The sequence below is a fragment of the Bifidobacterium dolichotidis genome (assembly GCF_003951975.1).
In the GTDB taxonomy this organism is placed as follows: domain Bacteria; phylum Actinomycetota; class Actinomycetes; order Actinomycetales; family Bifidobacteriaceae; genus Bifidobacterium; species Bifidobacterium dolichotidis.
Genome location: NZ_QXGM01000002.1, coordinates 519,041 through 686,420, shown reverse-complemented (window position 1 = coordinate 686,420; position 167,380 = coordinate 519,041). Strand labels below are relative to the sequence as shown.

At 51.9% G+C, this 167,380-nt stretch carries 122 protein-coding genes, 5 tRNA genes, 1 other RNA gene and 1 pseudogene (1 of these 129 only partly in view); 91 read left to right on the top strand and 38 right to left on the bottom strand.

Features of this window, described 5'->3' with window-relative positions:
* Window positions 1-496 precede the first annotated feature (496 nt).
* Window positions 497-1,627, bottom strand: coding sequence for a tryptophan--tRNA ligase (trpS, locus tag D2E26_RS06650; protein ID WP_125963899.1), 1,131 nt, complete (start codon window positions 1,625-1,627; stop codon window positions 497-499).
* 225 nt (window positions 1,628-1,852) lie between these two features.
* On the opposite strand from trpS, the gene D2E26_RS06645 reads away from it, so the two are divergent.
* On the top strand, window positions 1,853-2,212 hold the full coding sequence (locus D2E26_RS06645; protein WP_125963898.1) for a DUF3073 domain-containing protein: 360 nt from the start codon (window positions 1,853-1,855) through the stop codon (window positions 2,210-2,212).
* 118 nt (window positions 2,213-2,330) lie between these two features.
* Here the strand turns inward: D2E26_RS06645 and D2E26_RS06640 are convergent, their stop codons facing one another.
* Entirely contained in the window at window positions 2,331-2,741 is a 411-nt protein-coding gene (locus D2E26_RS06640; RefSeq protein ID WP_125963897.1) for a sterol carrier family protein, read from the bottom strand.
* Between the two features lie 685 nt (window positions 2,742-3,426).
* Here D2E26_RS06640 and D2E26_RS06635 point away from each other — a divergent pair.
* Window positions 3,427-5,883 carry a glycogen/starch/alpha-glucan phosphorylase gene (locus D2E26_RS06635; protein ID WP_125963896.1) on the top strand — a complete coding sequence of 819 codons (2,457 nt, stop codon included), beginning with the start codon at window positions 3,427-3,429 and terminating at the stop codon, window positions 5,881-5,883.
* Window positions 5,884-6,131: 248 nt separating this feature from the next.
* Here the strand turns inward: D2E26_RS06635 and D2E26_RS06630 are convergent, their stop codons facing one another.
* Complete coding sequence (locus D2E26_RS06630; protein WP_125963895.1) at window positions 6,132-6,341, bottom strand: hypothetical protein; 210 nt, start codon at window positions 6,339-6,341, stop codon at window positions 6,132-6,134.
* A 211-nt stretch (window positions 6,342-6,552) separates the two neighbouring features.
* Here D2E26_RS06630 and D2E26_RS06625 point away from each other — a divergent pair, with 211 nt between their 5' ends.
* Window positions 6,553-7,332 (top strand): rhomboid family intramembrane serine protease, encoded by a 780-nt coding sequence (locus D2E26_RS06625; RefSeq protein WP_125963894.1) that lies wholly within the window; start codon window positions 6,553-6,555, stop codon window positions 7,330-7,332.
* A 590-nt stretch (window positions 7,333-7,922) separates the two neighbouring features.
* Here D2E26_RS06625 and D2E26_RS06620 read toward each other — a convergent pair.
* From D2E26_RS06620 to crgA, 4 genes and pseudogenes are all read right to left on the bottom strand, one after another.
* Entirely contained in the window at window positions 7,923-9,374 is a 1,452-nt protein-coding gene (locus tag D2E26_RS06620; protein WP_164515897.1) for a THUMP-like domain-containing protein, read from the bottom strand.
* Between the two features lie 158 nt (window positions 9,375-9,532).
* Window positions 9,533-9,928 (bottom strand): annotated as a pseudogene (locus D2E26_RS06615) (BspA family leucine-rich repeat surface protein); the annotation flags it as partial.
* A 339-nt stretch (window positions 9,929-10,267) separates the two neighbouring features.
* Entirely contained in the window at window positions 10,268-11,293 is a 1,026-nt protein-coding gene (locus tag D2E26_RS06610; RefSeq protein WP_164515895.1) for a BspA family leucine-rich repeat surface protein, read from the bottom strand.
* Between the two features lie 606 nt (window positions 11,294-11,899).
* Window positions 11,900-12,460: a cell division protein CrgA gene (gene crgA, locus D2E26_RS06605; protein ID WP_125963891.1), complete on the bottom strand. Its 561-nt coding sequence runs from the start codon at window positions 12,458-12,460 to the stop codon at window positions 11,900-11,902.
* 269 nt (window positions 12,461-12,729) lie between these two features.
* Between crgA and D2E26_RS06600 the strand changes: the two genes are divergently transcribed.
* The 3 genes from D2E26_RS06600 (at window position 12,730) to D2E26_RS06590 (ending at window position 15,457) form a co-directional block, all read left to right on the top strand.
* Window positions 12,730-13,527, top strand: coding sequence for a DUF881 domain-containing protein (locus D2E26_RS06600; RefSeq protein WP_125963890.1), 798 nt, complete (start codon window positions 12,730-12,732; stop codon window positions 13,525-13,527).
* 68 nt (window positions 13,528-13,595) lie between these two features.
* Window positions 13,596-14,678 carry a class E sortase gene (locus D2E26_RS06595; protein WP_125963889.1) on the top strand — a complete coding sequence of 361 codons (1,083 nt, stop codon included), beginning with the start codon at window positions 13,596-13,598 and terminating at the stop codon, window positions 14,676-14,678.
* Between the two features lie 143 nt (window positions 14,679-14,821).
* The gene (locus D2E26_RS06590) at window positions 14,822-15,457 is read left to right on the top strand and encodes an anthranilate synthase component II (protein WP_125963888.1); all 636 of its coding nucleotides are present in this window, start codon (window positions 14,822-14,824) and stop codon (window positions 15,455-15,457) included.
* A gap of 74 nt (window positions 15,458-15,531) precedes the next feature.
* Here the strand turns inward: D2E26_RS06590 and pknB are convergent, their stop codons facing one another.
* From pknB to D2E26_RS06555, 7 genes are all read right to left on the bottom strand, one after another.
* Window positions 15,532-17,610 (bottom strand): Stk1 family PASTA domain-containing Ser/Thr kinase, encoded by a 2,079-nt coding sequence (gene pknB / locus D2E26_RS06585; RefSeq protein WP_125963887.1) that lies wholly within the window; start codon window positions 17,608-17,610, stop codon window positions 15,532-15,534.
* A complete protein-coding gene (locus D2E26_RS06580; protein WP_125963886.1) occupies window positions 17,603-18,658 on the bottom strand; it encodes a serine/threonine-protein kinase in 1,056 nt (351 codons plus the stop codon). The genes pknB and D2E26_RS06580 overlap by 8 nt, the downstream gene beginning before the upstream one ends.
* The gene (locus D2E26_RS06575; RefSeq protein ID WP_125963885.1) at window positions 18,655-20,121 is read right to left on the bottom strand and encodes a peptidoglycan D,D-transpeptidase FtsI family protein; all 1,467 of its coding nucleotides are present in this window, start codon (window positions 20,119-20,121) and stop codon (window positions 18,655-18,657) included. The genes D2E26_RS06580 and D2E26_RS06575 overlap by 4 nt, the downstream gene beginning before the upstream one ends.
* The gene (locus D2E26_RS06570; protein WP_241218895.1) at window positions 20,114-21,724 is read right to left on the bottom strand and encodes an FtsW/RodA/SpoVE family cell cycle protein; all 1,611 of its coding nucleotides are present in this window, start codon (window positions 21,722-21,724) and stop codon (window positions 20,114-20,116) included. Before D2E26_RS06570 ends, D2E26_RS06575 begins: the two co-directional genes overlap by 8 nt.
* Complete coding sequence (locus tag D2E26_RS06565) at window positions 21,724-23,319, bottom strand: PP2C family protein-serine/threonine phosphatase (RefSeq protein ID WP_125963948.1); 1,596 nt, start codon at window positions 23,317-23,319, stop codon at window positions 21,724-21,726. The genes D2E26_RS06570 and D2E26_RS06565 overlap by 1 nt, the downstream gene beginning before the upstream one ends.
* Window positions 23,320-23,472: 153 nt before the next feature.
* The gene (locus D2E26_RS07660; protein WP_420897207.1) at window positions 23,473-24,186 is read right to left on the bottom strand and encodes an FHA domain-containing protein FhaB/FipA; all 714 of its coding nucleotides are present in this window, start codon (window positions 24,184-24,186) and stop codon (window positions 23,473-23,475) included.
* A 111-nt stretch (window positions 24,187-24,297) separates the two neighbouring features.
* Window positions 24,298-24,999, bottom strand: coding sequence for an FhaA domain-containing protein (locus D2E26_RS06555; RefSeq protein ID WP_125963884.1), 702 nt, complete (start codon window positions 24,997-24,999; stop codon window positions 24,298-24,300).
* Between the two features lie 183 nt (window positions 25,000-25,182).
* Between D2E26_RS06555 and D2E26_RS06550 the strand changes: the two genes are divergently transcribed.
* From D2E26_RS06550 to D2E26_RS06525, 6 genes are all read left to right on the top strand, one after another.
* Window positions 25,183-27,693, top strand: coding sequence for a prolyl oligopeptidase family serine peptidase (locus D2E26_RS06550; protein ID WP_125963883.1), 2,511 nt, complete (start codon window positions 25,183-25,185; stop codon window positions 27,691-27,693).
* On the top strand, window positions 27,671-28,744 hold the full coding sequence (locus tag D2E26_RS06545; protein ID WP_125963882.1) for an alpha/beta fold hydrolase: 1,074 nt from the start codon (window positions 27,671-27,673) through the stop codon (window positions 28,742-28,744). Before D2E26_RS06550 ends, D2E26_RS06545 begins: the two co-directional genes overlap by 23 nt.
* Before the next feature lie 123 nt (window positions 28,745-28,867).
* On the top strand, window positions 28,868-30,235 hold the full coding sequence (locus D2E26_RS06540) for a hypothetical protein (RefSeq protein WP_125963881.1): 1,368 nt from the start codon (window positions 28,868-28,870) through the stop codon (window positions 30,233-30,235).
* A 70-nt stretch (window positions 30,236-30,305) separates the two neighbouring features.
* Window positions 30,306-31,340: a DMT family transporter gene (locus tag D2E26_RS06535; RefSeq protein ID WP_125963880.1), complete on the top strand. Its 1,035-nt coding sequence runs from the start codon at window positions 30,306-30,308 to the stop codon at window positions 31,338-31,340.
* A complete protein-coding gene (locus D2E26_RS06530; RefSeq protein ID WP_125963879.1) occupies window positions 31,337-32,206 on the top strand; it encodes a methyltransferase domain-containing protein in 870 nt (289 codons plus the stop codon). Before D2E26_RS06535 ends, D2E26_RS06530 begins: the two co-directional genes overlap by 4 nt.
* Before the next feature lie 3 nt (window positions 32,207-32,209).
* Window positions 32,210-32,596, top strand: a complete 387-nt coding sequence (locus D2E26_RS06525) for a hypothetical protein (protein WP_125963878.1) — start codon at window positions 32,210-32,212, stop codon at window positions 32,594-32,596.
* Between the two features lie 173 nt (window positions 32,597-32,769).
* On the opposite strand, the gene D2E26_RS06520 is transcribed toward D2E26_RS06525, so the two are convergent.
* The 3 genes from D2E26_RS06520 to tgt form a co-directional block, all read right to left on the bottom strand.
* Window positions 32,770-34,053, bottom strand: coding sequence for an MFS transporter (locus tag D2E26_RS06520; RefSeq protein WP_206432078.1), 1,284 nt, complete (start codon window positions 34,051-34,053; stop codon window positions 32,770-32,772).
* A gap of 945 nt (window positions 34,054-34,998) precedes the next feature.
* Window positions 34,999-35,081 (bottom strand) — tRNA-Leu (locus D2E26_RS06515).
* 102 nt (window positions 35,082-35,183) lie between these two features.
* Window positions 35,184-36,485: a tRNA guanosine(34) transglycosylase Tgt gene (tgt, locus tag D2E26_RS06510; RefSeq protein WP_125963877.1), complete on the bottom strand. Its 1,302-nt coding sequence runs from the start codon at window positions 36,483-36,485 to the stop codon at window positions 35,184-35,186.
* A 294-nt stretch (window positions 36,486-36,779) separates the two neighbouring features.
* On the opposite strand from tgt, the gene D2E26_RS06505 reads away from it, so the two are divergent.
* From D2E26_RS06505 to D2E26_RS06465, 9 genes are all read left to right on the top strand, one after another.
* On the top strand, window positions 36,780-38,372 hold the full coding sequence (locus D2E26_RS06505) for a trypsin-like peptidase domain-containing protein (RefSeq protein WP_125963876.1): 1,593 nt from the start codon (window positions 36,780-36,782) through the stop codon (window positions 38,370-38,372).
* Between the two features lie 564 nt (window positions 38,373-38,936).
* On the top strand, window positions 38,937-41,243 hold the full coding sequence (locus D2E26_RS06500; protein WP_125963875.1) for a heavy metal translocating P-type ATPase: 2,307 nt from the start codon (window positions 38,937-38,939) through the stop codon (window positions 41,241-41,243).
* Window positions 41,244-41,436: 193 nt separating this feature from the next.
* Complete coding sequence (locus tag D2E26_RS06495) at window positions 41,437-42,912, top strand: FAD-dependent oxidoreductase (RefSeq protein WP_164515894.1); 1,476 nt, start codon at window positions 41,437-41,439, stop codon at window positions 42,910-42,912.
* A 149-nt stretch (window positions 42,913-43,061) separates the two neighbouring features.
* Window positions 43,062-43,135: transfer RNA gene (locus tag D2E26_RS06490), tRNA-Gly, on the top strand.
* Between the two features lie 399 nt (window positions 43,136-43,534).
* Window positions 43,535-43,828, top strand: coding sequence for a helix-turn-helix transcriptional regulator (locus tag D2E26_RS07655; RefSeq protein WP_125963874.1), 294 nt, complete (start codon window positions 43,535-43,537; stop codon window positions 43,826-43,828).
* An 827-nt stretch (window positions 43,829-44,655) separates the two neighbouring features.
* Window positions 44,656-46,140: a hypothetical protein gene (locus D2E26_RS06480; protein ID WP_125963873.1), complete on the top strand. Its 1,485-nt coding sequence runs from the start codon at window positions 44,656-44,658 to the stop codon at window positions 46,138-46,140.
* Window positions 46,089-46,718 (top strand): ATP-binding cassette domain-containing protein, encoded by a 630-nt coding sequence (locus D2E26_RS06475; RefSeq protein WP_125963872.1) that lies wholly within the window; start codon window positions 46,089-46,091, stop codon window positions 46,716-46,718. Before D2E26_RS06480 ends, D2E26_RS06475 begins: the two co-directional genes overlap by 52 nt.
* 136 nt (window positions 46,719-46,854) lie before the next feature.
* A complete protein-coding gene (locus D2E26_RS06470; RefSeq protein WP_125963871.1) occupies window positions 46,855-48,537 on the top strand; it encodes an NAD-dependent malic enzyme in 1,683 nt (560 codons plus the stop codon).
* A gap of 9 nt (window positions 48,538-48,546) precedes the next feature.
* Window positions 48,547-49,434 (top strand): SOS response-associated peptidase family protein, encoded by an 888-nt coding sequence (locus tag D2E26_RS06465; RefSeq protein ID WP_125963870.1) that lies wholly within the window; start codon window positions 48,547-48,549, stop codon window positions 49,432-49,434.
* 20 nt (window positions 49,435-49,454) lie between these two features.
* Here the strand turns inward: D2E26_RS06465 and D2E26_RS06460 are convergent, their stop codons facing one another.
* Window positions 49,455-50,804 carry an MFS transporter gene (locus D2E26_RS06460; RefSeq protein ID WP_125963869.1) on the bottom strand — a complete coding sequence of 450 codons (1,350 nt, stop codon included), beginning with the start codon at window positions 50,802-50,804 and terminating at the stop codon, window positions 49,455-49,457.
* A 230-nt stretch (window positions 50,805-51,034) separates the two neighbouring features.
* Window positions 51,035-52,258 (bottom strand): polysaccharide deacetylase family protein, encoded by a 1,224-nt coding sequence (locus tag D2E26_RS06455; protein ID WP_125963868.1) that lies wholly within the window; start codon window positions 52,256-52,258, stop codon window positions 51,035-51,037.
* A 149-nt stretch (window positions 52,259-52,407) separates the two neighbouring features.
* Here D2E26_RS06455 and fbaA point away from each other — a divergent pair, with 149 nt between their 5' ends.
* The 6 genes from fbaA (at window position 52,408) to D2E26_RS06425 (ending at window position 59,639) form a co-directional block, all read left to right on the top strand.
* Entirely contained in the window at window positions 52,408-53,472 is a 1,065-nt protein-coding gene (gene fbaA, locus D2E26_RS06450) for a class II fructose-bisphosphate aldolase (protein ID WP_125963867.1), read from the top strand.
* Between the two features lie 93 nt (window positions 53,473-53,565).
* The gene (locus D2E26_RS06445; protein WP_125963866.1) at window positions 53,566-54,852 is read left to right on the top strand and encodes an adenylosuccinate synthase; all 1,287 of its coding nucleotides are present in this window, start codon (window positions 53,566-53,568) and stop codon (window positions 54,850-54,852) included.
* 2 nt (window positions 54,853-54,854) lie between these two features.
* Window positions 54,855-56,087 carry a fluoride efflux transporter FluC gene (locus tag D2E26_RS06440; protein ID WP_125963865.1) on the top strand — a complete coding sequence of 411 codons (1,233 nt, stop codon included), beginning with the start codon at window positions 54,855-54,857 and terminating at the stop codon, window positions 56,085-56,087.
* The gene (locus D2E26_RS06435) at window positions 56,087-56,458 is read left to right on the top strand and encodes a fluoride efflux transporter FluC (protein ID WP_125963864.1); all 372 of its coding nucleotides are present in this window, start codon (window positions 56,087-56,089) and stop codon (window positions 56,456-56,458) included. Before D2E26_RS06440 ends, D2E26_RS06435 begins: the two co-directional genes overlap by 1 nt.
* Before the next feature lie 347 nt (window positions 56,459-56,805).
* On the top strand, window positions 56,806-57,858 hold the full coding sequence (ilvC, locus tag D2E26_RS06430; protein ID WP_125963863.1) for a ketol-acid reductoisomerase: 1,053 nt from the start codon (window positions 56,806-56,808) through the stop codon (window positions 57,856-57,858).
* A 113-nt stretch (window positions 57,859-57,971) separates the two neighbouring features.
* Window positions 57,972-59,639 carry an MFS transporter gene (locus D2E26_RS06425; RefSeq protein WP_241218894.1) on the top strand — a complete coding sequence of 556 codons (1,668 nt, stop codon included), beginning with the start codon at window positions 57,972-57,974 and terminating at the stop codon, window positions 59,637-59,639.
* A 6-nt stretch (window positions 59,640-59,645) separates the two neighbouring features.
* Here the strand turns inward: D2E26_RS06425 and D2E26_RS06420 are convergent, their stop codons facing one another.
* Entirely contained in the window at window positions 59,646-60,596 is a 951-nt protein-coding gene (locus D2E26_RS06420; protein ID WP_125963862.1) for a hypothetical protein, read from the bottom strand.
* A 182-nt stretch (window positions 60,597-60,778) separates the two neighbouring features.
* Here D2E26_RS06420 and D2E26_RS06415 point away from each other — a divergent pair, with 182 nt between their 5' ends.
* On the top strand, window positions 60,779-61,816 hold the full coding sequence (locus D2E26_RS06415) for a LacI family DNA-binding transcriptional regulator (protein ID WP_125963861.1): 1,038 nt from the start codon (window positions 60,779-60,781) through the stop codon (window positions 61,814-61,816).
* 101 nt (window positions 61,817-61,917) lie between these two features.
* A complete protein-coding gene (locus tag D2E26_RS06410) occupies window positions 61,918-62,856 on the top strand; it encodes a glycerophosphodiester phosphodiesterase (protein WP_125963860.1) in 939 nt (312 codons plus the stop codon).
* Here the strand turns inward: D2E26_RS06410 and D2E26_RS06405 are convergent.
* On the bottom strand, window positions 62,765-64,318 hold the full coding sequence (locus D2E26_RS06405) for an amino acid permease (protein WP_125963859.1): 1,554 nt from the start codon (window positions 64,316-64,318) through the stop codon (window positions 62,765-62,767). The genes D2E26_RS06410 and D2E26_RS06405 overlap by 92 nt on opposite strands.
* A gap of 159 nt (window positions 64,319-64,477) precedes the next feature.
* Here D2E26_RS06405 and D2E26_RS06400 point away from each other — a divergent pair, with 159 nt between their 5' ends.
* Window positions 64,478-65,179, top strand: coding sequence for an ABC transporter ATP-binding protein (locus tag D2E26_RS06400; protein WP_125963858.1), 702 nt, complete (start codon window positions 64,478-64,480; stop codon window positions 65,177-65,179).
* A 107-nt stretch (window positions 65,180-65,286) separates the two neighbouring features.
* Window positions 65,287-68,085, top strand: coding sequence for an ABC transporter permease (locus D2E26_RS06395; protein WP_125963857.1), 2,799 nt, complete (start codon window positions 65,287-65,289; stop codon window positions 68,083-68,085).
* A gap of 28 nt (window positions 68,086-68,113) precedes the next feature.
* Here D2E26_RS06395 and D2E26_RS06390 read toward each other — a convergent pair whose 3' ends face one another.
* The 6 genes from D2E26_RS06390 to D2E26_RS06365 all read right to left on the bottom strand — a co-directional run bounded on the left by D2E26_RS06390 (window position 68,114) and on the right by D2E26_RS06365 (window position 77,628).
* Entirely contained in the window at window positions 68,114-70,624 is a 2,511-nt protein-coding gene (locus tag D2E26_RS06390; protein ID WP_206432075.1) for a glycoside hydrolase family 94 protein, read from the bottom strand.
* 249 nt (window positions 70,625-70,873) lie between these two features.
* Entirely contained in the window at window positions 70,874-71,788 is a 915-nt protein-coding gene (locus D2E26_RS06385) for an ABC transporter permease subunit (protein WP_164515904.1), read from the bottom strand.
* A 52-nt stretch (window positions 71,789-71,840) separates the two neighbouring features.
* Window positions 71,841-72,965: a carbohydrate ABC transporter permease gene (locus tag D2E26_RS06380; protein WP_125963855.1), complete on the bottom strand. Its 1,125-nt coding sequence runs from the start codon at window positions 72,963-72,965 to the stop codon at window positions 71,841-71,843.
* Between the two features lie 308 nt (window positions 72,966-73,273).
* Window positions 73,274-74,575: an ABC transporter substrate-binding protein gene (locus D2E26_RS06375; RefSeq protein ID WP_125963854.1), complete on the bottom strand. Its 1,302-nt coding sequence runs from the start codon at window positions 74,573-74,575 to the stop codon at window positions 73,274-73,276.
* A 419-nt stretch (window positions 74,576-74,994) separates the two neighbouring features.
* Window positions 74,995-76,023 carry a LacI family DNA-binding transcriptional regulator gene (locus D2E26_RS06370; protein ID WP_125963853.1) on the bottom strand — a complete coding sequence of 343 codons (1,029 nt, stop codon included), beginning with the start codon at window positions 76,021-76,023 and terminating at the stop codon, window positions 74,995-74,997.
* A 174-nt stretch (window positions 76,024-76,197) separates the two neighbouring features.
* The gene (locus D2E26_RS06365) at window positions 76,198-77,628 is read right to left on the bottom strand and encodes a GH1 family beta-glucosidase (RefSeq protein WP_125963852.1); all 1,431 of its coding nucleotides are present in this window, start codon (window positions 77,626-77,628) and stop codon (window positions 76,198-76,200) included.
* Window positions 77,629-78,001: 373 nt separating this feature from the next.
* On the opposite strand from D2E26_RS06365, the gene D2E26_RS06360 reads away from it, so the two are divergent.
* From D2E26_RS06360 to D2E26_RS06340, 5 genes are all read left to right on the top strand, one after another.
* Window positions 78,002-79,531 carry an amino acid permease gene (locus D2E26_RS06360; protein WP_241218906.1) on the top strand — a complete coding sequence of 510 codons (1,530 nt, stop codon included), beginning with the start codon at window positions 78,002-78,004 and terminating at the stop codon, window positions 79,529-79,531.
* A gap of 275 nt (window positions 79,532-79,806) precedes the next feature.
* On the top strand, window positions 79,807-82,530 hold the full coding sequence (locus D2E26_RS06355) for a YhgE/Pip domain-containing protein (protein ID WP_241218893.1): 2,724 nt from the start codon (window positions 79,807-79,809) through the stop codon (window positions 82,528-82,530).
* A complete protein-coding gene (locus D2E26_RS06350) occupies window positions 82,527-84,716 on the top strand; it encodes a YhgE/Pip domain-containing protein (protein WP_125963850.1) in 2,190 nt (729 codons plus the stop codon). Before D2E26_RS06355 ends, D2E26_RS06350 begins: the two co-directional genes overlap by 4 nt.
* A 61-nt stretch (window positions 84,717-84,777) precedes the next feature.
* On the top strand, window positions 84,778-85,383 hold the full coding sequence (locus D2E26_RS06345) for a TetR/AcrR family transcriptional regulator (RefSeq protein ID WP_125963849.1): 606 nt from the start codon (window positions 84,778-84,780) through the stop codon (window positions 85,381-85,383).
* 84 nt (window positions 85,384-85,467) lie between these two features.
* On the top strand, window positions 85,468-86,907 hold the full coding sequence (locus tag D2E26_RS06340) for a putative ABC transporter permease (RefSeq protein ID WP_125963848.1): 1,440 nt from the start codon (window positions 85,468-85,470) through the stop codon (window positions 86,905-86,907).
* Between the two features lie 235 nt (window positions 86,908-87,142).
* On the opposite strand, the gene D2E26_RS06335 is transcribed toward D2E26_RS06340, so the two are convergent.
* A tRNA-Lys gene (locus D2E26_RS06335) sits at window positions 87,143-87,215 on the bottom strand.
* A gap of 92 nt (window positions 87,216-87,307) precedes the next feature.
* Between D2E26_RS06335 and D2E26_RS06330 the strand changes: the two genes are divergently transcribed.
* Window positions 87,308-88,822 carry a C69 family dipeptidase gene (locus D2E26_RS06330; protein WP_125963847.1) on the top strand — a complete coding sequence of 505 codons (1,515 nt, stop codon included), beginning with the start codon at window positions 87,308-87,310 and terminating at the stop codon, window positions 88,820-88,822.
* Window positions 88,823-88,869: 47 nt separating this feature from the next.
* Here D2E26_RS06330 and D2E26_RS06325 read toward each other — a convergent pair whose 3' ends face one another.
* From D2E26_RS06325 to D2E26_RS06315, 3 genes are all read right to left on the bottom strand, one after another.
* Window positions 88,870-89,907, bottom strand: a complete 1,038-nt coding sequence (locus tag D2E26_RS06325; RefSeq protein WP_125963846.1) for a glycosyltransferase family 2 protein — start codon at window positions 89,905-89,907, stop codon at window positions 88,870-88,872.
* A 490-nt stretch (window positions 89,908-90,397) separates the two neighbouring features.
* Window positions 90,398-91,345 (bottom strand): TetR/AcrR family transcriptional regulator, encoded by a 948-nt coding sequence (locus D2E26_RS06320; protein ID WP_125963845.1) that lies wholly within the window; start codon window positions 91,343-91,345, stop codon window positions 90,398-90,400.
* 175 nt (window positions 91,346-91,520) lie between these two features.
* Window positions 91,521-92,213, bottom strand: coding sequence for a hypothetical protein (locus tag D2E26_RS06315; protein ID WP_125963844.1), 693 nt, complete (start codon window positions 92,211-92,213; stop codon window positions 91,521-91,523).
* A gap of 426 nt (window positions 92,214-92,639) precedes the next feature.
* On the opposite strand from D2E26_RS06315, the gene ftsY reads away from it, so the two are divergent.
* The 9 genes from ftsY (at window position 92,640) to D2E26_RS06265 (ending at window position 106,156) form a co-directional block, all read left to right on the top strand.
* Window positions 92,640-93,929, top strand: coding sequence for a signal recognition particle-docking protein FtsY (gene ftsY, locus D2E26_RS06310; RefSeq protein WP_125963843.1), 1,290 nt, complete (start codon window positions 92,640-92,642; stop codon window positions 93,927-93,929).
* A gap of 159 nt (window positions 93,930-94,088) precedes the next feature.
* Window positions 94,089-95,384 carry an ammonium transporter gene (locus D2E26_RS06305; RefSeq protein WP_125963842.1) on the top strand — a complete coding sequence of 432 codons (1,296 nt, stop codon included), beginning with the start codon at window positions 94,089-94,091 and terminating at the stop codon, window positions 95,382-95,384.
* A 3-nt stretch (window positions 95,385-95,387) separates the two neighbouring features.
* Window positions 95,388-95,726, top strand: coding sequence for a P-II family nitrogen regulator (locus D2E26_RS06300; RefSeq protein ID WP_125963841.1), 339 nt, complete (start codon window positions 95,388-95,390; stop codon window positions 95,724-95,726).
* A 1,267-nt stretch (window positions 95,727-96,993) separates the two neighbouring features.
* Window positions 96,994-98,853 carry a [protein-PII] uridylyltransferase family protein gene (locus D2E26_RS06290; RefSeq protein ID WP_125963840.1) on the top strand — a complete coding sequence of 620 codons (1,860 nt, stop codon included), beginning with the start codon at window positions 96,994-96,996 and terminating at the stop codon, window positions 98,851-98,853.
* Window positions 98,854-99,834: 981 nt separating this feature from the next.
* Window positions 99,835-101,232 carry a replicative DNA helicase gene (dnaB, locus tag D2E26_RS06285; protein WP_125963839.1) on the top strand — a complete coding sequence of 466 codons (1,398 nt, stop codon included), beginning with the start codon at window positions 99,835-99,837 and terminating at the stop codon, window positions 101,230-101,232.
* 1 nt (window position 101,233) lies between these two features.
* A complete protein-coding gene (locus tag D2E26_RS06280) occupies window positions 101,234-102,763 on the top strand; it encodes a Mur ligase family protein (protein ID WP_125963838.1) in 1,530 nt (509 codons plus the stop codon).
* Window positions 102,764-102,774: 11 nt separating this feature from the next.
* Window positions 102,775-103,566, top strand: coding sequence for a type 1 glutamine amidotransferase (locus D2E26_RS06275; protein ID WP_125963837.1), 792 nt, complete (start codon window positions 102,775-102,777; stop codon window positions 103,564-103,566).
* Between the two features lie 277 nt (window positions 103,567-103,843).
* Complete coding sequence (locus tag D2E26_RS06270) at window positions 103,844-104,140, top strand: phasin family protein (RefSeq protein ID WP_125963836.1); 297 nt, start codon at window positions 103,844-103,846, stop codon at window positions 104,138-104,140.
* 198 nt (window positions 104,141-104,338) lie between these two features.
* Window positions 104,339-106,156 (top strand): ABC1 kinase family protein, encoded by a 1,818-nt coding sequence (locus tag D2E26_RS06265; protein WP_125963941.1) that lies wholly within the window; start codon window positions 104,339-104,341, stop codon window positions 106,154-106,156.
* Window positions 106,157-106,407: 251 nt separating this feature from the next.
* Here D2E26_RS06265 and D2E26_RS06260 read toward each other — a convergent pair whose 3' ends face one another.
* A complete protein-coding gene (locus tag D2E26_RS06260) occupies window positions 106,408-107,478 on the bottom strand; it encodes a glycerophosphodiester phosphodiesterase family protein (RefSeq protein WP_125963835.1) in 1,071 nt (356 codons plus the stop codon).
* A gap of 657 nt (window positions 107,479-108,135) precedes the next feature.
* Between D2E26_RS06260 and D2E26_RS06255 the strand changes: the two genes are divergently transcribed.
* The 19 genes from D2E26_RS06255 (at window position 108,136) to leuA (ending at window position 128,454) form a co-directional block, all read left to right on the top strand.
* Window positions 108,136-110,364 (top strand): RNA degradosome polyphosphate kinase, encoded by a 2,229-nt coding sequence (locus D2E26_RS06255; protein ID WP_125963834.1) that lies wholly within the window; start codon window positions 108,136-108,138, stop codon window positions 110,362-110,364.
* A gap of 25 nt (window positions 110,365-110,389) precedes the next feature.
* Window positions 110,390-111,496, top strand: coding sequence for an NUDIX hydrolase (locus D2E26_RS06250; protein ID WP_125963833.1), 1,107 nt, complete (start codon window positions 110,390-110,392; stop codon window positions 111,494-111,496).
* 7 nt (window positions 111,497-111,503) lie between these two features.
* The gene (locus tag D2E26_RS06245; RefSeq protein ID WP_125963940.1) at window positions 111,504-112,316 is read left to right on the top strand and encodes a hypothetical protein; all 813 of its coding nucleotides are present in this window, start codon (window positions 111,504-111,506) and stop codon (window positions 112,314-112,316) included.
* A 447-nt stretch (window positions 112,317-112,763) separates the two neighbouring features.
* Window positions 112,764-113,405 carry a uracil phosphoribosyltransferase gene (gene upp / locus D2E26_RS06240; RefSeq protein ID WP_125963832.1) on the top strand — a complete coding sequence of 214 codons (642 nt, stop codon included), beginning with the start codon at window positions 112,764-112,766 and terminating at the stop codon, window positions 113,403-113,405.
* A 377-nt stretch (window positions 113,406-113,782) separates the two neighbouring features.
* Entirely contained in the window at window positions 113,783-114,727 is a 945-nt protein-coding gene (locus D2E26_RS06235; RefSeq protein ID WP_125963831.1) for a P-loop NTPase family protein, read from the top strand.
* Window positions 114,728-114,731: 4 nt separating this feature from the next.
* Window positions 114,732-115,841, top strand: a complete 1,110-nt coding sequence (locus D2E26_RS06230; RefSeq protein ID WP_125963830.1) for a TadA family conjugal transfer-associated ATPase — start codon at window positions 114,732-114,734, stop codon at window positions 115,839-115,841.
* A 3-nt stretch (window positions 115,842-115,844) separates the two neighbouring features.
* Window positions 115,845-116,513, top strand: coding sequence for a pilus assembly protein (locus D2E26_RS06225; RefSeq protein WP_125963829.1), 669 nt, complete (start codon window positions 115,845-115,847; stop codon window positions 116,511-116,513).
* A gap of 9 nt (window positions 116,514-116,522) precedes the next feature.
* Window positions 116,523-117,098: a type II secretion system F family protein gene (locus tag D2E26_RS06220; RefSeq protein WP_125963828.1), complete on the top strand. Its 576-nt coding sequence runs from the start codon at window positions 116,523-116,525 to the stop codon at window positions 117,096-117,098.
* A 143-nt stretch (window positions 117,099-117,241) separates the two neighbouring features.
* On the top strand, window positions 117,242-117,541 hold the full coding sequence (locus D2E26_RS06215; protein WP_241218892.1) for a DUF4244 domain-containing protein: 300 nt from the start codon (window positions 117,242-117,244) through the stop codon (window positions 117,539-117,541).
* 4 nt (window positions 117,542-117,545) lie between these two features.
* On the top strand, window positions 117,546-117,932 hold the full coding sequence (locus D2E26_RS06210; protein ID WP_125963827.1) for a TadE/TadG family type IV pilus assembly protein: 387 nt from the start codon (window positions 117,546-117,548) through the stop codon (window positions 117,930-117,932).
* Window positions 117,933-117,938: 6 nt separating this feature from the next.
* Window positions 117,939-118,424, top strand: coding sequence for an Rv3654c family TadE-like protein (locus D2E26_RS06205; protein ID WP_164515892.1), 486 nt, complete (start codon window positions 117,939-117,941; stop codon window positions 118,422-118,424).
* 30 nt (window positions 118,425-118,454) lie between these two features.
* The gene (locus D2E26_RS06200) at window positions 118,455-119,585 is read left to right on the top strand and encodes a diacylglycerol/lipid kinase family protein (RefSeq protein ID WP_125963825.1); all 1,131 of its coding nucleotides are present in this window, start codon (window positions 118,455-118,457) and stop codon (window positions 119,583-119,585) included.
* A gap of 49 nt (window positions 119,586-119,634) precedes the next feature.
* Window positions 119,635-122,130, top strand: coding sequence for a DNA polymerase III subunit gamma/tau (gene dnaX, locus D2E26_RS06195; protein WP_125963824.1), 2,496 nt, complete (start codon window positions 119,635-119,637; stop codon window positions 122,128-122,130).
* Window positions 122,131-122,295: 165 nt separating this feature from the next.
* Window positions 122,296-122,898, top strand: a complete 603-nt coding sequence (recR, locus tag D2E26_RS06190) for a recombination mediator RecR (RefSeq protein ID WP_125963823.1) — start codon at window positions 122,296-122,298, stop codon at window positions 122,896-122,898.
* Between the two features lie 147 nt (window positions 122,899-123,045).
* A complete protein-coding gene (locus tag D2E26_RS06185; RefSeq protein WP_125963822.1) occupies window positions 123,046-123,807 on the top strand; it encodes an aspartate kinase in 762 nt (253 codons plus the stop codon).
* A gap of 88 nt (window positions 123,808-123,895) precedes the next feature.
* Window positions 123,896-124,462, top strand: coding sequence for an ACT domain-containing protein (locus D2E26_RS06180; RefSeq protein WP_125963821.1), 567 nt, complete (start codon window positions 123,896-123,898; stop codon window positions 124,460-124,462).
* 89 nt (window positions 124,463-124,551) lie between these two features.
* The gene (locus D2E26_RS06175; protein WP_125963820.1) at window positions 124,552-125,622 is read left to right on the top strand and encodes an aspartate-semialdehyde dehydrogenase; all 1,071 of its coding nucleotides are present in this window, start codon (window positions 124,552-124,554) and stop codon (window positions 125,620-125,622) included.
* Between the two features lie 80 nt (window positions 125,623-125,702).
* Window positions 125,703-126,338: a DUF5701 family protein gene (locus D2E26_RS06170; protein WP_125963819.1), complete on the top strand. Its 636-nt coding sequence runs from the start codon at window positions 125,703-125,705 to the stop codon at window positions 126,336-126,338.
* Window positions 126,339-126,537: 199 nt separating this feature from the next.
* Window positions 126,538-128,454, top strand: a complete 1,917-nt coding sequence (gene leuA, locus D2E26_RS06165; protein WP_125963818.1) for a 2-isopropylmalate synthase — start codon at window positions 126,538-126,540, stop codon at window positions 128,452-128,454.
* Window positions 128,455-128,586: 132 nt separating this feature from the next.
* Here the strand turns inward: leuA and D2E26_RS06160 are convergent, their stop codons facing one another.
* On the bottom strand, window positions 128,587-130,953 hold the full coding sequence (locus D2E26_RS06160) for a transglycosylase domain-containing protein (protein WP_241218891.1): 2,367 nt from the start codon (window positions 130,951-130,953) through the stop codon (window positions 128,587-128,589).
* A 205-nt stretch (window positions 130,954-131,158) separates the two neighbouring features.
* Between D2E26_RS06160 and D2E26_RS06155 the strand changes: the two genes are divergently transcribed.
* From D2E26_RS06155 to D2E26_RS06130, 6 genes are all read left to right on the top strand, one after another.
* Entirely contained in the window at window positions 131,159-132,301 is a 1,143-nt protein-coding gene (locus D2E26_RS06155) for an inositol-3-phosphate synthase (protein ID WP_125963817.1), read from the top strand.
* A gap of 137 nt (window positions 132,302-132,438) precedes the next feature.
* Window positions 132,439-132,535, top strand: an RNA gene (gene ffs, locus D2E26_RS06150) — signal recognition particle sRNA small type.
* A gap of 53 nt (window positions 132,536-132,588) precedes the next feature.
* A complete protein-coding gene (locus D2E26_RS06145) occupies window positions 132,589-133,911 on the top strand; it encodes a phosphatase PAP2 family protein (protein ID WP_125963816.1) in 1,323 nt (440 codons plus the stop codon).
* A gap of 133 nt (window positions 133,912-134,044) precedes the next feature.
* Window positions 134,045-137,011, top strand: a complete 2,967-nt coding sequence (topA, locus tag D2E26_RS06140) for a type I DNA topoisomerase (RefSeq protein WP_125963815.1) — start codon at window positions 134,045-134,047, stop codon at window positions 137,009-137,011.
* 88 nt (window positions 137,012-137,099) lie between these two features.
* The gene (tmk, locus tag D2E26_RS06135) at window positions 137,100-137,717 is read left to right on the top strand and encodes a dTMP kinase (protein ID WP_125963814.1); all 618 of its coding nucleotides are present in this window, start codon (window positions 137,100-137,102) and stop codon (window positions 137,715-137,717) included.
* Window positions 137,718-137,756: 39 nt separating this feature from the next.
* Entirely contained in the window at window positions 137,757-138,908 is a 1,152-nt protein-coding gene (locus tag D2E26_RS06130) for a DNA polymerase III subunit delta' (protein ID WP_125963813.1), read from the top strand.
* A gap of 92 nt (window positions 138,909-139,000) precedes the next feature.
* On the opposite strand, the gene D2E26_RS06125 is transcribed toward D2E26_RS06130, so the two are convergent.
* Both D2E26_RS06125 and D2E26_RS06120 read right to left on the bottom strand, forming a co-directional pair.
* A complete protein-coding gene (locus D2E26_RS06125) occupies window positions 139,001-140,197 on the bottom strand; it encodes a LacI family DNA-binding transcriptional regulator (protein ID WP_125963812.1) in 1,197 nt (398 codons plus the stop codon).
* 393 nt (window positions 140,198-140,590) lie between these two features.
* Entirely contained in the window at window positions 140,591-140,857 is a 267-nt protein-coding gene (locus D2E26_RS06120) for an HPr family phosphocarrier protein (RefSeq protein WP_125963811.1), read from the bottom strand.
* 468 nt (window positions 140,858-141,325) lie between these two features.
* On the opposite strand from D2E26_RS06120, the gene ptsP reads away from it, so the two are divergent.
* The 4 genes from ptsP (at window position 141,326) to D2E26_RS06100 (ending at window position 147,290) form a co-directional block, all read left to right on the top strand.
* The gene (ptsP, locus tag D2E26_RS06115; RefSeq protein ID WP_125963810.1) at window positions 141,326-142,981 is read left to right on the top strand and encodes a phosphoenolpyruvate--protein phosphotransferase; all 1,656 of its coding nucleotides are present in this window, start codon (window positions 141,326-141,328) and stop codon (window positions 142,979-142,981) included.
* Between the two features lie 206 nt (window positions 142,982-143,187).
* Window positions 143,188-143,742 (top strand): YbhB/YbcL family Raf kinase inhibitor-like protein, encoded by a 555-nt coding sequence (locus D2E26_RS06110; RefSeq protein WP_125963809.1) that lies wholly within the window; start codon window positions 143,188-143,190, stop codon window positions 143,740-143,742.
* A gap of 96 nt (window positions 143,743-143,838) precedes the next feature.
* Entirely contained in the window at window positions 143,839-145,416 is a 1,578-nt protein-coding gene (locus D2E26_RS06105; RefSeq protein WP_125963808.1) for a C69 family dipeptidase, read from the top strand.
* Between the two features lie 356 nt (window positions 145,417-145,772).
* The gene (locus tag D2E26_RS06100; protein ID WP_125963807.1) at window positions 145,773-147,290 is read left to right on the top strand and encodes a formate--tetrahydrofolate ligase; all 1,518 of its coding nucleotides are present in this window, start codon (window positions 145,773-145,775) and stop codon (window positions 147,288-147,290) included.
* 162 nt (window positions 147,291-147,452) lie between these two features.
* On the opposite strand, the gene D2E26_RS06095 is transcribed toward D2E26_RS06100, so the two are convergent.
* Window positions 147,453-147,800, bottom strand: a complete 348-nt coding sequence (locus D2E26_RS06095) for a phenylpyruvate tautomerase MIF-related protein (protein ID WP_125963806.1) — start codon at window positions 147,798-147,800, stop codon at window positions 147,453-147,455.
* Window positions 147,801-147,943: 143 nt separating this feature from the next.
* On the opposite strand from D2E26_RS06095, the gene D2E26_RS06090 reads away from it, so the two are divergent.
* Window positions 147,944-148,501 carry a GtrA family protein gene (locus D2E26_RS06090; RefSeq protein WP_125963805.1) on the top strand — a complete coding sequence of 186 codons (558 nt, stop codon included), beginning with the start codon at window positions 147,944-147,946 and terminating at the stop codon, window positions 148,499-148,501.
* Window positions 148,502-148,666: 165 nt separating this feature from the next.
* Here D2E26_RS06090 and D2E26_RS06085 read toward each other — a convergent pair whose 3' ends face one another.
* Window positions 148,667-150,217: an MFS transporter gene (locus tag D2E26_RS06085; protein WP_125963804.1), complete on the bottom strand. Its 1,551-nt coding sequence runs from the start codon at window positions 150,215-150,217 to the stop codon at window positions 148,667-148,669.
* A gap of 149 nt (window positions 150,218-150,366) precedes the next feature.
* On the opposite strand from D2E26_RS06085, the gene D2E26_RS06080 reads away from it, so the two are divergent.
* The 6 genes from D2E26_RS06080 (at window position 150,367) to D2E26_RS06055 (ending at window position 155,818) form a co-directional block, all read left to right on the top strand.
* On the top strand, window positions 150,367-151,026 hold the full coding sequence (locus D2E26_RS06080) for a histidine phosphatase family protein (RefSeq protein ID WP_125963803.1): 660 nt from the start codon (window positions 150,367-150,369) through the stop codon (window positions 151,024-151,026).
* Window positions 151,027-151,150: 124 nt separating this feature from the next.
* Window positions 151,151-152,131, top strand: coding sequence for a hypothetical protein (locus tag D2E26_RS06075; RefSeq protein ID WP_125963802.1), 981 nt, complete (start codon window positions 151,151-151,153; stop codon window positions 152,129-152,131).
* Between the two features lie 227 nt (window positions 152,132-152,358).
* Window positions 152,359-153,960 carry a glutamate--tRNA ligase gene (gene gltX / locus D2E26_RS06070; RefSeq protein WP_125963801.1) on the top strand — a complete coding sequence of 534 codons (1,602 nt, stop codon included), beginning with the start codon at window positions 152,359-152,361 and terminating at the stop codon, window positions 153,958-153,960.
* 104 nt (window positions 153,961-154,064) lie between these two features.
* Window positions 154,065-154,137, top strand: a tRNA-Glu gene (locus D2E26_RS06065).
* 51 nt (window positions 154,138-154,188) lie between these two features.
* Window positions 154,189-154,263: transfer RNA gene (locus D2E26_RS06060), tRNA-Gln, on the top strand.
* Between the two features lie 82 nt (window positions 154,264-154,345).
* Window positions 154,346-155,818 (top strand): metallophosphoesterase, encoded by a 1,473-nt coding sequence (locus D2E26_RS06055; protein WP_125963800.1) that lies wholly within the window; start codon window positions 154,346-154,348, stop codon window positions 155,816-155,818.
* Between the two features lie 205 nt (window positions 155,819-156,023).
* On the opposite strand, the gene D2E26_RS06050 is transcribed toward D2E26_RS06055, so the two are convergent.
* Window positions 156,024-156,791, bottom strand: a complete 768-nt coding sequence (locus D2E26_RS06050; RefSeq protein WP_164515891.1) for an IclR family transcriptional regulator — start codon at window positions 156,789-156,791, stop codon at window positions 156,024-156,026.
* Between the two features lie 365 nt (window positions 156,792-157,156).
* Between D2E26_RS06050 and leuC the strand changes: the two genes are divergently transcribed.
* The 9 genes from leuC to D2E26_RS06005 all read left to right on the top strand — a co-directional run.
* Entirely contained in the window at window positions 157,157-158,560 is a 1,404-nt protein-coding gene (gene leuC, locus D2E26_RS06045) for a 3-isopropylmalate dehydratase large subunit (protein ID WP_125963798.1), read from the top strand.
* A 104-nt stretch (window positions 158,561-158,664) separates the two neighbouring features.
* Window positions 158,665-159,345, top strand: a complete 681-nt coding sequence (gene leuD, locus D2E26_RS06040) for a 3-isopropylmalate dehydratase small subunit (protein WP_125963797.1) — start codon at window positions 158,665-158,667, stop codon at window positions 159,343-159,345.
* Window positions 159,346-159,533: 188 nt separating this feature from the next.
* Window positions 159,534-160,859 carry a UDP-N-acetylglucosamine 1-carboxyvinyltransferase gene (gene murA, locus D2E26_RS06035; RefSeq protein WP_125963796.1) on the top strand — a complete coding sequence of 442 codons (1,326 nt, stop codon included), beginning with the start codon at window positions 159,534-159,536 and terminating at the stop codon, window positions 160,857-160,859.
* Between the two features lie 146 nt (window positions 160,860-161,005).
* Window positions 161,006-161,905 carry a lysophospholipid acyltransferase family protein gene (locus D2E26_RS06030; RefSeq protein ID WP_125963795.1) on the top strand — a complete coding sequence of 300 codons (900 nt, stop codon included), beginning with the start codon at window positions 161,006-161,008 and terminating at the stop codon, window positions 161,903-161,905.
* 183 nt (window positions 161,906-162,088) lie between these two features.
* Window positions 162,089-163,087 (top strand): NAD(P)H-dependent glycerol-3-phosphate dehydrogenase, encoded by a 999-nt coding sequence (locus tag D2E26_RS06025; RefSeq protein WP_125963794.1) that lies wholly within the window; start codon window positions 162,089-162,091, stop codon window positions 163,085-163,087.
* A 201-nt stretch (window positions 163,088-163,288) separates the two neighbouring features.
* Complete coding sequence (locus D2E26_RS06020) at window positions 163,289-164,449, top strand: D-alanine--D-alanine ligase family protein (protein WP_125963793.1); 1,161 nt, start codon at window positions 163,289-163,291, stop codon at window positions 164,447-164,449.
* A gap of 239 nt (window positions 164,450-164,688) precedes the next feature.
* A complete protein-coding gene (locus tag D2E26_RS06015; RefSeq protein WP_164515890.1) occupies window positions 164,689-165,717 on the top strand; it encodes a CPBP family intramembrane glutamic endopeptidase in 1,029 nt (342 codons plus the stop codon).
* Between the two features lie 45 nt (window positions 165,718-165,762).
* Window positions 165,763-166,773: a CPBP family intramembrane glutamic endopeptidase gene (locus D2E26_RS06010; protein WP_125963791.1), complete on the top strand. Its 1,011-nt coding sequence runs from the start codon at window positions 165,763-165,765 to the stop codon at window positions 166,771-166,773.
* A 215-nt stretch (window positions 166,774-166,988) separates the two neighbouring features.
* Window positions 166,989-167,380: the 5' portion of a DUF4190 domain-containing protein gene (locus D2E26_RS06005; RefSeq protein WP_164515889.1), read on the top strand. 16 nt of this gene lie beyond the right edge of the window; 392 of the gene's 408 nt are visible here — the first part of the coding sequence; its start codon is at window positions 166,989-166,991; the stop codon falls past the right edge of the window.

The following is a 167,380-nucleotide window of genomic DNA, read 5'->3' as shown; positions in this document are numbered from 1 at the left end:
AATCTGCATACGAAGCACTCGAAATCAAAGATTTTTGATGCTTACGTGCAAATACGTCGCATACCTGAGGATTATGCACGGGAAGGGTATCTTCGAGTGCCGTTTTCTCGGGTATATGTCGGGAGTGCACGTGAAGCGTGATTAATCCGGAATTTTGCCTCTATCTGTGCCATTTTGTCGGTTAATCGAGAAATCTGCACGTGAACAGTGTCTTCGAGTGCCGTTTTGTCGGTTAACCGAGGATTTTGCATGCAAAAAGCCCTTCGCGTGCAGCTGCGTCGGTTATCCGACGAGACAGCACTCGAAGGGCTTTGAGGTTCAAGTCAAAGTATGGATCCTGAGCAGTGGATGTCAGAAATCCACATCAGAATTGGGAAACGAGTATCAGAACTGAGGGAACCAGCGTCAGGACTGAGAAATCCACATCAGAACTGAGGAATCAGCGTTAGAACTGATGAACCCGCCTCAGAACTGAAACCGTTCTCAATAACTGGAATCAGCAGTCGTAGCTCATGCCCATAGCTTCGCGCACTTCTTCAAGCGTCTGGTTTGCGATGGCGTTTGCACGAGCATTGCCCTCGTGCAGAATGTCGCGAATCGAATCCATATCCTTAGCGAGCTCAGCACGGCGCTCACGGTGTGGAGCCAAGAACTCGTTAACGGACTCGGTCACGTACTTCTTCAGCGTGCCTGCGCCGCCCATACCGATTTCCTCAGCAATTTCCTTTGGATCGCGACCCGTAACAAGGCCTGCAGTCGTCAGCAGAGCCGACACCTGTGGGCGGTTAATTGGATCGAACGTAATCATGCGCTCGGAGTCGGTTGGGCTCTTACGGATCAGCTTTGCGGTTTCTTCAGCCGTTGCACCCAGCATGATCGAGTTGCCATACGACTTACTCATCTTGCGGCCATCAAGACCTGGAATCTCAGGAGCATCCGAAAGAATTGCGGCTGGCTCTGGGAACACGTGGTTCTTCTTGGCGTAACGCTCGTTGAAACGACGAGCAATCGTACGCGTGATCTCAACGTGTGGCAGGTTATCCTTGCCGATTGGCACCACGTTTGCCTTGCAGAACAAAATATCGCAAGCCTGGTGCACTGGGTAAGTCAGCAGCAGACCGGTCAGTGCGTGGCCCGAAGCTTCCATTTCGGACTTCACGGTTGGGTTGCGGTGCAGCTCAGCCTCAGTGACGAGCGACAGGAATGGCAGCATGAGCTGGTTTTCTGCAGGAACAGCCGAGTGCGTAAAGATCATCGTCTTGGTTGGGTCAATGCCAGCAGCCAAGTAATCGAGCACGAGGTTGAGCACGTTATCTTCAATGTGCTCAGTCGTATCGCGATCGGTGATGACCTGATAATCAGCGATGATGATGTTCGTGTTCACGCCACGGTTCTGCATAGCCACGCGTTCGCGGATAGAACCAAAGTAGTGTCCGAGGTGCAGACGACCAGTTGGACGGTCGCCAGTCAGCATAGTGAACTTCGAAGGATTTGCTTCCAGCTTGGCAAGCGTTGCATCAGAACGCTTCTTTGCAGCCAGGAAGCTTGCGCTCATCTCGTTACCTGCAGCGGTTAGCTGAGCCTGCTGCGATTCTTGCGCTGCCTGCTTCTCGTTGTTGTCAGTCATCATCCGTCCTTGGTGTGCACTTGCATATGCGCGAGCTACGTCAGCACGCATAATTTCAGTGGATTACATAGTAAAAACTTGGTCTCATCGTATGAATTTGATTCGACAACACCACCTATTTCAAGCACTTGGCTACAAGCTTTGAAACTATGCTGTCTACAAGTCATGAGCAGTGGTACTCTCTTATATGTGAATTAATACCGGGAATCTCAAGCAGGGGGTCAGATGGGCCGCGGACGCCAGAAAGCTAAACAGCAGAAAATCGCTCGGAAGCTTAAGTATCTGACCACAGACACCGATTACGACGAGCTGGCCAAGGAACTTGGAGCTCAAGAGCCTGGTTCAGGATCGTTCGATCCGTTTGCCGATGTGGAAGAAAAGCAGAAGTCATCTCAATACAGCGAGTATGAAGATGAGTATGCCGATGATTACAAGGATTCCGAGTCGGACGTAACCGATGATGACTTGGACGAGTACGCTCAGTGGGCCGCACAAACGGCTGCACCGAAGCCAGTCAAGCCACACAAGCCGATTCCAATGCCAACTCCAGACGCATTCCGTCACGGTTCGCACGAATCAAAGTGAGTTGAGCGTAACGAAACGTTAACGGCTCTGTTCAGCACCAGTTGTTGAACAGAGCCGTTTTGTTTTGCGCTGTCGATAGTTTCCGAGACTTAGCTTCCGGAACTCAGTGAGTGGCGAACTAAATGAGCGGCAGCAGTGCCGTGAGATCGTCGCGCTCACCGACGGCTGTAATACGGCCTAGATCGCGCTCCTGATGCCACGTTGTTATGCCCGTTGCCACGCGAAGCCAGACGTCCGGATCGAGCTCAATAACGTCGGGAGGCGTTAAATTATGCGGATCTGAAGCAGGTCCTTCAAGAATTTTGATGGCACCCCAAGGAGCGACGCGCACTTCAACGCCCGGGCCTGGAGCCTTTGTTTCGAGTACGTGCAGTGAGAATCGTACGGCCATTGCCATCACCGAACGCGGCAAAGCAGGACTCACTTCAGTCGGCTGCTCACCTTGGCGCACGAGCTGTTTGGCCGCTGCATCCCATTGAAAGAACGCATCCTCGCCTTTTCCTAGATCTTGTTTTCGAATAACAGCCATAGTTCTGTTCTACCCACAAGTAGGTATTGCGCTTCGCTGTAGCAACGCGATGCTCAGAGCATATTGTGCGCAAGTATATTCATTGAACTATGTGAAGATTTGAGAATGACGGAATTCTGCGAAAATGGCTTTAAATAGGGGGTTTAACGGGGGTGTAGATGTGCGCGTGAGGGGAGTGCGCAGAGGAATAGATTCTGCATTTTGGATGTTAGCTCGTAATACAAAGTTGAGCCATGCACAATGAACAAGGTTGTTACGGCTCAATAGCGGATTCATCCGTGACAACTGAAAAGAATGAATACAAGAGGCATACTCGTCAGGTTCAGGGGAGTCTAGTGCAGTGACGGTTAGCGTCACATGCAAATGCCGCCAATGTTAGCCAGTCGAGAACACGACGTGTTCTTCATGGTATTTCAAGCAAGACGCGGCATGATGCAAACCAGATACGAAGTATGTGAGGTGCGATTAGAGAAATTGCATCGTAAAGCATGGGTAAATGGGTAGAAAACAATCTAGGATGACTACGTTTTCATCGTTGGAAACCCTGACTTTTTGCGCTTTGCTTTACTATGTTATGATTTCCTCTGAGAACGTATACATACAGCCAATGTCTAGGTGCGCTGCATGTGAAAAGCTACCCCATGAGCCTCGTTCCAAACAACTATCCAACTAAGGGAGTTATTACATGACCGAATTGACCGCACCGAAGTCCCCGATTTCGTCGGAGGATTTCGCCAATGAAATTCGTGAACTTCTCAAGTACGAACAGGGTGTAACTCCAGAGCAGGCTACAGCTGCTGATGTTTATGTGGCTGCATCCTCGGCCGTGCGCCGTCATCTCATGGATTCATGGATGAAGACCCAGCAGGATATGGTCAATGGCAACACGAAGGCCGTTGGCTACCTGTCTGCTGAGTTCCTGATGGGACGCCAACTGCGCAATTCTTTGCTGAACGCTGGTCTGACTGATCAGTTCTACGCCGCTGTAGAAGAGCTCGGCTTTGATGCACAGAAGGTAATTGACGCTGAATACGAGCCAGGTCTGGGCAATGGTGGCCTTGGCCGTCTCGCTGCATGCTTCATTGATTCTTTGGCCTCGCTTGGTGTGCCTGCCTTCGGCTATGGCATTCAGTACAAGTACGGCATTTTCCGTCAGGAATTCGATGAGAACGGTAAGCAGGTTGAACGTCCTGACTACTGGCTCGCTAATGAAGATCCTTGGGGCCACATCGATTATGGTCGCTCGCAGCGCGTGAACTTCGGTGGCAAGGTTGTTGCCGAAGATGGTAAGCGCGTGTGGAAGCCAGACTGGTCTGTTCGCGCAATCCCAGTCGACTACATGGTTCCAGGCTATGCTTCGGGCCGCGTGAATACGCTGCGCCTGTGGCAGGCTAAGAGCTACGACGAGTTCGATCTGCTCGAGTTCAACAAGTCCGAGTATATGAAGGCTGTTGAGCCACAGGTCAAGGCTGAGAATATCTCGAAGATCCTGTACCCAGAAGATTCGACTCAGGTCGGTAAGGAACTGCGCCTCGAGCAGCAGTACTTCTTCACGAGCGCTTCGCTGCACGACGCAATCCGCGTCTTCTACCCAGGTGAAGAGAACCCTGATCTGACGACGTTCCCTAACAAGATCACGTTCCAGCTCAACGATACGCACCCAGTTATTGGTATTCCAGAGCTCATGCGCATCCTCATCGATGAGTATGGCTACGACTGGGATACGGCTTGGGGCATTACGACCAAGACGTTCAACTACACGTGCCACACGCTGCTGCCTGAAGCACTTGAGGTTTGGCCTGCAAGCCTGATCTCCAAGCTGCTGCCTCGCCACATGGAGATCATTGAGAAGATCAACGATCAGTTCCTCAAGGAGCTCGCTGGTCTGACTCAGGATCAGGACAAGATTCAGCGCATGCGCATTGTTACCGAGGGTGACAACAAGCAGGTTCGCATGGCTTACCTTGCAACCTACGCTGGCTCGCACGTCAACGGTGTGGCTGAGCTGCATTCCCAGCTGCTCAAGGACGTCACGCTGCGCGACTTCTCGGATCTGTACGGTTCGAAGTTCACGAACGTGACGAACGGCGTGACGCCTCGTCGCTTCGTCAAGCTCGCAAACCCAGGTCTGTCCGACCTCATCACCGAGGGCCTCGGCACCGACAAGTGGCTGTCTGATCTTGAGATGCTCAAGGGTCTTGAGCCACTCGCTCAGGACGACGAGTTCGTGAAGAAGTTCGCTAAGGTCAAGCACGACAACAAGATCAAGTTCGCTCAGTTCGCCAAGGACGAGTACAACTTCCAGCTTGATCCATCGACGATGTTCGACACGATGATTAAGCGTCTGCACGAGTACAAGCGTCAGTCGCTGAAGATCCTCGAGATCATCGCAACCTACGCAGACATCAAGTCCGGCAAGATCAAGGCTGCAGACCTGACGCCTCGTACGTTCATCTTCGGTGCAAAGTCGGCTCCTGGCTACTACATGGCTAAGCTGACGATCCAGCTGATCAACAACGTGGCTTGGGTCATTAACAACGATCCAGATGTTGAGGGCAAGCTCAAGATTGCATTCCCTTACAACTACAACATCCGTGTTGCTCAGATCCTGATCCCTGCAACCGAGCTCGATGAGCAGATCTCGCAGGCTGGTAAGGAAGCTTCGGGTACGTCGAACATGAAGTTCGCCCTGAACGGCGCTCTGACGGTCGGTACGCTCGACGGTGCAAACGTTGAGATTCGTGCTCGCGTTGGTGCTGAGAACTTCTTCCTGTTCGGCATGACCGTTGAGGATGTTGAGGCTCTGTACGCCAAGGGTTACAACCCAGCTGAGTACTACGATTCCGATCCACGTCTGAAGGCAGCAATCGATATGGTTGCTGGCGGCACGTTCTCGAACGGCGATCGTAACACCTACGCTCCTCTGGTCGCTGACTGGCTGACCAAGGATTGGTTCATGACGCTCGCTGATTTCACGGCTTACCACGACATTCAGTCGCAGATCGATACTCTGTACGCTGATCAGCTCGAATGGAACCGTAAGGCAATTATCAACGTGGCAAACTCGGGCTACTTCAGCTCCGATCGCTCGATTGAGGATTACCTTGAGCGCATTTGGAAGACGGGCCCACTCGATAAGTGAGTTGACGCGTTCTAACCGTTAAGAAAACCCGCGCCTAGCGTTACTGCTGGGTCGCGGGTTTTTCTTTTTGGCCGTCACCTTTTTGGGTTTCTTTATTTGTTATTTCCGTAAGTGCCACACATTGCCAAGCAATGCCACTATTGCTGGCTCGTTGCTCTTGAGCACAACAATGAGCACAACAGTAGGCACAAAAAATCCCGATCCGCATCGTAGCGAATCGGGATTATGCAGCGTTATAAGCGGCTGTATCAGGCGTTGTCAGCAGCCTTGTCTTCGTCCTCGTCCTTATCCTTGGTCAGCGAGAGATCGACAGGAGAAGAGCTGTTCTCCCATGGTTCCTCCCAAGGATCGTAATCAGGGTTCTGCTGCTTGTAGATGTACAGGCCAACGACAGCTGCCAGCAGACCACCGAAGAGCAGCGCGAAGAACTTCCAACCGTTTGAAGACTTCTTCTCCATGACGGCTCCTTTCACCATAGTGCGGTCGATATCCATTAAACCGACTCTGGAAACTATCATAAAGCCAACCATGTGAACATTCCTGTATTTGTGCTTAAGGCGGGCTTAGAACAGTCCAAAATCATTACATATCAGTCTAAAACAGCTCAAATCGGGGGCAAATGAATGTTCAGTCAACGAACACGGCGCCAGATTGCTAGGGTTATGCTCTATGACACAACGATTCAGTCTGTTTCCCGATTCGCCTCAGCTTAAAAATGTGTTTTCTGCACGTTCAGTAAAGGTCCGATGGCGCTCGGGTGCTCCTGTTATTACTGAGATCCTCATTGTTACCTGTGTAGCACTGTGGATTATTGAAATGCTGCTGAGAATGACGTGGCGTCCTGGCCTGCAAGCATTGCTCGGCTTTACGATGTTGCAGCCTGCAACGGCTTGTATTCATCCTTGGACGTTTATTACGTCGATGTTTATCCACAGTCCTAATTCGCTGTGGCACATTGTGTTCAATATGCTGACGCTGTGGAGCGTGGGCCCATATCTTGAGAAGCTGATGGGCCATTGGTCGTATTTAATGCTGTATTTGCTCTCTGGCATCGGCGGCGGTGCTGTAACGATGGCTTGGGCAGCTATTGATAGTTCTGGCCAAGGCTGGGTTTCGGGCGTCTACGGCGCTTCTGGCGCTATTTTTGGCCTGTTCGCAGCTATGCTCGTCGTCTACCACAATATGCACGAGGATCTGCGCTCCATGCTGGTGTGGATGGGTATCAACTTCTTGATGCCGATTATTGTGCCAAACGTCGCTTGGCAGGCACACATTGGCGGCTTTGTATTTGGCGGTCTGTTGACGCTGCTGACGATTTACGGCGTACGAAGCCTGCGATACAAGCCCGTTATCGTTAAGTTCGGCATCTATAGTGCTGTGCTGCTCGTTATTGCCATCATCCTGATTGTGTGGAGTAACTCACTGAATCCATTTGGTTGGCTGTTGTAGCGCCAATTTCACTCCAGATTCGTGCCATTTTTGGATATTGAGTTCTGAATATGGTCCTGAATCCGGTCTTGAACTCACTATGGGACGCGTCTCTACTGAGCGCGTCCCATTTTGCTATGTAGAGGACCCCAATAATTTGTGACGGGGGTACTTACATAGATGTAGTTTTCCACATTTGTGCATAACGGTGTGGATAAGTAGGGGATAACCATTGGATAACTGGTGAATAACTCAAAAAGTTATCCACATCATTATGCACAATTCCCGTGTTTCCTAGGGTTTTCAGTATGTTTGTATGTGTATAACTAGTTATCCACATTCGTAAAAGTGTGACCTGCGCGACACTAAACCTAGGGTTAACACTGTTAATGATCACTACATCTAGTGGTGCTCTGCGCGCTCTATGAACGCATTAAGAAGGAACTCTTCAAAAACTCTGAAATGACGGGGGTATAACGTTTAGAGAACTCTCAGGAAACAAATTTGCACACAACCCTGTGCACAAACGGCGTGGATACTGTGAACAAAAGGTCGGGGGTATGCACAATTACGCGCATAAACCCCCTCAAAATACGTATTGAATATGTATTTCACTCCACTTGGATCTTGGAGCACCAGAACAGTATGTGTTCAGTCATGCCAAGTGTTGTTGCAAAGACGTAAGTATCGCCACCGTCAGCCAGCTTGAGCTTGCGGCGGAGCTGCTGGGCGGTAAGAGGGAAGTTACGCACAGCGATATTGGCTTTAGCGTGACCTTGAAGTTGCTTTTTGAGCGATTTCTTATTCATGGTTCCAACGCGGTCAACGTGGAAGTGACGGCCTGGGAATTGCGGCTGTGGGGAAGTACTGAGGAACAGGTGGCTTTGTGGACCAACTTGTTTCACGTTAAACAATTGCTTGAGCACGTCAAAAGCTCCAGCCTTCATAACGCAGGCATTTGGCTCAAATAAGTAGAGATTTCCTTGCTGTATAGCCGTTTCTAAAGCTGTAACGTCTGTACAATCAATCTCCAATGATGGTGTTTCACGTGTTATATCCGTCGTGATATGAGCTTCTACAGCTTCTCCATTGGAGCTCTGCGAGGTGGAGTTATCTAGCTGAGTATTACGCAATATGGCATCGCCTAGCTGTGCATCACTGTGGTTGTGCATGCGATATTCGAGGCGCTGATCATCATTAATGGTCACAATCAGTGGATCGAAAGTATCAGCAATATCGCGGCTTAAAGCAATCAGGAGCTCACGGCATTCATTGCGCGAACCGACCATGGCTACGAGCATGACTTCAGAGCCAAACTGTTCTACGGCTCGACGCCAATCGAGCATAGGGGAAAGCTTCATCAGTACTACATGGGCAGCATCTAATAATGCGTCTTTGAGCTCAAGTGCATTCGGTGTGCAGTCTTCAATGGCATACGTGCGCGAACCATGATCATCACGTCGTGCAGGGTCCAAATACAGGAGATCAAGTTTTGCTGACTCATGTACCTGCTGTAGATACTCTTCTGACTGTTCGTTATGAACTTCAATGTGCGGTAAACCTAATGCCGCAAAATTATGACGAGCAATATCGCACAGATGTGATTGACGTTCCACGTAATCGGCATGAGCAAACATGCGTGCTAAATACGAGCAATCTACACCAAAGCCACCAGTGAGATCAGCCATGCGGCCATAAGTAGGGTATGCTCGCGCATCAGGTGAATCTGTTGTAGTGCTTGGGTTTACAGCATCAAGAGGTTGTACACCAGCTATTTCGAGTACACGACGGGCAATATCCATCTTGCAGTGCGCTGTGAATTGTGAGGAGCATTGCTCCATAGAAATATGTGGTGGATACACAATTGCTGCGCATTGGGCCCATTCTGGCAGCTTTGTGCGAGCGGTTTGCCATCCAGCAATCTGATTCAAAGCAAAAGGTACATCAACATCGGTGCCGCGCTTGGCGTGCAACGCTAACTGGCGAACATCCTCAAGTCGATGTTTTTCAATGAATTGCTGTGTAGCGCTGTTGATGTGAATCGTGGTGGATAGCTCAGTCATGAGAGTTATTGTAGTTTTTCCAAGAACTATTGTTGTAGTCAGAGCAAGAATAAGAACAAGTGCAAAGCCCGTTTCCTAATTGAACTGGAAACGGGCTTTACGATGGGTGCTGGGTGCTAGGTACTGGTTGCTGAAGTTGTTGTTGAGCTCTGCTGTATTTATGCTTGGACTCTTTTATAGATGCCTGGCTGAAAATCAGTGTCAGCAGAGTTTGCGAGTTCTTGCCAGCTCATCGTTTTAGGATTTGGTACATTTTGGAGTTGCCAGAGGCTATCAGCATTGAAGTTTGGTGCTGCATATGGGAGACGCATTTCTGGACTCCTAAACCAAGCCTTACCTAAATTAACAATGTGTAATGATGATGTATATTCCAGCATGGTCCCAGTATGAATTACACGAGCTGTATTCCAATTGGAGACATCAAGATATTCCAAGTTGGTGCAACCAAAGAACATACCTATGAAACTTCTGGCATGTGTGGTGTTCCAATTGGCAATCGGGCTGGTGTTGGTTATACCTGTATCGAACATGAACATGTCATTGAAGTCATAAGCGTTCCTGACGTCACCTTAGTAACCCGGCCAATGCCACCGGCGTCATGCAATGGACCGTACATGTAATGACTGTTTGCTGCTTTGCCTGCATGAATGATGAGCTCACCATCTTCGGTGATTTCCCATGGACAGGTGCCCCATGTACCTCGCCTGATCGTCCTATCTGTATTTGTCCGGATGGAGGTTGTTTGAGCTGGCGCATCTATAGATGTACTTGCATAGGCTTGTGCTGCAGGAACGCCACAAAACAGCACTGATGTGACTGCGGCAATTGCTGCGAGAAGGCTGATTCGTGTGTAGGCTGTATGCATTTTCATGGTGAATTCCTCGCAGCTTGTTTTATGTGATTTGTGTATCTACACGCGTATAGGTGCCTGCATCGAATGTGGTTTCCCACGACTTGCCAAGATCTTGCCAAGTCAAAGGTTGTGATGCTTCCTCTTCGTTTTTCCAAATCGATAGAGGATCGTGATTTGGAGCAGCACTTCCACGACGCAGTGCTTCACTCATGAACCAGTGAGATCCTAACCGTATGCTGTTTAGGGAAGGTGTTGCTGAGAACATAACGATGGCAGATCGCACATGCGAGGTGTCCCAGCTTGAAACATCAAGTGTTTGCAACTGTTCGCAGCTATGGAACATGAAGTCCAGATCCTTGGCACTAGTGAGCTGCCAAGAGCCTAATGATGCATGCTGGATGCCGGATTTCATAAACATTGTGGAGAATGTAACGACTGAGGAGACATCCCAGTCCTGAAGTGCATCAGTATTACTGAGTCCGGTGCAAGCAGCAAACATGCCAATCATGCTTCGCACCTGTGAGGTATCCCAATCGGCAAGCGCATGGAGTGAATCTAATTTGTAACAGTAGCTGAACATTGATGTCATGTCAGTAACTGAGGAAGTGTCCCAAGACAGCAATTGGCATAATGCGATAGTTGGCAGAACAGAGTCGCCACTGAACATGCGACGCATGGACGTTACGTGTGAGGTATCCCAATAATCGAGGCCATCGATGGCTTCGAGGTTCGCGCAGTTGTAGAACAAATAATCCATATGCGTGACTGCACTGGTATTCACATCTTCTTCTGCCGTAATTTTTGTAATATCGTGCGCATACTGAGCCCATGGAACCGTGTTGATGGATTCAGTGTCAGCAGCTTTACCAGGATGAATTCTGAGCTCACCATCTTCGGTGATTTCCCATTTACATTCGCCCCACGTACCACTTACTGGCAACTCTTCAGTGTTCAGCGCAGTAGCAGGGGAGTCTTGATGAAGAGCATTGGCTTCTGAATTCTTATGGGCTGCCTCATGCTCAAGAATTTCTTGTGCTAGGGCCTCTGAGGAGGGACTTTCTGACACTTGAGATGTTGTATATACAACTGGTGAGGCTGCACTTATAAGTGCTGCATGATCTGCATCGGTCGCTGTGGCGACTGTGTAGGCACTTGCAAGTAGCGCTGCACTAATACTCGCTACTGCAAGGCGAAAACGGAATGACGACATAGCTTCTCTCGTTTCTCTTCAGCGGGCGACGCTCTTGATATCTGCGATCCCAGTTGAGTTTCGCGATTGAAGTGACGTTGCCTGTTGTGTTCACTACAGTGGCATTTCTTGCGCCGTTGCTTGGGAATAGCCGGGTGCAGTGAATGCTTCATAGCCGTGGAAGTTTGGTCTATGTGTACAGCCATTGTAAGCGAGGAAACGGGGGTATGCACTTCGTGTTCGTATGACGGTAGATACAAGCCCATGAATGCGGCGGAGAAGAAGCTTCAAAGAGGAAGATTTAACGAGAAATTTTTGTGAGAATAATTGATGAGGAAACTGAACAAGAAACTAAGCAGCGAAGCGAGAGCATCCCTCAAATTACTGTACCAATAGAAAAGCGGCCGCTCCGTGCAGTACATAACCTGCCGTGTGCGGCCGCAACCCTTCAGTCTCAAGCTTTATAAGGACAAAGAAGTGTTATCAGTGCCAAGCCATTGTCATTAAGAAGCCGATAATAATCAGGCCCAGAGCAATAGCGAGGTTCCATGCACCAATACCTGGAATTGGGTAACCCGAGTTGATGTAGTACACCACTGCCCAAATCAGGCCAATAATCATCAGCGCGCAGAACGTAGGAACGAGCCAACGTGGGTTAGCCTTCGTATCCTTAATGCTTTCCTCAACGCGACGCGTATTCTCGGTCTGGCGGCGCATGACGCGTGCCATCTGAGGCGTCACATCCTTGGAATCCAGCGAAGCGCTAAGCACTGCTTCGACCTTGTCCATTGGCACATCGAGATCGTCGTCTTCAGCATCAGCAGTGTCCGAGGCATCGTCAACTTCTTCAGCGACCTTAGTGGATTCAGCAATAACGTCCTCATCAAGGGAAGCAGACTTATCTGCTTCTGGTGCTTCGTCATCCACCACGTGCGTGGTTGCAGTGTTTGGTTCTTCTTGTGCGACTGCACCTTCGGTGGCCTGCTTCGTCACGGCGTCCTCCTGGACGTCCGCGGCAGTTTCATGCAGCTTTTCGTCAGCCATTGGTGATGTCTCCTTCGTTAGGCTACAAGTTACTATAGTGGTTCCCAGAGAAAGCTGTCACGAAGTTTTTACCGAATCTCAGCAACTTTTTGCGCATTGTTAGGGGTGACCCCGAAGATGCTGTTTAAAAATCCAAGATATTTGGTGGAGAAATCGTTGAAAACTATGACATGTAGTCCTCTGAAGTGCACAATAGTTGAGTTATGCGCGTTAAATGTGAACTCACTAGGCATACGGACGCAGCAGTAACTAGGGAAGGATGATTCTCTATGGCTAAGCACCGCATGAAGCACGGTCGCCGCCAAACATTCATCGGTAGCGTTGCCGTTCTCGTTGTTGTGGCATTCGTGGGCTTCTTAATGATCACGAATCTTCGCGTGAATCGTACAACAGTAACGTCAAACGATACGGCGGAGCTGATTGAAGCTCGTGTGCGACAGGTGAATGAGCTGCAGCAAGAAGTGAATAAGCTTTCTACGCAAATCGATACGCTCAACAAGCTCGCAACGAATTCCAAAGATGCTACGGGTAATGATGCTGGCTCAGGCACTATGCTTCCAGCCGTCGAAGGTGAAGGTCTGACCGTTACGCTCAATGATTCACAGCTTTGGAAGAATCGTGTGGATGCAAATGGCTCCAGCGCAGATATTGACAGTTATGTAATCCATCAGCAAGATGTAGAAGCTGTTGTGGACGCACTCTGGGCTGGTGGAGCAGAAGTTATGCAGATTATGGATCAGCGCATTCTGGCGAACTCTGCCGTAATTTGTGCTGGCAATGTGCTGCTGCTGCAAGGTAAGCGTTACTCACCGCCATTTACGATTTCTGCAATCGGTCCAGTCAAGTCCATGGAACGTGCGCTTGACGAATCGGACACGATTAATACGTTCAAGCAGTACGTTACTGCTTTTGGCCTCGGCTACGACGTTAAACAAGAGTTCCTGCACTTCGATGAGACGCCATCTCTGCTGCAGCCTCTGAAGTATGCCAAGGTCATTCCAGAGGCGAATAAGAACAACGACCAGCAGCCTGAACAGCCTGCTGAAGATACGAACGGTTCTAACTGACCTCGCGTTGCAACCACAAAAATAAAACTTCAGAACACAACTTACTTGAAACAAACCCAAGGGGAGTTATGGCCACGACGAATTCAAAGCGCCGCGTAAGCATACTGCTCATTGCTGCGGGTTTGCTGCTGACGTTTGCCACGGTGTGCGGCCTGTACGTGGGCTGGATGGAGTGGTGGACGGGCGTGCAGTCGTCTCACTCGCAGCTCGAGAAGCGTCAGGATGCGCACTTTACTGAGCCGGGCGCGGACGGCAGCGTCAAAATTGCGCAGCCGCAGCAGGGAGATCCGCCACTGCCGGCCGAGCACTATGAGAACGGCGAGCTGATCGGCGTCGTCTATGTTCCAGCGTTTGGTGACTCGTGGCACCGCAATCTTGTTGAAGGTACGTCGCTTGCGGAACTCAACAAGCAGGGCCTCGGCCATTACTCGACGACGCAGCTGCCGGGCCAGATCGGCAACTTTGCGCTGGCTGGTCACCGTAATGGTTATGGTCAGCCGCTCGGCGATATTGATGTGCTCAAGCCGGGCGATCAGATTATTATTCAAACGCAAAAGTATTGGTACGTCTACGAATACACGTCGCATCGCATTATTTTGCCGACCGATAGTTCGGTGCTTGAGCCGAACCCAATGGATCCGTCTGCGCCGCCAACTGCGCGCATGATTACGATGACGACGTGTGAGCCGAAGTACCAGACGCCAACGCATCGCTGGGTGGCGTTCGGCACGTTCAAATACTGGGCTAAGGTCTCGGACGGCGTTCCAGAAGCGTTGACGCACAAGAATTCGTCGGGTGACATTGAGTTCATTAACAAGGACTTTGGTCACACGAATAAGCTCGTTGAGCTTGGTACGTTGCGTCCGTTGATTCTGATGGGTCTGGCTATTTATTTGTTGATTTTTGTTGCAGCAGCAATAGCATTCCGTTGGCCAGCATTGCGACGCATTCATAATGGTCAAGCGCCAAAGCCGCCAGTTGAGTTCTACTCGTGGCTGTGGCGTCATCAGCCAGGTCCGGCTGTTATGCGCTGGGTGCTTGTGCTGATATTGCTGGCGCTGGCTTCCGCCTCAATGTTTGAATGGGTCTTCCCATGGGCGGCAGCGAATATTCCATTCCTGAGCAATATGTCGAACTTCACAGTGGGATAGACGCTGGAAGAGATGCCTGGATAGACGCCTGTGCAATAGATCTGAGCAATCCCATACACGATGTGATTGCAGACCGTAAACTGTGGGCAGCTGATGTCATGAATTTAATGGCGCGGCTGCCCACAGCTGTTATAGGAGGCGGGATGGCTTCGATTCTTGTCATCGACAACTACGACTCATTCGTGTATACGATTGTCGGCTATTTACAGACGCTTGGTGCAAACGTGACTGTGGTGCGCAACGATGCCATTGATCCTGCAGCGGCTGATGTGCTTGATGGCTATGATGGTGTGCTGATTTCTCCAGGTCCTGGAGCTCCTGTCGATGCAGGCGTGAGTGAAGCCATAATCCGCGTATGCGCAGCACAGCAGAAGCCTATGTTTGGTGTGTGCCTAGGCATGCAGGCTCTTGCTGAGGTCTTTGGCTGCACAGTAAGCCATGCGCCATCAATTATGCATGGCAAAACGAGTCTGGTGAAGCACAGGGATGATGATCCCGTGTTTGAAGGCGTAGCGAACCCAATGGTCGCTACGCGCTATCACTCGCTTGCTGTTGAGCCAGAAACGATTGCTGACGAGTTGCAGGTCACCGCATGGACGCAAGACGACCATATTGTGCAAGCAATTCGTCACAAAACACTGCCGATGTATGCTGTGCAATTCCACCCAGAGTCAGTGATGACCCAAGACGGCTATCGCTTATTTGCCAATTGGCTAGCAATCTGCGGTCAAGCTGACGCTATTGAGCGCAGCGTGGGGCTGCAGCCGAAGATTGCATAATTCATGCTTTGTAGAAACAAATAACGCCGGTGCGAGAGGTGATCGCATCGGCGTTATTCGTTAGTTTGATTCAATCACTGATTGGCGTGATTGGCGTTGTCAGTTGGGCTTGTGGATGGCGTTGGTGTTGGCGTTGGGGAAGCAGCCTTCGTTGTCAGCCTGATCGTTGAACCCTTGTCAACCTGAGCGCCTGGAGCTGGATCCATGCCAGTGATGACTGCGGAGTCGGAGTTTGGACCAGAAACCTCAACCTTGAAGCCATTGCTCTCCAGTGCGGAACGAGCTTCTGCAAGCGTCATATTGCCCGTTGTATCGAGGTATGGCACCGAGACCTTGGCAACGCCCTGCGAGATGTAAATCGTCACGCCAGAACCACGCGTCACGCTCGTGCCCGAGCCTGGATCCACACGAGTCACATGATCCTTTGGCACCGAATCAGAGTTCTCGTATTCCACCGTGGCGGTCAAACCAGCCTGCTGCAGCTTAGAGATGGCGTCATCCTTCGTCATGCCCACAAGGCCGTCTGGAATGCGCGTCATGCCCGAAGACACATAGAGCTGAATCGTAGTGCCCTTTGGCTGCGACGTACCGCCAGCAGGATCGGTGCGTACCACGTGATCCTTCTCAATCGTGCCGCTATCTTCGATCTGCACGCTTGAGTTGACCTTGAAGCCAGCAGCCTCGAGCTGCGAACGAGCAGCTTCCTGAGTCAAACCAGTGACATCAGGTACCTTGCCTGACTTAGGACCAGTCGAGAACCAGATCTTCACCTTCGAACCCTTAGCGACTTCAGCGCCGCCCTTAGGGCTCTGCTTCGTGAATGTGCCAGCTGGTTCAGCTGAATCATTATCTTGCAGCACCTCAGCCTCAAGGCCAGCAGCCTTCAGCTGGTGAATTGCACGATCCTCGGTAGTCGTGGAGTTAAATGTTGGTACCTTGACCATTTCTGGAGCCGAAGCATGGCTTTGCCAGATACCAAAACCGATGGCAGCAAGAATTGCGATAATCGCAATAACAGAAATCGTAATAATTCGATTACGTTTCTTTTTCTTCTCGGCAGCAGCACGCTGGGCAGCACGAGTCTGCACACCAGTATTCGTGCCGGTCTGAGTGCCCGGAACCGTCTCAAACTGACCCGTGATCGGGTTAAAAGCTTGCGTTGGCTGCTCAGCAGGAGCTGCAGCGTACGGCATAGTAGCGGCAGTCTGCGCGGCCGTCTGCTCAGCCTGACGACGAGCCTTCATATTCGTCAGATCAGTCAGCGGATTGAACGCGGCAGCAATAGGGACGCCGCCGTTCATAAAGCGCAGAATATCGTTCTTGAACTCAGTTGCAGTGGCGTAACGGTTCTGACGATCCTTGGCCATAGCCTTGCCAACAATCGAGTCCCACATCTTTGGCAGGCCAGGAACGGCAACGCTTGGAGGCGTAGCAACTTCCGAAACGTGCTGGTAAGCAATAGCCACAGCCGAGTCACCCGTGAACGGTGGCTTGCCAGTCAACATTTCGTAGAGCACGCAGCCGGCCGAGTACAGGTCGGAACGCATGTCAACGCTCTCGCCGCGAGCCTGCTCAGGAGACAGGTACTGAGCCGTACCCACAACGCCTTGCGACTGCGTCATCGTCGTAGCCGAATCGTCGAGCGCGCGAGCGATGCCAAAGTCCATGACCTTGACGACGCCCTGCTCGGAAATCATGATGTTGCCAGGCTTAATATCCCTGTGCACCAAGCCCATACGGTGCGAGTACTCGAGAGCCGAGAGCACGCCGATCATAACATGCTCAGCATCGCTCTGGCTTAGGGCGCCATTGACGCGCAGAATATCGCGCAGCGTTTGACCCTTGACGTACTCCATAACGAGGTATGGCACGTGCTCAGTCTGACCGTTTTCTTGCACAACGGCTTCTTCGCCCGAATCGTAAATATTGACGATATTCGGGTTGTTCATCTGTGCCACGGCATGAGCTTCACGGCGGAAGCGAGCCAAGAAGATGTCGTCGTTCGAAAGCTCGGCGCGCATAATCTTGATAGCCACAGTACGACCCAACCTGGTGTCGGTGGCAATGTAGACTTCGGCCATGCCTCCACGACCGATCAGCTGGCCAAGCTGATAACGGCCGTTATCAAGGCTTGAAGGCATGTAGTTACTCATCCATGTTCCTTCCCTGTGCTCCGATGGCTGACTCATCACCCTCGGACGGCGATTGGCTGTTCATTTCGTCAGAATGATCGTTCGTAAGCGAGCCAACAAGCGGCACTCTTACTCCGGAACCGTTAAGCATTGATAGATCATGGTGCGGTGCACTTACCACGCGACGTGGTACGCGACCGTCCATTTGCAATACTCGAGTTTCTGCCTGCTCAGTTTGCTGATCAAGCAGACGTCGTTCAATATGCGACAGCACACGAGCAACGCTTAAAGCATCAGTTGGGCGATCCAGCGGATCCTTGGCCAACATGCTCATGACGTATTCGCGCAGCTGTACATCCACCGTGTCTGGCAGTGGTGGCACTGGATTATTCACATGCGCAGCAGCAATATCAACAGGCGTAGCACCCGTAAATGGGCGGTGACCGCACAGGCCTTCATAGGCCACAACACCAAGCGAATAAATATCAGACTGAGGCGTTGCCTGCTGACCCTGTGCCTGCTCAGGAGAGATGTACTGAGCCGTGCCCACAACCATGCCATCTTGCGTGATCTGCTCTTGGTTCGTGGAGTAGGAGACACCAAAGTCCGTGATCTTCACTTCGCCGTTGTCAGACACCATAATGTTGGCTGGCTTCACATCCCTGTGAATAATGCCACGGGAATGTGCAATAAACAGGCCTCGAGCAGTTTGCACAAGAATTGGCAGCAGCTCAATAGGATCCATAGGGCCATTAATACGGCGATACACATCTGCTAACGATTCGCTCGGCACGTACTCCATAATCAGGAAGCCAATGCCGTCTTTCTCGTAGTAATCAAACAGTGCAGCAATATTTGGGTGTGCCAAATTAGCCGAATTACGAGCCTCAGCACGCAGTCTGCGCAGCTTGGACTCTTTATTCGTCGTATCAGTGCGCAAAGCCTTAATAGCTACAGGGCGTCCGAGCTGAATATCGTAGCCCTTCCAGACCTCGCCCATACCACCTTGGGCAAGACGCGAATCAAGACGATATCGTCTATGAATCAGCTGTCCTTCCACAAGTTTCATCGCTTGAGTGCCTCCTCAATCATGGCCTTCATGATGGGACCAGCGGCAAACGAACCATAGAGGTCCACATTGTGCACAACCACTGCCACGGCAATTTTCGGATCATCGGCAGGAGCGAAGCCCATAACCCAACCATCAATAGCATTATTACTCTCGCCAATCTGTGCGGTGCCTGTTTTAGCTGCCACAGGTACACCTGGAATAGCGAGATTCGTATTTTCCTTCGTCACCACAGCCTGCATAGCCTGCGTGAGTTGCTTAGCATCGTCGTCGCTAAATGCCTTATCCATCATGCGTGGGCGAGTGTCTGGCATAACCGACAAATCGCTTAAACGCACACGATCTACAAGAGAAGGCCTCATAACGCGACCCTGATTAGCAATTGCTGAAGCAACAAGAGCAATCTGCATTGGTGTAGCCACCGTATCGCCCTGACCAATCGAAGCCAAAGCCAAACGATCTGGCGTGGCCTTAGTTGGGAACTTCGAGGCAACAGCGCGCATAGGCAGGCCAGTAGCATCGGTGCCATCAATCGTGATTGGTTCATCGAAGCCAAGCTTCTTAGCCATATCGCTGATCTTGTCATCACCGAGCTTCACACCAAGCTGTGCAAATGCCGTATTCGATGAGTACGCAATAGCATCTTCAAGCGAGATCATGCCATTGACACCGTCGGCAGCTGGCGTTGCATTCGTCAACTGGGTTTGCGTGCCTGGCAGTGTGTAGCTTGCGCCTGCTGGAATTTGCGTATCAAGATGATATTCGCCAGATTCCAGAGCGGCTGCTGCTACAACCGTCTTAAACGTGGATCCTGGTGGGTACAGCTGATTAATGGTGCGGTTCAGCATAGGGTTCGAAGGATTATTAATGAACTCCGAATATGCCTGACTTGCTTCACCATTGCTATGCGAAGCCAATGCGTTTGGATCGTAGCTAGGCGTGCTCACCATAGCCAGAATGCGACCCGTCTTTGGCTCAATAGCAACTGCTGCACCATCAGAGTCTTTCATCATGTTGTATGCAGCAGCCTGAATAGCTGGATCAATAGAAGTTTCAATAGAAGCGCCCTGGTTGGCATGACCAGTGAACGTAGCCAAGAAGCGCTGCCAGAACATAGCCTCGGACTGGCCCGTCAGCAGTGCATCACGCGAAGCTTCAATACCACGATCAGCAAGCTGAGACACCGAGAAGTAGCCCGTAATTGGTGCATACATGAGGCCGTCAGTGTATATGCGCTGGTACTTATACGAATCATTCGAAGGATCCGACTTGGCAATAATCGTGCCATCAGCAGCCAGAATCGAACCGCGATCGGTGTTCAGCGTAGACAGCAGCGAACGCCAATTACGTGGATCGTGAGCCAAGTTATTCGAACGCACGGTCATAATAATCGACGACGAAATACCCAGTAGAACGAACAGAACAATCACTGACGTAAAGATCTGACGTAAATACTTATTCATGGCTCACCTCCTCGAATGATGCAGTTGGTGGAAGTTTGGAAACAGTAGTTGGCACGTCATCAGAAGCACGAGGAATGCTCGTGTTTGCAGCATTGTGTGCGCCGTGTGCATTGCCTGCATTGACTACGCTGCTTGCATTGTTCACAACGTGCACATTGTGCGCGCTATGAGCACCGTGGGCGCTGTGCCTGCCGTGCGACGACGAAGAAGAAGACGATGAAGCCGATTCCTCATGCAGTGCATTGAGCTGCTGACGATGACGCAGCATGGCAATAGCCTGCTGGCGGAACGTTTCCGACATATCGGTTTCGGTCTTTGTATTGGCCTGATTCGAAATAATGACGAGCAATGCAGCCAGCACCGTGTTAGCCACGAGTGACGAACCACCTGCAGCCATATATGGCATCGTCAAACCAGTCAAAGGAATAACGAGCGTAATACCGCCAACAACGGTAAACACCTGGAATGCCATAGAGAAGGCGAGGCCAGCAGCTAACAGCTTGCCGAAGCCATCTTTAATCTTCATAGCGGCGAGCAGACCAGCCGTTACAAGCAGCATGTAGATGAGCAGAATAGCAAGCACACCAACAAGGCCCAGCTCTTCACCAAGCGAAGCGTAGATGAAGTCGGAGTTAGCCAGAGGCGTCAGGTTAGGGCTGCCAGCACCAAGACCAGTGCCGAACAGACCACCGGCTGCCAAGCCGAACAGACCAGTGACGAGCTGCGAAGAGCCGCCAGGGTAGCGGTCATACACGGCTTTATCGAATGGGTGTAGCCAAGCTTCCACACGGTAGCTCACGTGAGGGAACAGGTGCACAGCCGCAACGCAGCCAATAATGAACGCCAAGAAACCAATAATGAGCCAGCTCGTACGACCCGTAGCGATGTAGAGCATGGCTACAAACATGGCGAAGAACATCAGCGATGTACCCAGATCACGCTGCAGCACGAGCACGCCCATGGACGTAATCCAAACAATAATGATTGGACCCAAATCCTTAATACGTGGCAGCTGCAGGCCAAGCACCTTCTTGCCGCCCACAGCCAGCTGATCACGGTGATTAAACAGATACGAAGCAAAGAAGAACGCAAGGAACAGCTTGGCGAATTCGCCTGGCTGCAGCTGGTACGGACCAATACCGATCCAAATACGAGCGCCACCAATTTCGCGGCCCAGACCTGGCACCATTGGCGACAGCAACAGCACCAAACCAATAACCATGCTGACGTATGAGAAACGACGTAGCACACGGTAATCGTGCATATAGGCGAAGAACAAATTCGCGCACACTAACGCCACGCACAGCCAAATAAGTTGTCGAGTTGCAACCGTCGTATTTGCCGTAATATCAAGGCGAGCAATCATCAAAATGCCCAGCACAGCAAGCAATTCCATGCAGCACATAATGGTCTGATTGGCGTTCGGCTGGAACTTCGACATGATGCCCCAAGTCACCAAGAACAGCACGGCACCAATAGCAAACATGATGACTTCGCTCGACTCAATTTTGCCTTGCGCGCGCTCGAACATCTGGAAGAATCCCAGCACGGCAATGACGATGACGAGCAACGTCAAACCGAGATATTTCAACCGCTGTGCCATCAGAATCGACCGCCTGTGATCGTTTCGAGGGTTACTTCGGTTGCGCCCGCAGACTTCGAGTCACTCGACTTGTTGTCTGACTTAGACGACTCATGTTTCGACGAGTCCGACGACGTTGAACTCTTTTTATTACTGTCTTTGCTTTGCTTGGCCTTCCACTGTTCCAGTTGCTCAGCAATGAACTGTGAATGGTCAACCGCATCTTCGTACGAATTCACGGTAATGCCCGAAGCCAAACGATCCTGCCATTCACCTGGCAGCTCATTGACCTTGAGGTTCGTGGTGCGCACAGGATGTGAAAGCTCAAGACCAAACAGATTCGTTGGCACGCCTTGGTAAATCGTAACCTTGCCGTCATTTGGTGCCAAGTAATACTGGCTCTGGCTCCATGCATAAGCGCACCAACCGCCAACAACAGCACCAATAACCAAAACAGCAGCAATAATCGCACCGATAATGCGATGACGCGAACGGCGCGAACGAGCATCCTTTTTCTGCTGCAGCTGTTCGTGATGAATAGCCTCAACAACATCAGGATCATTAGGATCAGCCGTTAAACGACCATCACTCTTACGAACGACTGGGATTTCACCCGTATCTTGATCAGCAGCACGCTCATCATTGTGCTCACGCACCTGCGAAGGCTGCGCAATGCGCTGTGGTTCCGGTGCTTCTGGCTCATCACCATGATCAGCCGAATCCGCCTTATTCAAGGCTGCTGCACGCTGAGCAGGGCTGGACTTGCCCTCAGTCAAAGCAGGGGCAGAAGCCACAGGCATATCAATAATGTCGGCAATAGCGGCCAAATTCTGGCTTGCAGCACCACCAATCAGTGGCGTCTGAGCACGATCTGGCTGTGCTGCAGCATGTGGCAAAGCCACCACAGCATCGGCAATAACAGCCGTAACGTTATCGGTCGATCCAGCACGTAAAGCCATAGCAACCAAGTGCTGAGCACATTCCTGCGGATCAGTAAAGTGCTCAAGTGTCTCCTTGAGTGTGGCATCGCCAAGCACACCATAGAGGCCATCAGAGCACAACAGCAGACGATCGCCTGCATGAGCACGACGCAAACCAACATCTGGATGTGCATCAATATCAAAGTCACCAAGCACACGCATAACAACATTGCGCTGAGGATGGTTGCGACCTTCAGCCTCAGTAATGCGCTTGGTATCAATCAAATGCTGCACATAGCTGTGATCATTCGTCAGCCTGAGCAGCTTGCCATTGCGCAGCAAATAGGCACGAGAATCACCAATATGTGTAATAATCCAGTAACCCGCAGCCAACGAAATAGCCGTAACCGTGGTGCCCATACCAGCGAGCTTGCGCTCACGACGAGCCTTACCCACAATGGCGTCATGTGCAGCGAGTACCGAAGCGACCATAACGTGCGTAGCGCGTGCAACATCGCCTTCTGCATGAGCCTGCTCAATATGAGCCAGCGAACGTACGGCAATAGTAGAAGCTGTATCGCCGCCAGCATGGCCACCCATGCCATCGCATACAGCAACTAAATATTCGCCAGCAAACGAGGAATCCTGATTGTTGGCGCGAACCGTACCCACATCAGAAACGGTTGTGGAGTACATATGCAGAGCTGGTGGCGGTGGCACTAAGGTCTGGGTCGCAGTAGTTGCCGTATTTGCAGATCGTTGAGCTGACGTTTGTTCAGGCGCTTTCGGAATAGGTCGAGTTGGAACCTGTGCGTTCGACTGTTGAGATATTGGAGTTTGCGCCATCGGTCACCTCAGTTCAAAGGTTGTGGCGCCAATGCGTACAGGAACGCGAGGGCCAAGAATAGTTGGGGCAGAGATACGCTGCTGATTGACGACGGTGCCATTCGTGCTGTGCAGATCTTCAACAGCCCAAACGCCAGTTTCTGGATCTGGGTACACACGTGCGTGATGTGACGAAACGAACTCATCGTCAAGCACAACAGTGTTCGAAGCGGCACGGCCAAGAGTTACGGCCGAGCCATTGAGAGGAATCGAAGAGCCAGCCAACGGTCCATCAATAATCACTAATAAAGTCGGCGCAAAACCGGCAGCAGACGCGGCTGCAGAGGCTGCAGCAACTTGAGCCTGCTCAGCAGCTGGAACGGACTGAGCGAGTCCAGCTAAGCCGGCCGAACCTCCGGCTGCATCAATGGCTGCGGCAGCGGCAGCAGGGGCTGCGGAAGCCATTGATGCAGCAGAAGCGGCGGCGTGACGGCCCTGACGGGCTGCAGCGTCGGCCACATACACTGGGGCTGCGGCAGAAGGCATAGGACGAGCCGAACGCGTCGGGCTTTGGGCAGCCTTACGAGCGACGCGATCTTTGCGCCTATGCGCGCGCGATTTACGCGGACTGTATGTTTCGATGTCGCGATGCAGCGATCGCACAACGAGCCATACGAACACCCAAAGCAGGATTAAAAATCCGTACTTGAGCGCCGCAAACGTAAGTTCGGTAATCATAGGGATTGTTGACTCCTCGAAACACAACAGTCAACATCGCTGCGCTTGAAAACAGTAAAGGGACAAGAAAGTTTTCAATGCGGCAGCGCTGCTGACTGTTGGCCTCGTCGCTTAGTCCTGATCCTGGGATGAAGCCCAGTACAGAATGCAGGTACGTCCAATCGTGATCGTGTTGCCATCGAGCAACGTGGCAGCTGGCACCTGGTGGCCTTCCACATACGTGCCATTCGTGGAGCCCAGATCACGAGCAATCACACCGTTATCGGTGATATCAATTTCAAGGTGCTTACGCGAGATACCTGGATCGTCAATAACAATGTCGCAGCCCGAACCGCGGCCAATAATCGTCTTATCCTTGGTCAGCAGGTACTGGCTGTTATTGATCTCAAGGATTGGGTAGTCCTGCATCTGATCATCGGTTGCTACAGGAACTGCATTACCTTGCTTCGACTCAGAGAAGAGCTTGAAGCTGCCCCTTGGCAGATCGAGGTCTTCCATAAATTCCACAACGACTGGGCCTACGAACGAATAGTGCTGGCTCAGGCCGTACTTCGTCAGGTTGTCGGCAAGCTCATTAGCCAATGCCGTGGAGCCCCACTGTTCAATGCGATCAAAGTCGTAGGTGCTGAACTTAAAGCGGTAGTCGTTTGGTGCCACGGTGCGGTCGCGACCGACTGGCATAGCTTCTTTATCGATCTCGCGTTCGAGTGCACTCGACATATCAACAGGCTGAAGATCCTTGCTACCAAATTTTGCAAAGACGCCGTTCACTGCACCTTCAACGCTTTTCTCAAAACGATCAAGAACGCCCATATTAGTCCCTTTCTATCGTTACCCATCGTACGCGCTTACGTCAACTAGGCAACTTTTTATACCTTATTATCAAGTAACTCCAACGCACTCTGCACGTTCTACGCACATTCTAAAGCGCTTTTGTGTAAGTTCTGTGGTCCGTGAAATGAACAGACGGCAATGCTCGGGTGTAGTTTTGGGCCTATGGATAAGCATGCATCTGCTGATATTGAACTGGACGCACGTTTGCTGGAGCAGCGTGCTGCAATTGATGCGTTCGCTGAACGCAATGCTCGTACTATGAGCTTCCGCAATGGAGCTCCTCGAACGCCTCAACTGCTTGGCGATGGTTCTCGCATGCTGTTCTTGCGTTCGGATGGCCCTGAAAATACACAAACCAGCCTGTGGATGAGCGTGCTGGGCGCAGGTGCTTCCAGTGCTGTTACGGCAGCCGATTCGGCATCGAATTCGTGCAGTAGCGTCAATGTTGAGCTGCTGTTGGCTGACCCAAGTGCGCTGCAGCCTGAGAATGCCGAAGTGCCAGCCGAAGAACTTGCTCGTCGCGAACGCGCACGTGAGCGCGCAACGGGCATTGTGTCGTATGCCACCGATACTGCAGGCCAGCACGTGGTGTTCTCGCTTGATGGCCAGCTGTTTGTGGCCAATATTCCAACGACTGAAGAAGCGCTGTCGCTCGCTGCCAAGCATGATCCAAAGGCAACGCAAGCTGTGGTCAACGCTCATGCGGTTGACGTGCGTTTGGAGCAGGGCACGCAAGCTGACGCGCAGCCTGTGCTCAATGCTCGCCTGAGCCCTGACGGCCAGCGCGTGGCATATACCACGGGTTCGGCCATTGTTGTTGTGGATCTGACGGCCGGTGCCTCGCATGCTGAGTCTAACGATACGAACGCCGCTATTGTGCTGCAGGTGCCAGCTGACCGCCGTGAAACGGTGACGATTGGTCTTGCTGAGTTCGCTGCCGCTGAAGAAATGGATCGTTATGAGGGCTTCTGGTGGGCTCCTGATTCGCGCACGCTGCTCGTTGAGCGTGCCGACAGCTCGGCTGAGCCAATTTGGAATATTTGCGATCCTGCAAACCCTTCTGCTGAGCCAGATTCCCGTAGGTATCCTCGTGCGTTGACGAAGAACGCTGCGGTTGCGCTGCTGCTCGTTCGTCTTGACGAGCGTTCGCCTCGTTCGATTGGTACGGCTCAAGTTCACTGGGACGTTGATCAGTATGAGTACTTGGCTCGCGTGCTGTGGCCAGGTCTGCACCGTCCGCTGCTGCTTGTGCAAGACCGTTTGCAGCGCAACGATCAGGTGCTCGAAGTGCATATTCCAGCCGTTGAAGAATGGAATGATTTCTCGGCTAACCTCGTGTCCACTTCCGACTTCGCTGAAGTCGAGACCACGGCTGTTGAGCAGCACCACAATGATCAGTGGATTGACATTATTGATGGCACGCCTGCATTAACGCCTAATGGTCATCTGATCTGCGCCTTGAACGATATGCAGGCCGATACGAACCGTTTGACGATTGATGGTAAGCCATTTACGCCACAGGGCTGGCAGGTGCGCAGCGTGCTCAGTGTTTCTAACACCGACGTTATGGCTGTTGTGCAGCGTACTCCTGAGTTGGCTGCTGAGGTGCCAGAAGCATGGGCTGAAGATACTGATTGGTATGATGCACGCAGCTACGATGTCGTCACGATTAGCCTTGACGGTCATGTTGAGGCTGTTTCTGAGGTGCCTGGTGTCTGGTCGGCTCAGAGGCGCGGCAAGGGCTTAGTGCTGTGGGGTACGAGCATGGCATCGCCACAGGTGCACATGACCCATATGTTGCACACCGAGGAATCAACTGAACAGCAGACGATTCGTAACAACGCAGCAACGCCAGGATTTGAACCAAACGTAAGGTTCGTGCAGCTCGGCGAACGCAAGTTGTTCACGGCAATTACGTTGCCAAGTAAGTCGAGTGAGTACGCAGGCGCGGCAAAGCTGCCTGTGCTGATGAAGCCATATGGCGGCCCAGGCTTCCAGGAAGTGGCGCTGTCACAGCGTTACTACTGGGATTCGCAGTGGTGGGCTGATCAGGGCTGGATTGTGGTGACCAGCGATGGTCGTGGCACTACGGGCCGTGGCCCACGCTGGGATCGTGCCATTTACGAGAACATGAAGCAGGTTACGCTCGACGATCAGGTTGATGCTGTGCATGCATTGAAGGATGCTTTGGTTGCAATGGGCGAGCAGCGCCATGAGCAGCTGCCTGAGCCAGATCTTGAGAATGTGTCGATGATCGGCTGGTCCTATGGCGGATTCCTTTCGGCAACGGCTGTGCTCGAGGCTCCTGATGTGTTCCGTTCGGCTTGTGCAGGCGCTCCGCCAGTGGATTGGACGCTCTATGACACGCATTACACCGAGCGTTACTTGGGCCTCGATCCAGATGTATACGAACGCAACTCGGTGATTGCGTCTGCAGCGAATTTGCAGGGACATTTAATGCTCATTCATGGTTTTGCAGACGATAATGTGGCCGTTGCAAACAGCCTGCGACTGAGCCATGCGTTAATGGCAGCCGGCAAGGACCACACGTTCCTGCCGCTCGTAGGCATTACTCATATGACAAATGATCCAGAGGTGGCAAAGAATTTGCTAATTCTGCAGCGAGACTTTTTAAGGAAGGCGGGGACTGATGGAAATTGCGCTGCTCAATGAAGCACAGTATGCAGAGCAAATGAAGCAGGTCGTGCTGCCTTCATTGGCTGCATGTATGGAAAAGGGCGGCATGCGCCCGGCAACTCGCACCTATGCGGGTGCAGCGCTACGACCGCTTGCTAATAAAGAGCCGTTGAACTATGTGTGCTACGACTGGCATCGCTTCCATGAACTGGGCGTGCCAGGCGCTTCGCAGACGTTCCATGGAGCAGTGGTACTGGCTCATGGCTTCTCTGAGTTCGCCGCAAAATACGACGAAATGAGCTGGTACTTCTTGCTTGCCGGTTACTCGGTGTGCATTATGGAGCAGCGCGGCCATGGCTTCTCGCCACACGACAACCGCAATGGCGATACAACAATCTGGATTGATGATTGGCATCGCTGGGTTGCTGACTTGGCTAAGTTCTGTCGCAATGTTGGCCGTTACTATGCACAAGGCGAGCAGCTTGCGCTGTATGCGCATTCCATGGGTGGTGGCATTGCTGCTGCCATGCTGGAACGCTATGCATTCCAGGTTGATAAGGCCGTGCTTTCGTCGCCAATGATTGCGCCACGTACTGGTGCACCAAACTGGCTTGCTGGAGCAGTGTGCTCGTTGGCTTGTGATTTGGGTCGAGGCTTTGCCAAGGCTCCGGGTCAGCACGAGTACTCCACGGAAATTGATTGGGAACGCAATCAGGGCGCAAGTAAGGCACGCGTTGAGTGGTATCAGTCGCTGCGCGCTGCTGAACCGCATTACCAGCCAAGTGCTGCATCGAATGAATGGGTACGCCAAGCATTGCAGATGTCGCAAGGTATTTTGCGTCCATCAATGTGTGCTCGTATTTCAGTGCCAGTGCTGTTGTGCCAAGCCACCAATGATGTGTGGGTGCATACGAATAAGCAAGACGAGTTCCGCGAACGCGTGCTCGCTGCTGGCGGCAGTATGTATTTTGAACGCTTTAACGCATGCCATGCGATTTTCTCGATGCCAAACCATGTGTTGGCGCCATATCTCAAAGATATTTTGCGCTTCTTGCATTCGGGCGAAAAAATCAGCGTGCTCGAATAGGCATGTTTGAACCAACATGCTTCAGCAAACGTGTCTGAATAAATGTGCTTGAACCAACGCGCATGAATCAATGTGCATGAAGCATTGGAAACGTTTGAGTATGGGAATGGAAGGATTCTAACGATGAACGACGTACTCATTAAGGCTCTTGAGACCTTTATTAATGAGGATTACGACGAGGCTTGGAAGCTGTACGACCAAGCAGCACAAGGTAATGATGCTGAAGGCAACGCTGCCGCAGACATTGATACCGATCATGCTGCAGCTATGCGCAGCATTGTTGCCTATGCCATGGGTAAGCAGGCACTTGAAGATGCTCCTGTGCAACTGCTCGAAATTGCTGAAGCGGAAGCACAGCGCATTATTGATGCACAGGGTTCTCTGGATGCCACGGCTGCTGTGAAGGCTTGCGCTACTTCGATGTTCATGACGTTGAAGGTGCTTGTCGATTGGCTCAAGGCTCAGTACCCAGATAATGAGGTTGTGCTGCCTCACGAGCTCTCGGTTGAGATTGTGCATGTGCTGCGTTCGTTCGCCAATATGATGGATCGCCTGTCCGATACGTACTCGGGTATTAGCGTGGTGCAGCCATTTGCTCTAATGATGCCTAACTTCTATATGTTGCTCGAAGCAGTGGCTTCGAGTGAGACGCAGGCTGTGCTCGACGGCAAGGCTACGTTTGAAGGCGAAGAGATTACTGAGCTCAACGAGCTGCTTAACGCCATTGACAATGAGCAAGACGGTCCAAGCGAGTTCTTGAAGATTACGCTCAACAAAGTTATGGCAGAGGACCGCAAGCAGCGCTTCACTGCTCAGGACTTCGCAGCTGTTACTAAGAAGGCAAACCTCGACGGCAAGCAGGGCGCTGCTCAGCAGGGTGACGCAGCAAACGCAGAGCCATCAGAAGCTGATGCTGTTGCCGCAGCAATTGAAGCTCATGACATGACTGCTGATAAGGCTTTTGAGCAGGCTACAGCTGATACGCTGCGCGCACTGCGCAAGTTCACGCGCCAGCCACTGGCTCATCTGACCGAGTTCCACAACCTTGCTTTCGCCTTCGCGTATGTTGCCGATATGGCCACCGATCCAACGCTGCGTCAGACCGATGAGCGCGATCAGAAGCTGGCTGAGCTCTACAGGCGTCTGTACGACTTTGTGGACACGGCTCGCGACGTTATTCTGATGCGCCAGTGCCCAGGCGGTAAGGCTGATCCAGATAGTGTGGAACAGCTCAAGAACAACTTGGTTATGCTGTCGATGACGTCGATCTGTGCAACGGCAACGGGTGCTGAACTCGTGGATCTGGTGCCAGAAATGGAGCGCACATTCAACCGTCTTGTCACGGTTTCGCTGAACCTGATGAAGCGCGTTGTGGCTCCTGAGCGTTTGACTGATGGCAAGGAGTATCACGGCTTCGAAGACACGGCACAAAACATTGCTGTGCTGAGCCTGCGCTTCATTCTGGTGCTTGCTGCTTCAGGCCTGCGCTAAAACTCGCCCCCGACCTCTCTGAAGTTCATAGCATGGCTAGAATCAAGGCAGAGAGGAATGAGGTAAGTGCATGTCGAATAAGCCATTTCGTCCATCGCAGTATGCCCCGGGCAAGGGCAAGAAACCGCGACTCGAACGGTTTGGTCGTTTTGGTGCGTCACGCGTGCTCGTTGGCTGCCTGCTGCTGCTTGCAGGCGGCTTCTTCTGGGGAGTTAATGGCACAACATCAAAGTTCCTGCTTGAAGACTATGGTGTGACGCCAATTTGGCTTGCCTGCATTCGTGAATTGCTGGCTGGCGTCATGTTCTTAGTTGTCGCTGCCATTAGTGAGCCAAAGCGCTTACTTGGCGCACTCAAGACGCCGCGTGACTGGCCTCGATTTGTTTTTGCTTCGTTAACCTGCGTCATGTTGGCGCAGGTTGCGTATCTGTTCTCGCTGGATTACACAAATCCAGGTACGGCAACGGTTATGCAGCAGCTCAACCTGATTATGGTGCTGTTCTATGTCTGCTTGGTAGGTAAACGCTGGCCAAGTATGAAGGAAGTTGCCGCAATTGTGCTCGCTTTTGCGGGCGTCTTCCTGCTCGTTACTGGCGGCAATCCAACAACGCTTTATATGCCTCTTCCTGGCCTGTGCTGGGGTCTGCTTGACGCCCTTTCTGGCGCCTGCCTTGCTATTGTGCCTATCTCACTGATTAACCGTTGGGGTAACTTCACGTTCAACGGCATTACATTCACGCTCTCTGGCCTGCTGTTGATTCCGTTCGCTCATCCAATTGCCGACGCTCCTCATTTGGATCTGCGCGGCTGGGGACTGCTCGGCTTCACAGTCATTGGTGGCACATTCCTTGCGTTCTGGCTGTTCTTAGGTGGCGTTGTGCGCGCTGGTTCGCTGCGTACGTCACTGCTGTCTACATTCGAGCCAGTTGTGGCCACGGTTACGGCCGTCGTTTGGATGGGTACAGTCTTCCTGCCAACTGACTTTATTGGTTTCGCACTTATTCTTGCCATGGTTGTAGTTATGGCCGTCGGATCTAGCCGTCGTAGCAAGAAGTCAGAACCCGAACTTACTGAACAACCTTCTTCGGAAAGGTTGAAGCAATGACGCAAGCATCCGTCAAACCAAAGCTGCAACGTTTTATTGATGCTGAGCGCTGGTTCGCATGCCCACTATGCAGTGAGGTATTGCAATTTGATGCCAGCAACGGCCATGCACTCGTGTGCAGTAATCATCATTGTTTTGATCTGGCAAAACAGGGCTACGCAAATCTAGAGCCGCATGCCAAAACGAGTGAGGTCTATAGCCGAGCGAACTTTGAACAGCGTGGCCGAATTTTGGAAGCGGGCTACTACGCACATGTGCTGAACGCAGTGGCTCGAGCACTGCAGAAAACTGGTCACACGGCGGGAGCTGTGCTCGATGCCGGCTGTGGTGAGGGTTACTACGCACGTGCCATCGCGCAGCAGTTCAGCGACGCCGATGTGCTGGCTTTTGATTTATCAAAGCAGTCAGTGCAGTTAGCCGCGCGTGAGGATGCTGACTGTGCTGTGCGCTGGTTCGTTGGCAATTTAATGAACTTGCCAATTCAGAACGAGCGAATTAGCACGCTGCTCAATGTGTTTAGTCCAGCGAACTATAGCGAGTTCAACCGCGTACTCGAGCCAGATGCTGTGGTCGTCAAAGTTGTGCCGGGCTCTCAGCATGTGCATGAACTGCGTGAGCTGGCAGCAGGGAAGGGCTTGGTTCGTCAGCGTGACTACAGCAATGAGCAGGTTGTGGATGCTTTTGCTGAGCACTATTCGATTGTTTCACGGGAAACAGTTAGCCAAACGTTTGCGATGCCAGCAGACGATGTGCTCGCGTTCGCACAGATGACGCCATTGCTGTTCCATGTGGACTTGGATGAGCTGGATTTGACGCAAGTGCATGAAGTAACGGTAGAAGCGGAAGTGTTAGTCGGAAGGAACTGACCAGTGTCGAAGAAGACGCAGAACAGGCAGCAGAATAAGCCAAACGAGTATAAGCAGCGTCGCGCGCAAGCACAGCGTATGCGTGAACTCGAGTCGCGAGGGGAGTTGCCACAGCCGCAAGCTCAAACGGTTACGGAACCGAACGAAAAGCCAAAAACGAGCAAGCTGACGATTCTTACGTTGGTTATGGCTGTTGCTGGCGCCATTCTGCATTTTGCTTCGCCGCAGCTCGCAATTGCAGGCTTCACACTGTGCCTGCTGTCGTTTATTGTGGGCGTCATTAATTTGGGTATGGAACGTCATAAGAAGACGTCAACGAAGAGCGCGTGGAAGGTGCTTGGCGCTGCCGTTATTGCTGGCTTGTTGTGCGCTATGACGGCCACTTGGTGAACAAAACCTTACATGAATATAAAAAAATTGGCGATTCGATGCGGAGGGGATGCCGTACGAATCGCCATTGGAATATTGGAAACTACAAGAGTTTCCTCACTTCACGGGGAAGTTGTGTAATCCTGCCTTGAGTGTGCTACTCAAAACAAACCCCTTGGATGGTAAATCTGTAATTACTTGACGCTCCTGATGCGCATGATGATTGCAGAAGCAACCATGACGACTGCAATCGACACGATGAAGACGCAGACATATGCTGCACCTGGAGTGGTCGAGCTGTGCGTGAACTTCGTGACCATGCTGATAACGCCCGTCGTCAGGATCGAGCCGACGACAGTAGACATCGTGTTAGCAAGGTTCAGAATGCCCAGATCCTTACCAGCGTCTGCCTTGTTTGGCAGCACGGCAATGTTCAGAGCCTGATCGATGGCGTTGTAGACGCCGTAACCGAGGCCAGCCACAACAGCGAACAGGTACATACCAATTTCTGAGTGGATGAACAGTGGGATTGCCGTACCTGCAGCAAACAGCACGCTTGCGAAGGCAACTGGAAGCTTACGCATGTTAAGACGGTCGGTAATCACGCCGGCAACAGCTGCGGAAATAAGAGCCGTGATGAGCGTAATAACAGCCATAGCAGATACGATTTGCAGTGCCTTAGTCTGAGCATCGGCCCTGCCGGCAAGAATGAAGTCTTGGCAGATGAACAGCTGGTACGTGGTGACCATGCAGTAGCCGCTGAGCATGAGCAGACGGCCGAACAGTGCCAGATAGAAATCAGGTGCATTGCGTGGTGGGCAAAGCGTGAGCAGCAGGCTCTTCACCGTGAGCTGCTTGCGTGGTTCGTTGACGCTCGATTCTTCCTTAGGGAAGATGAACAGCGTAATACCGAAGCCAACAGCAACAATGAAAGCAGCAGCGAGCAGCCAGCTTGGGCGCAGGCCCTGAGCGCCCTTAGCGAGCATCAGAGAGCCGACGAACGTACCCATGGTGTTACCAACTGCAGAACCTGCACCATAGAACGACGAAACAGTACCGCGCTTCTTTTCGCTGACACGATCAGACATGATGGCAATAAATGGTGCGAGCAGCATGTTGAAGCCAACCTGTGCGCAGCAGTACAGTGCGAAGACTCCGGCGACCGTGTGACAGTAACCTGCGGCAGCGAAGCTTACTGCGGTAACGGCAGTACCGCCCAGAATCCATGGCGTGCGCTTGCCAAAGCGCGAACGAGTCAAATCAGATAGTGCACCAAAAACAATGTTGGCCACAAGAGCGACGGCGGCGCCGACACTATTCAAAGCGCCAAGCAGGCCAATCTTGTGTGCGCTATCCATAAGCTCCAGTGTTTTCGGAAGCGTAATAGTGGAGAGCATGATCCAAGGCACTGCAGTACATGCAGAGAAGAGTGCGAAGCCAATTGTGTATCGAAGTACCTCGATACTTGACTTACTCATGCCTCTGCCATGCATTACCTCGGTGATATCCGCGGCTTGTGCGGCGGAGAGCTTTTGTGACGCTTTAACGCTTTGTCCGAAAATTGACATAGTTTCCCCTGACTGTGTTGGACAAGTAGTTCACAATGAAGCGCGACTCCGCGTCTTCATGTGCGCTGGTAGTAATTCGTTGTGGTTGTGTATGCTCCGTTGCATTGTCCTTGGATTATTCCAATAGACAGCTGGTCGCATCGGCAAGATCATGGTTGTGATCATTTGGTTGCGCATAGAGCTCGATCTCTATTGCAATCATTGCTGATTACGTTGTGTTGTCATGTATGTGAACGCATATCGCATTCATAGCGTGACAGCTTGCAGAGATTAGGTATCGGCCTTAATAGACCGTGCCCACTTACTTTTTGTTGTATTGCGCACCATCTTTGTCGACTGCTCCTTGGTTTTTGCACCAGGTACGAACCGCCAACACAACAAGCTATGCATTGCTTATTCGCATACCAAGTCAGCTGTTGGTTATGGTTTCGTTCCTTATGCAGTTATTCATTGCGGCTGGAACATACTAGGCGAATTAGCTACAGCTCTAGGTAGGCATGTAATCAAACATTGATTACGGTACGCTTCCCCTAGCGTGTAGTGATGTCCCCCAATATTCCGATGAGGTCTGCAACCGACATGACGTTCATCAATCTGCCTGTAGCAGCTCTCGAGAATCTATCTTCCCGAGACGGACGTATTATGTCTAGTCAATTTCAAAATGTGAAATGAACAATGCGTTTAGTTTCAGGGGTATAACCGGTTCGAGGAACTCTAATTATTGGGTTCTGAGGGCATACAAAATATGAGACGCGGTCGGCAAATCTGAGTGGATCGCGTTACACCTTCCGACCCGTCGTTGGATTGGATGTAGATACGAAAAAACCGGAGCCGAAGCTCCGGTTTTCTTTTTCGTGCGAGCGGGGGGACTTGAACCCCCACGAGCATACGCTCACTGCCACCTGAAGACAGCGCGTCTACCATTCCGCCACGCTCGCAGACAATCGTCAAACATACACCTAATGGCGTATCTAGGCAATCTGTGGCGTGTCGGATTCGTTTAACGGCTGAACTCAGTCGGCATGAAAGTGCCGCTCATATCAGCCGCGCGAACCGTTTTCGTAGTACTTAGCCAGCGTCTCATCGCGGAACTCTTCGAAGTATCCGCCATCAATCGATGCGCGAATATCGTCAAGCAGACGAATGAAGAAGTGCTCATTGTGAATCGTGGCCAGCGTAAAGCCGTTGAACTCACGTGCACGCAGCAAATGATCAACATAAGCCTTCGTGTAATGCGTGCAGGTGTAGCAATCGCAGCCCTCTTCAAGAGGCGTGAAATCGTGCTTGAACTGAGCACGCTTAATGTTGTAACGACCATGACGCGTGTAAATAGCGCCGTTACGGCCACAACGAGCAGGAGCCACGCAGTCGAAGGTATCGCCACCGTTCTCAACGCAAGCGAAAATATCGTCCACTGCGGCAATGCCGAGCACGTGACGAGGACGCGATTCAGGCATAGCGTCGCAAATCCAAGCGCACGTATCACCAATAATGCGCTTCTCAATGGCGCCACCAATGCCAACGCCATCGAAGTCAAGCGAAGCAATCTGCTCAGCAGCATGACGACGCAGATCTTCGTAGTTAGCGCCCTGAACCACGCCATACAGTGCCTGATATGGCTTGCCGACGCGCTCTTCGGTCAGACGCTTGTGTTCGGCCACGCAGCGCTTAGCCCAGCGGAACGTACGCTCCACGGACTGCTCCTGGTAACCGCGCGTATTCATCAGCGTCGTCAGCTCATCAAACGAGAACATAATGTCAGCGCCAAGCTGGTGCTGAATACCCATCGAAATCTCAGCCGAGAAGCGGTGCTTAGCGCCGTTCAGTGGCGACTTAAACGTCACACCATCTTCGTCAACAAAAGCGAGACGCTCCTTGCCTTTAGCAATAACGTCATCGGACTTCATGCCCGTCACATCCATAGCCAGCGTCTTCTTGAAGCCAGCACCGAGCGACAGTACTTGGAAGCCGCCCGAATCAGTGAACGTAGGGCCATCCCAGTTCATGAATTTGCCAAGACCGCCAGCCTCGTCGACCACGTCTGGGCCTGGGCGTTCAAACAGATGGAATGCATTCGACAGCATGCACTGTGCGCCAGTAGCCTTCATCGTTTCTGGCAGCACGGCCTTCATAGCGGCCTGCGTACCAACTGGCACGAAGGCTGGCGTCTGAATATCGCCGTGAGGCGTGTGGATTACGCCCGTTCGCCCATAGCGTGCTCCTCCGCGGCCCTTACCGTCAGCGGAGTCCTCCAAGCGCGTGTGCTGCTCAAAGTAAAACGCAGAGCGATCGCCCGGCTTGCCCGGTTCAGCTCCGCGAGGATGTTCAAGAAGATTCGTCATGCGGCCCACTTTATGCGTCAGTCTCTATTAGTTCGCTTCAACAGTTGTTCCGCTCAGCTGTTCTGAGTATGGAATATTCGTCGCGTTTGCTGTGTTCTATTGCATGATTGATTTCTGCTGAAGTTTCATAGGGTGTGAAAACAAAATATGCAGCTCTTGATGATTTGTACAACAAACTTGTAATTGATTCACAATTAATTTTCAGCAAATCTCAAGAAAAAGAACTTTAACTATTCTCTAGCTTCATCTTATGGCGAACGCTTAGAAGGACCACCAACCACGAAAGGGTTAATGATGGCTGAAGATATGAATGGTACGCCTATGCGACCAGATTCGGATCAGAATCCGTTTAACCGACCAGCGGTGCCAACCGCCGACGATAAGCAAGAAACTGTTACGTCTCACACCACAGAAGTTATTGAACCTGTGGAAGAGCAGAAAACGGAGCCAATCTATCGTCAGGCTCCACACTACGGAGCGTACGCACCACAGAACCAAGCGCAACCAACGCAGCCTATGCAGCCAACGCAACCGACCCAGCCAATGGGCGGCATGCAACCAACGATGAACCCTGCAGGCCCAGGTATGCCAACGGGAAACGGCCCATTCGGCCCGACTACGCCGGGTGCTCCAGGTGACGGTCAGAACCCATATGGCAAGCCAAACAAGGCTCCATCGGCAACTCGTACGCGCAAGCAGTCGACGGTTGTGACAGCCGTTGTAGCTTCGGTTGTTTCAGCAGCACTGTGCTTGGGTATTGGCTTTGCAGCAATTTCGAACGGCTGGGTCACGGTACCACAGTCGAATTCGCTGAGCTCAGTGAGCTCGAGCAAGCGTGGCACGGGCACGGCAAGTGTGAACGGCACTGCACCAAACTGGCAGGCTGTTTCTGAGCAGGTGTCGCCTTCGGTGGTGGCTATTTCTGCTCAGGTGGATCAGGGTGTGGCTAAGGGCTCGGGCGCCATTCTTGACACCGAGGGCCATGTTGTGACAAACAACCACGTTGTGGCTGACGCAAGCCGCCTGCAGATCACGCTCGATAACGGCGATATTTACGAGGCCAAGGTTGTTGGCACCGATAAGACCACCGATTTGGCTGTGCTGCAGATTCAGGATCCACCAAAGGATCTGAAGCCTGTGACATTCGCTGATTCGGCTCAGCTGGCTCCTGGTGAGAACGTTATGTCGATTGGTAACCCACTCGGTTACGAAGGCACGGTGACGTCGGGTATTGTGTCCGCTCTGAACCGCCCTGTGACGGTTATGGACGAAGATAACGATGCCATTGTGACGAACGCTGTGCAGATTGATGCCGCAATTAACCCAGGTAACTCGGGCGGCCCAACGTTCAACGCAGCTGGCCAGGTTATTGGCATCAACTCGTCGATTGCTTCGAACACGTCGAATAGTGAAGAAGCAGGCTCGATTGGTATTGGCTTCGCCATTCCTTCGAACCTCGTCAAGCGCGTGACCGAAGAAATTATTAAGACGGGCAAGGTTGAGCACGTCGCACTCGGCATCACGATTAAGGATGCCACGGTTACGGCTGATGGCGTGACTCGCGGTGGTGTAGAAGTCAACAGCGTGGTGCCAGATGGCCCAGCAGCTAAGGCAGGTATTAAGGCTGGCGACGTCATTGTGGCTTACGACGGTCTTGCTACGAACAGCAACTACTCGTTGCTCGGCTTTGTGCGCGCAGCCGCTATGAACTCGACGGCAAAGATCACGCTTGTGCGTGACGGTCACACGATGGACGTGGATGTGCACTTCGATCGTGCAGAAGCAGATGTTAACGGCACGAACCGTAAGGACGACAGCAACCAGAACCAGAACAACCAAAAGAAGGATAAGGGCAACGGTTTCTCGGATCCATTCGGTCTGTGGTAAACCCATGAACCGCTCACTCGAGTAGTAACAAACTCAAGTAGTGACAAACTCGAGTAGCAATAAACTCAAGTAGCAGCAAAGCGCTCGACGGGCAGCTCCCGCCGGGCGCTTTTGTTGTATTGGGCCGTTGTATTGGGCTTTTACTGTATTGCGACTGAACGGCGTTGATGTCCATGAGGTTTTCAGTTCAATGAGAATACGCACGAGCTGTTTAGACAAGGCACTGTCCTTTTGCTATGGTGACAGTCTGTATTCTTTTTACGCCGTGTGTCGGGAACTGTGCCAAGCCGGGTATTCGCTGTCGATGGGCTAACAAGGCGTAGCAGGACGCAGCTGAACTTATGTCTATGTAGAAAGGCTCTGCGTCGCACAGATAGCAATTGCTTGAAGTAATGGCTCTAAGAAGTGAACTGTAGTGAATTACTACAGAGCATTGCCGTAGAGATTGCCGTATCTGTGTGAACTGAATTGAGTTCCCGCTATGCTGCCGCCAGTGGCATGGCTCCTTTGTAAATAGCCGTATCTGAAGCTTGCGTGCGACCAACACGAACGTAAGGAGATGCGGTGCATAAAGTATTCCGCTTATTTCAAGAAGTTCCGCTGCTGCTAGCCGTTCTTATTGCAGCAATTCCGCTCGCGCTGTGGCCAACCGTCCGTCCTTGGGGTAATACGGGCGCCGCCTATGATCCAGGCATTGGCGAGTGGGTCATTATTTTGCTGGTGCTGTGGACCTGCATTGATTCGGTCCGTAGCATTCTTGCTGATCTGCGTCATGGCCAAGTTGGCGTGGATATTTTGGCAGTTGTGGCACTGATTTCAACCGTGTGCGTGCAGCAATTCTGGGCATCATGGGCTGTTGTGCTCATGGTCGCTTCGGGCGATGCTATTGAAACGTTTGCTCAGACGAAGGCTAAGTCGGCTCTGACTGCGCTGATTGATGCAGCTCCTCGCACGGCTCACGTGGTGACGCTGCCTGGCATTCCAGACGCTGCTGAGCAGTCTGCTTCAAATGCTGCTGGTTCTGCCGCTACTGCTGGTTGTGCTGCCGAAGCCGTTGTTGAAGCTGCGAACGCAACCGATGACGATTTCCGTCACGTCAGCGATGACGTTGTTGACGAGGAAGTAACTGGCCATCATTTCGATACAGTGCCTGTGGATCAGGTGCATGTGGGCGACGTGCTTATTGTGCTGCCTGGCGAAACGGTACCAGTCGATGGCGAGCTGCTGAGTGGCTCGGCAACGCTTGATCTTTCGAATATTAACGGCGAACCAGTGCCTCGTACCGTGTACGCCGGTGCTCGCGTGATGTCGGGTTCGGTCAACGGCTCGGCTGCCATGATGATTCGCGCTACAAAGGCTGCTGAGGATTCGCAGTATCAGCGCATTCTGGAGCTCGTCAAGTCGGCTCAGGATTCTCGAGCAGCTGCAGTTCGTACTGCAGATATGCTGGCCGTGCCATTCACGGTTATTTCGTTCATTATTGCTGGCGCTGCATGGATTGTTTCGGGTACGCCTCTGCGCTTCGCTCAGGTGCTTGTGCTGGCAACGCCTTGCCCTCTGCTGATTGCCGCTCCTGTTGCGTTCATTGCAGGTACAGGTCGCTTGGCTCGTCACGGCATTCTTGTGAAGACTCAGGATATTCTCGAGAACTTGGGTCACGTGACGCACGTCTTCTTCGATAAGACGGGCACGCTTACGGTTAAGCAGCCTCAGGTGGTGCGTCTCGAGCGCTCGGCTGACGTTACGATGTCCGACGACGAGCTGCTCGTTATGGCCGGCGTTGTGGAGAGCTATTCCGTTCATATTCTCGCTAAAGGCATTGCCCGCGCTGGTAAGCAGGCCATGGTGCGTTTGGGAATCATCGAGCCATCTGAAGACGATGATTTCTCTGGTACCACAGCTGGCGAATCCGGAATGCAAGAGCCGCAACCACAGAAATCAACAGTGCAGCCGAAGGGTACGTGGAAGCTGCCGAACCCACATCACCCAGTCGTGCGCGGCATTGTGGAGGAAGCTGGAAAGGGCGTGGCTGGCGAGGTCAACGGCCACGCAGTACGCGTTGGAAGGCTTGCGTTCGTTGTGAGTCACGAAGCTGCACATGCGAGCGAAACGGCTGAACAGACGAATGAAGCTGCTGTGCGTCGTGCACACGAAGATGCTGTGGCTGCAAATAACGTGAGCTGGCCAACGCAACTCAAGCCAGATGAAATGGCCACCTACGTTTCGGTAGATGGAAAGCTGGCCGCACGCATTGTGCTGCGTGATGTGCCACGTGCCGACTCGGCTCAGGCCATTAGCGAGCTCAAGCAGATGGGCGTTACCGATCTGACGATGCTGACGGGCGATAAGAAGGCTAGCGCTGAACTTATTGCTAACGAAGTCGGTATTCCGGACGTGCGTTACGAGCTGCTGCCTGAAGACAAGGTAATGGCCGTGAAGCAGGTCGAGAAGGCCGAGCACATGAGGAAACTGCCGATCTGGGATCGCATTACGAACAAGCTGCTCGGTGTGAACCTCAGTGAGTCGATCACGATGATGGTCGGCGATGGCGTGAACGATGCTCCTGTGCTGTCGGCTGCTGATATTGGTGTGGCTATGACTGACGGCACGAGCACGGCTGCTTCGGAGTCGGCTCAGGTCGTCATTATGAACGATTCGATTAGTGCAGTTCCAATGTCGATTCGCATTGCTCACCAGACGAAGCGCACAATGCTGCAGGCGGTGCTGACGGGCCTTGGCCTCGCCATTGTGGCTATGGTTTGCGCAGCATTCAACCTGATCCCAGTCGTTGTGGGTGCATTCCTGCAGGAAGCTATTGATGTGGTTTCGATTGTGTGGGGTGTGACCGCAATGGTTGATCGCAAGAAGTGATGCATTGCTAATGATGTGTTGACGAGGCTCATATTCCTTCGTGGAGTGTGGGCCTCGCTTCATATGTGTAACTTCATATACACAAGCTGATGCGGTGATGTGTGGCTGAACAAAATGTGAAGTTTCTTGCATGCGCTAACCGCATATCAATGTGGGTTCCCTTCTTTCCGGTAAGTCAGGTACGATATTTGGCGTGACTGCAACGAATACTGAATCTGAAAACAACGGCCTGCGTATTGCCGTTATTGGTGCCGGTCCTGCCGGTGTTTACTCTTCTGATATCTTCCTGCGTCAGCTCAAGAAGCTCGGCGATGAGCTTGGCTTGGGAACTGAGGCTCGCATCGATTTGTTCGAGCGTCTGCCTGTTCCATTTGGTCTGGTGCGCTATGGTGTGGCTCCTGACCACCCATCGATTAAGTTCATTGCTTCTGCACTCGAGAAGACGCTTGATAACCCACACATCCACCTGTACTGCGATGTGGAGTTCGGCAAGGATGTGACGCTTGAGGATCTGCTCGAGCGCTACGATGCTGTGCTGTTCGCAACGGGTGCTGTGAAGGATAAGCCGCTGAGGCTGCCAGGCGCCGATCTTGATGGCGTTTACGGCGCTGCTGAGTTCGTCGGTTGGTACGACGGCCATCCAGCAGGCAAGCGCGAGTGGCCACTGGATGCCGAGCGCGTCGCTGTTATTGGTGGCGGCAACGTGGCAATGGATGTGGCTCGTGAGCTCATGCGTAACGCTGATGACCTCAAGGCTAAGACTGATATTCCAGATAACGTCTACGAGGGCATTAAGGCCAACAAAGCTAAGGAACTGCATCTGTTCATCCGCCGTGGCGTTGCACAGGCAAAGTTCTCTGTGCAGGAGCTGCGTGAGATGGAGAAGCTGCCAGGCGTGCAGCTGATCATTAACGAGGATGACTTCGAGCTCGACGATGACACGATCGAAATGGCTCAGCAGGATAAGCTGACGCGCCAGATGGTCGAAGAGCTGTACGCAATCCGCGAGATGGCTGAAGACATGGAAGACGACGGCGACGTTGACTTCGAAGGCAACCCAGCTGACCGCAAGTACTACATCCACTTCAACAGCGCTCCAACCGAGATTCTCGGCGAGGATGGCCATGTGAAGGCTATTCGTGTGGAGCACACGGAAACCTCGGCTGATGGCGTTATGAAGCGCCTTGGCTCGTTCACGGATTACCCAGTTGAAGCTGTGTACCACGCAATCGGCTACAAGCCAGAATCGGTGACGGGTATTGCTTATGACGAGCACGGTGCTCACTTGGCAAACGCTAACGGTGACGGCCGCATTACGGTCGAAGCTGATAACGGCGAAGTGCGCGATCGTCTGTACGCCACGGGTTGGGCAAAGCGCGGTCCTGTGGGCCTGATTGGCTCCACGAAGTCCGATGCACTGCTCATTGTGACGAACATGCTTGAGGATCTGGCTAAGGATGCTGAAGGTGGCCGTGTGGCTGCTGATCGCGATCCTGAATCGATTGATCGGCTGCTTGCTGAGCGCGGTGTGCACCCAATTGACTTCGCAGGCTGGAAGCGCATTGACGCTTACGAGCGTGCTGAAGGTGCTAAGGAAGGCCGCGAGCACAAGAAGGTTATCGATCCTGAGCAGTTCCGCGCTCTGGCTCACGAAGTAGCAGGTGAGTGAGGAACAGCTGTATAGCGAGCAATGGCTGTAGAGCTTTGACGAAGTTGCTGCAAGGTTGCTTCGTTTGTGCTAGGTTAGCTAGCGTTGCTGGTTAGTAATCGCTACTCATTGCAGTGTGATTCTGATAAGAGCGCTAGCTTACTAGCTCTGCGGATATAGTTCATCGGTAGAACGAAAGCTTCCCAAGCTTTAGAGGCGGGTTCGACTCCCGTTATCCGCTCCATTGAAGCATCAACAAAACCTCAGAAACCGTTGAAAAATCAAGGTTCCTGAGGTTTTGTATATTTTCGTAAATCTTACGAAAATGCCTCAATTGCGGCTTATGTGTGACAAAAGTGTGACAAAAATTAGTCGTGTTAGGGGGCATTTTTTAGTGCAGTTTCTTTTGGATAGTTTTGGACACATTTGGACAGGTGTCCAAATGATTGAAGGTTCTAAAACCTAGTGTTTCCAATGTTTCTTAGATGCTTTTGGACATTTGGACACTTTGGACAGGGTTTTAGAGGGTGAAGAAAACATAATGCATTGTGATGGATAGAGTGGGGAATATGAATAAGTAAAGTAATGAATACTCGAAACCACCTATGAGCAACTACTCAATCAACGTTCGTTAACCAATCCTATGCAGTACGCACGCTGCAGCAAGCATTGTGAAAGTAGTAATGTATCCAATATGGAGACATTAAACAATGATAAACATGAAGCATTCTTGCGAGGTCAAAGGCTTAAGGGTCTTAGGATTAAGCAAGGTCTTACTCAAGCACAGGTCGCAGAGCATGTAACTGGAGTTAATAGGCCGAGAGTTGCTGCGTATGAGAATGGCTCGTACGATTTAGCAAATATGTCATTTGGTACAGCCAAAGAACTTGCTGCAGCCCTTGGGCTTTCTATCAGTACGCTCGCAAAAATCATCTAACTATAATCATATGGTCGTCGAGAAGTATGCCGCCATTCCTGTGTCAATTCTATCTGTAACGTCTATTCCAAATTCCGTAGAAACAGCATTCATAGTCAGAACCAGAACAGCAAGCGGCCCTAGCAAAAACGGGTGGGCTCCGTTACTCGCTCTTATATTTCTATTTCGATACCTCTATAGGATTGAAATCTATTGACGAATAATCAATGCATCACAGGTCTCATATGCTGAGCGTTATTTATAACGCGTATTATGTGTAAGTATATGATTTCAATATCAGACATATGCTGATGAATTACAAATTTATAGAAAAATAAACTGTAAAAAATAACAATTGCATAAAGAAAGTGACAATGTTCATATTTCTATATGAATTGATAGGCATAAGGAAGATGTAGGCGAATAATTATGGTGTGCCCGTAGCCACCCTAGTGATTCTCTGCTTGCGTGTGATATATCATGTTGAAATTGTATTTGTTGACAAGAAGAAAAGCAGCTGTAATTCTGTGCTTATTTAATATTCTTCTAGGTGCATATAACTATTATGCTTGTCCAACAGATGCAAAATATATGGCCATTGGTATGTCTGCAATAAGTTTGGTATTGATATTTCCGTTTATTATGAAAACGAAATCTAAGAAAATAACAATGATTGATTCTTATTATTTCGTTTTTACTGGATTGACCTTATGGATAGGAATGTTGTGCAACACGTTCTTCCATGATAGTTGGATTAAGTTCCTCATTCTTGGGTTACTTATGGTTTATGGAACAGTGGCGTCGCTGTTGTGGGCTGAGGCTTCCAGCACAAAAGCGAAGGATAGGCTATGAGTCCTAAGAAGGTTGCTAGGGATATCTATGATGCCGCTTTGCTAGACCATATTGGTTTGAATGTTTCTCTGCTTGTATTTAGAGCACTTCGACTATTTTCTGTTTTTGGTATTTTCTGCGTAACTTCTGTTATATCGACGAAATTATGTAATTTAGCGAAAGTATATTTTCAAGCTTACGCAGTTGATATATGTACGATTATATTATTTGTAATTAATATTTATTGTGTTGTACTGCATATTTTCCGTGAAACTTTAACGGTTCGAAGAATACGGCTTCTTGATCATCCTCAACGGGAATTCTATCGTTCTGTTGATATTTCGATTGCTCATGTTGTGCGTGCTGAATGCGATCAAGCAGTAAGTCTTGTCGGAGCTGCTTCCTTGGGGTTAAGTTGTGGTGCTATTTCGCGGTTTATTATCGATGGTGCACAACTCAATCGGATTATATCTTTGGCCATATTCCCGGTGATGTTGGTAGTTTCGATGTATGCAATCACCTTTACCGTGGCTAGCCGCAACAGAATACATAAGCCTACCGTTATTGGGCATGTATTTATCGGTTTGATACTAGGTGTTACTGCAGCAGTATTACTGAACGTAGTATTATTCAGAGATCAATTCATGAATAGGTTGCCTATTGCTACATTCGATATTAATAGCGTAATTCAAATACAATTATTAATTTCTATTATTGTTTCCGCTTCCGCGCTCGTATTGTGCAGAATTGCTTATAAAAAGATTCTGAAATCTAATAATTCTTATACGGCACGAGGGGCTTCTTATCGAGCGACCACGGTACGGAGAAAATTTACGTCTATTTCGGCAACGATTGTTTCTAGTGATCTACAAGATCCTGTGAAGAATATGTCGATTTGCAGAATACTGCTGTTCACTTGGTTCTTCGGCTCTGTTGCTTGTGTGTTTGCATATCTGCAACCGGAGCTGAGATTTATTGCGGTTCAGAAGTTGAATACCTGTATTGCGGTATTGGCGTTAGTTCTTGGGCTTTGTATTGCTGATATTTATTCGACTTGGATTGGCCCATTGGTGTATTCACATCGATGGCGTTGCAGCTGGGAAGCTGGGGCAAATATATACGCAATGGCAGTGATTCCTCTTGGTATAGCGTTATCTGCTGGTGTGCTCATTGCATTGCCACTCATGGTGGGCGTCTCACGTATGGGTGGCAGTTGGTTTTTGCTGCTTTCCGTTGTTTTGACAGCTATTGTGTGCGATTGGATTGCGACGTCTCTGTTCCCAGGCGAGCAGACTAACGCTGGCCCCAATAATGTACAGATTCCATTGTCTGCAGGATTTCTAGCCGTATTCGGCTCAGCTTGCCTCACTGGTATTGCTTGGATGCTCGCTGAATCAAGTTTCTCTTGGATCCTCATAATTATTGCTTCGGTGTTGATAGGAGTTGCAATATGGACCGCGAAAAGACGAATTTTGCGCCTTCCTTTGAGGCCGTCGGCCTGAGTCTTGAATATTTTCATGGCAAGCCAGTTTTGAATAACCTGAATTTGGCTATTCGTGGGCCTCAGCTTATTCGTTTAGATGCGGCTAATGGTTCTGGAAAATCAACGTTAATTGAAGCTGCATCGGGTTATTTGAGACCAAGCAAGGGTGAAGTGCGCATTAATGGCCATTTGGCACATGATGAAGCAATCCGTGCACAACGTCGAGTATGCCGATCGACTCCAGCGTTACATCCGAATTTAAGTGTTTCTGATCACCTAGTAATTAGCGCGAATCTTGCAGGCGTTGATCGAAGTGAACCATTGCAAAGGGCAGAACGACTTGGGCTTGAGGAATGGTTTGGTTTCCGCACCAATACGCTTTCCATGGGCACGGCGAAGAAGCTCTGGTTCATTATGTGCTCAACGGGGCTGTTTAATGTGATGTTTCTTGACGAGCCATTTAATGGTGTAGATCAGCAATCCATTGAGTATATGGTTTCAGAAATCAACAACTGGTCAGTGCGGTCATTAGTGGTATTAGTTAGCCATACTGTTCCGGAATCTCTGAACATTGCGCAAACAGTATCGCTGGTATAGGCATTGAGCTGCATAGGGGCAATAGGCAAATCAAGTACAAACATTTCTTGTAGTGAAATATTAAGCGATCACTCAGTTATCAACATCATGCTGAATGGCAGTAAGTATTAGACGCTTGGCATGTAAGGGTGATCGCATGAAGCTGCCAGACATTATGAGGAACCCATTTACGAATAAGGGCACGGCATTCACGCTAGAAGAGCGTAAGCAGTACGGCTTAGCAGGTTTGCTGCCATCGGCTGTTGAGACGCTTGATGACCAAGAGCGCCGTGCTTATGAGCAATACAACAACTGCGAATCGAATCTGCAGAAGTACTTAATGCTCAGTGATTTGCGTAATGCGAATGCCACGCTGTATTACCGCGTTGTGACTGAGCACCTGGCAGAAATGCTGCCAATTATTTACGATCCAACAATTGCTGAAGCAATTGAGAAGTGGTCGGATGATTTCCGCGATGCTCCCGCGCTGTATTTAAGCGTTGATCATATTGATCAAATCGATGAAGCCTTCGATAACTTGGGCCTTGGCCCTGACGATGTTGATCTGCTTGTTGTTTCCGATGCAGAGCAGATTCTTGGTATTGGCGATTGGGGAGTGAACGGCACGGAGATCAGCATTGGCAAGCTCGCTGTGTATACGGCAGCAGCAGGTGTTGATCCACGTCGCGTTGTGGCTGTTGGTCTCGATGCGGGTACCGATAACGAAGCATTGCTCAACAATCCAAAGTACTTAGGTAACCGCCATGCACGTGTGCGTGGCGAGCAGTATGACCGCATGATTGCTGAGTATCTGCGCAGTGCTGCAGCACACTTCCCACATGCCATGCTGCACTTTGAAGACTTTGGTGCTTCGAACGCACGTCGCATTCTCGAGCAGTATCGCGATCAGTATCGTATTTTCAACGACGATATGCAGGGCACAGGTGCCATTGTTATGGCAGCTGTTATGAGTGGCTTAAAGATTACGCACTCAACGTTCGCAGACCAGCGTTTGGTCGTGTTCGGTGCAGGCACTGCAGGTAGTGGCATGGCTGATCAGATTGCTGCAGCAATGGTTCGTGAAGGCTTGAGCGAGGATGAAGCTAAGGCTCGCGTCTGGCTCGTTGATATTAACGGCCTTGTAACTGATGACATGAAGAATCTGCCGAACTATCAGCAGCCATATGCTCGTCCAGCTGCGGAAGTGGCTGACTGGAAGCGTGACGAAAACGGCCATATTAAGCTGCTTGAAGTGATTAAGCATGTGCATCCAACGATTCTGATTGGAACGTCAACCGATCATGGCGCATTCACTGAAGATGTGATTCGTGAAATGGCTGCTGGCACAGAACGTCCAATTGTGCTGCCGCTTTCGAACCCAACGGAAAAGATCGAGGCTATGCCGGATGACATTATTCGCTGGAGTGATGGTCGTGCACTGATTTCTACGGGTATTCCAATTGATCCAGTCGAATACAACGGTGTGACCTATCACATTGGTCAGGCCAATAACGCGTTGCTGTACCCAGGCTTGGGTCTTGGCGTTATCATCAGCGCTGCTGAGCACATTACCGATGGCATGCTGCTGGCTGCGGCTAATGCAGCTGCTGGTCAGGTTGATGTGATGACGCCAGGCGCTTCGCTGCTGCCTGCTGTTGAGAACCTGCGTGAATCGTCGGCAACAGTTGCTGTTGCCGTTGCTATGCAAGCTGTGAAGGATGGCGTTGCAGAGGATTTGTACGCTCAGGCAGTTCATGACGGTAAGGCTGACGGCCGTACCGAAAAGGACTTCTGGATTGAACGTGTGCATGCCATGATGTGGCAGCCAGAATACAAGTAAAGTAGCCCTATGTGCGCGCGATATGAGGCCTTAACACTTGAACATGTTCAAGCGATTTTGACGCAGCTCACTGGCGATGAGCCAGAACATGATCCAACTGAAATGGCTCAGCCTGCTCAACCTGAGCGGCCCGAGCAGACTGAGCTGCCTATGCAGCAGGATTATGCATCGGCAACGCAGCAAGAACTAGAGTTTGACGAACCGCAGGAGCGAGAAGCGAAGCCACAACAGCATATCCCGGCTTCGCATGACCATGACGTGTTCCCAAGCTCGATTACACCCGTATTGCTGCCAACGTTTGACACTGCTAGTGGCTTGCAAAGCTTGCAAGCACGGGCGAGCAGCAATGCGGAAAACAGCGAAGCTTCGCCAGCATCTCAGCGCAAGCTGTATTTGCCATCGCACTCGTTGCAGATTGCTCAGCTGCGCTGGGGCTGTGATGCCTCATGGATGAACCAGCCAGTGTTTAATACGCGCATTGAGAGCACTGATAAGCCATTCTGGCGCAGCGCTATGGAGCATGAACGCTGCATAATCGCTTGCCGCAGGTTCTACGAATTTGCGCAAACGCCATACAGTGAGGCAGAGTTCGGCGACGGTATGGCAACAGCCATGCACGATTCAGCAGAAATCAATATTGCAACAAAACCCAAGCGAGCACGTAAGCGACAGTTCGTGTTCACGGTGCCGAACATGCCCGTCATGCTGATTGGAGCCGTACGAAAAGGGAACACGTTCTCGATGATTACGACGGCTGCGAACGCTGCAATGGCGCCGATCCACCCACGTATGCCGCTCGTGCTGCACCCACTTGAGTTGCAGCAGTGGCTGAGCCCAGACTATTTCGCACTCGCAGACCGGTCGAAAGTACCGTTTCACGTGGAACCAGCGAACTAGTCTGGACCGCTCATTGAATATCAAATATGCGCGTCAGGCCACTGCTGAGCGCATGGAATGGCACGAATATTCTTGCTGCACAGCGTCAGTATGGCGGCACACAACGTCACGCTGGCAAACGCAGCAAGAGCAAACGTGAAGCCCGTTGCAGCGAGTAGCATACCGGCAATTGCCGAGCAGAACATCGACAAGATTTGTGCAGGTACAGTCAACGTAACGGTAATACGACCCTGCATATGCTGCGGAGCTTTAGCGAAAATAAAGCCGAGCATCATGGCGTTGACGAGCGGCACTGGCAATCCCAGTAACGCGTTGAAAACGAGCATGTACCAGTAGGAATCCAGCAGCGGCAAAGCCAGTGCGGCTAATGCAATGAAGGCAAAGGATACGCAGGTTGCCATGCCGGCAGAAATGCGATTCGAAATACGAGCCGCAATGCACGATCCGACGAGCATCATAAAGCTAATAGCGCCGCCAATAAGGCCGATGCTCATAGCCGGAGTTCCTGTGGCAATTAAATGCAGCTGAATAGCGTATTGGATGCCGTTCACGCCGAAATTGAGCAAACTTGCAGCCGTAAGCACCACAAGCACGGTTCGTTTCGAAAACGACCAGACCCAGCCTTCTTTGAAATCGGCCACAAATTCCTTGAAACTATTGGATTCTTGAGCACTCTGGTCGGTGCCCGCAAGTCTCTGTGCCTCGTCAGCGACAGTCGCAGCTTTGCATTGTGACGTAACTTTGCGTTGTGGCACATCTTTACGCAAGCCCAGTGCAGCAACGCCAGCAACTGCATAAGCAAGCGCACTTGCGGCAAAAGGCAGCCAAATAAACAATCCGTAGAGCAAGCCACTTAGAGGATTGCTCATCATATTGATGGTCGCATCGCGGCCTTCGTTGAGGCTGCGCGCTTTTGGGTAAGCGCTAATCGGCACAATCGAGCGCAGCATCGCGTCAGCTGCACTGCCTAAGAAACCATTAATGGCGCAAGCAATAAGCGTGAGCGTAGTCAGCACAGCAAAGCTGAGATTGCCTGTAACGAGCAGTATGGCAACGGTACCCCAGAGCAGAGTTCCAGCGAAAGCATTAACAATAACGAGCGTTTTGCGCTCATGACGGTCGGTGAAAGTGCCGCCAAAAATACCCAGTACTTGTTGCACAGCAAGCGCTCCAGTACCGAGCCAGCCGGCCAAAACTGTTGATTGCGAAATCGTAAAAGCAACCAGTGAAATAGCAAGCGTGCGTAGTGCCAGGCCTACGGCAGTAGCACTATCGGCAGTGAACCACGCCATATACGATTCGTAGGCGCTTAATTTCTTTTCACAAGGCTCGCTTGCACCTGTTTTGGTAATAGACGATGCTGCAGTCATATCCCCTCATATTCTCTGCTCATCTCAACGCATAGGCTGCAGCTGCAAGTTGCTGCGCCTGAAGTAGCTATTGCCAATCTACCGATGGTGTGCATGGAGTTTTTGGCTTTCCTCAGTATTTGAGAGCACAAGAAAAACGAACATAAGAAAAGCGGGCACGTCAGCAACAGTGCTCAGCAATAGTGCTCAGCAACTGTGCTCACATGCCCGCCAAAGCAGGGGACTGAACGCTACTCCTTATGCATGGCCGCGTATTCGTTAATCGTGACGAACGTGTAGCCGTCAGCCTTGAGATCGTCAATAATGCCCGGCAGTGCGTCAACCGACTGTGTACGATCGCCGCCGCCTGCATGCATAAGCACTACAGCACCGTTGAAGACGCTGTCGCGCACCGTTTCGCGGATCTTGTCAGGACCAGGACGCTTCCAATCCTCAGTGTCGACGTTCCACAGCACGTTCATACCAACGAGATCGGCAGCCTCTTTCCACTGCTCAACGCCAAACGCACCATATGGAGCGCGCAGCACGTTCGTTTTATCGCCCGAAGCCTTCTCCAGATCTTGGAAGCCCTTTTCAATTTCGCTGCGCAGCTGCTTGCGGTTCATATTTGGCATGTAACCATGCGAGGCTGAGTGGCTCGCAACCTGATTGCCCTCTTGAATTGCGCGCTTTTCGATTTGCGGATACTCCAGCGCGGCTGTGCCGACGTCAAAGAACGTAGCCTTAACATGCTTGTCCTTCAAAATGTCGAGGATCTTCTCGGTATAAGGGCTTGGGCCATCATCAAACGTCAGTGCCACGATTTTCTTGTCTTTTGGCGACACATTAAACGAAATAACCTTGAGATTCGTAGGATCCTTAAGACGCTTTTTCTGCACCGTCTTACCGGAAATCTTGCCCGTCCACGTTTCTGCAAGGCCATCCTTGCCTTGCTGCACCACTTTCTGAATAGCGCCGTTATTCAAATTGATATCGGTGCCAAATGGAATAGGAGCTTCGCCAACACTGTGCTGTTCGGTGGTATCGGTGCCGTCAGTGACTGAAATAACAGCATTATTAGTCAGTCGAGCCGAACTGTAATCGGCATATGCCACAGCCTTGCCGTCAACAGAAACAGTTACTGGGTTGCCTTCGCCCTTTTTGAGCACTTTGCCGTCTACAGCAAGCAGATTGCCTGGCTTACGGTTGAAGTTATTGTGCTCCTTGAGCAGTGACTCGAGTGGCAGATCGGCCTTAATTGAGTAGGTTTTACCGTCCACGCTGACGTCAATCGAACGCCAGTGGAACTGCCACATCCACCACACGCTAATCGAGCCGATCACAACAGCTACGGCCACAATAATTGCCGTAATCGTAAAGCCAATACTGCGAGGCTTGCGTGGGCGAGGTGGTTCGGCCAGCCCTTCAAAAGAAAGTTCTTCTATGTGTTCTAGGTTTCCGTTCGGGTCGCTCATCACCAATTCCGTTCTCGTTCGCTGCGTTGCTCTGCCATCATTCTAGGCAATTTTTGTTCAAATTTCGGGACTTCTTTGGTGTCGAAATGTTGCGTGCGCTTAAGGAATTATTTCGATTTTTGTTAATACGAATAGAGCATAATAAAAACATGCCTATTGCAACACCAGAACGATATGAGGCCATGCTCGATGCAGCACGTGCCGGTGGATATGCTTTTCCAGCTATTAACGTGACGAGTACTCAGACGCTCAATGCTGCACTTCAAGGTTTCGCAGATGCAGAATCTGACGGCATTATTCAGGTGTCTGTTGGTGGTTCGGCGTATTTCTCGGGCCAGCGCGTAGCTGATCGCGTTACGGGTTCGCTTGCTTTTGCCGCATTTGCACGCGAAGTTGCGCGCAAATACCCAAATATTACGGTGGCTTTGCATACTGATCACTGCGCTAAGCAGTATTTGGATGATTGGGTTCGCCCTTTGCTCGACATTGAAGCCGATCAGGTGGCCCATGGTCAGGAGCCTGCGTTCCAGTCGCACATGTGGGATGGTTCCACGGTGCCACTGGCTGAAAACTTGAAGATTGCACGTGAGCTGCTCGAAAAGTCGCAGAAAGCTCACACGATTCTTGAAATTGAAATCGGTGCTGTTGGCGGCGAAGAAGATGGCCACAGCGCAGCAATCAATGACAAACTGTATTCCACGCCAGAAGATGGTTTGCGCGTAGCTCGTGCATTGGGCCTTGGTGAGCGCGGCCGTTATACGGCTGCTTTCACGTTTGGTAATGTGCATGGCGCCTATAAGCCAGGCGTAGTCAAGCTGCGTCCTGAACTGCTGGGCGAGATTCAGTCGGCAGTCTGGGAAGAGATTGAACGCGGTGAACTGCCACGCGTACCTGGCATGAAGGTACTCAATGGTGAACCATTCGAGCTCGTGTTCCATGGCGGCTCGGGTTCTACGCCTGCAGAAATTGCAGAAGCAGTGGCTCATGGCGTAGTCAAGATGAATATTGACACCGATACGCAGTATGCGTTTACGCGTGCCATTGCTAACCACATGTTCAAGCACTATGACGAAGTGCTCAAAGTTGATGGCGAAGTCGGCAATAAGAAGATGTATGACCCTCGTTCGTGGGGTCGTGAAGCCGAAGACGCTATGGCAGCACGCGTTGTAGAAGCCTGCAAGCAGCTTGGTTCTGCTGGCCGCGCTATGCACTGACGATTACTTTACGTTGCGAGACAAAGGGCCCCATGCGTATGGGGCCGCGGGTATGCTTGGTTCGTCTAATTGCTGACTGGAGCGGAGGGAAGCATGCCTGGAATTGTGTTGATTGGCGCACAGTGGGGTGACGAAGGTAAGGGTAAAGCAACCGATTTAATCGGTACCAAAGTCGATTACGTCGCACGTTTTAACGGTGGTAACAACGCAGGCCACACTGTTGTTGTTGGCAACGAATCTTACGCTCTGCATTTGCTTCCTTCAGGCATTATTAGCCCAACGGCTACGCCTGTTATTGGCAATGGTGTAGTTGTCGATCCAGAAGTGCTGTTTGAAGAAATCGATGGCTTGCAGTCCCGTGGCATTGATTGCTCGCGACTGCTCGTCAGCGAATCAGCACAGGTTATTGCGCCTTATCACCGCACTATTGATAAGGTCTCGGAGCGCTTCGCTGGTAAGAAGAAGATCGGCACTACAGGCCGCGGTATTGGCCCTGCTTATGCCGATAAGATCAACCGCGTTGGTATTCGCGTCTCTGATCTGTTCCACGAAGAAGTTCTGCGCGACAAGGTAGAAAACAGCCTGCGTCAGAAGAACCAGATGCTCGTCAAGCTCTATAACCGCCGTGCTGTTGACGTGGATCGTACTGTTGATGAGCTGCTGGCTCTGGGTGAGCGTTTGCGCCCATATGCAGCAAACACGTCGCTCGTGCTGAACAAGGCACTGGATGAAGGCAAGACTGTGCTGTTTGAAGGCGGTCAGGCCACCATGCTCGATATTGATCATGGCACCTACCCATTCGTGACATCGTCGAACCCAACCTCCGGCGGTGCTTGCACGGGTACCGGTGTTGGTCCAACGAAGATTAACCGCGTTATTGGCGTCTCCAAGGCTTATGTAACGCGCGTTGGCGAAGGTCCATTCCCAACCGAGCTGTTCGACGAGTGGGGTACGTGGTTGCGCGAGCAGGGTCACGAATATGGCGTGACTACGGGTCGTCCACGTCGTTGCGGCTGGTTTGATGCCGTAGTGAACCGTTATGCCGTGCAAGTGAACGGTTTAACCGATATTGTGCTGACGAAGCTTGATGTGCTGACTGGCCTTGAGCAGATTCCGCTGTGCGTTGCATACGACGTGGATGGCGAACGTTACGACGATATGCCAGTTGACCAAACAGCATTTGATATTGCAAAGCCAATCTATGAGACGATGCCGGGTTGGACCGAGGACATCTCTCAGATTCATGATTTTGATGATCTGCCTGCAAACTGCAAGGCATATGTGCGTAGGCTCGAAGAGCTTTCGGGCTGCCGCATTTCCGTGATTGGTACTGGTCCTCAGCGTGACCATATCATTCAAATTCATTCATTGGTGGATTGATAGTGGCTGATTCAAATAACGCCGAGCATAAAGAGCATGAAGAGGAAATAGCCGCACACGGCCATTTCCTTGATGCCATTGCTCGTGATGAACAAGATGCAACGCCTGATGCTGTTCCAGAAGAAGAGCATCCGCGCTTAGAAGTACCTGATATTACCGAGATGCCTGTTATCAGTACGATGACACCATTCCCGGCTCCAGTAGCTCCATCTGAGTCTGCAGCACCTGCAACTACAACTACAGCTGCAACAGATTCGGCGAATATAGCTACGGCTGATACTTCTGCTGCTAAGACTGCTGCATCAGCGTCGTCATCTGATTTTTCGTCGATTTCGGCTGCTTCGCCAACCGATGACGATACATTCTCGATTTTCGATGCTGACCACGATTTGTCTCGTGTGCCAAGCGTTGCCGCAGCCTTTGCTCCAGTAGCTACGGGTACCAACCCAACTGGTGCTGCTGCACAGTCGGCGCCGCCTGAGGTGCCACTGGCTCCTATGAAGCGTATGCAGGGTCGTTTTAACCCACTTGCTGATTTGCCAGTGTATCTGGTCGTGTTCCTTGGCGGCTTCGTCGGTACGGCAATGCGTTATGGCTGCGCACTGTGGATGCCAAAGCCACCAGCAACAACTGGCTTGTTCGCAGCATTCCACCCGGGCACGTTTGTGGCCAATATGCTCGCAACGTTTATTTTTGCAACGCTGACGGCTGCTATTTCGCAGGCTGTTTGGATTCGCAAGCGTTCGCGTCAGCTGATTAGCCGTGGTTTCGGCTTGGGTATGTGCGGCGGCTTCTCTACGTTCTCCACGTTCATGGTTGAGAACATGGAAGCTCTGCGCGATGGCGCAATCGGCAGCATGATCTTCTACATCCTGTGCTCGTTTGTGTGCGGTCTGTTGGTTGCAGCACTTGGTTCTTGGATTGGTTTGCGTATCACCACGAAGCGCGCCGCCCAAGCAATCAGAGAAGTCAATCTAGAAGACGCTCCTCAGCCGGCCATTGGCGTCAGGGTTCCTACGGACCCAGCTGTTGCCGGTCATTCTGCTGAAGAAAGCACGCAGCACGCGGTGGCCGCCGAGCCAAGCGCGCCTGCTACGGACGTGACGAATGAAGTGGACGGCGTACTCGGCTACTGCCCAGTGCCAAAAACGGCGCCAACGCAAGCTCACGAGCCTGACCCAACCACGGATGAAATTCCATTGGTGGCCGACCCACTGCGAGGGGAGGTTCACTGATGTTTACGGAATTCCTGTTAATTAGCGCATGTGGTGGCCTCGGCGCCGTGGCTCGCTTCGTACTCAACACGTCGATTCAGCGCTGGTGGACGAAGGCATTCCCAATGTCAACGTTCATTATCAACACGATCGCGTCACTGTGCGCGGGCGTTGCAGCGGCCTCATTCTTCTGCCATACCGTTGATAATTCGGCCTACTTGCTGTTTGCAACGGGCTTCCTCGGCGGCTTCTCCACGTTCTCCACGTGCGTCAACGAGATTCTCGCGTTGATTCGCGGCCGTCATTTTGGCGTGGCCACAACCTACTTCATTCTGACCATTGTGATTCCGCTTGGTGCCGCCATTTTGGGCTGGTTTATTGGATCGCTGTGATCAATGTTGATTTTTGAACGCACTCTGAAACCTATGTTCAGGGTGCGTTTCTTTTTACCGTGCTGCCACGTGATTGCACAGGTGCTCCGGCGGCTTCGGTATTCCTTTGGCATTTCTTCAGTATCCGCATAGCGGTCACGGTTCCGAAAGATGGACGCGTGCCGTTACCCCCGTCTCATTTCTGTAATATTGGCCCCAGTCTCAGCGACAGAATCGCGAGAGATGGTTGCTATCCCATCAGACGGATTGCCTGCAAATTACATGGGGGAGCGTTTGCTGGCACAACTATTGCAAACCACCATGAATGTGGCTCATGCCACCACATACGAGTAGAAGGAGCGCCATCCATGGCAGCACAGATTTGGTACGACAACGACGGCGACCTCTCGGTCTTTGACGGCAAGAAGGTTGCAATTATTGGTTATGGTTCGCAGGGCCATGCACACGCATTGAACCTTCGTGATTCGGGCGTGGACGTCGTTGTTGGTCTGCGTCCTACGTCAAAGTCCGTTGAGTTCGCCAAAGAACAGGGCCTTGAAGTCAAGAGCGTTGCTGACGCCGTTAAGGATGCAGATGTCATCATGATTCTTGCTCCTGATCAGCACCAGAAGGGTATCTGGGAGAACGACATCGAGCCAAACATTAAGCCAGGTGCAGCACTTGCCTTTGCACACGGCTTCAACATTCATTACGGCTACATCAAGCCATCGGCCGATCACCCAGTGTTCATGGTTGCTCCAAAGGGCCCAGGCCACATTGTGCGCCGTGAGTTCGCAGCAGGCCGTGGCGTTCCAGTCGTGACGGCTGTTGAGCAGGATCCACGTGGTGACGGTTGGGATCTGGCTCTGGCTTACGCCAAGGCTCTGGGTGCTCTGCGCGCTGGCGCTATTAAGACGACGTTCAAGGAAGAAACCGAAACCGATCTGTTCGGTGAGCAGAATGTGCTGCTCGGTGGCGTCAACAAGCTCGTCGAAATGGGCTTCGAGGTGCTGACCGATGCCGGCTACCAGCCAGAAATTGCTTACTTCGAGGTCTGCCACGAGCTCAAGATGATCGTCGACCTTATGAACGAAGGCGGTCTGAACAAGGATCGTTGGTCCTGCTCCGATACGGCTCAGTACGGCGATTACGTCAACACCGTTATTGACGAGCACGCACGTGAGCGTATGCAGTACCACCTCAAGCGTATTCAGGATGGCTCCTTCGCTAAGGAGTTCATGGAGGATCAGGCTGCAGGCGCTCCTAAGTTCAAGCAGTTGCAGGAAGAGTACTCGAATGTTCGCATTGAGGAAGTCGGTCCAAAGCTGCGCGCTATGTTCTCGTGGAACAACGAAGGCGCTAAGGATGCCGACGAGGCTAACTCGTTCACGGGCAAGATTGCTCGCGCACAGGTTCAGTAAGTCTGATTCCTAGCCGCTGTACACTGCACAAATACTTGTAAGATAAGCCCATGCTGTAATGGCATGGGCTTTTTGCTAGTACATAAGACAACTCGATCGTTAGTATGGAGCGTATGGCCAACACCCATTCGAATGAGCCTCAGCAAGAGGCCACAACAAACTTAACTTCTGAACAACAACACGAAGAACCTCGTAAGAGCTTCCAGCCGGGCATGGCAGCATATGTGCGCCCAGGCATTGATGATCGACCAGATCTCGATAAAGAACTTAGGGAACGCGATAAAGCCGCAATTGGTCGACTTGGCATGCCAACTAAGCGCAAGCGCGCTGCAGATCCATCGGTTGACAGCCCTATTGTGCAAATCGCACGCATGCGTACGGGTAACCCATCTGTTGCTGTTATGGGCGGTTTAACGCCTATGGCAACAGTTGATAGCGCTGTTATGGATGAGACGAGTGCATTTAACGATATGCGCGATCCAATGACCGCAGCCGATGGCACGCAGCCAACCTCGCGCGATTTAGCCCGCCTTGGCATTGGCTTTGCACTGTGCGCCGTAGTAAGCGCTATCCCATGGATTGCACTGTCTACGGTGGTGCTGCCATACATGTTTGAGGTCATGGATCCATCGGATAAGGTAGCCCTCGTTGGCTTAGCCACCGGTTTAGGTGCGATTGTGGCACTGTTCTCCAATGTGCTCTTCGGCGCATTATCGGATATTACGCGTTCGCGATTCGGCCGCCGTACGCCATGGATTGTGATTGGCAGCGTTATTGCTGGTGCTGCCATGGGCGGCGTTGCTGGAGCAGAAACAATTGCCGGCATTATTACGCTTTGGTGCATTGCTCAGTTCGGCTTCAATATGATGCTGGCTCCATTTGTAGCTACACTGGCTGATCGCGTGCCAGATAAGGTGCGCGGCCGTATCTCAAGCCTCTATGGCCTCGGCATTGCCGTAGGTCAGACACTGGGATCGGTTGTTGGCGCTGCACTGCTCGTACATGGCGATGCAGGCGTGCAAGCTGGCTGGTTTATTGGCATGGCTGCGCTGATGCTGATTGGCATCGTAACCGTGCTGATCTGGCCTCGTGAGCCAAATAATCGCAACGAAGAGCATATCGAGCTCGATTCAGAGCTCATCACGCATCTGTTCCGTCCGCCACATCACGCACCAGACTTCTACCGTGCACTTGCAGGTCGTACGCTTATGATGTGCGCCTACTGGATGATTATGACGTTCCAGCTTTATATTGCACAGGATTACATTTATGCAGGCGATCCAAATGCCACCGAATATGCAGCTGATCTGATTGCCACAATGGCAATTGTGACGCTTATTGCTTCGATTGTGGCCGCTGTTGCGGCAGGTCCTATTGCCGATCGTTTCGGCGTACTCAAGTTGCCAGCAACGCTGTCATGCTGCGTTTTTGCGATTGGTGCAGTGCTGCCAGTGCTGCTGCGCAATACGGTTGGCATGGTGCTGTTCGCAGCGCTCGCAGGCCTGAGCTACGGCGTCTATAACGCTATTGATCAGGCATTGAATGTGGCTGTGCTACCAAATCCAAAAACCGCTGGCAAGGATCTTGGCATTCTGAATATGTCGAATACGCTGTCCACGGTGCTTGGCGCCGCTATTGCCTATGGCGTAGTCAATCTGACGAAAATGGCCATGGGCGTGAGCGTTGCACCAATCGCCGCCTATGCGCTCGTATTTATTGCCGCGATTGTGATTGTGCTCGCCGCTGGCTGGGCCGTGGCAAGCATTCGCAGCGTGCGCTGATTGGTCTTAATCCCAATCTTCAGCGTCTGCTTCGCTGACTGGAATGAGCCGTTCGTACCATTGTTCATCAAATGGTGCGTACGGCTCTTCGCATAGTTCAGTAAGTGCAAGCTGTACTAATGCGGCAGCATCACCGCCCGTACGAATTGGCAGGCCCTCATCGTCCCACAGGTCGCGCCACAGTTTGCGCTGCTCATCGCTTACTGCCTTAGCTGCGTCGCTTACTGCCTTAGCTGCGTCGCTTACTTCGTTGGCTACGTCGTTTGCTGCATCGATATCTGCCGTGCTTGCCTCCGCTACGATGCCGGCTACCGTATACGGTGCGACAGCCTCGGCTTCATCGGTCGTGGCGATAATCATGCCAACAGTTACGTCTTTCTGCTGCTGCAGTTGGGCTGCAAATTCCGCAGCCTGCTGGGGCAGTGCAGCCTGTTCCATCCACTGTGCTTCTGCAGATTCTTCTGATTCAATGAGTTCTGCAGGTTTCACATGAAACACTGCAACGTTCTGAGCCGCTGCCTCACTGTTTGAGTCAGATTCCGCCTCACTGGAATTCCGCAGCCAAAGCCAAACTTCGCCATAGTGCACATCGGCGAACGTAACTGTCTGTTCTTCAGCGTCAGGAACTTGGCAGCGAATAGTCATTGTGCATGGTGCTGCTTCAGTAATTGGCGGCATTGTAATAAACCATGCGAGCTTTTGCGCTGGTTCTGCTTCGTTCGAAGTAATACCTTGCGGAGCCATGCATGGTGATATGCGCTTGGCTACGCGCTTGCCTTGAGCATTGCGTACTTCAATGCTGATACGTGCTTGCTCAACGGCATTACCGCTTACGGTGCCAAAGATTTGGGTTTCATGGTTACGCTGCAGCACCATATGGTCGCTAAACAGTGATGGCATCTGCAGTTGTACTGAATTCTGGGATGCTGTGCGGTCATTGTTTGATGCCGATGTCATAAAAGCTCCTTGAAACTTCTGCAGATGCTGAATTGAACACTGTGGTGCTCATTGCAAGATATAGCTCATTTGTAGTTTACTGACGTGCCTTCCGTTGACGTCTCAGCATTTGAAAAATCGTCATACGAAGCTGCCTTCTACAGGCATCTTGGTGATGAACATGTGAATGTTGGGGGTAGTGCATGACTATTCAGCACGATAAGGTGACGATTTTTGATGTGGCGAAGACGGCTGGCGTTTCAAGCAGCGCGGTTTCGTATGCATTAAACGGTAAAAGTGGCGTATCAGAGGTCACGCGTGCCAAAGTGCTGAAAGTTGCGCAGGAATTGGGTTGGAAACCGAATCGTGCAGCACAATCCTTAGCTCAGGCGAAGTCTCGTCGCGTTGGTCTGATTATGAACCGCGATCCGAATCTGTTCTCAGTTGAGCCAAGCATGATGGGTATGCTGTCTGGTTTCGGTTCAGAACTGGAGCGCAATGATTATTCGATGCTGCTGCGCCTGGCTGGTAGTTCAACTGAAGAGCTCTCCATTATTAGGGATTGGACGGCAACAGGCAATGTGGATGCGCTTCTGCTGTTGCATTTAGAAATTGATGATCCTCGTGTGGATTTGCTGACGAAATTATCCACTATGCCTGCACTGGCTATTGGAGATCCAACATTGGCTCCGGAACTGCCAACATTGCATAGTGATATGTGGTCTGCAGCGGAGCGTGCTATTTCTCATTTGCGTCGTTATGGGCATCGAAAGATTGCCCGCGTAGCTGGTCCTGAAGAGATTGGCCAGTCACATGTACGCAATACCGCATTTCTGCAAGCTGCAGGGCAGCAAGGCGTGCAATATCAGTTTGTACACACGGATTACACCGCTGATGGTGCTGTAGAAGCAACACGAGCATTACTGAATGCTGAAGAGAAGCCAACAGCCATTATTTACGACAACGATGTGATGGCTATGTCTGGTCTGAGCTGTGCACAACAGGATGGTGTCGTAGTGCCTCGAGACCTGTCGATTATGGCCATGGAAGACTCATTTGTGTGCCACATTATGTCGCCGCATATTACGGCTATGTCGCGCAATGTGACTGAAGCAGGCCGTATGGCAGCGAATATTATGTTGCGACTCGTTGAAGGCGAACATATCGGTGCAGTCAGCGAACCGCCGTACGAACTTATAGAGCGTGAATCAACGGGAACTGTTCCTAGTACAAACGCTTGAAAAATAACGCATAGACCAAACGTGATTACCGGATGTCCAGCTATCTTCCAGACAACGTTCAGTTTGGGTCAGGAAGGTAGAAGCAGGAGTTCGGAGGTTGTATGCTGCGTCGTTGGTGGGCATCGTTAATTGCAATTCTGTGTGTTATTGGTCTTGCAATTCCAGTTCTTATCCATGCATCACATCGTATGAAGACGACGCCAATAGCCGAAGCTCGTACCTCCGCATCGGCGCAGGGCATGACGCATGTGACTGATGCAGTGTCTAAGAAGCTTGATGTTCCGCTTGATAAAAACCATCGCGAACCAATGTTTGCACACCGCGGTTTTGTTGAGAACTATAGCGTTGTGCCAAATTCTTTTGAGGCTTTTGAAGCAGCAAAGGAAAAGGGCTGCCCACAGGTTGAGCTCGATATTCGCACGAGCAAAGATGGTGTCTACTACATCAGCCACGATGCCACAATTAAGGCCGATACGGGACTTGATCGCCGTGTGGATGAGCTGACGAGTACAGAACTCGATGGCATTCGCATGAGGAACGGCGAATATATGCACCGTTTAAGCGAACTCTTCGATGAGTTCGGTAACTCGCTGTACTACTTGATTGAGTTCAAGGAACCAGATGCCAGCGCATTGTCGTTCCGTAATTTATTGGCTCAGTATCCACAAGTGGTAAGCCATGTGGAAGTGCAGTCGTTCTATCCAGGCATTTTGAGCAGGCTCGATGGCTTGATGCCACGCATGTATAAGCAGCTGCTTGTTGGCAGGCACAGCGTGCTCGTAGCCAATCTGAAGGATGATTATCTGGATTCTATGGCAATCGCCAAGCATATGGCTACGCCTGCCAATGTAGAGAAAATCCATGAGCACAATAAGGAAGTCTGGACTTGGACGCTCAAGAAGAAGATCAACATTGAGCGCGACTACATGGCAGGCGTAGATGGTGTGATTACTGATTCTCCGCTTGTTGTTCCGCTGGCGCATCATTATGCAGACCAGATACGCACGCATAGGCTCCAAAGAGCACAGCAAGCCAAATAACGCCTGCGATCAGTGCAATGCGGTAACTCGGGGAGAATCCCATGAGCACCACAATCATGCACATAAACGCAATAACGCAAACTGACGAAATATGACCGCCAGGTACGCGGAACGTCAGTGCTTGCACAGCTTCACGACCCTTTAAGCCCTTAAGATGGCCTGGACCCTTGCCTGCTTCCACAAGACGGCGGAACTTCCATTCGGTGATGAGCACCATCGTCCAGTTAATAAAGGCGGCAATCGTTGCAATCGACATTAAATAGTTGAATGCAAAGTCTGGCCACAGGAACACAACGACGCAAGCAAAAGCCGTAATAACTGCCGACGTCAGCACGCCAGCAACTGGTACACCGCGCTTACTTGTACGGCCTAAGAAACGTGGTGCATTGCCCTGATGAGCGAGTGCATAGAGCATACGCGAATTGGCATAGAGGCCAGAATTGTAGACGCTCATAACAGCGGTTAAACACACAAAGTTCAGAATGCCAGCGGCTACGCGTACACCAACAGAATCAAAGATTTGCACAAATGGGCTCATCTTGCCATCGATTTGATCCCATGGCACCACAGCCATAATGACACCCAGAGCTGCGACGTAGAACACGAGAATACGCCACATAATGCCATTCGTAGCCTTTGGAATTGTGCGCTTCGGATCCTCGGTCTCACCTGCAGTAATACCAATAAGTTCAGTGCCTCCGAATGAGAACATGACAACGACCAGAGCCATCAGTAAGCCCGTCCAGCGGCCATCTGCGGAATGTTCCATAAGCCCGTGAGGCATAAATCCACCATCAATAGTGAACCAATTACTGAAGCTCGCCGGAATACCTAACTCGGTGTGCAGTGAGCAGACCACAATAATGAGACCGCCAATAATCATGGCGATGACGGCGATTATTTTGATCAACGCAAACCAGAACTCGGCCTCGCCGAACTCACTAACGCCAATCAAATTCAGCGCGGTAATAACGATTAAGAAGAATACGGCCGAAACCCAAGCCGGAATATTCGGGAACCAATAGTTGACGAATGAACCGACAACAGCCAACTCAACCATAGAAACGAGAATGTAGTTGAACCAGTAGTTCCATCCGCTAATGAATCCAGCTCGCTTGGACCAATACTGGCTTGCGTAGTAGCTGAATGCGCCAGCTTGTGGATCTTCAACGCTCATTTCACTGAGTGCACGCACAATCATGAAAATAGCGAGGCCGCCAATGATGTAGGCCAACAGAATCGAAGGACCAGCGAGACTAATTGATTCGCTGGAACCATAGAACAGGCCTGTACCGATAGCGCCGCCAAGCGCAATGAGCTGAATATGACGGTTTTTGAGCGATCGTTTCAGACCTGGAGTGCCAGGTTGTTCTGAATTTTCGGGGCCCACTGCAGGGGCAATATTGGCAGGCGTATCCACAACGGCGCGGACGGACTGCTCTTGTTCTTCTTCTCGCGTCATAGTGACTCTCCCCGCGCCGGTTTGGTTAAGAAATAACGGCGCTATGGCAATTCTACGGGTGGTAGCTACTTGAATGGTCTCAAAGCGCATAAATTGCCCACTACTCGGAAGCTTGAAATGATAGGATTTTTGAAGGGGGTACGCGACGGGGGTGGAATTATGGCATTCATTGAGTTTGACGATGTGGTCAAAGAATACTCTTCTGGCGAGGGTGCCGTGCGCGCACTTGATGGCGCCACTTTTACGGCAGAACGTGGCAAGTTGACTGTGATTCTAGGCCAGTCTGGTGCTGGTAAAACAACCGCTCTGAACATTTTGGGCGGCATGGATACGGCCACGTCAGGCAAAGTAATTGTTGGTGATCGGGATATTACGGCGCTTAATCACAAGGGCTTGATTGGGTATCGCCGCAATGACATTGGCTTTGTGTTCCAGTTTTACAATCTGATCCCAAATCTGACAGCGCTTGAGAATGTAGAACTGGCCGCGCAGATTTGCCCAGACCACTTTGAAGCTGCAGACATGCTTGAACAAGTGGGGCTTGGAGCGCGCGTGAATAACTTCCCAGCGCAGCTTTCAGGCGGTGAGCAGCAGCGCGTTTCGATTGCACGTGCAATTGCTAAGAAGCCAAAGTTATTGCTTTGTGATGAGCCAACAGGCGCACTCGATTACGAAACGGGCAAAGAAGTTCTGGCGTTACTACAGCGCATTAGCCGCGAACAGGGTATGACTGTGGTCATTATTACGCACAACGCTGCTGTGGCTCCGATGGCCGATTCACTCGTGCGCTTCCGTTCCGGCAAAGTCATGAGTCAAGAATTCAACAGCTCACCAACTAACGTCGCTCAAATCGAATGGTAAGTAGTTCCAGCGGGACGTTTGGTTATGTTGTAATTTGAAAAATTAATATTTTATTTCTGAACAACCGAACGTACCGTTCCTCACCAAAGCAGGCGAAAGGAGCGGAAATGGCACGGCACAAGCACAAGCATGCGGGCGCCACAGTGTTTAACGCTGCCTACTGGCGTGACACCTTGCGCACCTGGAAGCATGCAATAAAACCGTTCTTATCGTTGATGATTATTGCCATGCTCGGCGTGGCTGTGCTTACGGGAATCTATGCAGGATGTCGAGATTCGTTCCTTGCAGCTGATCGTTACTACAAAGAGCAAGGCTTGCACGATCTTCAAATTATCTCGACGCAAGGTCTCGATGAGAACGATGTGCGGGCTGTTGAGGAAGTGCCCGGTGTGGCACAAGTGCAGCCTGAACGAAGTCAGAATGTAACTGTTGAAGCCAAAGGGGCAAGCAAAACAGCGGTTGTGCATGTGATTGGCCAAAACGGCATGGATCAGCCGTCGTTGCAAGCCGGACGATTACCAGATACATCGGGTGAGGCCGCTGTTACGGGCACGTTTATGCAGAAAACAGGCCTTAAAATCGGCGATACGATGCAGATTGAGGTGCCTGATGGTGCTGCTGTAACTGGAATCCCTAAAACGCTCACAATTGTGGGTGAGGTATTGCCAGCTGATGATTTAGCGAATCCTGATGGTTATAGAGCGAAGAGCTCGTTCCGTGCTACGGCGAATACTGCTTTGCCAATTTATGTAACAGCCGATGGCATTGGTGGCGAGGCTTATACAGCGCTGTCGCTGACCGTGGATGGTGCGAAATCGCTGGATTCGTTCTCCGATGCTTATGACGATGCCGTTGATGTAGTGCGCGATCGCATCGAGGGCGATGTAAAGACAGAACGCGAGCAAGCGCGCGCCGATTCGTTGAAGCAAGATGCGCAGCACAAGCTTGATGAAGCGAAACAGCAAGTTATTAATCAGGCGACGCAGCAGGCCTTGGATCAGGCTCGAGCACAGATGCAGCAGCAAATGGCTGCACAAATGGCCGCACAAGGAGGTGCTGCGGCAGCTGCGGCTGGAACAACTGCGGCTGGAACAGCTGGAGCAGTCGCGAATGCAGAACTACCTCAACAGGTTCAGGAACAGGTGGAACGCGAGGCAAAAGAACAAGTTGAGCAACGCTTTGCTGAAGAACAAAGCAAAATCGATGCGATTAAACCCGGCACTTGGTATGTGCAAACACGTGCGGCATTAAGTGGCGTCTCTTCGCTCGATTCGGATATTAGTTCGATTGAGAAAATCGGTAACGCATTCCCGATTGTGTTCCTGATTGTGGCCGTTATGATGAGCCTGACAACGATGACGAGGCTCGTTGAAGAAGACCGCGGATTTATGGGTACGTATTTGGGCCTTGGCTATGGTGGCGGCTCAATTCTGGCACGATATTTGGCGTTTGCAGTGCTTGCTGGTCTTATTGGCGGTGGACTCGGTCTGCTCGCCGGTTTCCTGGGTATTCCAGCGTTCCTGCTTGTGGTGATTAAGGGCTTGTATGCAATTCCAGATGTGGGATTACATTACGATTGGCTTGTGGGCTCGGCCGGCGTGCTGCTGTTTACGGTGGGGCTTGGTGTGGCCGCTGCTGTGGCTGTGGTGCGCGAAGCACGCCTTATGCCTGCTGTATTAATGCGACCAAAGGCGCCAAAAGCAGGAATGCGTATTTTGCTTGAGCATATTAAGCCTGTGTGGAAGCGCATGAACTTCTTGAACAAAGTGACTGCGCGCAACATTTTCCGCTTCAAATCAAGGCTCATTATGACGTTAGGCGGTGTTGCCGGCTGCACAGCACTGATTATTTGCGGTCTTGCTATTAACGACACGGTCAATCGTTTGGGCGGCGAGCAATTCCAAGGCGTCTATCGCTACGATTTGGCCGTTGTTGCTTCAGAAACGCATGTGCTTGATGAACTGCGCGACTCTCATGAAGTTACGAAGTCAATGAATGCACATGTGGAATCAGGCACGTTAGAGCACGATGGCATGAGCACGCTCGTGCAAATTGTGGTTGTGCCTGAAGGTCAAGAGCAGACCTTTGCCGATATGTTTGAGTTGCGTCCAGAATCTTGTGGCACGCATGCATGTGCGTCTGCGGTGTTGAGCAACAATGGCGTTATTGCAACGCGTTCTGGTGTACAGAATCTCAATGTGCATGCGGGTTCCACCGTGGATCTGCAAGTCGGATCAGGTAAACCACAGCAAGCACATGTGGATGAGGTTGTGCGCAATCTGATTGGCGCTGACGTTTATATGTCGCAGCAGTTCTATGAACAGCATTACGTCAAGAACGATGCTAATAGAGCCGATGAAGGTCCGGAATGGAATGCGGTGTATGCCGATCTCAATGTTTCGAATGCACGCGCCGCACAGCTCGCAGAAGAGCTCGGTGAAGACCATGCTGTGCTTTCTGCAGCAAGTGCCGCAGACCAAGCTGCACGCTTCAAGTTCGATCTGATGTTTGCAATTGTTATTCTGATTACTTCTTTGGCTGGTGCGCTGGCACTCGTCGTGCTATTTACGCTGGCCAATACGAATGTGTCGGAACGACTGCGCGAAATTGCCACGCTGAAAGTGCTGGGCTTTACCGATAGGGAAGTGCACCACTATGTCAATCGTGAGATGCGCATTATTACGATTATGGGCATTGTGCTCGGTCTGCCACTGGGCTGGTGGATTAGCGGCATGCTGACGAGTGCACTCAATATGCCAGGCATGTATTTCGAAGTCTGGATTTCGCCGTGGAGCTATGTCTTTGCTGTTGCAGCGACAATGCTGTTTGCCCTGATTGTGCAACTATTTGTGAATCCAGTACTCGACCGCGTTGACCCCGTTACCTCACTCAAATCAGTTGAGTGACATAACGGGGCCAAACACGGGAGAGCGATCAGAAGGTTACGTCTACTTGCACATGGTTCACACCAGCAGCAGCTTGCGGCACGATAAAGCCTTCTGCTGCCTGACCGTTAATCAGCATTGAGCGCTCGCCAGTATGTTTCACGTGAATCACGTATTCAGTGCCGCGCCAACGACGAGTGATTGTGAACTCGGTAAAGCGTTCTGGCATATGCGGTTCTACGAGTAGGCCATCGAGCGTTGGCTTCACACCGAGCAGATACTGAGATACGTTGACGAACGTCCACGCAGCAGTACCCGTAAGCCATGAGTTTTTACCCTGACCAGGCGTTGGAGACTCAGGACCAGCAACCATCTGGCAATACACATATGGCTCGGTCATATGAATATCGGAATACGGTTCCACATACGAAGGGCACGTGCGCTCATAAATAGCAAAGGCTTCATCGTCATTACCGACTAGCGCATTGGCAATCGAAATCCAAGGATTGTTATGGCAGAAAATACCGCCATTTTCCTTATATCCACGCGGATACGTTGAAATCTCGCCGAGCTCGATGCGATATGTCGAATAGGCAGGAGCCAAAATAGCCGTGCCCCAACGCCCAGTCAGCAGCTGTTTCGTAGACTCAAGCGCACGTTGTGCTTTGCCATTGTCGGTGCCGATGCCAGCCATAACGCACAAGCCCTGAGGCTCAATAAAAATGCGACCCTCAGTGTCTGCTGCTGTGCCCACTTTGTTGCCATGGGCATCATAAGCGCGCACAAACCAGTCACCATCCCAGCCAGCCGTTTGCGCAGCTTCGCGCACTTCAGCTACAGCCTTGCGTACGTTGTGCACTTCGGTTTCTACGGATACATCGGTCATGCCGCACTGCGAAGCACCACAATGCTCGAGCAATTGCGCGTATTGCTCGCCATAGAGCACAAACATGCCTGCAATAAAGACTGATTCAGCAATACCCGTATCGTTATTTTCAACAGTTTGGAAGCTCTCGCCAGGTGTTGCCGAGAAGCAATTCAAATTCAGGCAATCGTTCCAATCAGCACGACCGATAAGTGGCAATCCATGAGGGCCACGATGTGACATCGTAAAGCGCACGGATCTGCGCAAATGCTCAAGCAATGGCTGTTCCGAGCCATCTTCGTTATTAAATGGCACAGGTTCCGCCAGAATCGCAGCATCACCAGTTTCGCAAATATAAGCAAACACCGATGCCACCAGCCACAGCGGATCATCGTTAAAACCGCCACCAATATCAGCATTGCCAAGCTTCGTCAGCGGTTGATACTGATGCCATGCTGAGCCGTCTGGCAGCTGCGTTGCTGCAATATCAAGAATGCGTTCACGCGCACGCGCAGGCACAATATGCACGAATCCGAGCAGATCTTGATTCGAGTCGCGGAATCCCATGCCACGTCCCGTGCCTGACTCGTAATACGAAGCCGAACGAGACATATTGAAAGTGACCATGCACTGGTACTGGTTCCAGATGTTGACCATGCGATCGAGACGTTCATCACCACTAGTCACTTGCCAACCAGACAACAGCCCATCCCAATACTGCTTGAGTTCCTGCAGTGCCGCTTCGACCTTTTCCATAGTGTTGAACCGTGCAAACAGTTCGTGTGCTGGCTGCTTATTAATAATGCCAACTTTGGCAGGATCGCTGGCGTCCTCCCACTTCTGATCTTGAGGAACCTCAACATAACCCGTCATAAACACGAGTGTGCGTGCATCTCCAGGATCCAGCTGCAGTCGAACGCGAGCAGCCGCCATCGGATACCAGCCATAAGCAATGGAATTAAACGCATGTCCCTGCGTAATTGCATCCGGCGAATCCCAGCCGTTAAACCTGCCGAGGAATATGTCACGAGCCGTATCGAAGCCAATAGTTGGCTCGTTGACGCTGAAGAAAGCGTAGTGATTTCGGCGTTCTTTAAACTCCGTTTTGTGGTACAGCAGCGTTGCGTCGGCCATCTGCTCGACTTCTACCTCGCCCGTAGAAAGGTTGCGCTGGAAGTTCGTTGAGTCGTCAACAGCGTTCCACAAGCACCATTCCACGGATCCCGTCACATCAATAACCACAGGCTTTTCGGTGGTGTTACGTACGGTCAGCATATTGATTTCTGCATGGGCACCCATAGGTACAAAAGCCGTGAATTCTGATTCGATGCCTTTACGCGAAGCTTCGATAACGGTGTAGCCCAAACCGTGGCGGCAACGATACGAATCCAGTGGTGTTTTCATTGGCAAGAATGTTGGCGACCAGGAATCCACTGGTGTGGCTTCTGCACTGGCATCGCTCATGAGTGAGAGATAGTAGTTACGAGCACCTTCATCTTGTGGAACATTGTTGTAGCGATACCGCGTAATACGGCGCAGCTTGGCGTCTTTGTAAAACGAATACCCACCAGCGGTATTAGAAATAAGCGAGAAGAATGCTTCATTGCCTAGATAGTTAATCCAAGGCAATGGTGTTGCTGGCGTATCGATAACATATTCTCTGGCGGCGTCGTCAAAGTGCCCGTACTGCACCATGATGGATCCTTTCCTGCACAACGATGTGCAGTTCAATAGCGAGAGTGGTAGGCATGAGGCAACAAAAAGCCATGCCCTAAGCACAGAAATAACAATAAAAAGAAGAAAAAGGGGAGATATGGGCGGGCCCTGGGTAAGAACCCGCCCTTAACGTTCTGAAGGGTTGCGGATGATCGTGATTCGTTGACCTCCGGCCCTGAAAAGGTATCGGTAAGCTCCTTTCTTAAGTTGTACGGACGGTCGACGGGCTCAGCCCTTGACGGCGCCGGCCATAATGCCCGAAACGAGCTGCTTGCCGGCGAAGAAGAACAGAACAATGAGCGGCAGCGTAGTCAGTACAACACCGGACATAACGATGGTGTAGTCGGTGAAGTAGGCACCCTTCAGCGTTGCGGCAGCTACGGTCAGCATGCTGTTCTTGTTTGGGCCCAGAATGAGCATTGGCCAGAAGTAGTTCGTCCACTGGCCGATGAACGTGAACAGGAACAACATGGCAGCAGCTGGGCGAGCGGCTGGAAGCGCAACCGAAATAAACGTGCGGAACATAGAACAGCCGTCAACACGAGCAGCCTCAATGAGTTCGTAAGGCAATGCATCTTGCAGATACTGCGTCATCCAGAACACACCGAATGCGCTGACGAGACCTGGAATAATAACGGCCCACAGTGAGCCGAACAGACCGGCTTTGTTCGCCATAATGTAGAGCGGAACAACGCTAAGCTGCTGAGGAATCGTCATCGTGCCAATAACAAGCAGAAACAGAACGTTGCGGCCGCGGAAATGGAGTTTCGCGAATGAGTAACCAGCCAGCGTGCTGAAGAACACCGTGGAAATCGAGACAACTGTGGCCACGAAGAATGTGCCGGCTAGGGCCTTCCAGAAGCTCATGGCAGCGAAAGCACGGCCAAGATTGCGTAGCAGGCTGTGACCTGGAATCATGGCTGGCAAACCGTACTGTGTGGCTGTGCTGTCTTGCGAAGCGATGGAAAATGCCACGTAGAGCGGGATTAGGAAGACCAGAATCGTAATGATCAGAATTGCATAGGTGCCAGCGCCTGCGCGACGTCCTTCGCTGGTAACGGCGAGTTTGCTGCGCCTGCGGGCGGCCTTGCCAACACCTTTGCCAAACATCTGGCTGAGGGCTGGGGAAGCGAGCTGACGCATATCAGACTGATTCGTTAAATCAGGCGGCGTCTTGTGGAACCTTGATGTTGATTCAGTGGTGCTCATGGAGGGCCTCCCTTGCCTGATAAGCCTTCTGGGCCTCTACGCCCGTACGCTTTGCCATTTCAAATGCGGCGTCTTCTTTGGCCTTGAATGCTGCAAGCTGCTGCTTGCTGACCTTCGTGCGACTGCCCGAAGACATGCGCTGTGTCAGTGCGTAGTTGATAACAGCGAGCAGCACAATAATCAGGAACAGAATCCAAGCGACTGCAGCGGCTCGACCTAAGTTCGGCTGGCCAATAGTGACCTTGTTGAAGCCCATATCCCACAGATACAGCGAAACAGTAAGGAACTGCTGGCTTGGGCCGCCGTAACCCGAGGTACCGTTTGTGAACATCTGTGGCTCGTCGAAGATCTGCAGGCCGCCGATTGTGGAAGTGATGATGACGAAGATCAGCGTTGGACGCAGCATTGGCAGAATAACGGAGCGGAAGGTGCGCCATTTGCCAGCACCGTCTACGACGGCTGCTTCGAGCACGTCATTCGGAATGGCTTGCATAGCGGCCAAGAACAGCAAGGTGTTGTAGCCGGTCCAGCGGAAGTTCACGATAGTTGCAATAGCGATGTGTGACCAGAAAGCGCTGGCATGCCAAGGAATTCCGGCAGCGCCCATAGCAGTGATAATCGTGTTGACGGCGCCCATTTTGTCGGAGAAAATCTGCGAGAAAATAATGCCAGCAGCCGATGGAGCCACCACGTATGGCAGCAGCACGCCCATGCGCCAGAACGTCTTAGCTTTGAGATTGGCGTTCAATACCCAGGCGAGGAACAGCGCCAAAATAATCTGAGGTACGGTGCTCAGCAAGAAGATTGAGAAGGAGTTGCGCAGAGCAACCCAGAATGCACTTTGATGCAGCACCCAGTCGAAATTGGCCCAGATACTTGGTTCGTTGCTGCCGCAGGTAGCGCCACAGACGGCAACGCCGCCATCACCAGTGAGGGTGTTGTATTGACGCGTGGCAATGTACATCGTGTAGAACAGCGGGAAGATGCCCACGATGGCGAAAAGGATAAAGAATGGGGCCACATACAAATATGGCGAGGCCTTCCATTCGAATTGGCCCAGCTTAGCGCCCCAGCTAGTGCGAGGCTTTGCGGCCGTTTGGGTTGTGGTCATAACTACTCCTGAGGTGTTCCGCACGGTGGTAATGACTCTGGCGACTATGGCAGTGGCGTTGGCGAAAACATGCGGTTGTTGGAAAAGAGTGTGATAAGAACTCAGGTGATAAGAAATCGGGCCCGGCAGTGCTCGGGGAAGTCCTGACGGAGATCGAGAGATCCTGACGGAGGTTGGAGAGGTCCTGACGGAGGTCGGGAGATCCTGACGGGCCCGATATATCTCTGGAAATGGAGAGAAACAGTGTTCAGAGATTCAATGGATTTTAGAGATTCAATGGAGTCGAGAGATTTAAACGGTATGAGCCGTTAAGACAGCGACTTCACGTCTTCGACCCATTGCTTCCAAGCTTGTGCTGGAGTTTGCTCGTGTGTGACATCCACACGGTTGAGTGCATCGTCCATCTTGGTTTGGATGTCGAAGTAAGCACCGCCCTTGTATGGCACCACATCAATAGCCTGAGCACGGTTACCGAAGATCTTGCCGGTTTCTTCATCGCCGAAGTAGGCATCCTTCTTCGTCTGTACGGCCTTGCTGTTTTCGGCCTTCACCGAGCTTGGATAGTTGCTTGCAGCTTCAAACACAGCGGTCTGCTGCTCTGGAGCCGTCAGCCATGCTGCGAATTTAGCAGCTTCATCCTTATTGGCCGAAGCTTCTGGAACAACCAGATACGAGCCGCCCCAGTTGCTGCCCTTATTCGGGAAGGCATCGGCTACGCGCCAGTTCTTGAAGTTGTCACCAGCATTGCCCTTGATGTTGTTGAGCAGCCATGCAGGGCAGAGCACTGTAGCGAAGCCGTCATCAGCCTTGAATGCTGCGTTCCAGTCATCGCTCCACTGCGAAAGATGAGCAGACATGTCTTGCGTGGCCATGAGCTGGTCGTACATTTCCTTGATCTTTGGATTCGTAGTAGCAATAATCTCGTTGTCCTTGTTCAGATACGAGTACTGCACCTGGTTAATCATCGAATGCCATTCAGTGCCCATCGTGTCGTAGAACGGCAAATTAGTCTTCTGATGATATTCTTGACCAGCCTTGAAATAGGAATCCCAAGAAGCGTTTTCGCCGCCAATCCAGTCGGCTACAGACTTAGGATCAGAAGGAATACCAGCTTTGTCGAGCAGATCGCTGCGGTAGCAAACAGCTTCAGGACCAATATCGGTTGCAGCACCAACGAGCTTGCCGTTAGCGGTAGCGTTTTCCTTGGCCCAATCGAGCCAATCATTACCCTGCGTATAGCTAGACAGGTCAACGAATTTATCTGGCATTGCCATAATCGATGGCATCCAGTCAACTTCTACCAGATACACGTCGTAAGCGTTGGAACCAGTGGAAATTGCGGTGTTGAAAGCGGCACGAGCATCGTTTGAAGAAGCAGCAGCTGTTTCTTCAATCTTGACGTTCGGATGTTCTTTCTCGTACTTAGCGAACAGATCAGCGCCAGGACGTTCCGAAGTCGCCTTGGCAAAACCTGGGTTGTTAAACGTTTGAATTCGAAGAGTAACTGGGCCGTTCGAGCTCGACGAGTTGTTCGAGCCGCCGCAGGCGGCTAGAGAAGCAACGAGTCCGATGGTCAACACGGATGCGAATACCGCTTTGCTTTTCTTCATGATTCCTCGCTTTTCAAAGCCATACATCGATGTATGTCTCTTCTTGGGGATGATCCAGCACTAATGAACAGGAGCTCTCCCTCCTGCCTCTGCATTGAGGATTTCTTAGTGGAGGATAGAGGTGGAAACGTTTCCACCTTGTATGACAAAGATACCGTCAGGGTTATTGATGTTCCATTCGCGGCGTGTCTATCCTAAGATGATTGAAATATGGCTATTTTGTAGGTATTTTCGGGGGTATTGTTTGATCTAAGAACTTGACAGAATTTTTGTGCGATGGATTGCAAAAACGATTTATCTGCTGGAATCGCTTCCAATAGACGGGTTCAGTATGCGGACAGCAGTATGCGAACACGGCGGAATTACTGAGGTATGGATACCTTATGCGGAAGCTATTCAGCTTAATAAAATGCTCGTATTTAGGCCGTTGTGCGCTTGACGAGACGCACTGGATATGTTTGCGAACGCACATCCCATTCACCGGTATCGAGATGATTCTTGAGCATGCGCGTAGCGCCTCGAGCCACCATAGTCAGTGGCTGCTCAATTGTGGTGAGTGGTGGGTTGAGCAGTCGGGCCACTTGCAAATTATCGAAGCCTACAACAGCAATATCGTTTGGAATCTCTTTGCCAGCTTCAGACAGAATACGAATAACGCCAGCAGCAAGCTTGTCAGACTGGGCAACAACGCCATCAACTTCGGGATGATCTTGAAGTAAGCGCTTCATTGCTGCGGCGCCATTTTCTAGTTCGTAATCACCAGAAAGTACGGCAATTGGCTCGAGTCCATGCTGGGCTAAAGCCTCACGCGTTCCCGCAGCGCGTTCACGAGGCGTGACCATATCTTTTGGACCCGAAATAATAGCGATATTGCGGCATCCACGTTCTAGTAGTACTTGACCAGCAAGGAAGCCACCTTCGTAATTATCAACATCCACATAAGGGAAGTGCATATCTGTTGGTGGACGGCCAATGAATACAGCAGGTTTGCCAAATTCGGTGAGTAATTTGGCAAGGTTGTGTCCTTCATGCAGACTTGCCACAATCACGCCAGCTGCACCTGATTGGCTTAGCAGTCGCCTAAAACTTTCGCTATCTTCTGGCGAGGCCAGTGCCAAGAATGGGAGCAAGCCAACGTTGGACAGTGCAAGACTGAGCTCACCCAGAATGGAAACAATGTAGTCATCCTGGAACAGATAGGTGCTTGGCTCATCAATAACAAGCGCCACAATATTGCTGTGTCCGCTTGGCAACTGACGTGCAGCAGCATTAGGCATGTAGTTAAGCTGACGTGCCGCTTCACGCACTTTGGCGCGCGTAGCTTCAGACGCAGTACCACCATTGAGCACGCGTGAAGTAGTAGAGATGGCCACGCCCGCAAGCTTGGCAACGTCTTTGATCGTAACTTTGGCGCTACGGGATGCTCCGTTGCGCGGTGCCGTAGTCATGGCCATCTCCTCTAAAAGTCCAATAGTGGAAGCGCTTCCACTATGCGTCATTTATTATATCGGGCAGTCTCAAGTTGCTTTGCCTTGAGATGTCGCATTGATGTGCTGTATGCGAGATATCAGGCCAAACAAGGCCAAACGAGGCTGAACGAGGCTGAACACAGCACCTACGGTTTAGCTGCGATGTTCGGCAATATAGCGGCGGAACCAAGCAAAGCTATCTTTGCGAATACGTTCCTGCGTGCTGTAATCCACATACACAATGCCGAATCGGCGTTCGTAACCAAAAGCCCACTCAAAGTTGTCAAACATCGACCACTGGAAGTAGCCACGCACATCAGCGCCATCGTGAAGTGCACGTTCTACTGCAGCAAGATGATCGTGCAGATAAGCAATGCGCTGCTCATCATGCACATGCTTCACGCCATCAGCATCAGTTATTACTGCATCCCAGCAAGCTATGCCATTTTCAGCCACAACGAGTGGAATCTCAGGATACTCATTAGTCATTCGCATGAGTTGGCGATACAAGCCATTAGGGTCAATATTCCAATCCATAGCGGTGTGCTCGCCAGGTGTTGGCAGATGATCAATATCACTGGCTCCTGGATTGACGGAAGCTGCTGTTGACTGAGGGAACTGCGGGCGATCAGACATAGCTACCAAGCCAGTGGAGTAGTAGTTCAAGCCCATCCAATCAATTGGCTGATGAATAAGCTGCAGATCGCCATCACGTACAAAGCTCCAGTCGCAAATGCCTTGGGTTACAGCAAAAAGTTCAGCAGGGTAGTAGCCGCGCAGCATTGGATCGAGGAACGTTCGATTGCCGATCAGATCGAGCCGATGCACGGCGTCGCTGTCGCCACGATTCTCTTGCAGATTCAGTACCACGCTGAGCTGTGGCTTGGCTCCTGCATAAGCCCGCACTGCTTGGCACATCAGGCCGTGAGCCAAATTCAAATGATGAGCTGCTTCAAAGGCAACTGGTCCTTGACCTAACCCAGGTGCGTGCTCTGTGCCGCCATAGCTTAAGAATGAAGCGCACCATGGCTCATTCAACGTGGTGAATGAATCGACGCGGTCACCGAGCTCCTTAGCCACAATTGCTGCATAATCAGCCATGCGATACGCCGTATCGCGGTTCAGCCAGCCACCCTGATCGCCTAAATACTGCGGTAGATCCCAGTGATACAACGTCACAATCGGCTTAATGCCATAATCCAGCAGCTTGTCCACAATGCGAGAATAAAAATCGAGACCCTGCTGATTTGGTTTGCCATCAGGTGTGGGGATAATGCGCGGTACGCCAATGGAGAAGCGGAACGTATCGCCACCAAGCTCACGAACAAGTTTCAAATCGTCTTCCCAATGATGGTAGAAGTCAATTGCCACGTCGCCCGTATCGCCATGCAATACTTTGCCTGGTGTGTGCGAGAACGTATCCCAAATGGAATCAGTTCTGCAATCTTCATGTGCAGCACCCTCAATTTGATAAGCCGATGTAGCCGTGCCAAACATGAAATTCGGCGGAAATGCAGTCGGAAATGCAACTGGAGATGCAGTTGGATGTACAGATGGGATTGTTGTTGGAATTGTGGTGGTCATGGTTCGTCAGAAGCCTTTCTGAACAACATTGTTCAGCATGAAAAATAGATGAATTGCAGTGTGCTGGAATCCTTGCCGGCACAAGCCATAACGAACCACGCGGTGTGACCGCGAAACCCTTCAGAACGTGATTCATAGTCTACGCAAGAGAGCCCTACGACATGCCGCTCGCAGTTTTGCTCCATGTCACCAGTGCACCCCCGCTTGGTGTTTGCACCTTTTCGAGAGCGAAGATTGGCGGGCATGCCCATTACAGTTGTGCATTGTTATGGAATCTTCACAGGGTAAACAAACTGCGTCTGAAGAGCATCAAGGACATCAAGCAGAGAATTTGAGTGGGCAGGGCACCGCTACCACAAGCGGCGGCTCAGGCATGCATTTGAACGTTTCCACGCGTTCGCACAATGAGATGGAACGTGGACTGACAAACCGTCACGTCCAGTTCATTGCAATCGGTGGCACGATTGGCACGGGCCTGTTCCTGGGTTCTGGCGAATCGATTGCATTAACAGGCCCAAGCATTGTGCTCGTCTATATTGCCGTTGGCCTCGTCATGTATTTGATGATGCGCGCCATCGGTGAGCTTATGTATGCCGATCCTGATCAGCACACGTTTATTAACTTCATCAACCGTTACTGCGGCCCTGCCGTTGGTAAGTTCGCACTCGGATCGTATTGGGTGGCACTGCTGCTCGTCGGCATGACTGAGCTTTCGGCAGTGGGCGCCTATTTCGTGTCATTCTTTGGCACGTTTGGCATTGACTTATCGAGCTGGAAATGGGTTATTGAGCTCGTCTTCCTTGTGGCGTTAATAGGTTTGAATACCTGCGCTGTGAAGATGTTCGGCGAGACCGAGTTCTGGTTCTCAATGATTAAAATCACGCTGATTATTGCGATGATTGTAACGGCCGTTGTCATGCTGATTATCGGCTTCCACTACGGTCAAACGTCGATTCCAGGGCAAGATCATCCGTCGCCTGGCGCTGCCGTGAGTTTGGCCAATGTGTTCAATGGCTTCTCGCTGGCTCCTAACGGCTGGGCTAAGTTCCTGATGAGCTTCCAGATGGTCTTCTTCGCTTACACGCTGATTGAGTTCGTGGGCGTGACCGTTTCGGAAACGAAGGATCCTCGTCACGTCATTCCTAAGGCCATTAACAACATCATTATGCGTGTGCTCATCTTCTATGTGGGCGCTCTGCTGGCCATTATGACGATTGTGCCTTGGCGTAACTTCCAGCCAAATGAAGACGGTTCCTACACGTCGCCATTCATTATGGTGTTCGAGTATGCAGGCCTCGATTGGGCTGCTGCTCTCGTCTTCTTCGTCGTGCTGACGGCTTCGAGCTCGGCTCTGAATTCGCTGCTCTACTCGGCCGGCCGTCACCTCTATCAGATTGCTGGCAACTCGGCATCGTCTCACGTTAAGGGCCTGCATCAGGTCTCTCACCAGAAGGTTCCAGCAAGGGCTATCGCTGTTTCCGGCGCTCTCGTCGGCATTTGCGTTATCGTCAGCATGTTCCCTCAGATTTCGGGTTCGTTCGTGCTGTTCTCGTCGGCTGCATCAGCTGTGATTATCTTCATTTATATTTTGACGATGATCGCTCATTACTGCTATCGACGCTCGTCGGATTTCATGCCGAACGGATTCCTGATGCCAGCGTATAAGTTCCTTGATCCACTGGGCATTCTGTTCTTCGTATTCATTTATGTGACGCTGTTCATTGGCAACTCCACACGAGGTCCAGCCATTGTCAGCTTCATCTGGTTCGTAGTATTCGGCGTATTCTGCCTGATTCGCTACCCAATGAAGCGGCCGCACAATAAGAACGCGGATCTCATCACAACAGAATCATCTTCCGATAAGGAACCTCTAGCAAAGACCGATTCCGAAGAATCCGCCTGAACTAGCAACCCTGTGATCTAGCGACAACGACCAGTGCAAGCCCACACCTGCACTGGTCGTTTTGCATTCCCCTCCCGCACATAAGCCATTTCCATCTAACGCACATAAGCCACATACTTTCCCGCACATAAACGAGTTGCCCATTATGCTTCCGCATATAGGTGAACGCTACTGATTGCGTAGCGCTACGCGATAAGTAGCGTTAACATTGTTGACAGTTAGAAATTGAATTGCAATTCGCCTTATTTTGAGAGTGGTTTTGGCGCGGAAGGGGCATGCCGATGCGCAACGTTTGGACGATCGTCAAACGTGATTTAATGCGTTTGATTCGCGTACCTGCGGCTTGGGTCATCCTGATGGGTTTGACGTTCATTCCAGCTCTGTATGCATGGTTTAACATCTACGGATTCTGGAACCCATATGGCAATACTGGCGGTATCCAGGTGGCTGTTGCCAATGAAGATCATGGTGCAACGAGCGATAAGCTCGGTCATTTGGATTTGGGTAAGCAGATTGTTGCCAAGCTCAAGGCCAATGATCAGTTAGGCTGGCGCTTCGAATCAGAAGCTGATGCCATGAACTGCGTGAAAGCAGGCAAATGCTACGCAGCTATTGTGATTCCACAAAACTTCAGTGAAGATGTGGCCTCACTCTTTACGAAGGATATGACTGTTCCTGCTCTTGACTACTACGTCAACGAGAAAGTGAACGCAGTTACACCAAAAATTACTGATGTTGGTGCTTCTACTGTTGATCGTCAGATCAATAGCACGTTTGTTTCCACAGTCGCCAATGTGGTCAGCAAAACGATTAATGAGACGAATACAAAAATCGCTAATCGCACTGATCAAGTTGTTGCACGAACCACTAAGCAGCTTGATAACGCCCAGCAGTCCATTGCCGATGGCAAGGAGACGATTAAGCAGCTGAAAGCCACGTTGGATCAAGTACCTCAGCGTACGCAAGCTGCTCGCAAATCGTTGGATAACGCAGCTGCAGCTGCTCAGCAGGCTTCTGATGGTCTTGCTACTGGCCAGCGTCTGCTGACTAAGACTCAGGGCGACGTTAATAAACTCAGCTCCGATGCTTCGGATGCATTAGACAAGGGCTCTTCACTGATCTCTCAGGCATCTTCTGATGCTTCCTCGAATATCAATCAGATCAGCCAATCGGTGACGACTGCAAGCGGTCAAACTGGTAGCGCATTGGCTACGTTGCAGAATCTCAATACCTCGATCTCAAACATGCTCGATGAGCTGAAAGGTATTGATGTAAGCCAGCTGAGCCCTGAATTACAGCAGCAGCTTCAGCAGATTATTACCGATTTGCAGAATCAGAACAAGCAAACGAGCGATGTTGTTGAGGATCTGACCAAGCTTAATACCGATACGAAGAATACAGCTTCGAGCATTAGCGGTTTGTCTACGCAGGCTAATACTTCGGTGCAAGATTCTCTGCGGGCAGCCGGCGCCGCACGTAACCAAATTACGACGGGTGCACTGCCAAAGCTCAACACTGGTTTGAACTCGTTGGCAACTGCTGCAGGAGCACTTTCTGGTGGCCTTGGCGGTCAGCAGTCGCTTGTGGAGCAGGCACATACGGTCTTTGATCAGATCGATCAGGTCAGCACCACTGCAAAGCAGGCACTGGATAACACCAATAGCTTGCTGAACGGCATGAATGACCGCATTGGCAAGTTGAAGACTGATCTGCAGTCGCTGTCTTCGGCCAATGTGTTGACCTCATTACTTGGTGTTGACGGCAAGCTCGATGCATCGCGCATTGCAGACTTCATGAACTCACCAACTGTGCTCAATACGCACAACCTGTATCCAATTAACTCGTATGGTTCGGGCATGGCTCCACTGTTCACGAGCTTGGCTCTGTGGGTTGGTTCCTTCATGCTGATGGTGATTCCAAAGCTTGAAGTTGACGATGAAGGACTTGAAGGTCTGCACGTTACTGCATCGCAGAAATATATTGGCCGTTACATTCTGCTGGCCATCATTGCTGCAGCACAAGGCATTGTGTGCACGATCGGCGACCTCGTTGTTGGCGTGCAAACCGTGAATGCGCCGTTGTTCGTGGTCACGGGTCTTGTGACCTCACTGGTCTACTTGTCGTTGGTGTACGCGCTTTCCACCACGTTCCTACTTGTGGGTAAGGGCGTTGTGGTTGCCCTCATTATGGTGCAGATTCCAGGTGCTTCGGGCTTGTATCCAATTGAAATGCTGCCGAAGTTCTTCCGCGTGCTGTTCCCATTCTTCCCATTCACGTATTCGATTGATGCGTTCCGCGAGACGATTGGTGGCTTCTACGACGGTACTTGGGGCAAGCGCATTGGCATGCTGTTTGTCTTCGCTGCAGCATCGTTCTTCGTGGGTCTGACCTTGCGCCCACTGATGGCCAACTTCATTCGCCTGTTCGCACGCGAAATGAACGAATCCGACATGTTCCTCAAAGAGACGATTTATCTGCCAGATACGCGCGTCAGCACAGCAGATGCACTGCTTGCTCTGGCTGATAAGGGCGGCTATCGCAAGGAAATTGAGAGGCGAGCCAAGCGCTTCGCTGAGCTGTATCCAAAGCTGCTCAAGGGCGCACTGATTGCAGGCTTCGTAGTGCCAATCGCATTGTGCATTACGTTCTCGGTGACCACCGGCACGAAGGTTGTGGCCTTGGCAGCATGGGTTATTTGGCTGCTCGCCATCATCCTGTTCCTGATGACCATTGAGCTGATTCGTGACTCGTTCCAACGTCGTGCCAACGTTTCTGGTTTGAGTGATCAGGTCTTGGCAGACATGCTGTTCCGCCGTGGAACCGCGCATCGCGTGCACACTCTGCATCACGTTCCACGTCACGTGGAAACGCAGGGAAGCGGCACAGTAACCGATGCCGACACCACAACAACTGGTGACGACGCCGCAACAACCGATAACGTCACCAATCCAAATCCAACTGAACAGCAAACCAATAACGACGAAAGGAGGCAGTCATGAGCATGATGTGGCGCATCTTTACCGGCGACGTACAGCGCTTAAGTCGCAATATTGTGTCAATCATCATCACGATTGGCCTCATCGTTATTCCAGGTCTGTTCACGTGGTTCAACGTCAGCGCCTGCTGGGATCCATTCGCAAACACGAAGAATCTGCAGTTTGCTATTGCTAACGAAGATGAGGGCTATTCCTCAGATCTGTTGCCTATGAAGATCTCCGTGGGCAGCGAGATTGTGAACTCGTTACGTGCGAATTCACAGCTCGATTGGACGTTCACCTCGGCTGATCAGGCTATTGATGGCACGAAGTCAGGCAAGTATTACGCCGCTGTTGTGATTCCAAAGCACTTCAGCCGCGATATGATGACGTTCTTTGATGCCGATGCTCATCACGCCACGCTCGACTACTACGACAACGAGAAAACGAACGCTCTGGCTCCTCATTTGACGGGCGAAGGCGCCGACGAAATCTCGGCTACGATTAACCAGACGTTTGCTAAAGAGCTCGTCAGCTCGGCATTGAGCATTGCTACTTCATTGATGAATAATCTTTCGAAGCCAGAAGCCCAGCAGCGCTTGAGCTCGTTCAACCAGAACATTGGCATGCTCTCTACAACGCTGTCCGATGCATCAACAGCGTTGAGCACGTATCAGGCTTTAACGAAGACTACGCAAACGCTGCTCGATTCTTCAGCAAAGCTGATGAATGGTGCCAATGATACGGCTTCGAAGTCGGCTGATGCACTCAACAATTCGAAGCAGGGCGTCCAAGATTTGAGCTCGGCTATGAACACGTCGGCTAACGCACTGACCGATGCGCTGACGAATAGCACGAACGCGTTCTCGGGCCTTGGCGACAAGGTCAACGGTCTGTTCAGCGATGCCGATAAGCAGGCTGGAGACTCTGCGAATGCGCTGCGTTCTATTGCGAAAAGCGTTGCTTCGCAGGCCGATTCGTATCAGCAGCTGCACGATGATTTGAACGCACTTAAGCCACGTTTGCCGGAGCGCGTGCAGCCCGTCGTAGCATCAATCGTCTCGCGTCTCGAGTCGGTTATTCAGCTGCAGCGCACGCTCGTGGACAATCTAAACTCGGCCGCCCAAGACATTAACAGCAATGTGCAGGTCAGCCAGGGCAAGCGCGACGAAATCAACAAGCTGATCGACCAGGCTGCAGGCCTGCTCGGCGGCATTAAAACCGACTACTCGAGTTCGATTAAGCCTGACTTGAGTTCGATGCTGGATTCGTTCTCGTCGGCCGGTTCGCTGCTCGCCAGCACGGCCACGGATCTGAAGGGCACGTTCTCAGATCTCGACTCTACTGTCGACTCGGCCGACAAGCAGCTCGACCGCGCTAACAAGACGATCGGCAAGGCTTCCGACGCGCTCAAGCAAGCCAGCACGCAGTTGACTTCGTTCCAGCAGAAGTTCAGCAAGGCGCTCGAAAGCGGCGACCTCGATACGTTGCGTTCGCTGCTCGGCAGCGATCCGTCACAGCTCGCTTCGATGTTGTCGGCTCCCGTCAAACTCGACCGTCACGCCGTGTTCCCGATTGACAATTTTGGTGCTTCTCTGACGCCGTTCTACACGTTCCTACCGTTGTGGGTGGGCGCGTTACTGTTGGGCGTTACGTTGAAGCCTGCACTGTCACGCAAGCGCAGGAAGGCTCTGGGACCAAAGCTCAAGCCTCATCAGGAATTCTTGGGTCACTATGGTATTTACGCAGTGTTGGCCATGCTGCAAGCAGTGTTTGATTGCGGTGGTACGTTGATCTTCCTGCGTTTGCACGTGGTGCATCCGTGGCTGTTTATTTTGGCCGGTGTCGTCAGCTCGCTGGTGTACTCGTTCATCATTTACACATTCATTCTGATCTTTGCGAATGTGGGCAAGGCAATCTGCGTGCTGATTCTGATTATGCAGATTTCTGGCTCGGGCGGTGCATATCCACTGTCGATTCTGCCGGCATTTGTCAGCAATGTGCACCCATTCCTGCCAGTGAGCTACTCGGTTACGATGATGCGCGCCGCAATTGCAGGCCTGTACAACAACGATTACTGGATTGCTATGGGCGGCCTGCTGTGCTTCGTTCCACCAATGCTGATTATTGGTTTGTTGCTGCATAAGCCACTGTCCAAGTTCAACAATTGGTACGTCGGCAAGGTAGAGAGCACGAAGATTCTGACCTAATAGCTGTGAAGTCGCAATATCAGAAGTCAGCAATCGAAAAAGCAGAAAACCAAGGAGAAGTATGGATTCGCCAGTTATGGCTGTGCGCAGAGAAGCACGGCGAGAGCAGACGGACCGTAAGATTACGGCTGCTGTGCTGGACATCCTGCTCGAGGACGGCGTGAGCGCCGTAACGATTGAGGAGGTGTCGAGGAGGTCGGGCGTGGCCAAAACTACGATTTACCGACGCTATCGCAACACCGAGGATCTGCTGCACAAACTGTCGCTGCAGATGGGCGAGGGGTACGACGTAAGCGATCTCGCGCCAAATCTGGTAGGCATTACGACGCTGCTGAAGCGCATGCTCAACGGATTCGATCAGCAATTCGGCTTACGTGCGGTGGGGCTCGTGCTGTCGAGCGATAACGAGGTGCTCAAAGGCCTAGCAAGGCAAGTCATCGAGCCAGCTGAGCAGTGCTTCGCAAGCTTTATTGCACGCGGTCAGCAGATGCTGGCGTTCACGACTCGAGTGAACGTGCAGTTCTTGTTCCAAACGATTGTGGGCTCAATGCTTGCCAATCGTGCGATTGGTAAGGCCAATGCCAATGCTTGGACGAAGCATATGGCGTCGCTGCTGTGGCTAGCACTACAGCCTTGCCCAGCATTACAGCCTTGCCCAGCACAATAATTGTGCTCAGCAGTTAGAGAGAAATCCGCGTGTGCCGGTCCAAACTGAACGTTCGGGCCGGCACCTTGCTTTACAGTGGAGAACATGTCAGACAACACAACCCCCGAAACAAACGAACGCGACACTGCCGCGAATAAGGCTGCGCAGAAGGATGCTGCGCAGAACAATGCAGCTGTGACCGATACCGCACAAGCTGCCGCGCAGAAAGTCAAGGATACGGCTGTTAAGGTCGCCTCGCTTGCTAAGGCCGATATTGCCCAGGCTGGCCAAGCAACCGTTGAGGCTGTGCAGCAAGGCGTAGCCGATGTGAAGGCACGCAAGGCAGCATACGATACGTTCCGCGAACAAGTGCTTAAGGAAACTGAAAACCCACGCAAGATCGCCCTGATTGCACGTATTTACGGCGTGCTGGTGGCTCTTGTTGGCCTGCTGACAATTCCTGTTATGATCACGGCCATTGTGGGCGTTATTGATGCCGTGAAGCGCGGCGCCATTGGCGAAGAGATTAAGAGCCTGACGTTCATTCTGCAATGCGTCAACCTTGGCGTGCAAACCGTCAGCGCTATTTTCTTGGTGATTTTCGGCATTATGCTGCTGCTCAACAAGCGTCACCATGCGCTGTATTGGACTTATGTGCTGATTCCAATCACGATTTTGGAAATGCTGCTGTCGGTGTCGCTGCGCGGCTTCGATTTGCATCTGATTCTGCCATGCGTGCAGCTCGTAATCCTTGTGGTGCTGTCGATTACGGTGGATCCTGATCTGCGCGAAGAACGCCAGATGGAACATGCGCTGAGGCGTATGAACATGCACACGACCTACGAAAAGGCACGTGCAGAAGGCATGGCCGGCCGCGATCTGACAGGCAAGGGCTTCATGTCGCTGAACTTCTTCAACATCTTCTGGATGTTCGTGGCAGCGTCCATTTTCGGCCTTGTTATTGAGACCATCTTCCACCTCATTGTGTTCGGCGCTTGGCAGGACCGCGCTGGCATGCTCTGGGGCCCATTCTCGCCAATTTACGGCTTCGGCGCCGTGCTTATGACCGTGTTCCTGAACCACCTCTATAAGTCCTCGCCAGCGCTGATTTTCTGCGCTTCGGCCATTATCGGCGGCGCATTCGAGTACTTCACGAGCTGGTTCATGCAGACCGCATTTGGCATCACGGCCTGGAACTACTCCAACCAGTGGGGCAACATCGACGGCCGTACGTCCGTGCTGTTCATGGCTATGTGGGGCTTCCTTGGCATGGTCTGGATTAAGTGGCTTCTGCCACCTCTGCTGAAGCTTATTCAGATGATTCCTTGGAAGGTGCGTTACTGGTTAACGGCTATTTGCTTTGTGTTTATTCTTGTGGACGGCGTCATGACACTTATGGCCCTTGATGCATGGTTCGGCCGTATGGCCGGCTTGCCACAGACGAGCCCAGTCGCGAAGTTCTTTGCACAGTACTTCAACGACCAGTTCATGCAGAACCGTTTCCAGACGATGACGCTGAATCCAAAGACCGCAAGCCGCTTCTGAGGCTAAGCGATCTTAAGGTTGCGACTGCTAAACGCAATTACGAAACGTAATGAATAACCGTTAGACGTGACCGTTACCACGTAGTCGTTAACGTGAAGCCGCCGTAGGGATTTCCCGCGGCGGCTTTGCTATATGTATGCGCGGAGATAGATGAGTCGCAGGAGTTGCTCGGTGAGGGAGTGCAGAAATAAAAAATCCTTGAAATCGAGAGGACTCGAAATCAAGGTATAAAAAGTGCCCCCCCAGGGATTCGAACCCTGAACCCACGACTTAAAAGGACGCTGCTCTAACCGTTGAGCTAGAGGGGCAACAGTAGGCATTATAGAGAATCATTCGGAAAATGCAAATCGAAATGTCTACGGAGTGGGACGACGTCATCGCCAACGCTCACAATAGAACCATGTCTTGTACCACGCTTTTAGTAGGAAAATCAGCCAGTTTCGACGGTTCGACGATTATTGCTCGCGATGATGATTCGGGCTCTGGTCGTTATGATCCAAAGCATTTCGTAGCGATTTCGCCTAGCGAACAGCCACGCGAGTACCGCAGCGTGCTTTCGAAGTTTGCAATCACGTTGCCAGATAATCCATGCCGTTACAGCATCGTGCCAAATGTGAAGCCAGATCGCGGCGTGCTCGCCGAGGCAGGCGTCAATGAGCACAACGTGGCTATGAGCGCTACAGAAACTATTGCTGTGAATACGCGCGTGCTGGCTGCTGATCCACTCGAGAAGGAGACGGGCTTCGGCGAAGAAGACATCATCACGCTCGTGCTGCCTTATGTGAGCACGGCTCGTGAAGGTGTGAAGCGTCTGGGCTCGCTGCTCAGCGAATACGGCACGTATGAATCGAATGGCGTCATCATTTCTGATGTAAATGACATTTGGTACGTCGAGACGATTGGTGGCCACCACTGGATGGCTCGTCGCATTCCAGATGACTGCTATGCCGCCATTCCAAACCAGTTGAGCATTGATACGCTGGACTTCTCGGACGCTTATGGTGAGGGTCGCGAGAACCTGTGCTCGGCTGATTTCGAGGACTTTGTACACGAGCATCATCTGGATCTGATGATGGATGCCAAGCATGCAGCTGGTATTGGCTTCTCGGGCTCGGATTCACGCGTGCTCGATACGCGTGCTGCTTTGGGCACGGCTAACGCCAAGGATCATATCTATAACACGCCTCGTGCTTGGTATATGCAGCGTTACTTCAATCCAACGGCTGTTGAGCAGGAAGGCCTTGGTCCTGAGTCGGACGGCCAGGCATTCTGCCGCGTTCCAGAGCGCAAGATCACGATTGAAGATGTTGATTTCTTGCTCGGCTCGCACTTCGAAGGCACCGAGTTTGATCCGTATGGCACAACGGGTACGGCTGAGAGCCGCCACCGTTACAGGCCAATCGGTGTGAACCGTACTGGTCACATGGTTGCTATGCAGATTCGTCCAAACGTGCCAGAAGCTATGGCTGCCATTATGTGGATTAGCTTCGGTAGCGGTCCGTTCACGACTGCTGCACCGTTCTACGCCAATGTGACGGGTACGCCAGCCTACCTGCGCGATACGCCAGCTGATGAGGTTTCAACGAACTCGCTGTATTGGTCTAACCGTCTGATTGCAGCCCTTGCTGATGGTCACTGGTTCGAAACTGACGGTGAAATTGAGCAATACATTGAGGACGTGCAGTCCTATGGCTTGCGTCATGTTGAACAGCACGATATTGATATGAGCCGCGAAATGGGTGAGCTCGCAACCACAGAAATCAATATGGAAGCTGTGAGGCTGCAGCTCGAGCAGGCCAACGAACAGATGGCGGAATTCCTGCAGAACCGCACGAAGAAGCTGCTGTTCAAGGTGCTCTATATCTGCAGCAACATGATGAACAATGCGTTCAAGATGAGCGATAAGTGGATCTGATAGATCCCACACGCGAAAGTGACAGATCTGGGCGAGACTGAGGAAACTCAGTTGAAGCCCAGAATGTCGTTCGCAATGCGGTAGCCGATACGAATGCACGTACGGCCAGCCGGGCCGCGCAGATTCAGGGCGCGGGAAACGAGCTTGCGATGCACGTCGCGGCCGATCTGAGGCGAGTAGCTCGAGATGTCTTGCCAGAGCTGCTTTTTGACGCGGTAATTCTCTGGATCGCGGGAGAGCACAAGGAACGTCGACGTAATCGACGATTCAATCGCGAGGAAATGAATCATATAGCGGTACAGGCCTTCGCTGACCTCGTTGCGCTCGGGAGTTGCGGCAAGCATGCACTTGTTGACGAGCAGCAGCTGATTGACGCGCTTGATCATGACGTCGGTTTGCACGCTCTGGCCTTCGCGGCCGATGAAGTAGTGGTAGAACGGCACGTCGAGGTAGAGCATCGAATGTACCCATGGGAATGGGGCGTAAGAGTAAATAAAGTCAACGTAGAACGTGTGCTCAGGCAGCTTCATTTGGGAATCGCGCACAACCTGCGTGCGGAAAATAAGCGTGTGCATAATCATGTACTGAGCAATGCCGAACTTACCGAGATCGTCCCAGCCAATGCGCTTATTTGCAGGGATCACCTTGCCGAATTGCACAACGTGCTTATGCTTCTTGCCGACCTTGTCGTAGACGTAATCGGTAATCACCAGATCAAGAGGCTTGGCCTCAGAACGCTGGGCGCGCAGGACTTTCAGGACCTTTTCCAGGGCTTCGGTACCAACCCAATCGTCGGCGTCAACAACCTTAATGTAGAGGCCTTGTGCGAGCTCGATGCCAGTGTTCACGGCGCCACCGTGGCCTTTGTTTTCTTGATGAATGGCGCGCACAATGCCTGGATACTGCTGTTCATAACGCTGGGCGCAGGCGAGTGTGCCGTCTTTGGAGCCATCATCGACGATGAGAACTTCGATGTCGTTGTTGTTCTGTGCGGAGAGAAGCGTATCCACGCAGCGAGGTAAATACTCTTCCATGTTGTATGCGGGCACAACGAATGAGAGGATTTTGTCCTGCTCAGTATGCATTAAAGTCTCCTGCCATGGATTGCGGCCGTGATGCTCGCGCTATTGTACCGCCAGCCGTAGTTTTGGGTTTTATTGTGATCACGGACGGGTGCGATTGTGCACCTATGTGGAGAGGTCTCCGAATTTTCGCACACTGCTACGGAGTTTAGAAGCGGTATCCGTGTTTGCTTGGAATCGCTAGATCTTTGGAATTATGGGGATTCTTGGGGTTTGCGGAGTAGTGAAATCACACGGTTACGGCTTTGGGTTCCGTAATCGTGTGAGGTTCTGGCACACGGTTACGGGGCTTGGAACGGTAGCCGTGTGATTTGTTGTCACCAGTTTGGCGGAATTTCAATGTTTTCTTGAGAGTAGAGCACACGGTTGCTGCGTTGGAATCCCGTAGCAGTGTGGCGAGGTTCTGAGACCCACATAAAAAATGGTCCTGAAAATGTGGATGGGCACTTTCAGGACCATGTCTAGAACGACTAGATGCAAGAAATTCTAAGAATCAGTTGTCAGATTCTTCAGAAGATGCGGTTTCTGTTGTTTCTTCTGCAGCAGTTTTTGCAGCATTTTCTGTGGTAGCTTCGGATGCGCTGAACTCGGTTTCAGCAGCCTTCATGCGTGCATTCGCTTCTTCGATGGTCTGCTCGGCCTTTTCGATGGAGGCTTGTGCTCGTTCGGCATCTTTTTCAGCCTTTTCGGCTTCTTTGCGTGCACGCTTACGAGCCTTGGCTTCGGCCTTGAGCTGGGCCTTAGTTGGCTTCGACGTGACAATTTCTTCAAGGCTGCTATCGGAAGCGGTACCGTCGGCATCGTCTGCATTTTGGTCGGTCTCGTTGTAAAGAAGCTTTGGCTTTGCTTCAAGACGAGAAAGACCGTGCCAGCCTAAGTTCACGATTAATGCAGCAAGCTCTTCGCGGCTTAACTTACGCTGGTTAGCCCAGTACTGGCCGGTGAATACGGTCATGCCAACAAGCATTTGTGCGTAGTAGCCTGCGCCCTTAGTTGGCAGGTGCTGGCGCTTGAACCACTGCTCAAGAATCTCTTCAACACGAAGGCTAATATCGCCCCACAGTGAGTAGAACGAGCTTTGTGGATCGGTCGAAGGGGAGTCACGAACAAGGACCTGGAAGCCCTCAGAGTGCTCCTCAATATAGGTAAGCAGCGCCAGAGTTGTGCGCTCCACGATTTGGCGTGGATGGATATCGGTGTCACCGGAGAGTGCTGCTAAGAGCGACTCATTCAGTGCACGCATCTCGCGGTCCACAACAACGGCGTAGAGTCCTTCTTTGCCTCCAAAGTGCTCGTACACAATAGGTTTACTGACCTTGGCATGCGCTGCAATTTCTTCAACGCTAACCGATTCGAAACCTTTAGATGCAAATAACGAGCGTCCTACGCGGATAAGCTGTTCGCGGCGCTGGTACGACGACATTCTCGAAGTATTGGCCATACCCCCAGTGTGGCACTAGCCCTAGGCCTCGGAGGAATTTGTGCAGCAGAAAGCCTCTGCAATATCAACTGGTATGAAGAGTTCTATGTAGAACATCTTTGATGTTACAGAGGCTTCGAAAAGCTGCATTGAAAGCTTGCGGCTTTCAGTTACGTATCTTGTTGTTCTGTAGTTCCTAGCTCTCTTCTTCCACAGGAGCTGGTGCTTTTCTACGCGTAAATACGGTGATGAGTGTAAGTGCGCAAGCAATAGTCAGCATAGAAACGTAATAGATATTAATTGGTGGATTAGAGGCATCTTCGCTAGATGCACTTTTTGTTAAGAGGAGCGCAAACAGTACAAACATCGTCCATGCTGCCAGTGTTGATGACATGAGTACGCATTGTTTATGGTGAAGTGTGTGAGGTGCTCGCATAAGGCGTCGTATACCTCGAATAATAGCTACGCTGAGTAGGGCGACAGCTATGCCCATGCCACATGTCATAGCAGCTAAAAGAAATGCTTGATAATCCATTGCGTGCAACAGAGAGTAGTTCATGAGCACGGTAAGTGGATAAGCAATAAGTATGCTAGGCCAAGCTTTCCATCCATATCGCAGAAGGGAATATGCGATGGTGCCAAGTGTAACGAGAATTGGCGCAAAATAGAGCGTAAAGAAAAATGCATCCTGTACACGATAAAAATCTTCAATGCCGAGGATAACGGCACAAGCGAGTAGTGCTCCCCAAATTATGGCAACAGGAGGTAGCCACTTCATCCAAGTTGAAGTTGGAGGTGAAGGCTGTGCTTCTTCTTGCTTGTCCGGAAAGCTTTCGAAATTGTCTATAAACTGCTTCGTTGCAGGATGTGTTGTATTGCCACCAATCATTTTGGTTCCCCTGTCTCTCTCGTGTGCTTACCGTGTATTCGCACGGCTCGCTAGTTCGGCATGAGTAACGATTGCGGCTGCTGAGTACTCCTTGAATTGCAGTCCGCATATTGCTCAATGCGTGTATACCTATTGTGCGTGCAAACATGGTGAACACCTACTCGCTGCTTGCTTTTCGGACATTGTGTTTATATGGTGAACTTCGGATACATGGATTAACGGACAGTTAGCTGCTCCGTCATTGCCAATTAAATCCGGTCTATAGAGATGTGGTTGATAATTCATCAATGATCCACTCAGAGCCGCCCCTAGGCAGAGTTGAAGCAGCAGTTGAATGTGAACATCTCACCCCCGATTTAGACGATGGCTGTCTAAATAATGCGTTTTTTACACGAAGTGTCAGCTGAGGAATCTAGCCTTAAACGCATGGATATGAACACGATCATTGCCATTGTTGCTGTGGTTGTGGTTGCCGCGCTGTTCATTGTGGGCGGCGTGTGGATGGACCGCTCCCGCAAGCGCGCTTTGCGCCGCAACGATGAAGCTGCTAAGGCCAAAGCAGATGCACGTTTGGCAGCCGAAGCTGAAGCAGAAGCTGCAGCAAAGCAGGCTCAGAAGTCAGGTCAGCCAGCAACTGAGCTGACGCCTTCGCAACGTGCTGCACAGCAAGCTCAAGAACAGACCTCGGAAATGTCTGAAGGCTTGCCTGAATCAGAAATGCTTGTCACTGACCTCAACCTCGTTGAGGAAGTGCCAGTTACCGTCGAACAGAAGACTGAGAAGCCAGCAGGTCGCACAAGCCGTTTGCAGCGCTTGCGTGAACGCCTTTCGAAGTCGGCAAACCCATTCGGTAAGGCACTGTTCAACATTCTGGCCAAGGATCATCTGACCGAGAGTGATTGGGAAGATGTTGAAGATACGCTGCTGATGGCTGATGTTGGTGCTGAAGCTTCGGAACATCTTGTTGATCAGCTGCGCACCGATGCCCGAGTTACGGGTACCAGCGATGCCGCACAGGTTCGCGAAGCACTGCGCTCGCAGCTGCTGGATCTCGTCGGCACCGATGTGGATCGCCGCCTGAATGCTGATAAGCCAGATGCTAACCATCCAAGCGTCATCATTATGGTTGGCGTGAATGGTACTGGTAAGACGACGACCGCTGGCAAGCTTGCCCGTCTGTTCGTGAGCCAAGATAAGCAGGTTCTGCTGGGTGCTGCTGATACGTTCCGTGCTGCAGCTGCAGATCAGCTTGAGACTTGGGGTGCCAAGGCTGGTGTGCCAATCGTGCGTTCCGATCACGATGGTGCAGACCCTGCTTCGGTTGCTTTTGAGGCCTCGGCTAAGGCCAAGGAACTCGATTCCGATGTGCTCATTATTGATACGGCAGGTCGTTTGCAGAACAAGGCCAACCTCATGGATGAGCTTGGCAAGATCCGCCGCGTTACCGAGAAGAACCTCCCAGTCGACGAAGTACTGCTCGTGCTTGATGCCACTACCGGCCAGAACGGCATGACTCAGGCCAAGGTATTCGCTGAGGCTATTGGCATTACCGGTGTTGTGCTGACGAAGCTCGACGGCTCCGCAAAGGGTGGCATTGTTATTGCTGTTCAGAAGGAGCTGGGCGTTCCAGTCAAGCTCGTTGGCGTGGGCGAAGGTCCAGATGATTTGGCTCCATTTGATGCCGAATCGTTCGTCGATGGAATTCTTGCTGAGTAAGAGTTTGCTTTAGCAAAGACGAGTATTTTCAATACATTTCAACAGTCTCGTCACGGTCACGTTTAACGCTTTCGTAACGCAACGTAACTTAATCAAAACGCGCGTTCGATTCGATAAATGTGACAAGAGAGAAAGAGTTTAAACAGAGGAGGTAACCGCATGGGAGTGCTTGATTCTGGCAATACCGCGTGGATCCTTACATCAGCGTGCTTGGTGTTCTTGATGACGCCAGGCGTTGCGCTGTTCTATGGCGGCATGGTTCGCTCGAAGGCCGTGCTGAACATGCTCATTATGGAAGCCGCAGCACTGTCGGTCACCATGTTGATCTGGGGCCTGTGGGGCTGGTCGATTGCTTACGCAGGCAAGTCGGTTGGTGGTGTCTTCGGTGACCCTGCAACGGGCTTCTTGCTCAAAGACACGATGGTTGCTCAGGATGGTGTTTTCACCTCGGCAACGCTGAATAATCACGGCTATCCAGCCAGCGTTGATGTGGCCTTCCAGGCTGCATTCGCAATGATCACGGTCGCCCTGATCTGCGGCGCTATTGCTGAACGCGTCAAGTACAGCACGTGGATGATCTTCGTTGCCCTCTGGGTTACGTTCGATTACGCACCAATGGCTCACATGGTCTGGAATGGTGGTCTGCTCTCCGCAGACGGTCCAATTTCGCAGGCTATTGGCGCACACGCTCACGACTTCGCAGGCGGCACGGTTGTGCATATTAACGCCGCAGTTGCTGCACTGATTATTGTGCTCATCATTGGTAAGCGTAAGGGCTTCGGCATTGAACCAATGCGCCCTCACAACGTGCCATTCGTTATGCTCGGTGCCTTCCTGCTGTGGTTCGGTTGGTTCGGCTTCAATGCTGGTTCGGCATTCGCCGCTAATGGCACTGCCGGCTACGCATGGATCTCCACTTCGCTCGCAGCCGCCGCAGCAATGCTCGGCTGGGGCTTCACCGAAAAGATTCGAACCGGTCACTACACGGCCATGGGCGCTGCCTCAGGCATCGTCGCCGGTTTGGTTGCTATCACTCCAGCTGCCGATGTTGTTTCACCACTGTGGTCGATCGTGCTCGGCCTGATCGCTGGTATCTGCACCTGCTTGGCCTGCAGCCTCAAGTTCAAGCTCGGCTACGATGACTCGCTCGACGTCGTCGGCGTGCACGGCGTTGGCGGCCTTATTGGTACTGTCCTGCTCGGCTTCATGATGGAAGGAACCGGCCTGTTCTGCGGCGGTGACTGGCGTCAGCTCGTCGTCCAGATTGTTATTGCCCTCATCGCCATTGCCTTCTCGGCAGTGATCACGACGATCATCGCGTTCGCACTTGAGAAGACGATTGGTTGGCGCGTGACGCCAGCTCAGGAAGTTGCTGGCATCGACTTGGCTGACCAAGGCGAACGCGCATACGATTTCGCTGGCACCGCTAGCTCGGTCATTAGGGATGCGAGGTAAGTTATGAAGCTCATCACCGCAATTATTCAGCCGCACAAGCTCGACGAAGTTAAGGAAGCTCTCGCCTCGGCAGGCGTCCGCGGCCTGACTGTTTCGGAAGCTAATGGTTACGGCCGTCAGCGCGGCCACACGGAGATCTACCGTGGCGCTGAGTACACGGTCGACCTCCAGCCAAAGATCCGCATCGAAGTGCTCTGCGACGATGCCGATTACGAGTCGCTCGTAGACGTCATTGTTGGCGCCGCAAGCAGCGACACAATTGGCGACGGCAAGGTCTGGGTTACGCCACTCGACATGGTCGTTCGCGTCCGCACCGGCGAGACTGGCTCGGCTGCTATCTGATTGTTGAGCATTAGCTCATCACTTCAAGCCTCACACTCCACTTTTGACCAATACTCATTTCTGGAATGTGAGGCTTTTTTATACGTTTTTTGAGTTCGAAGTTTATAGATCCCGGATTCTGATGCCGCGTTTATTGGCATCTGCACCACCTGTCTGGAACGGTCTAACTTATTACTTCATGACCTCTGCCTAATGCAGCTATAACAAGCGTTAACAGGCCTTATAGCCTTGGTAAGAACTCGATCTGTATATAACTATATGTACTCGTAAATGGCTTTGGAGCCTGTTAAGCAGCCTGTTCTGTAGGTCACTGCCGTATATCGATAGTTGCATTGAATAACGTGTCATTTCATCGCTTCAACATTTCAACGAATCAACAATTCAGCCGTTTTTCTCAGCTCGCCGGTTCATCACTCCAGCAGCATTGCAGCACTCCAGCATTGCAGCATTCCAACCATTGAACATTGCAACATTTCAGATTTCCATCCATTGAGTATCTGAGCAGAAGCGCTGACCCCGAAGTTTTTTGATTCAGCCTCAAGACCCGGCTTGGAATCTTCAGTTCGTCAACTCAGCATTGAGTCGCAAGTTTTCGAGATCCTAGATCTTCTGACCGAGACTCGATTCAGAGGCGGAGTCAGAGTCAGAATCAGAATCGGAATCTGAATTGGAATTTGAAGTGGAAGTGGAGGTGGAACTGGAACCAGAGTTGAAGCTGCCCCAGATCTCCAACTCTCCAGTTTCCTGAGTTGATCTATTCCTCAACCGCACTTTTTCGACCCCAATCCGCAAACAGCCACTTTTGACCTAAAAAACGACCCTGAAGTGTGGGTTATCCCATTGGCCTTCCAAGTACTGGAATCCAGACCATGGTTTTGGCATATTGCGTGATCATAGAACTAATGAGCAATTTTTCTGCATAAGGAGGTAGATCGCGAAGTTATACCCCCGTTATGCAGGGAGTAAAACTGGAACTCTATACCCCCGTTTTACATACGGAATTCGAACCGGTTTTATACCCCCGTTACGGAAGGGGGTAATGAGTTCTCTGAATACCCCCTTTTTGGAAGGAGTTTGCGAACTCACTTTATACCCCCGAAAATCTGGGGTTGAAAACATGCTCTTTATACCCCCGTCTTCACAAACGTAAGGAATCATTTTTATTTATAGAAAACTACTGTTTTTATTTATATAAATATTTATTCATTTATTTAATACATTTTTTATTTATTTAAAACAGATTTTTATTTATTACTGAAGGAGCGTCATGGCGCAGAGTTTGCAGCATCTCAAGGCCCAAATGCTTGATCTCAGCCGCTGTGATGCCGATGGTGTGTATAGGTCAGGACCCGAAAAACGTTTAGCGCGCTCTCTGGCGGTCGAACGGGCACTTATCCACCTTTGGGATGAGGCTATTGCCTCTTTGCCCTTTAGAGTGCCCTTAGAAGGAGTCGGTTTAGCGGCCGTTGGGTCACTTGCTCGAGGTGCTATTGGCCCATATTCCGATCTCGACCTCGTACTTATCCACAATGGCCATGCGCTCAATGCTGATCAGCTCAATGCTTTGGCTCATGCGCTGTGGTATCCGATTTGGGATGCTGGATTGGATCTTGATTACAGCGTTCGTACGTGTTCGCAGTGCGAATCGGTCACCGATCACGATCTTCCGGCCGCTATGGGATGGCTCGATGTGAAGCCTCTCGCGGGCGATACAGAAATAATTGAAAAAACTGCCGTCTCGATCCTCGAACGTTGGAGGAAGGCGGCAAGAAAGCGCCTTCCAGAGCTGTTAAACTCAACGCGCACAAGGCTTGAGCGGTACGGAAGGCTGCCTTACGTCAATGAGCCGAATGTTAAGGAGGCGCGCGGCGGACTTCGAGACACGGTGCTCGTTGAGGCAATTGCGGCGTCATGGCTCGCGGACCGGCCTCATGGCAAATATGATGCGGCCGTAGAGCGGCTTCTTGACGTGCGTGACGCCGTTCATTTGGCTGCACAAAAAGAGACCAATTTACTGTTATCGCGCTTCCAGGCGCCTGTTGCGGCCATGCTGGGGCTTGCTGACCCCACACTGCCAGAGGGGGAGCGTCAGGCTCGCTCAATTGACGACTTGATGACGCTGCTCGCTCGCCTTGGTCGTTCGGTGGCTTTTTCGCTAGATTCCACGGCTTCTCGAGCGCAGCGTACGTTGCCTCAGGGCAAGCGTCCGTTCGCATTCTTCCAAATTCGTCATCCTCGCGCTCAGGGCAAGCGTCAGGCCCCAAAATTCACCGAAGTGGCCCCAGGTTTGCTGCTTCACGAGCACGAAATTGCTCTCGCTCCAGCGGTTGACATCAGTTCGGATGCTGGACTTGCGTTACGTGCGGCCGAGCAGTCGGCTCGTTTAGGATGTGCTATTCATCCGGCGACGTTGCTGAATCTTGCTCATACTCCATTGCGCGACCACGGCTGGAACGAGTCCATGAGAAATTCGTTCATAGCGATGCTTGGCTCGGGTGAACAATTGCTTGATGTTTGGGAAAGCCTTGATTTTATTGGGATTCCGGGTCGCATGATGCCAGAATGGGATGCAATTCGAAATCGCCCGTCAGCGTCCGCAGCGCATCGTTACACCATTGATCGGCACATGGTTGAAGTTACGGCGAAATTGAGCCGATTACGACCGCAAGAGCTTACAGAAAATACTGAGAGTGAGTCATACGACGATGCACATTACCAAGCATTACTGCTCGCAGGCATTTTGCATGATATTGGTAAGCGACCTGGCATTGCGGATCATTCGAAAGAGGGCGCTCGCCATGCGCGAGTTATTGTGCGGCGCTTAGGTTTTGATGAGCAAATTGTTGACTGGGTAACGCTGCTCGTCAGTCACCATTTGACGCTATCTGAAGCCGCTGCAAGCAAAGATCCCAATAATGAGGTCATTCTTGAGGAATTGGCGGCAATCGTGCGATATGACGCCGTTTTACTCGATATGCTTTTTGATTTAACGCGCGCCGATATGAATTCTTTGGGCGCGACTTCGGGTGAAACAATAGGGAAGCGGTCGGGATGGAGTTCTTGGCAGGCTTCCTTAGTTACTGGCATGGCACGAGCCGTGCGTAAACGCTGTTTAGACCGAAAATGACTGGAATTTAGCCAAAAACTTCGGATTTTTGTGCGGTGCGGTTCAACGACAAACCAATAATGAGTCGATAATGAGGCACTGAGAGGCCAGTAACGAGCTAGTGCCGAGATAGCAATAAGGCGTCACCGAAGTAGCAGCGAGTCAGTATGTGGAAAACTTTGGGTTGCATGCTGGCAACTCACTCGGAAAATGTGGATATCTCGGCCAAAAGTTAACGGGATAGAAACTCATAAGTGTGGATAACCCCCGATGAGGTATCGAATGCACGCAAGAATTCTGGAGAATTGTGCATAACTTTCAGATTAATCCAATTGTGAAGGTCGGTCTTCACATTTTTATGTGGAAAACTTTAGCGTTATCTATACAGCTCTAGGAAAACTGTCGAATATATTGCAATTATTGACTTTAGGGGGTGTGAGCCATATCACTCAGACACTCAAGATGCAAATTGAGAATGGCTTTGTGGAGCCTTTGTGCATATTTATCCCCCAGTTATACACACAGTTATCCTGAATCTGGGGATAACCGATACGTTTATCCACATGATTATCCCCATAATGTGGATAAGTCGGGATTTGTGGAAAAAGTAATCCACAATAGGGGTTTCCGCGCGTGTCGATACCCCCGAAACTCTTGATATATGCCATGAACTGATGTAAATTTGCCTCTTTTGCCCTGGTCTAGGGGACTCAACGGGGGTATGTAGTGGCATCGAACCCGATTTTGGTGACAATTTCGGTAATTTTTGCGGTTAATTTGCTGTCAAATGAGTTGCTAAGAGAACATCGTGGAGTCATAAGAGGTCTTGTTGAGCTGCAAATGAGGATGCAGAGAGCATGAAAGAGGGGCATCCGGACCACTCAATGACCCACAAAAATGCACAATGTGGATAACTTTGCGGTGCGCGAAGGGGAGTGAATACTTAGTAAGTCCTTGCTCCACTACTTTCTACTGGAACGTGCTCTGCCTATACTCATGGCTATGGCCGAATCTTCTCATTCCTCTTCTTTTACGCGTGAACAAGACGACCGCAACAATGCGGCCTTGTTCGATCGTGTGCCTCCACACGACGATAATGCCGAAATGGCAGTGCTTGGCGGCATGCTCATGAGTAAGGATGCAATTGGCGAAGTTTCTCAAATGATCTCGCCTGCAGACTTCTATCAGCCAAATCATCAGACGATTTATAACGCCATAATTGACCTATTTTCTAAGTCAGAGCCTGCTGACGTCGTGCTCGTAGCAAACAAGCTCAATGACGATGGCACGCTCGAAAAGGTTGGTGGCTCCGACTACCTGCACAGCCTTGTTGCGAGCGTTCCAACAGCTGCAAATGCTACGTATTACGCCAAAATCGTGCATGATGCCGCTATTTTGCGTCAGGTTATTGCCGCTGGTACGCGTATTGCACAGCTCGGTTTCTCTGCAGAAGGTTCGCAGGCCGAAGACGTCGTCAACCTCGCTCAGTCTGAGGTCTACGAGATGGGCGCCGGCAAGGTGCGCCAGGATTATGCACCAATTAGCGAGGTCGTCAACGACGCTTTAACGCAGATTGATGAGATCCAGAAGGGCAATATTCAAAAGGGTGTGCCTACTGGTTTCCGTGATATTGACGACGTGACGCAGGGTCTGCAGCCTGGCCAGATGATCGTTGTGGCAGGCCGTCCTGCAATGGGTAAGTCCACGCTCGGCATTGATTTTGCCCGTGCTGCCTCGTTGCACCATGGCTTAACCACCATTGTGTTCAGCTTGGAAATGAGCAAAGTCGAATTGGCTCAACGTATTATTTCGGCTGAAACTGATATTCCACTGGCTGCAATGCGCCGTCCAGAAGATGTGACGATCGAGCGTTGGAACACACTGAATCAGTTCTATTCGCGCCTGAACAATGCACCACTGTTCATCGATGATTCGCCAAATATGAGCTTGATGGAGATTCGTGCTAAGTGCCGTCGACTCAAGCAGACGAACGACTTAAAGCTCGTTGTTATTGACTATCTGCAGCTCATGAGCTCGGGTAAGCAGATTGAAAGCCGTCAGCAGGAGGTTTCTGAGTTCTCACGTGCTCTGAAGCTGCTCGCTAAGGAACTTGAGGTGCCAGTTGTGGCACTGTCGCAGCTGAACCGTGGTCCAGAAATGCGTAACGACAAGAAGCCTCAGCTTTCCGATCTGCGTGAATCGGGCTCTATTGAGCAGGATGCTGACGTCGTGTTCCTCGTACACCGCCCTGACTTCTACGACAAGGAAGATCGACCAGGCGAGGCTGACATTATTATGGCTAAGCATCGTAATGGTCCAACTGATACGTTCCATCTGGCGTTTCGCGGCGCGAATTCGCGATTCCAGGATATGCCGCAGGACTTCTCACAAGGAGTGTGACATGCAAGATTCGACCCCAGAATCTGCTACAACACAAGCTTCAACACCGGCTGCAACCGAGCAGCCAGTACCAACTCGCAACTGGCATTCGTTCGCAACCCCAGCCATCGGCAAGGCCGTGCGCTGGGCTGCACGCGTGACGCGCCACGGTGGCTCCGCCTTCCCCGGCAAAGTCATTGAGCGCCTCGATCCAGGCTTCCTACGCCGCACTTTGGGCCGTTTACCACTCGGCGTCGTGCTCGTTTCAGGTACGAACGGTAAAACGACAACAACGCGTATGGTTGCCAGCATGCTGAGCGACCTGGGCCTCAAGGTATTTACGAATCCAACAGGCTCGAACTTCACGCGCGGCGTTGTTTCCGCACTGCTCAACGAAGTCACGCTGAACGGCCATCTCGATGCCGACATCGCTGTGCTCGAGCTCGACGAAGCCTACGCCGTGCATTTTGTGCACCAAGTCAAGCCTCGTTATGCGCTGCTGCTCAATGTGATGCGCGACCAACTCGATCGCTTTGGTGAAATCGATAACACAGCTCGTCTGCTCGGCCACGTTGCAAGCGCTACAACGCGTGAAGTCGTGCTGAACCGTGAAGATCCACGCATTAGCGCGCTCGCAGAACTCGTTCCAGATGGTACAAAGACGTCGTTCTTCGGCCTGAGCCAAGATCTGCGTAAGTTCTTCCCAACCGATGACGATATGGCCACAACACTTGACGTACAGCTCGCCAGCGAAGTGCTCGCCGACACCGAAGCCGACGCCGATTCGACGGCTGAACCACTGCCAGCCAACGCACATGCCGACTGCCTCGCAGCCGACGTGACGCTGACTGCCGTTGGCGACCACGAGGCCCAGTTCTGCGTCGCAAACAACGACTACAGCACGCAGGTACAGCTCGAAGGCGTCTACAACCTGTACAACTCGGCAGCAGCACTCGGTGTGGTGCGTGCCGTGCAGCGCGATGCCAAGGCTGCGCTCGCCGACGCCCCAACGTTCCGTCGTATGCAGCGCTTCGGCTCTGCAGGTCTGCCAGAGCGCTTGGCTCATTTCGCTAACGCCAGCATCGACGACCAGCTCTCGGCTTTGGCCCAAGTCACGCCAGCATTCGGCCGTGGCGAACGTATTACCGTGGGTAACTCGGTTGTTGAGCTGCTGCTCGTCAAGAACCCAATGGGCTTCCGTCTTTCGCTCGCTTCGTTCCCTCCAGAGAATGCCGACACGATGATCGTCATCAACGATCAGTACGCCGACGGCCGCGATATGAGCTGGCTCTGGGACGTTGATTTCACGAGCCTCAAGGAAACTGGCGTCGCTATGGTTTCGGGCGTGCGCGCTTGGGATATGGCGCTGCGTCTCGACTACGACGACGTGCCTCACGCTGCCGTGGAGCCCGACATTGAAACGGCGCTTGAGCAGTTCCTGCGCAACCCTGCGCCTGTGAAGCACATTTATTGCACGTACACTTCTATGCTCGCCGTTCGTGCGGCGCTCGCTCGCGTCACCGAAGTCAGCGACGCCGGCGTAGGTAGGTGAGGAGTTCTTTTATGTCGATTTCTGCACAGAACACATCAACCAATCCCACCGACGAAGTGCGTCCAATTGACGTACTGTGGCTCTACCCACGAGACATGAATATTTACGGCGATACAGGCAACGTGTTGACCGTGGAACGTCGTTTGAAGCTGCAAGGCTACGAGCCTCGCATTCATGCCTATAACCAGAACGATCAGTGGCCAGAACACATCGATATGGTGCTCGGCGGTGGTGGTCAGGATACTGGCCAGAAGAAGATTGGCGAAGACTTCCAGCGTCGCGCTGACGATCTGCGCAAGCTCGCCGCTGAAGGCGTGCCAATGCTCGTGATCTGCGGCCTGTACCAGCTGTTTGGCAAGTACTTTGAGACGCAAGATGGCACGAAGATCGAAGGCATTAGCATTCTTGACGCCTACACCGTTGGTCGCGATGTGCGCATGATCGGTAATTTGACCGAAACTTCTGACGATTTTGGCCAGATCGTGGGCTATGAGAACCACTCGGGTCAAACGTTCCTCGGTAAGGGTGCTCAGCCACTGGGCACTGTTGCTGGCGAAGGCATGGGCAATAACGGTCAGGATCATACTGAGGGCGCTCGCGTCAACAACGTCATTGGCACTTATATGCATGGCTCGCTGTGCCCAAAGAACCCAGCTATTGCTGATTTCTTAATCCGCAAGGCTGCTGAGCACCGCTATGGCACCTATGAAGTACGCCAGACGCCTGAAATGGCTGCAGAATTGGCTCGTATTGATGCCGATGCTCATAACGCTCGTGAAGCCGCTATGCAGCGTCCTCGCTGAGCTTTAGCTCATTAATCGCTACAACTGCTTGGTAATTCGGTACATGATCTCTGTGCTGAGTCGCCAAGCAGTTTGTTTTTTGTAGTGCTGCTCACAGCAGTTACGTGCGTGAGGCAGAAATACAAGAAAAATCAGCAAACTGTTGTTCATCCAGTAGGTAAGATGCTGCAGAATCCCAGCAAATCTGCAGAAAACCCTGTGTAGAGTTAGACACAACGTACGAAACAAACGTGGACGCGTAGAACGGCACACCATGCCGTGACCTAAGGAGGCCAATATGGCAGAGAACAACAATCTTGTTGATGGATTGGGCGAGGGCCTGCGCAAGGTATTTCTTGCCGGCGTTGGCGCACTGGCAACGACTGCTGAAAAGGGCAGCGAAATTATCAATGATCTCGTCAAGAAGGGCGAGCTCACGGTGAGCCAGGGTAAGGAACTGAACGAGGAGCTGTCTCACAAGGCGGGCAACGTTTCTGAGAACGTTAAGGAGTCCGTCAAGGAAGCCGGCGAGCAGCTGCGCTCGGCAGCAGCAGGTATTCAACACGCTGCAACCAAGAAGAACGACGAAGACTGAGCAAGTAATCTCAACTTCAGCTATGCCGCGGGTCGTATGTTGCGATCCGCGGCTTTGGCATGCTCGGAGTGAAGCAGGAGAGAAATGACGAAACAGACGTCCTCACAGGCTACATCTGAATCGAATACGTCGCAGGAGAACACTGCATTGCAAAGCGATGCAGCGGTACAGGAGAGTACAGCATCACTCAACGATGCAATGCAGAACAGCACGGCATCAGCAAACAGTGCAGCAGCGCAAGATGACGTCGACTCTCAGGAGAGCGTTGCGTCGCAGGGGAGTGCAGCACCACAGCGTCTTGATGTCTCACAAGAGTTCTCGTCACCGCAGCAGCATGATGATGCAGAAGTTAATGAAACAATTGGCCTGTTTGGAACGCGTCATAAGGATTTCTCTGCCGAATACCATCTGACGCGACGCTCGAAAATCAAGCGTCTGAACCAGATTATGCGTGTGGCCTTGCAATATGACGCACTTAAGGGCCTGACGCCAGTCAAACTGCGCCATATGCTCGAGGCACTCGGTCCTACATTCGTCAAAGTGGGTCAAGTGCTGTCGATGCGATCCGAGATCCTGCCACAGCCATTCTGTGATGAGCTCGCCAAGCTGCGCGCTGACGCTGATCCAATGCCATATAGCGTTGTTGTAGAGACGCTGGAAAGCGAATACGGCCGCAAGCTTGATGAAGTATTTGCTTCGGTTGATCCAACGCCGTTGGGCTCGGCTTCGCTGGCACAGGTGCATCGTGCACGACTTGTTTCGGGTGAAGACGTAGCCATTAAGGTGCAGCGTCCAGGCGTGCGCGAAACGATGGCCGAAGATATTTCGATTATGCGTTCTATTGCGCGCAGTGCTACGCGTTTTATGCATAACTCGCAGGTTGTTGATCTGCAAGGCGTTATTGAAGAGCTTTGGGATACGTTTGATGAAGAAACGAACTTCTTAAGCGAAGCTCGAAACCTGTGGGAATTCAAGCGGTTCTGCAATAACTACGCCTATATGGATTGTCCAACGCCATTCCCTGATCTGTGCACCGAGCATGTGCTCGTTATGGAATATATGACGGGTATTCCAATCGCTCATACGAAGGAACTTGTTGCTGACGGCTACTCGCTTACCGAAATCGGTACAAAGCTTGTTGATAACTACGCGGCACAGATTCTCGATGTAGGCTTCTTCCACGCTGATCCGCATCCTGGCAACATCATGATTCATGGTGGTCAGATTGTGCTGCTCGATTTGGGTATGACGGGTCGTTTGGATGCGCCAACGCGTGCGGCTATGCAGCAGATGCTGTTTGCTGTGGCAAAGCAGGATTCGCCGCAGTTGGCTGATGCGTTGCTTCGTTTTACGGGCTCAACAGCAAGCAGTGTTGATTATCCAGAACTGCTTTCCGATCTCGACAGCATTGTGGAAGAGTTCGGCACCGTTGATTTGGCCGATCTGAACTTGGCTCAATTCTTAGGTTCGCTGACGTCTATGGCACATAGGCATGGCATCGAGGTGCCAAGCTCGATTACCACAGTCGGTCGCGCCTTAATCACACTCGAAGGCCTGCTTGACGAGTTCATTCCGAATGTCAATATGATCCAGATTATTTCGAAGCATATTGCGTCGCAGAAGTCGACGAAGGAAATGGCTAAAGAAGAGCTGCGTAACGTGCTCGTAGAAAGCCACGAAGCCCTACATGCAGGACTCAAAGCTATTCAAGAGAGTGAAACAGCACTGCGCATGCTGACGCGTGGCGATCTGCGCATGAACCTTGAGCTGGTAGGTTCGAAAGAGCCTATGTCGGCAATTAACGACATGGTCAATCGCGTAACGCTGGCATTAATTGTCGTCGGCCTCTTCGTTGGCTCGTCGATTGTCTACTTCGCTGGCATGAAGCCAATTATTTTCGGCATTCCACTTGTGGGCTTTATGGGCTACTTAATTGCCTTTATTCTCTCGGTGTGGATCGTGATTGACATTATGGTGAAGTCGCACGCCACAAAGAAGAGGCGCCGTAATAGGTAGTGCTTCACACGATGCGTTTCACATGAAACAGATAACGTGTTTCATGTGAAACGGTTAAGTGGTTGGGTCTCAAGTCGTTGAAACTCAAATGGTTGAACTTTGAGTCGTGAACCTTCAAGACATACAAAAAACTCCGAACACCTCAGTCGTTATCCGACTTTGGTGCTCGGAGTTTTTATATGAGGTAACAGCGCTCGCGGAAATCTGTGATTGTGGGAATGCATACCCGCAGAAATCAGCGCTCGCGAGAATTAGTGTTCGCGAATAACCTCAATGGTTTCTGGTTCTGGCACGAAACCTTCGAAAATAATGCGATCGAAGTATGGCTCGCACTGCTCGAGCTCAACTTCGTTGCGCACTGTCCAAGCAACGGTAAGTGCGCCGAGCTGATGAGCCAAGCGAACAGCAGCCTTGTTGCCGTCCTTCCAGTCATATGCCACGAAGTCTGGGCGAGACAGCCAGTTCAGGCCAAGCGAACCAGCCAGCCATGGAATGAAGCCATCCTTGTTAATGTTGGCAGCCTCAGCGAGCTGACCGCGGCACACATGTGGCTGGTGCACGCGATACCAGTTCATGGCTGCAGGGCTGAACGATTCAACAACATATGGGCCGTGATATGCCTCAAGCAGATCAGAAGCAAGCTCCATCAGACGATCATCCTGAGCATCCCAAGCGCGCAGGTTACGGAACTTGTACTCGATAATAATTGGCACGCGGCCGTCCACAAGCTTCAGCACATCTTCAAGCAGTGGCACATGCTGGTAATAGCCCTCTGGTGCCTTATCTGGCGTCGTAACGAGTGGTGGATTTTCCTTCGACAGCGGCAGTGGACGTGCCTTATCGCTGCTTGGTGGGCAGTCAGGGAACAGAGGAATACGAGTGAGCTCGTCATAGGTCAGATCGCGCACATTGCGTGGATCGCCAGCAACGCGCATCAGATCAGGATCGTGCAACACAACAACCTGATCATCAGCAGTTAACTGAATATCAAGCTCAATGCCGAAGCCAGCCTCAGCTGCAGCGGCAAAAGCAGCAAGCGAGTTCTCTGGGGCAATGGCCTGGTTCGTAGTTCCATTACCGCCGAAACCGGCCTTAGTTGCGTACTCACGAGCCATCATGATGTACTCAGCATGTTCCTTAATGTGCTGCTTGCTTAAGCCCGAGCCTGCATCGTGCAGACCGCGATGTGCGTATGGCACCTTTGGCATCGTTGGCACATAGTTAGAGCGCTTGTTGTTAAACGATCGTGGTGCAACAGCCCACACGCCAGCGCCTGCGGCGACTGCTGAACCAATAAGCATTTTCTTCAAGAACTTTACCATGGCTTTCTCCTTTGACTCGATGCCGTACGTTGTACGTACTGTTACGAATTGCTCACGAGCCTACCTGAGTAAAGCCAGACTCTGGGCATAACGTCTGAAACCCATATTTGCTGGCAATCTTGCAAGAATCATGAATAATCGCACAAAGAATCACAAAACATGTGCGGAAACAAAAAAGAGACCCGCCGTAGCGGGTCTCCATCAAGTTCAACTACAGCAGAATCTCTGCACAACAACATCGTTGTAACGGTAAGTCCTTCCAATACCCGCCCAACGTAATAATCTGACTGATCATACACTTTTGTGGGTCTGCTGTTCAGTTGTTCTTGTAGCTCCTAATTATGCTCAGCATGCGCCACGATGCAACCTTTTGCAGCTCATATTGGAAGCTTTGTTAGATATTCGTTCGTTCTGTTAACTTCACCCCCATAAAGTTCACAGAAACGTGCAGTTCAGTTCGGTTAAAACGGCCATTTGTTCAATCGAACATGAATCAACAATATAGTCGGCGTGTTGTTCGAAACGAGTGATCAAAACAGAGAAATGAACGAACATTACGGGGTGAAACGGGGTTATCCCTAAAACATGTCAAAAATTTGCTGAGAATCACAGCTAAAAGCTACACAAACGCAACATGTATCCCCTAAGGTAGAGGGTATGACACAGATTTTCGACGCACCATCGAAAGCAGTGCTGCGCAGCCAAATTGCAGAACATATTGCAGAGACCACACGAAGTGATCGTCGCGAAGCCAAAGAGGGTGAGCAACCGCTGCCAGCCGATAGGTTTTTTGATCGTGAATTAAGCTGGCTGAAGTTTAACAAGCGCGTGCTTGAACTGGCTCAAGATGAAGAGATTCCAGTTATTGAGCGTGCAAGCTTCGCAGCTATTTTTGCTAACAATCTTGATGAGTTCTTTATGGTGCGCGTGGCTGGTTTGAAGCGCCGTATTGACTCGGGTATTGCCGTGCCATCGGCCTCGGGCCTGAGCCCACGCCAGCAGATGCGCGCCATCAGTGAGCAGGCACACCGTCTGCAGGAAGAACATGCCCACTATGTTGTGGAGCATATTCTGCCTGATCTGGCGAAGGAACAGATTGTGCTGCTCGGCTGGGATAAGCTGACCGTCGCGGAGCAGGAGCGCCTGAGCCGTTACTACCGTCAGCAGGTCTTCCCAGTGTTAACGCCGCTGGCCGTGGATCCTGCCCACCCATTCCCTTATATTTCAGGCCACGCCATTAACTTGGCCGTGCTTGTGGAGAATCCAACGAGCGGTAAGTCGCACTTCGCTCGCGTCAAGATTCCAGATAACTTGAGCCGCCTCGTGCCAGTCGACGACATGACCGAGGACGATGCTTCTGAGGTGCGCTATGGCTTCATTACGATGGAGAACCTGATTATTGCGCACTTGGAATCGCTGTTCCCAGGCATGATTATTAAGGAAGCTCGCTCGTTCCGTGTTACGCGAAACGAGGACATTGACGTTGAAGAAGATGATGCAGAGAACCTGCTCAACGCCATCGAGAAGGAGCTGCTGCGTCGTCGTTTCGGACCGCCAATTCGTCTGGAAATCAGCGATGAAATGTCGCCATTCCTCTCGCAGCTGCTCGCTGACCAGCTCGGTGTGACTTCTGACGAGGTCTACCGTCTGCCAGCGCCGCTCGACGCTACGGTTTTGTTCGAGCTCGGTTCCATTGATCGCCCAGATCTCAAGTTCCGTCCGTTCGTGCCAACAACGAACCGTCAGATTGCTGAAGTTGAGACGAGTCGTGCGCAAGATATTTTCGCCGCTATTCGTGAGCGCGATATTTTGCTGCATCATCCGTATGATTCTTTCTCTACTTCTGTGCAAGCGTTCTTGGCACAAGCTGCAGCTGATCCTAAGGTGCTCGCTATTAAGCAGACGCTCTATAGGACTTCGAGTAACTCGCCAATTATCGATGCCTTAATTGATGCGGCTCACGCGGGCAAGCAGGTGCTTGTGCTTGTGGAGCTTAAGGCTCGATTCGACGAGGACGCCAATATTGCTTGGGCTCGTAAGCTCGAGCGCGCTGGCGTGCACGTGGTCTATGGCATTGTGGGCTTAAAGACGCACTGCAAGCTTTCGCTTGTGGTCCGTCAAGAGGCTGATGGCTTGAAGCGTTACTGCCATGTGGGCACGGGTAATTACAACCCGAAGACGGCTCGTATTTACACCGATTTGGGCTTGCTGACTTGCGATCCAGTGGTCGGTCAGGATATGGCTCGACTGTTCAACCAGCTTTCGGGTTATGCACCAAAGTCAAGCTTCCATAGGCTGCTCGTGGCACCTCGTAATGTGCGTGCTGGTCTGATTCAGCGCATTCAGCGCGAGGAAGAGGCTGCTAAGGCTGGCAAGGAAGCTTGGATCAAGATTAAGGTCAACTCGATTGTTGATGAGAAGACCATCGATGCGCTGTATCGTGCAAGCCAAGCTGGCGTCAAGATCGACATTGTGGAGCGTGGTATTTGCGCGCTGAAGCCTGATGTTCCAGGTTTAAGCGAGAACATTCGCGTGCGCTCTATTCTGGGTCGATTCCTTGAGCACAGCCGTATTTATGCGTTTGCTAACTCGGCTGGCCCACAGATTGGTGAGGGTCCTATTACTGGTCCTGAAGTGTGGATTGGCTCGGCTGATTTGATGCACCGTAACCTTGACCGTCGAGTTGAGGCACTGGTGCGCATTACTGAGCCAGAGCAGATCCAAGAGCTTATTGATTACGTCGATTTGCAGATGTCGGATTCCACGATGTCTTGGCACATGCAGGCTGATGGCACTTATGTGCGTCATTCGAAGGATGCCGATGGTCGTCCGCTTGTTGATAGCCAAGAGTTCTTGATCCGTCAGCATTCGCGTAAGAAGCGCTAAATCAGGAAGAACTGATACACGAACTATGGCAAATTCCAATGGTGTGCAAGCTGCTGGCGGCATCCTGTGGCGTCTGAGCAAGTCAGCTCAGGCTCAACCGTCTCAAACGGTTGCAGATGCCGCTGCAGGCAACATGCAGCTGACTGTTCAGCCAAGTGTGCAAGACATTGAAGTGTGCTTGGTGCATAGGCCGAAATATGACGACTGGAGCTGGCCAAAAGGCAAGCTCGATGCCAATGAATCGCATAGGCATGCTGCAGTGCGTGAAATTGGCGAAGAAACCGGTTGCCATGTGGCTCTTGGTCCGTTCCTTACCGATGTGGAATATCCGGTGTGCAACGAGGGTAAGAAAACGCGTAAAAACCGTTGCTCGAACTCGTCGCACCAGATTAAGCACGTCAAGTACTGGATGGCCACGGTGATGCAGCCAGACCAAGTAGAGCGCATTGCAGAAGCCTTTGGTCCTGTGCATCGCGCCGATATTGGCGAGATTGACAAAGTGCTGTGGATGTCGGTAAAGAAGGCGCGTAAGACGCTGACACATTCGACCGATCGTGATGTGCTTGACGCTTTTGTTGATCGCATTGAAGAAGGCGCTGCTGCAGCACGAACGCTGCTGCTTGTGCGTCACGCCAAGGCAGAAGCGCGCAAGGCTTGGGATGGTACCGAAGCTTCGCGTCCAATCACGCCAAAGGGTGCTTCGGCAGCCTATGCGCTTGATCGCGAACTCGCATGCTTTAATCCTGCTGCGCTGTTTACGAGTCCGTGGCGTCGTTGCTTGCAAACAGTGCAGATGCTGTCGTGGCAAACGGGCTACGATGTGCACGGCATTGACGAGCTCACTGAGGACGCATTTGCCGACGATCCAAAAGCTTCATGGCGTGCCTTCTACGAGGTCATTACGCAGCTGTGGAACTACACAGGTTCAACGCTGATCTGCATGCATAGGCCTGTAATTGGTGGTATGTTCGATGAGCTACGCGCATTATGTACGCGCAAGTCGCTGGCTAAACAACTCATTGCTAAATCGCCATATATGCCAACTGGCAGTGCGCTCGCAGTGAGCTTTGTACCGACGAGCGACGGTCCTCGCATCATCGACATTCAGAAAGTGCAGCCAATTGTCTACTAGCCATTTCATGCGTTCATCAGGTCGTGCCGGTTCGGCGTCGATTGTTTCTACGACTGCGGGCTTTACGCATGCTGGTTCGCCGCGTCCTACGCGCCCTGGCCAGCTCGCCCCAGGCGTGATTGAAGGCATTGCAGGTGGTGCTGATCCTGAGCAGGTCAGTGAAATTGCACATGCAACAGCATGGGCACTGCTCAGCCATGTTCATGAGGCCGATGATCCACAAGTAGTGCAGCGCACGTTAACGCTTGTGGATCACGAAGGCATTGATACAATCGCCGAGCTCTGGAGTCAGGCGGAGCCAGTATCGCTGCCAGGCGTGCTGTGGCGTTTGTATTGTTTGCGCACGTGGATGGTGCGTCAGCGCGAGTCGATCGCCCATTTGTGGCGTTTAGGCGAGCCTGTGGCCACGAGTGCCTCGGCTATTGCTGGCGTTGACGACGCTCCATCGGCTGACGATATTGTGCATACGGCCGACTCGATTCTGGCCGGTGCGTTTACTGGTGACTTCCCACTCGCGCTCGACCGCGCTTCAACGTTTATTGAAGTGGTTGCGCTCGGCTTGCGTGTTCAGGCCCGCCGACTCACGGCCGTCGCAGACAGTGAGGAACAGCATGCGCACGATACAGCGGCTGACGTTGCGTTGAACAATAATCATGATTTTTCTATAACTGCCGAAACGCAGCAGAACAACGCAGCCAACACCTCTCATAAACTGCATACGCAAGCCGCACGATTGCTGCACACGGCAGCAAACTTGTGGTCGACGGCACGCGATTTGCACATGGGTGCGAAGCTGTACAGGCGCGGCAGGCTCGAGTAGCCGAACTGGAATTGCGAAAACAGACAGTGCGAAACAGATGACGGCGTCGAAATAACTGACGCCGTCGAAACAATTGACGTTGCCGAAACAACTGACGTCACTGAAGCAGTTGACGGTGCTGAAGCAGTTGACGGTGCCAAAACCCGAATTTCATGAGCAAATCTGTCTCACGATACGCACGGGCGAGTGGGTGTCAAGACCCGTAGCAATGTGCGAAATTTGTGCAGCAGGGTGTGCCGTTTCGAGTGAGTCGGGTATAGTAGAAATCCGCGCTGGGCCGTGCATAGCCCCGGGCTCCATTTTTTGCCGCTGCGAGCGGCCTTTGCGCCGACATGGCGCTTTCGCGGTCCAGTGCTTTTCTTCTTGACAGTCGTCAAATTTTCCACTTCAGAACAAACTTACGGAAATTTGTATCCGCGGTACTTAGATGGTTCTACTGTAGGAAGTATGGAACTTCAAGTACTGGATCACCCGCTGGTCGAGCACAAGCTCACCATTTTGCGCGATAAAAACACTTCATCTGCTACGTTCCGTGAGCTCGTGACGGAACTTGTAACGCTTGAAGCCTACGAAGCTACGCGTCGCGTGGCCGTGGTGGACAAGCCAATTGAGACGCCAGTTGCTAAGACGATTGGCAAGACGATCGCTAAGCCACGTCCAATTATTGTGCCTGTGCTGCGTGCTGGTTTGGGCATGCTCGACGGCATGACGCGCATGCTGCCAAGCGCAGAGGTTGGCTTCTTGGGCATGAAGCGTGACGAAGAGCACCCAACTCAGCAGATTACGTACGCAAACCGTCTGCCTGAGGATCTGACGGGTCGCCAGTGCTTCCTGATCGATCCAATGCTGGCTACGGGTGGCACGCTCGTTGCTGCTACGCACTACCTGGCTGAGCGCGGCGCTAAGGACGTGACGGCTGTGTGCATTATTGCAGCTCCAGAGGGTATTAAGTACGTTGAAGAGCACATCGACCCATCCATCGACTTCAAGGTCGTGGTGTGCGGCGTTGATGAGGGTCTTGATGAGAACTCGTACATCGTTCCAGGTCTGGGCGATGCAGGTGATCGTTTGTACGGCGTTATTGACTGATTGATTGACTGATTAGCGTAATCGTACCGCGTTGAGGATGTTGCGGCACGATTGACATAACGCACAAAATGCTCGTTTCCCTTGGTTTGGGGAGCGAGCATTTTTTGTTGAGCCGCTTGAATTTGATCAATACGCCCCCGCGATTCTGTGATGACAGAGTTATACACATTTAGGGCGGGGAGCGGTGCGTTACCCACATTGCTGGTTGACGATTGCATAAGACGATTGCGCTAGCGTTCAATCGAACTATGACTACTGCAATATCAATGGGGATTTGTTGTCAACAAGGACGACACAGTGAAGGGCGACATAGCGAGCGTGCTTCTGCTGCCGCACCGAAACGGTACTTTGTGCCTTCGAGTACATCGCACGCTCATATGCAAACTCAGGCGCAACCACAGGAGTACAGGGCAGCGGTAACTGCTGAAACTCATGCGCGGCAGGTGTTTACCGATACAGTTTCGGTGACGAGTGCCACAGGTGGCGTTGGTACATCGACCATTGCGGCATTGCTGACGCGTGAGCTCCATACAGCTATGGAACGCTGCTGTTTAGCCGAAATAGATTGCCGTGCTAATGGTGGCGGGCTTGATGTGCTGTTGGGCTTAGAACATGTACAGGGCAAACGCTGGCAAGATATTCATGCGCCATTGGCCCAGCTTGATGGATCGGCATTGCTTGAAGAATTGCCATCTTGGGAAGATATTTCGGTGCTGGCATTTAATTCGTGGTTAGCGGCTCAACCACCGCAGCCATTCGAATTAGTTGCGGCAGTCGAAGCGTTATCGAACCAAGAGTGTGGGCTCATTGTGGATGCTGGGCAAGGGGAGCCGTTTGATCATGTGTCAGGGCTACTGCGCTCGCCGATTGTGATTGCGGCTGAGCTCAGTGTGCTTGGATTAGCTCGTACTAAGGCTTATATGGCATGGTTACAGCGCATGCTGCAGCAGAGTGTGGCTGCTCAGAGGCTAGCTGCAAAGGTGCAGAGGCGTGAGGATGCGCGCCATAAGGCAGCATCTGCTCGCGAGCCGCACACTGCTCAAGTCATCCAAATTTCAGCCAAACCACAGATCATTGTGCTTGGTGTTATGCCACGTGGAACGCATCATGCACGTGGTGCCGTAACAGCACAAGATGCTGAAGCTTACTTAGGTGTTGGCATTGCTGGGGTTGTGCAATATGAGCCAAAAATGTGTTCAGATTTGCTTGAAGGATTAGGACCTGATCGTGTGAGCAAAACAACCAAAAAGGCACTACGTCAGGTCGCACAAACCGTGATAGATCACTGGAGTCAAGCGCCACAGGGGAAGCAGGCTTTGTAGCGATATGACGGATTCAATTCAGCATTTAGGCCCTCTAGCGCCGTTAGCAGCATTAGAGCGCGTAACCGACGTGCTGCTCACGCCTGATGGCCAAGTATGGATTGATCGTGGCTCTGGTATGGAACTTGCACAAGTGGCTGTGCCATTAACTGATCCCGATGTGCAACGTATGTTTGCTATGCGGCTATGTGCACAGCTCGGTAGCAGGCTCGATGAAGCCAATCCAATTGCAGATGCCGCAGCAGTAGATGGATTACGTGTACATGCCGTTATTGCGCCTATTGTGCCGCAAGGTGCTGCGGTGTCGATTCGCTTACCAGAGCGCGAGGCATTGAGCCTAGCCCAGCTTGAACAATCAGGACTCTGCCCGCACGCGTGGGTTGTGCTTTTGCGTGCTCTTGTGCAGCAGCGAGCCAATGTGCTGATTTGTGGCGGAACTGGCTCAGGCAAAACCACACTATTGAAAGCCATGCTGTTAGAAGCTGATGACCATGAACGCATTGTGGCCGTAGAAGAAGTGCGCGAGCTGGGAGCTTTAGCACATCGCCATGTAGTGTCACTGGTTGCGAGGCAAGCCAATGTGGAAGGCGCTGGAGCCATAGATTTAGCGCAACTTGTCAAAGCCACTTTGCGTATGCGTCCCGATCGCATTGTGCTTGGCGAATGCCGTGGTGAAGAAATTGCTGACCTGCTCCGAGCTCTGAACTCAGGCCACCGCGGCAGTATGACCACATTGCATGCAGACAGCGTAGAGCGTGTGCCAGCACGGCTTATAGCCTTAGGTTTGCTTGCTGGAGTGCAGCCGCAGGCACTCGCATTACTCGCGCATGGTGCGTTCCACATCATTGTGCATTTGAGTAGGCAAGGCAGCCACCGCTTCATAGATGAGATCGGATGTTTCGGCATTCAAGATGGATCACTCGCCGCTCGCACAGCAGCTCGATGGGATGGCCAATCCAAACCGCAATACAGCGAATACTGGCAAACAGCCATACAACCATGGTGCGGTGTAGGCCAGAGCGTGAAGTCCAAAGCCACAGAACCTGCCACATCACAACAACAGATCCAACGCACAGCACAGCAGCAGATTCGCCGCGAAGCAGGGAAGAGGTGAGCCATGCACCTAGTTGGTTATGGAACTGCGGTAGCGCTCGCCATGCTGTGGTGCTTGCTGTACAACCGCATTGCTGCAGCATCCCAACGATTGCTGGTGTTCGCCAAAGCACAGCCACCCCATGAAACCAATGCAGCAACTACCGAAACTGCAGATGGCATGGGCCTTGGTGTGTGGCTTGCATCAGCTGTGGCTTCGCTACACTCAGGACTCTCTTTTGACGACGTTTGCGCAGCCAAATTACGCGATAGCGCCGGCAATATTGATGTGCAACGCTTACATACCGCGCTTCAACAGCATCAAGCCAAAGAAGACAACGATGACCAACTGAACTTCGTATGCCAAGGGTTAGTCGCCGCCTACGAGCTGAGCGGACGACTCGGATGCCATACCGCAGTGTGCTGCGAAGCCGTACAGGCTGCCTACAAACGCATGCGATTACAAGCCGATCTCACAGCCAATGCATTTGCCGTACCGCGCTCCACCGTGCGCGTGCTCTCGGCTTTGCCATTGCTTACGCTACTGCTCGGCGAATGCCTCGGCGCACATCCCATACAGTTCCTGCTAAGCTCGCCAGCCGGCTGGCTATGCCTCCTCACTGGCAGCGCCTGCTACGCATTCGGCCTGTGGTGGCTGCACATGCTACTGACTCGCGCCACAGCACAGCCCTAAGGAGCCGCTATGACACTGATACTTCTCGCTAGCGGAGCAGTAGCGCTCGCAGCTATGATCATCAGCAGTAGGGCAGCGGCCGATAAACGTCTCTACCAGTTCGCGAGACTCGATGCCGCCGCAAGTTCTGCTTCTGCAGCGTCTACCGAAGTCCCCACGACGCTCGTTTTAGAACTACTTGCCGTTGCACTGCAAAGTGGCACATCAGTGCTGCGCTCACTTGATTTAGTTGGCGCCGCAATCAACGGCCAAACCGGTGCTGCGCTACGTCAGGCAGCTCAGCGTTTGTCAGTCACCTCAAGTTGGGATGATGTCTGGGGCAGCATCTGTCACTCAAGTTCCGCTCCAGCCTCGCGTACGCTGACATCCGTGCGCGACTGCCTGCGCTCACCATGGGAACGCGGCATCGAAGCAGCCCCACAAATCCGCGCAATGATCGAACGTCTCGACTCGGCTGAGCGTTCGAATCTTGAGCAGCGTTCGTCTCGCCTCTCGGTTGATCTGCTCGTGCCGACTGCGTTGTGCTTTCTTCCTGCATTTTTATGTATTGCTGTGATTCCAACTATTGCAGCCATGATGGGCTGAATGATGTGGATAACTGAAACTCCTCGCACTGTTATGCACATTGCTGTTCTGAGCTCGATGCAACAACGCCAAGCATGCACAGTGGAATCAACATGCAGCAGCATGTTCATAAAGCACAAAAACTCAGAGAAGAGGAGCTCATGATGGCATTCAATCGTAGTTCTACTCAGCAATTCAATCGTTTGTTAGATGGCCATGATCTTGATCAACATTGGCCATTGAGCTTTCGCTTGAGTATGCGCAGTCGGCGTTGGCTTGAGGCCTTGCAGCCACGTGGTGTTTTTCTTGACGACGATCCAGAACGAGGAGCAGCAACCGCTGAATATGCCGTGGTATTAGTAGCGGCTACAGGCTTTGCTGCGTTACTTGTTGCATTGCTCAAATCAGGTACAGTGCAGTCGCTGCTCGAAGGCATTGTGCAGCGTGCGCTTTCTATTGGGTGATCGTATGTTGCGGCAATGGCTTGCACAGAGTGACGAAGGCGCTGCTACTGCGGAATTCGCCTGTGTTTTGCCTGTGGTTGTGGTTCTGGCTGCTGTTTTGCTGTATGTAGCACGAGCATCGGTGGTGTCATTACAGTGCCAAGATGCTGCTGCAGCGGCCGCGCATGTGCTGATTGTTGAAAATGACATACATGCGTCGGGTGCCTTAGCAGCCGCTCAACAAGTTGTAGGATCTCAAGCTCAAGTACAAGTGGCAGCAGTTCAAGGAGGAGCTGAAGTCACCGTGACTTGTGCCGTAGTTCCTGATCCGCTAGGCGTTCTTCCAACAACTGTGCAAGCCCGAGCCGTGGGCATACTACCTGCTGCTGAAGCTTCATACATACGTAAGTAGGTCATGATGAGCAACGCACATGAAAAGAAGCACTGGGGCAAGAATCTTCGATCAAATAAGAGCATATGGCATTGGCTTGGTCAAACTGATCGGGGCAGTATGACTGTTGTGGGTGCTGCCTTAGTTATGGCATGTGCGTTGCTCATTGTGGCTGTTGTGATGGGTGCCAATGTGCTGCTTAATCATGCTCGAGCACAATCCGCAGCAGATATGGCTGCAATTGCTGGTGCACAAGCACTTCGTGAAGGGCAAGATGCTTGTAGTGCGGTGCATCGTGTGTTGCAGGCGAATGCGGCTGATTTACAAAGCTGTGAAGTCATAGCAGATGATGTTTTAGTTATTGCTGCTCGTGATGTTATTCTGCCGTTTTTACAACACACTTCAGCGCGTGCGCGTGCTGGTCCTATGCCCTGTGGTCAGTCGCAAGAGATAACCCCTTCAGCCGCGCGGCTACGAGGTATCTGTTTCGCCACGACCAATGGAATGTGGTGAACTGGCAGGCCGACTATTACATTAGTTGGTATGGAGCAAGAGCATGGCACAATCGCGGTGATTGGTAATCCCGTCTCAGGAAAAGGTGCAGGAGCCAAGGCACTTATCGAAGTCAAGCGCCTGTTAGAACAGCAAGGCGAGACCTACGGCTTTGCCGTTTTGGACTTGACTGGCGATAGTTTCGACGATTCGCTGCACAACGCCACAACGCGAGCTGACGAGTATGACTATCTCGTGGTTGTTGGTGGCGACGGCATGATTGCACTCGGTGCAAATGCTGTGGGCGGTACGAAGAAGCCACTCGGCATTGTGGCCATGGGCTCTGGCAATGATTTTGCACGTGGCATGGGCCTGCCAGTGAACCGCCTTGAAACAGCAGTAGAAGGCATTGTTGGCGCTGTTGTGCGTAAGTGCAGCATTGATGTGGATCTGGGATTGGTGAAGTCGCTGCCAGGCAGCCGTGCTGTAGATACGTCAACGGGCAATGAGCTGGAGACGCCACAGCCAATTCATAAGTATTTCGGTGGCATGCTGTCTTGCGGTCTTGACGCCAACGTCAACGATCGAGCTAATCACTCGCATGTGCCAAATGGCCCGCTGCGCTACTTCTTGGCTTTGGTTCATGAAGTGCTGCACATGAAGGAATATGGCTACCACATCGAGGCTGTGCTAACCGATAACTCGACTGTGGAATACGACATCACTAGTTCGCTGTTGACTGTGGCAAACTCGCGTCACATTGGTGGCGGTATTGAAGTGTCACCATATTCGCGATTTAATGACGGATTGCTTGATTTGGTATGGCTCAAGCGTAAGCCAACTTTGGCTGAATGCGCAGTGGCTGTGAAGCGTAGCTACGCCAGCCGTATGCTGAGCTGCCCATTCTTGGGCTGGCAGCGCGTACGCGAAGTCAAGATTTCGTACAGCGGCAAGGGTGAAGAACCACCTATTTTGCTGGCTGATGGTGAGTACATGGGTTCAGCGCCTGTGGACGTTACGGCAGTGGGCAATGCATTGCGTGTGTTGGTACCACCAGCTGTTGCTGAAGCGTTCAATAACAGTACTGAAGAAGAGACGATTGCAGCAATTCGTCGTGATGGTCGCGATCCATTAACGGGCCTATTTGAAGAGGCCGATGCGGAGCTCGACGCGCAAGATTGATTGAACGGACTACGCTAGACGAAGTCTGAGTCAAGAGTGGAGGAGTCTGATGGCATTAGCGCTGTATCGCCGGTACAGGCCAGATACGTTTGATGGCGTAGTTGGTCAGGATCAGGTTACGGTCCCACTGACACGTGCTCTTGATGCGAATAAACTTACGCATGCTTATTTATTCTCGGGCCCACGTGGCTGCGGTAAAACGAGTTCTGCGCGTATTCTGGCGCGCTGCATTAACTGCGTCAAAGGCCCAACGTCGCATCCATGCGGCGTATGCGATAGCTGTCGTGATTTAGCAAACGGTGGCCCAGGCTCGATTGACGTTGTTGAAATCGATGCGGCAAGCCACAACGGTGTTGAAGACGCCCGTGAACTGCGCGATCGTGCAGGATTCGCTCCAGCACGCGACCGCTATAAGATCTTTATTCTCGATGAGGCTCATATGGTGACGCCTCAGGGCTTCAACGCATTGCTCAAAATCGTTGAAGAGCCACCTGAGCACGTCATGTTCATCTTTGCTACGACTGAGCCTGAACGTGTTATTGGCACGATTCGTTCGCGTACGCATCATTACCCATTCCGTCTGGTGCCACCAGAGATTATGGGCCCTTATCTTGAAGACATTTGCAAGAAGGAAGAAGTCGAGGCAGAGCCAGGCGTACTGCGTCTTGCTATGCGTGCTGGCGGCGGTTCTGTGCGCGATACGCTTTCGGTGCTTGACCAGCTTATGGTTGGCGCAGTTGATGGCGTTATGACCTACGACTCCGCGGTTGGCTTGCTGGGCTTCACGCCAGATGTGCTGATTAGCGAAGCAATTGATGCTGTTATTAACCGCGATGGCACGGCATTGTATGGCGTGATCCAGAAGGTTATTGTTGGCGGCTTCGATGCACGACGCTTTGTTGAAGATTTGCTCGCATATGTGCGCGATCTGCTCGTACTAACGCTGGGCGGCGATAAGGCAGAATCCGTGCTCAGTGATGACGCTAGCGAACATGCTGATGATTTGCATCGTCAGGCTTCGGAACTTGGTTTGCAGGCCATTTCTGCAATGGCAGAGACGATTGATCAGACGTTGTCGCAAATGGTGGGTGCTATTTCGCCACGTATGCGTTTGGAACTGCTTGCTGCACGACTGCTTGCTGCTCGTGAGCCAGGTGCACTGCAAGTTACTGCTCCTGCAGTTGCAGCGGCTGATCCCGCTGCAGATACGCATAGCAAGGCTCCAATGCCTCACGGCGGCTTTATTGGTGCGAAGCACAACGATGAGCCAAAGACCCACGATGCACAGCAAACTGCCCAATCGCAGCCACAGCATGGGGCATGGGCTCAGTCGGCAACGTCTTCGCAGCATGATTCGTGGGCGCAGCCTGCTTCCACACAGCAGACCACACCAGCAGCACAGCCAGCAGTCGCACAAGAGACGAGTGCTCCAGCTGCTGAACCAGTGCAGGGTACGCCAGATGAGCGCTGGGATGCGCTGGTAGCTTCACTGCCTGATCAGGTACGTGATTATGTGGATCGTGTACACGTGCCACGTATTAACCTGTCTACCGATTTGAACACTGGTGAACAGCGTCTGTGGATTAAGTTCGATACGCCATTGAGCAAGTATGCCTTCGCTCTGGCAGTTTCGAGCGAAGCCGTACATGGTACGAACCGTGTGCAAGATATTCTGCGAGCTAAGGTGCATGAGATCTTCGGTCAGCAGGTGTCGCTGGCTCCTACGCAGAAGATGGCCAATGGTGAATTTGCACCTCCTGTAAGCCGTCTTTCGCAGGACGAGTTGAAGAAGATCAAGGCGCAGGTCATGCAGCGTGATCTGAAGGCTGTGACTTCCGATTGGAATACTGGTCACACGGCTCATGAGTCTGTTTCACATGAAACAAGCACATCGGATTCGGCAACAACATCCAGTTCTGAGGATCATGGTGATACGTCTTCGGACGCTGACCATGCCGCTTCAGCAGCTGCCGTAGCGTCATCTGTTGATCCTTGGGCTACGCCAATTCAAGGCAATGCAGCATCTATGCTGCACCCACAAATTGATCTCAACGATCCTTGGGCTCAGCCAATTGGTCAGTCGCTGCCAGCGCCACAGACTTCGTCTGCATCGCAGCCACAGCAGCACAATGCTGTGGAGCATACAGTAACCGCGGCGCAGCAGGAGAGCGATGATCCATGGGCCCAGTCGCAGACGCATGGTCAGTTCGCTTCGTCGAATACGGGCTTTGGTTCTGCTGCACAATCACAGCAAGACATTGCAGAAGGACCAGAAGGCGATCCATACGGTCCTGACGGCGCAGTTCCTCCAGCACAGGGTGCTGGCCAGAACATGCCGGGCCTGCAGAACGGTCCTCAGATGCCAACGCCACAAGTCGATGCTGAGCACGATGTGTATTCGCTCGATGATCAAGATCTTGATGGTATGGGCGCTGTGGGAATTGATGAGCTCAAACGCATGTTTGAAGTTAAGTCAGAACAAGATTTTGCTGCTGATGATCCGGGTAACCCTCATAATCAGCACGCCCACAAGAATCTCGACTGATTACTACGAACTTTGCTCAACAGCATTGCACAGCTCAACAGCATTGCACAGTTCACGAAACAAATTCGCGAGCTTGCAATGCTGCTTGATTGCGCACGGTGGTATTTGCTTACGGTTTGATTACTCGCAGCTAGTAGAGCAATCACAAGATTTCAAGGTGGAACTATGGCTATGGCCTATGATGGCGCAATTCAGCGCCTTATTGATGCGTTCGCAAGTCTTCCTGGCATTGGTCCTAAGGGTGCACAGCGCATTGCGTTCTATATGCTCAGTGCTTCAGAAGAAGAAGCACAGCGCCTTGCTGATGCTGTGCTCGATGCTAAGCACAATATTCGTTTCTGTGAGATCTGCGGCAATGTGTGCGAAACAAGCCCTTGCACAATCTGCTCAGATCCTCGCCGTGATCGTTCCATGATCTGCGTTGTAGAAGAGCCAAAAGATGTGATGAGCATTGAGCGTACGCGTGAATACCGTGGCCTGTACCACGTGCTCGGTGGCACGATCAATCCAATGGCCAATATTGGTCCAAATGATTTGTCGATTCCAAAGCTGCTTGATCGACTTAAAGATGGCAGCGTCAAAGAAGTGATTGTGGCACTGAATCCAAATATTGAGGGTGAAGCAACCACGACCTATTTGAGCCGATTACTAACACCGCTCGAGTTAAAAGTTACGCGCTTGGCAAGTGGCCTTCCAGTTGGCGGCGATCTTGAATATGCTGACGAAATTACATTGTCGCGTGCATTAGCAGGGCGCCGTGATGTCTGAGGACTGAGCCCCGTTATATCGCATAATGGGAGCCAGCCAAGATTCAAGCCACGACGTTCCTATAATCACGTTGCGTAACCGGACTTCCGGCACGATCTATACGGATGGGGTCTCGCAGTGCGAGGCTTATGAGAGAACAGGATTGTCGTGGCGCTCATCGTTCAGAAATATGGTGGCTCATCCGTAGCCGATGCTGACTCGATTAAGCGAGTTGCTCGGCGAATTATCGAAACAAAAAACGCTGGCAATGAGGTTGCTGTTGTCGTCTCGGCTATGGGCGACACGACTGACGATTTAATTGACCAAGCGTTGAGTATTGATTCGCAGCCTCCCGCTCGTGAGATGGACATGCTCATGACCGCTGGTGAGCGAATTTCTATGAGTTTGTTGGCTATGGCTATTCACGCGGCCGGCTCTCACGCTTATTCATTCACGGGTTCTCAGGCTGGATTTATGACCGATGCGCAATTCGGCGCTGCTCACATCAAGGCCGTGAACCCTGCTCGAGTACGTCATGCTCTTGATACAGGCAGTGTGGCAATTGTGGCAGGTTTCCAAGGCCGCAGTGAAAAAGGCGATGCAACCACGCTGGGTCGTGGTGGATCCGATACTTCTGCAGTGGCTTTGGCAGTGGCATTAGGTGCTGATGTCTGCGAAATTTACACCGATGTGGATGGCGTCTTTACGGCCGATCCTCGTATTGTGCCAACGGCACGACGCATTCCAGCAATTGGTTACGAAGAAATTCTTGAAATGGCCTCATGCGGTTCTAAGGTGCTTGCTTTGCGTTGCGTGGAATATGCACAGCGCTTCAAGATGCCACTGCATGTGCGCAGCTCGTTCTCGCATAGGCGAGGAACGGTTATTGTGCCAGATGGTGTCAATCCGGCCACATTACCGAACCTCTAACAGTTACGTCGCCTAGCGAGAAATCAAAAAAATACTCAAAACATCACAACGAACGTTCGAAACATCACTAAACGGCAGGAGTGTACCCATGACGGACGCGGAACAGCAGAATCTCGGTGATCTTTTCCCAGATCTCGGCCAGGAGACGCCAATTATTTCGGGCGTGGCTCACGACAAAACGGAGACGCTCGTTACGCTGCGCGGCGTCACGGATGAGCCGGGTATGGCTGCACAAGTGTTCCGCGGACTGGCTGAAGCTGGCGTGAACGTCGACATGATTGTGCAGGCAGGTGCGTCAACGGGCCTCGCTGATATTTCGTTCACGGTGCCGGGCTCCACGGGAAACAGGGTGCGTGACTTGCTGATCGAGAAGCAGGACGAACTTGGTTTTAATTCGTTCGACGTTGATACGAACGTGGGCAAGGTTGCTGTGGTTGGCATTGGTATGAAAACGCACTCGGGTCTGGCTGCCATTTTCTTCCAGGCGTTGAGTGAGCAGGGCATTAACGTGCTCATGATTTCGACGTCAGAAATTCGTATTGCCGCACTCGTTTCGCTCGATGAGCTCGACGCCGCAGTTAAGGCGTTGCACACGGCCTACGGTCTTGATGCAGACAAGGTAGAAGCCGTTGTTTACGGCGGTACGGGACGCTAAATCAGACGCGAGTAATCGCAGCAGATAACGTAACGGGAAATGTAGCAGGTAACACAACAGACAACACAACAGCAAAAGCAGGAGATCCAATGGTACAGATCAACGAACGCGGCGTGAATGTAGCAGTTTTGGGCGCAACCGGACAGGTCGGCATGGTGATGCGCCGAGTGCTGGCCGAGCGTAACTTCCCAGTGAAGAATCTTCGATTCATGGCTTCGGCTCGCTCAGCCGGCCAGGTGCTGGAATGGCAGGGTCATGAAGTGCCTGTGGAAGATGTGGCTCAGGCTGATCTTTCGGGCATTGATATTGCGATTTTCTCGGCCGGTGGTGGCACGTCTAAGGTGTGGGCACCAAAGTTCGCTGAAGCTGGTGCGATTGTTATTGATAACTCGTCTCAGTGGCGTATGCATGACAATGTGCCGCTTGTTGTGGCTGAGGTGAATCCTGAGGATCTTGATGAGATTCCTGCAGGCATTGTGGCCAATCCGAACTGCACGACAATGGCCATTATGCCGGTTATGAAACCGCTTGCCGATAAGTTCGGTCTCAAGCGCCTGATTGTGAGCTCGTACCAGGCAGTGTCGGGCGCTGGTCGTGCAGGCGTGGAACAGCTTATGAATGAGGCTGCTGCAGCAATTGAACAGGGCGCCGATAAGCTCGTGTTCGGTGGCGACGCGATTACGTTCCCAGAGCCAACCAAGGTCGTACGCACTATTGCGTTTAACGAAGTGCCATTTATTGGCGCCATTGTTGACGACGGCTCGGAAGAAACCGATGAGGAGCAGAAGTTGCGCAACGAAAGCCGCAAGATTCTGCATCTGCCAGATCTCAAGGCTTCATGCACCTGTGTGCGCGTTGGTGTGTTCACTGCACATGGCATGAGCGTGAATGCTGAATTCGAACAGGATGTCACGCCAGATGAAGCTCGTGCAGTGCTGAGTGTTGCTCCTGCTGTTGAGCTCGTGGATATTCCTACAGCACAGCTGGCTGCTGGCAAGACGCCATCGTTTGTGGGCCGTATTCGCCAAGATCAGGCTGTTGATGGCCATAAGGGCTTGGCACTATTCGTTACGAACGATAACTTGCGCAAGGGCGCTGCATTGAATGCCATTGAGCTTGCAGAAATTGTGGCTCAGAAGCATTTCGCTGATCAGCTCTGACGCTTCAAAAATTCCATCATTTGGTTCATGCCTAGCAGCGAAACCGCACAGTGACGCGGTGACGCGCTAGGCTGGAAGCCATGTCGGAGGCATCACAAGAAGCACGTAGGCAACTCGAACGCATTATTGCACTGGGATATCCAGATGTGGCGGATATGAGTGCGGACGCATTCCGTGCACTCGCTGACCCACTATTGCGTTCCCTTGAAGAACCACAGCTTGATATGGCTGATTTGGGTAGCAATATTCTGCTGATCCCAACGCGTGAGCTCGTGTCTCCAGAATCACTAATTGCTCGAACCTCAATTAACCGCATGGCTGGCTTCACTACTATGCCGCCGCGCGATATTGTCAGCTTTGCTCCAACCGGTGGCTTTGAGCCGCCAGAGGGCCCGTTCTATTTGGTTGTAGAGCCACATACGGGTACGTGCTATGTCAATCGTGAGCCAGATGTGGCTCGTAAGCTCATTGAAACCGATGAGCGTCTGCCATTAACGCTTGAAGAGGGTCTGGCTATTGCAACGCAGCATCCAGAATGGCTGTTGGAAAAGAATGGCTTCAATCTGCTTGGTTCGCGTTCAAACGATGGTCGTGTGCCATCGATTTGGATGAGCCAGAATGCACCTCGTTTGGGTGCTGTGTGGCCAAATTCGCGTCATACATGGCTTGGTAATGCTTATTGCATTGATCGCGTTGGCGTCAATCTTATGGCCTGAGATTCGGACCTGATTCGGTCCGAGATCTTTGTTTGAGATTTAGGTTTCATTTAGCCTGAATCCGGCGTCTTATACTCCTCTTTGCACCCCCTTTGCATAAAATGCCCAGATTTTGTGCAAAGTTTTGAAACATATTCCCACTTTCCCCCCGTTTCGCGGTAGAGTTTCGTATCAAAGTGAGCTGATGCAAGGAGGAGAGATGGTCCAGGATCAATCGTCAGTGTTTGATCTTGCTGCAGTTGCCGCGGCATCCAACGGGGGAAATAACGATCCGCTACTACCTCCAGCTCGTTATATTGGATGCCCTCAAAAACCAAGTTCTATGCCATTTGCCAAGTATGTGGCATATCACAAGCAAGTGCCGTTTGAATACACACAACGCACTTGGCCAAATCATAAGCTTCGTCGAGCTCCACGGTGGTGCTCGGTAGATCTTCGCGATGGCAATCAGGCCCTCGTGAATCCAATGGATGCAGAGCGTAAGCTGCGCTTCTGGAATTTGCTCATCAAAATGGGCTTCAAAGAAATTGAGGTTGGCTTCCCAAGCGCTTCTGAAACGGACTACGACTTCATTCGTATTCTGATTGAGCGCGAGCTGATTCCAGATGATGTCACGATTGTTGTGCTGACACAGGCTCGTGAGCATCTGATTCGTAAAACCTATGAGTGCCTGCGCGGTGCGAAGCGCGCCGTAGTGCACTTCTACAACTCCGTTTCTGTGCTGCAGCGCGAGGTGGTGTTCCGCAAGGACCGCGACGGCATTAAGCGCCTCGCCACCGATGCTGCCAATCTGTGCAAGCAGCTGGAAGCTGAGACTTCGGGCATTGATCTGTATTACGAGTATTCGCCAGAGTCGTTCACGGGCACTGAGCCTGAGTACGCACTCGAAGTGTGCAATGCCGTTATTGATGTTATTCAGCCAACGCCAGATCACCCAATGATCATTAATCTGCCGGCCACAGTTGAGATGACTACACCAAATGTGTTCGCCGATCAGGTGGAATTCATTTCGCGTAATCTCGACAACCGCGAATCGGTGGTACTGTCGCTGCACCCTCACAACGATGAGGGTATGGGCGTTGCTGCTGCTGAGCTGGGCCTGCTGGCTGGCGCCGACCGTATTGAGGGCTGCCTGCTGGGCAACGGTGAGCGCACGGGCAACGTCGATCTGATTACGCTGGCGCTCAATATGCTGACGCAGGGTATTGATCCGCAGCTCGAAATCGACGATATGCCAATGATTCGTAAGACGGTTGAGTACTGCAACCAGATCCGCATTTCTGAGCGCCATCCATACGCCGGTAACTTCGTGTTTACGGCGTTCTCTGGTTCGCATCAGGACGCTATTAAGAAGGGTCTTGAGGCTCGCGAATTTGCGGCTGAGCAGCAGGGTTCGAAGCTTGAAGAGTTCGTCTGGCTCGTGCCATATCTGCCAATTGATCCAAAGGATATTGGCCGCTCGTATGAGGCTATTATCCGCGTCAATTCGCAGTCGGGTAAGGGCGGCATGGCTTACCTGCTCAAGGCCAATCATCATCTTGATCTGCCAAAGAGCCTGCAGATTGAGTTCGATAAGGTTGTACAGGCTCATGCTGATAAAACGAAGCGTGAGGTTACTGCCGACGAGATCTGGAGCCTGTTCAAGGACGAGTATCTACCTGTTTGCAAGCGTGGTGCTACCGAAATCGACGGTGCCACCAACAAGGATTACGATTCCTCGCTCGAGCAGTGGGGTCGTCTGAAGCTGCTCAACGTCATGATTACGTCGGGTGAAGATGGTTCCGATACGGTGCTTAAGGCCCGTGTGCTGGACCGCGGCGCGGAGGCTTGCACGTCAGGTGCCAAGGCTGTTGAACGCACGATTGAAGGCCACGGAAACGGCCCGATTGCCGCCTTCCTCAACGCCATCAACACGTTCGGTATTGTCGCTACAGTGCAGGATTACGCCGAGCACACGATGTCCGTGGGCTCCGACGCCTACGCCGCTTCGTATGTGAAGTGCGAAATCGGTGAGCACGCTGAGCGTCGCACGCTGTGGGGCGTTGGTATTGACTCGTCGATGATTACGAGTTCGCTGAAGGCTATTATTTCGGCTGTGAACCGTTACGAACGCTGAGCTCGAGTCAAGTTCACTGATATACAAAGAAACCCCGGCACGGTTGGTGTCGGGGTTTCTTTTTGTTGTTCTGTTGCTTTGGCAACGGTGTTGCTGAACAGTTTTTATTTATTTCTGTCCAGCAACAAATCGCTACTTTTGCTCAGAATCGGTTTGTCCCTTTTCTTGTTGCGATGAAGGGGACTGCGTCGGCGTTGGTGTAGTCGGCGTATCCGTTGGTGTCGGTTGTGTTGGTGAAGGTGGGTTCACTGGCTCAACCGGCTGCTGAGGCGACTGCGAAGGGGAGTTCTGAGGAGAAGTGGACTCGGTAGAAGGCGATTCCTTCTTATCCTTGTCTTCTTCCTTCTGCTCTGGCTGGTTCTGCTGGTTGCCCTTCTGGTTGCCACCCTGATACTGGCCCATGATGCCCCACTTGCCGTCAGGGCCACCAATCTTGCCGTTATCAATAGGCGTATTGAACTGTTCCACAGGCATGTTGGCCACGGCGGTCGACATGAACTCCTTGAACAGATGTGCTGGGTAACCAGTCGAACCAACGCCGAAGCCAGCGAATTCAGGCACAACCTGGTTGCTGCCATCTGCGCCTGGGTTCCAAATAGCCCACACGTTCATCAACTGAGGCGTGTAACCAACGAAGCTTGCTGCAGTCTCATCATTAGCCGTACCAGACTTACCAGCAACCTGGCGGCCCAGTGCCTGACTAATACCAGCAGCAGTACCGTTCGTAGTTGTACCGAGCATAGCGTGCTGCGTCAGAGCACAATCGTTCTCGTCGAACACCTTGGTGCTCTGCACGTTAGGACGGTACATATCCTTGCCATCCTTCGTAACCTTCGACACCACGTGCAGCTTCGTCTTCATGCCGTTTGCAGCAATCGTCGAGTGGCCCTGAGCCAGATCCCACACAGTAATCGAGTTAATACCAAGAATGTTATAGAGCGTATTTGGATCAATCTTGCTCTTAATACCAGCATCGGCAACGATCTTGGCATAGCGTTCAGGCGTCAGGTTCTGGTTGACGTTCATGAACACCGTGTTGACCGAGTTAGCTGTTGCTTGGTTCAGATTGATATTGCCATAGCTGACATTCAATGCGTTAGGCACTTCGGCGTACACACCTGGCGTCGTTTCAAAGCGCACAGGCGAATTACCGTTGAACAGCGTTGCGAAGCTGACATCGCTCTGAGCTGCACCAATTAAGCCGAATGGCTTCATCGTGGAGCCAGGCTGGAATGTAGCCTGCGTTGCGTTATTCAGGGCCTTCTGCAAGTAGTCATGGCCGCCATACATAGCGCGCACTTCGCCAGTCTTTTGATCAACGGCAATACCGCCAATCTGAATGGAATCTGGCATACCTTCAGGTCGGGCGTCACCGACTTCAGTCATGCGCGACTGCATGTCTTTATCGAGCGTCGTAATAATCGAGTAGCCGCCGGTTTCGAGCTCTTCCTTAGTAAATGCCTTCGAGTCAAGCAACTCTTTTTGCACAGTGGAGAGCAAGTAGCCATTCTGGCCCGCAAACATATTGTTTTGCGATTCCGGAACTACTTCTGGGAACTTGGCATCCGCGGCCTGCTGCTTCGTAATATAACCGTCTTCAGTCATAATGCGAATCACGCGGTCGAAGCGTTCCTTGGCCTTATCTGGGTTGACGCCAGGGTTCCACGAGCTAGGTGCTGGAATAATGCCAGCAATCGTGGCAGCCTCAGGAAGCGTCAGATCCTTCGCATCCTTACCGAAATATGCCTGTGCAGCGGCCTGAATGCCGTATGCGCCACGACCAAGGTAGATCGTGTTCATGTAGTTGCACAGAATTTCGTCTTTGTTCTGCGAATTGTTGATCTTCAGTGCAAGCACAGCCTCTTTAGCCTTGCCTGCATAAGACGTTGTTTCGCCAAGATAATAACGCTCAGCATATTGCTGGGTGATGGTAGAACCACCCTGACGTGCACCACCAGACAGGTTGTTAATTAATGCACGCGTGATGCCGATTGGGTCAATACCCTTGTTCGTGTAGAACGAACGGTCCTCCGAAGCCACAATTGCCTTGCCCACATAATCTGGGAGCACCGAGCAATCAATGATTTCACGGTTCTGATCAGCGTACGAGCCAATCTTCGTGGTGCCATCAGAGTAATAAACCGTCGTTTTCTCAGCCAACGCAATTTTGTCTGGCTGAGGGATAGAGGTGGTGGCGTACAGGTATGCGAAAACAGCAAGACCTGCCACCAGCAGTGCGCCAATAATGCCTACAGGAATCTTCCACCACAAGCCCTTGCGCTTGCGGTTCGTATCCTTCGAATGCTGATTTGGTGCTTTGCGTCGTGGACCAGAATTCTGTGGTCGCTGCGACGATGTTCGAGCCGAGTTCGCCGAGCGCGTTGAACGGCTCGAGGCATTGCTCGAAGTCGAACGAGAGGAAGCACTACGTGCTGAACGAGCAGAACGTGGTGAATTCGAATTGGCGCTGGAACTCGCTTTGCGTGTCTGTGAAGCCATACTCTCCAAGGTAATCGTTTGGGCTGAAAAACGCGAAGATAATAATGCTCAAGTTCAAAAATCTTCACTATTCAAGCCCCCTTGAGAAGTTTCTTGCACTGCAAATACTCGGCGTTTGTGGCAGTGGCGCTTGTATGCTAGGGGTTTGGAAACCTCCGTAAGGTCGACCGTTACAAGAGACACTTTTTTAAAGGAGCCGTAAGAGATGAGCATTCGCGTGGCTATCGCCGGCGTGGGCAACTGCGCTTCGTCCCTCGTTCAGGGCGTGGAATACTACAAGGACACCAAGGATGATGAGAAGATCCCTGGTCTGATGCACAACAACTTCGGAGGCTACCGCGTTAGCGATATTGAGTTCGTTACTGCTTTCGATGTTGATTCGGAGAAGGTCGGCAAGGATCTGTCCGAGGCAATTTTCGCTTCGCAGAACAACACGATTAAGTTCTCCGACGTTCCAAATCTGGGCGTTGAAGTGCTGCGTGGTCCTACGTTCGATGGTCTGGGTGAGTACTACCGCCAGATGATCACCGAGTCCGAAGTTGAGCCAGTGGATGTGGCTCAGGTGCTTAAGGATAAGAACATTGACGTTCTTATTTCTTACCTGCCAGTGGGCTCCGAAGAAGCAGATAAGGCTTATGCACAGGCTGCTATGGATGCTGGCTGCGCATTCGTGAACTGCCTGCCTGTGTTCATTGCTTCTGACCCAGTGTGGGCTCAGAAGTTCCGCGACGCTGGCGTTCCAATCGTTGGTGACGATATCAAGTCCCAGGTTGGCGCAACGATCACGCACCGCGTGCTGGCTCGCCTGTTCGAGGACCGTGGCGTGCGTCTTGATCGTACGTACCAGCTCAACGTCGGCGGCAACATGGACTTCATGAACATGCTGCAGCGCTCCCGTCTCGAGTCCAAGAAGATCTCGAAGACGCGTGCAGTCACGTCGATCGTTCCTCACGATATGGATCCATACAACGTCCACATCGGTCCTTCCGATTACGTTGCTTGGCTCGACGATCGTAAGTTCGCATTCGTGCGTCTCGAAGGCACGACGTTCGGTGACGTCCCTCTGAACCTTGAGTACAAGCTCGAGGTGTGGGATTCGCCAAACTCGGCTGGCATCGTCATCGACGCTCTGCGTGCAGCAAAGATCGCTCTTGACCGCGGTCTCGCTGGCCCAGTGCTCGCTCCATCGTCGTACTTCATGAAGTCTCCTGCAGTTCAGCACGAGGACAACGAGGCACGCCAGCTCGTTGAAGAGTTCATCGCCGGTAAGGTTGAGGGTGATGAGGCTCAGCTCGACGCCGACGTTGCTGCAGCAAAGGCCGCAGGTAAGGACGTCTGGAAGGCTTGAGTTTATTAGAGTTCTGTGATTTCTGCCGCACAGCGGCTGCACACTGAACTTGCCTACCTTTGTGAGTGGGGCGCATCCTATTTTTGGGTGTGCCCCATTTCGCTACTGGTCATCAGTCGCAGGGTAGTGTACACTTATGAATGCCTTCACGTGGCAATATGTCGCCCAATCCCCCCAGGACGGGAACGTAGCAAGGGTAAGCGGCCTCTGTTGGGTGCGTGAAGGTTTTTCTATATCTTCAGGCAGTTATCAGACGCGCACAAGTAAGTGGCGTAAAGTCAAGAAGTATGACGCAACTGCATAACGAGTCTTCACCATTAGAGACACCAAGGCCGCAAGAATCGGCACAGTCTCAAGCACCAACACAATCGGCACAGCCGCAAGAGGAACCGGTACGCCGTACGCTGCATTGGCAGCCAATGCCAGCAAAGCATGATGCTGATCAGGCATCGGATGCCGCTTCGCAATCGGATCGTTTATCGTTCGGCGCAGTAGCAAATGACGATGATCACGATTCGTTCTGGAGTGCTGCTTCTCATGAGCCGCCAACGCCAGTAGCGAATCGAGCATCGGCAACTCTGCCGCAATCCTCTTCGCACGCATGGCAAACTCCTGCAGACGCCGTTGATGTGCAGCAGGATGATGACGATGATTTGACTATTCATGCGGATCAGGGCTTAGCACAGCTGGATCCACTGACAGTGCGACCACGTCGTTCCAGCATTGCACTGTGCGTTATTTTCGCCGTTATTGCATTAGCGCTTGGTGCTTTTGCATTCTGGTGGTCCGTACTTACGGTGCAAGGCCAAGTTTTCGAAGATGGCGTAGTCAGGAATTACGCATCGGCTTTGCCAATGTTCCTGACGGCCTCAGCCAATTGGCCGTTAGCTAATGAAACGATTGTTGCTGCAATTGCTGGTGTGCTCACGCTTATTGCCTTAATTGTGGCAGGTGTGCGCCGTCGCTGGCGTTTAATGATTCAGCTTGCTATTTATTGCGCAGTTTGCACAGCTGCTATTCATTTCTTAAAGCCACTGCTGCCGCGTCCTCTGCTGATTCATGTGGAATCGAATTCGGCGAACTCAGCGCCTTCAGGCAACATGATGCTGGCCATTGCCTCGTCGATTGTGCTGATTTGCGCTGTACCTCATGCATGGCGTGCACTGTGTGCTGTTGTTGGCCTTATTTTCTCGTCAAGCGTTGGTTTAACCGTTATTGTGAACCAATGGCATCGTCCAGTTGACGTTGTGCTTTCTACGCTGATTGCACTTGGTTTGGCCATGATTATGTTGGCCTTCACGGGTCACTCGGGCATGGATACACCAGGCACGCGCGTGTCGTCGCCAAGCATTCAAATTGTGAGCTCCGTATTTATTACGGGTGGTTTATGTGCAATTATCTATGGCCTCTATGTATTAGTGCAGTTGCAACCAGGCCTTGATATTGGTTCCGCATGGACGATTTCTGGCTCTATTAACGCAACAACAGCATGTGTTTTCGGTTGCACGGCATTAGCGTGTGGACTCGTTTTGGCTATGCGTCAAATAACTGCCTCACCATTAACTCGCGTTGGTCTGCTCGGAGCTCCGCCAGCTCCTCCAATGCAGTAAGAAATGATCTCGCCGTACTCACGTAATCGGCGGAATTGCGAATGGCGTGTGTATTATGACGAGCAAAGGCATAATCACACGCCATTAATTATGTAAGATATGGCACGATTTGCATACAGTACTGAGGAGCAATATGGCTACAGGCAGCAAGCTCGTTATCGTGGAGTCTCCCGCGAAGGCCAAGAAGATTGGTGGATATCTGGGTAACGGATACACCGTGCTCGCGTCAGTGGGACACATTCGAGACTTAGCCCAACCGAGCCAGGTGCCAGCTTCGCAGAAGCAGCGCTTTGGTAAATTTGGCGTCGATGTCAACGACGGATTCGCGCCATATTATGTGGTGGGCAATGATAAGAAGCGCACCGTTTCAGAACTGCGTTCGGCGCTGAAGAACGCTGACGAACTCTATCTGGCAACTGATGAGGATCGCGAAGGTGAAGCTATTGCATGGCACTTGGTACAAACGCTGAAGCCAAAGGTGCCAGTCAAGCGCATGGTGTTCCACGAGATCACACCAGAGGCTATTCGCGCATCGCTTGATAACACGCGTCAAGTCGATGATCATATGGTCGACGCTCAGGAGACGCGTCGTATTCTCGATCGTTTGTATGGCTACGAACTGTCGCCAGTGTTGTGGCGCAAGGTTGGCCCAGGTCTTTCGGCAGGCCGTGTGCAGTCCGTGGCTACGCGCCTGATTGTGGAGCGTGAACGCGAACGTATGGCATTCGTCCGCGCATCATATTGGGACGTTATTGCACAGCTCGTATCGAAGAGCGATGAAAACACGGCATTCGAAGCACGTATGGTGGCTTTGAATGGTCGTCGTTTGGCTGCTTCGAAGGACTTTGATGAAAGCGGCCAGCTGCGCGAAGCTTCGCGCAAGGACAATGTGCTGGCTATTGATGAGTCGATGGCCAATGATGTTGCTGAGTCGCTGAAGCAGGCTCAGTTCCGCGTTGCCAAGATGGAAACGAAGCCATACCGTAGGCGTCCTGCACCACCATTCACGACGTCCACGATGCAGCAGGCTGCTGGTAACCGTTTGGGTATGTCGAGCCGTGCTACGATGCGAGCCGCTCAAAGCCTGTACGAAAACGGTTACATTACGTATATGCGTACTGACTCAGTCACGCTTTCGCACGAAGCAATCGCTGCGGCGCGCGAATCGGTTACGCAGCACTTCGGAAATCAATATCTTTCTGAAAAGCCAAAGCAGTACGCAACGAAGACGGCGGGCGCTCAGGAAGCCCACGAATGTATTCGTCCTGCGGGCTCGCACTTCCGCTCCCCAGATGAGTTGGCAACAACGCTGCCAGCTGACCAGCTCAAGCTGTACACGCTGATCTGGCGCCGTACGCTGGCCTCGCAGATGGCTGACGCAACGGGTGAGACGGCAACTGTGCACCTGACGGCTGATGCCGGCACTCAGGGTGAGGCAGAATTCCAAGCCTCGGGCACGGTTATTGAGTTCCCTGGATTCCTGCGCGTTATGGGTGACCATGAGAAGCACGCTGCTGAGGGTAAGTCGAAGCAGAACGACGTTTCGCTGCCTCCAATGCAGCAGGGTGACGAACTGCACGCAACGGATGTGGCAGCTGATGGCCACGAAACGCAGCCTCCAGCACGCTACACCGAAGCAAGCTTGGTCAAGACGCTCGAAGCCAAGGAAATTGGCCGTCCTTCGACGTACGCCAGCATTATTTCGACGATTATTGATCGTGGCTACGTTTATGAACGCGGCCGTGCACTCGTGCCATCGTGGCTCGCATTTGCTGTTGTGAAGTTGCTCGAGACGAACTTCCCTAAGTATGTGGATTACGAATTCACTGCAGATATGGAACATGGTCTTGATGAAATTGCTCACGGCAAGGAAACGGGTCAGGATTGGCTGACGCATTTCTACTTCGGTTCGGGTAAGGGCACGGCTCAGTCGGCTGAAGACGCTCATATTGGCCTGCAGCAGCAGGTTGCACAGCTCGGCGATATTGATGCGCGTGAGATTAATACGATTGAAATCGGCGACGGTCTGCAGGTGCGCGTCGGCCGTTACGGCCCATATCTTGAGGATGTCAACACGAAGGATGCTGAAGGCAATCCTCGTCGCGCTACGCTGCCAGATACGCTGCTGCCAGACGAATTGACTGTGACTAAGGGCCGTGAGCTCATTGAGTCGAATGCTGGCGGTCCACGTGTGCTGGGCAAGGATCCAGCAACGGGCGGCACGGTTGAGGTGCGTAATGGTCGTTTCGGCCCATACGTTGCCTTGGTTGAAGAAGCTCCAGAGGGCACGGATGCGAAGAAGGCTCCACGTCCAAAGATGGCTTCGCTGTTTAAGTCGATGAGTCCAGAGACGTTGACGCTGGAGCAGGCTTTGCAGCTGCTGAGCTTGCCTCGTGAAGTTGGCACCTATGATGAGGTCAACGAGAAGACGGGTGAGACGCAGCAGGTTGTTATTACGGCCAGCAACGGTCGTTATGGCCCATATCTTTCGAAGAAGGGTGCTGACGGTAAGTCGGATACGCGTTCGCTTGAGAACGAGGATGCGATCTTTACCGTGACGCTTAAGCAGGCACAAGATCTGTTTGCTCAGCCAAAGTATGGCCGTGGCCGTCGTGCAGCAAAGCCACCTATTCGTGAGTTCGGCAATGACCCTGAATCGGGCAAGCCAGTCACGATTAAAGAGGGCTTCTACGGCATGTACATCACTGATGGCACAACGAACCGTACGTTGCCAAAGCAGTACGATGCGAAGACGATTAGCGAAGAGGATGCTTTCCGTCTGCTCGCTGAAAAGCGTGCACAGGGTCCTTCGAAGCGTCGTGGTCGCGGTCGTCGTGCTACAAGCAAGACGAAGTCGACTGCAAAGTCCACGAAGTCGAAGTCTACGAAGGCAAAGTCCACGAAGAAGTCGGCAAAGTCGAGCACTGATGCGGCACGCACGAAGCGCCGTAAGCAGGTGCGCGAGCTGGCTGATCAGGGCTGGGCAACGTCGCGTATTGCTAAGGAAATTGGTTCAACGCCTGCAACAGTCAAGGCTGATATTGAGTATTTGACTGCTAACGAAGGCTACGAACGCCCAGCAATTGTGCGAGCAAAGTAAGAGCGAAACGCCTTAATATTTATGAGTTCAGCAAGCACGCTATAGAGCTTTTTCCGGCCCTATAGCGTGCTTGCGATATGTTTAGTTCGTGTTTATTTCGTTTGAGGGCATTGATGGAGCTGGCAAGACTACGCAGGTAGCGATGCTTCAGCAGACTTTACAGGATCGTGGACGTGAAGTAGTTGTCACGCGTGAGCCTGGTGGTACTGCATTGGGCGTTGATTTGCGCAAGCTGCTGCTCGGTGGTGCTAGTGATGGCGCCGCCATCGATGCCCATGCCGAAGCATTGCTGTTCGCGGCTGATCGTGCGCAGCATGTGGCCCAACTCATACGCCCAGCTTTGGATCGCGGCGCAGTGGTGCTATGCGATCGATACATCGATTCGTCAGTGGCCTACCAAGGTGGCGGTCGCGAGCTAAGCGCAAAAGAAATCCGCGACCTGTCGATGTGGGCTACGGGCAACATGGTGCCAGACGTGACGTTTGTGCTCGATTTGCCAGCTGAGCAGTCGCATGCACGTTTAACTGGTCCTGAAGATCGTATGGAATCGGCAGGATTGGCCTTTGCACAGCGTACGCGCCAAGCATTTTTGGATATGGCTGCAGATGAGCCTGAGCGTTTTGTGGTGCTTGATGCTACATTGCCAGCAGATCAAGTTGCTCAGCTCGTACTTGAGCATTTGAATTCTCGCGCCGCTCGCAACTAACGTGGGACGTAGGGTAGAGGCTGCGCATAAGGAGGCAAGATGAGCGTTTGGGATGACATTGTTGGCCAAGAACCAGTGGTCAAGCAGCTGCGCACACTTGCCGAAGGTGACGAATCCGAGCTGGCACAGTCGTGGCTGATTTGCGGCCCTCCAGGATCGGGTCGTTCGAATATGGCTAAGGCTTTTGCAGCAGCGTTGGAAAGCCCTGACCATGGTCTGAGTGATGAGCCAACCAAAACAACGAAGCAAGTGTTGGCGGGTACGCATCCTGATGTGCGCATTGTGTCAACTGACAAGGTCACGATCGGTATTGATGAAGTGCGTGAGCTTGTGGCTACATGCGAGCAGATGCCAAGCACGGCTCCATGGCGCATCATCATTATTGAAGACGTGGATCGTATGCTCGAGCGTACAACGAACGTGCTGCTCAAGCAGATTGAGGAACCAAGTCCTCGCACCATTTGGCTGCTGTGCGCTCCAAGTGCGCAGGATGTGCTGCCAACTATTCGTTCGCGTACGCGCATTCTGAATCTGGGCGTGCCATCGAACGAAGCTGTGCAGAAGTTCCTTGAACGCAACGATGGTATTGATTCGCGTACTGCTGCACGTGCTGCACGCCTTGCTGAAGGCCATATTGGTGTAGCTCGTATGTATGCGCGCGATTCGCAGGTGCTTGCCGACCGTGACGAGCTTATTGTGGGTGTGCTGAACCTGCGTAAGGCTTCGCAGGCCGTGCTGCTTGCTGATTCGCTCAATGCTTCGGCTAAGGCTCAGGCTGAGAGTGCTGTTAATGAGCAGGCGAAAAAGGATCAGCTTGAATTCCGTCGCGTCAATGGTTTGAAGCCAGATGAGCGTATTCCAGCTGATTTGCGTGGTGCCTATAACGCTGTTGCTAAGAAGGCTGATCTCAAGCGCCGTGTGACGCGTTTAACGCGTGATGTGCTTGACCGTGCATTGAATTCGATTGCCAGCATTTATCGCGATGTGTCGGTGCTACAAAACGATGCCGAGGATTCCGTCGGTTTGGTCAATTTGGAGAACCGTACGGCCATTGCCGAGCTCTCGGTGCAGCTTGATCGCGAAGGCGCTGTGCAGCGCATGGATGCCATTGCCACGGCTCGTCGTCGACTAGCAGGAAACGGCAATGCACTGCTCGTATTCGAAGCTCTGTTCTGCGCTTTGATTGCGTAAATGTACCGTTACGTAGCCAGACGGTTACGTAGTGAGATTGACTTACCACCGGCTGATTGGCGTCCAACGTTCAACCAGCCGGTTTTCTCTAATCAGCCGACCTGCTCGTTCCTCCAAGTGCGGTCGCCCGCCCTTCTCAGGCTTGTCATCTGCACCGACAGCGTTGGTGGCAGTGAAATATGTGCTGAGTAATCAGGACCGTTGCCAATAAGACGCAGCGATTCGGCAACAATACGACCAAATGGTGCTTCCAAACCAGTTATGGACTTGTGATGCGAGAATCCGCTCGTCACCACGCACACATCATTTGGCACATGCAGACCCATAGCTGTTAATGCTGTAATAGCGCCACAAGCCGTGCGCTCGTTATAGCAAATAATCGCATCTGGATGATCGTTAATCACCACACGGTTCGCCAGAATAGGCAGTCCTGAAGCACCGTTCTTCGTTGACATATTGTCAAACGCAGTGTGACCAGCCGTAAAACCTTCTGCCGCGTTCACAACGCCTGGTGCAATGCCTGCCGAGCTCGTAATGCCATCAGCCGTGTCATCAGAAGGCTCAGTAAACATTTCCACAACCGTATAGAAGCCAGCGCTCATTGTTGGCTCGCAAATGGTGTGCCACCTAGTCTCGGTCTCAATGCTGTACGACCTCAGTTGCGTATGCAGCATAGACAGCTGTTCAGCGGCCTCAAACGACATCTGCTTATCCATTAACGTGGCCACACTGCGGACGCCCTGCGCCGACAAATGCACAATAAGCTCTTCCATACCGAGCACAGGATCAATAGACACGAGCGACGTGCCAACAGCATGATGACGTCCGCCAATTTGCACGACTGGCAAACGGTGAGGATGATGCGCTGCCATAGAGCCCACATTCGCGCCCTCAGCAGGAACAATGATCATGCCGTCCACATTGCGGTCAAGCAATGATTCAAAACGCGCGTTCTGCAACGCATGATTTGAACCAACACCAACAAACAATTGGTAGCCGCGATCATCAGCAGCTTCTTCCAGTGCATTAATGAGCTGTCCACAGAATGGCCTCGACGCGCTCGGCACAATGAGGCCCAGCGTTTTCGTATCGGCGCCACGTAAAGCACTTGCAGAACGGTTTACTGAGTAGTCCAGTTCGGCTGCTGCATCACGCACACGACGTGCGATATCGTCTTCTTTCGTTCGCTTGCCAGAAAGAACGCGTGAAACAGTTGCAATAGAAACTCGGGCTAGGGCCGCCACGTCATTAATCGACGCAGGAGTATGTGCGTTGCGTTGCGAAGCCATAAGGCTCCTTTCGTCGGGTGCAAAGCAGAAGCGTTGCGTACTACTTGTGTTAATTAGCTTTTTGATTGCTGTGGCTGCGGCATATAGGTAATGTTTGCCGCATTCGTACGGTTACTGCTGAGGCGGTTCCTAGAAAACTTCTCTCTTCTTTTTCTCTGTCGCGTCTACGGTCGTTCCATACCAATCGGTTACCGATTCGTTCACTGTAATCGTTACTAGTCTAATTGCACAACGTACGCGCCGTTGCATGTGTGCAATATGTGGGAAATGCTTTTCTCCAAACGGTTACGCTACCTTGCATAACCGTTAAGAGAGAAAACTGCATGTGAGCACTTCATTAAACCCACATGCAGTTTTTCTAACGTCTCTTGTTGTTAACTGAAATTCGTGCAATCAGTTAGCTGCGACGAGCGTGTTGACGAGGTTGTCAGCAACCTCTTCAGCGTTGTCGCCGTCAACGGTGATCGTCACGGAATCGCCGTTCTTCACACCAAGACCCATGATCGAAAGGATCGAGTTAGCTGCCACAGCAGCGCCGTCGCCCTTTGCAATCGTCACGGTGCAACCGGAACCTGCCACTGCAGTAGCGAACTGTGCTGCTGGACGTGCGTGAATGCCGACTGGATCGTTAATAGTGATAGTGCGCGTTGCGGTTGCCATGTTTTCTCCTTAGCTCATACCCGGCTTTTGCGGGGGTGCATCGCCGGTGTTGCATAAGACTACATTTTTGACCGCACTTAGCCTAGAGATAAGTGCAATCGAGTGTTTTTACAGCGTTTATAGGCTCCTGCCTGAGCGTAATAACGCGTGTTGCAGAGCCCATTTGCTCACTGCTTTTGCTAGTATAGCAGAAATAGTCGTCCTAGAAAACGTTTAACGATATAGATCACAAAGGTTTTCTGGTGCCTTTTGGCATGCCTGAAAACTGGTGATTTTCTGCGTTGAAGGCGATAACTGAGCACTACTACGTCACGCGGGCAGAGTTTATGTTCTGCGCTTACGACAGCACGTAAACAATGTGTCGATGACGCCACAGGCACGTATCACTCAGCTCTTCGGGCAAAGAGCTGGGTTTAATGCTGCTGTATTGCAGCATTCAGGCGTGGGAATTGATGAAAGGAGCCCCCAATGATCATTAAGGGTGTTGGCATTGGTCGCGGTGTTGCCGTCGGTCCTGTGTTGCGAATGGCTGATCCACTGCCGGAACCTGAAGATCGTGAGCGCAGCGCGGAAATCTCTGCTGAGCAGGAGTCCGCTCGTGTTATGGCTGCACTTGATTCTGTTAATGCTGATCTGAACAAGCAGGCTGAAGCTGCTGCTGCTGGTGATGAAGGCGCCCAGCAGGCTGCAGAGATTATTACCGCTGTGGCAATGTTCGCTTCTGATCCACAGCTTGCTGAGTCGATCAAGGGTCTGATCGAGCAGGGTAAGACCGCAGAGCGTGCAGTACTTGAGGGCTTCGGTGCTGTTGAAGATATGTTCCGCGCAATTGGCGGCTACCAGGGCGAGCGTGCAGCTGATCTGCACGATGTTGGCCAGCGCGTTATTGCACAGCTGATGGGTCTGCCAGCTCCAGGCGTTCCACAGAGCGATGAGCCATTCGTGCTCGTGGCTAAGGATCTGTCCCCAGCTGATACGGCTTCGCTGGATCTGAACAAGACGCTTGCAATCGTCACCTCCGAGGGTGGTCCAACGTCCCACACGGCAATTCTGGCTCGCGCACGCGGCATCGTTGCTGTGGTGTCTGCTCCAGAAGCAGATGATCTGAAGAACGGCCAGCAGGTGATTGTTAACGCTGCAACGAGCGAGATCACCGTTGAGCCAACTGAGGAAGAGATTGAGAAGGCTCGTCAGGCTAAGGCTAAGGCAGATCGCGCTAAGGAACTGCGCGGCCAGCCAGGTCAGCTCAAGGACGGCACTCGTATTCCTCTGCTCGCTAACGTTGGTAAGCCAGCAGACGCTAAGGCAGCTCACGAGTACGGCGCAGAAGGCATCGGCCTGTTCCGTACCGAGTTCCTGTTCATCGGCAACGAAGAGCCACCTAGCGTTGAAGAGCAGACCAAGGCTTACGCAGACCTGCTGCGTGAGTTCCCAGGTCGCAAGGTTGTTATCCGCCTGCTCGATGCAGGTGCAGATAAGCCACTGCCATTCCTGACGCCAGAAGACGAGCCAAACCCAGCACTGGGTCTGCGTGGTCTTCGTACGCTCGAGCAGCACCGCGACGTTATTGAGGGCCAGCTCAAGGCTCTGGCAGCTGCTGACGCACAGACCGACTCCGATCTGTGGGTTATGGCTCCAATGGTTGCTGATCGTTACGAAGCTGAATGGTTCGTCAAGCTCGGTAAGAGCTTCGGCCTGAAGTTCGTCGGCGCTATGGCTGAGGTTCCATCGATCGCTGTTATGGCTGATCAGGTGGCTCAGGTTGCTGACTTCGTGTCGATCGGTACGAACGATCTGACGCAGTACACGATGGCTGCTGATCGTACGCTGGGTTCGGTTTCGAACTACCAGACCGCATGGCACCCAGCAGTGCTGCGCATGATCAAGTCCATCTGCGAGGCAGGTAACGCTGCTGGCATGCCTGTGGGCGTGTGCGGCGAGGCTGCTGCTGATCCAGATCTGGCTGTTGTGCTCGTTGGTATGGGTGTCAACTCGCTGTCGATGACGCCTGTGGCTCTCGACGACGTGCGTGCTGAGCTCGCTGAGCACACGCTGGAAGAGGCTAAGGAACTGGCTGCTCGTGCACTGAACGGTGAGTTCTACAAGCCTGATTACTGGAACTGATCGCTTCTCAAGAGCTTTCATAACTGCATGTCCAGTGACATAAGCATCTGAACCGATGCTGAATGCAGACCATGAGCTCGTCTCTAGCTACTACTGCAGAGCTAGAGACGAGCTCTTTTTTGTGATGCAATTCACGCTAGAACGGAACCCTGCGCTGCGTGCAAACAGCATTCCTCGCGACCCCCGCAAAGTCTAAACTGGGAAATATGCAAATAACCGCTGATTTCACTGCAATTCCTGATAAGTACGCCAAGGGCGCGTCCGACGACGAACGCGTTGATGGCGTTCCTGCTATTTCGTTCCCGTTTTATATTGATCGCCTCAACCCAGCTGTGAAGTATCTGCATTGGCAGTTCACGGATCCAGATTCGATTCCTGTCTGTGGCTTTGAATGGATTCACTGGACTGTGGCTAATCTGCCTGTGGATGCACTGATGTTTGATGTTTCGGATGCGCATGCACTGTCGATTCCTGAAGATTTCTCGCGCAAGCTGCCTGCTCTGATCCCAGAAGCAGTGCAAGGCCGTAACTCTTCAGCATCGCATTTTGTGGGTCGCTCTACTGATCCACAGCTGATTATGCGCTACAACGGTCCACAGCCACCAGACAAGGACCATGACTACATGTTGCAGGTTTGGGGTACGGCTAAGCCATTGCCTGATTTGGAACAGGGCTTCTGGATGAACGAAATGATTCATCGTTTCCGCACCTGCGACAACATTCTCGACCAGGGTGGCGTGTTCCTTACGGGTCGCGCCTAAGGTAAAGAAATCTGTTCTAGGGAACCGGTACTGAAGAGAAAGCACTGCTGTACGTATTACAACAGTGTTGAAGAGAAAAGATAAGGAGAGCAGCACATGAGTTGCACGACTTTGTTAGTCGGTAAAGCCGCCAGCTACGACGGCTCGACGATTATGGCTCGCAACGAAGATAGCGCTAGCGGCGAGTTCGATGTTAAGAACTTGATTGTTGTTAAGCCAGAAGATCAGCCTCGTACCTACACGAGCAAGATCAGCCACCTGACGATTGAACTGCCAGATGATCCTCTGCAGTACACGGCTATGCCAAATGTTGACACAAAGCAGGGCATCTGGGCAGAAGCCGGCGTCAACGAAGCTAACGTCGCTATGACGGCTACTGAGACGATTACGACGAACGCTCGTGTGCTTGGCGCTGATCCACTCGTTGAGTACGTGCCAGCACAGAACGGTGAAGAAGCTATTGCCGGCGGTATTGGCGAAGAAGATATGGTGACACTCGTGCTGCCATACGTGCGCACGGCTCGCGAAGGCGTGCTGCGTTTGGGCGAACTGCTCGAGCAGTACGGCACCTACGAGATGAACGCTATTGGCTTCTCCGATGCTGATGAGATCTGGTGGCTGGAGTCGATCGGTGGTCACCACTGGATCGCTAAGCGCGTGCCAGATGAGGCTTATGTGACGATGCCAAACCAGCTGGGCATTGACGAGTTCGATCTCGACGACGCTTTTGGTGAGCAGGAAGAGCACCTGTGCTCGTCCGATCTGCTCGACTTCATTCACGACAACCACCTCGATGTGGCTGTGGAGTCGGTCAGCCTGTTCAACCCACGTATGGCTTTCGGCTCGCACTCGGATTCCGATCACGTGTACAACACGCCACGTGCTTGGTACATGCAGCGCTACTTCAACCCTTATGACGAGGTTTGGGATGGCGAAGATGCTGACGTGCGTCCAAACAGCGATGACATTCCATGGTGCCGCCAGCCTGATCGCAAGATCACGATTGAGGATGTGCAGTACATTCTCGCTTCGCACTACCAGGAGACCCCATACGATCCATACGGTCACAGGGGTTCGGAGCAGACGCGCGGCATGTTCCGCCACATCGGCATTAACCGCACGAACCAGCTCGCTGTGCTGCAGATTCGCCCATACCGTCCACAGTCGAACCGCGCTATTCAGTGGGTTTCGTTCGGTGATGGCACGTTCAACGCATTACTGCCAATGTTCCCTAACGTTGACACGATGCCTGAGTACGTCAGCAACGCTACGCTGACGCCTTCGACGAACAACATCTACTGGGCTGACCGCATTATTGCAGCGCTGTGCGATGCAAACTATGCACAGACGCAGCAGACCGTTGCAAGCTACCAGGAGAAGGTCGGCGGCATTGCTCACCACCTGATTCAGGTTGCTGATGAGCAGGTTGACGATCTCGATACGAACGAGATCCGCGAAATCGGTATTGACGAAGAAGAATCGCTCGACGTGCAGCCAATGAAGCCAGAGGCTATTATTGAGGCTGTTCGCAACGAGAAGGTTCGTCGTGCTCTTGAGCAGGTCAACGAAACGATGGCTGCTCAGGCAAAGACTGAGACCGATAAGCTGCTCAACTCGGTGCTCTACACGGCATCGATGAACATGCGCGACTCGTTCAGCATGAATGATTTTTAATAACTGACCGACGTTGGTGCCACACGGTTACCAACCCAAGTAAGTAGGGTGATTACCCGTTTCACATTAGCTCCGTACGATTTTGGACTGCCCGAGCCAGGAACTCACGAATGTTCAGGCCGACTTCAGTCCCTTCGTACGGAGCTTTTGTGTATTACAGCGCAGCATATGAGTCTCACTTCAGTTGATTCGTGCGCGGTTGAAGAAGTTTGTTACGTGGGGAAGAGGCCTCGCCGATTTCATTATTTGATTATTTGTATTTTTCATTTTGAATCGCGGCCCAACAATCTGTGCCTATGTATACGTAACATAAACTAGCTTTTAGCATTCGTTGGCGAAGCTGGAAAGGATGTTTAGTGAAGACAATCGAAGATTTCACTCAACCCTATGGTCTTGTAGACAAGATTGATGCATTCGGCTATTTGGAGTATCTACGCAATAACCCAGACGCTCCTCGTAAGGCTGGTAAAGTAGTTCTCGTTACGGCAGATACGCCACTGAAGGCAAGCCGCGGCGAAGGCAAGACGACTACGACGATTGCACTGATTGATGCACTGCGTGCACGTGGCATTGATGCCGCTGCTGTGCTGCGTCAGCCAAGTATGGGCATTACTGCAGCAGGTTCCAAGGGCGGTGCTTCGGGCGGCGGCAAGGCCTCGCTGACGCATCCTGAGCTTGTGGACTGGGGTCTGTGCGGTGAAATGAGCGCTATTGAAGCAGCTCAAAACCTGCTCGTCTCGTTCGCAGAAAAGGCTATTGACGAAGGCAAGCTCGACGACGTGCTCGTACCACGCGTTAGCGAAGTGCCATCGCGCTCGTTGCGCAAGACGATTGTGGATGCTGGCAAGAATAACGTTGCTGAACGCGTTGTGCTGACACCAACCTGCGAATTAATGCAGATTGTTGTGCTGTCGCGCTCGATGGATGAGCTTGCAGAACGCGTTGGTAATATGACGGCTGGTACGAAGGACGGTCGTGGTGTGAAGTTCAACGAATTCGTTGAACTGTGGCGTATTACGAATATTCTGACCGATGCCGTTAAGCCTGCTAAGACGCAGACGAAGGCTGGTTCCCCTGTGTATGTGCACGGCGGCCCATTCGCTAACGTGTCGCTTGGCATTCCAACGCTTGTTTCTGTGGAAATGGCTACGGCTCTGCACGATGTTGTTGTGGTCGAAGCTGGCTATGGTGCTGATGCTGGTGCTCAGAAGTGGCTTGATATTGCTTGCCGTGAGTTTGGTGCACAGTGGCCAAGCGCAGCAGTTGTGGTAACGCGTGCAACGACGTGGCGTGATGATCCAACGCTGCAGTGGCGTTACCCATTCCACGTGAACCGTCTGGAGAGCATGAACATTCCAACGTTCCCACTGATTAACCTGTGGGAAGGTGAAGATGATCTCGTCGATTCACTCAAGAGCACGGCTGCTTCGCTGGGCTTCCGCGAGCCAGTGCTGGGCAACCTGTTCCGCGATGGCGGCGATGCTCTGGTCTCTCAGCTCGATGCCTTCGTAGATACGGTGCAGGCAGCTGACATTCCAGCAGCTCCAGAAAGCCACCGCGGTATGGCTCTGCGCGACAACATTGAGTGGGTTTCGAAGCATGCTTATGGCGTGCCATCGGAGCGCGTTATTGATCGCGATGGCTTCGAAGATTCGCTGAACAACGCACGTGAACTGTGCGCAACCGTTGATGTGAACCTCGATGATCTGGCTCTGGTCGCTGTGAAGTCGCCAGCAACGATGACTGATAACGATTCGTTGCCAGAGGATCAGCGTTCGGTCACGCTCAAGAAGGTTGAGCCTCACACCGGTGCAGGTGTGGTTCAGGTCAATCTGACGACGTCACTGACTACGCCAATGCCAAAGATCGTCTGATTGTTGCAAAGACATCTGATTGCTGCAAGGACGTTTGATTGCTGACGTGATCTGGCAATCATGATGTCAGCTTTGCTGCAGCGCAATACGAAAAGTGCCCACACCACAACGGTGCGGGCACTTTGTGTTGCAATCAGAGAAATAAATAAATAAAACTAAAAATCAGAAGTTCGAGCCGTTCCAGCCCCAGTTTGGCGTGGCTGTGTAACGGATGTACGTGCGGTCTTCAGGAATGCTGAGCACCGTATTGAGACCGTGCATAATCTGAGTCGTCAGCTTCTCCCAAGCCGACTCGTCGACGTGATTACCGAACACGTTGACCTCAACATAAGCGGCTGGAGCGTCATCGCTACCACCGAAATAAATTGGCATATTGTCTTCGAATGGGCACATGAGCCAGCCCTCAGACTTACCTGGAACGGCAGTGATGGCCTGACCGAAAATGGACTTGAGTGCGTCACGCTGCTCTTTGGTTGTCGAAACCGATACATGCGTGTGAATAACAGGCATTTGAGCTCCTTACAATCGTGAGTTCCCACACGTCCTGTGCGGGGTATCGCACCTAAGTTTAGCGAGCTCAATGGGGGAATGCTGAGAACGCGTGAAAGCAGGGGACGGGGTTCATAGTTGCGGGGCGCGTGTTAAATAGACGTGTGCGAAAACTCATTGAACAGATTTTGAAGTTCGGCGTCGTCGGCATTATTGCGGCCATTCTTGACTTCGGTATTTTGAATATTCTCGTCATTTTTGCGCATATGAACAATGTGCTGGCGAGTACGATTTCATTCACGCTGTCGTTCATTTTCAACTATCTGGCCAGCATGAAGTACGTGTTCAAGCATCGTCCAGATATGGCACGTTGGATGGAAATTGTTATCTTCCTGCTGTCGGCAGTTATTGGTCTGCTCATTAACAACGCGATTATTTGGATGTCGACGTTGGGTATGGATGCTGATGCCTTCTTGACGCAGCATGCAGAGTATGTGCTGTGTACGAACATCGGCAAGATTGTGGCTACGTTCGTTGTGGCAGTGTGGAACTTTATTATTCGTAAGATCTTCCTGGACGATACGCATACTGCGATGATGAGCAAGTTGCAGAAGAAGGGCAACACGTTCACCGAGGAAGAGCTCGAAGCCAAGTGGGAGCGCAGCCTCTCGCACCGCATCGGTATGTGGTCGATTGAGCATACGCCAAAGGGTTGGCGCTAAAGCAAGCGAATTCCCAATACCTTAACTACTGTTATATTTCTGGCCCAACGGTGTTGTTACCGCTGGGCCAGAAGTGTATATAGCAGCTTTGCGCTGGAATACAAAACGTCGTCTCAACCGATGTTTCTCGTGAAACATACAACAGTGTTGCACGAATCGTATGGGTTATTTCGCTACTGATAGCTCCGGATTTGCCGGCTTACCCGCAACGGCTGGATCTAAATGTTCGACAACATCGAGTTCGTGCTGTTCGCTGGTGTTCGTGGCAGTTTCTGTGAGCACTGGGGCTTGCGTGCTGAGCTTAATCTGCCTAAATCCAAGTAATGCAATAGCGAGCGAAGCTAAGGCCAGTGTGGTTACGACGCTAAAGCCGCCATGCGAGCCATAACGATCAATACAAATACCGGCAATTGCGGATCCGAGCGAGCCGCCAATACCGTTCATGGCACCCATCCAAGCCATGCCTTCAGTCAGCCGTGACTGCGGCACCAAATGCATCATAATTTGGTTGCCATTAATCCACGTAGGGGATTGGCACACACCAATCATCAAATAAATAATCATGATGACCCACAGATGCTCGGCAAACAGAAATGCACTGACGCCAAGATTGACCACAGCCAAGCAGAAGTAGAAGCGTTTATGCAACGCAATGCGCCAGTTTTTAGCACCATAGAGCAGCGCACCAATAAGCGAGCTAATCGAGAAGCACGAGAACACAAAACCAGTCATTTGCTTCTGGCCAGCTTCAGTAGCAAAGGCCACAATCGAAATACTTGATGCCGACTGGAATGCACCTAAACCAAACCAAGTCACGCATACGGCCAGTAAGCCAGGCCCAAAAATCGACTCTTTTCTGCCGCGATGCGCCTCATCGAGTACACGTTGACGAGCCGCATGACCAGCTTCTTCAATAGCTTCTTCACTGAAACCCTGTGCAAACGCATGCGCGCGAGCATCGTCATAGGCTGTTTGGGCACGCAGCTCGAGTGCCTTCTTATTTTCTTGCTGACGGAACTGCTTACGCGTCAGTCCCTGTGCACGGCCCAAATCAGTTTGATTGGCCGGCTCAGTTGAGGTGCACGTTAAGAACATCAGTGCGCCAATAACAACGCATATTTCGGTTACCGAGAATGCGAGCACGCCAGAAATAACAGCCAGAACCGAGGCCAGTGGATTACCAATAACCCACATCATTTCGTCAGCCACACTGCACAAGCTCATGGCACGATTAATGCCCATGCGATCATGCTTGAGCATATTCGTCCAACGAGTACGACTCATACCGCCCCACGGCGGTACACAAGCCAAGAACGGCACGATGCAGAACAGTATCCATTGCGCCACAGTGGCTTTAATACAGGTAATTGTCAGCGAAGCGGCAACAACCCAAATAACCACGAGTGGAATAGAAACACGTCGCTGACCAAAACGATCCACGAGCATGCCCAGCACTGGTCCTAATACAGCGCCAGCAATGGCCTGAATAGCTGTCAGTATGCCAGCCAACGTGTAGTTGTGATAGTAGAACTGCACACAAATCGTAATCGTCAAGCCAATCATTGGCATTGGCATACAGGCAATAACAGCACCAAACGTAAACCGTGCTGCATGAGGAATACGCAGCAGTGCTGAGTACCCGCCAAACAGGCGTTCACCAACATCACGGAATGCGCGAAGAACGGGAATACGGCTTGCTCGATGTGCGTTGCGCATGAGTTCGTCTTTCTCCTTGGCGAATTTTTAGTGGATTTTGGCGCATTGCGCGTGCTTATGTTGATGGACTGCACCACAATAGGCATAGAGATTTGCAGAATGCTGCAGAATCTTATATACGAGCTAACAAACTCGGCAAAGGAGCATTAATGACGGCCACAACGATTAACTTCGTGCGCCACGGCAAAGTGGAAAACCCTAACCATCTGCTGTATGAACGTCTGCCAGGATTCCACCTGTCTGATGTGGGCCAGCGCATGGCACAGGCAACAGGCCGTTTTATTGCCGACTCACCACAGCTCAATACGAGCGTTGCTGTGTTTAGCTCGCCACTCGAGCGCACGCAAGAAACTGCACAGGCCATTCTGAATCCACTCAATAAGGTCCGTGAGTCTCGCGGTCAGGAGCCACTGACGATTGAGACGGATACGCGCATTATTGAAGCGCGCAATGAGTTCCGTGGCACGCGCATTGGTTACGGTGACGGCGCACTGTGGCGCAATGGTAACTGGAAGCTCGTGCGCAACTTGTGGAAGCCAAGTTGGGGAGAGACCTATAAAGAAATCGCCGCTCGCGTGCGTGACTTTGCTATGGAGAAGGTTGACCAGTTCGCGGGTCAGCAGATTATTGTCGTCTCTCACGAGTCGCCAATCTGGTCGTTCCGTCACATGCTCGAGAAGGGTCACCCTGAGCACAATATGCTGCTGCGCAAGACTGCACTCGCTTCTGTTACGTCCATCACATTTGACTCGGACACCCACGAAGTACTAGGCATTGCGTACTTCGACCCGGCTAAGGATGTTCACTAATCGAGCGTTTTTCTGTGCGCTCTAGAATGGTGAGCAATTATTGATTTTCCGAGTGCAACGCGGCCAATTGAAAATCAACGCAACCAACGCGTTGCGTACTTGGTAATGATTGATAGGAGACTTCATGACGCAGCTGTCGCAGACTACCGTAGACGAGATTGCCGCAATCCCAGCATTGCAAGAAGCTGCAGCAGCGGCAGTAGAGCTTATGGATCTGTGGCCGCTGACGAAGCCTGAACATCTTGATAACGATGCCAAGTATGGTGAAGACCTCCAAGTGCGCATTACGCGCCAGATGGCCCAGATTCTGTGCGGTCAGCCCATTACGCGTGCTGATGCAGAATTCGTCTACGAAGGTGCCGACACTATTCCAGGCGTAGAACAGAGCATTGTTGATGCGCTTACCGCTGCCAACGATGCCTATGATGGCGTCTCTACCTATTCCGAAGATCATGACGCGCAGCTCGTAGTAGAAGCCGATGGCATGCTCGCTGATTGCGGCAGCGCCAATGCAGCCAATGTGGCATGGAGTGAGGAAACAAGCCAAGTCGTCACCGATATTCTTGACGACGCAGAAACGTTTATTGCCGACCAAGCACAAGCCGATGGCCACTGGCTGATCAGTAATAAGCAAGCTGTGGTGAGCCAGCGTTGTGCTGTGCTCGTACTCGTTACTGATGCATTGCTCAATGCTGTTGCCGAGCGTACGGCCAACGACACCGACGAAATTGGTGGCGTGGATGAAGCGTTTGTTACGGCATTAGAACAGTCTGCACTGCCACTGGCCTTAATTGTTAATGAGCTGGCTGAACGTTTGGGTCTGCCACGTCTGTGCGCTTCAGCAGAGCGTGTACACGGCGTACTCGCATCCTATGCTGTAACCAATGGTGATAGCTCAGCACTAGATTCCACACGCGTACTTGCAGAAGCGCTGGCACCAATTGCTATTGCAGAATGGCACAAGCACAAAGAAGATGTGCTGTGGGATGCAGCAGAAGCCAAGCGCCGCTCTCGCGAAGAAGACGAAGCAAAGAGCAAGGCAGCGCTCGCAGCCAAGTTTGCGCATATTAAGGACGATTCAAACAAAGAAGAAGTAGAACTCTAAAGTTTGGGTGCATCAGTTTGAGCACATCAGTCCGAGCACATCAGCCTGAGTACATCAGTTTGGGTGCATACCCATCTGTAGTGCATGGCGACTGAAGAATACTGCAGTTATCGCCCTCTAGGCATCCCCGTGTAGTACGTGAGGCGTTGCTTTGGGGGTGCTAGCGGCGAAGTCGCTGAGCAGAAGTCAACTTGAAGAAACAAAAGTCGTCCCCATCGAGCGCAAGAATGGGGATTATGAGTGACGCTGAAAAGGCTGGAATTGCCAGCGCAACGACTGATAAAACTGACTCCCACAACCCACGTACCGAGAAGCCTGCTCTGCCTGAGCAAGTGCGCGTGCGTTTCTGCCCATCCCCAACGGGCATTCCACACGTCGGCATGGTGCGTACTGCTCTGTTCAACTGGGCTGAAGCACGCCACACGGGTGGCACGCTTGTCTTCCGTATTGAAGACACCGATGCTCAGCGCGATTCTGAAGAGAGCTTTAACCAGATTATTGAAGCACTGAACTGGCTCGGCATTGACTGGGACGAGGGCATTAACGTTGGTGGCCCTGACGCTCCTTACCGCCAGTCTGAGCGCGGTGAAATTTACCAGAAGGTGGCTCAGCAGCTGCTTGATGCAGGCTACGCATATGAGTCCTTCTCGACGCCTGAAGAAACTGCTGCACGTAACGTGGCTGCAGGTCGTCCAAAGGAGTTCGGCTACGACGGTTACGACCGTACGCTGACCGAAGAGCAGAAGCAGGCTTTCCGCGACGAAGGTCGTAAGCCAGCTATCCGTATCAAGATGCCAGACGAGGACATCGCATTCGACGATCTGATCCGTGGCCGTATTGAGTTCAAGGCCGGTAGCGTTCCTGATTACGTGATCGTGCGTCCAAACGGCGACCCTCTGTACACGCTGACGAACCCTGTTGATGATGCTCTGATGAACATCAACGTCGTGCTGCGCGGTGAGGATCTGCTGAGCTCGACGCCTCGTCAGATTGTGCTCTACCGTTACCTGATGGAGCTCGGTGTGGCTAAGGAAATGCCTCTGTTTGGCCACATGCCATACGTTATGGGCCAGGGCAACAAGAAGCTCTCCAAGCGTGATCCAGAGTCGAACCTGTTCCTGCACCGTGATCACGGCTTCATTAAGGAAGGTCTGCTCAACTACCTGGCACTGCTCGGCTGGTCGATCTCGCCAGATAACGACATCTTCTCGATGGAAGAAATGATCAAGGCCTTCGATGTGCGCGACGTGAAGGCAAACCCTGCACGCTTCGATATCGATAAGGCTACGGCAATCAACGCTGAGCACATTCGTATGCTCGAGCCACAGGACTTTCTGAACCGCTCGGTGCCATACCTGCACCGCGATGGTGTCGTCTCGGCTGATTCGTGGGATGCTCTGACCGATCGCGAGCGTGAGGTGCTGACTGCAGCTGCTCCACTCGTGCAGCCACGTGTGCGCCTGCTTGGTGAGGTTGCTGGCATGGTCGGCTCGCTGCTCAGCGACGAAGAGTACCTGGCTCCTGAGAAGGATGCTAAGAAGCAGCTCAAGGCTACGGCTGGTGAAGTGCTGGATTCGGCTATTGCTACGCTCGAGGCTCTGCCTGAAGAGCAGTGGCTGACCGATACGCTGCACGAGACGCTGACGAAGATGCTCGTTGAAGAGGGCGGCTACAAGCCACGTCTGGCCTTCGGCCCTATCCGTGTGGCTATGAGCGGCCGTCGTGTTTCGCCACCACTGTTCGAGTCGATGGAGATCATCGGCAAGCCAGTGTCGATTGCACGTCTCAAGAACCTGCGCGCTCATTTGGATGAGATCCAGGCTGCCTGAGCATAACTGAAAAAGCTTGTTAATCTGCGCGACACGCCGTGATTTGCGTTAAGTCATGGTTGCGCGTATATTAACTTTCTGTTGCTTCACGGAGCAACGGAAACGCCTCCATCGTCTAGCGGTCTAGGACTACGCCCTCTCACGGCGCCAACACCGGTTCAAATCCGGTTGGAGGTACTAGTTCACCACACGGTCCCTTTGAGCTCCGCGTTGATGGACATGCCAAATTGGGATGTGGTGTAATTGGCAACACAGCTGATTCTGGTTCAGCCATTCTTGGTTCGAGTCCAGGCATCCCAGCCAATAAACCCTCGCAGAAATGCGAGGGTTTTTTCGTACGTACAACTTGAGTTCATAGTGTGGTAGGTGCATTACAGTGGTGTCTATGACCGAACGCACAGAACGCATCAGGCAAAACACAGCACAGCCTCCCGTACTTTCTGTTTCGGCACGCCTAGGCCGCTTACAGTTCCACAATTCCGGGAAGTTCCGTGTGCTGCAGTTCGCTGATGTGCAGGATGGTCCAAAGGTTGCTAAAGATACAATTCGTCTCATTGAAGCGGCATTGACGTCAAGCCGCCCAGATGTGGTTATCTTTAGCGGTAATCAGATTGCTGGTTATAACGATGCCTATGCGGCTACGTATTGCCAGCGTCGTTGGGCCACTCGCCGCAATGCGCCAATTCCACGCGACCCAGCACGCCGCGAGGCTGATCTTGCCCATACGCGCGATTTAGTGCGCCAAACAATTAGCCAAATTACGGCTCCGCTCGTCAAATACGGTGTGCCATGGGCTATTACATTTGGCAATCACGATTTCCAGTGCGGCTTGAGCAATGCAGAAATCGAAGCTATTTGCTGCGAGTTCCCAGGATGTCTCAATGTAGCCTCGGCAAGCACTACTGATGCGTGCAAGACGCCAGCAAAGGCGCGTACACAAGCTCAGAAGGCCGCTGAGGGCGATATAAGCGCAGATACGAGCGTTGACACGGGCTCTCAGGTGGAAAACAAGACCACGGGCGCTCAGGACGCTTCTGCTGCCGAACCAAAGGCTTGCGCTAACTGTGAGCATCCACAGCCACAACCAGTGCGCGATATGGCTCATCAAGTCGTGTATCCATGCGAACCAGGCACGTTGGCCTTGCCGGTGGCTTCGGCTGATGAAGATCATCACACGGTTATGGGCTTAGTGCTGGTTGATTCTGGCGATTACTCGATTAATGGCGGTTATGGCGCTCCAACGGCTTGTGCCATGAAGTTCTTAAGTAATATGCCTCAGGCCTTTGGTGAGCATGTGCGTTCTATTGTGTTCCAGCACACGGCTTTGCCTCAGTTCTATGAGCTGCTGGAGCCTGCTCAGAGCACGGCTGCACATGCGGTAGAAGGCTACCGTGCATTCTCTGGCCAATACTATGTGCTGGATGAATCTGCGGTGGAGCCAGGCGGCTTTATTGGCGAGGGCATTAGCTGCCCAGATGTCGATTCGGGTGAGTTTGATCTGCTGCACAAGACACAGGGCTATTTTGCCGTCAGTGTGGGCCACGATCATCGCAATGCTATTGATGGTCTCGTTCGCGGTATTCGCCTTATTGAGACGCCTACATGCGGCTTTGGCTCCTATGGTCCAGTACCAGCGAAGCGTGCAGCGCGTTTGCTCGAATTCGATATTCGCCATCCATTTAATCCACGTTCGCAGCTGCTGGAATTCGGCGAACTCGTTGGCAAGCCATCGTCGAAGAAGGCCTATGCCTATGGCATGACGAGCGCTTCAAAGTCAGAAAGCGAAGGCGTGGATCTGCTGCACAAGCCAAGCTGGATCTCGCGTTTGCTGCATCGCTTTGCCATGCGCCTGCGCTAGTACGTCGAGTACGTCGAACACGACTAGCACGTATAGCATGTTCAGCACGTTTATCACGTCTAGCACCTTGTACAACACAGAAGACGCCTTGCTCACCATAAGGTTTGCAAGGCGTCTTCTGTATACAACCGTGCCTCGGCCGTATCTGTGGGGGACATATGTTGAGGGAGTGCAGTTGGACTGGGCTGCACTGTTGTTGAGTGGTTTAGCGCACTGCGCTTGCCTTAACCAAGGCGTCAGTCAGGTACTTGCCTGCAGCCATAACGAGTGGTGCATAACGGCGACCTGGGTTAGTGCCCATCCGTCCCGAAGGACCAGAAATCGAAATAGCAGCAATAACCTGACCCGAAGCGTTACGAATAGGAGCGGAAATTGAGCACACGCCCTCATCACGTTCGTTAATCGATTCTGCCCAGCCGCGCTTACGCACAGCAGACAGCTTCGTAGCCGTGAACTTGGCGTGACGCAGACCCTGATGAATACGCTCGGCATCTTCCCAAGCGAGCAGAATCTGAGCTGCGGAACCAGCTTCCATAGAAAGCATGGCGCCAACAGGAATCGAATCGCGCAGGCCGCTTGCACGCTCAACAGCAGCGATGCACACACGCTGTTCGCCCTGACGACGGTAAATCTGAGCAGATTCACCCGTACGATCAAGCAGCGTCTGCAGAATTGGACCTGCAGCGCCGAGCAGACGGTCTTCGCCTGCAGCAGCAGCGAGTTCGGCAAAGCGAGAACCGAGCACAAAACGACCGTGCTGGTCACGCAGTACGAAACGATGGCGCTCCAAAGCAATCGCAAGGCGATGTGCCGTAGGACGGGCGAGACCCGTCATAGTAACCAGCTGACCAAGAGTTGCTGGTCCTGCTTCAAGAGCATCGAGAATTTTTACAGTTTTATCTAATACACCAACGCCAGAGTGAATTTCAGAATCCGGCACGATGGATTGAGCGGTTTCAGTCGGTTTAGTCATAATCTTGTCCCTGTGAAGATCGGCTGTCGACTTCGCGCTAAGCGCTGTAGTCATAGCTCGTATTATTACATCTCACATTCTGAAACCACAAGTTTCCTACACATAGTTTCCAATAATTGATCGCCGAAGCTTTCTGAGCATAGTATTTCCAACCATTTCGAAAACAAAAAAGCAAAAGTCTGCACATGAGATTTACAAGTCGACGGGGGTTGTTGTCTCACATGTCGGTGCTTTCCACAGCGCATCACAGCGCAGCTCATACGCTAGAACACCAACACGCAATACGCCGATATTGCAATGATTTCGGGCCGCATTATGTAACGACACCGACCCCGTCACTTTAAGCTAGCCAAGGAGGTCTCACTATGGGGATGACACTCGCCGAAAAGGTATGGGCTGATCATCTAGTTGTACAAGGTGAGCAGGGCGCTCCTGATTTGCTGTATATCGACTTAATGCTCATGCATGAGGTGACAAGTCCCCAAGCGTTTGAAGGCCTTCGTATGGCAGGCCGTAAGCCTCGCCATGTGGACCAGCTCATTGCAACCGAGGATCACAACACTCCAACGTTCAATATTGATCGTCCTAATCCAGATAAAACGAGTGCGTTGCAGCTCTCCACACTCGAGCACAACTGTGAAGAGTTCGGCGTGCGTCTGCATCCACTGGGCGACGCGGATCAGGGCATTGTGCATGCCTTTGCCCCAATGCTGGGCTTAACGCAGCCAGGCATGACTATTGTGTGCGGTGACTCGCATACGTCGACGCACGGTGCTTTTGGCGCACTGGCCTTTGGTATTGGTACCTCTGAGGTTGAGCACGTTATGGCTACGCAAACGTTGAGCCTCAAGCCGTTCAAAACCATGGCTATTACGATTGACGGCGATCTGCCTGTTGGAGTGAGTGCTAAAGACATTATTCTGGCCATTATTGCCAAAATTGGTACGGGCGGCGGCCAAGGCTATGTGCTCGAATATCGAGGCAAAGCCATTGAGCAGCTTTCTATGGATGCTCGTATGACAATCTGCAATATGTCGATTGAGGCCGGTGCTCGTGCTGGCATGATCGCGCCTGATGAGACGACATTTGCGTACCTCAAGAACCGTCCGCATGCGCCGAAAGGTGAGCTGTGGGACAAGGCTGTGGAGTACTGGCGTACGCTGCGCACCGATGACGATGCTCAGTTCGATGCTGAAGTAGTGATTACAGCCCAAGATCTGGAGCCATATGTGACTTGGGGCACGAACCCTGGTCAGGGTCTGCCAATTAGTGCAAGCATTCCAGATCCAGCCACCATTGCTGATCCAACCGAGCGCCTGGCAGCTGAGCAGGCCATTGCCTATATGGGTCTTAAAGCTGGTCAGAAAATCAAAGATATTCCAGTAGACACCGTGTTTATTGGCTCGTGCACGAATGGTCGTATAGAAGATCTGCGTGCCGCTGCTGCAATTATGAAGGGCCGCAAGAAGGCTGATTCTATTCATCGTGTGCTCGTAGTGCCGGCGTCGTCGCGTATCCGCCTGCAGGCTGAGGCAGAGGGACTCGATCAGATTTTCACTGATTTCGGTGCCGAGTGGCGTAACGCTGGTTGCTCAATGTGCTTGGGTATGAACGCTGATCAGCTCGTGCCTGGCGAGCGTTCGATTTCTACGTCGAACCGCAATTTTGAGGGCCGCCAGGGCAAGGGGTCGCGCACGCATCTGGCTTCTCCTCAAGTCGCTGCCGCCACGGCCGTGCGAGGCACAATCAGTTCGCCTGCAGATTTGTAACTACAGCTGTTACGTCGCGTTGTTCAGAAATACATATTTATTTTTGTGAACCGAACGTAACGCTTCCAACGATTCGTAACTATTGCAAGCATAAAGAAGGAACTATGGAAAAGCTGACTGTTCTGACGGGCACTGGAGTACCGCTGCGCCGATCGAATGTAGATACTGATCAAATCATTCCGGCCGTGTTCTTGAAGCGAGTTGCACGATCGGGCTTTGGTGATGCGCTGTTCTATGCATGGCGTCGCGATCCGAACTTTGTGCTCAATCAAGAGGCCTATGCAGACGGCAAGATTCTTGTAGCCGGTCCTGATTTTGGTATTGGCTCGTCGCGTGAGCATGCAGTATGGGCGCTCAACGACTACGGATTCCGTGTGGTTATTGCTTCGCGCTTTGCCGATATTTTCTATGGCAATACGGCCAAAAATGGTGTGCTTGCCGCCATTATGCCGCAGGAATCGATTGAATTGCTGTGGAAGATGCTTGAAGAAGAGCCAGGCCGTCAGATGACTGTGGATCTTGAAGCACGAACCGTAACCTGTGATGATGTGACGCTGCCATTTGAAGTCAATGATTATGTGCGTTGGCGTCTGATGAATGGTTATGACGATATTGATTTAACGTTGCAGCACGAGGCGGAAATCGAAGCATATGAACGCATGCGTGCCGAACGTTTCCCATTCAAACCAAAAACAATTCCAGTCCAAGCCGAGCCTCAGGCTACGGTGCAATCGGCTCGTGAAGTAGCCGATGAGAGCTGGGCTGGACCGCTCAGTACGCGATAAAGCTAGAGTTTCCACGTTTTCCACGTATTCCATCGCGCTGTGTGCTGATTTTCCAATGCTCGATGGGCTGTCATGCCATAGTAGTTTTTGGACATGCCTTAACCATGGTGGTTTGAACATGCCTTGAAATAAAATGAGGTTTTTGGTTGTTGGGCATAACGCAATCTGCATGCATGTGAAAGAGGTAGATGGTGGAAAACAAGGATGATGTGTTGCACGTTGAGGGTGGTGTTCCACTCAACGGCTCCATCAAGGTGCGCGGAGCAAAGAACTTCGTGAGCAAGGCCATGGTGGCCGCATTGCTTGCTCCTGGTACATCGGTCCTGAAGAACGTGCCAGAGATCCGTGACGTGCACGTCGTATCTGATTTGCTGCGTCTGCACGGCGTAAACGTAGATGTTGATGGCGCTGCTGGCGTGGTGACGATTGATGCGTCGAACGTGCAGCTCGCTGACGTGGCTGACGTTGATACGCTGTCGGGTTCATCTCGTATTCCAATTCTGTTCTCAGGCCCACTCGTTCACCGTTTGGGTGAAGCATTCATTCCATCGCTGGGTGGATGCAACATTGGTGGTCGTCCAATCGACTTCCATTTGGAAACGCTTCGTAAGCTCGGTGCCAAGGTTGACAAAGAGCATCAGGATGGCATTCATATTTCTGCACCAAACGGTTTGCACGGTGCAAAGATTCATCTGCCATATCCTTCGGTTGGTGCTACTGAGCAGACGCTGCTTGCTGCTGTGCAGGCAGAAGGTAAGACCGAGCTGTCTGGTGCAGCAATTGAGCCAGAGATTATGGATCTCGTCAATGTGCTGCAGAAGATGGGCGCAATCATTTCGATTGACGTTGATCGTACGTTCCGCATTGAAGGCGTGGAGAAGCTCAAGGGCTACACGCATACGGCTCTGACTGACCGTATTGAGGCCGCTTCGTGGGCTTCGGCAGCTCTGGCAACGCACGGTGACATCTTCGTTAAGGGTGCAACGCAGCCAGAAATGGTGACGTTCCTGAACGTGTTCCGTAAGATCGGTGGCGAGTTCGATATCACCGACGAAGGTATTCGTTTCTGGCACCCAGGTGGCGATTTGAAGCCTGTGGCTATTGAAACCGATGTGCACCCTGGCTTCATGACCGATTGGCAGCAGCCACTCGTGGTCGCTTTGACGCAGGCTAAGGGTCTGTCGATTGTGCACGAAACCGTGTACGAGAACCGCTTCGGCTTCACGAAGCCACTTGTGCAGATGGGTGCAACTATCCAGCTGTACAAGGAATGTTTGGGCTCGCTGCCTTGCCGCTTCAAGCAGAAGAACTACGAGCACTCGGCAGTTATTTTTGGACCTACGCCGCTTGAAGGCCGCGATATTGATGTGCCTGATCTGCGCGGTGGCTTCAGCCACTTGATCGCAGCTCTGGCTGCAAAGGGCCCATCGAACGTGCACGGCATTTCGCTGATTGATCGCGGTTACGCAGACTTCCGCGGCAAGCTCGAAGCTCTGAACGCTCGCATTGACTGAGCGTTATAGCACAACGCAGTACGCTGCATAATCACAAACCAGCCTAAGACTTAATACGAGGTCTTAGGCTGGTTTTGTTTTGCCCCAAATTTGCTATTGGTCATATTGCGCTGCAACTGAACAGAGGTTGCGGCACAATAGTTGGCATGACTTCGAAAGGTAAACCGTCGCCACGTAAGGCAGTGTCACCATTAAGCGATGCACAAGTAGATCGCTTACTGCAAGAGCATGTGCTCGTTGATCCAACAAGGCCACTGCCAACGGGCCCTCAGCGCAACGTTCACCCAACCGAAATTCAGGCTCAGCATCCAAAGGCTACGAAGGCCTTGCTCGAAGCCTGCGCATGGGTTATTCGACGTTCGTGCCGTCCACTTGCTTGGGGACTCGATAACATTCCTGAGCGCGGCGTTTACATCTGCGCAGCAACGCACGTAACTGAATTCGACGTATTCGTGCCAATGTGTGCCCAGTTCCAGCTGGGTCGTCGCCCTCGCTATATGGCTAAGGCCGAGCTCGCCAAGCTGCCAATTGTGGGCAAGTGGTTCCAGCTCGTTGGCATGCAGCCAGTGAAGCGTCGTTCTGGTCAGGCTCGTGCGATTGAAGAAACGTCAATCGAAATTCTGACGTCGGGTCGTCCTCTGACGGTGTGGCCAGAAGGCACGGTGACTCGTGATCCTCAGAAGTGGCCTATGAGTATGAAGAATGGCGTCGGCTTTATTGCGCTTGAAGCATCGCGTCGTTTGGGCTACCAGATTCCGCTGTACTGCGCCGTTACTTGGGGTGCAGCAAGCATTAATCACTGGTTCCCATGGCCAAAGAAGAACGTCGTGATGTGCATCGATACGCAGCTCGACTACTCGGATCTGCTGGCCGACGCTGAGTCGTGGGGCACTGAGCCACCTCAGGAGTACGCCGACGAAATTGCACGCCGAGTTCGCGTTCGTATGACTGAAATTATGGCTGATATCCGCGGCTGCACGCGTCCAGAAGGCTACTTCGACTATCGCTCGATGCAAGAGGTTCCAGAGCAAGAGCCGCTTGCCTGAGTACAGCTCAACAGTTTCGTTCAGCATCAGGTTGTTGTTCTTATTGATTTCTGCGATTGAACAGAAATCATCCCTAACAAAACAGCCAAACCGTAACTGCTGAACGCTCAGCGAGAATAGATGGGCGGCCGCCTGCCTAGAATGACGGATAAGTAAGGCCCGCGGGGCTATTAAGGAGTGATCATGGCAAAAGTGACGGTGCTGGGTGCTGGTGCTTGGGGCACGGCATTCGGTCAAGTGCTGGCAGATGCTGGTAATGATGTGACGATGTGGGCTATTGAGCCAGAAATCGTTGAAGCAATTGCTACGCAGCACACAAACCCTGTGCGTCTGCCATCGGTCAAGAAGCTGCCTGACAACATGACGGCAACGGGTGACCGCGCAGAGGCTGTGAAGGGCGCTGACTATATTGTCGTGGCTATTGCAGCACAGTTCGCACGTGTTGCTCTGGAGCCATTCAAGGATCTGATTGAAGAATCCACGAAGATCGTCAGCCTCATGAAGGGCATTGAGAAGACGACGGGCAAGCGCATGGATCAGGTTGTGTCCGAGGCTCTGGACCTGCCTGCAGAGCGCTTCCTGGCTGTGTCTGGTCCAAACCTGAGCAAGCAGATTGCTGCTCGTGAACCAGCTGCAACTGTGGTTGCTTGCGAGAACATCGAGAATGCAGAAGCATTCGCTAAGGTGTGTACAACCGAGTACTTCCACGCATTTGCTTCGCCAGACGTTATTGGTCTGGAGCTGTGCGGTTCGCTGAAGAACGTTGTGGCACTGGCTGTTGGCATGGTGCACGGTGCTGGCTTCGGTGAGAACACTGCGGCAATGGTGCAGACGCGCGGTATTGCTGAGATTAAGGCTGTTGGTACGGCTGCTGGCGCAATGCCAGAGACGTTCTACGGTCTGGCTGGCATCGGCGATCTGATCGCAACCTGCGGTTCGCCACTGAGCCGTAACTACACGTTCGGCGCCAACCTGGGCAAGGGCCTGAGCGTTGAAGAAGCTACGAAGGTTTCGAATGGTGTGGCTGAAGGCGTGGCTACGGCAGGTGCTGTGGTTGCTCTGGGTGAGCAGTACCACGTTGATACGCCACTGGCTAAGGCTATGGCTCATGTGCTCAGCGATCACATTTCGTGCGAGCAGATGCTGTCGGAGATGCTGCCAAAGGATACGTTGGCTGAGTAAAAACGTTCGCAACAGTCTTCATACAGAGCGTTGTGCAGTGCATAGCGTTGTGTGATGCCTAGGCTGCTGCAAGAGATGTCGCGGTTCGTGGCCTGTAAGGGTTTGCGGCCGCGACACTTTTATGTTCGCTAAGGTCGTTTTGGTTATGGGCCTCGCGGTACTGTTGGGCATGTTCAGAGTCGTTAGAAAAGAGAGCGAAGCATGACTGAGGCTAAGCGTCGCGTAGCAATTATGTATGGTGGCAAGGCTGATGAGCACTCGATTTCGTGCATTTCAGCTGCAAGTGTGTTGCGTGCGCTCGACGAAGAGCGTTTTGAGCCAGTACTTATTGGCATTACGAAGCAGGGTGTGTGGATTGTAGATGGTGAAGATCCACGCGCTTGGGCTTTGGATTCTGGTCTGCCAGAAGTGAAGCAGGTTGAGGGTTCGCGCCCAGTAGTGCTTGATTTCGGTCAGGGCTGCGACGGCTTCTATGCTCGCAATGCTGATGGCACGCTTGAATCGCTGGGTCACATTGACGTTGTGTTCCCAGTGCTGCACGGTCCAAACGGCGAAGATGGTACGCTGCAGGGCCTGCTCGAGATGCTCAATGTGCCTTACGTGGGCTGCGGTGTGCTCGCATCGGCAACTTGCATGGATAAGCACTACACGAAGGTGCTGCTCGCGGCTGCTGGCATTAACGTGGCTAAGGGCATTACGCTTGATGCTCGTTCGCTCAATGCTGCTGATGAGTTCGTTTCGAACGGTGCAGATCTGGCGGCTCAGGTGGCTGAGGCTGGTCTTGAGTACCCACTGTTCGTCAAGCCATCGCGCGCTGGCTCGAGCTTCGGTGTGACGAAGGTTGAACAGGCTGCTGATGCTACGGCTCAGGCTGCAGCACTGTCTGCTGCTGTGTTTGAGGCTTCGAAGCATGATTGGCGTGTGCTGATTGAGCAGGGTGTTGACGCTCGCGAAATTGAGTGCGCTGTACTGCGTCCTGTGTCTGGTGAGCCTGCCCGTGCAAGCCTGCCTGGCGAAATTGTGTTGGATCACCGCGCAGAAGGCGACGACCAGTTCTATGACTTCGATAGCAAGTACATGGATGCTTCGGCAAGCCACGTTGAAGTGCCTGCACACATTGCTCCAGAACTGTTGGATCGTGTGCGTGAAACTGCTATTCGTGCATTTAACGCTGTGGATGCAACGGGTCCAAGCCGTGTTGATTCGTTCGTGACTGCAGATGGCCAGATTATTGTGAACGAAATCAATACGATGCCTGGCTTCACGTCAATTTCGATGTATCCAAAGGCTTGGGAAGCAACGGGCCTGCCTTATGGCGAGCTGATCACGAAGCTGATTGAGGGCGCTCTGCAGGGTCGCTGAATCAGCAGATAGAGCTCAAATAGCTGTTTATGAAGCCGCACAACATAACCGTACAGACGTATGGTGTTGTGCGGCTTTTTGTTGTTGTGGCATGTATTGGTGTCAGGGCGCGCTTGCTTGTTTTTTAGTATGTGAAACAGCTGGCGTCCATAGAGTAGATGCGGTCCATGGCGCATATATTTACCCCTGTAGAATGGCGGAATCGCAATGATATTGCGATATTAAGGGGGTGGTCAACGATGACTACATCAGAACGATTACAACGTGCACGACGAGGTGCACAATATAGTGGCGATCCGCCGTCATTAGATGCTGTTGCGCGGCGCATGCGTATTAGGGCTGCACAAAAGAGTGTGGGACTCGTGTGCTTGGCCATAATGGCCTTCTCATTAACGATGGATATTGCTGCCACGGCAATTATTGCAATGTTGCGGTTTAGTGGCATAGCTATACCAGTTTGGCTTTCTATTAGCATTGGCGATGCTGCTGAAATTCTGCTCGGATTACCGTTAGCAATCTGGATTATGAGTCCGTTAAAGCCTATGGTGGCGCAACGTTCCACATTGCATGCGAAGCAATTCTTGGGATTTTTCTCAGTTGCTATGGTCGCGTATGTCATAGGTACGTTCGCATCCGCGGCATTCTCGTTCATACTTCCAACGGCAAGAAATGCAGAAACCGAGCTTATGGAACAGAACCCGCTGTTTATTCTTGCGGGTACAGTAATTCTTGCTCCGATTATTGAGGAGTGGGTGTTCCGTAAGCAAGTTATTTCACGTTTGGAACGATTCGGCCAAGTTCCAGCAATACTTACTTCGTCATTGCTGTTTGCCTTAATGCATCAGAATCTGTTTCAGCTCGTGCATGCCTTTGTATGCGGTTTAGTGTTGGGCTATGTCTATGTGCGTACGCATCGCTTGATTTATACGATCGCACTGCATATGACGTTGAATTTCTTCGGCTCGCTGGGTCTCCCGTATGCAACGTCATATCTGGAATCGGGTAGTAATTCATTTGTTACCTATGCAATTTGGACCGTTTTTGGATTGCTAGCTGTTGCTGTAATAGTGGGCGTAGTGCTGATTATTCGCAATGCACGATCACTGCATTTTGATCAAATGCCAGAGCAAATACCACCACGGACTATGGGTAGTGTGCTCTTCGGTAACGCAGGCATGATTCTGTTCCTCATTGTGACGGCACTGTTGACTGCTGCATCACTCACTGGTCTGGGCAATATTGTGCAGCTCTTGCTATCGCATGGTTGAGCTCAGCAATACTGCACCGCTCTGTTATGAAGGAGGTGAGTAATTATGACAACGTCACAACGTTTACAACGTGCACGACGAGGTGCACAATATGGCGGTGATCCGCCGTCATTAGATGCTGTTGCACGGCGTATGCGCATTAAGACAGCACAAATAGGCGTTAGCAAAGTGAGCTTTGGAGTATTGCTGTTCTGCGTACTCATGCAAACCGGCGTTACGCTAGGCATGATTATTGGAAAAATCAGTGGAGTACCAACAGCTATGCTGACCTCACCAGCAGTGGGGATTATATTCCAAGATGTCATTATGGTGGCGTTATTGCCGTTGGCTGTTTTAGCAATGCGATCAGTACAGCCTGTTGCAGTGCCACGTTCGCTAGTACATGCCAGCCAATTCTTGCGATACGCATTGATGATTCTGCCTATTTCGTTTCTTTTTGATACGGTTCGACAATTCGTTATAGGAGTTGTTCCGAATTACAATGTGCAGAATCCTTTAACATCGATGTCACGAAGCAGTGTGCTTGTCACGATATTTGCTTCAGTTATTGTGGGCCCCATCATCGAAGAATGGATTTACCGCAAGCAAGTGATTTCTCGTCTTCGCCGATTCGGGGAGACGCCAGCAATTCTGGCTTCGGCTGCGCTGTTCTCGCTTATGCACGGGAATATTAACCAAGTATTAGATACGTTCTGTGCGGGTCTGATTTTGGGTTATATTTATGTGCGCACGAATAACCTGCTCTGCGTTATTGCACTGCATATGATCAACAATCTCAATAGTGTTGTGGGCGGTTATGCAGAGCCGTATATCAAATCATTCAACGGCAGTTTTGCTGCATATGCGTCAATAACGTATTACCTGCTTATTGCTCTCGCAACTGCTGCAGGATTCGTTCTGCTGGCGCTTAATATACGCAAAGTTGTTTTGCATCATGATGCGCCAGAACAAATACCGCAGCATACGGTAGGACGCGTCGTATTTGGCAATGTTGGCATGATCCTGTTCGTCATTTTCTCAGTACTGCTGATGCTGACGAGTCTTACTCAAACATAGAGGACCAGCCATTATTGGATAACCAAGGATCAGTAGAGAGACCGCGTAGTATGAGCTGCTATGCGGCCTCTCTTGTGTTTACCCACAAGCGAGTTCATCAGTGCGGTATGGCGTTGTATGGAAGCGAGCTGTCCATAACCTAAACATGCCCCCTTCGCAAACGTATAAAGCCCATAGAATGACCTCAACATCGCACTACTTCAAAGGAGGTCACAATGACTTTGCCACCAATGCCAAATTCGTCTGACGATGCTCCAAATACTGCAACGGATCAGCAGACGCCGCAGCCACCGCAGTATCCTCAATCTCCGAGCATGCAAGATGCTCAGGGTATGCCATATGCGCCTACGCCTTACTATGCCTATGGCCAGCAGGCTATTCCTCAGTCGCTGAAATATAACGGCATGGCTATTGCCGGTTTTATTCTGTCTTTTTTGGTTCCAATTCTTGGTGTTATTTTTAGTGCAATTGGTTTATCGCGCATTAAGAAGAACCCAGCAAAGGGCAAAGGATTGGCAATTGCTGGTCTGATCATTAGCATCGCGCTTATTGTGTTGCACGTTATTTTAGAACTGGCTGGTGTCTCTTCGACGCCATCATTCGACGC

Coding starts and splice junctions, on each gene's coding strand:
- trpS (WP_125963899.1), bottom strand. CDS start 1,627: ATGACTGACAACAACGAGAAGCAGGCAGCGCAAGAATCGCAGCAGGCT.
- D2E26_RS06645 (WP_125963898.1), top strand. CDS start 1,853: ATGGGCCGCGGACGCCAGAAAGCTAAACAGCAGAAAATCGCTCGGAAG.
- D2E26_RS06640 (WP_125963897.1), bottom strand. CDS start 2,741: ATGGCTGTTATTCGAAAACAAGATCTAGGAAAAGGCGAGGATGCGTTC.
- D2E26_RS06635 (WP_125963896.1), top strand. CDS start 3,427: ATGACCGAATTGACCGCACCGAAGTCCCCGATTTCGTCGGAGGATTTC.
- D2E26_RS06630 (WP_125963895.1), bottom strand. CDS start 6,341: ATGGAGAAGAAGTCTTCAAACGGTTGGAAGTTCTTCGCGCTGCTCTTC.
- D2E26_RS06625 (WP_125963894.1), top strand. CDS start 6,553: ATGACACAACGATTCAGTCTGTTTCCCGATTCGCCTCAGCTTAAAAAT.
- D2E26_RS06620 (WP_164515897.1), bottom strand. CDS start 9,374: ATGACTGAGCTATCCACCACGATTCACATCAACAGCGCTACACAGCAA.
- crgA (WP_125963891.1), bottom strand. CDS start 12,460: ATGGCTGACGAAAAGCTGCATGAAACTGCCGCGGACGTCCAGGAGGAC.
- D2E26_RS06600 (WP_125963890.1), top strand. CDS start 12,730: ATGGCTAAGCACCGCATGAAGCACGGTCGCCGCCAAACATTCATCGGT.
- D2E26_RS06595 (WP_125963889.1), top strand. CDS start 13,596: ATGGCCACGACGAATTCAAAGCGCCGCGTAAGCATACTGCTCATTGCT.
- D2E26_RS06590 (WP_125963888.1), top strand. CDS start 14,822: ATGGCTTCGATTCTTGTCATCGACAACTACGACTCATTCGTGTATACG.
- pknB (WP_125963887.1), bottom strand. CDS start 17,610: ATGAGTAACTACATGCCTTCAAGCCTTGATAACGGCCGTTATCAGCTT.
- D2E26_RS06580 (WP_125963886.1), bottom strand. CDS start 18,658: ATGAAACTTGTGGAAGGACAGCTGATTCATAGACGATATCGTCTTGAT.
- D2E26_RS06575 (WP_125963885.1), bottom strand. CDS start 20,121: ATGAATAAGTATTTACGTCAGATCTTTACGTCAGTGATTGTTCTGTTC.
- D2E26_RS06570 (WP_241218895.1), bottom strand. CDS start 21,724: ATGGCACAGCGGTTGAAATATCTCGGTTTGACGTTGCTCGTCATCGTC.
- D2E26_RS06565 (WP_125963948.1), bottom strand. CDS start 23,319: ATGTACTCCACAACCGTTTCTGATGTGGGTACGGTTCGCGCCAACAAT.
- D2E26_RS07660 (WP_420897207.1), bottom strand. CDS start 24,186: ATGATTACCGAACTTACGTTTGCGGCGCTCAAGTACGGATTTTTAATC.
- D2E26_RS06555 (WP_125963884.1), bottom strand. CDS start 24,999: ATGGGCGTTCTTGATCGTTTTGAGAAAAGCGTTGAAGGTGCAGTGAAC.
- D2E26_RS06550 (WP_125963883.1), top strand. CDS start 25,183: ATGGATAAGCATGCATCTGCTGATATTGAACTGGACGCACGTTTGCTG.
- D2E26_RS06545 (WP_125963882.1), top strand. CDS start 27,671: ATGGAAATTGCGCTGCTCAATGAAGCACAGTATGCAGAGCAAATGAAG.
- D2E26_RS06540 (WP_125963881.1), top strand. CDS start 28,868: ATGAACGACGTACTCATTAAGGCTCTTGAGACCTTTATTAATGAGGAT.
- D2E26_RS06535 (WP_125963880.1), top strand. CDS start 30,306: ATGTCGAATAAGCCATTTCGTCCATCGCAGTATGCCCCGGGCAAGGGC.
- D2E26_RS06530 (WP_125963879.1), top strand. CDS start 31,337: ATGACGCAAGCATCCGTCAAACCAAAGCTGCAACGTTTTATTGATGCT.
- D2E26_RS06520 (WP_206432078.1), bottom strand. CDS start 34,053: ATGAGTAAGTCAAGTATCGAGGTACTTCGATACACAATTGGCTTCGCA.
- tgt (WP_125963877.1), bottom strand. CDS start 36,485: ATGACGAATCTTCTTGAACATCCTCGCGGAGCTGAACCGGGCAAGCCG.
- D2E26_RS06505 (WP_125963876.1), top strand. CDS start 36,780: ATGGCTGAAGATATGAATGGTACGCCTATGCGACCAGATTCGGATCAG.
- D2E26_RS07655 (WP_125963874.1), top strand. CDS start 43,535: ATGCAGTACGCACGCTGCAGCAAGCATTGTGAAAGTAGTAATGTATCC.
- D2E26_RS06480 (WP_125963873.1), top strand. CDS start 44,656: ATGAGTCCTAAGAAGGTTGCTAGGGATATCTATGATGCCGCTTTGCTA.
- D2E26_RS06475 (WP_125963872.1), top strand. CDS start 46,089: ATGGACCGCGAAAAGACGAATTTTGCGCCTTCCTTTGAGGCCGTCGGC.
- D2E26_RS06470 (WP_125963871.1), top strand. CDS start 46,855: ATGAAGCTGCCAGACATTATGAGGAACCCATTTACGAATAAGGGCACG.
- D2E26_RS06465 (WP_125963870.1), top strand. CDS start 48,547: ATGTGCGCGCGATATGAGGCCTTAACACTTGAACATGTTCAAGCGATT.
- D2E26_RS06460 (WP_125963869.1), bottom strand. CDS start 50,804: ATGACTGCAGCATCGTCTATTACCAAAACAGGTGCAAGCGAGCCTTGT.
- D2E26_RS06455 (WP_125963868.1), bottom strand. CDS start 52,258: ATGAGCGACCCGAACGGAAACCTAGAACACATAGAAGAACTTTCTTTT.
- fbaA (WP_125963867.1), top strand. CDS start 52,408: ATGCCTATTGCAACACCAGAACGATATGAGGCCATGCTCGATGCAGCA.
- D2E26_RS06445 (WP_125963866.1), top strand. CDS start 53,566: ATGCCTGGAATTGTGTTGATTGGCGCACAGTGGGGTGACGAAGGTAAG.
- D2E26_RS06435 (WP_125963864.1), top strand. CDS start 56,087: ATGTTTACGGAATTCCTGTTAATTAGCGCATGTGGTGGCCTCGGCGCC.
- ilvC (WP_125963863.1), top strand. CDS start 56,806: ATGGCAGCACAGATTTGGTACGACAACGACGGCGACCTCTCGGTCTTT.
- D2E26_RS06425 (WP_241218894.1), top strand. CDS start 57,972: ATGGCCAACACCCATTCGAATGAGCCTCAGCAAGAGGCCACAACAAAC.
- D2E26_RS06420 (WP_125963862.1), bottom strand. CDS start 60,596: ATGACATCGGCATCAAACAATGACCGCACAGCATCCCAGAATTCAGTA.
- D2E26_RS06415 (WP_125963861.1), top strand. CDS start 60,779: ATGACTATTCAGCACGATAAGGTGACGATTTTTGATGTGGCGAAGACG.
- D2E26_RS06410 (WP_125963860.1), top strand. CDS start 61,918: ATGCTGCGTCGTTGGTGGGCATCGTTAATTGCAATTCTGTGTGTTATT.
- D2E26_RS06405 (WP_125963859.1), bottom strand. CDS start 64,318: ATGACGCGAGAAGAAGAACAAGAGCAGTCCGTCCGCGCCGTTGTGGAT.
- D2E26_RS06400 (WP_125963858.1), top strand. CDS start 64,478: ATGGCATTCATTGAGTTTGACGATGTGGTCAAAGAATACTCTTCTGGC.
- D2E26_RS06395 (WP_125963857.1), top strand. CDS start 65,287: ATGGCACGGCACAAGCACAAGCATGCGGGCGCCACAGTGTTTAACGCT.
- D2E26_RS06390 (WP_206432075.1), bottom strand. CDS start 70,624: ATGGTGCAGTACGGGCACTTTGACGACGCCGCCAGAGAATATGTTATC.
- D2E26_RS06385 (WP_164515904.1), bottom strand. CDS start 71,788: ATGCGTCAGCTCGCTTCCCCAGCCCTCAGCCAGATGTTTGGCAAAGGT.
- D2E26_RS06380 (WP_125963855.1), bottom strand. CDS start 72,965: ATGACCACAACCCAAACGGCCGCAAAGCCTCGCACTAGCTGGGGCGCT.
- D2E26_RS06375 (WP_125963854.1), bottom strand. CDS start 74,575: ATGAAGAAAAGCAAAGCGGTATTCGCATCCGTGTTGACCATCGGACTC.
- D2E26_RS06370 (WP_125963853.1), bottom strand. CDS start 76,023: ATGACTACGGCACCGCGCAACGGAGCATCCCGTAGCGCCAAAGTTACG.
- D2E26_RS06365 (WP_125963852.1), bottom strand. CDS start 77,628: ATGACCACCACAATTCCAACAACAATCCCATCTGTACATCCAACTGCA.
- D2E26_RS06360 (WP_241218906.1), top strand. CDS start 78,002: ATGCATTTGAACGTTTCCACGCGTTCGCACAATGAGATGGAACGTGGA.
- D2E26_RS06355 (WP_241218893.1), top strand. CDS start 79,807: ATGCCGATGCGCAACGTTTGGACGATCGTCAAACGTGATTTAATGCGT.
- D2E26_RS06350 (WP_125963850.1), top strand. CDS start 82,527: ATGAGCATGATGTGGCGCATCTTTACCGGCGACGTACAGCGCTTAAGT.
- D2E26_RS06345 (WP_125963849.1), top strand. CDS start 84,778: ATGGATTCGCCAGTTATGGCTGTGCGCAGAGAAGCACGGCGAGAGCAG.
- D2E26_RS06340 (WP_125963848.1), top strand. CDS start 85,468: ATGTCAGACAACACAACCCCCGAAACAAACGAACGCGACACTGCCGCG.
- D2E26_RS06330 (WP_125963847.1), top strand. CDS start 87,308: ATGTCTTGTACCACGCTTTTAGTAGGAAAATCAGCCAGTTTCGACGGT.
- D2E26_RS06325 (WP_125963846.1), bottom strand. CDS start 89,907: ATGCATACTGAGCAGGACAAAATCCTCTCATTCGTTGTGCCCGCATAC.
- D2E26_RS06320 (WP_125963845.1), bottom strand. CDS start 91,345: ATGGCCAATACTTCGAGAATGTCGTCGTACCAGCGCCGCGAACAGCTT.
- D2E26_RS06315 (WP_125963844.1), bottom strand. CDS start 92,213: ATGATTGGTGGCAATACAACACATCCTGCAACGAAGCAGTTTATAGAC.
- ftsY (WP_125963843.1), top strand. CDS start 92,640: ATGGATATGAACACGATCATTGCCATTGTTGCTGTGGTTGTGGTTGCC.
- D2E26_RS06305 (WP_125963842.1), top strand. CDS start 94,089: ATGGGAGTGCTTGATTCTGGCAATACCGCGTGGATCCTTACATCAGCG.
- D2E26_RS06300 (WP_125963841.1), top strand. CDS start 95,388: ATGAAGCTCATCACCGCAATTATTCAGCCGCACAAGCTCGACGAAGTT.
- D2E26_RS06290 (WP_125963840.1), top strand. CDS start 96,994: ATGGCGCAGAGTTTGCAGCATCTCAAGGCCCAAATGCTTGATCTCAGC.
- dnaB (WP_125963839.1), top strand. CDS start 99,835: ATGGCCGAATCTTCTCATTCCTCTTCTTTTACGCGTGAACAAGACGAC.
- D2E26_RS06280 (WP_125963838.1), top strand. CDS start 101,234: ATGCAAGATTCGACCCCAGAATCTGCTACAACACAAGCTTCAACACCG.
- D2E26_RS06275 (WP_125963837.1), top strand. CDS start 102,775: ATGTCGATTTCTGCACAGAACACATCAACCAATCCCACCGACGAAGTG.
- D2E26_RS06270 (WP_125963836.1), top strand. CDS start 103,844: ATGGCAGAGAACAACAATCTTGTTGATGGATTGGGCGAGGGCCTGCGC.
- D2E26_RS06265 (WP_125963941.1), top strand. CDS start 104,339: ATGCAGAACAGCACGGCATCAGCAAACAGTGCAGCAGCGCAAGATGAC.
- D2E26_RS06260 (WP_125963835.1), bottom strand. CDS start 107,478: ATGGTAAAGTTCTTGAAGAAAATGCTTATTGGTTCAGCAGTCGCCGCA.
- D2E26_RS06255 (WP_125963834.1), top strand. CDS start 108,136: ATGACACAGATTTTCGACGCACCATCGAAAGCAGTGCTGCGCAGCCAA.
- D2E26_RS06250 (WP_125963833.1), top strand. CDS start 110,390: ATGGCAAATTCCAATGGTGTGCAAGCTGCTGGCGGCATCCTGTGGCGT.
- D2E26_RS06245 (WP_125963940.1), top strand. CDS start 111,504: ATGCGTTCATCAGGTCGTGCCGGTTCGGCGTCGATTGTTTCTACGACT.
- upp (WP_125963832.1), top strand. CDS start 112,764: ATGGAACTTCAAGTACTGGATCACCCGCTGGTCGAGCACAAGCTCACC.
- D2E26_RS06235 (WP_125963831.1), top strand. CDS start 113,783: ATGCAAACTCAGGCGCAACCACAGGAGTACAGGGCAGCGGTAACTGCT.
- D2E26_RS06230 (WP_125963830.1), top strand. CDS start 114,732: ATGACGGATTCAATTCAGCATTTAGGCCCTCTAGCGCCGTTAGCAGCA.
- D2E26_RS06225 (WP_125963829.1), top strand. CDS start 115,845: ATGCACCTAGTTGGTTATGGAACTGCGGTAGCGCTCGCCATGCTGTGG.
- D2E26_RS06220 (WP_125963828.1), top strand. CDS start 116,523: ATGACACTGATACTTCTCGCTAGCGGAGCAGTAGCGCTCGCAGCTATG.
- D2E26_RS06215 (WP_241218892.1), top strand. CDS start 117,242: ATGGCATTCAATCGTAGTTCTACTCAGCAATTCAATCGTTTGTTAGAT.
- D2E26_RS06210 (WP_125963827.1), top strand. CDS start 117,546: ATGTTGCGGCAATGGCTTGCACAGAGTGACGAAGGCGCTGCTACTGCG.
- D2E26_RS06205 (WP_164515892.1), top strand. CDS start 117,939: ATGAGCAACGCACATGAAAAGAAGCACTGGGGCAAGAATCTTCGATCA.
- D2E26_RS06200 (WP_125963825.1), top strand. CDS start 118,455: ATGGAGCAAGAGCATGGCACAATCGCGGTGATTGGTAATCCCGTCTCA.
- dnaX (WP_125963824.1), top strand. CDS start 119,635: ATGGCATTAGCGCTGTATCGCCGGTACAGGCCAGATACGTTTGATGGC.
- recR (WP_125963823.1), top strand. CDS start 122,296: ATGGCTATGGCCTATGATGGCGCAATTCAGCGCCTTATTGATGCGTTC.
- D2E26_RS06180 (WP_125963821.1), top strand. CDS start 123,896: ATGACGGACGCGGAACAGCAGAATCTCGGTGATCTTTTCCCAGATCTC.
- D2E26_RS06175 (WP_125963820.1), top strand. CDS start 124,552: ATGGTACAGATCAACGAACGCGGCGTGAATGTAGCAGTTTTGGGCGCA.
- D2E26_RS06170 (WP_125963819.1), top strand. CDS start 125,703: ATGTCGGAGGCATCACAAGAAGCACGTAGGCAACTCGAACGCATTATT.
- leuA (WP_125963818.1), top strand. CDS start 126,538: ATGGTCCAGGATCAATCGTCAGTGTTTGATCTTGCTGCAGTTGCCGCG.
- D2E26_RS06160 (WP_241218891.1), bottom strand. CDS start 130,953: ATGGCTTCACAGACACGCAAAGCGAGTTCCAGCGCCAATTCGAATTCA.
- D2E26_RS06155 (WP_125963817.1), top strand. CDS start 131,159: ATGAGCATTCGCGTGGCTATCGCCGGCGTGGGCAACTGCGCTTCGTCC.
- D2E26_RS06145 (WP_125963816.1), top strand. CDS start 132,589: ATGACGCAACTGCATAACGAGTCTTCACCATTAGAGACACCAAGGCCG.
- topA (WP_125963815.1), top strand. CDS start 134,045: ATGGCTACAGGCAGCAAGCTCGTTATCGTGGAGTCTCCCGCGAAGGCC.
- D2E26_RS06130 (WP_125963813.1), top strand. CDS start 137,757: ATGAGCGTTTGGGATGACATTGTTGGCCAAGAACCAGTGGTCAAGCAG.
- D2E26_RS06125 (WP_125963812.1), bottom strand. CDS start 140,197: ATGGCTTCGCAACGCAACGCACATACTCCTGCGTCGATTAATGACGTG.
- D2E26_RS06120 (WP_125963811.1), bottom strand. CDS start 140,857: ATGGCAACCGCAACGCGCACTATCACTATTAACGATCCAGTCGGCATT.
- ptsP (WP_125963810.1), top strand. CDS start 141,326: ATGATCATTAAGGGTGTTGGCATTGGTCGCGGTGTTGCCGTCGGTCCT.
- D2E26_RS06110 (WP_125963809.1), top strand. CDS start 143,188: ATGCAAATAACCGCTGATTTCACTGCAATTCCTGATAAGTACGCCAAG.
- D2E26_RS06105 (WP_125963808.1), top strand. CDS start 143,839: ATGAGTTGCACGACTTTGTTAGTCGGTAAAGCCGCCAGCTACGACGGC.
- D2E26_RS06095 (WP_125963806.1), bottom strand. CDS start 147,800: ATGCCTGTTATTCACACGCATGTATCGGTTTCGACAACCAAAGAGCAG.
- D2E26_RS06085 (WP_125963804.1), bottom strand. CDS start 150,217: ATGCGCAACGCACATCGAGCAAGCCGTATTCCCGTTCTTCGCGCATTC.
- D2E26_RS06080 (WP_125963803.1), top strand. CDS start 150,367: ATGACGGCCACAACGATTAACTTCGTGCGCCACGGCAAAGTGGAAAAC.
- D2E26_RS06075 (WP_125963802.1), top strand. CDS start 151,151: ATGACGCAGCTGTCGCAGACTACCGTAGACGAGATTGCCGCAATCCCA.
- gltX (WP_125963801.1), top strand. CDS start 152,359: ATGGGGATTATGAGTGACGCTGAAAAGGCTGGAATTGCCAGCGCAACG.
- D2E26_RS06055 (WP_125963800.1), top strand. CDS start 154,346: ATGACCGAACGCACAGAACGCATCAGGCAAAACACAGCACAGCCTCCC.
- D2E26_RS06050 (WP_164515891.1), bottom strand. CDS start 156,791: ATGACTAAACCGACTGAAACCGCTCAATCCATCGTGCCGGATTCTGAA.
- leuC (WP_125963798.1), top strand. CDS start 157,157: ATGGGGATGACACTCGCCGAAAAGGTATGGGCTGATCATCTAGTTGTA.
- leuD (WP_125963797.1), top strand. CDS start 158,665: ATGGAAAAGCTGACTGTTCTGACGGGCACTGGAGTACCGCTGCGCCGA.
- murA (WP_125963796.1), top strand. CDS start 159,534: ATGGTGGAAAACAAGGATGATGTGTTGCACGTTGAGGGTGGTGTTCCA.
- D2E26_RS06030 (WP_125963795.1), top strand. CDS start 161,006: ATGACTTCGAAAGGTAAACCGTCGCCACGTAAGGCAGTGTCACCATTA.
- D2E26_RS06025 (WP_125963794.1), top strand. CDS start 162,089: ATGGCAAAAGTGACGGTGCTGGGTGCTGGTGCTTGGGGCACGGCATTC.
- D2E26_RS06020 (WP_125963793.1), top strand. CDS start 163,289: ATGACTGAGGCTAAGCGTCGCGTAGCAATTATGTATGGTGGCAAGGCT.
- D2E26_RS06015 (WP_164515890.1), top strand. CDS start 164,689: ATGACTACATCAGAACGATTACAACGTGCACGACGAGGTGCACAATAT.
- D2E26_RS06010 (WP_125963791.1), top strand. CDS start 165,763: ATGACAACGTCACAACGTTTACAACGTGCACGACGAGGTGCACAATAT.